Annotated in this window: 222 protein-coding genes and 1 tRNA gene (1 of these 223 cut by a window edge); 121 read left to right on the plus strand and 102 right to left on the minus strand. The window is 67.4% G+C overall.

Features of this window, described 5'->3' with window-relative positions; all coding sequences use genetic code 11:
* The 8 genes from PMES_RS05250 to PMES_RS05285 all read right to left on the minus strand — a co-directional run.
* Positions 1-682, minus strand: partial view of a mannitol dehydrogenase family protein gene (locus PMES_RS05250; protein WP_159964475.1) — the 5' end (the start) only. 797 nt of this gene lie to the left of the window's left edge; 682 of the gene's 1,479 nt are visible here — the first part of the coding sequence; it begins with the start codon at positions 680-682; its stop codon lies off the left edge, out of view.
* Entirely contained in the window at positions 670-1,443 is a 774-nt protein-coding gene (locus PMES_RS05255; RefSeq protein ID WP_159964476.1) for an L-iditol 2-dehydrogenase, read from the minus strand. The genes PMES_RS05250 and PMES_RS05255 overlap by 13 nt, the downstream gene beginning before the upstream one ends.
* Entirely contained in the window at positions 1,440-2,444 is a 1,005-nt protein-coding gene (locus PMES_RS05260; RefSeq protein ID WP_159964477.1) for an ABC transporter ATP-binding protein, read from the minus strand. Before PMES_RS05260 ends, PMES_RS05255 begins: the two co-directional genes overlap by 4 nt.
* Before the next feature lie 11 nt (positions 2,445-2,455).
* Positions 2,456-3,286 carry a carbohydrate ABC transporter permease gene (locus PMES_RS05265; protein WP_159964478.1) on the minus strand — a complete coding sequence of 277 codons (831 nt, stop codon included), beginning with the start codon at positions 3,284-3,286 and terminating at the stop codon, positions 2,456-2,458.
* A gap of 89 nt (positions 3,287-3,375) precedes the next feature.
* Positions 3,376-4,242 (minus strand): carbohydrate ABC transporter permease, encoded by an 867-nt coding sequence (locus tag PMES_RS05270; RefSeq protein WP_159964479.1) that lies wholly within the window; start codon positions 4,240-4,242, stop codon positions 3,376-3,378.
* Positions 4,243-4,381: 139 nt separating this feature from the next.
* Positions 4,382-5,701: an ABC transporter substrate-binding protein gene (locus PMES_RS05275; RefSeq protein ID WP_159964480.1), complete on the minus strand. Its 1,320-nt coding sequence runs from the start codon at positions 5,699-5,701 to the stop codon at positions 4,382-4,384.
* 175 nt (positions 5,702-5,876) lie between these two features.
* Entirely contained in the window at positions 5,877-6,908 is a 1,032-nt protein-coding gene (locus tag PMES_RS05280) for a LacI family DNA-binding transcriptional regulator (protein WP_159964481.1), read from the minus strand.
* A 295-nt stretch (positions 6,909-7,203) separates the two neighbouring features.
* Positions 7,204-8,418 (minus strand): argininosuccinate synthase, encoded by a 1,215-nt coding sequence (locus tag PMES_RS05285; protein WP_159964482.1) that lies wholly within the window; start codon positions 8,416-8,418, stop codon positions 7,204-7,206.
* Between the two features lie 107 nt (positions 8,419-8,525).
* On the opposite strand from PMES_RS05285, the gene ilvA reads away from it, so the two are divergent.
* Positions 8,526-9,767: a threonine ammonia-lyase IlvA gene (gene ilvA, locus PMES_RS05290; RefSeq protein ID WP_159964483.1), complete on the plus strand. Its 1,242-nt coding sequence runs from the start codon at positions 8,526-8,528 to the stop codon at positions 9,765-9,767.
* Positions 9,768-9,845: 78 nt separating this feature from the next.
* On the opposite strand, the gene PMES_RS05295 is transcribed toward ilvA, so the two are convergent.
* On the minus strand, positions 9,846-10,175 hold the full coding sequence (locus PMES_RS05295; protein WP_159964484.1) for an Hpt domain-containing protein: 330 nt from the start codon (positions 10,173-10,175) through the stop codon (positions 9,846-9,848).
* Positions 10,176-10,274: 99 nt separating this feature from the next.
* Here PMES_RS05295 and PMES_RS05300 point away from each other — a divergent pair, with 99 nt between their 5' ends.
* A complete protein-coding gene (locus tag PMES_RS05300; RefSeq protein WP_236549708.1) occupies positions 10,275-11,567 on the plus strand; it encodes a PP2C family protein-serine/threonine phosphatase in 1,293 nt (430 codons plus the stop codon).
* 27 nt (positions 11,568-11,594) lie between these two features.
* On the opposite strand, the gene PMES_RS05305 is transcribed toward PMES_RS05300, so the two are convergent.
* A complete protein-coding gene (locus tag PMES_RS05305) occupies positions 11,595-12,062 on the minus strand; it encodes an NUDIX domain-containing protein (RefSeq protein ID WP_159964485.1) in 468 nt (155 codons plus the stop codon).
* An 81-nt stretch (positions 12,063-12,143) separates the two neighbouring features.
* Between PMES_RS05305 and hslO the strand changes: the two genes are divergently transcribed.
* From hslO to PMES_RS05335, 6 genes are all read left to right on the plus strand, one after another.
* Complete coding sequence (gene hslO, locus PMES_RS05310) at positions 12,144-13,151, plus strand: Hsp33 family molecular chaperone HslO (protein WP_159964486.1); 1,008 nt, start codon at positions 12,144-12,146, stop codon at positions 13,149-13,151.
* A 16-nt stretch (positions 13,152-13,167) separates the two neighbouring features.
* Positions 13,168-13,737 (plus strand): CoA pyrophosphatase, encoded by a 570-nt coding sequence (locus PMES_RS05315; protein WP_159964487.1) that lies wholly within the window; start codon positions 13,168-13,170, stop codon positions 13,735-13,737.
* Complete coding sequence (locus PMES_RS05320) at positions 13,734-14,903, plus strand: CCA tRNA nucleotidyltransferase (protein WP_159964488.1); 1,170 nt, start codon at positions 13,734-13,736, stop codon at positions 14,901-14,903. The genes PMES_RS05315 and PMES_RS05320 overlap by 4 nt, the downstream gene beginning before the upstream one ends.
* 102 nt (positions 14,904-15,005) lie before the next feature.
* Complete coding sequence (locus PMES_RS05325; protein ID WP_159964489.1) at positions 15,006-16,838, plus strand: ABC transporter ATP-binding protein; 1,833 nt, start codon at positions 15,006-15,008, stop codon at positions 16,836-16,838.
* 54 nt (positions 16,839-16,892) lie between these two features.
* Positions 16,893-18,107 (plus strand): class I SAM-dependent RNA methyltransferase, encoded by a 1,215-nt coding sequence (locus tag PMES_RS05330; RefSeq protein WP_159964490.1) that lies wholly within the window; start codon positions 16,893-16,895, stop codon positions 18,105-18,107.
* A gap of 123 nt (positions 18,108-18,230) precedes the next feature.
* A complete protein-coding gene (locus tag PMES_RS05335; RefSeq protein WP_159964491.1) occupies positions 18,231-18,725 on the plus strand; it encodes a L,D-transpeptidase family protein in 495 nt (164 codons plus the stop codon).
* Between the two features lie 285 nt (positions 18,726-19,010).
* Here the strand turns inward: PMES_RS05335 and dalA are convergent, their stop codons facing one another.
* Positions 19,011-19,523, minus strand: coding sequence for a divisome-associated lipoprotein DalA (gene dalA / locus PMES_RS05340; RefSeq protein WP_159964492.1), 513 nt, complete (start codon positions 19,521-19,523; stop codon positions 19,011-19,013).
* A gap of 409 nt (positions 19,524-19,932) precedes the next feature.
* On the opposite strand from dalA, the gene PMES_RS05345 reads away from it, so the two are divergent.
* Entirely contained in the window at positions 19,933-20,112 is a 180-nt protein-coding gene (locus PMES_RS05345) for a hypothetical protein (RefSeq protein WP_159964493.1), read from the plus strand.
* Between the two features lie 174 nt (positions 20,113-20,286).
* Here PMES_RS05345 and hemH read toward each other — a convergent pair whose 3' ends face one another.
* Positions 20,287-21,381, minus strand: a complete 1,095-nt coding sequence (gene hemH, locus PMES_RS05350) for a ferrochelatase (protein WP_159964494.1) — start codon at positions 21,379-21,381, stop codon at positions 20,287-20,289.
* A gap of 100 nt (positions 21,382-21,481) precedes the next feature.
* Entirely contained in the window at positions 21,482-22,321 is an 840-nt protein-coding gene (locus PMES_RS05355) for a methyltransferase domain-containing protein (protein ID WP_159964495.1), read from the minus strand.
* Positions 22,322-22,539: 218 nt separating this feature from the next.
* Between PMES_RS05355 and PMES_RS05360 the strand changes: the two genes are divergently transcribed.
* Genes PMES_RS05360 through PMES_RS05370 form a run of 3 tightly spaced genes read left to right on the plus strand, consistent with a single transcriptional unit; the run spans position 22,540 to position 24,419 of the window.
* Positions 22,540-23,277: a ComF family protein gene (locus PMES_RS05360; RefSeq protein ID WP_159964496.1), complete on the plus strand. Its 738-nt coding sequence runs from the start codon at positions 22,540-22,542 to the stop codon at positions 23,275-23,277.
* 30 nt (positions 23,278-23,307) lie between these two features.
* Positions 23,308-23,565, plus strand: a complete 258-nt coding sequence (gene grxC / locus PMES_RS05365; protein WP_159964497.1) for a glutaredoxin 3 — start codon at positions 23,308-23,310, stop codon at positions 23,563-23,565.
* Positions 23,566-23,573: 8 nt separating this feature from the next.
* Positions 23,574-24,419, plus strand: coding sequence for a carbon-nitrogen hydrolase family protein (locus PMES_RS05370; protein ID WP_159964498.1), 846 nt, complete (start codon positions 23,574-23,576; stop codon positions 24,417-24,419).
* A gap of 30 nt (positions 24,420-24,449) precedes the next feature.
* On the opposite strand, the gene ubiG is transcribed toward PMES_RS05370, so the two are convergent.
* Positions 24,450-25,190: a bifunctional 2-polyprenyl-6-hydroxyphenol methylase/3-demethylubiquinol 3-O-methyltransferase UbiG gene (ubiG, locus tag PMES_RS05375; protein ID WP_159964499.1), complete on the minus strand. Its 741-nt coding sequence runs from the start codon at positions 25,188-25,190 to the stop codon at positions 24,450-24,452.
* 66 nt (positions 25,191-25,256) lie between these two features.
* Here ubiG and pip point away from each other — a divergent pair, with 66 nt between their 5' ends.
* The 9 genes from pip to infB all read left to right on the plus strand — a co-directional run bounded on the left by pip (position 25,257) and on the right by infB (position 37,415).
* Complete coding sequence (pip, locus tag PMES_RS05380) at positions 25,257-26,228, plus strand: prolyl aminopeptidase (RefSeq protein ID WP_159964500.1); 972 nt, start codon at positions 25,257-25,259, stop codon at positions 26,226-26,228.
* 81 nt (positions 26,229-26,309) lie between these two features.
* Positions 26,310-27,299, plus strand: coding sequence for an ABC transporter permease (locus PMES_RS05385; protein WP_159964501.1), 990 nt, complete (start codon positions 26,310-26,312; stop codon positions 27,297-27,299).
* The gene (locus PMES_RS05390; RefSeq protein WP_159964502.1) at positions 27,296-28,468 is read left to right on the plus strand and encodes an ABC transporter permease; all 1,173 of its coding nucleotides are present in this window, start codon (positions 27,296-27,298) and stop codon (positions 28,466-28,468) included. Before PMES_RS05385 ends, PMES_RS05390 begins: the two co-directional genes overlap by 4 nt.
* A 4-nt stretch (positions 28,469-28,472) precedes the next feature.
* Complete coding sequence (locus PMES_RS05395; protein ID WP_159964503.1) at positions 28,473-30,134, plus strand: ABC transporter ATP-binding protein; 1,662 nt, start codon at positions 28,473-28,475, stop codon at positions 30,132-30,134.
* Positions 30,135-30,254: 120 nt separating this feature from the next.
* Positions 30,255-31,799, plus strand: a complete 1,545-nt coding sequence (locus tag PMES_RS05400; protein ID WP_159964504.1) for an ABC transporter substrate-binding protein — start codon at positions 30,255-30,257, stop codon at positions 31,797-31,799.
* A gap of 231 nt (positions 31,800-32,030) precedes the next feature.
* Positions 32,031-32,627, plus strand: coding sequence for a ribosome maturation factor RimP (gene rimP, locus PMES_RS05405; protein WP_159964505.1), 597 nt, complete (start codon positions 32,031-32,033; stop codon positions 32,625-32,627).
* Positions 32,628-32,632: 5 nt separating this feature from the next.
* Positions 32,633-34,270 carry a transcription termination factor NusA gene (gene nusA, locus PMES_RS05410; RefSeq protein ID WP_159964506.1) on the plus strand — a complete coding sequence of 546 codons (1,638 nt, stop codon included), beginning with the start codon at positions 32,633-32,635 and terminating at the stop codon, positions 34,268-34,270.
* A gap of 20 nt (positions 34,271-34,290) precedes the next feature.
* Positions 34,291-34,923 (plus strand): RNA-binding protein, encoded by a 633-nt coding sequence (locus PMES_RS05415; RefSeq protein WP_159964507.1) that lies wholly within the window; start codon positions 34,291-34,293, stop codon positions 34,921-34,923.
* Positions 34,920-37,415, plus strand: a complete 2,496-nt coding sequence (infB, locus tag PMES_RS05420) for a translation initiation factor IF-2 (protein ID WP_159964508.1) — start codon at positions 34,920-34,922, stop codon at positions 37,413-37,415. The genes PMES_RS05415 and infB overlap by 4 nt, the downstream gene beginning before the upstream one ends.
* Before the next feature lie 149 nt (positions 37,416-37,564).
* Here infB and PMES_RS16840 read toward each other — a convergent pair whose 3' ends face one another.
* The 4 genes from PMES_RS16840 to PMES_RS05435 form a co-directional block, all read right to left on the minus strand.
* Positions 37,565-37,696, minus strand: a complete 132-nt coding sequence (locus PMES_RS16840; RefSeq protein ID WP_268892411.1) for a hypothetical protein — start codon at positions 37,694-37,696, stop codon at positions 37,565-37,567.
* Positions 37,697-37,778: 82 nt separating this feature from the next.
* Positions 37,779-38,180 carry a (deoxy)nucleoside triphosphate pyrophosphohydrolase gene (locus tag PMES_RS05425; RefSeq protein WP_159964770.1) on the minus strand — a complete coding sequence of 134 codons (402 nt, stop codon included), beginning with the start codon at positions 38,178-38,180 and terminating at the stop codon, positions 37,779-37,781.
* A 25-nt stretch (positions 38,181-38,205) separates the two neighbouring features.
* A complete protein-coding gene (gene argJ, locus PMES_RS05430; RefSeq protein ID WP_159964509.1) occupies positions 38,206-39,534 on the minus strand; it encodes a bifunctional glutamate N-acetyltransferase/amino-acid acetyltransferase ArgJ in 1,329 nt (442 codons plus the stop codon).
* A 12-nt stretch (positions 39,535-39,546) separates the two neighbouring features.
* A complete protein-coding gene (locus PMES_RS05435; protein WP_159964510.1) occupies positions 39,547-40,467 on the minus strand; it encodes a peptidylprolyl isomerase in 921 nt (306 codons plus the stop codon).
* Positions 40,468-40,637: 170 nt separating this feature from the next.
* Between PMES_RS05435 and secA the strand changes: the two genes are divergently transcribed.
* The 3 genes from secA (at position 40,638) to PMES_RS05450 (ending at position 46,081) form a co-directional block, all read left to right on the plus strand.
* A complete protein-coding gene (gene secA / locus PMES_RS05440) occupies positions 40,638-43,403 on the plus strand; it encodes a preprotein translocase subunit SecA (protein ID WP_159964511.1) in 2,766 nt (921 codons plus the stop codon).
* A gap of 104 nt (positions 43,404-43,507) precedes the next feature.
* Positions 43,508-44,500 carry a hypothetical protein gene (locus tag PMES_RS05445; protein WP_159964512.1) on the plus strand — a complete coding sequence of 331 codons (993 nt, stop codon included), beginning with the start codon at positions 43,508-43,510 and terminating at the stop codon, positions 44,498-44,500.
* Between the two features lie 21 nt (positions 44,501-44,521).
* Positions 44,522-46,081, plus strand: coding sequence for a phosphate ABC transporter substrate-binding/OmpA family protein (locus tag PMES_RS05450; protein ID WP_159964513.1), 1,560 nt, complete (start codon positions 44,522-44,524; stop codon positions 46,079-46,081).
* Here the strand turns inward: PMES_RS05450 and radC are convergent, their stop codons facing one another.
* From radC to dnaK, 3 genes are all read right to left on the minus strand, one after another.
* Positions 46,082-46,834 (minus strand): RadC family protein, encoded by a 753-nt coding sequence (radC, locus tag PMES_RS05455; protein WP_159964514.1) that lies wholly within the window; start codon positions 46,832-46,834, stop codon positions 46,082-46,084.
* 49 nt (positions 46,835-46,883) lie between these two features.
* Positions 46,884-48,035: a molecular chaperone DnaJ gene (dnaJ, locus tag PMES_RS05460; RefSeq protein ID WP_159964515.1), complete on the minus strand. Its 1,152-nt coding sequence runs from the start codon at positions 48,033-48,035 to the stop codon at positions 46,884-46,886.
* Between the two features lie 73 nt (positions 48,036-48,108).
* Positions 48,109-50,028, minus strand: coding sequence for a molecular chaperone DnaK (dnaK, locus tag PMES_RS05465; protein ID WP_159964516.1), 1,920 nt, complete (start codon positions 50,026-50,028; stop codon positions 48,109-48,111).
* A gap of 197 nt (positions 50,029-50,225) precedes the next feature.
* Here dnaK and PMES_RS05470 point away from each other — a divergent pair, with 197 nt between their 5' ends.
* Positions 50,226-50,849, plus strand: a complete 624-nt coding sequence (locus tag PMES_RS05470; protein ID WP_159964517.1) for an alpha-ketoglutarate-dependent dioxygenase AlkB family protein — start codon at positions 50,226-50,228, stop codon at positions 50,847-50,849.
* A gap of 88 nt (positions 50,850-50,937) precedes the next feature.
* Here the strand turns inward: PMES_RS05470 and PMES_RS16575 are convergent, their stop codons facing one another.
* Positions 50,938-51,885, minus strand: coding sequence for a hypothetical protein (locus PMES_RS16575; protein WP_201288956.1), 948 nt, complete (start codon positions 51,883-51,885; stop codon positions 50,938-50,940).
* Positions 51,882-52,703, minus strand: coding sequence for an ABC transporter permease (locus PMES_RS05480; RefSeq protein ID WP_159964518.1), 822 nt, complete (start codon positions 52,701-52,703; stop codon positions 51,882-51,884). The genes PMES_RS16575 and PMES_RS05480 overlap by 4 nt, the downstream gene beginning before the upstream one ends.
* A gap of 137 nt (positions 52,704-52,840) precedes the next feature.
* On the opposite strand from PMES_RS05480, the gene cysQ reads away from it, so the two are divergent.
* The 8 genes from cysQ to PMES_RS05520 all read left to right on the plus strand — a co-directional run bounded on the left by cysQ (position 52,841) and on the right by PMES_RS05520 (position 61,775).
* Complete coding sequence (gene cysQ / locus PMES_RS05485) at positions 52,841-53,638, plus strand: 3'(2'),5'-bisphosphate nucleotidase CysQ (RefSeq protein WP_159964519.1); 798 nt, start codon at positions 52,841-52,843, stop codon at positions 53,636-53,638.
* A complete protein-coding gene (locus PMES_RS05490) occupies positions 53,638-54,453 on the plus strand; it encodes a 3-deoxy-manno-octulosonate cytidylyltransferase (protein WP_159964520.1) in 816 nt (271 codons plus the stop codon). The genes cysQ and PMES_RS05490 overlap by 1 nt, the downstream gene beginning before the upstream one ends.
* 109 nt (positions 54,454-54,562) lie before the next feature.
* Positions 54,563-55,441 (plus strand): UTP--glucose-1-phosphate uridylyltransferase GalU, encoded by an 879-nt coding sequence (galU, locus tag PMES_RS05495; RefSeq protein WP_159964521.1) that lies wholly within the window; start codon positions 54,563-54,565, stop codon positions 55,439-55,441.
* The gene (galE, locus tag PMES_RS05500) at positions 55,441-56,448 is read left to right on the plus strand and encodes a UDP-glucose 4-epimerase GalE (RefSeq protein ID WP_159964522.1); all 1,008 of its coding nucleotides are present in this window, start codon (positions 55,441-55,443) and stop codon (positions 56,446-56,448) included. Before galU ends, galE begins: the two co-directional genes overlap by 1 nt.
* Positions 56,418-57,554: a glycosyltransferase family 2 protein gene (locus PMES_RS05505; RefSeq protein WP_159964772.1), complete on the plus strand. Its 1,137-nt coding sequence runs from the start codon at positions 56,418-56,420 to the stop codon at positions 57,552-57,554. Before galE ends, PMES_RS05505 begins: the two co-directional genes overlap by 31 nt.
* Before the next feature lie 99 nt (positions 57,555-57,653).
* Positions 57,654-58,640 (plus strand): glycosyltransferase family 2 protein, encoded by a 987-nt coding sequence (locus PMES_RS05510; RefSeq protein WP_201288957.1) that lies wholly within the window; start codon positions 57,654-57,656, stop codon positions 58,638-58,640.
* Positions 58,637-60,331: a DUF5927 domain-containing protein gene (locus tag PMES_RS05515; protein WP_159964524.1), complete on the plus strand. Its 1,695-nt coding sequence runs from the start codon at positions 58,637-58,639 to the stop codon at positions 60,329-60,331. The genes PMES_RS05510 and PMES_RS05515 overlap by 4 nt, the downstream gene beginning before the upstream one ends.
* 4 nt (positions 60,332-60,335) lie before the next feature.
* Complete coding sequence (locus PMES_RS05520; RefSeq protein WP_159964525.1) at positions 60,336-61,775, plus strand: nodulation protein NodH; 1,440 nt, start codon at positions 60,336-60,338, stop codon at positions 61,773-61,775.
* Between the two features lie 33 nt (positions 61,776-61,808).
* On the opposite strand, the gene PMES_RS05525 is transcribed toward PMES_RS05520, so the two are convergent.
* The 6 genes from PMES_RS05525 to PMES_RS05550 form a co-directional block, all read right to left on the minus strand.
* Complete coding sequence (locus PMES_RS05525; RefSeq protein ID WP_159964526.1) at positions 61,809-62,273, minus strand: PTS sugar transporter subunit IIA; 465 nt, start codon at positions 62,271-62,273, stop codon at positions 61,809-61,811.
* A 36-nt stretch (positions 62,274-62,309) separates the two neighbouring features.
* Positions 62,310-62,888 carry a ribosome hibernation-promoting factor, HPF/YfiA family gene (gene hpf / locus PMES_RS05530; protein WP_159964527.1) on the minus strand — a complete coding sequence of 193 codons (579 nt, stop codon included), beginning with the start codon at positions 62,886-62,888 and terminating at the stop codon, positions 62,310-62,312.
* 231 nt (positions 62,889-63,119) lie between these two features.
* A complete protein-coding gene (gene lptB / locus PMES_RS05535) occupies positions 63,120-63,875 on the minus strand; it encodes an LPS export ABC transporter ATP-binding protein (RefSeq protein WP_159964528.1) in 756 nt (251 codons plus the stop codon).
* On the minus strand, positions 63,875-64,354 hold the full coding sequence (locus PMES_RS05540) for an LptA/OstA family protein (protein WP_159964774.1): 480 nt from the start codon (positions 64,352-64,354) through the stop codon (positions 63,875-63,877). Before PMES_RS05540 ends, lptB begins: the two co-directional genes overlap by 1 nt.
* 2 nt (positions 64,355-64,356) lie before the next feature.
* Complete coding sequence (locus PMES_RS05545) at positions 64,357-64,971, minus strand: hypothetical protein (protein WP_159964529.1); 615 nt, start codon at positions 64,969-64,971, stop codon at positions 64,357-64,359.
* A gap of 46 nt (positions 64,972-65,017) precedes the next feature.
* On the minus strand, positions 65,018-65,629 hold the full coding sequence (locus tag PMES_RS05550) for a ribonuclease D (protein ID WP_159964530.1): 612 nt from the start codon (positions 65,627-65,629) through the stop codon (positions 65,018-65,020).
* A gap of 164 nt (positions 65,630-65,793) precedes the next feature.
* On the opposite strand from PMES_RS05550, the gene PMES_RS05555 reads away from it, so the two are divergent.
* On the plus strand, positions 65,794-66,777 hold the full coding sequence (locus PMES_RS05555) for a phosphotransferase family protein (RefSeq protein ID WP_159964531.1): 984 nt from the start codon (positions 65,794-65,796) through the stop codon (positions 66,775-66,777).
* Here PMES_RS05555 and pncB read toward each other — a convergent pair.
* Together pncB and pncA are read right to left on the minus strand one after the other, a co-directional pair.
* Positions 66,774-68,066, minus strand: coding sequence for a nicotinate phosphoribosyltransferase (gene pncB, locus PMES_RS05560; protein WP_159964532.1), 1,293 nt, complete (start codon positions 68,064-68,066; stop codon positions 66,774-66,776). The two genes, PMES_RS05555 and pncB, sit on opposite strands and share 4 nt — an antisense overlap.
* Positions 68,067-68,069: 3 nt before the next feature.
* The gene (gene pncA, locus PMES_RS05565) at positions 68,070-68,678 is read right to left on the minus strand and encodes a bifunctional nicotinamidase/pyrazinamidase (protein ID WP_159964533.1); all 609 of its coding nucleotides are present in this window, start codon (positions 68,676-68,678) and stop codon (positions 68,070-68,072) included.
* Between the two features lie 260 nt (positions 68,679-68,938).
* On the opposite strand from pncA, the gene trhO reads away from it, so the two are divergent.
* A complete protein-coding gene (gene trhO, locus PMES_RS05570; protein WP_159964534.1) occupies positions 68,939-69,844 on the plus strand; it encodes an oxygen-dependent tRNA uridine(34) hydroxylase TrhO in 906 nt (301 codons plus the stop codon).
* Between the two features lie 145 nt (positions 69,845-69,989).
* On the opposite strand, the gene PMES_RS05575 is transcribed toward trhO, so the two are convergent.
* On the minus strand, positions 69,990-70,943 hold the full coding sequence (locus PMES_RS05575; RefSeq protein ID WP_159964535.1) for a ribokinase: 954 nt from the start codon (positions 70,941-70,943) through the stop codon (positions 69,990-69,992).
* A 388-nt stretch (positions 70,944-71,331) separates the two neighbouring features.
* Here PMES_RS05575 and PMES_RS05580 point away from each other — a divergent pair, with 388 nt between their 5' ends.
* Together PMES_RS05580 and PMES_RS05585 are read left to right on the plus strand one after the other, a co-directional pair.
* Positions 71,332-71,604: a hypothetical protein gene (locus PMES_RS05580; protein ID WP_159964536.1), complete on the plus strand. Its 273-nt coding sequence runs from the start codon at positions 71,332-71,334 to the stop codon at positions 71,602-71,604.
* 231 nt (positions 71,605-71,835) lie between these two features.
* Positions 71,836-72,858: an aldo/keto reductase gene (locus PMES_RS05585; RefSeq protein ID WP_159964537.1), complete on the plus strand. Its 1,023-nt coding sequence runs from the start codon at positions 71,836-71,838 to the stop codon at positions 72,856-72,858.
* A gap of 99 nt (positions 72,859-72,957) precedes the next feature.
* Here PMES_RS05585 and tdh read toward each other — a convergent pair whose 3' ends face one another.
* Both tdh and PMES_RS05595 read right to left on the minus strand, forming a co-directional pair.
* Complete coding sequence (gene tdh / locus PMES_RS05590; protein ID WP_159964776.1) at positions 72,958-73,983, minus strand: L-threonine 3-dehydrogenase; 1,026 nt, start codon at positions 73,981-73,983, stop codon at positions 72,958-72,960.
* Between the two features lie 8 nt (positions 73,984-73,991).
* Positions 73,992-75,179, minus strand: coding sequence for a glycine C-acetyltransferase (locus tag PMES_RS05595; protein WP_159964538.1), 1,188 nt, complete (start codon positions 75,177-75,179; stop codon positions 73,992-73,994).
* Positions 75,180-75,316: 137 nt separating this feature from the next.
* Here PMES_RS05595 and PMES_RS05600 point away from each other — a divergent pair, with 137 nt between their 5' ends.
* The 3 genes from PMES_RS05600 (at position 75,317) to PMES_RS05610 (ending at position 77,653) form a co-directional block, all read left to right on the plus strand.
* Positions 75,317-75,784: a CreA family protein gene (locus PMES_RS05600; protein WP_159964539.1), complete on the plus strand. Its 468-nt coding sequence runs from the start codon at positions 75,317-75,319 to the stop codon at positions 75,782-75,784.
* 96 nt (positions 75,785-75,880) lie between these two features.
* Complete coding sequence (locus PMES_RS05605) at positions 75,881-77,056, plus strand: acetyl-CoA C-acyltransferase family protein (protein WP_159964540.1); 1,176 nt, start codon at positions 75,881-75,883, stop codon at positions 77,054-77,056.
* A 78-nt stretch (positions 77,057-77,134) separates the two neighbouring features.
* Positions 77,135-77,653: a response regulator gene (locus PMES_RS05610; protein ID WP_159964541.1), complete on the plus strand. Its 519-nt coding sequence runs from the start codon at positions 77,135-77,137 to the stop codon at positions 77,651-77,653.
* On the opposite strand, the gene yaaA is transcribed toward PMES_RS05610, so the two are convergent.
* From yaaA to PMES_RS05625, 3 genes are all read right to left on the minus strand, one after another.
* Entirely contained in the window at positions 77,578-78,360 is a 783-nt protein-coding gene (gene yaaA / locus PMES_RS05615; protein WP_159964542.1) for a peroxide stress protein YaaA, read from the minus strand. The genes PMES_RS05610 and yaaA overlap by 76 nt on opposite strands.
* Positions 78,361-78,386: 26 nt before the next feature.
* Complete coding sequence (gene recQ, locus PMES_RS05620; protein WP_159964543.1) at positions 78,387-80,438, minus strand: DNA helicase RecQ; 2,052 nt, start codon at positions 80,436-80,438, stop codon at positions 78,387-78,389.
* A gap of 73 nt (positions 80,439-80,511) precedes the next feature.
* Positions 80,512-80,799: a YggT family protein gene (locus PMES_RS05625; RefSeq protein WP_159964544.1), complete on the minus strand. Its 288-nt coding sequence runs from the start codon at positions 80,797-80,799 to the stop codon at positions 80,512-80,514.
* 241 nt (positions 80,800-81,040) lie between these two features.
* Here PMES_RS05625 and PMES_RS05630 point away from each other — a divergent pair, with 241 nt between their 5' ends.
* From PMES_RS05630 to arfB, 5 genes are all read left to right on the plus strand, one after another.
* Positions 81,041-81,652: an acyl-CoA thioesterase gene (locus PMES_RS05630; RefSeq protein WP_159964545.1), complete on the plus strand. Its 612-nt coding sequence runs from the start codon at positions 81,041-81,043 to the stop codon at positions 81,650-81,652.
* Between the two features lie 111 nt (positions 81,653-81,763).
* Positions 81,764-83,101 (plus strand): MFS transporter, encoded by a 1,338-nt coding sequence (locus PMES_RS05635; RefSeq protein ID WP_159964546.1) that lies wholly within the window; start codon positions 81,764-81,766, stop codon positions 83,099-83,101.
* Positions 83,098-84,021 carry a penicillin-insensitive murein endopeptidase gene (gene mepA, locus PMES_RS05640; protein ID WP_159964547.1) on the plus strand — a complete coding sequence of 308 codons (924 nt, stop codon included), beginning with the start codon at positions 83,098-83,100 and terminating at the stop codon, positions 84,019-84,021. The genes PMES_RS05635 and mepA overlap by 4 nt, the downstream gene beginning before the upstream one ends.
* Positions 84,018-84,896, plus strand: a complete 879-nt coding sequence (locus tag PMES_RS05645) for an esterase-like activity of phytase family protein (RefSeq protein WP_236549709.1) — start codon at positions 84,018-84,020, stop codon at positions 84,894-84,896. The genes mepA and PMES_RS05645 overlap by 4 nt, the downstream gene beginning before the upstream one ends.
* 326 nt (positions 84,897-85,222) lie before the next feature.
* On the plus strand, positions 85,223-85,645 hold the full coding sequence (gene arfB, locus PMES_RS05650) for an alternative ribosome rescue aminoacyl-tRNA hydrolase ArfB (protein WP_159964549.1): 423 nt from the start codon (positions 85,223-85,225) through the stop codon (positions 85,643-85,645).
* Positions 85,646-85,649: 4 nt separating this feature from the next.
* Here arfB and PMES_RS05655 read toward each other — a convergent pair whose 3' ends face one another.
* Positions 85,650-86,618, minus strand: a complete 969-nt coding sequence (locus PMES_RS05655; protein WP_159964550.1) for a YihY/virulence factor BrkB family protein — start codon at positions 86,616-86,618, stop codon at positions 85,650-85,652.
* 84 nt (positions 86,619-86,702) lie between these two features.
* A complete protein-coding gene (locus PMES_RS05660) occupies positions 86,703-87,329 on the minus strand; it encodes a GntR family transcriptional regulator (protein WP_159964551.1) in 627 nt (208 codons plus the stop codon).
* Between the two features lie 120 nt (positions 87,330-87,449).
* Between PMES_RS05660 and PMES_RS05665 the strand changes: the two genes are divergently transcribed.
* The 4 genes from PMES_RS05665 (at position 87,450) to PMES_RS05680 (ending at position 90,086) form a co-directional block, all read left to right on the plus strand.
* Positions 87,450-88,025 (plus strand): phosphatase domain-containing putative toxin, encoded by a 576-nt coding sequence (locus PMES_RS05665; RefSeq protein WP_159964552.1) that lies wholly within the window; start codon positions 87,450-87,452, stop codon positions 88,023-88,025.
* A 187-nt stretch (positions 88,026-88,212) separates the two neighbouring features.
* On the plus strand, positions 88,213-88,536 hold the full coding sequence (locus tag PMES_RS05670; protein ID WP_159964553.1) for a hypothetical protein: 324 nt from the start codon (positions 88,213-88,215) through the stop codon (positions 88,534-88,536).
* A gap of 143 nt (positions 88,537-88,679) precedes the next feature.
* Entirely contained in the window at positions 88,680-89,615 is a 936-nt protein-coding gene (locus PMES_RS05675) for a DMT family transporter (protein WP_159964554.1), read from the plus strand.
* A 120-nt stretch (positions 89,616-89,735) separates the two neighbouring features.
* Complete coding sequence (locus PMES_RS05680; RefSeq protein ID WP_201288960.1) at positions 89,736-90,086, plus strand: PRC-barrel domain-containing protein; 351 nt, start codon at positions 89,736-89,738, stop codon at positions 90,084-90,086.
* Positions 90,087-90,140: 54 nt separating this feature from the next.
* Here the strand turns inward: PMES_RS05680 and aroC are convergent, their stop codons facing one another.
* The 8 genes from aroC to dapF form a co-directional block, all read right to left on the minus strand.
* Complete coding sequence (gene aroC / locus PMES_RS05685; RefSeq protein ID WP_159964555.1) at positions 90,141-91,244, minus strand: chorismate synthase; 1,104 nt, start codon at positions 91,242-91,244, stop codon at positions 90,141-90,143.
* Between the two features lie 163 nt (positions 91,245-91,407).
* Positions 91,408-92,205 carry a cytochrome c1 gene (locus PMES_RS05690; protein ID WP_159964556.1) on the minus strand — a complete coding sequence of 266 codons (798 nt, stop codon included), beginning with the start codon at positions 92,203-92,205 and terminating at the stop codon, positions 91,408-91,410.
* A 17-nt stretch (positions 92,206-92,222) separates the two neighbouring features.
* Positions 92,223-93,566 (minus strand): cytochrome b, encoded by a 1,344-nt coding sequence (locus tag PMES_RS05695; RefSeq protein ID WP_159964557.1) that lies wholly within the window; start codon positions 93,564-93,566, stop codon positions 92,223-92,225.
* Positions 93,567-93,578: 12 nt separating this feature from the next.
* A complete protein-coding gene (petA, locus tag PMES_RS05700; RefSeq protein ID WP_159964558.1) occupies positions 93,579-94,139 on the minus strand; it encodes a ubiquinol-cytochrome c reductase iron-sulfur subunit in 561 nt (186 codons plus the stop codon).
* A 222-nt stretch (positions 94,140-94,361) separates the two neighbouring features.
* Complete coding sequence (locus PMES_RS05705; protein WP_159964559.1) at positions 94,362-94,967, minus strand: glutathione S-transferase; 606 nt, start codon at positions 94,965-94,967, stop codon at positions 94,362-94,364.
* A 96-nt stretch (positions 94,968-95,063) separates the two neighbouring features.
* Positions 95,064-95,696 carry an FMN-binding negative transcriptional regulator gene (locus PMES_RS05710; protein ID WP_159964560.1) on the minus strand — a complete coding sequence of 211 codons (633 nt, stop codon included), beginning with the start codon at positions 95,694-95,696 and terminating at the stop codon, positions 95,064-95,066.
* Between the two features lie 181 nt (positions 95,697-95,877).
* The gene (gene mtaB / locus PMES_RS05715; RefSeq protein WP_159964561.1) at positions 95,878-97,140 is read right to left on the minus strand and encodes a tRNA (N(6)-L-threonylcarbamoyladenosine(37)-C(2))-methylthiotransferase MtaB; all 1,263 of its coding nucleotides are present in this window, start codon (positions 97,138-97,140) and stop codon (positions 95,878-95,880) included.
* A complete protein-coding gene (gene dapF, locus PMES_RS05720) occupies positions 97,140-97,976 on the minus strand; it encodes a diaminopimelate epimerase (protein ID WP_159964562.1) in 837 nt (278 codons plus the stop codon). The genes mtaB and dapF overlap by 1 nt, the downstream gene beginning before the upstream one ends.
* A gap of 103 nt (positions 97,977-98,079) precedes the next feature.
* Between dapF and PMES_RS05725 the strand changes: the two genes are divergently transcribed.
* Positions 98,080-98,155: transfer RNA gene (locus PMES_RS05725), tRNA-Lys, on the plus strand.
* Positions 98,156-98,363: 208 nt separating this feature from the next.
* Here the strand turns inward: PMES_RS05725 and egtB are convergent.
* The gene (egtB, locus tag PMES_RS05730) at positions 98,364-99,656 is read right to left on the minus strand and encodes an ergothioneine biosynthesis protein EgtB (RefSeq protein ID WP_159964563.1); all 1,293 of its coding nucleotides are present in this window, start codon (positions 99,654-99,656) and stop codon (positions 98,364-98,366) included.
* A 218-nt stretch (positions 99,657-99,874) separates the two neighbouring features.
* Between egtB and PMES_RS05735 the strand changes: the two genes are divergently transcribed.
* Together PMES_RS05735 and PMES_RS05740 are read left to right on the plus strand one after the other, a co-directional pair.
* Complete coding sequence (locus tag PMES_RS05735; RefSeq protein WP_159964564.1) at positions 99,875-100,009, plus strand: aa3-type cytochrome c oxidase subunit IV; 135 nt, start codon at positions 99,875-99,877, stop codon at positions 100,007-100,009.
* Positions 100,010-100,023: 14 nt separating this feature from the next.
* Positions 100,024-100,671, plus strand: coding sequence for a hypothetical protein (locus PMES_RS05740; RefSeq protein WP_201288961.1), 648 nt, complete (start codon positions 100,024-100,026; stop codon positions 100,669-100,671).
* Here the strand turns inward: PMES_RS05740 and PMES_RS05745 are convergent.
* Together PMES_RS05745 and PMES_RS05750 are read right to left on the minus strand one after the other, a co-directional pair.
* Positions 100,656-100,985, minus strand: a complete 330-nt coding sequence (locus PMES_RS05745) for an AzlD domain-containing protein (RefSeq protein WP_159964565.1) — start codon at positions 100,983-100,985, stop codon at positions 100,656-100,658. The genes PMES_RS05740 and PMES_RS05745 overlap by 16 nt on opposite strands.
* Entirely contained in the window at positions 100,982-101,719 is a 738-nt protein-coding gene (locus PMES_RS05750) for an AzlC family ABC transporter permease (RefSeq protein WP_159964566.1), read from the minus strand. Before PMES_RS05750 ends, PMES_RS05745 begins: the two co-directional genes overlap by 4 nt.
* A 61-nt stretch (positions 101,720-101,780) precedes the next feature.
* Here PMES_RS05750 and fdhD point away from each other — a divergent pair, with 61 nt between their 5' ends.
* Genes fdhD through PMES_RS05770 form a run of 4 tightly spaced genes read left to right on the plus strand, consistent with a single transcriptional unit; the run spans position 101,781 to position 105,044 of the window.
* Positions 101,781-102,665 carry a formate dehydrogenase accessory sulfurtransferase FdhD gene (gene fdhD / locus PMES_RS05755; RefSeq protein WP_159964567.1) on the plus strand — a complete coding sequence of 295 codons (885 nt, stop codon included), beginning with the start codon at positions 101,781-101,783 and terminating at the stop codon, positions 102,663-102,665.
* Complete coding sequence (mobA, locus tag PMES_RS05760; RefSeq protein WP_159964568.1) at positions 102,662-103,276, plus strand: molybdenum cofactor guanylyltransferase MobA; 615 nt, start codon at positions 102,662-102,664, stop codon at positions 103,274-103,276. Before fdhD ends, mobA begins: the two co-directional genes overlap by 4 nt.
* Positions 103,273-103,767: a molybdopterin-guanine dinucleotide biosynthesis protein B gene (mobB, locus tag PMES_RS05765; protein ID WP_159964569.1), complete on the plus strand. Its 495-nt coding sequence runs from the start codon at positions 103,273-103,275 to the stop codon at positions 103,765-103,767. The genes mobA and mobB overlap by 4 nt, the downstream gene beginning before the upstream one ends.
* Positions 103,764-105,044 (plus strand): molybdopterin-binding protein, encoded by a 1,281-nt coding sequence (locus PMES_RS05770; protein ID WP_236549710.1) that lies wholly within the window; start codon positions 103,764-103,766, stop codon positions 105,042-105,044. Before mobB ends, PMES_RS05770 begins: the two co-directional genes overlap by 4 nt.
* Positions 105,045-105,139: 95 nt before the next feature.
* On the opposite strand, the gene PMES_RS05775 is transcribed toward PMES_RS05770, so the two are convergent.
* Positions 105,140-106,510, minus strand: coding sequence for a zinc-ribbon domain-containing protein (locus tag PMES_RS05775; protein WP_159964570.1), 1,371 nt, complete (start codon positions 106,508-106,510; stop codon positions 105,140-105,142).
* A 176-nt stretch (positions 106,511-106,686) separates the two neighbouring features.
* On the opposite strand from PMES_RS05775, the gene PMES_RS05780 reads away from it, so the two are divergent.
* From PMES_RS05780 to PMES_RS05790, 3 genes are read left to right on the plus strand one after another with little or no spacing between them, the layout of a single operon-like run.
* The gene (locus PMES_RS05780; protein ID WP_159964571.1) at positions 106,687-107,364 is read left to right on the plus strand and encodes a cell division ATP-binding protein FtsE; all 678 of its coding nucleotides are present in this window, start codon (positions 106,687-106,689) and stop codon (positions 107,362-107,364) included.
* A gap of 2 nt (positions 107,365-107,366) precedes the next feature.
* Positions 107,367-108,272 carry a cell division protein FtsX gene (locus PMES_RS05785; protein ID WP_159964780.1) on the plus strand — a complete coding sequence of 302 codons (906 nt, stop codon included), beginning with the start codon at positions 107,367-107,369 and terminating at the stop codon, positions 108,270-108,272.
* Positions 108,272-109,015 carry a lysophospholipid acyltransferase family protein gene (locus tag PMES_RS05790; RefSeq protein ID WP_159964572.1) on the plus strand — a complete coding sequence of 248 codons (744 nt, stop codon included), beginning with the start codon at positions 108,272-108,274 and terminating at the stop codon, positions 109,013-109,015. The genes PMES_RS05785 and PMES_RS05790 overlap by 1 nt, the downstream gene beginning before the upstream one ends.
* Before the next feature lie 79 nt (positions 109,016-109,094).
* Here PMES_RS05790 and PMES_RS05795 read toward each other — a convergent pair whose 3' ends face one another.
* Together PMES_RS05795 and PMES_RS05800 are read right to left on the minus strand one after the other, a co-directional pair.
* Positions 109,095-110,057, minus strand: a complete 963-nt coding sequence (locus PMES_RS05795) for an acetyl-CoA carboxylase carboxyltransferase subunit alpha (protein WP_159964573.1) — start codon at positions 110,055-110,057, stop codon at positions 109,095-109,097.
* A 101-nt stretch (positions 110,058-110,158) separates the two neighbouring features.
* Positions 110,159-111,115 carry an L-malyl-CoA/beta-methylmalyl-CoA lyase gene (locus PMES_RS05800; protein ID WP_159964574.1) on the minus strand — a complete coding sequence of 319 codons (957 nt, stop codon included), beginning with the start codon at positions 111,113-111,115 and terminating at the stop codon, positions 110,159-110,161.
* A gap of 265 nt (positions 111,116-111,380) precedes the next feature.
* On the opposite strand from PMES_RS05800, the gene dgcA reads away from it, so the two are divergent.
* From dgcA to PMES_RS05815, 3 genes are all read left to right on the plus strand, one after another.
* Complete coding sequence (dgcA, locus tag PMES_RS05805) at positions 111,381-112,346, plus strand: N-acetyl-D-Glu racemase DgcA (protein WP_159964781.1); 966 nt, start codon at positions 111,381-111,383, stop codon at positions 112,344-112,346.
* Between the two features lie 10 nt (positions 112,347-112,356).
* Positions 112,357-113,211 carry a D-amino-acid transaminase gene (locus PMES_RS05810; protein ID WP_159964575.1) on the plus strand — a complete coding sequence of 285 codons (855 nt, stop codon included), beginning with the start codon at positions 112,357-112,359 and terminating at the stop codon, positions 113,209-113,211.
* 145 nt (positions 113,212-113,356) lie between these two features.
* Entirely contained in the window at positions 113,357-114,544 is a 1,188-nt protein-coding gene (locus tag PMES_RS05815) for an AI-2E family transporter (RefSeq protein ID WP_236549711.1), read from the plus strand.
* Positions 114,545-114,590: 46 nt separating this feature from the next.
* Here PMES_RS05815 and PMES_RS05820 read toward each other — a convergent pair whose 3' ends face one another.
* Both PMES_RS05820 and PMES_RS05825 read right to left on the minus strand, forming a co-directional pair.
* Positions 114,591-114,911, minus strand: coding sequence for a DUF1244 domain-containing protein (locus PMES_RS05820; RefSeq protein WP_159964576.1), 321 nt, complete (start codon positions 114,909-114,911; stop codon positions 114,591-114,593).
* Between the two features lie 32 nt (positions 114,912-114,943).
* Complete coding sequence (locus PMES_RS05825; RefSeq protein WP_159964577.1) at positions 114,944-115,684, minus strand: N-formylglutamate amidohydrolase; 741 nt, start codon at positions 115,682-115,684, stop codon at positions 114,944-114,946.
* A gap of 152 nt (positions 115,685-115,836) precedes the next feature.
* Here PMES_RS05825 and pyk point away from each other — a divergent pair, with 152 nt between their 5' ends.
* The 10 genes from pyk to mscL all read left to right on the plus strand — a co-directional run bounded on the left by pyk (position 115,837) and on the right by mscL (position 124,325).
* Complete coding sequence (gene pyk, locus PMES_RS05830; protein ID WP_159964578.1) at positions 115,837-117,282, plus strand: pyruvate kinase; 1,446 nt, start codon at positions 115,837-115,839, stop codon at positions 117,280-117,282.
* Between the two features lie 37 nt (positions 117,283-117,319).
* Positions 117,320-117,544: a hypothetical protein gene (locus PMES_RS05835; protein ID WP_159964579.1), complete on the plus strand. Its 225-nt coding sequence runs from the start codon at positions 117,320-117,322 to the stop codon at positions 117,542-117,544.
* 116 nt (positions 117,545-117,660) lie between these two features.
* Entirely contained in the window at positions 117,661-117,861 is a 201-nt protein-coding gene (rpmI, locus tag PMES_RS05840; protein ID WP_159964580.1) for a 50S ribosomal protein L35, read from the plus strand.
* Between the two features lie 12 nt (positions 117,862-117,873).
* Positions 117,874-118,251, plus strand: coding sequence for a 50S ribosomal protein L20 (rplT, locus tag PMES_RS05845; protein WP_159964581.1), 378 nt, complete (start codon positions 117,874-117,876; stop codon positions 118,249-118,251).
* Positions 118,252-118,479: 228 nt separating this feature from the next.
* Positions 118,480-119,250, plus strand: coding sequence for a MauE/DoxX family redox-associated membrane protein (locus PMES_RS05850; protein ID WP_236549712.1), 771 nt, complete (start codon positions 118,480-118,482; stop codon positions 119,248-119,250).
* 69 nt (positions 119,251-119,319) lie between these two features.
* Entirely contained in the window at positions 119,320-120,396 is a 1,077-nt protein-coding gene (pheS, locus tag PMES_RS05855) for a phenylalanine--tRNA ligase subunit alpha (protein WP_159964582.1), read from the plus strand.
* A 79-nt stretch (positions 120,397-120,475) separates the two neighbouring features.
* The gene (locus tag PMES_RS05860) at positions 120,476-120,895 is read left to right on the plus strand and encodes an ASCH domain-containing protein (protein ID WP_159964583.1); all 420 of its coding nucleotides are present in this window, start codon (positions 120,476-120,478) and stop codon (positions 120,893-120,895) included.
* A 92-nt stretch (positions 120,896-120,987) separates the two neighbouring features.
* A complete protein-coding gene (pheT, locus tag PMES_RS05865; protein ID WP_159964584.1) occupies positions 120,988-123,384 on the plus strand; it encodes a phenylalanine--tRNA ligase subunit beta in 2,397 nt (798 codons plus the stop codon).
* Positions 123,385-123,436: 52 nt separating this feature from the next.
* A complete protein-coding gene (locus PMES_RS05870) occupies positions 123,437-123,898 on the plus strand; it encodes a YtoQ family protein (protein ID WP_159964785.1) in 462 nt (153 codons plus the stop codon).
* Positions 123,891-124,325 carry a large conductance mechanosensitive channel protein MscL gene (gene mscL / locus PMES_RS05875; protein ID WP_159964585.1) on the plus strand — a complete coding sequence of 145 codons (435 nt, stop codon included), beginning with the start codon at positions 123,891-123,893 and terminating at the stop codon, positions 124,323-124,325. Before PMES_RS05870 ends, mscL begins: the two co-directional genes overlap by 8 nt.
* A gap of 101 nt (positions 124,326-124,426) precedes the next feature.
* Here the strand turns inward: mscL and ald are convergent, their stop codons facing one another.
* Positions 124,427-125,545 carry an alanine dehydrogenase gene (gene ald / locus PMES_RS05880; RefSeq protein WP_159964586.1) on the minus strand — a complete coding sequence of 373 codons (1,119 nt, stop codon included), beginning with the start codon at positions 125,543-125,545 and terminating at the stop codon, positions 124,427-124,429.
* A 131-nt stretch (positions 125,546-125,676) separates the two neighbouring features.
* Between ald and PMES_RS05885 the strand changes: the two genes are divergently transcribed.
* On the plus strand, positions 125,677-126,156 hold the full coding sequence (locus tag PMES_RS05885) for an Lrp/AsnC family transcriptional regulator (RefSeq protein WP_159964587.1): 480 nt from the start codon (positions 125,677-125,679) through the stop codon (positions 126,154-126,156).
* Positions 126,157-126,160: 4 nt separating this feature from the next.
* Here the strand turns inward: PMES_RS05885 and PMES_RS05890 are convergent, their stop codons facing one another.
* Together PMES_RS05890 and argH are read right to left on the minus strand one after the other, a co-directional pair.
* On the minus strand, positions 126,161-126,301 hold the full coding sequence (locus PMES_RS05890) for a hypothetical protein (protein WP_159964588.1): 141 nt from the start codon (positions 126,299-126,301) through the stop codon (positions 126,161-126,163).
* The gene (argH, locus tag PMES_RS05895; protein WP_159964589.1) at positions 126,298-127,698 is read right to left on the minus strand and encodes an argininosuccinate lyase; all 1,401 of its coding nucleotides are present in this window, start codon (positions 127,696-127,698) and stop codon (positions 126,298-126,300) included. The genes PMES_RS05890 and argH overlap by 4 nt, the downstream gene beginning before the upstream one ends.
* 20 nt (positions 127,699-127,718) lie before the next feature.
* On the opposite strand from argH, the gene PMES_RS05900 reads away from it, so the two are divergent.
* From PMES_RS05900 to phbB, 5 genes are all read left to right on the plus strand, one after another.
* Positions 127,719-128,333 (plus strand): TlpA disulfide reductase family protein, encoded by a 615-nt coding sequence (locus PMES_RS05900; protein ID WP_159964590.1) that lies wholly within the window; start codon positions 127,719-127,721, stop codon positions 128,331-128,333.
* An 81-nt stretch (positions 128,334-128,414) separates the two neighbouring features.
* Positions 128,415-128,855 (plus strand): hypothetical protein, encoded by a 441-nt coding sequence (locus PMES_RS05905; RefSeq protein WP_159964591.1) that lies wholly within the window; start codon positions 128,415-128,417, stop codon positions 128,853-128,855.
* Between the two features lie 105 nt (positions 128,856-128,960).
* A complete protein-coding gene (locus PMES_RS05910; RefSeq protein ID WP_159964592.1) occupies positions 128,961-129,806 on the plus strand; it encodes an EAL domain-containing protein in 846 nt (281 codons plus the stop codon).
* Between the two features lie 158 nt (positions 129,807-129,964).
* Positions 129,965-131,140, plus strand: a complete 1,176-nt coding sequence (locus PMES_RS05915) for an acetyl-CoA C-acetyltransferase (RefSeq protein ID WP_159964593.1) — start codon at positions 129,965-129,967, stop codon at positions 131,138-131,140.
* A 188-nt stretch (positions 131,141-131,328) separates the two neighbouring features.
* Positions 131,329-132,051, plus strand: a complete 723-nt coding sequence (gene phbB, locus PMES_RS05920; protein ID WP_159964594.1) for an acetoacetyl-CoA reductase — start codon at positions 131,329-131,331, stop codon at positions 132,049-132,051.
* A gap of 342 nt (positions 132,052-132,393) precedes the next feature.
* On the opposite strand, the gene PMES_RS05925 is transcribed toward phbB, so the two are convergent.
* The 3 genes from PMES_RS05925 to PMES_RS05935 form a co-directional block, all read right to left on the minus strand.
* Positions 132,394-132,561 (minus strand): YdcH family protein, encoded by a 168-nt coding sequence (locus tag PMES_RS05925; protein WP_159964595.1) that lies wholly within the window; start codon positions 132,559-132,561, stop codon positions 132,394-132,396.
* 124 nt (positions 132,562-132,685) lie between these two features.
* Positions 132,686-133,468, minus strand: coding sequence for a tRNA1(Val) (adenine(37)-N6)-methyltransferase (locus PMES_RS05930; RefSeq protein WP_159964596.1), 783 nt, complete (start codon positions 133,466-133,468; stop codon positions 132,686-132,688).
* Positions 133,465-133,680 (minus strand): putative signal transducing protein, encoded by a 216-nt coding sequence (locus PMES_RS05935; RefSeq protein ID WP_159964787.1) that lies wholly within the window; start codon positions 133,678-133,680, stop codon positions 133,465-133,467. The genes PMES_RS05930 and PMES_RS05935 overlap by 4 nt, the downstream gene beginning before the upstream one ends.
* 54 nt (positions 133,681-133,734) lie before the next feature.
* On the opposite strand from PMES_RS05935, the gene PMES_RS05940 reads away from it, so the two are divergent.
* Positions 133,735-134,733 (plus strand): polyprenyl synthetase family protein, encoded by a 999-nt coding sequence (locus PMES_RS05940; protein WP_159964597.1) that lies wholly within the window; start codon positions 133,735-133,737, stop codon positions 134,731-134,733.
* Between the two features lie 74 nt (positions 134,734-134,807).
* Here the strand turns inward: PMES_RS05940 and PMES_RS05945 are convergent, their stop codons facing one another.
* The 3 genes from PMES_RS05945 to PMES_RS05955 form a co-directional block, all read right to left on the minus strand.
* On the minus strand, positions 134,808-135,623 hold the full coding sequence (locus PMES_RS05945) for a 4-(cytidine 5'-diphospho)-2-C-methyl-D-erythritol kinase (RefSeq protein WP_201288968.1): 816 nt from the start codon (positions 135,621-135,623) through the stop codon (positions 134,808-134,810).
* Between the two features lie 37 nt (positions 135,624-135,660).
* Positions 135,661-137,361, minus strand: a complete 1,701-nt coding sequence (locus tag PMES_RS05950; protein ID WP_159964599.1) for a tetratricopeptide repeat protein — start codon at positions 137,359-137,361, stop codon at positions 135,661-135,663.
* 118 nt (positions 137,362-137,479) lie between these two features.
* Positions 137,480-139,132, minus strand: coding sequence for an electron transfer flavoprotein-ubiquinone oxidoreductase (locus PMES_RS05955; protein ID WP_159964600.1), 1,653 nt, complete (start codon positions 139,130-139,132; stop codon positions 137,480-137,482).
* Positions 139,133-139,502: 370 nt separating this feature from the next.
* On the opposite strand from PMES_RS05955, the gene greA reads away from it, so the two are divergent.
* Positions 139,503-139,973, plus strand: a complete 471-nt coding sequence (gene greA, locus PMES_RS05960; RefSeq protein ID WP_159964601.1) for a transcription elongation factor GreA — start codon at positions 139,503-139,505, stop codon at positions 139,971-139,973.
* Between the two features lie 59 nt (positions 139,974-140,032).
* Entirely contained in the window at positions 140,033-141,091 is a 1,059-nt protein-coding gene (locus tag PMES_RS05965) for a hypothetical protein (protein ID WP_159964602.1), read from the plus strand.
* Positions 141,092-141,232: 141 nt separating this feature from the next.
* On the opposite strand, the gene PMES_RS05970 is transcribed toward PMES_RS05965, so the two are convergent.
* From PMES_RS05970 to rpsU, 3 genes are all read right to left on the minus strand, one after another.
* The gene (locus PMES_RS05970) at positions 141,233-143,866 is read right to left on the minus strand and encodes a TIGR02302 family protein (protein ID WP_159964603.1); all 2,634 of its coding nucleotides are present in this window, start codon (positions 143,864-143,866) and stop codon (positions 141,233-141,235) included.
* 37 nt (positions 143,867-143,903) lie between these two features.
* Positions 143,904-145,169 (minus strand): diaminopimelate decarboxylase, encoded by a 1,266-nt coding sequence (gene lysA / locus PMES_RS05975; protein WP_159964604.1) that lies wholly within the window; start codon positions 145,167-145,169, stop codon positions 143,904-143,906.
* Between the two features lie 234 nt (positions 145,170-145,403).
* Positions 145,404-145,610 (minus strand): 30S ribosomal protein S21, encoded by a 207-nt coding sequence (gene rpsU / locus PMES_RS05980; protein ID WP_018302784.1) that lies wholly within the window; start codon positions 145,608-145,610, stop codon positions 145,404-145,406.
* A gap of 150 nt (positions 145,611-145,760) precedes the next feature.
* Here rpsU and PMES_RS05985 point away from each other — a divergent pair, with 150 nt between their 5' ends.
* Positions 145,761-146,480, plus strand: coding sequence for a COQ9 family protein (locus tag PMES_RS05985; RefSeq protein ID WP_159964605.1), 720 nt, complete (start codon positions 145,761-145,763; stop codon positions 146,478-146,480).
* A gap of 36 nt (positions 146,481-146,516) precedes the next feature.
* Here the strand turns inward: PMES_RS05985 and PMES_RS05990 are convergent, their stop codons facing one another.
* Positions 146,517-147,167 (minus strand): ribonuclease T2 family protein, encoded by a 651-nt coding sequence (locus tag PMES_RS05990; protein ID WP_201288962.1) that lies wholly within the window; start codon positions 147,165-147,167, stop codon positions 146,517-146,519.
* Between the two features lie 128 nt (positions 147,168-147,295).
* On the opposite strand from PMES_RS05990, the gene PMES_RS05995 reads away from it, so the two are divergent.
* The 3 genes from PMES_RS05995 (at position 147,296) to PMES_RS06005 (ending at position 150,053) form a co-directional block, all read left to right on the plus strand.
* Complete coding sequence (locus PMES_RS05995) at positions 147,296-148,066, plus strand: DUF1013 domain-containing protein (protein WP_159964606.1); 771 nt, start codon at positions 147,296-147,298, stop codon at positions 148,064-148,066.
* Positions 148,067-148,725: 659 nt separating this feature from the next.
* Positions 148,726-149,715 carry a response regulator gene (locus PMES_RS06000; protein WP_159964607.1) on the plus strand — a complete coding sequence of 330 codons (990 nt, stop codon included), beginning with the start codon at positions 148,726-148,728 and terminating at the stop codon, positions 149,713-149,715.
* Positions 149,715-150,053 (plus strand): Hpt domain-containing protein, encoded by a 339-nt coding sequence (locus tag PMES_RS06005; protein ID WP_159964608.1) that lies wholly within the window; start codon positions 149,715-149,717, stop codon positions 150,051-150,053. The genes PMES_RS06000 and PMES_RS06005 overlap by 1 nt, the downstream gene beginning before the upstream one ends.
* Before the next feature lie 366 nt (positions 150,054-150,419).
* Here PMES_RS06005 and PMES_RS06010 read toward each other — a convergent pair whose 3' ends face one another.
* From PMES_RS06010 to dapD, 12 genes are all read right to left on the minus strand, one after another.
* Positions 150,420-150,815, minus strand: a complete 396-nt coding sequence (locus PMES_RS06010; RefSeq protein WP_159964609.1) for a response regulator — start codon at positions 150,813-150,815, stop codon at positions 150,420-150,422.
* Between the two features lie 110 nt (positions 150,816-150,925).
* Positions 150,926-152,578 (minus strand): PAS domain-containing sensor histidine kinase, encoded by a 1,653-nt coding sequence (locus PMES_RS06015; RefSeq protein ID WP_159964610.1) that lies wholly within the window; start codon positions 152,576-152,578, stop codon positions 150,926-150,928.
* A 205-nt stretch (positions 152,579-152,783) separates the two neighbouring features.
* A complete protein-coding gene (locus tag PMES_RS06020) occupies positions 152,784-154,850 on the minus strand; it encodes an ATP-binding protein (protein ID WP_159964611.1) in 2,067 nt (688 codons plus the stop codon).
* A 188-nt stretch (positions 154,851-155,038) separates the two neighbouring features.
* Entirely contained in the window at positions 155,039-156,403 is a 1,365-nt protein-coding gene (locus PMES_RS06025) for a lytic murein transglycosylase (protein WP_438943227.1), read from the minus strand.
* A gap of 154 nt (positions 156,404-156,557) precedes the next feature.
* Positions 156,558-158,861 carry a ribonuclease R gene (rnr, locus tag PMES_RS06030; RefSeq protein WP_159964612.1) on the minus strand — a complete coding sequence of 768 codons (2,304 nt, stop codon included), beginning with the start codon at positions 158,859-158,861 and terminating at the stop codon, positions 156,558-156,560.
* 31 nt (positions 158,862-158,892) lie between these two features.
* Complete coding sequence (locus PMES_RS06035) at positions 158,893-159,474, minus strand: TIGR04282 family arsenosugar biosynthesis glycosyltransferase (protein ID WP_159964793.1); 582 nt, start codon at positions 159,472-159,474, stop codon at positions 158,893-158,895.
* Positions 159,475-159,494: 20 nt separating this feature from the next.
* Entirely contained in the window at positions 159,495-159,914 is a 420-nt protein-coding gene (locus PMES_RS06040) for a GNAT family N-acetyltransferase (protein WP_159964613.1), read from the minus strand.
* On the minus strand, positions 159,911-161,053 hold the full coding sequence (gene dapE / locus PMES_RS06045) for a succinyl-diaminopimelate desuccinylase (RefSeq protein ID WP_159964614.1): 1,143 nt from the start codon (positions 161,051-161,053) through the stop codon (positions 159,911-159,913). The genes PMES_RS06040 and dapE overlap by 4 nt, the downstream gene beginning before the upstream one ends.
* A 183-nt stretch (positions 161,054-161,236) precedes the next feature.
* On the minus strand, positions 161,237-161,575 hold the full coding sequence (locus PMES_RS06050) for a DUF8846 family protein (RefSeq protein ID WP_159964615.1): 339 nt from the start codon (positions 161,573-161,575) through the stop codon (positions 161,237-161,239).
* A gap of 78 nt (positions 161,576-161,653) precedes the next feature.
* Complete coding sequence (locus PMES_RS06055) at positions 161,654-161,908, minus strand: GlsB/YeaQ/YmgE family stress response membrane protein (protein ID WP_159964616.1); 255 nt, start codon at positions 161,906-161,908, stop codon at positions 161,654-161,656.
* Between the two features lie 85 nt (positions 161,909-161,993).
* Positions 161,994-163,022, minus strand: coding sequence for a sodium:calcium antiporter (locus PMES_RS06060; protein ID WP_159964617.1), 1,029 nt, complete (start codon positions 163,020-163,022; stop codon positions 161,994-161,996).
* 162 nt (positions 163,023-163,184) lie between these two features.
* Positions 163,185-164,009, minus strand: coding sequence for a 2,3,4,5-tetrahydropyridine-2,6-dicarboxylate N-succinyltransferase (gene dapD / locus PMES_RS06065; protein ID WP_159964618.1), 825 nt, complete (start codon positions 164,007-164,009; stop codon positions 163,185-163,187).
* Positions 164,010-164,310: 301 nt separating this feature from the next.
* Between dapD and PMES_RS06070 the strand changes: the two genes are divergently transcribed.
* The 3 genes from PMES_RS06070 to PMES_RS06080 are packed head-to-tail and all read left to right on the plus strand — an operon-like array spanning position 164,311 to position 166,466.
* Positions 164,311-165,120, plus strand: coding sequence for a glycosyltransferase family 25 protein (locus PMES_RS06070; protein WP_159964619.1), 810 nt, complete (start codon positions 164,311-164,313; stop codon positions 165,118-165,120).
* Entirely contained in the window at positions 165,117-165,980 is an 864-nt protein-coding gene (locus PMES_RS06075; protein ID WP_159964620.1) for an LOG family protein, read from the plus strand. Before PMES_RS06070 ends, PMES_RS06075 begins: the two co-directional genes overlap by 4 nt.
* 57 nt (positions 165,981-166,037) lie before the next feature.
* Entirely contained in the window at positions 166,038-166,466 is a 429-nt protein-coding gene (locus PMES_RS06080; RefSeq protein ID WP_201288963.1) for an ion channel, read from the plus strand.
* A gap of 29 nt (positions 166,467-166,495) precedes the next feature.
* On the opposite strand, the gene rlmN is transcribed toward PMES_RS06080, so the two are convergent.
* Positions 166,496-167,674, minus strand: a complete 1,179-nt coding sequence (gene rlmN, locus PMES_RS06085; RefSeq protein WP_159964621.1) for a dual-specificity RNA methyltransferase RlmN — start codon at positions 167,672-167,674, stop codon at positions 166,496-166,498.
* Positions 167,675-167,809: 135 nt separating this feature from the next.
* Positions 167,810-168,340: an invasion associated locus B family protein gene (locus tag PMES_RS06090; RefSeq protein ID WP_159964622.1), complete on the minus strand. Its 531-nt coding sequence runs from the start codon at positions 168,338-168,340 to the stop codon at positions 167,810-167,812.
* 182 nt (positions 168,341-168,522) lie between these two features.
* On the opposite strand from PMES_RS06090, the gene PMES_RS06095 reads away from it, so the two are divergent.
* Positions 168,523-169,518, plus strand: a complete 996-nt coding sequence (locus tag PMES_RS06095) for an asparaginase (RefSeq protein ID WP_159964623.1) — start codon at positions 168,523-168,525, stop codon at positions 169,516-169,518.
* Between the two features lie 31 nt (positions 169,519-169,549).
* Here the strand turns inward: PMES_RS06095 and serB are convergent, their stop codons facing one another.
* A complete protein-coding gene (gene serB / locus PMES_RS06100) occupies positions 169,550-170,428 on the minus strand; it encodes a phosphoserine phosphatase SerB (RefSeq protein WP_159964624.1) in 879 nt (292 codons plus the stop codon).
* A 187-nt stretch (positions 170,429-170,615) separates the two neighbouring features.
* Here serB and PMES_RS06105 point away from each other — a divergent pair, with 187 nt between their 5' ends.
* From PMES_RS06105 to PMES_RS06135, 7 genes are all read left to right on the plus strand, one after another.
* Positions 170,616-171,767, plus strand: coding sequence for a phosphoserine transaminase (locus PMES_RS06105; protein WP_159964625.1), 1,152 nt, complete (start codon positions 170,616-170,618; stop codon positions 171,765-171,767).
* 108 nt (positions 171,768-171,875) lie between these two features.
* Positions 171,876-173,474: a phosphoglycerate dehydrogenase gene (serA, locus tag PMES_RS06110; protein ID WP_159964626.1), complete on the plus strand. Its 1,599-nt coding sequence runs from the start codon at positions 171,876-171,878 to the stop codon at positions 173,472-173,474.
* Between the two features lie 122 nt (positions 173,475-173,596).
* On the plus strand, positions 173,597-174,394 hold the full coding sequence (locus PMES_RS06115; RefSeq protein WP_159964627.1) for a metallophosphoesterase family protein: 798 nt from the start codon (positions 173,597-173,599) through the stop codon (positions 174,392-174,394).
* A 66-nt stretch (positions 174,395-174,460) separates the two neighbouring features.
* On the plus strand, positions 174,461-175,576 hold the full coding sequence (locus PMES_RS06120) for a diacylglycerol/lipid kinase family protein (RefSeq protein ID WP_159964628.1): 1,116 nt from the start codon (positions 174,461-174,463) through the stop codon (positions 175,574-175,576).
* A 1-nt stretch (position 175,577) separates the two neighbouring features.
* Positions 175,578-176,381, plus strand: a complete 804-nt coding sequence (locus PMES_RS06125) for a metallophosphoesterase family protein (RefSeq protein ID WP_159964629.1) — start codon at positions 175,578-175,580, stop codon at positions 176,379-176,381.
* Positions 176,382-176,727: 346 nt separating this feature from the next.
* A complete protein-coding gene (locus PMES_RS06130; protein ID WP_159964630.1) occupies positions 176,728-177,663 on the plus strand; it encodes a LysR family transcriptional regulator in 936 nt (311 codons plus the stop codon).
* Between the two features lie 71 nt (positions 177,664-177,734).
* Positions 177,735-178,757, plus strand: coding sequence for an aspartate-semialdehyde dehydrogenase (locus PMES_RS06135; protein WP_159964631.1), 1,023 nt, complete (start codon positions 177,735-177,737; stop codon positions 178,755-178,757).
* 199 nt (positions 178,758-178,956) lie between these two features.
* Here PMES_RS06135 and PMES_RS06140 read toward each other — a convergent pair whose 3' ends face one another.
* Entirely contained in the window at positions 178,957-179,469 is a 513-nt protein-coding gene (locus PMES_RS06140) for a hypothetical protein (RefSeq protein WP_159964632.1), read from the minus strand.
* A 200-nt stretch (positions 179,470-179,669) separates the two neighbouring features.
* A complete protein-coding gene (locus PMES_RS06145) occupies positions 179,670-180,317 on the minus strand; it encodes a carbonic anhydrase (protein ID WP_159964633.1) in 648 nt (215 codons plus the stop codon).
* 136 nt (positions 180,318-180,453) lie between these two features.
* Between PMES_RS06145 and PMES_RS06150 the strand changes: the two genes are divergently transcribed.
* The 3 genes from PMES_RS06150 (at position 180,454) to PMES_RS06160 (ending at position 183,133) form a co-directional block, all read left to right on the plus strand.
* Complete coding sequence (locus PMES_RS06150; protein WP_159964634.1) at positions 180,454-180,834, plus strand: hypothetical protein; 381 nt, start codon at positions 180,454-180,456, stop codon at positions 180,832-180,834.
* Between the two features lie 71 nt (positions 180,835-180,905).
* Positions 180,906-182,291, plus strand: coding sequence for a leucyl aminopeptidase family protein (locus PMES_RS06155; RefSeq protein WP_159964635.1), 1,386 nt, complete (start codon positions 180,906-180,908; stop codon positions 182,289-182,291).
* Positions 182,288-183,133 (plus strand): C40 family peptidase, encoded by an 846-nt coding sequence (locus PMES_RS06160; RefSeq protein WP_159964636.1) that lies wholly within the window; start codon positions 182,288-182,290, stop codon positions 183,131-183,133. Before PMES_RS06155 ends, PMES_RS06160 begins: the two co-directional genes overlap by 4 nt.
* Positions 183,134-183,149: 16 nt before the next feature.
* Here the strand turns inward: PMES_RS06160 and PMES_RS06165 are convergent, their stop codons facing one another.
* Positions 183,150-183,497 (minus strand): DUF2794 domain-containing protein, encoded by a 348-nt coding sequence (locus tag PMES_RS06165; RefSeq protein WP_159964637.1) that lies wholly within the window; start codon positions 183,495-183,497, stop codon positions 183,150-183,152.
* A 360-nt stretch (positions 183,498-183,857) separates the two neighbouring features.
* Positions 183,858-185,537 carry a Y-family DNA polymerase gene (locus PMES_RS06170; protein ID WP_159964638.1) on the minus strand — a complete coding sequence of 560 codons (1,680 nt, stop codon included), beginning with the start codon at positions 185,535-185,537 and terminating at the stop codon, positions 183,858-183,860.
* Between the two features lie 214 nt (positions 185,538-185,751).
* Here PMES_RS06170 and PMES_RS06175 point away from each other — a divergent pair, with 214 nt between their 5' ends.
* The 4 genes from PMES_RS06175 (at position 185,752) to PMES_RS06190 (ending at position 188,414) form a co-directional block, all read left to right on the plus strand.
* Positions 185,752-186,297 (plus strand): MarR family winged helix-turn-helix transcriptional regulator, encoded by a 546-nt coding sequence (locus tag PMES_RS06175; RefSeq protein ID WP_159964639.1) that lies wholly within the window; start codon positions 185,752-185,754, stop codon positions 186,295-186,297.
* A 55-nt stretch (positions 186,298-186,352) separates the two neighbouring features.
* Positions 186,353-186,802: a group I truncated hemoglobin gene (locus PMES_RS06180; protein WP_159964640.1), complete on the plus strand. Its 450-nt coding sequence runs from the start codon at positions 186,353-186,355 to the stop codon at positions 186,800-186,802.
* 87 nt (positions 186,803-186,889) lie between these two features.
* Positions 186,890-187,525, plus strand: coding sequence for a glutathione S-transferase family protein (locus PMES_RS06185; protein WP_159964641.1), 636 nt, complete (start codon positions 186,890-186,892; stop codon positions 187,523-187,525).
* A 163-nt stretch (positions 187,526-187,688) separates the two neighbouring features.
* Positions 187,689-188,414 (plus strand): NYN domain-containing protein, encoded by a 726-nt coding sequence (locus PMES_RS06190; protein WP_159964642.1) that lies wholly within the window; start codon positions 187,689-187,691, stop codon positions 188,412-188,414.
* A gap of 22 nt (positions 188,415-188,436) precedes the next feature.
* On the opposite strand, the gene PMES_RS06195 is transcribed toward PMES_RS06190, so the two are convergent.
* A complete protein-coding gene (locus PMES_RS06195) occupies positions 188,437-188,625 on the minus strand; it encodes a hypothetical protein (protein ID WP_159964643.1) in 189 nt (62 codons plus the stop codon).
* A gap of 266 nt (positions 188,626-188,891) precedes the next feature.
* Here PMES_RS06195 and mbfA point away from each other — a divergent pair, with 266 nt between their 5' ends.
* The 4 genes from mbfA to PMES_RS06215 all read left to right on the plus strand — a co-directional run bounded on the left by mbfA (position 188,892) and on the right by PMES_RS06215 (position 192,104).
* Positions 188,892-189,869: an iron exporter MbfA gene (mbfA, locus tag PMES_RS06200; protein WP_159964644.1), complete on the plus strand. Its 978-nt coding sequence runs from the start codon at positions 188,892-188,894 to the stop codon at positions 189,867-189,869.
* Positions 189,870-189,997: 128 nt separating this feature from the next.
* A complete protein-coding gene (fghA, locus tag PMES_RS06205) occupies positions 189,998-190,831 on the plus strand; it encodes an S-formylglutathione hydrolase (RefSeq protein WP_159964645.1) in 834 nt (277 codons plus the stop codon).
* Positions 190,828-191,301: a YaiI/YqxD family protein gene (locus PMES_RS06210; protein WP_159964646.1), complete on the plus strand. Its 474-nt coding sequence runs from the start codon at positions 190,828-190,830 to the stop codon at positions 191,299-191,301. Before fghA ends, PMES_RS06210 begins: the two co-directional genes overlap by 4 nt.
* 137 nt (positions 191,302-191,438) lie before the next feature.
* Positions 191,439-192,104 carry an HAD family hydrolase gene (locus PMES_RS06215; protein WP_159964647.1) on the plus strand — a complete coding sequence of 222 codons (666 nt, stop codon included), beginning with the start codon at positions 191,439-191,441 and terminating at the stop codon, positions 192,102-192,104.
* Between the two features lie 64 nt (positions 192,105-192,168).
* On the opposite strand, the gene PMES_RS06220 is transcribed toward PMES_RS06215, so the two are convergent.
* From PMES_RS06220 to leuS, 4 genes are read right to left on the minus strand one after another with little or no spacing between them, the layout of a single operon-like run.
* Positions 192,169-192,771 (minus strand): glutathione S-transferase family protein, encoded by a 603-nt coding sequence (locus PMES_RS06220; RefSeq protein ID WP_159964648.1) that lies wholly within the window; start codon positions 192,769-192,771, stop codon positions 192,169-192,171.
* Positions 192,771-193,790 (minus strand): DNA polymerase III subunit delta, encoded by a 1,020-nt coding sequence (gene holA / locus PMES_RS06225; protein WP_159964649.1) that lies wholly within the window; start codon positions 193,788-193,790, stop codon positions 192,771-192,773. Before holA ends, PMES_RS06220 begins: the two co-directional genes overlap by 1 nt.
* Before the next feature lie 10 nt (positions 193,791-193,800).
* Complete coding sequence (gene lptE, locus PMES_RS06230) at positions 193,801-194,328, minus strand: LPS assembly lipoprotein LptE (protein WP_159964650.1); 528 nt, start codon at positions 194,326-194,328, stop codon at positions 193,801-193,803.
* Positions 194,315-196,870 carry a leucine--tRNA ligase gene (gene leuS, locus PMES_RS06235; protein ID WP_159964651.1) on the minus strand — a complete coding sequence of 852 codons (2,556 nt, stop codon included), beginning with the start codon at positions 196,868-196,870 and terminating at the stop codon, positions 194,315-194,317. Before leuS ends, lptE begins: the two co-directional genes overlap by 14 nt.
* Before the next feature lie 238 nt (positions 196,871-197,108).
* Between leuS and PMES_RS06240 the strand changes: the two genes are divergently transcribed.
* Positions 197,109-198,353, plus strand: a complete 1,245-nt coding sequence (locus PMES_RS06240) for a glycosyltransferase (protein ID WP_159964652.1) — start codon at positions 197,109-197,111, stop codon at positions 198,351-198,353.
* A gap of 86 nt (positions 198,354-198,439) precedes the next feature.
* On the opposite strand, the gene PMES_RS06245 is transcribed toward PMES_RS06240, so the two are convergent.
* Positions 198,440-198,952 (minus strand): DUF3576 domain-containing protein, encoded by a 513-nt coding sequence (locus tag PMES_RS06245; RefSeq protein ID WP_236549714.1) that lies wholly within the window; start codon positions 198,950-198,952, stop codon positions 198,440-198,442.
* Between the two features lie 248 nt (positions 198,953-199,200).
* Here PMES_RS06245 and PMES_RS06250 point away from each other — a divergent pair, with 248 nt between their 5' ends.
* Positions 199,201-200,178, plus strand: coding sequence for a porin (locus tag PMES_RS06250; RefSeq protein ID WP_159964653.1), 978 nt, complete (start codon positions 199,201-199,203; stop codon positions 200,176-200,178).
* Between the two features lie 99 nt (positions 200,179-200,277).
* Positions 200,278-200,931, plus strand: a complete 654-nt coding sequence (locus PMES_RS06255; RefSeq protein WP_159964654.1) for a YggS family pyridoxal phosphate-dependent enzyme — start codon at positions 200,278-200,280, stop codon at positions 200,929-200,931.
* On the opposite strand, the gene PMES_RS06260 is transcribed toward PMES_RS06255, so the two are convergent.
* Entirely contained in the window at positions 200,928-201,431 is a 504-nt protein-coding gene (locus PMES_RS06260; protein WP_236549715.1) for a L,D-transpeptidase family protein, read from the minus strand. The two genes, PMES_RS06255 and PMES_RS06260, sit on opposite strands and share 4 nt — an antisense overlap.
* Positions 201,428-202,519, minus strand: coding sequence for a GTP cyclohydrolase II (gene ribA, locus PMES_RS06265; RefSeq protein WP_159964655.1), 1,092 nt, complete (start codon positions 202,517-202,519; stop codon positions 201,428-201,430). The genes PMES_RS06260 and ribA overlap by 4 nt, the downstream gene beginning before the upstream one ends.
* A 142-nt stretch (positions 202,520-202,661) precedes the next feature.
* Here ribA and PMES_RS06270 point away from each other — a divergent pair, with 142 nt between their 5' ends.
* From PMES_RS06270 to PMES_RS06290, 5 genes are all read left to right on the plus strand, one after another.
* Positions 202,662-203,348 carry a response regulator transcription factor gene (locus tag PMES_RS06270; protein WP_159964656.1) on the plus strand — a complete coding sequence of 229 codons (687 nt, stop codon included), beginning with the start codon at positions 202,662-202,664 and terminating at the stop codon, positions 203,346-203,348.
* Between the two features lie 229 nt (positions 203,349-203,577).
* Positions 203,578-204,366, plus strand: a complete 789-nt coding sequence (locus tag PMES_RS06275; protein WP_159964657.1) for an exodeoxyribonuclease III — start codon at positions 203,578-203,580, stop codon at positions 204,364-204,366.
* Between the two features lie 79 nt (positions 204,367-204,445).
* Positions 204,446-205,369 (plus strand): thioredoxin, encoded by a 924-nt coding sequence (gene trxA / locus PMES_RS06280; protein ID WP_159964658.1) that lies wholly within the window; start codon positions 204,446-204,448, stop codon positions 205,367-205,369.
* Positions 205,370-205,395: 26 nt separating this feature from the next.
* Positions 205,396-206,040 (plus strand): LON peptidase substrate-binding domain-containing protein, encoded by a 645-nt coding sequence (locus tag PMES_RS06285; RefSeq protein WP_159964659.1) that lies wholly within the window; start codon positions 205,396-205,398, stop codon positions 206,038-206,040.
* Positions 206,037-206,216 (plus strand): Trm112 family protein, encoded by a 180-nt coding sequence (locus PMES_RS06290; RefSeq protein WP_159964660.1) that lies wholly within the window; start codon positions 206,037-206,039, stop codon positions 206,214-206,216. Before PMES_RS06285 ends, PMES_RS06290 begins: the two co-directional genes overlap by 4 nt.
* Before the next feature lie 15 nt (positions 206,217-206,231).
* Here PMES_RS06290 and PMES_RS06295 read toward each other — a convergent pair whose 3' ends face one another.
* Positions 206,232-207,497 (minus strand): UbiH/UbiF/VisC/COQ6 family ubiquinone biosynthesis hydroxylase, encoded by a 1,266-nt coding sequence (locus PMES_RS06295; protein WP_159964661.1) that lies wholly within the window; start codon positions 207,495-207,497, stop codon positions 206,232-206,234.
* Between the two features lie 55 nt (positions 207,498-207,552).
* On the opposite strand from PMES_RS06295, the gene PMES_RS06300 reads away from it, so the two are divergent.
* From PMES_RS06300 to PMES_RS06315, 4 genes are all read left to right on the plus strand, one after another.
* Positions 207,553-208,920 (plus strand): amidase, encoded by a 1,368-nt coding sequence (locus tag PMES_RS06300; RefSeq protein WP_159964662.1) that lies wholly within the window; start codon positions 207,553-207,555, stop codon positions 208,918-208,920.
* Positions 208,921-209,036: 116 nt separating this feature from the next.
* A complete protein-coding gene (locus PMES_RS06305) occupies positions 209,037-210,218 on the plus strand; it encodes an aminotransferase class I/II-fold pyridoxal phosphate-dependent enzyme (protein ID WP_159964663.1) in 1,182 nt (393 codons plus the stop codon).
* Positions 210,219-210,233: 15 nt separating this feature from the next.
* Entirely contained in the window at positions 210,234-213,413 is a 3,180-nt protein-coding gene (locus PMES_RS06310) for a DNA translocase FtsK (protein ID WP_159964664.1), read from the plus strand.
* A gap of 170 nt (positions 213,414-213,583) precedes the next feature.
* Positions 213,584-214,198 carry a LolA family protein gene (locus PMES_RS06315; protein ID WP_159964665.1) on the plus strand — a complete coding sequence of 205 codons (615 nt, stop codon included), beginning with the start codon at positions 213,584-213,586 and terminating at the stop codon, positions 214,196-214,198.
* 59 nt (positions 214,199-214,257) lie between these two features.
* On the opposite strand, the gene PMES_RS06320 is transcribed toward PMES_RS06315, so the two are convergent.
* The gene (locus PMES_RS06320) at positions 214,258-214,845 is read right to left on the minus strand and encodes a transglycosylase SLT domain-containing protein (protein WP_159964666.1); all 588 of its coding nucleotides are present in this window, start codon (positions 214,843-214,845) and stop codon (positions 214,258-214,260) included.
* A 79-nt stretch (positions 214,846-214,924) separates the two neighbouring features.
* Positions 214,925-215,806, minus strand: a complete 882-nt coding sequence (locus tag PMES_RS06325) for an AEC family transporter (RefSeq protein ID WP_159964667.1) — start codon at positions 215,804-215,806, stop codon at positions 214,925-214,927.
* An 87-nt stretch (positions 215,807-215,893) separates the two neighbouring features.
* On the opposite strand from PMES_RS06325, the gene hspQ reads away from it, so the two are divergent.
* Complete coding sequence (gene hspQ / locus PMES_RS06330) at positions 215,894-216,220, plus strand: heat shock protein HspQ (protein WP_159964668.1); 327 nt, start codon at positions 215,894-215,896, stop codon at positions 216,218-216,220.
* Here the strand turns inward: hspQ and PMES_RS06335 are convergent, their stop codons facing one another.
* The 4 genes from PMES_RS06335 to PMES_RS06350 all read right to left on the minus strand — a co-directional run bounded on the left by PMES_RS06335 (position 216,221) and on the right by PMES_RS06350 (position 219,364).
* Complete coding sequence (locus PMES_RS06335; protein WP_159964669.1) at positions 216,221-216,628, minus strand: rhodanese-like domain-containing protein; 408 nt, start codon at positions 216,626-216,628, stop codon at positions 216,221-216,223.
* Between the two features lie 41 nt (positions 216,629-216,669).
* A complete protein-coding gene (locus tag PMES_RS06340) occupies positions 216,670-218,247 on the minus strand; it encodes a gamma-glutamyltransferase family protein (protein WP_159964670.1) in 1,578 nt (525 codons plus the stop codon).
* 246 nt (positions 218,248-218,493) lie between these two features.
* Positions 218,494-219,015 carry an ATP-binding protein gene (locus PMES_RS06345; protein ID WP_159964671.1) on the minus strand — a complete coding sequence of 174 codons (522 nt, stop codon included), beginning with the start codon at positions 219,013-219,015 and terminating at the stop codon, positions 218,494-218,496.
* Positions 219,005-219,364: an STAS domain-containing protein gene (locus PMES_RS06350; RefSeq protein ID WP_159964672.1), complete on the minus strand. Its 360-nt coding sequence runs from the start codon at positions 219,362-219,364 to the stop codon at positions 219,005-219,007. The genes PMES_RS06345 and PMES_RS06350 overlap by 11 nt, the downstream gene beginning before the upstream one ends.
* A gap of 87 nt (positions 219,365-219,451) precedes the next feature.
* Between PMES_RS06350 and PMES_RS06355 the strand changes: the two genes are divergently transcribed.
* The gene (locus PMES_RS06355; RefSeq protein WP_159964673.1) at positions 219,452-220,624 is read left to right on the plus strand and encodes a thiolase family protein; all 1,173 of its coding nucleotides are present in this window, start codon (positions 219,452-219,454) and stop codon (positions 220,622-220,624) included.
* Positions 220,625-220,644 lie beyond the last annotated feature (20 nt).

Below are 220,644 nucleotides of genomic sequence, written 5' to 3' on the forward strand. Positions count from 1 at the left end.
TGGGAAAGCTGCATTCCGCCTCGATCCAGACGGCGAGCTCGGGATCGACCGCGCGCGCGATGCCAAGGACGGTCCGGCGCAGGATGTCGCCATTGCCCTGCAGGTTGTCACAGCTCAGCCCCGTGAAAGGCCCGCGGCCCGCATCGCGGCGGATGCGCAGCGCGGCGACCATCGCGCCGAAGACGGTGCGCGGCGCGTCCGGCGTGTGGGCATCGTGCCGGATATCGGGATGATCCGTATCGAGCCCGCCGGTCGCATCGCGGTAATATCCCCCTTCGGTGACCGTCAGGGACACGATGCGGATGTTCGGGTCGGCCATCGCCTCGATCAGGGGGCGATGCCCTTCCTCGACCGGCACGAAGCCGCACATGGAGCCGACGATCTCGGCGGAGGTCGTTTCGGGGTCGAGCTCGATCAGGGTCGTCATCCAGTCCTGCGCGCGCAGCTTCTCGCGCTGCGCGGCATCGCCGGGCATGATGCCCGCGCCGAGGATCGCCCAGTCGAGGTCGCGTCCTTCATCGAAGAGCCGGTGCAGATACCAGGCCTGGTGGGCGCGGTGGAAATTGCCCAGACCGACATGCACGATGCCCGGCGTCAGCCGGGTCCGGTCGTATCGAGGCAGGCGCACGTCCCCGGGCATCCGCCCGAGGGACTCGTTCGACAGGGGAATCAACTCATCCATTGGCCACCATCCACGTTGTAGGTTTGCGACACGATGTAATCCGCCTCCTCGGAGGCGAGAAAGACGGCCATGCCGGTGAGATCCTCCGCCCGGCCCATGCGGCCATGGGGGACGGCCTGCGCGACTTCGCGTTTCTTCTGTCCCGGCGGCTTGCCCTCGTAGCGGGCGAAGAAGGCGTCGACCCCGTCCCAATGCTCGCCATCGACGACGCCGGGAGAGATGGCGTTGACATTGATCCCGTGCCGGATCAGGTCGAGCCCCGCCGATTGCGTCAGCGAGATCACCGCCGCCTTGGTCGCGCAATAGACGGCGACCAGGGGCTCGCCGCGGCGCCCGGCCTGGCTTGCCATGTTGATGATCCGGCCGCGAATGCCTTCGGCGATCATGTGCCGCGCGACCGCCTGAAGCGTGAAGAGCGTGCCGGTCACGTTGATCGCGAAGGCGCGGTCGTGATCGGCACGGGTGATCTCGGCGATCGGCGCGGCGGTGAAGATCGCGGCATTGTTCACCAGGATATCGATCCGCCCCATGCGGGTGATGGCCTCGGCCACCGCCGTCTCGATGCTGTCCTGGCGCGCGACATCCATCTCGATGGCAATTGCCTTCGGGCCGATCTCTTCGGCGGCCCGGCGGGCCGCCTCGAGGTCGATGTCACCGATCGCGACCGTTGCGCCCTCGGCAACATACCTTTTCGCGAAGGCAAGGCCGATGCCGCGCGCCGCGCCGGTGATCAGCGCGGTCTTTCCCGCAAGGCGCATCATGCGATCCTTGCGCCGTCGCGGTCGAAGCGGTGGAGCTGCTCGAGCCGGGGTGACAGGGTGATGCGGTCGCCATGCCGGAAGTTGACCTCGCCGGGGGCGCGAACGGTGATTGTCTCGGCCAGGCCGGTCTCGTGCACGTGGAAGAAGGTGTCCGATCCCAGATGCTCGGCCACGCCGACGCGTCCGCTCCAGAGGCCGCCCTCCTCGGCGACATCGATATGCTCGGGACGGATGCCGACGGTATGCGCGTCGTGCCGGCTGGCCTCCTCCCCCTCCAGGAGGTTCATCTTGGGCGATCCGATGAACCCGGCGACGAAGGTGTTGCGCGGCGTGCGGTAGAGTTCCAGCGGCGTTCCCACTTGCTCGATCACCCCGGCGCGCAGCACGACGATCTTGTCGGCCATCGTCATCGCCTCGACCTGGTCATGGGTCACGTAGATCATCGTGGTCCTGAGCCGCTTGTGCAGCTCCCCGATCTCGAGACGCATTCCCACGCGCAGCGCCGCGTCGAGATTGGACAGCGGCTCGTCGAAGAGGAAGGCCGACGGCTCGCGCACGATGGCCCGCCCGATCGCGACGCGCTGCCTCTGCCCGCCGGAGAGCTGCCCGGGACGCCGGTCGAGGTAGTCGGTCAGGTTGAGCGCGGCGGCGGCCTGTTCGATCCGCCGGTCCTGCTCGGCCTGGTCGATGCCGGCCATGCGCATCGGGAAGGCGATGTTCTTGCGCACCGTCATGTGCGGATAAAGCGCGTAGGACTGAAAGACCATGGCCAGGCCGCGCTTGGCGGGGGGCTGGTCCGTGGCATCGGTGCCGTCGATGAGGATCGATCCCGAGGTGATGTCCTCGAGCCCCGCGATCAGGCGCAGCAGGGTCGACTTGCCGCAGCCCGACGGGCCGACGAAGACGGTGAACTCGCCATCCTCGATCGTCAGGTCGAGCGGGGGGATGACCTCGGCATTGCCGAATTTCTTGGATACTTTCTGAAGCGTGATCTGGCCCATGTCCGGCCTCCCTATTTAACCGCGCCGAAGGTCAGGCCGCGAACGAGCTGTTTCTGGCTGAACCATCCGAGGATGAGAATTGGTGCGATCGCCATGGTCGAGGCGGCCGACAGCTTGGCGTAGAACAGTCCCTCCGGGCTGGAATAACTGGCGATGAAGGCAGTGAGCGGCGCCGCCTTGGCGGCCGTCAGGTTCAGCGTCCAGAACGCCTCGTTCCATGCGAGGATGAAGTTCAGAAGGAGTGTCGATGCGATGCCGGGGACCGCCATCGGGGTGAGGACGTAGAGGATCTCGGAGCGCAGGGAAGCCCCGTCCATCCGCGCGGCCTCCAGGATTTCGCCGGGGATCTCGCGGAAGTAGGTATAGAGCATCCACACGATGATCGGCAGGTTGACCAGCATCAGGACGATCGTCAGGCCGATCCGGGTATCGAGCAGCCCCAGTTCGATGAAGATCAGGTAGAGCGGATAGAGCACGCCGACTGCCGGAAGCATCTTGGTCGAGAGCATCCACAGCAGGATGTCCTTGGTGCGCTTGGAGGGAACGAAGGCCATCGACCAGGCCGCCGGGATGGCGATGATGATGCCCAGGATTGTCGATCCCCCGGCGATGATGATCGAGTTCCACAAGAAGCGGGCATAGTTCGACCGCTCCTGCACGACCGCGTAATTCTCCAGCGTCCAGTCGAAGAAGAAGAATTGCGGCGGGTTGGCGATCGCGGTCGCCTCGGTCTTGAAGCTGGTCAGGATGGTCCACAGGATCGGGAAAAAGATCAGCAGGCCGATGCTCCAGGCCAGGGCGGTGTTGATGATCTTGCGGCGGGTGGTGACGGAACGGGCCATGTCAGGTCTCCCTCTTCCGGGGTGAAGCCGAAGTCTCGGGGGTTGCGATGCCGCCCCGGTCTGCTGCCGGGACGAATGTTGGGTGTCGCTCAGGCATCGAGGTTCTTGCCCACGATCCGCATCAGGAAGATGGCGATGATGTTGGCGAGGATGACCGCGTAGATGCCGCCCGCGCTGCCGAGCCCGACATTCAGGCTTTCGAGCACACGCTGGTAGATCAGGTAGGTCAGCGTCCGGCTGCCGAATGCGCCGCCCGTGGTCACGAATATCTCGGCGAAGATCGAGAGCAGGAAGATGGTCTGGATCAGCACGACGATGGTGATGGCGCGGGCCAGGTGCGGCAGGATGATCCACATGAAGCGCGAGAGCGGCGGAGCGCCGTCCATCTCGGAGGCTTCGAGCTGCTCGCTATCGAGCGACTGGATCGCGGTCAGCAGGATCAGCGTCGCGAAGGGAAGCCATTGCCAGGAGACGATGAGGATGATCGAGGCCAGCGAGGCCTGGCTCAGCCATTCGATCGGCTGAGCTCCGAAGAAGGCCCAGAGATGGGCGAAGAGCCCGTTCACCGGGTCCATGAACATGTTCTTCCAGACCAGCGCGGAAACGGTGGGCATCACGAAGAAGGGGGCGATCACGAGGATGCGCACGACCCCCTGTCCCCACATCGGCTGATCGAGCAGGAGCGCCAGCACGATGCCCAGGGCGACCGTGATGAGCAGCACCCCGCCCACGATCACGAGGGTCGCCTGGACGCTCGGCCAGAAGGCGGAGGAGGTGACGAAGCGGACGTAATTGTCGAACCCGGCCCATCCGAGATCGCCGCCGCGCAGGGGCAGGTATTTCTTGAACGAGAAATAGAGCGTCATCGTCAGTGGGACGAGCATCCAGCCCAGGAGCAGGATGACCGCGGGCGCCATCATCAACCGGGCGGCGGAGCGGGAATGCTGGGTGGCCATGATCTTGGTCCTCGAAATGAAGGATCCGGCCGCCTGCGTGGAGCGCAGCGGGGCAGGACATGGGAAACGCGGGTAAAGTGGGGGACCTTCGAAGGGGTCGGGGGGCCGGAATGCCAGCCCCCCGGAGTGGTGCGCAGGCTCAGTAGCCCGCGGCTTCCATCTCGTCGCTCACGAGCGCCTGTGCCTTCTCGAGGGCTTCCTCGGCCGATTGCTGGCCTGCCAGCGCGGCGGAGAATTCCTGGCCGACCTGGGTGGCGAAGCCGGAGAACTCGGGAATGGCAACGAACTGGATGCCGGTATAGGGCACCGGATCGACGGTCGGATTCTTCGGATCCGCCTCGTTGATCGAGTTCAGCGTCATTTCCGCGAAGGGCGCCGCCTCGAGGTATTCCTCGTTCTCATAGAGCGATTTGCGGGTTCCGGGAGGCACGTTGGCCCAGCCTTCGTTCTGCGCGACAAGCTCGGTATAGCCCTTGCCGGTGGCCCAGGCCACGAAGGTCTTGGCGGCATCCTCGGCATCCGTGCCGCTCGGGATCGCCAGCGACCAGGCCCAGAGCCAGTTGCTGCGCTTGCCGTTGCCCGCATCGGGTGCCAGGGCGAAGCCGACCTTGTCGGCAACGGTCGAGTCGTCGGGGTTGGTCACGAAGGAGGCGGCGACGGTGGCATCGATCCACATGCCGCATTTGCCCTGCTGGAACAGCGACAGGTTCTCGTTGAAACCGTTGGTCGACGCGCCCGGAGGTCCGTAGTTGTTCATCACATCGAGATAGGTGTTGAGCGTCGTGGCCCATTCCTCGGTGTCGAATTGCGGCGTCCAGTTCTCGTCGAACCAGCGGGCGCCGAAGCTGTTGGACATGGCGGTCAGGAAGGCCATGTTCTCGCCCCAGCCGGCCTTGCCACGCAGGCAGATGCCGTAGACCTCGTTCTCCTTGTCGGTCATCGCCTCGGCGGCCTTGGTGATGAACTCCCAAGTGGGCGCGTCCGGCATCTCGAGGCCGGCCTGCTCCATCAGGTCGGTCCGGTACATGACCATCGAGCTTTCGCCGTAGAAGGGTGCGGCATAGAGCGTGCCATCGACGGTCAGGCCGCTGGAGATGGCCGGCAGGAAGTCATCCGCATCCCAGTCCTCGGGCATGTCGTCGAGCGCGACGAGCCAGCCCTGCTTGCCCCAGATCGGAACCTCGTAGGTGCCGATGGTCATCACGTCGAACTGTCCGCCGCCGGCGGTGATGTCCTGGGTCACACGCTGGCGCAGGACATTCTCCTCGAGCGTCACCCATTCGAGAGCGATGTCGGGATACTCTTTGTTGAACTCGTCCGCCAGGCCCTGCATGCGGACCATGTCGCCGTTGTTCACGGTGGCGATGGTGATCGTGGTCATGTGCGAGCCCGCGGTGGCGGCACCCGCCGCGGCAATGGCCAGCACGCTCGCGGTACACAATGTCTTTCCGAATCGCATCCTCAATCCTCCCGTATTGGATGTCGAGGAACCCTACCGCCGCACATGGCGCGCGGTCAACGAAAACTTTGCGCGCGGAAATAATATTTTCAATTATATCACCCGTGACCATTCGGGCGGCCGCACGTTACCCTCGCGAACAATGGCAGCCCACCGCCGGCGCGCCGGGTCTTCCTCAGGCGGATTCGCGCATCACCAGCTTGCCATCGAAAAGGCTGATCTCACGCTCGCACGGCATGCTCTCGGTCTCGATGACCTGCGCGATCTGCTGAACCGCCAGCTCGGCGATCGCACCGTAATCCTGCGCGATCGTGGTCAGGGAGGGGCAGGTGAAGCGGGAAAACGGATGATCGTCATGCCCGGCGATCCGCAACTCGCAATCGGAACCGTGGCCGACCTTGATCCCGAGCCCGAAGGCGGCCGAGAGCAGGCCGATCGCCAGCCGGTCATTGCTGCACAGGATCGTCCGCGAGGGGAAGGCGCCGTCCTCGAGCAGCCTGCGCCCTTCCCGAAGACCGAACTCCTCGATGCTCCACCCGGACCCTTCGGCATGGACGATGCGCGGCTCGTGGCCGTGACGCTCCATCCCGGCGAGATAGGCCAGGCGGCGCTTGTTGGCATTCGGGTTGAGCGGCGTCCTCATCTCGAAAAGGCAGGGCGGCTCGCCGGTGCGGCACAGGTAATCGGTCATCAGCCCAATGCTCTGGACATTGTCGGTTCCGACGAAGGCGGCGCCGGCCTCCTCGATATCCGCATCGAAAAGGACCATCGGCACGGTTTCGGCAAAGGCGCGGACATGGTCACGATCGGAGGCACGGCCGAAAGGAGCAAGCAGGATGCCGGCCGGCTTGAGGGCCTTGAGCGCCTCGAGATTGGCGGTCTCCTGTGCCGGCTTGCCGTGCGAGCTGCGCACGATGGGACTGTATCCCGCATCGATGCAGGCGAGCTCGACGACGCGTCCGATTTCGGTGAAGAACGGATCGGCGAGGTTCGGCACGATGATCCCGATGCTGTTCGTCCTGCGCCGGTTCTGGTTCATCGCATAGATGTTGGGCTGGTAGTCGTAGGTCCGCAGGGCCGTCTCGATCCGCTCGCGCGTCGATCTCCTGACGCTCATCGGGTCCTGGAAATACTTCGAGACGGTCGGGCGGGAAATCCCGCTCGCCTTGGCGAATTCCTCCATGTTCCTGATTTTCGGATTCTGCATGAAGGGCCCTTTCCCCGTCGTGGCCAGGCACTGTTTCACCCAGTGGTAAACTTTTTCTTTGCGCCAGTAAAGTTTCATGAGTGCCGGCGGCGATCCGCACGGTGCATCACTCCCTCGCCGGGGCGCTCCCTCGCCGGGGGTGCGGGGGCATGCGGAGGCGGGCAGGGCACCCGATGCCCGGCCATGGGGCCGAACACGGGCCCGAGCACGGGATCAAGCATCGGGCCGGACTGCGTGGCCCAGGCGACATGAGGCTGTTACCAAAGCCACGGAGCGGGCGGCGCCGGTATCCCGATCAGCCGCGGCGGTTGCGGTTCGCCAGGAGCTTGAGACGCAGCGCGTTGAGCTTGATGAAGCCCGCCGCGTCCTTCTGGTCATAGGCGCCGGCATCGTCCTCGAAGGTCACATGCGCCTCGGAATAGAGGCTCTTGTCGGACCAGCGGCCCACGGTGCGCGCAACGCCCTTGTAGAGCTTCAGCCGCACGGTTCCCTCGACATGCTCCTGACTCTTGTCGATCGCGGCCTGGAGCATTTCGCGCTCCGGGCTGAACCAGAAGCCGTTATAGATCAGCTCGGCATAGCGCGGCATCAGCTCGTCCTTGAGATGCGCCGCCCCGCGATCGAGCGTGATCTGCTCGATGCCGCGATGCGCCTCGAGCAGCAGCGTGCCGCCCGGGGTCTCGTAGATGCCGCGAGACTTCATGCCCACGAACCGCCCCTCGACAAGGTCGAGCCGTCCGCAGCCGTGCTTGCCGCCCAGCTCGTTCAGCTTCGTCAGGATCCCGGCGGGCGACATGGCGGTGCCGTCGATGCTGACCGCGTCGCCCTTCTCGAAACCGATCTCGACGAATTCGGGGCTGTCCGGCGCATCTTCCGGATTGACGGTGCGCTGGTAGACGTAGTCGGGCGCATCGACCGCCGGATCCTCGAGCACCTTGCCCTCCGAGGAGGTGTGCAGGAGGTTCGCGTCGACGGAGAAGGGCGCCTCGCCGCGCTTGTCCTTGGCCACCGGGATCTGGTTCATCTCGGCGAATTCGATCAGCTTGGTGCGGCTCGTCAGGTCCCATTCGCGCCAGGGGGCGATCACCTTGATGTCGGGGTTGAGCGCATAGGCCGACAGCTCGAAGCGGACCTGGTCGTTGCCCTTGCCGGTCGCCCCATGGGCCACGGCATCGGCGCCGGTCATCTCGGCGATCTCGACGAGACGCTTGGAGATCAGCGGCCGGGCGATCGAGGTGCCCAGCAGGTAGAGCCCTTCGTAGACGGCGTTGGCGCGGAACATCGGGAAGACGAAATCGCGCACGAACTCCTCGCGCAGATCCTCGATGTAGATCTCTGAGGCGCCCATCATCTCGGCTTTCTTGCGCGCCGGCTCCAGCTCCTCACCCTGGCCCAGATCGGCCGTGAAGGTCACGACCTCGCAGCCGTATTCGGTCTGCAGCCACTTGAGGATGATCGACGTGTCCAGACCGCCCGAATAGGCGAGAACGACTTTCTTTGGGGCGGACATCTGCACTCTCCATGGCTTGCGCGGGACGCGAGCCGCCTATCGGGTTTTGCCGCGAAGGGCAAGATGACGCGCTTGTGCCCGGCCGTGTCATCGGCGATTGCTGGGGGATGAGCCAGTTCTTCCAAGATGCCCGCGCCGTGAGCGACCGCCTTCGGGCGCTGTTCCCCGCGACCCCGCTTTTGCGCAACGATCACCTGTCGGCGAAATACGATGCCGATATCTGGCTCAAGCGCGAGGATCTGACCCCTGTGCGCAGCTACAAGATCAGGGGCGCCTTCAACGCCGCGCAGAAGGCCCTTGCCGCCGCGCCGGAGCGGGCACTCTTCATCGCCGCGAGCGCCGGGAACCACGCCCAGGGCGTCGCCTTCGTGTGCCGGCATTTCGGGGTGAAGGGGGTCATCTTCATGCCCGTCACCACACCCCAGCAGAAGATCGACAAGACCCGCATCTTCGGCGGCGACGCGATCGAGATCCGCCTGATCGGGGATTACTTCGACGAGACATTGCGCAGCGCGCAGAAGTATTGCGCCGAGCAGGGGGGCCATTTCCTGGCGCCCTTCGACGATCCGGACGTGATCGAGGGGCAGGCCAGCGTGGGGGTCGAGATCCTCGATGCGCTGGGCGCCGCGCCCGACATGATCGTCCTGCCGGTGGGTGGCGGCGGCCTTGCCTCCGGCATCACGCGGATCATGGAGGGCCGGGGGGTCGATCTGCGCTATGTCGAGCCGGCGGGCGGGGCGAGCCTGGCGGCGGCACTGGCGGCCGGCGCGCCGGAGAACCTCGCCAAGGTGGATACTTTCGTCGATGGCGCCGCGGTCGCGCGGATCGGCACGAGGACGTTCGACGTGCTGCGCCGCGTGCCCGCCGAGGATGTGCTGATCGCGCCCGAGGACCGGATCTGCGGGACCATGCTCGAGATGCTGAATGTCGAGGGGATCGTGCTCGAGCCCGCCGGGGCGCTCGCCGTGGACGCCTTGCGCGATCTCGCTCCCCAGATCCGGGGCCGGCGCGTCGTCTGCGTCACCTCGGGGGGCAATTTCGACTTCGAGCGGCTGCCGGAGGTCAAGGAGCGGGCGCTGCGCCATGCCGGGGTGAAGAAATACCTCATCCTGAGGATGCCGCAGCGACCCGGCGCCTTGCGCGACTTTCTCGAACTGCTCGGGCCCAGGGACGATATCGCCCGGTTCGAGTATCTCAAGAAGTCGGCGCGCAACTTCGGCTCCGTCCTGATCGGGATCGAGACGGACGATCCGGCAAATTTCGACACGCTTTTCGCAAAGTTCGAGGCAAGCGAGTTCGTCTATCGCGATATCACCCGCGATGCGACGCTGGCCGAATTCCTGATCTGAGCCGCCGGGGGGAGACCGGATCCGGCGCGCCATCCGCGCGTGGCGTCCGCCACGTCCTCCGCCACGACCACCGTCCGCTCACCCACGGTCCGCGCTCCAGGCCGCAAGGCGCGTGCTGCAGTCCTTGAAGGCGGCGATGAGGGGGGCAGGGTCGAACGGGGCTTCGCCGCGCTCCAGCTGCTCTTCCTGCGCCGCACAGCGTTCCGCGAGCACGTCGCAGCCAAGCGTCATCGCGCCGCCGCGCAGCATGTGCAGATCGGCCTTGATCGCATCCGCGGGCGGAGCGGGGCGCGCGGCAAGGCGGGCGAGGATGTCGTCGGCCTCGTGTTCAAAGTCGCGGATCACCGTGCCCAGCATCTCGCGCCCCAGATCGCGGGCAAGCATCCCGATGCGTTCGACATCCACCATGACCGATCCTCAAAAACGTGTCGGGCCCATGCCCGACGCCACGTTACGGGGCAGCGGTTAAGAGTTTCTGCCTTGCGACGTTCACCTGTAATTAAACCCGTGGCGGGCAATCTGCGGTCCATGCAGGTCACCTCGATCACCCCACCGGACCCCTGTCCCTATCCGCGGCCGCGCCCTTCGGCGATGAACCGCGTGCTGATCGCCGATGACAGCCGGCTGCAGCGGCGCGTCCTGTCGAGCGCGCTGCGCCGCTGGGGCTTCGAGGTGATCGAGGCGGCGAGCGGGGAGCAGGCCATCGAACTCTGCACGGCCTATTCGCCCGACCTGATCGTCTGCGACTGGATGATGCCCGGCATGAACGGTCTGGAATTCTGCCGCGCCATCCGGCGGCTGGACCTTGCGAATTACGTCTACATCATCCTCCTGACCTCCAAGTCGGCACCCGGCGAGGTGGTCCAGGGGCTCGATGCGGGGGCTGACGATTTCCTCTCCAAGCCGATCGACACCACCGAATTCCGGGCCAGGCTCTCGGCCGGAGAACGGATCCTGACGATCGAGCGCAGCCTCTCGGCGCAAAACCGGCTCGTGCGCGACACGCTCGACCGGATGAAGAGTGTCTATGAATCGCTGGATCGCGATCTGATCGAAGCGCGCAAGCTGCAGATGTCCCTCGTTCCGACACGCTCGACCCGACATCCCGGCGGGCAGGTGGACTACCTCTTCCGCCCATCGGGGCATATTGGCGGCGATCTCGTGGGCCAGGTTCCGCTCTCCGAGGGACGATTCGGTATCTACGCGCTTGACGTGTCGGGCCACGGCATCGCCTCCGCCCTGATCACGGCCCGCCTGTCGGGCTGGCTTTCCGGCGCCAATCCCGAGCATAACATCGCTCTGACACGCCGCGACGGGCGCGTGGTGATCCGTCCACCGCACGAGATCTGCGCCCGGCTCAACCGGATCTTCCACGAGGAGATCGAGACGGATCACTATTTCACGATGGTCTTCGCCGATGTCGATCTGGACAGCGGGCGCCTCTCGATCGCGCAGGCCGGCCATCCCTATCCCCTGATCCAGCGCGCCGGGGGGGAGGTGGAATCGGTGGGCGAGGGCGGCATGCCGATCGGCCTGCTCGACGATGCCGTCTATACCTCGGTGGAGGCGCATCTGGCGCCCGGAGACCGCCTTTTCATCCATTCCGATGGCCTGACGGAATGCGCCGGCATGACGGGGGAGGCACTCGGCGAGGCCGGGCTGTCGCGGCTGGTGGCGCAGAACGCGCATCTGGACGGGCCGGGGCTTCTCGACAAGATGACGGGGACGCTGGCCGCGCTTCGGCAGAGCATGGAGTTCGAGGACGACATTTCCGGCGTGCTCGTCGCGCGACAGGCCTGAACCCGCCGCGGACGCGGCCGCCGTGCTCTACCCGCGACGGGCCGCGCGTCCGGCCGCACTGCGCAGCAGCCTGCCGAGAAACTCCCGGTCCCCTTGCGTGGCAAGCGATCCGGCGGCCTCATCGGGATCGAGCCAGACGGGGACGTGGTCGGGCTCGCTCGGGGCGGCTTTGCGCAATGTCGGCCGCGCGAGATAGACATGGCAGATCTTCTCGGCCCAGATGCCGTATTCGGGCATATAGGTGTGGCGCCTGAACGCACCCAGCCGCCGCGGGGCCGCGATATGCCAGCCGGTTTCCTCGAAGACCTCGCGGTGAAGTGCCCCGATGGGCGATTCGCCGGGATCGATCCCGCCGCCCGGCAGTTGCAGCTCGCGCCGCTGCGCACCCTGCCATGTCAGCAGGATTTGCCCTGCGCGCAGCAGGATGGCATATGCCCCCGGACGCGGGATATAGACCCGACTCGCCTCGGGCCGTCCGCCATACCTTCTGATCATGCTGGTGTCCCGCCCTGTTAAAGCCCGCGATCTGGCCCTTATATAGGGCCGATACGCAATGCGCATTGCCAAGGAAAGTCCATGACCATCGGAACTCACATCGCCTGGGATGATACCGTCCTGCCCTTCCAGCTCGACCGGTCGGATATCCGCGGACGCGTGGCGCGGCTCGATGGCACGTTACAGGAGGTGCTCGCGCAGCATGGCTACCCGCCGGAGATCGAGGCGCTCGTCGCCGAGGCGACCCTGCTCACCGCGCTGATCGGACAGGCCATCAAGCTGCGCTGGAAGCTGTCGCTGCAGATCCGCGGTAACGGGGCCGCACGCCTGATCGCGACCGACTACTACGCGCCGGGCGATGACGGCACCCCGGCGCGGCTGCGCGCCTATGCGTCCTATGACGAGACGAGGTTGCAATCGGGCGTCGATCCGTTCTCGCAGATCGGCAAGGGCTATTTCGCCGTCCTGATCGACCAGGGCGACGGCACCACGCCCTACCAGGGCATCACCCCGATCGCGGGCCAATCCCTCGCCGACTGCGCGCAGACCTATTTCGCCCAGTCCGAGCAGCTTCCCACGCGGTTCCAGACGACCTTCGGCCAAGTGCAGACCCCGGGCCAGACCTCGGAATGGCGCGCGGCGGGGGTGATGCTGCAATCCATGCCCAAGGCCTCGCCGCACGTGGCCAATCCCGGCGAGGGCGGCTCGGGAGAGGACGGTCTGCTTACCGCGGACGACATGCTCGAGGAGGACGACGCGGAGAACTGGAACCGGGCGAACATGTTGCTCGACACGGTCGAGGACATGGAACTCATCGGCCCGCAGGTCTCGCCAACCGATCTTCTGGTGCGATTGTTTCACGAGGAACAACCGCGTGTCTTCGACGCCCAGCCCGTCCGGTTCGGTTGCACCTGTTCCGAGCAGAAAGTGCGCGAGAGCCTGTCGATCTACTCGGCGCGCGATATCGCGCATATGACGACCGACGAGGGACAGGTGACCGCCGACTGCCAGTTCTGCGGGGCGCATTACGTGCTCGATCCCGAGGAGCTCGGCTTCGAGGCAACGAAAGGTCCCGATGCGGCACCCTGACTGGAGAGCGCGGGTCATGGCGGGTCTGGAACGCGAGGGGCCGGGATCGTCGGATTTCGATCTCAACCCCGCCGCGCGTCCCTCCCGGGCGCCCGATCTGCGCGCCGCGGCCGTTCTCGTGCCGTTATGGGAGCGGGGCGGGCGTGTCGATGTCATCCTGACGAAGCGATCCTCGGCCCTGCGCCATCATCCCGGACAGATCGCCTTTCCGGGTGGCAAGATCGATGCGGGGGATTCTGGCCCCGAGGCGGCGGCCCTGCGCGAGGCGCATGAGGAGATCGGCCTCGCGCCCTCCCGGGTCGAGCTCATCGGCCGCCTGCCGCATCACGAGACGGTCACGACATTCTCGATGGTGCCCATCGTGGGCTGGATCAGCGGCCCCTTCACCCCGGTCCCGGAGGCGGGGGAGGTGGCCGAGGTCTTTACCGTGCCGCTCGCTCATCTCGCGCAGACGGCGCATTACATGGTCTCCTCGCGCCATTGGCGGGGTCAGGAGCGGCGATATTTCCAGGTTCCCTATGGCCCCTACTACATCTGGGGCGCCACGGCGCGGGTCCTGCGCGGCCTGGCCGAGCGCCTGTCATGACCGGGGCGGGGCGGCATCTCGCCGCGGCATGGCTGGCGCATCCGGGCGGACGGGCCGTGATGGACTGTCTGGCGCGCGGGGGGCATCAGGCCCTCTATGTCGGGGGCTGCGTACGCGATGCGCTGATCGGGCGCGAGGCGAGCGATATCGATATCTCGACGGACGCGCTGCCGCGAGAGGTCATGCGGCTTGCCGATGCCGAGGGTTTTCGCTGCGTGCCGACCGGCATCGATCATGGCACGGTCACGGTGATCGCCGAAGGACGGGCGCATGAGGTGACCACCTTTCGCCGCGATGTCGAAACGGACGGGCGCCGCGCCGTCGTCGCCTTCTCCCGCGATATCGCCGAGGACGCGATGCGCCGCGACTTCACGATGAATGCCCTCTACGCGGATGCCGAGGGCCGCGTGGTCGACCCGCTCGGGGGGCTGCCCGATCTCGATGCCCGCCATGTCAGGTTCATCGGCGAGGCGCATGAACGGATCGCGGAGGACCACCTGCGCATCCTGCGGTTCTTCCGCTTCCACGCCTGGTATGCCGACGCGGCGCGGGGGCTCGATGCCGAGGGGCTGGCGGCCTGCGCGCAGGGCGCCGCCGGTCTCGATACGCTACCCGGCGAGCGGATCGGGGCGGAGATGCTCAAGCTTCTCGCCGCGCCGGGTCCGTGCCGCGCGCTGGGCGCGATGGAGCAGAGCGGCATTCTCGCACGCGTCCTGCCGGGCGCCGCCGCGCGCGATCTTTTCCCGCTCGTTCACCTGGAAGGGAGCCTGAACCTCGAACCCGAACCGCTGCGCCGGCTCGCCGCGATCGGCGGCGCGGAGCCTGAAGTGCGGCTGCGCCTGTCGCGCCAGCAGGCAAAGCGCCTGTCGCAGCTGCGGGACGGGATCGGCGCCGTGGCAGGCACGGCTGAGCTGGCTTACCGGCTGGGCCCCGAGACGGCGCGCGACATCGAGCTTCTGCGCGCCGCCGGCTTCGGCGCGGCGCTTCCCGCCGCGCTCGACGAGGACATCGCACTCGGCACGCAGGCCCGCTTTCCCCTTCGCGCCGCCGATCTGATGCCGGAGCTGAAGGGGCCCGCGCTGGGCGCGCGCCTCGCCGAACTCGAGGCCGACTGGATCGCCTCGGGCTTCGCCCTGGATCGCGCGGCCCTGCTGGCGCGCCGATGAGACGTTGCCTCCGGGCGATCCGGCCATAGGTAGCAAGACGACCCCCGCATGCGCCGGCTCTGCCCGCGCCGGGGCCCCGCCAGCCGCAACACCGGACCCCACATGCGCAGACCAGCCGATCTCATAGATGCCTTTCGTCCGGCGGACGGGGCGCCGCCGCGTACGCTGATGGCCTTCTTCCGCTGGTCCCTCTCGGGCTCGTGGCCGTGGCTCTGGACGGCCGGCGGCCTGTCGGCCCTTGCCGGCGCGGCGGAGGTCGTGACCGCGCTGCTGCTTGGCTGGGTGATCGACGCGGCCCTCGTCAGCGATCCGGCCGGCTATTTCACCGCCAACATGTGGCTGCTGCTGGGGGTGGCGGCATTCTTCGTGATCCTGCGCCCGATCCTCTTCGGCCTTTCGGCGGCGGCCAACGCGATCATCGTCGCGCCCAATGTCAATCCGCTGGTCCTGAGCCGTCTTCATCGCTGGACGCTCGGGCAGGATGTCACCTATTTCGACGATGATTTCGCCGGACGCATCGCGCAAAAGCAGATGCAGACCAGCCGCGCGATCACCGATGTCGCCTCGGAGATCATCAACGTCGTCTTCTTCGCCCTCGCATCCCTCGTCGGGGCCGCGGTGATGCTCGGCACGATCAACCTGTGGATCGGCGCGGCGCTGCTCGTCTGGCTCGTGGGCTACCTGGCGCTGATCCGCGGATTCATGCCGCATATCCGGGCGCGCTCGATGCGGCGTGCGGCGGCGCGGGCCATGGTCTCGGGGCAGGTGGTCGACACGATCACCAACATCAAGACGGTCAAGCTGTTCGCCCATGCCGCCCACGAGGACCGCGCGGCGCTGGGCGCGATCGGCACCTTCCGCGAAAGGGTGATCGAGTTCGGCCATGTCTCGACCCTCTTCAGGGTCTCGCTGATGACCCTCGCGGGGCTTTTGCCGGTCCTTTTGATCGGCGGCGCGCTGTGGCTGTGGTCGCGCGGGGGGGCCACGCCCGGCGACGTGGTGGCCGCGGGAACGATCTCGATCCGGATCGCCCAGATGACCGGCTGGGTCAGCTTCACCCTGATGGCGATCTACGCGAATGTCGGCGAGGTGGAGGACGGGATGACGACCCTGACCCCGCCCTATCGCCTGGCCGATGCCGACGATGCCACCGCGCTCGCGCAGGCGGGCGATCTGCGCTTCGAGAACCTGCGCTTTGCCTACGGAGCGGAGGCCGGTGGCCTGGAGGGGATCGACATCGCCGTGGCGCAGGGCGAGAAGCTGGGCATCGTGGGGGCCTCCGGCGCGGGCAAGTCCACCCTCGTCTCGTTGCTCCTGCGTCTGCATGATCCGCAGGAGGGCCGGGTGCTTGTCGGTGGCACCGATATCCGGGAGGTGACGCAGGAGAGCCTGCGCCAGCAGATCGGGATGGTCACGCAGGAAACCGCGATGTTCAATCGCTCGGCGCGCGCCAATATCCTCTATGGCCGCCCCGATGCCGGCGAGGAGGAGATGATCGCCGCGGCGCGTCAGGCAGAGGCGCATGACTTCATTCTCGAACTCGAGGATTTCAAGGGTCGCCGCGGCTATGATGCCCATCTGGGCGAGCGGGGCGTGAAGCTTTCGGGCGGCCAGAGGCAGCGGATCGCGCTGGCAAGGGCCATCCTGAAGGACGCGCCCATCCTGGTTCTCGACGAGGCGACCAGCGCCCTCGACAGCGCGGTCGAGGCCGCGATCCAGGACGCGCTCGACGAGGTGATGGAGGGCAAGACCGTGCTCGCCATCGCGCACAGGCTGTCCACCATCGCCCGGATGGACCGGATCATCGTGCTCGAACAGGGCCGGATCGCCGAGGAGGGAACGCATCGGGAGCTTCTTGCCGCCGATGGGCTCTATGCCAGCTACTGGCGTCTGCAATCGGGCGGTTTCATCAATTACGGCGCGGCCGCGGAATAGCCCGCGCCGATCGTGCCGATTGCGCCCCCGCACGCCATCGCCTAGATCGGCGCGATGGACAGCTACCACATCGATCGTCTCGGCCATCGCGGCGATGGCCTCACGCGCGAGCGCATCCGCGTGCGCCGTGCCCTCCCCGGCGAGACCGTGGAGGGGACGCCCGAGGAGGGACTGATCGCCGCGCCCCGGATCCTCGATCCCGCGCCCGAGCGGGTGCGCCCGGCCTGTCCGCATTACGGCGGCTGCGGCGGCTGCGCGCTGTTGCATGCCAGCGATGCCTTCGTCGCGGACTGGAAGCGTGATGTCGTTGCACGCGCGCTGGCCGCGCAAGGGATCCGCGCGCAGATCGGCGATCCGATCACCTCTCCGCCGGCGAGCCGCAGGCGGGCGACGCTGAGTGGCAGGCGCACCAAGAAGGGTGCCGTCGTCGGCTTTCACGGGCGCGGCACGGAGGTGCTCACCTCCGTGCCGAACTGCCGCGTGCTGACGCCGGGCCTGATCGCGGGCCTTCCCGCGATGGAGGCGCTCACCGTCGCGGGCGCGTCGCGCCGCGGGCCGCTCTCTCTGTCGGTGACGCAGACCCGCGGCGGGCTCGATCTTGCCGTGACGGGGGGCAAGCCGCTCGATGCGGCCCTGCGAGCCGAGCTGGCCGCGATCGCCGGGGCGGGGATATTCGCGCGGCTCACCTGGGACACGGAGCCCGTGATCCTCGCGCAGCGGCCCGCCGTCTCGCTCGATGGCATCGACATCGTCCCGCCGCCGGGGGCATTCCTGCAGGCAACCGTGCCCGGCGAGGCGGCGCTGCGCGCGGTGGTGACGCGCATCCTGGGCCCGGCGGCGCGCATCGTCGACCTCTTCGCGGGATGCGGAACCTTCGCGCTGCCGCTGGCGCGGGTGGGCGATGTCCATGCGGTGGAGGGCGAGGCCGCGCTGCTCGAGGCCCTGTCCCGCGGATGGCGGGACGCGCATGGGCTCAGGAAGGTCAGCACCGAGACGCGCGATCTTTTTCGCCGCCCCCTGCTCGGCGATGAGCTTGCCGGCTTCGATGCGGCCGTCATCGACCCGCCGCGTGCGGGGGCCGAGGCGCAGACCCGGCAGCTCGCCGCGTCAACGATCAGCCGAATCGCCTTCGTCTCATGCAATCCCGTGACCTTCGCGCGCGACGCGGCCTGCCTGATCGAGGCGGGATTCGCCATGGGACAGGTCGAGGTCGTGGATCAATTCCGCTGGTCCCCGCATGTCGAGCTCGTCGCCGGCTTCACACGGTGATCCCTCCCGCGCGGGAGGGGTGAAATTGCCGCGAAAAATGGATCAGGCCTGCGCGATGCTTGTTCTCGCCGGTGCCGAATCCTCCTATGCTTGCCGAAAAACAAGAGCAGAGGCAGTACGAGCATGCAGATTACCAGGCTGTTGCTGATCTTCGTCGTCGCTTTCGGCCTTTCGGCCTGCGCTTCGAAGTTCAAGACCTATGACGGGCCCGAAGTGACCCGGATCTACGTTCTGAAGGGCGAGCGCAGAATGCTCCTGATGAACAATGACAAGACCCTCAAGGATTACCGGATCGGTCTGGGCTTCGCGCCCGTGGGCGACAAGAAGTTCGAGGGCGACGGGCGCACGCCCGAGGGGGATTACTTCATCGATCGCCGCAATCCCGAAAGCCGCTATCACCTGTCGATCGGGCTCTCCTATCCGGCGCCGGCGGACATCGCCGAGGCCCATGCGCTGGGCGTCTCGCCGGGCGGCGACATCTTCATCCATGGCCGCGGCAAGTTCTACCAGAAGGGGCGCGACGATTGGACGGCGGGCTGCATCGCGGTGAAGGATGAGGAGATGGAGGACATCTATGCCATGGTCCGTGACGGCACGCCGATCACCGTCCTGCCATAAACGGAGCGCCATCCGCGCCTGTCAGGACCGACGGGCCGGTCACCCCTTCGCCGTCCGTCGCGATCCGTCACGCCCGGACGGATCGCAGGTGATCGTCAGGTATCGAGTGCGCCGCGGGAACAAACCGCCCGCGTGACGACGGGGTGAGTGACGAGGGGGCAAGGTATGCGGCGGCGTGCCACCGGCGCGCCGCATCTCAAGCCTTCCGGCGGTCGCTGCGCCGGTCGCGCCCATATCGGGAGGCGGGCCCGCTGCCCGGCCCGCCTCATCCTTTGCCGCCGGCGATCAGCGTCCCGTCATCAGGGTCCACCAGATCTTGCCGTTATCCTCCTGGAACCAGGCAAAGCCCATATCCGTGGCCTTGGGATCGAGAAGCACGTCCCGCGTCTGCGAATCGTCGATCCATGCCGCCAGAGTTTCGAGTTCCGTCTCGTAGGTCTCGGAGATGTTCTCTCCCAGCATCATGCCGCCATAGCCGGCGCGGCGCACCCGGTCGAGCGGCGAGGAGCCGTCGGAGCCGAAATGCCAGGGCCGGTTCTGGATGCTCATGTCGCGGGAATGCGTGGCCGCGGCGGCGTTCAGCGAGGCGTCGTAGCGCAACGGACCGGCGCCGGCGGCCGAGCGCAGGGAGTTGACAGCGTCGAGCATGGTGATCTGCACCTGCTCGGTGTCGTTCGAGCCGATCGTGTAGACCTGCGGCAACGGGCGACCGTCGGGACCGAGTGTGGGCAGCGGGGGCGCGGCGCATGCCGACAGGGCCAGCGCGGAGATCAGGAGCAGGGACTTAACCGGTGTCATCAACGTATCAGCCTCGTTTGTGTTCACGACAGGCTTACTCCGACATGGCAGCGTTTCAAAGCCCGCCGGATCGCGAAGCGGCACGGTGATGTGGCTTTGCCCGCCCCGATCCGCCAAGGCCCGCCCCGCGCCAAGCCCGGCGGCAGCGCGTTCCAAGCGGTGCGAAAGCGCATCCATGCCCGGATGGGGGGCATAAGTCATTCAATCTGAACTCTTTTCAGCGGAGCAAAAAAGGCGCGCAGGTGTTGCCGATTTGTCATTGCCTGCACCCCGACAAGCCGGCGATGTTCAAGGGTTCTTTTCAAGACTGGCAAGTTGCTGCTTATACGGATCATGCGAGGTACAGTTCTGGACGCCTGATGCCGCCTCACTTCGCTTTGGACGCAGGCAAATTACTGGAGAAATACACATGAAGAAAATCGCTCTTGCCGCCGCCCTGTCGGTTGCTGCCACGGGTGCATTCGCCGGCAACGTCGCCGCTCCGGTGATGGAGCCCGCGGTCATCGTCGAAGAGACCAGCTCCTCCTCCGGCGGCATCATCGTTCCGCTGCTGCTGCTGGCCGTCATCGCGGTCGTCGCCGCCGACTGAGCCCGAGCGCCGGCCCCCGGGCCGCGATCGCAACACGAAGAAGCGGCCGGAGCGTTCCGGCCGCTTCTTGTGTCTGGGCCCGAAGGCGCGCCGAAGATCCCGCCGCGATCTCCGGCCGGATGCGCGTCCAGGCGGCGGCGCCCGCATCGACCCCGCCGCCGGACCGGGTAGCCCCTACGGTGTTTCGGTATCCACCCGGTCGATCCAGCCTGCCAGGTTGTCGCCGATCACGTTCGACAGAGCCTCGATATGGGCCTCGTCGTCGTTCAGGCAGGGAATGTAGGTGAACGTCTCGCCGCCGGCATGCTCGAAGCTCTCGCGGATCTCCTCGTTGATCTCCTCCAGCGTCTCGATGCAATCGGCCGAGAAGGCGGGGGCGATGACGGCGATCCGCTTCTTCCCGGCCTGCGCGAGGCGTGCGACCTCCTCGACCGTGTAGGGCTTGAGCCATTCCTCGGGGCCAAAGCGCGACTGGAAGGTGGTGACGAGCTTCTCCTCGCTCCAGCCCAGCCGCTCGCGCAGGAGCCGTGTCGTCTTCTGGCACTGGCAGTGATAGGGATCGCCTTCGTGCAGGTAGCGCTCCGGGACCCCGTGATACGAGGCGACGAGGATGTCGGGCTTGGTCTCCATCGCGTCATAGGCACGCTCGACCGACCGGGCGAGCGCGTCGATATAGTCGGGGCGGTCGCAATAGGCCGGCACGGTGCGCACGGGCGGCTGCCATTTCTCCTTCATCAGGGCCTTGAAGAGCGCGTCATTCGCCGTCGCGGTCGTGGCGCCTGCATATTGCGGGTAGAGGGGAAAGAAGACGATGCGCCGGCACCCGGCATCGATCATCCGCCGTACGGTCGCGCGGGTCGAGGGATTGCCGTAGCGCATGCAGAACTCGGTCATCACCTGGTCGCCGTAGCGCGCCCTCAACGTCTCGCGGATGGCCGCCGTCTGTGCCTTGGTGATGGTCAGGAGCGGGCTTTCGTTCAGCTCCTCGTTCCAGATCGAGCGATAGGCCGCGCCGCTGGTGAAGGGCCGCTTGGTCAGGATCACCGTCTGCAACAGGGGCTGCCACTTCCAGCGCGGGTAATCGACGACGCGCTGATCGCTTAGAAACTCGCCCAGGTAGCGCCGCATCGACCAGTAGTCGTGCCCGTCGGGCGTGCCGAGATTCGCCAGGAGCACGCCCGTCCTGGCGGGCGGCAGTGACGGATGCCCCTCGGGAGCGTGGCGGGGCGGCCTCGACGGGCCGGTCTCGGTGCGGTCGGTATCGGGCATCCCCTGATCCTCTCATGGGTGAACGTGTCGGTTCGGGCATCTTGCAGGCGGCTCAAGGCGCCGCGTCCGGGCCTACCAGATATCCGGCCCGTCCCGGGGGTCAATCGCGGCGCGGCGTCGCAACCTCGCCGGCGGTCCGTTCCTCGCTGCCGAGCGCATCGGCGAGCCGTGCCGCCGCCGATCCGGGGCGCAGGGGCTTTTGCTGGCTTTCGTCGGGGGCCCAGCCCGTCAGGAAGATCAGCTCGAAGGTCGCGGTGATGCGCCCGCCCGGCCGCGCGCCGGTCTGCGCCTCGTAGATCTCGGCGGCGCGCGCGAAGAGCGCACGTGGCGGCACCCGGCGGTCGCGTGCGGCGAGGACGTTGCGCTCGCCCATGTCCCGCAGATCGCGCATCAGGCCCGGCAGGTCGGCGTAATCCACCCGCAGGGGCAGGCTGTCTGCGACGGGAAGCGCGAGGCCGGCCCGCTGCAGCAACCCGCCCAGATCGCGGATCTCGGCCATTGGCGCGATCCGGGGCGACAGGCCGCCGCGCAGCTCGATCTCGGCGGCCGCCAGCGCGGTTCGCAGCTCGTTCAGGGTCTGTCCCCCGAAGGCGACCCCCATGAAGAGCCCGTCCGGGCGCAGGGCCCGGCGCGACTGGATGAGCTGCCCCACGGGATCGTCCGCCCAATGCAGGCCGAAGGCATGGATCACCAGGTCATGCGCGCCGGGTGACAGCTCGATCCGGTCCGTATCGGGGACAATGCGCGCCTGCGGCCGCGCCGCGCGCCAGAAATCGGGAAATCCGGTCACGACCGCCTGCGACGTAAAGCTCCTGTTAACCTCGGACAGTCTCTCCTCGACCTCGGCAAGTGCCTCCCTGTGCAGAAACAGGCCCGAATCGCGGTGCCTGCGACGCATCCGCTCGAGGGCAGGGCGGTCCGTCAGGGTATCTGGTGTCATGTCGGGCTCCGGATGGATTGGGCAATCGAGGCGGGGCGAGGCGGGGCGAAGCGGGGTGGCGCGGAAAGGGCGGCATAGGGACGAGGGAGGCAGCGGCGGAAGATGACAGGGCTCTCTGGCGGCAGAGCCGGGGCGATCTCGGGCTTCGGGAATGCGGGGCCTTGGCGGTGATAACGGGACTTCGTGACGGGGCTTCATGACAGGAAGGTGGGTTCGGGATGTCCTTTATGACGGCGATGCGCGCGCTCATCTATCCCCCGCAATGCGCGATCTGCGAAGAATTGATCCTCGGTGACGGGGGGCTTTGCGCCGCTTGCTGGGGCAAGACGCGGTTCCTGACGGGCCTGTGCTGCGACATCTGCGCGATGCCGTTGCCCGGCGAAAGCGTGCGGCCGGAGCTGTGCGATGCCTGTCTCGCGGCGCCGCCGCCCTGGGCACGGGGCCGGGCGGTTTTCGCCTATGAGGGGAATGGCGGGCGGATCGTCAGGGCGTTCAAGAACGGTGACCGGCTCGATCTTGCGCCGATCCTCGCCGCCTGGCTGCTGCGGGCGGGGGCCGATCTCATGGAAGACGATCCCCTGCTCGTCCCGGTGCCGAGCCACTGGACACGCCTCGCCTCGCGAAGGTTCAACCAGTCCGCCACCCTGGCGGCCGGCATTGCCCGCGCGCGGGGGCGCCGCGGCGCGGGGCCGGGTTTTGCGCCGCGCGCCCTTTTGCGCCCGGTCCGGGCCGCGCGCCAGAGGGACGCGTCCTTTGCCCAGCGCGCTGTCCGGCTCAAGGACGCGTTCATCCCCCATCCCCGCCATGGCGGCGTCATGCGCGGCCGCCGGGTGGTGCTGGTCGACGACGTGCTGACCTCGGGATCGACCCTGCGGGCGGCGAGCGCGGCCTGCCTGGAGGGCGGCGCAGGGGAGCTGTGCGTTCTGCTACTGGCACGCGTCACCGGCGAGACCTAGATGAAGGGGAGACATTGAAGGAGACAGCGAATGGCCACCATCGAGATCTACACCTCGCCGCTCTGCGGCTACTGCCACGCGGCCAAGCGCCTTCTGGCATCGAAGGACGCAAGCTATACCGAAACCGACGTCTCGCGCGATGCCGCCCAGAAACAGGCGATGATGAAGCGTGCCGGCGGCCGCCATACCGTGCCGCAGATCTTCATCGATGGCACGCATGTGGGGGGCTATGACGAGCTTTCCGCCCTCGACCGCTCCGGCAAGCTCGACCCGATGCTGGCAAGCTGAGCGCGCCGATGCGCGTCGCCCTGCTGCAATCCAACGCGAGCGACGAGCCGGCACGGAACCTGCCGGTGATGCTGGGTTCGATCGAGCGGGCGGCGCAGGGCGGGGCCGCCCTGTGGTTCAGCCCGGAAGTGTCGAACTGCGTGAGCGCCGATCGCGCGCATCAAGGCCGCGTCCTGCGTCACGAGACGGAGGATGCGAGCCTGGCCGCCTTGTGCCGCGCCGCGGCCGAGCATCGCATCTGCCTGCTGATCGGCTCGCTCGCGCTGAAGGGGGAGGGGCCCGATCCGCGCTTCGTCAACCGCTCCTTCGCCATTGGCGCCGATGGCCGGATCATCGCCCGCTATGACAAGATCCACATGTTCGACGTGGCCATCGATGCGCGGGAAACCTACACCGAATCGTCGGGCTACCGGCCGGGCTCGGCGGCCGTCCTCGCCCGGATGGACGCGGTGACGATCGGGATGAGCATCTGCTACGATCTGCGCTTCGCCCATCTCTTCCGCGCCCTCGCGCAGGCCGGCGCCCAGATCCTCGCCGTGCCCTCGGCCTTTTCGAGCGCCACGGGCCCCGATCACTGGGAGACGCTCCTGCGGGCCCGTGCGATCGAGACCGGCTGCTTCGTGATCGCCGCCGCGCAGACCGGCCACCATCCCGCCGGGGCGGGGCGGGCGCGGCGGATCAGCCACGGGCACAGCCTTGTCGTCGATCCCTGGGGGCGTGTTCTGCTCGATGCGGGCGAGGCGCCGGGTCTGCATTTCGCCAATCTCGATCTGGACCTCGTGGCCGAGACGCGGCGCCGCCTTCCCGCGCTGTCGCATGACCGCGCCTTCGCTCCGCCCTCCATCGGCGACTAGGTGGAAGGGGGGGCGAACGGACCCCTTGGGTCAGGCGGGACGCAAGCTCGATGTGACGTAGTTCACCGACAGGTCCCTGTCGGACAGGCTCCAGCTCCAGCGGACCGGGTTGAACACGAAGCCCTTGCGATCCACGGGCTCGAGCCCCGCGCGCCGCAACAGGCCGAAAAGCTCGTCCGGCGTGATGAACTTGGCAAACTCGTGGGTGCCCTTGGGCAGCCAGCGCATCACCCATTCCGCCCCCACGATCGCCATCGCGAAGCTTTTGGGATTGCGGTTGATGGTGGAGCAGACCATCAGGCCGCCGGGGCGCAGCAGATCGTGGCAGGCGCTCAGGTAGGCGAGGGGGTCGGCGACATGCTCGACCACCTCCATGTTCAGCACCACGTCGAACCGCTCGCCTTTCTCGGCCATCGCCTCGGCGGTCGTGAAGCGGTAGTCGATGTCGAGCCCCTGCTCGCGGGCATGGACCTGCGCCACGGGGATATTGCGCTCGGCCGCATCGGCGCCGACGACTTCGGCACCTAGGCGCGCCATCGGCTCGGACAGAAGGCCACCGCCGCATCCGATATCGAGCAGGCGCAATCCGGCGAAAGGCGCCGGCGCGCTCAGGTCCCGGTCGAACTCGGCCGCGATCTGCGCGCAGATATAGTCGAGGCGGCAGGGATTGAGCATGTGCAACGGCTTGAACTTGCCGTTCGGATCCCACCATTCGGCGGCCATCGCGCTGAACTTGTCGATCTCACGGGGGTCGATGGTGCTGGCGGTCATGGCTGCCTCTCAATTTGTTGCCCGGACTGGCTGGCGCGGGGGCCATGCGGGTTATATAGGTCTGTCATGGACAAGGTTGCAGGACAAATCAGCGCGGCGAGCTTCCTCTACCCGCGGATCGACCCGTTCGATCAACGCATGATGAATGTCGGCGACGGCCACAGCATCTATGTCGAGCAATGCGGCAATCCCGAGGGCATACCCGTCATCGTGCTGCATGGCGGACCGGGCGGAGGCTGTTCGCCGGCGATGCGCCGCTATTTCGACCCGACGGTCTACCGCATCATTCTCTTCGATCAGCGCGGCTGCGGCCGCTCCCGCCCCCATGCCAGCGTCGAGAACAACACCACTTGGGATCTCGTTGCCGATATCGAGCGGATCCGCGAGGCGCTGGGCATCAAGCGCTGGATCGTCTTTGGCGGAAGCTGGGGCGCGACGCTTGCCCTCGTCTATGGCGAGACCCATCCCGAGCGCTCGGTGCATCTCGTGCTGCGCGGGGTCTTCCTGATGACCCGGGCCGAGCTCGACTGGTTCTACGGCGGCGGGGCGGGGCAGTTCTGGCCCGATGTCTGGCGCAAGTTCGTCGATCCGGTTCCCCCGGAGGAGCGCGGCGACCTGATCGCGGCCTATCGCAAGCGCCTCTTCGGCGACGACATGCTCGAGCAGACACGGTTCGCGCGCGCCTGGGCGTCTTGGGAGAACACGCTTGCCTCGATCGACAATGACGGGCCCGGTGGCGAGAGCCCCGCGGAATATGCACGCGCCTTCGCCAGGCTGGAGAACCACTATTTCAGCAACCTCGGCTTTCTGGACCGCGACGGGCAGATCCTCGCGGATATCCATCGCCTCGACGGGGTTCCCGGCACCATCGTCCAGGGCCGCTACGACATGATCTGCCCGCCGGCATCGGCCTACAGGCTGCACAAGGCATGGCCCGGCTCAAGGCTTCACATGATCCCGCGCGCAGGCCATGCCCTGTCGGAGCCGGGGATCAGCAAGGCGCTGGTCGCGACCATGGATGCGCTACGTCGCGTGTAAGTTCACGTCTGCCAGGGTTTACAGACCCGGCCTGCCGGCTATGGTTACCAATACCGCTGGGAAAAGTTGGAGAATTCGCAATTGGGATCCGTAACACGCATCGTCGTGCAACGTCTTCTTCTCGGGATCCTGACGCTTCTCGTCGTGTCCATCGTCATCTTCACCGCCGTCAACCTGCTTCCGGGTGATTTCGCGCAGGCTGTTCTCGGTCAGGGCGCGACCGAGGAGGCGATCCGTTCGATCCGGCGCGATCTCGGCCTCGATCAGAACATCGTGCTGCGCTATCTCGACTGGCTCGGGGGCGTGGTACGGGGCGATCTCGGCGTCAGTTTCGCGCAGATGAATTTCCAGTCCAACATGGGCGGCGGCGAGATGAAGACCGTGGCCGCGCAGATCGCGCCGCGCTTCGGCAACACGATGTTCCTCGCGGGGGTGACGGCGATGATCGCGGTGCCGCTCTCGATCACGCTGGGCGTTCTGGCCGCGCTCTATCGCAACTCGGCCTTCGACAAGGGGGCAAACCTGTTCACCCTGTCGTCGATCTCCTCGCCGGAGTTCTTCCTGGCCTATGTCCTGATCCTCTTTCTCGCGGTGATCTACCCGGTGCTGCCATCGCTTTCCAACATCTACGAGGGGATGGGCTTCGGCGAGCGGCTCGAAAAGACGCTGCTTCCCGCCCTGACGCTGACCCTCGTGGTCACCGCCCACATGATGCGGATGACGCGGGCGGCGATCATCCAGCTCCTGTCATCGCCCTATATCGAGATGGCCCGTCTCAAGGGCATCTCGCCGATGCGGGTGATCGTGCGTCACGCCCTGCCCAACGCGCTGGCGCCGATCATCAACGTCATCGCCCTCAACCTGGCCTACCTGATCACGGGCGTGGTCGTGGTCGAGGTCGTCTTCGTCTATCCCGGAATCGGCCAGCTTTTCGTGGACGCGGTGAAGATCCGTGACATCCCGGTGGTGCAGGCCGCCTGCCTGATCTTCGCCGGTGCCTATATCCTGCTCAACCTGACGGCCGATATCATGTCGATCCTCAGCAATCCGCGCCTGAGGCATCCCAAATGACCGCTCTTCTCTACGTTCTGGGCGCCCTTGCCGCGCTCCTCCTTGCCGCATGGGCGATGCGTCTCGCGGGACGCGCGCTGAGCGGCAATCACCCGCGTTTCCGCGACATGGGTTTCGGCGAGGCGTTCGGCTGGGTCTTTGCCGCCGCGGCGCTGGTTTTCGCGGTCTGGCTCTACGGACGCGAGGGCGCCGTCTTCTTCCGCTGGGCGGTGCAAGGCTTCGTGATCTTCGCGCTCGCGGCCTGGCTCTTCCGTCTCGCGGGGCGGCACATTGGCACGGGGGGCAGCCGGAAACTCTTTCGCGCCATGCCGCTCACCGCCTCCTTCGGGGTGCTCGTGGTCCTGATCTACGCCATCCTCGCGATCTTCGCCGGCTTCATCGCGCCCTACGGGCAGGCCGAGATCCTCGGTGCGGCCAATGTCGTTCCGGGGGGCGATCCGGCGCTCGGTGGCAATCCGGCCTATCCGCTTGGCACCGACCAGATCGGCCGCGACATCCTCAGCCGCCTGATCTACGGCGCGCAGAACACCGTCGGCATCGCCTTTGCCACGACCTGCCTTGCCTTCGTGCTCGGCGGCTCGATGGGCTTTCTGGCGGCGACGATCGGCGGCTGGCTCGATCAGCTCCTGAGCCGCGCGGTCGATGTGCTGATGGCGATCCCCGCCCTGATCTTCGCGCTGCTGCTGATGACGATCGCCAGCGTCTGGTCGGCACGGCTGGGCGTTCCGCTCACCCTTTTCATGGTGCTCATCATCGCGCTGATCGACAGCACCCGCGTCTTCCGCCTCGCCCGCGCGGTGGCGGGCAACATCGTCGTCATGGATTACATCGAGGCGGCGAAGCTGCGCGGCGAGGGGCTCGGCTACCTCATCTTCCGCGAGATCCTGCCCAATGCGCTGGCACCTTTGCTGGCGGAGTTCGGGCTGCGTTTCTGCTTCGTTTTCCTGACCATCGCCTCACTGTCCTTCCTCGGGGTCGGCATCCAGCCGCCTCTGGCCGACTGGGGCACCATGGTGCGCGATCTTGCGCAATTCATCAATTACGCGGCCTTCGCGCCGCAGGCCGCCGCCGCCCCCCTGCTCGCGGCCGGGGCGATCGCGCTGCTGACCGTCGCGGTGAACTTCATCGTCGACTGGATGCTGCACCGCTCCTCGGGGCTGAAGGAATGACGAGATGAGCGACAAGAGCCACAGATCGCTCCTGTTGCGGGTCGAGGACCTGCAGCTCGAGGGGCGCTCGGACGAGACATGGACCCCGATCGTGAAGGGCGTGAGCTTCGATCTGCACAAGGGCGAGGTGCTGGGGCTGATCGGCGAGAGCGGCGCCGGCAAGTCGACCGTCGGGCTCGCCGCGATGGGCTTCACCCGCGACGGGGTGCGCATCTCGGGCGGCTCGGTCCTCTTCGACGGCACCGATCTTGTCACGGCCTCCGCCGACACCAAGCGCCAGCTTCTGGGCAAGCGCATCGCCTATGTCGCGCAATCGGCGGCGGCGAGCTTCAACCCCGCCCACAAGATCATTGACCAGCATACCGAGGCCCCGGTGCGCCACGGCGTGTCCGGGCGCAAGGAAAGCGAGGAGGACGCGATGGAGCTCTATGCCCGCCTGCGTCTTCCCAATCCCGAGGAGATCGGCTTTCGCTACCCCCACCAGGTCTCCGGCGGGCAGCTGCAGCGCGCGATGACCGCGATGGCCATGTCCTGCCGCCCCGATCTCATCATCTTCGACGAGCCGACCACGGCGCTCGACGTGACGACGCAGATCGAGGTCCTCGCCGCGATCCGCAAGATCGTCGAGGATTTCGACACGGCGGCGATCTATATCACCCATGATCTCGCGGTGGTCGCGCAGATGGCCGACCGCATCAAGGTGCTGCTGCGCGGCGAGGAGGTCGAGGAGGCCGAGACGCGGCGGATGCTCTCCGACCCGCAGGAGGAATACACCCGCTCGCTCTGGGCCGTGCGCAGCTTCAAGCGGCCCGCAAAGCCCGCCCCGGCGCTTGACGCGGTGCCCGTCATCAGCGTGCAGGGCGTCACGGCGGCTTATGGCAAGATGGATATCCTGCATGGTGTCAGCTTCGACATCCATGCCGGGCGCACCGTCGCGGTGGTGGGCGAATCGGGTTCGGGAAAATCGACGACGGCGCGCTGCATCACCGGCCTCCTGCCGCCGCGCCTTGGGCAGATCGAGTTCGAGGGAACGCCCCTTCCGGGCAGTTTCCGCGGACGCAGCAAGGACCAGTTGCGCCAGATACAGATGATCTACCAGATGGCCGATACCGCGCTCAATCCGCGCAAGACGATCGGTCAGATCATCGGCCGTCCGGTCGAATTCTACGGCGGCCTGCGTGGCCGGGCGCGCCGTGCCCGGGTGGAGGAGCTGCTGGCCCAGATCGAGCTCGAGCCATCGCAATATATCGACCGGCTGCCCTCCGAGCTGTCTGGCGGTCAGAAACAGCGCATCGGCATCGCCCGCGCCCTTGCCGCCGAGCCGCGCTTCATCATCTGCGACGAGGTGACCTCGGCGCTCGACCAGCTGGTCGCCGAGGGCATCCTCAAGCTGCTGGCCGATCTTCAGGACGAGCTGGGCCTGTCCTATATGTTCATCACGCATGATCTGGCCACGGTCCGCTCGATCGCCGACGAGGTCGTGGTGATGAAGGATGGCGAAGTCGTCGAGCAGGGGAGCAAAGACGACATGTTCACCCCGCCGCACCATCCCTATACCGACCTGCTGCTCAGCTCCGTGCCGGAGATGGATCCCGACTGGCTGAGCGAGCTTTTGAAGGAGCGCGGGCTCGAGAATATCGGCGACGCGGCGTCGGACAGGATGTGATACACCCGTCCCCGGCAGGGGGGGCGGCCAGGATGCCCTTCCGAGGGGCGATGAAAGACCCGGCTTTCGTCCAAGGGCGCACCGCCGGGAACCGATAACGAGACCAAGGGGAGAGAACTTATGACCAACATGTCACGCCGAGGCCTTCTGCGCACGGGCGCCGCCGCCTCCGTCCTCGCCGCCACCGGGCTTCCGCTCAGGGCGCAGGGCAAGAGGGGCGGGCGTCTGCGCGTCGGCATGAACGGGGCCAACACCTCCGACAGCTGGGACGCGCGGACCCATTCGGACATCTTCATGATCTCCGCCGCCCAGGGGGCGGTCTTCGACAACCTCACCGAGATCGCCCCGGATGGCAGCCTGCGCGGCGAGCTTGCCGAAAGCTGGGAGGCCAGCGAGGATGCGAAGACCTGGACCTTCACGCTGCGCAGGGGCGTCACCTTCCACAATGGCAAATCCTTCGGCGCCGATGACGTGATCGAATCGCTGCAGCTGCACGTGGCCGAGGACAGCAAGTCCGCCGCCAAGCCGATCGTCGCCGCGATCACCGAGATGAAGAAACTCGGCGAGCATCAAGTGCAGTTCACGCTGAATGCCGGCAATGCCGACTTCCCCTACCTGATGTCGGATTATCACCTGCTGATCTATCCCGCGGGCCAGCTCGACGAGGCGCTTTCCAAGGGGATCGGCACCGGGCTCTACCGCGCCGAGGCCTTCGAGCCGGGCGTGCGTTTCGTCGGCAAGCGCGTCGACAGCCATTACAAGGACGGCAATTTCGGCTGGTTCGACGAGATCGAGTATATCGCGATCAATGACGGCACCGCCCGGATGAACGCCCTGATGACCGGCCAGGTCGATGCGATCAACCGGATCGACTTCAAGACCGAGGCGCTGCTCAAGGCCAATCCGAATGTCCGCATCCTCGAGGTTACGGGCAACCAGCACTACACCTTCCCGATGCTCACCGACGTGTCGCCCTTCGATCAGGTGCATGTTCGCAAGGCGCTGAAATACGGGATCAATCGCCAGGAGATGGTCGACAAGATCCTGCTCGGCCACGGCCAGGTCGGCAACGACACCCCCATCGGCCCGGCCAACCAGTATTACAACGCCGACATGGAGCAGCTCGCCTACGATCCCGACAAGGCCAAGTTCCACCTCAAGCAGGCCGGCATCGACCGGCTGAACATCGACCTGTCGGCCTCCAACGCCGCCTTCAACGGCGCGATCGACGCGGCGCAGCTCTACCAGGCCTCCGCCGGTGCGGGCGGCATCGAGATCAATCTCGTGCAGGAGCCGGCCGACGGTTACTGGTCGAATGTCTGGCTCAAGAAGCCGTTCTGCGCGGCCTACTGGTCGGGACGGGCCACCGAGGACTGGATGTTCTCCTCGGCCTACGAGGCGGGCGTGCCGTGGAATGACAGCCACTGGGACGACGCGCGCTTCCAGGAGCTGCTGATCGCGGCGCGGGCCGAACTCGACAGCGACACCCGCCGCGGCCAGTATTACGAGATGCAGGAAATCCTGCGCGACCGGGGCGGCGTGATCGTGCCTATGTTCGCCAATTTCGTGGGCGCGCTCAGCACCAAGGTCGGCACCCCCGAGACGGTCGGCAACCTGTGGCAGATGGACAATGCCCGCATGGCCGAGCGCTGGTGGATGAACTGATCGCGCCCCGGCCGCGCGCGCCGCGGCCGGAACCCGTGCGATCTTTGCCCCCCCTTCGCGCCGCACCGCGCGCGGAGGGGGGGCGCCTTACCGCTTGCAGTTCGCGGCGCCCTGGCCTATATCCCGCACAACAGCGGCGCGTCGGGGTCCACACCCGATGATCCACCGGATCATTCCAACGGGCCGCGCGCCCGTTTTTTTGTGCCTGCACGCCAGTCCCGGAGGCCAGACATGTCAGACCTGATTGCCAAAGCCAGCATCGACCGCCGCCTTGCCGAGGTCATCGCCCCGGTCATCGAGGGGATGGGCTTCGAGCTTGTCCGCGTGCGCTACATGGGCGGCAAGACGCCCACGGTGCAGATCATGGCCGATCGCCCGGAAGGCGGGATCGAGGTCGATGAATGCGGCCGGATCTCCACCGAGGTCAGCGCCCATCTCGACGTCGAGGATCCGATCGAGGAGGCCTACACGCTGGAAGTGTCGAGCCCCGGCATCGATCGCCCCCTGACCCGCCTGAAGGATTTCGAGACCTGGGCGGGCTATGTCGCCAAGATCGAGACGGACGAGCTGATCGACGGGCAGCGCCGCTTCAAGGGCGAGCTTGCCGGGGTCGAGAACGGCGAGATCCTCATCGAGATCGAGCAGGGGACGATCGGCCTGCGCTTCGACTGGGTCTCCGATGCCAAGCTCGTGCTGACCGACGACCTGATCCGCGACGTGCTGAGGTCGCGCAAGGATGCCGGGCAGATCGACGAGAGCCAATTCGACGAGATCGAAACCATCATCGAGTCGGAAGACGATGCGCGTCTTCCCGAACAGAAGGACTGAGCCCTATGGCCATCACCTCCGCCAACCAGCTTGAGCTGCTTCAGACCGCCGAGGCCGTCGCGCGCGAAAAGATGATCGATCCCGGCCTGGTGGTCGAGGCGATGGAAGAGAGCCTCGCCCGCGCTGCCAAGTCGCGCTACGGATCCGAGATGGATATCCGGGTCAGCATCGACCGCAAGACGGGCCGCGCCACCTTCACCCGCGTGCGCACGGTCGTCGCCGAGGAGGAGCTCGAGAACTACCAGGCCGAGATGACGGTCGAGCAGGCGCGCCAGTACATGGAAGCGCCCCAGATCGGCGATGAGTTCTCCGAGGAAGTGCCGCCCGTGGAAATGGGCCGTATCGCCGCGCAGAGCGCCAAGCAGGTCATCTTGCAGAAGGTCCGCGAGGCCGAGCGCGATCGCCAGTACGAGGAGTTCAAGGACCGCGCCGGCACGATCATCAACGGCGCCGTCAAGCGCGAGGAATACGGCAACGTCATCGTCGATATCGGCCGGGGCGAGGCCGTTCTGCGCCGCAACGAGAAGATCGGCCGCGAAAGCTATCGCCCGAACGACCGCATCCGCGTCTACATCAAGGATGTGCGGCGCGAGCCGCGCGGCCCGCAGATTTTCCTCAGCCGCACGGCACCCGAATTCATGGCCGAGCTCTTCAAGATGGAAGTGCCCGAGATCTACGACGGCATCATCGAGATCAAGGCCGTGGCGCGCGATCCGGGCAGCCGCGCCAAGATCGCCGTGATCTCCCATGACAGCTCGATCGACCCTGTCGGCGCCTGCGTCGGCATGCGCGGCAGCCGAGTCCAGGCCGTCGTGAACGAGCTTCAGGGCGAGAAGATCGACATCATCCCGTGGAACGAGGATCAGCCGACCTTCCTCGTCAACGCGCTGCAGCCCGCCGAGGTGACGAAGGTCGTGCTCGACGAGGAAGCCGAGCGGATCGAGGTCGTGGTGCCCGAAGGTCAGCTCAGCCTCGCGATCGGCCGCCGGGGCCAGAACGTGCGCCTGGCCAGCCAGCTCACCGGGCTCGACATCGACATCATGACCGAGGAGGAGGAGAGCCAGCGCCGCCAGGCCGAGTTCGAGGCCCGCACGCGTCTGTTCATGGACACGCTCGATCTCGACGAGTTCTTCGCGCAGCTCCTGGTCTCCGAGGGCTTCACCTCGCTCGAGGAGGTCGCCTATGTCGAATCGGACGAGCTTCTGGTCATCGACGGCGTGGACGAGAGCACCGCGAGCGAGCTGCAGGCGCGTGCCAGCGATTTTCTTGAGGAGCAGAACCGCAAGGCGCTGGCCCATGCCCGCGAGCTGGGTGTCGAGGACAGCCTGGTTGAATTCGAGGGGCTGACACCCCAGATGATCGAAGCACTGGCGGAGGATGGCGTGAAGACGCTGGAGGATTTCGCGACCTGTGCCGATTGGGAACTGGCCGGTGGCTGGACGACCGTCGACGGGCAGCGGGTCAAGGATGACGGCGTGCTCGAGAAGTTCGACGTCTCCCTCGAGGAAGCGCAGGCCATGGTCATGACCGCGCGCATTCAGCTCGGCTGGGTCGATCCGGCCGATCTCGAGGCGGAAGAAGGCGAAGAGCCGGATGCCGATCCGGCCGAGGAGACGGTCGCCGGGGACGCCGGAACCAACTGAACCCAGGACGGGGAGACCACATGTCGCGAGGCGGCCAACAAAAGGATCGGGACGAGCCCGAACGGCGCTGCCTTGCGAGCGGCGAGGTCAATCCGCGCCGCGGGCTGATCCGTTTCGTGATCGGCCCCGATGACGAGGTCGTTCCCGACATCGCCGGCAAGCTTCCCGGCCGGGGCATGTATGTCAGCGCCGAGCGTGACGCGCTCGATCTCGCGGTGACGCGCAAGCTCTTCTCCCGCGGGGCCAAGCGGCAGGTCCGGGTTCCGGAGGGCCTCGTGGCGCAGATCGACGCGATCCTGCTGCGCCGGGTGCTCGACCGTATTTCCCTCGCACGAAAGGCGGGGGCGGCTGTCGCCGGCTACGAAAAGGCGAAGGACTGGCTGATGAAAGAGCAGGCCGCGATCCTGCTGCAGGCCAGCGACGGCTCCGAACGGGGCAAGACCAAGTTGCGTCCCCCGGGTGGACGGGGGTCCTATTTCGACATTCTGACCGGCCAAGAATTGGGTTTGGCTTTCGGTCGGGAACATGTGATACATGCGGCGCTTGCCGCCGGCGCGCTCGCTGACAGGTTCAGGGATGACGCAGTGCGGCTTTCAGGCGTTCGCGACAGTGTCGGTGGCGATGCCACCGGAAAGGTGAAGAAAACCCTATGAGCGACAATGACGGCAAGAAGACTCTCGGCGTTCGTGGCGGCGGTGGCCCCCGTTCCGGTCAGGTGAAGCAGAGCTTTAGCCATGGCCGGACGAAAAGCGTCGTGGTCGAGACCAAGCGCAAGCGCGTGGTGGTGCCCAAGCCTGCTGGAACGAAAACGAATGCCGGTGGAAAATCCGTCGGCGGCGATCCTTCGCGGCGTCCCGCCGGCATCACGGATGCCGAGCTGGAACGCCGGATGAAGGCCCTTTCCGCGGCGAAGGCCCGCGAGGCGGACGAGACCGCGAAGCGGGAGGCCGACGAAAAGGCCCGTGCCGCCGAGCGTGAACGCCGGCGCGCCGAGATCGAGGAAAAGGAGCGCGAGGAGCGCGAACGCGAGGAGAAGGCCAAGGCGAAGGCCGAGGAAGACGCCCGCCGGCTCAAGGCCGAGGCGGATGCGAAGGCGCGTGCCGCCGAGCCCGCCCCCGCGGCCCCGTCGCCCGCCGATGCCGAGGCGCGTGCCGCCAAGCCGCAGCAAGCTGCCCCCCGCAAGACCGACCGCGACAACCGCACCGACCGTCCGGCGAAGCCCGGAAAGGGCGGCGACGACAAGCGCCGGTCCGGCAAGCTGACCCTGAACCAGGCCCTTTCGGGCGGTGAAGGCGGACGGCAGCGTTCGATGGCCGCGATGAAGCGCAAGCAGGAGCGTGCGCGTCAGAAGGCCATGGGACAGAATATCGAGCGCGAGAAGGTCGTTCGCAATGTCAACCTGCCCGAGGCGATCACCGTTCAGGAGCTTGCCAACCGCATGGCCGAGCGCGTGGCCGACGTGGTCAAGTCGCTCATGCAGAGCGGCATCATGGCGACGCAGACCCAGACGATCGACGCCGATACCGCCGAGCTGATCATCGAGGAATTCGGCCACAAGGTCGTCCGTGTCTCCGACGCCGATGTCGAGCAAGTGATCGAACAGGCCGAGGACCGCGCCGAGGACCTGCTGGACCGTGCGCCGATCATCACCGTCATGGGCCATGTCGACCACGGCAAGACCTCGCTCCTCGACGCGATCCGCAATGCGCGCGTCGTGGCAGGGGAAGCCGGCGGGATCACCCAGCATATCGGCGCCTACCAGGTGAAGACCGAGAGCGGACAGCTCCTGACCTTCCTCGATACACCCGGTCACGCGGCCTTCACCTCGATGCGTGCCCGCGGTGCGCAGGTGACGGATATCGTGATCCTGGTGGTTGCCGCGGATGATGCGGTGATGCCGCAGACCGTGGAGGCGATCAATCACGCCAAGGCGGCCGGCGTTCCGATGATCGTCGCGATCAACAAGATCGACCGCCCGGCGGCCAATCCCGACAAGGTCCGCACCGACCTGCTTCAGCATGAGGTGATCGTCGAGAAGATGTCCGGCGAGGTTCAGGATGTCGAGGTCTCCGCGATCAACGGCACCGGGCTCGACCAGCTTCTGGAGGCAATCGCGCTTCAGGCCGAACTGCTGGAGCTCAAGGCGAATCCCGATCGCAACGCCAGCGGCGCTGTCATCGAGGCGCAGCTCGACGTGGGCCGCGGTCCGGTCGCGACGGTGCTCGTGCAGAACGGCACCCTGCGCAAGGGCGACATCTTCGTCGTCGGCGAGCAGTGGGGCAAGGTGCGCGCCATGGAGAACGACCAGGGCGAGCGCGTGGATGTCGCGGGTCCCTCGGTTCCGGTCGAGGTTCTCGGCCTGAACGGCACGCCGGAGGCGGGCGATGTGCTCAACGTCGTCGAGACCGAGGCGCAGGCGCGCGAGATCGCCGAATATCGCGAGAAGGCTGCCAAGGAGAAACGCGCCGCCGTCGGTGCCGCGACCACCCTCGAGCAGATGATGGCCAAGGCCAAGGCGGACGAGACGGTGGCCGAGCTGCCGATCCTGATGAAGGCCGACGTGCAGGGCTCTGCCGAGGCGATCGTCCAGGCGATGGAGAAGATCGGCAATGACGAGGTTCGGGTGCGCGTTCTGCATTCCGGCGTCGGCGCGATCACCGAGAGCGACATCGGACTGGCGGAAGCTTCCGGTGCCCCGGTCTTTGGCTTCAACGTCCGTGCGAATGCCAGTGCCCGCGCGACCGCGAACCAGAAGGGTGTGGAGATCCGATACTACTCGGTGATCTACGACCTCGTGGACGACGTGAAGGCGGCGGCATCCGGCCTGCTATCGGCGGAAGTGCGCGAGACGTTCATCGGCTATGCGCAGATCCGCGAAGTCTTCAAGGTTTCGAATGTCGGCAAGGTCGCCGGCTGTCTCGTGACCGAAGGCGTGGCGCGCCGCAGCGCCGGTGTGCGCCTGCTGCGTGACAACGTGGTGATCCACGAAGGCACGCTGAAGACCCTCAAGCGCTTCAAGGACGAGGTCTCCGAGGTTCAGTCCGGTCAGGAATGCGGCATGGCCTTCGAGAACTACGAAGACATCCGGCCCAATGACGTGATCGAGATCTTCACCCGTGAAGAGGTCGAGCGCAGCCTCAGCTGATCGCTGTCGGGACAAGTTTGAACCATGGAAGGGGCGGTGCGTTTGCATCGCCCCTTTTCGCATGGACGGTTGAGCCGATCGCGAGCATCTTTGCCGTGCCGTGCCGTGCCGTGCCGTGCCGTGCCGTGCCGTGCCGTGCCGTGCGGCGTTCAGTTGCGCGGGACCGGCGCCCCGCAGAAGAGACGGTTTCCCACCCTGACGACGGCACGCCCGTCGGCGAGAATTTCCACGAGCCGTCCCTGGATCGCGATGCAGCTTGCGATGGTGATGGTCCTGATCATCGTCCCTGTCTCCTGGCTGACGCCCCCGTTACGAGTGGAGCGTGGACCAGCATGCACGCAAAGCGTGAACCAGCGGTTAGCCTCAGAGCAGATCGATGAGTGCCGGGATCAGCGGCAGGTCCGCCGGAGGCATCGGCAGCGCACGCATGTCGCGCGGCCGTACCCATCTGAGCGCCTGACCCTCGCGCCCATGCGGCTGCCCGGCCCAGCGGCGGCATACGAAGAGCGGCATGAGAAGGTGAAATTCGCTATAGCGATGGCTGGCGAAGGAGAGCGGTGCGAGGCAACTCTCCCACGTGTCGATGCCGAGTTCTTCGTGCAGCTCGCGAATCAATGCATGTTCGGGACTTTCGCCGGGATCGACCTTGCCGCCGGGGAATTCCCACATGCCGGCAAGGGACTTCCCTTCGGGACGCTGGGCAAGCAGCACGCGCCCGTCGACATCGACGAGCGCCGCCGCGCTGACCAGCAGGATCGGAGCCATGTCATCGCCGCCCATGCCAGCCGCCTCAGGATCGGTAATCGGCATTGATCTCGATGTAGCGATGCGTGAGATCGCAGGTCCACACCGTGGCCGTGCCGGAGCCCAGGCCCAGATCGATTCCGATCGTCAGCTCCTGCCGCTTCATGTAGGCCGCGCCGTCCTCTTCCTTGTAACCCGGAGAGACCCAGCCGTTCTCGGCCACCGTCAGATCACCGAAACGGATGGCGAGGCGGTCGCGGTCGGCCTGTGCCCCCGATTTGCCGACGGCCATGACGACGCGGCCCCAGTTGGGATCCTCGCCTGCGATCGCGGTCTTCACGAGCGGCGAGTTGGCCGTGGCCATGGCGACGCGCCGGGCGTCCTCGTCATCGGCGGCGCCGGTCACCGCGATCTCGATGAATTTCGTTGCCCCCTCGCCGTCGCGCACAACCTGATGGGCCAGGTCGAGCATCACCGATCCGAGCGCCTCCTCGAAGCGGCGGCCCGCCACGCTGTCGCGCTCGGTGATCTCCTCGATGCCGCTTTGCCCGGTGGCCGCGGCGAGGAGCATGTCGGAGGTGGAGGTATCGCTGTCGACGGTGATGCAGTTGAAGCTGCGATCGGTCCGCGCCGAGAGCATGTCCTGAAGCACCGGACGCGCGATCTTCGCATCGGTGAAGATATAGACGAGCATGGTCGCCATGTCGGGCGCGATCATCCCGGACCCCTTGGCGATGCCGGCGATCCGCACCGGCTTGCCGTCGATCTCGCAGCCGGCGCTCGCGCCCTTCGGGAAGGTGTCGGTGGTCATGATGGCGCGGGCCGCCTGGCCGATCGCCTCCTCGCTCAGGTCGGCGCCGAGCGTGCCGAGCGCGGCGGTGATCCGGTCATGGGGGAGGGCCTCGCCGATCACGCCGGTCGAGGCGCTGAAGACCCGCTCGGAGGGAAGGCCGAGCACGGTCGCAACGCCCTCGGTCACGCGGGCGACCGCCTCGGCGCCGGAGCGCCCGGTGAAGGCATTTGCATTGCCGGAATTGACGATGATCGCCGCGCCCTGCGCGCCGTCGCCGCCGATCTTCTCCTGGCAATCGAGGATCGAGGCGGCCCGCGTCGCCGAGCGGGTGAAGACGCCCGCCACGCGGCTGCCCGGGGCGAGATGGACCAGCATCACGTCGGTGCGGCCGGCATATCGAACCCCCGCGGCGGTGGCGGCGAAGCGGGCCCCCGCGATCACCGGAAGATCGGGGAAGTCCGACGGCGCAAGCGGGGAGACCTTCACCGTCTTGGTTTTCTTGACCGGGGCAAGCCCCTTCAGCTCTTCTTGCAACTGGGCGATCTTCGCGGTGATCGCCTCGGCCGTGCCGGGGGTGCCCATATGTCGGTCCGATCAGTTGAGGATGCTGTCGTCGCGCAGCAGCGCGGCATCGATCCCGTCGGCGGCGGTCTTCTCGACATCGGCCTTGTCGGTGATGTCGGCGATGGCCTCCTGCACGGCTTCCTGCTGGATCTGGGCGGCCAGATCGTCGCGCACGTCATCGAGCGTCGGGGCGGGCTGTTCGCGGGTCTCGTTGAGCTTGACGACATGCCAGCCGAACTGGGTCTGCGTCGGGGCCGACACGGCGCCCGGCTCGAGCGTCTTCACCGCTTCCTCGAACTCGTCGACCATCATGCCGGGGCCGAACCAGCCGAGCTCGCCGCCATTGGGGCCGGAGGGACCGGTGGACTTCTCGGCCGCGAGTTCCGCGAAGTCCTTGCCGTTCTCGATCTCGTTGATCAGCGCCTCGGCCTCTTCCTCGGTCTCCACGAGGATATGGGACGCGTTCCACTCGGTCTGCGCCTCGCTGCCGGCATAGGTCTCGTCATAGGCCGCCTGCAGTGCCTCGTCGGTAACCGCCTCGTCGGCGACGGCCTGGATCCGCTCGCCGGCCAGCAGGGCGCGGCGCTCGTTCTCGAGCATCAGCTCCGCACGCCCCGACAGGGCCGCGTCGCTGCTGAGCGCGGTCTGCTGGATGAGCTGCTCGAGAATGCCGTCCCACAGCGCCTGGTCCGGCATCTGCTGATATTGCTCGGGGAGGCGCTCGCGCATCACGATCATGTGGCCCAGGGTGATCGGGGTGCCGTTCACGGTGGCGACGACCGTGGCCGCATCGGGGGTCGCGGCGGTATCGGTGGCGGCATCGCTCGCGGTATCGGTCGTTGCCTGATCCTGAGTGGCCTGATCCTGGGCGGTCTGTTCCTGCGCGAAGACCGGCATGGCGAAGCTCGCCGCGATCAATCCGGCACCGGTCAGAGTACGAATATTCGACATTGTGATGGTCCTTCCTTCCGGCCCCCCTCGGGGGGCTGACATTGACACTGTGCAAGGCCCCCCTTACATCGCGAGAAGCCGCGAGGAGGGGCCGTTTCTTGCAGCCTGTCTATGCGGGCCTGCCGTTACGGGCAAGCCGGTCCCCTCACACGATGCCGTCAGGAGTGCACATGCTGGGTCTGGGAACTGTCGCGAAGAAGGTGTTCGGAACGCCGAACGATCGCAAGATCAAGGCAACGCGTCCGCTGGTCGAGAAGATCAACGCGCTCGAGCCGGAATTCGAGGCGCTGAGCGACGAGGAAATCAAGGCGCGCACCGCCAGCCTGATGGACCGTGCCGCCGGCGGCGAGAGCCTCGACGCGCTGCTTCCCGAAGCCTTCGCCAACTGCCGCGAGGCGGCGCGCCGGGCGCTCGGGCTGCGGGCCTTCGACACGCAGCTGATGGGCGGCATCTTCCTGCATCAGGGCAATATCTCGGAGATGAAGACCGGCGAGGGCAAGACCCTCGTGGCGACGTTCCCCGCCTATCTCAACGCGCTCGTGAACAAGGGCGTGCACATCGTCACGGTGAACGACTACCTCGCCCGGCGCGACGCGGAATGGATGAGCAAGGTCTACGGCGCCCTCGGGATGAGCTGCGGCGTGGTCTACCCGCAGCAGCCCGAGAAGGAGAAGCGCGAGGCCTATGGCTGCCACGTGACCTACGCCACCAACAACGAGCTGGGCTTCGATTACCTGCGCGACAACATGAAGTCCGAGCTCAAGGACATGCATCAGCGCGATCATTACTACGCGATCGTCGACGAGGTCGATTCGATCCTGATCGACGAGGCGCGCACGCCGCTCATCATTTCCGGGCCCAGCGAGGACCGCTCCGAGCTCTACCGCGTGATCGACGCGGTGATCCCGCTGCTGCAGGAAAGCCATTACTCGCTCGACGAGAAGACGCGGAACGTCAACTACACCGACGAGGGCAACGAGTTTCTCGAGACGCACCTGTCGGAGGCGGGGATCCTGCCCGAGGGGCAGACCCTCTACGATCCCGAGAGCACCACGATCGTCCACCACGTCAACCAGGGCCTGCGCGCGCACAAGCTGTTCCAGCGCGACAAGGACTATATCGTGCGCGACGACGAGGTCGTGCTGATCGACGAGTTCACGGGGCGGATGATGACCGGACGGCGCCTGTCCGACGGTCTGCACCAGGCGATCGAGGCCAAGGAGAACGTCAAGATCCAGCCCGAGAACGTCACCCTCGCCAGCGTGACCTTCCAGAACTATTTCCGTCTCTACGACAAGTTGGCCGGGATGACCGGCACGGCGACGACCGAGGCCGAGGAATTCGCCGAGATCTACAAGCTCGGAGTGGTCGAGGTGCCGACCAACCGTCCCATCGCCCGCGTCGACGAGCATGACGCCGTCTATCGCACGGCGCGCGAGAAATACGCCGCCATCGTCGAGGCGATCAAGGAGGCTCATGCGAAGGGCCAGCCGGTCCTCGTCGGGACGACCTCGATCGACAAGTCCGAATTGCTGTCGAACCTGCTCAAGCAGGAAAGCCTGCCGCATAACGTGCTCAATGCCCGCCAGCACGAGCAGGAGGCGCAGATCGTCGCCGATGCCGGCAAGGTCGGGGCGATCACCATCGCCACCAACATGGCCGGCCGCGGCACCGACATCCAGCTTGGCGGCAATGTCGACATGAAGGTGATGCAGGCGCTCGATGCCGATCCCGACGCCGATCCGGAGGAGCTGCGCCAGCGGATGCAGGCCGAGGTCGCCGAGGAGAAGGCGCGCGTCAAGGAGGTGGGCGGTCTCTTCGTCCTCGCCACCGAGCGCCACGAGAGCCGCCGCATCGACAACCAGCTTCGCGGCCGCTCGGGCCGCCAGGGCGATCCGGGCCGCTCGTCCTTCTTCCTCAGCCTCGAGGATGACCTGATGCGCATCTTCGGCTCGGAGCGGCTGGAGAACGTGCTCTCCAAGCTGGGCATGAAGGAAGGCGAGGCGATCGTTCATCCCTGGGTCAACAAGTCGCTCGAAAAGGCACAGGCGAAGGTCGAGGGGCGCAACTTCGACATCCGCAAGCAGCTCCTGAAGTTCGACGACGTGATGAACGACCAGCGCAAGGTGATCTTCGGACAGCGCCGCGAGATCATGGAGGCCAATGATCTCGAAGAGATCGTCGCCGACATGCGTCACCAGGTGATCGACGACCTGGTCGAGCAATACATCCCGCCGCGCAGCTATGCCGATCAGTGGGACGGCGAGGGGCTCTATGTCGCCGCGATGGAGCGGATCGGCGTGGATGTTCCGGTCATCGCCTGGACCGAGGAGGACGGCGTCGACGAGCAGACCATCCGCGAGCGGCTCTACGAGGCCTCCGACAAGCTGATGGCCGAGAAGACCGAAGCCTTCGGGAAGACCTCCATGCGGATGATCGAGAAGCAGATGCTGCTTCAGGCGATCGATAGCAAGTGGCGCGAGCATCTGCTGACGCTCGAGCATCTGCGCTCCGTCGTCGGCTTCCGCGGCTATGCGCAGCGTGATCCGCTCAACGAGTACAAGACCGAGGCCTTCCAGCTCTTCGAGCACATGCTCGAGAGCCTGCGCAGCGAGGTGACCACCAAGCTCGCGCAGATCCGGCCGATGAACCGCGAAGAGCAGGAAGAGATGTACGCCCAGATCGAGGCGCAACGCGAGGCCATGCGCAAGCAGCTCGAGGAGAAATATGCGGCCGAGGATGCCGCTCAGGGCTCCGGCGGCACCTCCGCGGCCGTCCGCACGGCGCCCGACGGTGCGGCGCAGCCGGCAACCGGAAGCGCCCGTCCCGACTTCGACGAGGCCGATCCGGCGACCTGGGGAAATCCCGGCCGCAACGATTCCTGTCCCTGCGGCTCCGGCAAGAAGTTCAAGCACTGCCACGGCGTCCTCGCCTGACCCGGCCGGGCGCCCGCGGCTGACGCCGAAGCGCCTGACCGCCGCCACAGCTTCGGCGGAATCGCCCATCATGGTTAAACCCGATCGCAGGAAAGGGTCATGCCATGCAGAAGCTCACTATCTTCTCCCCGCGCACCGCCGCTGTCGCCGCCGTGGTGGCGCTCGGCGTTCTGGCCGCTGGCGGCACGGTCGCGCTTCGCTCGCATCTGGGTGAGGCTGCGAGCGGCTTGGCACACGGCGCTGCGCGACCGGCAACCGAGATCGCCACGCGCGGCGAGAGCGCGGCCCTGCGCTTCTCGGTCGCGCCCCTTGCGGGTGGCATGCGCGCCGGTGCTCTGCCCCATCCGCCGGCGGAGATGCTGGTGCCGGCCCTCGCCGCGCCCCCCCTGCGCGCGCTGAGTGCCAGGCCCGCCAGGATGGAGGCCGCCACCGATTGCCGGGCCCATCTGGCGCTCGAGGCGCTCGCCGGCGCGCGCATGGCCGTCACTGTCACCGCCCCCTGCAATGGCAAGGCACGCATCGAGGTCATGCATGAAGGGATCACCTTCACCCAGGAGCTGAGTGCGGCGGGCGACTGGACAGGCATCGTGCCCGCCCTGTCGCCGCGTGCCAGTGTCACGGCTCGTTTGGGAGAACAGGCGCTTTCGGCAGGACCGATCACCATTCTCGATCACGCCGATTACGAGCGCGTGGTCCTCGCATGGGACGGGCAGACGGGTTTGCAGATCCATGCGCTCGAATTCGGGGCGGGCTACGGCACGGCCGGTCATGTCTCGGCTGCCAGCTCCGATGAGGGTGCCGCATCGGGCAGCGTCTTCCGCCTCGGCGCGTCCCATCTCGCCAATGCCGCGCAGGCCGAGATCTACAGCTTGCCGAAGGACGCGGCCGCGCGGCGCGGAACGGTGCGCCTCGTCGTGGAGGCGGAGGTCACGCCCTATTCCTGCGGCCGCATGGTGCACGGCACGGCATTCCAGCCCGCGCCGGACGGAACGCTCGGGGCGACGGAACTGCGGCTTCACATGCCCGAGTGCAACGAGGTGGGCGATATTCTCATATTGAAAAACCTGCTCAGAGACGTGAAGATCGCGGCGAACTGACGGAATGGTCGCGAACGCCCGATGAACCACTGCCGCGCGGCTGCGAGCGCCGCGCTTTTTCTCTTCTTCACGAGCTTCGGTGCCCTTGCCGAAACCGTCACCCTGTCATCGCAGACGGGCGGGTTCGCGATGCGCGGCACGCTCATGGGCTATGACGGCGAGTTCTACAGGCTCGATACCGAACACGGCGTCCTGTCGCTCGATGCCGCGCGCGTGGAGTGCAGCGGCGCGGGCTGTCCCGATCTCGACGGTTTCGTGCCCGTGGTGACCTTCTCGGGCGCGCGCGCCCTTGGCGAGACCCTTCTCCCGGCCCTGATCGAGACCTTCGCCAGCCGCAACGGATACAGCGTCACGCGCGACGTGGTGGATGATCTGACCTTTTCCTACGAACTGGCGGAGAGGTCCGGCGGGAGTGCCGTCGGCCGTTTCGATTTCCGCCTGACAAGCTCGGACGAGGGCATGGCGGACCTTCTGGCGGAGGTTGCGGATATTGCGCTGTCGCTGCGCGAGGCCACGGGGGCGGAGATCGCCGCGGGGCGCGGATCGCTCCTGGGGGATCTGAACGGGCGCGGACGCAGCCGGATCATCGCACTCGATGGCATCGTTCCGCTCGTCTCGGTCGGCAATCCACTGGCGGAGATCGGTCTGTCGCAGCTGCGATCCATCTTCGCCGGCGAGATCGCCGACTGGTCGGAGCTGACCGGACTGGAGCAGCCGATCACGTTGCATCTGCGCGACGACGCCTCCGGTCAGGCACAGGCGTTCCTGACGCGCGTGATGGGGCGGGAGACGGCGCTGGCGGAGGGAATAACGCGTCACGACAGCAATGCCGCGATCGCCGATGCAGTGGCCCGGGATCCCGGTGCGCTCGGCATCGGGAGCTATTCGGAGATGGGCAATGCCATGCCCGTCGCGCTGAAGGGACCTTGCGGCTTCGCATCCGTTGCCAGCGAGACCTCGCTCAAGACCGAGGATTACCCGCTGACCGCGCCGCTCTTCGCCTATCTGCCCAATTACCGCCTGCCGCAGATCGGGCGGCGATTCCTGGCCTACATGAACTCGCCCGCCGCGCAGCCGGTGATCCGCCGGGCGGGCTTCGTGGATCAGTTCCCGAGGGCGATTCCGCTCGATGCGCAGGGGCACCGGTTCGCGACCGCCATCGCCCGTGCCGGCGACGAGATCGGCCTGTCCGACCTGCAACGCCTTGTCAGGGTGCTGTCGAACATGACGCGCCTGACCCTGACATTCCGCTTCGAGGATGGCGCGGCGCAGCTCGACCCGCAATCGCGCTCCAACATCGCCCTGCTCGGCGAGGCCCTGGAGCGGGGCGTCTTCGACGACAGGGCCCTCGTCTTCGTCGGGTTCAGCGACGGTCTCGGCCCGGCTGGCTTGAACCGCAGGCTCTCGCGGGAACGGGCCCGCACCGTCCGCGATGCCGTTCGCCGCGCCAGCCACGGAGCCTCCGATGCGGCGCTGCCGGAACTCGAGATCGAGGCATTCGGCGAGGCCATGCCAATGGCCTGCGACGAGACGGAATGGGGACGGGGCGTGAATCGCCGCGTCGAGGTCTGGCTCAGGTGATCATAGGTAGCCCTCGGCGCGGAAGCTGAGCTCCCGACTCTTGCCGATGATCAGGTGGTCATGGAGCACCAGACCGAGCGCGGCGCAGGCCTGCCCGACCTGTTCGGTCATGGCAATGTCGGCCTGGCTCGGCGTGGGATCGCCGGAGGGATGATTGTGCACGAGGATCAGGGCCTTCGCATTGAGCTCCAGCGCCCGCTTGACGATCTCGCGGGGATAGACGGGAACATGGTCGACAGTGCCCCGCGCCTGCTCCTCGTCGGCCACGAGGATGTTCTTGGTGTCGAGGAACAGCACCCTGAACTGCTCGGTCGGACGGTGCGACATCGTCGTGTGGCAGTAATCTAGAACCGCTTCCCAGTCCGAGATGACATGGCGCTGCATCATCCGGGCACGGGCCATCCGGTGGGCCGCGGCCTCGATCACCTTGAGATCGTGCATGACCACGGGACCCACGCCGCGCACCGCGAGCAGCGCATCCGGGGGCGCCGACAGGATGCGGCCGAGATCGCCGAACGTATCGACGAGACGCCGGGCGAGGGGTTTGACATCGCGTCTCGGGATCGAGCGGAAGAGGAGCAATTCCAGCAATTCGTAATCGGGCATGGCAGCGGCACCGCCGACACTGAATCGCTCGCGCAGCCGGGCACGGTGATCGCGGATATAGGAGGGTTGCCGGCCGGGGCCGACAGGCGCCTCGTCATCGTCGAAGCGTGCCCTGCTGTCATGAAATGAATTGGCCGATCCTGTCATGGTAAACAGGATCGGCCCGGCACCTTACGGAATGATTAACCCGAAGGGGTCAATTCTTCATTCCATCCCAGAAGGTCTTCACCTTCTTGAAGAAGCCGGAAGTCTCCGGGTTGTTGTTCTCGCTCAACCTGTCGAATTCGCGCAGGATCTCTTTCTGACGCGATGTCAGGTTGACGGGGGTTTCGACCGCCAGTTCGATATACATGTCGCCCTGGCCACCGCCGCGCAGCATCGGCATGCCTTTTCCGCGCAGGCGCATCTGCTTGCCCGACTGGCTGCCGGCGGGGATCTTCACACGGCTGCGGCCCCCGTCGATGGTCGGAACCTCGATATCGCCGCCGAGCGCTGCCGCGGCGATGGAGACAGGCACGCGGCAGAAGAGATGTTCACCCTCGCGCTGGAAGAGGGGATGATCCTCGACCTCCAGGAAGATATAAAGATCGCCGGACGGCCCTCCGCGCAGGCCCGCCTCACCCTCGCCGCCAAGGCGGATCCGGGTGCCGGTCTCGACACCGGCGGGAATGTTGACGCTGAGCGAGCGCTCCTTCTGGACACGGCCGGCGCCGCCGCATTCCGAACAGGGGTTCTTGATGATCTGTCCCGCGCCCGAGCAGGTCGGGCAGGTCCGCTCGACGGTGAAGAAGCCCTGCTGCGCGCGCACCTTGCCCATTCCCGAACAGGTCGGACAGTTCTGCGGCTCGGAGCCTCCCTCGGCGCCGCTGCCTCGGCAGGTACCGCATTGAACGGCCGTCGGAACGGAGACGGTCTTCTGCAGGCCGCGATGGGCCTCCTCGAGCGTCACGCGCAGGTTGTAGCGAAGATCGGCACCCCGCGTCGCGCGCTGGCCGCCGCGTCCACCGCCGCGTCCACCCATGATATCGCCGAAAAGATCATCGAACACGTCCGAGAAGGCACTGGCGAAATCGCCCTGTCCGGGCTGTCCGCCGCGCGCACCGGCAGAGGCGCCCATTCCGCCCTCGAACGCGGCATGGCCATAGCGATCATAGGCTGCCTTCTTCTCGGCATCCTTGAGCACCTCATAGGCCTCGTTGGCTTCCTTGAACTGCGCCTCGGCCTTGGGATTGTCGGCGTTGCGGTCGGGGTGCAGTTCCTTCGCCTTGCCGCGATACGCCTTCTTGATCTCGTCGGGTGAGGCTCCGCGGGAAACCCCGAGAACCTCGTAGAAATCGCGCTTTGCCATAATCTTACATCCTTCTTGAACGGCAGGACCGGCCCGAATGGATCAGGCCGGCCCCGCGCATCCCGAAAGCCTCTTAGGAGGCGCGCTTGTCGTCGTCGAGGTCCTCGAAATCGGCATCCACGATGTCGTCATCGACACTACGCGGACCCTCTTCCTCGGAGTTCTCCTCGCCGCCATCGGCCTTCGCCTGCTCGGCCTTGTAGATGGCCTCGCCCAGCTTCATCGCCGCCTCGGTGACGTTCTGGATACCCGACTTGATCTTGCCGGCATCGTCGGTCTCGAGCTGCTCGTTGAGGTTGCCGATGGCCAGCTCGATCGCCTCGATGGTGCTCGGGTCGACCTTGTCCTTGTGCTCTTCCATCGACTTCTCGGTCGAATGGATGAGCGATTCTGCCTGGTTGCGGGCCTCGACGAGCTCACGGCGGCCCTTGTCGGCCTCGGCATTCGCCTCGGCATCCTTGACCATCTGCTCGATCTCGTCATCCGACAGACCACCCGACGCCTGGATCGTGATGTTCTGCTCCTTGCCGGTGCCCTTGTCCTTGGCACTGACCGACACGATGCCGTTGGCGTCGATGTCGAAGGTCACCTCGATCTGCGGCAGGCCGCGCGGTGCCGGCGGGATGTCTTCCAGGTTGAACTGGCCGAGCATCTTGTTGTCGGACGCCATCTCGCGCTCACCCTGGAAAACCCGGATCGTCACCGCGTTCTGGTTGTCCTCGGCGGTCGAGAAGACCTGGCTCTTCTTGGTCGGGATCGTCGTGTTGCGGTCGATCAGGCGGGTGAAGACACCGCCCAGCGTCTCGATCCCGAGCGAAAGCGGGGTCACGTCGAGCAGCACCACGTCCTTGACGTCGCCCTGAAGCACGCCGGCCTGGATCGCGGCACCGAGCGCCACGACCTCGTCGGGGTTCACGCCCTTGTGCGGCTCCTTGCCGAAGAACTTGGTCACCTCTTCGAGGACGCGCGGCATCCGGGTCATCCCGCCGACCATCACGACCTCGTCGATGTCACCGACCGACAGGCCGGCATCCTTGAGCGCCGCCTTGCACGGATTGATCGAGTTCTTGATCAGATCGCCCACGAGGCTTTCCAGCTTCGCACGGGTCAGTTTCATGACCATGTGCAGCGGCTGGCCGTTGGAGCCCATCGAGATGAAGGGTTGGTTGATCTCGGTCTGGCTGGAGCTCGACAGCTCGATCTTGGCCTTCTCCGCCGCTTCCTTCAGGCGCTGGAGCGCCATCTTGTCCTGCGTCAGGTCGGCGCCGTGCTGCTTCTTGAACTCCTCGGCAAGGTAGTTGACGATCCGCATGTCGAAATCCTCGCCGCCGAGGAACGTGTCCCCGTTGGTCGATTTCACTTCGAAGAGGCCGTCATCGATCTCGAGGATGGTGATGTCGAAGGTGCCGCCGCCAAGGTCGTAGACCGCGATCGTCTTGGTCTCTTTCTTGTCGAGGCCATAGGCGAGGGCGGCCGCGGTCGGCTCGTTGATGATCCGCAGCACTTCGAGACCGGCGATCTTGCCGGCATCCTTGGTGGCCTGACGCTGGGCGTCGTTGAAATAGGCCGGAACGGTGATGACCGCCTGCGTGACTTCCTCACCGAGATAGGATTCGGCGGTTTCCTTCATCTTCTGCAGGATGAAGGCGGAGATCTGGCTGGGCGAATACTTCTCGCCATTCGCCTCGACCCACGCGTCGCCATTGCCGCCCTTGACGAGGTCGTAGGGCAGGTTCTTCTTCTCCTTCGCCAGATCGGGATCCTCGAAGGTCCGGCCGATCAGGCGCTTCACGGCGAAGACGGTGTTCTCGGGGTTGGTGACGGCCTGGCGCTTGGCGGCCTGGCCAACGAGGCGCTCGTCATCCGCAAAGGCGACGATCGAAGGCGTGGTGCGCGCGCCTTCGGCGTTCTCGATGACACGCGGTTGGCTGCCATCCATGATGGCAACGCAGCTGTTGGTGGTTCCAAGGTCGATACCGATGACTTTGGCCATGATGCAAAAATCCTCTCTTAGGCGATGTTCCTGCGGACGGACCCGCGGGGCGGCACCCGTCCGGCTATCCCAGATTTTCAACCGGGTTTAGCGCCTCCGGCGGGCGTCTGGGCGTATATAGGGAGGGCCAATTCGTGCTGCAAGCCGGGAGCGGCGCGCTATGCTCGCAAAAAGGTGACATGTGACGGGGGAACCTTATGGATCAAAGCGAACCGCGCGCCGCGGATCAGGTGATCAGGGGGATCGCGCTCTACAGGGAGTTTCTGGACCTTCCGGCGCAGCAGGAGGTGCTGCAGGCGCTGCGCCGGGTGATCGCGGCGGCGCCGCTTTTCCATCCGCAAACGCAACGCGGCAAGCAGATGACGGTGCGCATGACCTCGGCCGGGAAATTTGGCTGGGTTTCGGACCGGCGCGGCTACAGATACGAGCCGTGCCATCCCGCCGGGATGCCATGGCCGCCCATTCCGCCCGCGATCCTGCGGATCTGGAACGCGCTCAGCGGCTCGGATCGGCAACCCGAAAGCTGCCTTGTTAATTTCTATGGCGAAGGCGCGCGCATGGGGCTGCATCAGGATCGCGACGAGAAGGACATGGGGGCGCCGGTCGTGTCGCTGTCGCTCGGGGACGAGGGCCTGTTCCGGGTCGGCAATCTCGAACGCGGCGGCCCGACGCAGAGTGTATGGCTGCATTCCGGCGACGTCCTCGTGATGGGCGGGGCCGCGCGGCTGACCTATCACGGGATCGACCGCATCCGCTTCGGCTCCTCGCGCCTGACACCCCGGGGCGGGCGGATCAACGTGACACTCAGGGTCGTGACATGAGGAACGCCCCGCGCCCCGCCTTGCATATGCGCGCGAAACCCCGTCGGCTGGCGCGGCGACCCGGCCCCGGGCTTCTGGGCTGCGGGGGTTACTCCTCCTCGCCGTCCTGAAGCAGGGGTGGACCCGTCAGGGCAAGGTCCGGCAGGCCGAATTCCAGCGGCGGCAAGACGCGCCCGTCAAAGCCGCCACGCCTGCTTTCGGCTCCCGGGCCGGGACCGGCGCCGAGATCCGCACCCGCAGCCTCCGTGCCGAAAGCGGCGGTTCCTACGGAGACCGCGGGCCCCACAGATACCGTCGGTCCGGCGGACACGGGTGATCCCGCGGGGACGGACGATCCGATGGAGACCGGCGATCCGGTGGAGACGGGTGATCCGGTGGAGACGGGTGATCCGATGGAGACCGGCGATCCGATGGAGACGGGACTGTCGATCCCGCCTGGCGTGCCGGTTGGCTGGGCGGTTCGCGCTGTCGCTGCCGCCTGCGGCGCCGGGGCGGGAATGGGGGAGGCGGCGACGACCGGGCAGCCGGCCGCGTCGACCATCCTGTCGGTTGCCGTGGCGGCGGCGCCGAGCCCGCGCGACCAGAATGCCCCCGCCAGGGCGCAGTCCGGCGCGGCCTCGCCTGCATCGGGTGCCCGCCCCGCGCGGAGGTTTTCGCGCGGCACCCATCCCTCGAGCGTCCCGTGCACGATATGCGCCCAGGCACCGTCGCGTGACGCCTTCACCATGGCGATCCCGTCGGTGCCGGATGCCAGGAAGCCGACCGTCTCGGCGGTGGGATTGGCGGCGGCGCGCACCATGAGGATTGCATCGGCCGCGATGCCGGTGACGCCGTAGCCGGCGGGAGGTGCCTCCGGGACGGGTTGAGCCGTCAGGGGGACGGGCAAGGCCAGAAGGACAGTCGCGGCGATGGCCCGAAGCCGCGCCGCGCCGGGGCGCCGGGTTGCCGGGCGCGGGCCGCCGCAAGACGGGCAGCGATATGCGCGATCCGGATATGGACGCGCCTGGCACGGGTGATCCGGGCGGGGGCGGCTCATCTGCGGGCGCTCCAGCTGAGCGAGGCGTGCTTGCGCGTGTAGAACTCGCCCATCAACCCGATCATCAGGATCGCGAGGGAGATATAGACCGGGTAGAGCACCGAGGTGACATGGGGATTGTAGTTGATGAAGGTGAAGCCCCGCGCCTGGTCGATCGCGTGGAAAAGGGGGTTCCAGCTGAAGAAGGGGAGCATGTAGCCCGGCAGGCTGTTGGCCACGAACATCTTGCCCGATGCGATCATGTTGGCGCGGGTGTAGACCATGGCCAAGATACTCGTGAAACCCGGCGCCCACGGCTTGAGCGCCAGCAGCACGATCCCGATCGCCATGCCTGAGAACCACGCCACCATGACCATGCCGAAGGCCCCGGCGGGCGCGTCGATATGGATGGGCCCCCAGCCGACATGGTAGACATAGAGCACCACGAACATCGAAAGGATCTGGATGTAGAGGGTGCCGAGCGCTGCGGCGGTGATCGAGATCGCGGTCGTCATCGGCGCATGCTTCATCATCGCGGAGGCCGGACCCTCCGAACCGAGGACGGCCGTCACGGTGCGCGTATGCACCATGTAGAGGAAGATTCCGGACATGATGTAGAGCAGGAAATTGCCACGGATCGCCGAGGCGCGCATCCCCAGCACGATGAACATCAGGTAGAAGGCGAGAACGAAGATCGCGGTCTGCAGGATGTTGGTCAGGATCGCGATCAGCGCGTTCGAATGCGTCTTGCGGATCGAGCGGACCGTGCTGTGGTAGATCAGCTCCAGCACGCTGAGCGCCGAGGTCATCCGCGATCTGGTCTGCTGCCGCTGGAACATGATGCGCCTCTGTATCCTGCCTGGGCCCCCGAGACGTTCTCGCAGGCAAATCTTGCCGTTCCGTTTGCGCGCCAGCATAAGGGCGCCGACAAATATTTCCAATTCGGCGGCGTGCCCGCCCTGATAGGAGCGACAACGTGGATTTTGAGACACTGACAGGCGTGATGCGCAGGCTGGCCCTCGAGGCGGGGGATGCGATCATGGAGATCTACGGGTCCGACGATTTCGACGTGCGGTCGAAATCCGACGACAGCCCGGTCACCGCCGCCGACGAGCGCGCCGATGCGCTGATCTCCGCCGGACTGCGCGCCGCCTTTCCCGATACCGCCCTCGTCACCGAGGAGCAGGCCGCGTCCCATGGCGTCAGCGCCGATGAGTTCCTGATCGTCGACCCGCTCGACGGGACCAAGGAGTTCGTCAAGCGCCGCGGTGATTTCACCGTCAACATCGCCTTCGTCTCGAATGGGGTTCCGGTGCGCGGCGTGGTCTATGCGCCGGCGCGAGAGCGGCTTTTCTATACCCTTGCCGATGGCAGCGCGGTCGAGGAGCGCGGGCCGTTCGACAAGGACGTGCCGGGCCCGCGGACGCCGATGTCGGTCCGCACCCCCGATAACGGCGCCCTGCTCGTCGTTGCATCCAAGTCGCATCGCGACGCGGCCACGGACGACTACATTTCCCTCTACGATGTCGCCGACATGAAGAGCGCCGGCTCCTCGCTCAAGTTCTGCCTCGTGGCGAGCGGCGAGGCCGATCTCTACCCCCGCCTCGGGCGCACGATGGAATGGGATACGGCCGCCGGTCATGCGGTGCTCGCCGGCGCGGGCGGCGCGGTCGTCGCCTTCGACGATCACGCACCGCTTCGCTACGGAAAGGACGGCTATGCCAACCCGTTCTTCATTGCCTATGCGCCGGGTGTGGAGCTGCGCCGCGGCTGATGCGCGTCCTTCTGGTCATCCCGGCCCGTCACGGCGCGCGGCGCTATCCCGGCAAGCCGCTCGTCGCGCTGACGGGGCCCGGCGGGCGGCGCGCCAGCCTGATCGAGCATTGCTGGCACGCGGCGCGCGCGGTGCCCGGGATCGCCCGCATCGTGATCGCCACCGATGATGCGCGCATCGAGGCGCATGCCGAGGGGTTCGGGGCCGAGGTCGTCATGACATCCGCCGATTGCGCGAACGGCACGGAGCGCTGCGCCGAGGCTCTGGCGCGGCTCGGCGGAGGCTACGATCTCGTGGTCAACCTGCAAGGGGATGCGCCGCTGACCCCGCCATGGTTCGTCACGGCGCTGATCGATGCTCTATCGGCGCATCCAGCGGCCGAGGTCGCGACCCCCGTGCTGCGCTGCGACGCGGTGGCGCTCGCGGATTTGCGCGGCGACCGGCAGGCGGGGCGGGTGGGGGCCACCACCGCCGTCTTCGGCGCCGAAGGGACGGCGCTCTACTTCTCGCGGGAGGTGCTGCCCTGGCAGGATCCCGGCCGTCCCGCGGCGGCTCCCGTCTTTCACCATGTCGGCGTCTATGCCTACAGGCCCTCCGCCCTCGCGGCATACGCGCTCTGGCCGCAAGGCCCACTGGAGCGGGCCGAGGGGCTCGAACAGCTGCGCTTCATGGAGCGTGGCCACCGGGTGCTCTGCACCGAGGTCGAGGCGCGCGGCGTGCGGTTCTGGGAGGTGAACAACCCGGAGGATGTCGCGCGGATCGAGGAGATCTGCGCCGCCGGCCGCGATGCCGCATCTCTGCCGCCCGAGGCGTGACGGGCGGCTTGCCAAAGGACAAGGGGCTTGCTCCGGCGGGCCGTTTCAGGCGACAAGACGCCATTGCACGAGATCAGATGTTACCGCTCGTATTCCCCGAGGAGCCTACATGAACCGGACCGTCACCAAAGCCGTTTTCCCTGTCGCCGGATTGGGCACGCGGTTCCTTCCCGCGACGAAGTCGATTCCCAAGGAGATCATGACCCTGGTCGACAAGCCGTTGATTCAATACGCGATCGACGAGGCGCGGGCCGCCGGCATCACCGAGTTCATCTTCGTGACCTCGCGCGGCAAGGGCGCGCTCGAGGACTATTTCGACCGGGCGCCCGAGCTCGAGGCGGCGCTCAAGGAGAAGGGCCGCGACGAGATGCTCGAGGCTCTCGATCATACCAACATGGGCTCTGGTGCAATCGCCTATGTCCGCCAGCATCGCGCGCTGGGCCTTGGGCATGCGGTCTGGTGCGCCCGCCGGCTGATCGGGGACGAGCCTTTCGCGGTGATCCTGCCCGATGACGTCATCACCGGCGACGAGCCCTGCCTCAAGCAGATGGTCGAGGCCTACCAGGAGACCGGCGGAAGCATGGTCGCCGCGATGGAGGTCCCGCCCGAGAAGATCTCCTCCTACGGCGTGCTGGACACCCGCGGGGAGAAGGGCGACCGGGTCCGCGTCGGCGGCATGGTCGAGAAGCCCCCGGCGGACAAGGCCCCCTCCAACCTGGCGGTTATCGGGCGCTACATCCTGCCGCCCTCCGTGCTCGGCACGCTGCACAAGATGAAGAGCGGCGCCGGCGGAGAAATTCAGCTGACCGACGCGATCGCCGCCGAGATCGACAGTGCCGACGGCGTGCACGGGCTCAAGTTCCGCGGCGAGCGCTACGATTGCGGCTCCAAGGCGGGCTTCCTGCAGGCGACGGTGGCCTTCGCCCTGGCGCGGCCCGACCTGCGCGACGAGTTCTCCGAGTTCCTCGGCGCCCTGGATCGCGGCTGATGGAAGTGGCGGCGCAGGGCGAGGGGCAGAAGGTCCTGGTTACCGGCGGCGCGGGCTATATCGGCTCGCATGCCTGCAAGGCGCTGGCCGCCGCGGGTTACGTTCCGGTGACCTATGACAACCTTTCGACAGGCTGGCGCGACGCGGTGCGCTACGGCCCGTTCGAGGGAGGCGACCTGATGGACCGGGCACGCCTCGACGCGGTCTTCGCCGAACATGCCCCGATCGCGGTGATGCATTTCGCCGCGCTCAGCCTCGTGGGCGAGAGCATGAGCGATCCGGCGAAATACTGGCGCAACAACGTCTTCGGCAGCCTCACCCTCGCCGAGGCGGCGGTCGCGGCGGGCTGTCTCGACTTCGTCTTCTCCTCGACCTGCGCGACCTATGGCGACCAGGACGGCGTCACCCTCGACGAGGACAGCGCGCAGCATCCGATCAACGCCTACGGCGCCTCCAAGCGCGCGATCGAGGACATCCTGCGTGATTTCGAGGGGGCCCATGGCCTGCGCCACGTGATCTTTCGCTATTTCAACGTGGCCGGCGCCGATCCGCAGGCGGAGATCGGCGAGTTCCACCGCCCCGAGACGCATCTCATCCCGCTGATGCTTGACGCGATCGACGGGCGTCGCCCCGCGCTGACGGTCCATGGCACCGATTACGATACCGAGGATGGCACCTGCATCCGCGATTACGTGCATGTCTGCGACCTGGTGGACGCGCATGCGCTCGGGCTCGGCTGGCTGCGCGCCGGCAAGGGCAGCCGCGTCTTCAACCTTGGCACGGGAAGCGGCTTCTCGGTGCGCGAGGTGATCGACCAGTCGCGCGCCGTCACCAATCGCGACGTGCCCTTCGAGCTTGGGCCGAGGCGGCCCGGTGATGCGACGCGGCTCGTCTCCGGCTCGCAAAGGGCCGAGCGCGAGCTTGGCTGGTCGCCTTCCCGCTCGCAACTGCGCGACATGATCGGCGATGCGTGGAGATGGCACCAGACGGGCCATTACGAGCGCTGAGCGCGCCCCTCCCATTGCCGCCCATCGGCCCCGGCGCCGCCTTTCGCCTGCGCTGGAAGCGCCGCCGCCTGCTCTGGCGGGCCTTCCGGGCGCGCCGGGCGCTGCACCCCCGCACCGACCGCACCGCCCTGATCCGGCCCGGGGCGATCCTGTGCTTCTCGGTGATGCGCAACGAGGCGCTGCGGCTGCCCTATTTCCTTGCCCATTACCGGGCGCTCGGGGTCACGCATTTCCTCCTCGTCGACAATGGCAGCGATGACGGAACGGACCGGATGCTGGCCGCGGAGCCTGATGTCTCGCTCTGGACCTGCACGCGCGGCTACAGGGATGCGCGCTTCGGGCTCGACTGGATCGGCTGGCTGCTGTTGCGCCATGGCCATGGGCATTGGTGCCTGACGGTCGATGCGGACGAGCTGCTGGTCTATCCCGGCGCGCCCGAGCGGGACCTGGAGGCCCTGATCGGGGATCTGGAGGCCGAGGGGCGCGGTGCTTTCGGCGCGGTGATGCTCGATCTCTATCCCCATGGCCCCCTCGATGCGCAGACCTACCGGCCGGGGGATGATCCGACGAGAATCCTGCGCGGCTTCGATGCGGGCCCCTGGCGGGCCGAGCGTCAGGCGCCCCTCGGCAATCTGTGGCTGCGCGGCGGCACGCGGGCACGGGCCTTCTTCGCAGGCCGCCCGTCGCGGGCGCCGACGCTGAACAAGATCCCCCTTTTACGCTGGAGCCGGCGCTACGCCTATGTGAACTCGACGCATTCGCTGCTGCCGCGCCGGCTCAACGCGGCCTATGACGGTCCGGGCGATCCGCGCCCTTGCGGGGTTCTGCTTCACAGCAAGTTCCTGCCCGACGCGCCCTCGCGCGCCCGCACCGAGAAGGCGCGGGGTGAGCATTTCCACGACCCGGCGGCGTTCGCGGCATATTACGACGCGGTCGCGCGGGGCGGCACGCTCTGGCACGAGGGAAGCCTTGTCTACGAGGGACCCGCACAGCTCGAGGCGCTGGGCCTGATGTCGCGCGGCGCGGCGGGGGCATTCGGGGAAACCGGGCCATCGCCGCGTGGCCGAAAGGGTGCACCGGGTGGCGGGCCGCGCGCGGAGCGTTGATCTTGGCGCGGCTTGCGTGACATCGTATCGCCGCCGGGGCACGCGGCCGGTGGCGGTCCATGGGGGCATGTGGAAGTGGGGCTGTGGGATTCGTACAGGATGAGGCTGCGGCGCAGGCGCCGTCTGCTGCGCGCGGCCCGCAAGTCGCGTGAGCTGAGCCCCGTCCGCGACCGCACGGGCGAGATCGGCGCGCGGGACATGCTGCTCGTGAGCACCTTGCGCAACGAGCGCGTCAGGCTGCCCTATTTCCTCGACTACTACAGGCGCATGGGCATCGATCATTTCCTGATGATCGACAATGACAGCACCGACGGGACGGCCGATTACCTCGCGGCAGAGCCGGACGTGTCGCTCTGGCATGCCTCGGGCAGCTACAAGCAGGCCGGTTTCGGCGTGGACTGGACCAACTGGCTGATGCGGCGCCATGCGCATGGTCACTGGACGCTGACCGTCGATCCCGACGAGTTCCTGGTCTTTCCCTTCTGCGACACGCGCTCGATCAGGGCCCTGACCGACTGGCTCGACAGCGCGGCGATCCGCTCTTTCGGAACGATGCTGCTCGATGTCTACCCCAAGGGCCGGATCGACGCGCAGCCTTATGCCGAGGGGCAGGACCCGCTGGAGATCGCCTGCTGGTTCGACAGCGGCAACTACACCGTCACCCGCAACCCGGTCTATCGCAACCTTTGGATCCAGGGCGGCCCGCGCGCCCGCGCCTTCTTCGCGAACCGTCCCGAGCGCGCGCCGGCCCTCAACAAGATCCCCCTTGTGCGCTGGCATCGCAGCTACACCTATGTCAGCTCGACGCACATGCTTCTGCCGCGCGGGCTCAACCTTGTCTATGACAGCCAGGGCGGCGAGAAGGCGAGCGGCTGCCTGCTGCATGCCAAGTTCCTCAGCAGCTTCGCCGCCAAGGCCGAGGAGGAGCTGCAGCGGCGGCAGCATTATGCCGGCAGCCACGAGTACAAGGCCTATGCCAGACATCTGCGCGACGATCCGGACCTTTGGTGCAAGTGGTCCGAGAAATACATCAACTGGCGACAGCTCGAGATCCTCGGGCTGATGTCCAAGGGAAGCTGGGCATGAGCGTCGGTTTCGTGATGCTGTGCCACGAGGCATTGGACCGGGCCGGCCAGGTCGCGGCGCATTGGGCGGCGGCGGGCTGTCCGGTGGTCATCCATGTCGACCGGCGCGTGCCCGAGGCGGATTTCAGGGCGCTGGTGGAGCAGGTGTCGCATCTGGAGACTGTCGATTTCTGCACGCGACATGCCTGCGACTGGGGGACATGGACGCTGGTAGCGGCGGCGCAAAGCGGGGCCGAGGCCCTCTTGGCGCGCCACCCCGGGCTCGGTCATGTCTGCCTCGTCTCCGGCTCATGCCTGCCGCTACGCCCCGTGGCCGAATTGATCGACTATCTCGCCGCACGCCCCGAGACCGATTTCATCGAAAGCGTGACGACCCGCGACGTGCCCTGGATCAAGGGCGGGCTCGATACCGAACGGTTCACCTTGCGCTTCCCCTTCTCCTGGCGGCAGCGCAGGCGGCTCTTCGACGCCTATGTGCGCCTCCAGCGATCCCTGGGCTACCGCCGGAAAATCCCGCAGGACATCGTGCCCCACATGGGATCGCAATGGTGGTGCCTGACCCGGCGCACCCTGGAGGCGATCCTGAACAGTCCAAGGCGCGATATCCATGACCGCTACTTCAGCAAGGTCTGGATTCCCGACGAGAGCTATTTCCAGTCCATGGCGCGGCTTCATTCGCGCAGGATCGAAAGCCGATCGCTGACACTTTCGAAATTCGACCACCAGGGCAAACCGCATGTCTTCTACGACGATCACCTGCAGCTGCTGCGCCGCTCGGACTGCTTTCTGGCGCGCAAGATCTGGCCCCGCGCGGATCAGCTCTATGCCGCCTTCCTGCGCGAGGCCGCGCCGCGACGCGAGCGCGCGGAGCCCAATCCCGGCAAGATCGACAGGGTCTTCGCGCGCGCGGTCGAGCGGCGCGTCCGCGGCCGGCCGGGACTGCTTTCGGCGGCACGCTTCCCCGATCCCGGGCGAGACACGGTGCGCAGCTGCGCGCCCTACTGGGTGCTCGAGGGCTACGGTGATCTGTTCGAGGGATTCACACGGTGGCTGCACAAGGCGACGGGCGCGCAGGTCCACGGCCATCTCTTCTCGCCGGCCCGCGTGGAATTCGCCCATCGCCAGCCCGTCTTCGCCGGCGCGCTGAGCGACAGCGCGGCCCTGCGCGACTACAACCCGGAGAGTTTCCTGGCCAACCTCGTGTGGAACACGCGCGGCGAGAGGCAGTGCTTCTTGCACGGGCCGCGTGATGCGCAGCAGATCGAGGGCTTTCTCGCCGCCGATGCAAATGCGCGGGTCTCGGTGATCAGCGGGGCCTGGGCGGTGCCGCTCTTCCGCTCCAAGCGCAATTTCACCGCGCTGCGGCGCAAGGCGGCCGAGCTTCAGAAGATCGAGAGCGCGCATCTCGCACGCCTGCGCGCCGGGCAGATGCGGGCGAGCCTGCGGGTCTGGAGCATGGCCGATTTCGTCGAGGCGCCCGCCGAGCCGCTGCAGGCGCTGGTCGAGGAGATCGGAGCGCGGGGCGGGCGGCGCGTCAGGGAATTGCCGCAGATGGTCGACCTGACCGGGTTCGGGCAGTTCCTGCAAAGCCTCAAGAACGAGGGGATGCTGCCGCATCTGATGGGCGATTTCCCGGCGGGCGAGGCACGGCCCGCCGCCCCGGCGCCGCGCCGCGCCTATGTGGCGAGGTAGCGGCATGGGGGCTCCCGACTATTTCGTCATCCTCGCCGAGATGCGCACCGGATCGAATTTCCTCGAGGAAAGCCTCGATGCGGCGCCCGGCCTGAAATGCTGGGGCGAGGCGTTCAACCCGCATTTCGTCGGCGCGGCTGGGCGCCGCGAGATGGCCGGCATCGACATCGCCGCGCGCAATGCCGATCCGCTGCGGCTCTTGGCGGCGATCCGGGAGCGGACCGACGGCGTGGCGGGATTTCGTCTCTTCCACGATCACGATCCGCGCATCCTCGAGCATTGTCTCGCCGATCCGCGCTGCGCCAAGGTGATCTTGCGGCGCAACCCGCTCGACAGTTTCGTCAGCCTGCAGATCGCGCGGCGCACCGGCCAATGGCGTCTCGGGGCCAAGGGAACGGCCCGCATGGCGAAGATACGGTTCGAGCCTGCCGATTTCGCCGCCTATCTCGACATGCAGGCGGCCGCCGCGGCGGCGGTGACGCGGCGGCTTCAGATCAGCGGGCAGAGCGCCTTCCATATCGACTATGACGCGCTTGGCGACGTGGAGATCCTCAACGGCCTGTGCCGTTTCCTGGGCGCGCGCGGCCCGATCACCGCAGCCTCGAGCCGTACCCGCGTGCAGAACCCGGCACCCGTCAGCCAGAAGGTCGAGAACCCCGAGGAAATGGCCGCCGCTCTTGCCGAGCTGTCCGCGCAGGAGCCGTTCGGCGCCGGACGCTCTCGCAGCCTCGAGCCCGACCGCGGCGCGCGGGTGCCCACCTATCTCGTCGCGGCCTCCTGCCCGCTGCTCTTCGTGCCTTTGCCGGGCGGCCCCCGGGCGCGCATCCGGGGCTGGATGGAGGCGCTCTCCCCGGGCGGGGCTCCTCCCCTCCAGGGGATGACGCAAAAGAGCCTGCGGCGCTGGCGCCGGACCAATCCGGGGCATCGCAGCTTCGCGGTACTGCGCCATCCGGCAGCGCGGGCGCATGCCGTCTTCGTCGAACGCATCCTTTATCCCGGTCCGCATTGCGACATGGACCTGCGCGAAAGCCTGAGATCGCATCACGGCGTGCCGCTGCCCGAGGGGCCGCCGGAGCCGAATTTCGGCCTTGATGCGCACAGGGCGGCTTTCCTTGCCTTTCTTGCCGTGCTGCGGGGAAGCCTGCAGGGGCAGACGGGTCTGCGCGTGCCGCCCGAATGGGCCACGCAATCGGCGCTGCTCCAGGGAACGGCGCAGGTGCTCCTGCCCGACCGGCTTCTGCGCGAGGACATGCTCGCCCAAGAGCTCGACGCAATGGCGCGCCCCTTCGGGCGGCAGGCCTCGGTGCCGCCGGCCCGGACAGGGGCGGAGGCGACGCTGTCGCGGATCCACGACCCCGCGCTCGAGGAGGCGGTGCGAAGCGCCTATCAGCGCGATTACATGATGTTCGGCTTCGAGGACTGGCGCCCGGAGGCGGCCGGCTGAGCGCCGCGGGGGGGGGCGGGCAGCCTCGCCGTTTCAGGCGGCGCGCATGTCCGGTAGTTCGGTCAGCATCGCGTGCAGGGCGGCCACGTCGTCGTTGGCGCGCAGCTTGGCACACAGATCCGAATCGCGCAGCGTCCGCGAGACGACCGCCAGCGCCTTGAGGTGATCGACGCCGGAGTTCTCCGGCGCGAAGAGACAGAACACCAGGTCGACCGGCTGCCGGTCGACGGCGCGGAAATCCATCGGGCGCTCGATCTTGAGAAAGACGCCCTTCACCTGGTCGAGCTCGCCGAGCCTGGCATGGGGCAGGGCAACACCCTGTCCCACGCCGGTCGGCCCGAGATTCTCGCGCTCCATCAGCGCTTCGACCACCGGGTCATGCGGCAGGCCGTGAACGGATTGGGCGATTTCTCCCAACTCGTGAAAGAGCCGCTTCTTGCTGCTCATCGACCCGATGACACGCACAGCCTCGGGTTTGAGGAGTTTGGCAAGCTTCATGGTGACCTGATGCGCTGGCGCGGGACGAAACCGCGTCTAGGGTGCCGGGTTGGGATCGATCCAGCCTATGTTGCCGTCCTCGCGGCGGTAGACGATGTTGATCCCGGTTTCCTGTCTTTCGTTGCGGAACACGAGCACCGGCGCACCCGCCAGTTCCATCTGCATCACCGCCTCTCCGACCGATAGCGACGGTATCTTCGTCTCCATCTCGGCGATGATCATGGGCTGCAACGTGTCCGGTTCGGCATCGTCCTCCTTGTCCGATGCGGCGAGGATATAAGAGGATGCGCCGGAAAGTTCAACGGGCTGTGTCCGTTCGATGTGATGATCCTTCAGGCGGCGCTTGTAACGCCGCAACTGTTTCTCCATCCGCTCGTTGGCCACGTCGAAGGCGGCATAGATTTCCGTCGCCTTGCCGCGGGCCTGCACGGTGAGCCCCGTCGACAGGTGGACCACCGTCTCGCTGACATATTCATGCGCATCCTTGGAGAAAATGACCAAGGCGTCGGTCGGCCGGCCCGGATATTTCCCGATCACCGTATCGATCTCCGACTTGACATGCGTCTGGAGGGCTTCCCCGATATCGATCTGCTTGCCGCTTATCTGATAGCGCATCTCGGCTCCTTGGTTGATTGATCGCTCCGACCCGACGAACAGTCGGTCCGGAAGGCGATGCTGAGGGAAACAAGGAGAAGCCGTTGGCGGTTAAGGAAGCGTGAACTCTTGCTTCGGGAGCCTTGGCTCCCTGCCGGAGGGTTCGCGATTCACGATCAACAACCTTGCTTCTCATCCCCCGTATTTGGCGACAGAAATGGCGGCCCTGTCAATGATGCAGCCGCGGCGGGATCAACCGAGGCGGAAGTCCTCGCCCAGATAGACCCGCCTTACATCACGGTCGCGCACGACCTCCTCGCTGGTGCCCGACATCAGCACGCCGCCATCGTGGAGGATATAGGCCCGGTCCACGATCGAGAGGGTCTCGCGCACGTTGTGATCGGTGATCAGCACGCCGATGCCGCGTTTCTTGAGGTTGCCCACGAGCTGCCTGATCTCGTTCACCGCGATCGGGTCGACCCCGGCGAAAGGCTCGTCGAGCAGCAGGTATTTGGGGTCGGCGGCAAGGCAGCGGGCGATCTCGGCGCGCCTGCGCTCGCCGCCTGAGAGCGCGGGGGCCGGGCTGCGGCGCAGATGCGAGATGGAGAACTCGGCCAGAAGCTCCTCGAGCCTGTCGCGCCGCTCGGCCTGCCCGGCGACGTTGATCTCGAGAATCGCCATGATGTTCTGCTCGACCGTCAGCCCGCGAAAGATCGACATCTCCTGCGGCAGGTAGCCGATGCCGAGCCGGGCGCGCCGGTACATGGGGAAATTGGTCACGTCGCGCCCGTCGATGAGCACCGCGCCGCCTTCGGGCGTCACCAGGCCGGCGACCGAGTAGAAGCAGGTCGTCTTGCCCGAGCCGTTCGGACCGAGCAGCGCCACGACCTCGCCGCGCTGAAGCTCCAGGCTGACATCGCGGATCACCGTCCTGCGGCGATAGCTCTTGGCGAGGTTGCGCACCTGCAATCCCCGCGCCTCGCCCTCGGGGGCCGGGTTTGCGGGCATCACTGTGCGCCGGGCTGGAAGATCGTGCGCACGCGGCCCTCGAGCGTGCCGGTCCCGCGCGCAAGATCGATGACCAGACGCTGCGAGCTCAGCGCGTTGCTGCCTTGTGTGAGGATCACGTCGCCGGTCATGACCACCGTGCCGGCCTCGATCGAATAGACCGCCTCCGCCGCCTCCGCCGCCTCGCCGCCATTGACGAGGGTGACGCCTTCGCTCGCCTGCATCTCGGTGATCGCCCCGTCCGCCCCGTAGATGACACGGGCCCGGCCCGCGGTCAGCACCATCTCGCCTTGCGAGATCTCGACATTCCCGGTGAAGGTCGCCGCGCCGTCGGCCTGGTCGATCTCGAGTTTGTCGGCACCCACCTCCACCGGCAGGCCCGTGTCCTGGCTCAGCCCGCCGAAGGCGATCTCGGCGCCCTGGGAAAGAAGCGCGGCGGGCACCGACAGGGCGATGCAGGTGACGAGGATGCGGGTCAATGTCACGGGTCGGTCTCCTCAAGGCTCGCCGGGCGGTATACCAGACGCACCCCGTCTGTGAAACTGAGAACATAGCGCGCGCCCGAGGGGGCAAGTTCCATGCCGCCCGCCTCGAGCGTGCCGGCAGGTCCCGATGCGCGCACCGGGCCCTCCGATCTCAGGTGGGTCCGCCCGAGCGCGGCGGTGAAGGCCTCCGCGGTGATCCTGTAGCCGGTGGAGCTGCGCAGGACGACGCCCCCGCCCAGCCGCGCGCTGTCGCTCTCGGGATCGATGCGCCCGCTGCTGGAGGAGAGGTCGATGCGTCCGCCATCGGGCGTCTCCAGCACGCCGATCAGCTCCGAGGTGCGCACCGCGCCCGAGGGCGCGCCGGGCAGGGCGCTGTCGGCCGAAAGGGTGATCGCGCTGCCATCGGCGGTGAGGCCGGCGTAGTTGGGATTCCCGATCCGCTGCTCGCGCAGGAAGCGTTCGATATCGACATCCGAATAGGGAAGCTCGCTGCGGCTGCCCCTCTGCTCGGCGACGAGGAAAAGCGTCGACAGGATGCCGAGCGCCGCGAGGGGCAGGGCGATCTTGAGCCAGGCGATGAGCCTGCTGTAGCCATTGTCGTGATGGCGCATGCGCCCCGCCTCCATCGTTGCGCGGGCACCCGGCCGCGCGCGCCGCTCAATGCGAGAAGATGTCCTGCTCCGGCCAGCCCTCGAGATCGAGCCGGGCCCGGGCCGGCAGGAACTCGAAACAGGCATCGGCGAGCGCGCGGCGCTCCTCGCGGGCCAGGCGCTTGTCGAGCTCGGCCTTCAGCGCATGCAGGTGCAGCACGTCGGAGGCGGCGTAATCGATCTGCGCGGCGCTCAGCGTCGCGGCGCCCCAGTCGCTCTGCTGCTGCTGCTTGGAGATATCGGTGCCCAGAAGCTCCTGCACGAGGTTCCGCAGGCCATGGCGATCGGTATAGGTGCGCACCAGCTTGCTGGCGATCTTGGTGCAGTAGACCGGAGCGGCGAGGGCACCCAGCGCGCCATAGAGCGCGGCGATGTCGAAGCGCCCGTAGTGAAAGAGCTTCAGCGTGCCCGGATCGCGCAGCATCGCCGTCAGGTTGGGTGCCTGCCTCTGGCCCTTTTCGATCTGCACCAGGTGGGCATGGCCGTCGCCGCCCGACATCTGCACGAGGCACAGCCTGTCGCGGTGCGGGTTGAGCCCCATCGTCTCGCAATCGATGGCCACGACAGGCCCCAGGTCGAGCCCGTCTGGAAGGTCGTTGCGATAGAGCCGGTTGGTCATGAGGGCCGCTCCTGTGGATCGGGGTTGCCGCCGGTATAGACCGGAACGCGGCGGGCCGGCAATCGGCGCGGCATTGCCCCCGCCCGCCGTCCTGCATAGCCTCGGCCCCGCGCATGGGGCAACGACGCGGCATGCGGATGCGGCGCGCATCGAAGGAGGGCGCGATGGGTGCAGGCGCGATGGAGGCTGGCGCGATGGGGGCAGGCACGATGGAGGCTGGCACGGGGCATTCCGACCTGCGGCGGGCATCCGCGCCCGGCGAGGATCTGGCCCTCGCGGTGCGGCTGAGCGGATGGCTCGCGCGGCGCGGCGCGCTGGGGCGGGCGGGCACGCCGGCCCTCCTTGCGGGGGGGCGTGCCAACCTGGTCTGGCGGGTGGGCGGCGCGGTGTGCAAGCTGTCGCGTCCCCGAGGGGCCACGCCGCTCTTTCCCAATGACGGCGCGGCCGAGGCGCGGGCCCTCGCGGCCCTTCGGGGCAGGGATATCGCACCGCGCCTCGGTGCGGCCATCGACACCCCCTGGGGCCTGTGCCTCGTGCAGGAATACCTGCCGCCGCGAGAGGGTGCATCCACGGAGCCGGACGGGCCTGGCGATCTGGGCGCGCTTCTTGCAAGGCTTCACCGGCTGCCGCCCTGGCGGGGGCTCGCCGGGGTCCCTTCGGACGGGGCCACCCTGCGGCGCGGTGGCCTTGCGATGATCGCGGGGCAGGAGGGCGCGCCGGCGGATCGGCTGCGCCGTGCCGGGCGCGAGGATGCCGCGCTCTTCGCGGACCCGCGGCCAGGGGGCGGGCCGGACCGGGTCGTCCTGCACGGCGATCCGGTGCCGGGCAATGTCATCCCCACGGCGCAGGGCCTTCGGCTGATCGACTGGCAATGTCCCGGCCTTGGCGATCCCGCCCTCGATCTCGCGCTCGCGATGTCGCCGGCGATGCGGCTCGTGAACGGCGCGGCGCCGCTTTCCCCGCAGGGCGAGGCGGCCCTCCTCGAAGGCTACGGGACCGCGCGCCGCGCGCCATGCCTGGCAGGCTTGCGCCCCGCCCTGACCTGGCGCATGGCATGCTACTGCCTGTGGCGCATGGCGCGCGGTGATCGGGCCTATGCGGCGGGGCTCGAAGCGGAGCTTGCGCTCCTGGCCCGGCTCGGCGGCTAGACCACGACCTCGATCGGGTCCTGCGTTCCGACGCCGAAGACGCGTTTGTAGCGCGCGACCTCCGCCTCGGGTCCCATCGCCTTGTTGGGATTGTCCGATAGCTTGACGGTCGGGCGTCCCTCCGCCGCCACCGCCTTGCACACGAGACTGAACGGCGCGAGGCCGTCATCGGGCACCAATCCGCGGAAATCGTTGGTCAGCAGCGTGCCCCAGCCGAAGCTCACCCTGACGCGGCCGGCGAACTGGGCATGCAGCTCGATGATCTTGCGCGTGTCGAGCCCGTCGGAGAAGATGATGAGCTTGTCGCGCGGATCCTCGCCCCGGGCCCGCCACCACGCGATCGCGGTCTCGGCGCCCTTCGCCGGATCGCCCGAATCGATCCTGATCCCGGTCCAGCCCGCCAGCCAGTCGGGCGCATGCTCGAGGAAGCCGGCCGTGCCGAACGTGTCGGGCAGGATGATGCGCAGGTTGCCGTCATGCTCATCCTGCCAGTCTTCGAGAACCTCGTAGGGCGCGCGGTGCAGGGCCGCGTCCGTATCGGCGAGAGCGGCATAGACCATCGGCAGCTCATGCGCGTTGGTGCCGATCGCCTCAAGCTCGCGCCGCAGCGCGATCAGGCAGTTCGAAGTGCCGGTGAATTTCGCCCCCAGCCCCTCCTGCATCGCCTGCACGGCCCAGTCCTGCCACAGGAAGCTGTGCCTGCGCCGGGTGCCGAAATCGGCGATCCGAAGCCCGTCGACCTGGCGCAGCGCCTCGATCTTCTCCCAAAGGCGGGTCATCGCGCGGGCATAGAGCACCTGCAGCTCGAAGCGGCCCATATCAGCGAGCACCTTGCGTGAACGCAGCTCCATCAGCACAGAGAGCGCCGGGATCTCCCACAGCATCACCTCGGGCCAGCTGCCTTCGAAGGTCAGCTCGAACTGCCCGTCGCGCGTCTCGAGATGATAGGGCGGCAGACGCAGCTTCTCGAACCACTCCATGAAATCGGGGCGGAACATCTGGCGCTTGCCGTAGAAGGTATTGCCCCTGAGCCAGGTCGATTCGCCCCGGCTGAGCGACAGCGACCGGATATGGTCGAGCTGTTCGCGCAGCTCGCCCTCGTCGATCAGCTCCGCGAGCCGCACCGCGCTGTTGCGATTGATCAGGCTGAAGGTGACCTGCGTGTCCGGGCGGTTGCGCAGGACCGACTGGCACATCAGCAGCTTGTAGAAATCCGTGTCGATGAGGGAGCGGACGATCGGGTCGATCTTCCATTTGTGGTTATAGACGCGTGACGCGATATCGGCCATCGTTCAGCCCTCGATCCTGACATGGGCGGCGGACATCGCGCCCAGCGCCGCATCGAGGGAGCCATCGAGATCGATCGCCCGGCTCAGATCGCGCCGCACGTTCACCGAGAAGCCCAGCCGCGCGCCATCGATGGCGGAGTAGCTCACGCAGAAATCCAGCGCCAGTCCCACCATGGTCAGGTGCGAGATGCCCCGGCTGCGCAGGTAGCCCTCGAGCCCGGTAGGCGTGGTTCGGTCATTCTCGAAGAAGGCCGAATAGCTGTCGATGGCGGGGTCCGTGCCCTTGCGGATGATCACATGCGCCGCATCCTGCGGAACGGCGGGGTGGAACGCGGCGCCGCCGCTTCCCCGGATGCAGTGATCGGGCCAGAGCACCTGCGCGCCGTAGGGCATGTCGATCAGGCTGAAGGGCGCGCGGCCGGGATGCGCCGAGGCGAAGGAGGAATGGCCCTTGGGGTGCCAGTCCTGGGTCAGCACGACGGTACGGAACTCTTCCATCAGGGCGGCGATGTCCGGTGCGATCTCGTCCCCCCCGGCAACGGCGAGTGCCCCGCCGGGGCAAAAATCGTTCTGCATGTCGACGACCACGAGGGCCTCGTTGGCGGTACGCATGGCACTCTCCGGGTTGCAAGGTCCCGTTCTTGCTAGGCAACGGGCGGCGCGGCGTCAATCGCGCCGCCCGCGCGGACCGGCCTTGGGGCGGGGGCGGCGGGTGCGCGTGGCGTGACTGTCGCGGCAGGGCTGGCGCGGATCGGGACCCATGTCCCGGCATGCATCCGCCCGCGCCCTTTCCGGCGGGCCCGCTGCCTTGCACCCGCCCGCGCCGCTGCCGCCGCTTGCCAGCGTTCCGATCCCGCGCTAAGGCCGCGCGCATGATCCCCGTTGTCGCGCTTTATCATTTCACCCGGTTCGACGATCCGGCCGCGCTGCGTTCCGATTTGCTCGCGGTGTGCCGGGAGGGCGGCGTGCGCGGCAGTCTTCTCCTGGCGTGCGAGGGGATCAACGGGACCATCGCGGGGCCGCGTGCCGGGCTCGACGCGGTGCTCGGCCATATCAGGGGGCTCGCGGGCTGCGCGGCGCTCGAATGGAAGGAAAGCAGCGCCGCCCGGATGCCGTTCGGACGGATGAAGGTGCGCCTGAAGCGCGAGATCGTCACCATGAACGAGCCGGACATCGATCCGGTCGCCGGCGCCGGGCACCATGTTCCCCCCGCCGAGTGGAACGCGTTGATCAGCGCGCCCGATGTCGCGGTGATCGACACGCGCAACGCCTACGAGGTGGCGATCGGCAGCTTCGAGGGCGCCCTCGATCCGGGCACCGAGCGTTTCGCCGATTTCCCCGCATGGTGGCGCGCCAACAAGGCGCGTTTCGACGGCAAGCGCATCGCGATGTTCTGCACCGGGGGCATCCGCTGCGAGAAATCGACGGCATTCCTGCGCCAGGAGGGGGTCGACGAGGTCTTTCACCTCCAGGGCGGCATCCTCAGGTATCTCGAGGAAATCGAGGCGCGCGACAGCATGTGGCACGGCGAATGCTTCGTGTTCGATCAGCGGGTCTCCGTCGGGCAGGGGCTGTCGCCCGGAACGCATGGAATGTGCCATGGCTGCCGCGCGCCGGTGAGTGCCGCCGACATGGCGCGCCCGGAATTCGAGGAAGGGGTGAGATGTCACCGCTGCGCGCCGGTCCAGAGCCCCGAGCAGACGGCCCGCTTCCGCGAGCGCCAGAAGCAGATGCGCCTTGCCGCCGATCGCGGTGAAAGCCACCTGGGCGAGGACTGACCACCGCGGCGCCGCGCGGCCGCGCGCAGTCGTCCCTGGCGCTTCGCGATCCGTCACGGCCCCCGCCCGGTCGATCGAGGACCCGCCAACCGCGCTTTTGCCGGCCGTTTTCGGGCCCGCCGCGCCGCCGCGCTTGCGGCGGGGATCACAGCGGGCGCCGCGACACCGCTTTGTCGATTTCCGCGGCGTTGGCCATCGATGCGGCGGCACCCGGCCGCGTCACCGAGATTCCCGCCGCCACGACCGCCCGCGCAAGCGCCGCACGCGGCGCCATCCCCGAGGCGAGCCCGGCGGCAAACGCCCCGTTGAACGCATCTCCCGCTCCCGTCGTCTCGCGCACGGGGCCCGCGTCATGGGCCGGCATATGCGTCTCGCCCTCCGCATCGCTCAGAAGTGCCCCCATCGCCCCGAGGGTGATGACCACGGCGCCCGCGCCCTGCGCGCGCAAGGCCGCCGCCGCTGCCGCCGCGCTGGGAATGTCGCTCACCGCGATCCCGGACAGCGCCTCGGCCTCCGTCTCGTTCGGAGTGACGTAATCGCACAGTTCCAGAAGGGCGCCGGGCAGGGGGGAGTGCGGCGCGGGGGCGGGGTTCAGGATCGTGATCGTTCCCTCCTGCCGCGCGATCCGAAGGCCGCGCTCGGCGGCGGGCATCGGCTGCTCCAGTTGGGTGAGGAAGACGGATGCGGCGCCCAGCAGATCGCGGCACTCCTCCAGATCGTCGGGGCACAGGCCCGCGCCGGCCCCCGGAAAGACGATGATGGCATTGTCGCCCGTGCCCGCATCGATGAAGATGTTCGCAGCGCCGGTGCGCGCCATGCCGTCCCCGCAAAGGCGCGGGGTGACGCCAGCCTCCGCCCAGACCCGCTCGGCCATCTCGCCGAAGGCGTCCCGTCCGATCCGGGTCACGAGATGCGTGCGCGCGCCCGAGCGTCCCGCGGCCACCGCCTGGTTCGAGCCCTTGCCACCGGGGCCGAGCGCGAAGTCGGTGCCCATGATCGTCTCGCCCATCCGGGGCATGCGCGCCGCGGTATAGGTGGTGTCGGCCACGAAGATGCCGAGAACGACGACATCGGCTGCCTGGTTCGGGGTATCGTCCATGATGGCCATTCCTGTGCTGTCGCTGCGATGACCGGCCGCCTGGATGAGGGTGGGCATGCGCCTTGGGGCCCCGTGACATCCTCGCGGTTCCGGACCGGGTGATGGGTAGGGCCCGGGCACGGGGTATGTTTATCGGGGCGAACCGCGCCGATTGCAAGAACTGCGGGGCTTCGGAGCATCGGCGCGGCAATGCGGGGGCGGGGGCGGCAATGGGAGCGAGAGCGGAGGCAGAGGCGTGATCGGCTCGCCATCGTGCCCGCCGCCGTCCGCCGCGTCAGTATTTGCGCCATGAGGTATTGACAGGGCCCCCGCCGAGACACATGTGCAGCGCGCGCGAGATCGCGCAACGTCCCGCCAGCGTAGTGGCGCCCTCGGAGCCTTCTTGGACATGATCCGTATTTCCACCCTGCCCGCCGCCTTCACCGCCGCCGCCCTGCTCACCGCCGCTCCCGCGTTTGCCGATAGCGTGACGGGCGAGGTCGTGGCCTACGACCGCGTGGCCAACATCCTCGTTCTCGACGACAAGACGATCTGGACCCTGTCGGATGTCGGCGGCGTCGCGCCCGACGAGCTGGAAGCCGGCATGAGCGTGAGCATCACCTACGAGGCGCTGGGCGAGGACGGCTATTCCAAGGTCGAGAGCATCGTCATCAACGAGTGAGGCGCATTCCGAAGATGTGACGTCCGGGCGCGCGGCGCGGCCGCGGGAGGCTCTCCCGCGCGCCCGTCATGCGGACGGCATTCTGGACAAGGCGCGGGGCGCGGGTTTCGGGAGACCGGCCCGCGCCTCTTTCATGCCGGCCCGCCGGGTGCCCGCCTCCATGCGGGGTCTGGCGCATGGCCGGGCGCGCGCTAGGTGCCTTCTCATTCCCTGCGGGCGAGGAGGTTGCCGATGAAGACACGATCCTGGAACAGGCACGGCACCGGTGGGCTCACCTTCACCGAACTGGGCTTCGGCGCGGCCCCCTTGGGCAATCTTTACCGGGCGATCGACGATGCCGAGGCGGATGCGGTGCTCGAGGATGCCTGGCAGGCCGGTCTGCGCTATTACGATACCGCCCCGCTCTACGGCTTCGGTTTGAGCGAGACGCGGCTGAACCGTTTCCTGCGCGGCAAGCCGCGCGATGCCTATGTCCTGTCGAGCAAGGTCGGGCGGCTTCTGGCGCCGAGCACTCCCGAGGAGCGCGACGGCATCGGCAAGTGGTTCGACGTTCCCGATCGCCGCGAGAACTATGATTACAGCTATGACGGCGTGATGCGTTCGGTGGAATTCTCTCTCGAGCGTCTTGGCGTCAGCAGGCTGGACATGCTCTTCGCGCATGACATCGACAAGCGCAACCAAGGCTCCCAGGAGGCGCTCGATGCGGCGCTGGAGCAGCTGATGTCCGGGGGATACAGGGCCCTTGAGGAGATGCGCGGGCAGGGGGTCATCGAAGCGTTCGGAGCCGGTGTCAACGAATGGGAGCCTTGCCAGTGGCTCGCCGAGCGCGGGGATTTCGACATGTTCCTCCTGGCGGGACGCTATACCCTGCTCGAGCAGGGAGCGCTCGAGACCTTCTTGCCGCTTTGCGAGGCGCGCGGGATCGGCATCATCCTCGGCGGTCCCTACAATTCGGGGATCCTGGCGACCGGCGCGCGCGAAGACAGCCATTACGACTACGAGCCTGCCCCCGGGGATGTCCGGAAGCGGGTCTCGCGGATCGAGGACATCTGCGGGCGTCATGGCGTGCGCCTCGTGGACGCGGCTTTCCAGTTCCCCCTGCTTCATCCCAGCGTGCTGTCCGTCATACCGGGCACCCAGTCACGGGCGCAGATGGCGGCGAATGTCGCCGCCGCGCATGCCGAGATCCCGTCCGCGCTCTGGCACGATCTCAAGCAAGCGGGGCTGATACGGCCGGACGCGCCGATCGGCTGAGGGCCCGCGCGGAAGAGGGTGTCGCATCCCCCCCGTTGGGGGGGCCTTCGGCGAAGGTATTTTTGCGAAGCTGAAGACCGCGCGCGCCGACGCCGGGTATCAGTCCCAGTCGAGCACGACCTTGCCCGTATGCCCCGCGCGCATCTCGGCGAACCCGGTCTCGAACTCGGCGGCGCGCATCCGGTGGGTGATGACACGCCTGATGTCGAGACCGTTCTCCAGCATGGCAAGCATCTTGTACCAGGTCTCGAATATCTCGCGCCCGTAGACGCCCTTCAGGGTGATCGCCTTGAAAACGATGCGGCTCCAGTCGACCGGAGACTTGCCCGGCGGGATGCCCAGCATGGCGATCCGTCCGCCCATGACCAGTGCCTCGATCATCTGGTCGAGCGCCGCCTGGTTGCCCGACATCTCGAGCCCGACATCGAAGCCCTGGCGCATCTTCAGCCGTGCTGCGGTGTCGCGCAGGTCCTCCTGCGCCACGTTGACCGGCACACAGTCGGCGACCTCGGCCGCGAGGGCGAGGCGGTCGGGGTTGACGTCGGTGATGACGACATGACGCGCGCCGACATGGCGTGCGACCGCCGCCGCCATGATACCGATCGGGCCCGCGCCGGTGATCAGGACATCCTCCCCCACCAGATCGAAGCTGAGCGCGGTGTGCACCGCATTGCCCAGCGGATCGAGGATGGCGCCGATCTCGTCATCCACGGCGTCCGGCAGGGGAACGGCGTTGAAGGCGGGAAGGGACAGGTATTCGGCGAAGGCGCCGGCGACATTGACCCCGATGCCGCGGGTCTCGGGATCGAGATGGAAGCGGCCCGCACGGCTCTGGCGCGAGGTCCTGCCGATCAGGTGCCCCTCGCCGCTGACCCTCTGGCCCAGTTCCAGCCCTTCGACATCGCGGCCCATCTCGACGATCTCGCCGGCGAACTCATGGCCCGTCACGAGGGGAACGGGCACCGTCCCGCGCGCCCAGTCGTCCCAGTTCCAGATATGGATGTCGGTGCCGCAGATGCCGGTCTTGCGGATGCGGATGAGCACGTCATCCGGGCCGATCGCAGGCACCGGGCGGCGCTCCATCCACAGGCCGGGCTCCGGGCGGGCCTTGACCAGCGCCCTCATCTCGTTGCTCATGACAGCACCCCCACCCGCCTTCCGGCGGTCTCGAACGCCTCGAGCGCGCGGTCGAGATCGGCACGTTTCAATGCCGCGTTCATTTGGGTGCGGATGCGCGCCTGTCCTTTGGGCACCACCGGAAAGAAGAAGCCGGCGACATAGACGCCCTCCTCGTGAAGGGCGCGCGCCATCTCCTGCGACAGGCGCGCATCACCCAGCATCACCGGAACGATGGGATGCTCACCGGGCAGCAGTTCGAAGCCGAGCCTTTCGAGACTGTCGCGCCAATAGCGCGTGTTGGTGAAAAGCGCGTCGCGCAGATCGTCGCCGGCCTCCACGATGTCGAGCGCGGCGAGGCCGGCTGCGGTGATCGCGGGCGGAAGCGCGTTCGAGAAGAGATAGGGCCGCGCCCTCTGGCGCAGCAGGTCGATCGCCGCCTGCGGCCCGGCGATATAGCCGCCCAGCGCACCGCCCAGCGCCTTGCCAAGAGTACCGGTGACGAGATCGGCCTTCACGCCGAAATGCGCCGGCGTGCCGCGTCCCTTGGGGCCCATGAAACCCGTGGCATGACAGTCATCGACCATCACCATGGCGTCGTGGCGGTCCGCGAGCGCGCGGATCAGGTCGATCCGGGCAAGCGTGCCATCCATCGAGAAGACGCCGTCCGTCGCGATCATCACGAAGCGGGCTCCCTCGGCGCGTGCCTCCTTCAGGCAGGTTTCGAGCGCGTCCATGTCGCCATTGGGGTAGCGGTATCGCCGCGCCTTGCACAGGCGGATGCCGTCGATGATCGAGGCGTGGTTGAGACTGTCGGAGATGATCGCGTCCTCGGGGCCGAGAAGCGGCTCGAAGAGGCCGCCATTGGCATCGAAACAGGCGGCGAAGAGGATGCTGTCGTCATGACCGAGATAGTCGGCGAGGCGCTGCTCGAGCGCCCGGTGCAGATCCTGCGTGCCGCAGATGAAGCGCACGCTGGCAAGCCCGAAGCCATGGCTGTTCATCGCCCGAGTGGCGGCCTCCTGCAGGCGCGGATCGTCGGCGAGCCCGAGATAATTGTTGGCGCACAGGTTGAGGAGACGGTGCCCCTCGACCGTGACATGCGCGCCCTGCGGACCAGCCAAGGGCCGTTCGCGCTTGAGAAGTCCGTCGCTCTCGATCTGGTCGAGCGTGTCGTTGAGATGGGTCAGAAAGGCGTTCGTCATGCGCGCTGCTCCCTTGCTGCTCCTCCCACCTCTAGCGGGATGCGGCCCGGCGTGAAACCCGTGCGGATGGCCCGATCGCGAGCCGGGAGGGGAACGCGGAGCCGTCCGGCGCGTTCGCCGCCCAAAGGAGAGCTTCCATGTCCCCAACCACCCTGCTTCGATACTTTGCCGCCGCCGCCTGTCTCGCCGCCGCCCCGCTCCATGCCGAAGAGGTGGGCAAGGTGGGGGTCGACTGGGTCGGCAACGACGTGATCATCGAGGCCGTGCAGGACCCCGAGGTCGAGGGCGTCACCTGCCATATCGCTTATTTCGAGCGCAGCATGATCGACCGCCTGAGCAAGGGGAACTGGTTCGAGGATCCCTCCAACGCGTCCATCGCCTGCCGCCAGACCGGGCCGATCACCCTCGGCGACATCGACCGCAGCAAGGATGGCGAGCAGGTCTTCCGCGAACGGCGCTCGATCGTTCTCAAGACCCTGCGCATCAAGCGCATCTTCGACGAGGAGAACCAGACGTTGATCTATCTCGTCCATGCCGCCGAGCTGACCAACGGATCGGCCAAGATGTCGATCTCGACGGTGCCGCTCTATCAGCCGGGCAGCTGAGCGGCATTGATGCTGCAGCGCGGCAGGTTCGGCGAACTTGCCTCGTGCATCCCGCACTGAGTTGCGCCATGGTCGCTCCGCAAAGGAGGATCTGACATGACAGACATCGTAATCTTGGGCGGTGTGCGCACCGCGATTGGCACCTTTGGCGGAGCGCTGGCCGGAACGCCGCCGATCGACCTGGCGACCACGGCATCGAAGGCGGCACTGGAGCGGGCCGGGGTCGAGCCGGGCCAGATCGGCCATGTGGTCTTCGGTCACGTGATCAACACCGAGCCGCGCGACATGTATCTGAGCCGCGTGGCCGCCATGCAGGCGGGCATTCCGGATACGGCTCCGGCGATGAACGTGAACCGGCTTTGCGGCTCCGGCGCGCAGGCGATCGTCTCGGCGATCCAGTCGCTGATGCTCGAGGATGCCGATTACGCGCTGGCCGGCGGTGCCGAGAACATGAGCCGCTCGCCCTATATCCTTCCCGCCGCGCGCTGGGGCCAGAAGATGGGCGATATCGGCTCGCAGGACATGATGCTCGGCGCGCTGAACTGCCCCTTCGGAACGGGTCATATGGGCGTCACGGCCGAGAATGTCGCCGCCGAGCACGGGATCGACCGCGCCGCGCAGGATGGCTTCGCGTTGGAGAGCCAGAACCGCGCGGCGCGCGCCATCGAGGAAGGGCGTTTCGCCGATCAGATCGTTCCGGTCGAGGTGCGCCGCGGCCGCGAGACGGTGCAGTTCGACAAGGACGAGCATCCCAAGGCGACCTCGCTCGAGGCGCTGTCGGGCCTGCGGGCGGTGTTCCAGAAGGACGGATCGGTCACCGCCGGAAACGCGTCCGGCATCAACGATGGCGCGGCGGCGATCGTCATGGCGCGCGCCTCCGCGGCGGAGGCGGCTGGCCTGACGCCGGGCTTCAGGGTTCTGGGCTACGCCCATGCCGGGGTGCGTCCCGAGGTGATGGGGATCGGCCCGGTCCCCGCCGTGCGCAACCTGCTGGAGCGCACCGGGCTCTCGGCGAGCGATTTCGACGTGATCGAGAGCAACGAGGCCTTCGCGGCGCAGGCGCTGGCGGTCAACAAGGAACTTGGGCTCGATGCGGCGAAGGTGAACCCCAATGGCGGCGCCATCGCGCTGGGCCATCCGGTCGGCGCAACGGGTGCCATCCTGACGGTCAAGGCGATGCACGAGCTGACACGGACCGGCGGCTCGAAGGCGCTGATCACCATGTGCATCGGCGGCGGGCAGGGCATCGCCCTCGCGATCGAGCGCATCTGACCGGGATGCGCTGAAGGGGATGTTAACCCCGCAAGGGCATTGATCGGCGGGCCGACTGTCGCAAGAGGGCCGCCGATCATGAACGCAATTCTCGACGATGCCGCGCGGAGTGGCGCCGCGGCTCCGCCGGCCCGCCCCCTTGTGGCGCATCCGCTCCGCCTTCTCGCGGCGGATGACTGCTCCGTCAGCAGGACGATCCTGACAGCCTATCTCGAGATGCTTTGCGGCACGGCGCCGATGCAGGTCGCGCTCTTCGATCGCGGTGAGGCGCTTCTGGACGCGGCCGCGTGCGCGATGCGGTCGGGGGAGGGGCCCGATCTCGTCCTGCTCGACCTGTCGATGCCCGGCATCGGCGGGCTTGAGACGGCGCGGCGGCTGCGCAATCTTTCAGGCTCGGCCGCGCCGCGGCTCATCGCGATCACCGCCATGCCGGCGCATCGCTGCGCGGCGCTGACGCAGTTCGATGCGGCGCTCTCCAAGCCCCTCTGCCGGGCCGCGCTCGAAGCCGAGATCGCGGACCTTCAGGCGGCGCCGGCCGCAGCCGGCCTGACGAAGACGGGAGCGCCGGGTTCCGACATCTCGGGGGCGAAGGCGTAACCGCCGCTGTCGAACTCCTCCAGCGCCTCGGGATCCCGGATCCGGCGCTCCGCCACGAAACGGGCCATTGCGCCGCGCGCGCGCTTGGCGTGGAAGCTGACCATCCGGGCGCTTCCATCCTCCTTGCGCTCGAGGAAGGCCGGGGTGATCACGCGGGGCTCCAGCACGTCGCGCGCGACCGCGCCGAAATATTCCTTGCTGGCGCAGTTGAGCAGATACCGGCTCCCGGTCTCGCGCGCCGCGGCATTCAACGCCTCCGACAGCCGCGATCCCCAGAATGCATAGAGCGTGCGGCCCCGCTCGGTGGCCAGCCGGCTCCCCATCTCCAGCCTGTAGGCCTGGACCGCATCAAGGGGACGCAGCAGGCCATAAAGACCCGAGAGGATCCGCAGATGCTCCTGCGCATGGCGCAACGCGTCGTCATCGAGGCTCCTGGCATCCAGCCCCTGGTAGGTATCACCGGCGAAGACGCGGATGGCCGGACGGCTGTTATCCGCGTCCGGGGCGGGAGCCATGTCGCGGAACCGGTCCCGGGTCAGCTTCGCGAGCGTGTCGCTGAGCCCCATGAGCGCCTTGAGATCGGCCAGGGGCAGGGCGCGGACATGATCGGCGAGGATGTTCGCCTCGCCCTGGAACTGCGGCGTGGCGGCCGCGTCGCGGGTCACGTCCCAGTCGAGCTTCTTGGCGGGGGAAATCACGGTCAGCATCTCTGTCTCCTTTCGGGGGGCGGCGGTCAGGCGCCGTGCAGCACGCCCAGAAAACTGTCGCCGAACCGCTCCGTGCGCGGGGCGTCCATGCCGGGCGCGCGTTCGAGATCGGCCAGGCTTGCCGGTTTGCGCTCCGCGATCCAGCGCAGCGTGGCGTTCGTGCAGCTGAGATACTTGTCGGTGCCGAGCGGACCGCGCGCGAGGGCAAGCTGCGCTTCGGCCAGCCGGTCGAAGAGCGCACCCGACTCGCGGCCTGCCAGCTTGCGCCTGACGGGATGCATCTCCTGCGTCGCCGCGCCGGTGATCACCTCCACGAAGAGCGCGCCGTAACGCTCGAGCTTCGTGGCCCCCACGCCGCCGATCCGGGCCATCTCGTCGAGCGTGGCGGGACGCTTCTCGGCCATCTCGATCAGCGTGCGGTCGGTGAAGACGACATAGGCCGGCACCTTCTGCGCCTCCGCGAGGGCCCGCCGCTTTGCCTTCAATGCCGACAGGAGCGGCGCATCCGCCTCGGAGACGAGCGTGTGGACCGCCGGGCGGTTCTCGCGCGCCGCCGCCGCGATCACATCGCGGCGCAGCTCGATGCCCGCCTCGCCGCGCAAGATCGGACGCGCCGCCTCGGTCATCGCGAGCGCGCCGTGCCGCTCGGCGACGGGCCGCACGAGGTCGCGCCCCATCATCTGCCGGAAGACGGCCTGCCATTCGCGCTTGTTGAACTCCTTGCCGACCCCGAATGTCGGCAGGGCGTCATGGTGGCGTGCCGTGACCTTGTCGGTGGCATTTCCCAGCAAAATGTCGATCAGGTGCCCGGCGCCGAAATTCTCCTCGGTGCGCAGAACCGCCGACAGCGCCTTGCGCACCGCTTCGGTCCCGTCGAATATCTCGGGCGGCGTCTCGCACAGATCGCAGTTGCCGCAAGGGTCCGCCGTCTCGCCGAAATAGGCCAGCAGCCTCTGCCGGCGGCAGCCCAGCGCCTCGGCCAGGCCCAGAAGCGCGTTGAGGCGGCCGTGATCGGCGCCCTTGCGCGCGTCGGGCGCCAGCCCCTCGTCGATCTGCGTGCGGCGCAGGCGGATATCGTCCGGGCCGTAGAGGGTCAGCGTTTCGGCCGGCGCCCCGTCGCGCCCGGCCCGCCCGATCTCCTGGTAGTAGCTTTCGATGGATTTCGGTAGATCGGCATGGGCCACCCAGCGGATGTCGGGCTTGTCGACGCCCATCCCGAAGGCGACGGTGGCGCAGACGACGAGCCCGTCCTCCCGCGCGAACCGTTCCTCGACCGCGCGGCGGGGCCCGGCCTCCATCCCGCCGTGATAATGGCAGGCATTGTGCTTCGCGTCGCGCAGGGCGGCGGCGAGGGTCTCGGTCTTGGCACGGCTGGCGCAATAGACGATGCCGGACTGGCCCTTGCGCGCCGCGGCGAAGTCGAGGATCTGCCGGCGGGGGCCGTTTTTGGCACCGAAGGCGAGATGCAGGTTGGGCCGGTCGAAGCCGCCGAGGAACACCCGCGGTTCGATCCCGCCGAAGAGGCGCGCGATGATCTCCTCGCGCGTTTCGGCATCGGCGGTTGCGGTGAAGGCGGCGAGCGGCACGTCGAGCGCGGCGCGCAGGGCGCCGATGCGCAGGTAGTCGGGACGGAAGTCATGTCCCCACTGGCTGACGCAATGGGCCTCGTCCACCGCGATGAGCGAGACATTGGCGCGGTTGAGCATCTGCTCGGTTCCGCTCGAGCCCAGGCGTTCGGGCGCCATGTAGAGCAGCTTCAGCGAGCCGTCGTCGAGCCCCCGCCAGACGGCGTCCGTCTCCTCGTCGGTATTGCCCGAGGTCAGCGCGCCGGCGGCGACCCCGGCGGCCTGAAGCCCCCTGACCTGATCGCGCATCAGGGCGATGAGCGGCGAGATCACCACCGTCACCCCGGCCCGCACCAGCGCGGGAAGCTGAAAGCACAGCGACTTGCCACCGCCCGTCGGCATGATCGCCAGCGTGTTCTCGCCCCGTGCCACGGCGGCGACGATCTCTTCCTGTCCGGGTCTGAAATCGCCGAACCCGAAGACGGAGGAGAGCAGATCGCGCGCGGAACTCATGATCGGGAAATGCCTCTTGGCGCCGCGGCTGCGGCCGGATCGGCGCGCACCGCCCGCCGGGCGGCGTCGCGGCTCAATGGAAGGCGGCGGCGTTGTTCATCAAGATGATCTGCAACGCGTAGACGCCGAGCAGGGCGATCAGCGGCGCCAGGTCGAGCCCGCCCATGTTCGGCAGGATCCGGCGGATCGGACCGTAGATCGGCTCGAGCAGGCGGTTCAGGCCGAACCAGATCTGCGCCACCAGGGGCTGACGCAGGTTCAGCACCTGGAAATTGATCAGCCAGGACATCACGATATGCGCGATCATGACGAACCAGACGAGGTTGAGGATCATCAGCAGGATTTGAAAGAGCGATGTCATGGCCGGTCCGTCCCATTGCGTTGAGACAGGTAGTTAAGGGCCGGTGCCGCGCGAGGCAAGGCATTGCGGCGAATGCGGGGGCGGATCGGGCGCCCGCGATACCGCCCTGGCGCGCGCGAAAGGGACGGTTTTCCGCAACGTCGGCATTGCACCCGGGCGGCGCGGGGCGCATCTCCACCGCGCGGCCCGCGATCCGCGTGGACCGCGCGCATATCCACCCCACCCCCGCCGGGAGACCCTCATGTATCCGCTCGTCAGGCTGGCCAAGGAATTCTGGAGCCACCGCAAGGCGTTGCCGCTTGGCCTCTTCGACACGCATGTCTCGCATCACCGCTGCTGGCCGCATGACATCGACGTGTGGATGGAACTCAACAACGGCCGCACGCTGACCCTCTACGATCTGGGCCGGTTCGTCCTGTTCCGCCGGGTAAAGGCGATCTCGCTCATGCGCAGCCATGGCTGGGGCGGGACCGTCGCGGGGAGCTCCGTGCGCTATCGCCGCAGGCTTCGGATGTTCGACCGGTTCGAGATGCGCACCCGGATCATCGGTTGGGACCGGCGCTTCATCTATATCGAACAGGCGATGTGGCGGGACGGCGAATGCACGAGCCATGTCCTGATCCGCACGGCGATCACCGATCGCAACGGTCTCGTTCCGATGGAGCGGGTGATCGAGGCGCTGGCGCCCGGCACCCTCTCGCCGCCCCTGCCGGCATGGGTCGAGGCCTGGAGCGCGGCGGAGGCGGAGCGACCCTGGCCCCCCATGCAGCCCGCCCCTGCGGGCACCCCTGACCCCGGCGATCGGGGCGCGGCGGACAGGTCCGGCGGGCCGGGCGGGCCGGGCGGGGCCTGACCCCGCCAATGCCGGCGATTGCGCGTGCCCGGCATTGGCTGTTTGATGCAGGTTCGGGGGCCGCGCCCCCGAATGGGCCGGCGAGAAGGCCCCAGGGGAGGGGCGGCGGCGATGACCGGACGGATCGAGCGAAGACGCATCTGGGGGTGGTTCTTCTTCGACTGGGCGAGCCAGCCCTACAACACGCTGCTCCTGACCTTCATTTTCGGCCCCTACGTCAAGACCCTGCTGGGCGACGGCGCCGCGGCACAGGCAAGCTGGGGCTACGCGATCGCGGCGGCCGGGTTCGTGATCGCGCTTCTCGCGCCGGTGCTCGGCGCGCTTGCCGACGGGCGCGGCAACAGGATGCTGTGGATCTGGGCCTTCTCCCTGCTCTACGTGATCGGCGCATCGGGGCTGTGGTGGGCGCGGCCGGGTGATTTCGACCTGACCCTCGTGATGATCAGTTTCGCGATCGGCCTCATCGGGATGGAGTTCGCGACCATCTTCACCAACGCGATGCTGCCCGATCTGGGACCGCGCGAACAGATCGGCCGGATCTCGGGGAACGGATGGGCCTTCGGCTATCTCGGCGGCCTCGTCTCGCTGGTCCTGATGCTGCTGCTCTTCGCCGAGGATGCCGAAACGGGCCGCACGCTCATCGGGATCGAGCCCCTCTTCGGGCTGGATGCGGCGGCGCGCGAGGGAACGCGCTTCGTCGGGCCCTTCTCGGCGCTGTGGTATATCCTCTTCATGATCCCGTTCTTCGCCTGGATGCGTGATCCGGCGCCCGCCCGCCGTGCCGGGATCCCGGTGCGCCGCGCGCTGGCCGGGCTCGTGCAGACGGTGCGGCGCCTGCCGCGCAGGCGGTCCGAATTCGCCTTCCTCGGCGCCTCGATGCTCTATCGCGACGCGCTGAACGGGACCTATGCGCTGGGCGCGATCTTCGCGGCGGGCGTGCTCGACTGGTCGGTGGTGCAGACCGGCACATTCGGCATTCTCGCCGTGATCACCGGCGCCGTCTTTGCCTGGATCGGCGGGCGGGCCGATACCGCGCTCGGCCCCAGGCCGGTGATCATCGCCAGCATCCTCGCGCTGATCGCGGTGGTGACGGTCAGCGTTTTCGTCTCGCGCGAATCGCTTTTCGGCATGGCCCTCGCGCCCGGCTCCGCGCTGCCGGACATCGTCTTCTACGCGGTGGGCGCGGTGATCGGTGCCGCCGGCGGCGCGCTGCAATCGGCAAGCCGCTCGATGATGGTGCGGCAGGGCGATCCGGCGCGCATGACCGAGGCATTCGGCCTCTATGCCCTGTCGGGCAAGGCCACGGCCTTCATCGCGCCCCTCTCGATCGCCGTCGCGACCGACCTGAGCGGAAGTCAGCAACTGGGGATCATTCCGCTCATCGCGCTCTTCGCCTCGGGGCTTTTTCTGCTATCATGGGTGAAACCCGACGGAGATCGAGCAGCATGACATTTCTCAAGTTCTGGGCGCCGCTGGCTCTGGTGGCGGCGTTGGCCGGGTGCAGCGGCGGCTCGCGTAGCCTGCCGGCCTCGGCGCTTCCCACCATGCCCTCGCAGGGGGATATCGTCACCCGAAACGGCATGGCCAAGACCTTCTTCGGCGCAGCGACGGGCCCCGCCGCCCTGCCGCCCGCACCGATCGGAAGCTATGCCAAGGGATGCCTGGCGGGCGGCACGCAGCTGGCCGAGACGGGAGCGACCTGGCAGGCGATGCGGCTCAGCCGGAACCGTAACTGGGCCCATCCCCAGACAGTCGACTTCATCGAGGACCTGTCGCGCTCCATTGCGCGGCTGCCGGAGACCGAGGGCATCTATGTCGGCGATCTGTCGCAGCCCAAGGGCGGTCCGATGCTGACCGGCCATCGCAGCCACCAGATCGGCATGGATGCCGACATCTGGCTGATGCCGGCGCGGATCGGGCTCGACCGCGCCGAGCGCGAGCGGATCAGCGCGGTCAGCTACCGCCGCGACAGGGGCGCCTTCGTCAACGAGAAATGGTCGCGGGTCCAGCACGAGCTGGTCAAGGCCGCGGCAAACGATCCGCGGCTCGCCCGGATCTTCATCTTCCCCGGGGCCAAGGTCCGGATGTGCGCCGACGAGACGGGCAACCGCGACTGGCTGCGCAAGGTGCGGCCGTGGTATGGGCATCACTATCATTTCCATGCGCGGCTGAGCTGCCCGGAGGGCGCGCGTGACTGCGTCGATCAGGCCGCGCCGCCGCCCGGAGACGGCTGCGCCGAGGCGCAGGACTGGGTCGACAACATCCTCAACCCGCCGCCGCCCGATCCCAACGCTCCCCCCGCCAAGCCGCGTTCCGAATTGCAGATGGCCGACCTCCCGGCCCAGTGCCAAAGCGTCCTCGCCCGGTGATATCCTCCCTGATTGCCTTCGTGCTCGGCGTCGCCGGGGCCGATGCCGATGCCGGCACGCCCCGGCTCGACTATGTCGGCAGCTACACCTGGACCTCGCCCGACCCGCATCTGGGCGGCATGTCGGCGATCGAGATCGGCGATGACGGCCGCGATTTCGTGGCCCTGTCGGATCGCGGCTACATCGTGAGCGGCACATTGGAGCGCAAGGATGGCGCCGTGAGCGGCATCGCGGCGGGTGCGCTCGAGCCGCTGCGCGATATCAAGGGAGCGCCCGTCACCCGCAAGTGGAGCGATGCCGAAGGTCTCGCGCGGACGCCTGACGGGCGCCTTTTCATCTCCTTCGAGGCAAGGCACCGGCTTTGGGCCTACGAGGCGGCCGGCAGCCGCGCGATGCCGATGCCGGTCAATCCCGCTTTCCGTGAGCTGCAGCCCAATTCGGGGCTCGAAGCCCTCGCGATCGGGCCCGACGGCACCCTCTACGCGCTTCCCGAACGCTCCGGTAAGCTCGAGCGTCCCTTTCCCGTCTACCGCTTTGCCAAGGGCCGCTGGGACAGCCTGTTGTCCATCCCGCGTCGCGGCGAGCATCTGCCGGTCGGGGCGGATTTCGGCCCCGATGGCAAGTTCTACCTGCTGGAGCGTCATTTCACCGGGATCTTCGGCTTCTCCACGCGGGTGCGACGCTTCACGCTCGGTCCGGATGGCTTCACCGACGAGGAGGTCCTGCTTCAGACATGGACCGGGCGGCATGACAATCTCGAAGGCATCGCGGTCTGGGCCGATCGCGAAGGGACGATCCGAGTCACGATGCTCTCCGACGACAATTTCCATTTCCTGCAACGCACCGAACTCGTCGATTACCGCCTGAGCGAATAGGGGTATTGCGGGCATGCGTCGGCTCGCATGGAGTTGAGCAACCCCTTGCGCGAATTCTTTTGACATACACCAAATCTGTGCCACCTTCCCTTGTATCGGCAATGTAATGAAAGGAGGTGGTCCAGTGTCTAGAATGATGGTGGAGAATGAGGTCGGAACAGTCATGGGGGCCGATGTCTGAAGGCAGTCCTTCGGGCAGAACACACATGATTGGGCGCCTGCTCTAACCGGGCCCATCTCCTTATTATTCGAGGGGCCGCCGATATCCGGCGGCCCCTTCGATTTTGCAGGGCGGCCAAGCCGCGACATTACGCGTGAAGGACCCGATGCGGATAACTCCCCAGATCGAGCTCGCCGAATGGGAACTGACCGAACAGTTCGTGCAATCGGGCGGCCCAGGCGGCCAGAACGTCAACAAGGTCGCCACGGCCGTCGAGCTGCGTTTCGAGGCGGAGCGTTCTCCCAACCTTCCCGAGCCGGTCAAGGCCAGGCTCAGGCGGCTGGCCGGGCGGCGCTGGACCAAGGATGGGGCGATCGTCCTGAAGGTCTCCGACACGCGGAGCCAGGGCCGCAACCGGGAGCTGGCTCGTGCCCGCATGACCGAGCTGATCCGCGCCGCGCTCGAGCGCCCCAAGCGGCGGGTGCCCACCAAGCCTACCCTAGGCTCCAAACGCCGCCGTCTTGCCGGCAAGCGTCAGCGTGGAGAGGTCAAGGCGCTTCGCGGCACCGTCGACCCCTCCCAGGGCTGAGCCTTCAGGGCGACTTGCCGAGCGTATCGGCCTTGGCCGCGCCGCGTTTCCCGATCGGCCTCTCGGCGCCCGTGGTCGTGTCCTCGGCGGTCTGATGCTCCATCTCGGAGTTCAGCTCGGCCCCCAAGAGCACGATGAAGGCCGAAAGCCAGAGCCAGGTCAGAAGGATGATCACGCCGCCGATCGCCCCGTAGGTTTCGGAATAGCTACCGAAATTGGTCACGTAGATCGAGAACCCGATGGAGCCCGCCACCCAGATGATCATGGCGAGCACGGAGCCCCAGTTGATCCAGCGCCATTGCGGGTTCTCGCGCGAGGGGCCATAGCGGTAGATGATATCGAGCCCGAAGACCGTCAGCACCGCCATCAGGGGCCAGCGCGCCCAGATGATCAGCGTGTCCACCCAGCCGGGCAGTCCCATCGCGGCCACCGCGGCGGGCGCGGCGATGAGGGCCGAAAGCGCCATCACGAGACCCAAGATGAGGATCACCGTCAGCACCAGCGCGGTGATGTTGTACCGGATGAAGCCGCGCTTCTCCTCCTCGTCATAGGCGATGTTCATGCCTTCCATCAGCGTCTTCATCCCCTTCGACGCCCCGTAGATCGCGAGTGCAATGCTGATCACCGCGGTGATGCCGGCGCTGGTATCGTCGGCCGCAACTTGGTTTGCCTGCTCGCGCAGGATGTCCGCCGCGTCCTGCGGCAGCATGCCGGCAAGCTGCGCGATCTGCTCCTGCATCGCGGCCGGATCGAGGACCAGTCCGGCGATGGAGATCATCGCGGCGATGGTTGGAAAGATCGCGAGCAGTCCGAAGAAGGCGACGCCGGCGGCCACGACCGAGACGTGATCGTTCGTGATTTCGTTCTTGGTGCGCAGCAGGATGTCGCGCCAGCCCGGCTTGGGGATCTGTGAAGGTCGTTCGGCCTCGCGTCCTCGTGATTTCTGGGTGCGGGTCTTGGTTCTAGCCGCCATCGGGCCCTCCTCATCTGGACGGGGCCTCAACGCGAAGACGGCCCGAAAGTTCGACCCCGGGTGATGCCTCGGCGGAAAGGGCGGTCAGCGACCGCGCACGTCGCGCGCCACGACCGTGTAGAGCCCCGACCGATCGCCGGTTTCGGCAGCCTGCCGGGCCACTTGCAGGAGCCCCAGAAGCCGGCGGCGTCCCTCCTCGGGATCCTTGGCAAAATCGTGCATGTACCACCGGGTGAGGCGCCACTGGCTGGCACGGAGCGCATCCTCGAGGATGGTGTCCACCGCGAGCCCCGCCATGATATCGAGGAACTGGGCATACATGTCGAAGATCGCCACCTCGTCCATATCGCCGTCATTCTCGAGCATCCCCGCAAGCGCGCTGATCTCGAGCCTGGCCTGGAGCGGCACGGCGACCTGCTGCCCGCAATCGGCCGAGGCCATGAGCAGGGCGACGGCGACGCGCTTGTGCTCGGCCCTGTGTTCGGGGTCGAGCGTGGCGACGATCGTGCCTACCCCCGACTGGACCTGGACCAGACGCTCATAGGCAAGACGCTGCAGCACCTGCCTGATGGGCGTGCGCGACAGGCCGAACTCGATCGCGAGGGCGCCCTCGTGCAGCACGCTGCCCCCTTCGGTCCCGCCCGACAGGCAGATGCGCTGTCGGATCCGGTTGGCGATCTCGCTGCCGGCAACGCGCTTGGATGATGCCACTTTGGAGGGTCTCCTCGATGAAATATCGGTCTTGACAATAGAAACGTGTATACAAGCAGTTAAGCGGTTCCGCAAACGGATGCGGGTACTTTCGTTTTTACAACAATTAGGAATATCGGGATGGAAGATCACGATGAAATTTCGATCCGTGCACGCATCAGGACCCCGGAAGGCGGAATTCTGGTGATGACCGGCTTTCCGGGGCTGCTGATCGGGCATGATGGCGAGGCCTATATCGATATCGAAGCCATGGACGATACCTTCGCCGCCCTTGTGGAGGCGCGCGTGGGAACCTTGATCGTGATGGCCGGTGACGACGAGCTCCCCGAGGGGGCGGGATGCTGCCTTGCTGCCGCTGCCAAGCGTTCGGGCATCGCCATCATCAATATGCCAATTGAGGATTTCTCGACCCCGTCTGCGGAATTCGTAGAGAAATGGCGCGTAGTGGGGCCTCAATTGCACAAGTTGCTCGACCGGGGGGATGGATGCGCGCTGTCCTGCCATTACGGCGCCGGACGCAGCGGGATGATCGCGGCCCTGATGCTAATGGAGCGCGGGGCGGCGCCGGACGCGGCAATTTCGACCGTTCGCGCCCATTTCGACGAATCGATCGAGAACACCGAGCAGGAAAACTGGCTTCGGCATCGGCATATCGGCCACGAACATGGCGAGCGGGCCGGGGTCAGGCTGGGGTGACCTGCCGGTTTGGAGAGGTCAACCGTGGGCTTTGGTATCGTAACTGACAATTATTCGCAGAATCTTAACCTGCGCTAAACCCTGCCATAATTATGACACATTTGGGCATTCTACACTGGTATACAGGTTGATCGGCGAGCAGGTTCGCGGAGAAGCCAGGAGAAACAAAGCATCGGAAGGGGGGGCCATGTCGATCCATACTGCCATGGGCCATCTCGAACGTACCCCGGTGTGCACTACGATTGCCTCTGCGCGGCGCAAGTTGCCGGTCGAGGATTATTCGATCACCGCAGTGCGGTGGAACCGTGAATTCTGCCGGCTGGAAGCCGATGTCACCCTGACTTTCTGTGCCCGGGGCCTGTCCCGTCCCAAGGTGCATACGATCAAGACGAGCGTTGCTGTCCTGTCACATGCCCGCAAGGGTTCCCTGCGGGCCCGCCTTCTGCGGAACGCGCTCGATCTCGCTATCCTGATGCCCTTTTCCCCAAAAGGGGTCAGTTCCGCAGCCTGAGGGCTGCCCTGCCTCGCCGAACATTCGTTTGGTTCTGTGTCCAACTTCAAACGCTCCCTTTCGGGAGCGTTTTTTTTGCAGTTGCGGTGGATGATCCTTCTGCGCATCGTGCCGGCAGGTTGTCTTGGAACGCGGTGGAGATCATGGATATCAAGGCAATTCTCATGGGGCTCGCCTTCGCATTCATGTGGTCATCGGCCTTCACATCGGCCCGCATCATCGTCGCCGAGGCTCCACCGCTGAGCGCGCTGGCGCTGCGTTTCGCCATTTCCGGCACGCTGGGGATCATGCTCGCGCTCGCGCTTGGCCAGTCCTGGAAGCTCAGCCGGGCGCAGTGGAAAGCGACCGTGATCTTCGGAATATGCCAGAATGCTCTCTATCTCGGCCTGAATTTCGTGGCCATGCAGACGGTCGAGGCCGGGCTCGCGGCGATCATCGCCTCCTCCATGCCGCTCCTCGTCGCACTTGCCGGGACGCTTTTCTACAATGAGCGCATCTCCGGGCTCGCGGCGGCCGGGCTTGCCGCGGGTCTGCTCGGTGTCGCCCTGATCATGGGAAGCCGGTTGAGCGGCGGCGTCGATCTGGGCGGTCTTCTGCTCTGCGGTATCGGCGTCCTGGCTCTCACATTCGCGACCCTGTCGGTCCGCAGCGCCTCTTCCGGCGGCAACCTGATGATGGTCGTCGGTCTGCAGATGGTGATCGGATCGGCCGCGCTCACCCTCGTGGCGATCCCGCTCGAGACCTGGGACGTGACCTGGAGCACGCGGCTGACTTTTGCATTCGTGTATACAACTCTCGTGCCGGGACTGGCCGCGACCTTCGTGTGGTTCCTCCTCGTGGAGCGGATCGGGGCCGTTCGGGCGGCGACATTCCACTTCCTCAACCCCTTTCTCGGCGTTGCGATCGCCGCCGTCTTCCTGGGCGAACGGCTCGGCATCTTCGATCTGATCGGTGTGACGATCATCATGTTCGGTATCCTCGCTGTGCAGCTTTCACGGCATGCGGATGCGGGCCACAAGGGCGGATCCCGGCAAAAAGGACGGCGTATCGCCGCCGCCATTCGCCGTGGCAAGGGCTGAACGCGCCGCTGTCACCCGGCACCGGGAACGCGCGGCGCGCGGCGGGGGCGGAACGCGCATGGGCGGTCCCGCGTTTCCCGGATGCATGAGTGACATGCGTGCAAGCAGGGAGTGTCCAAGATGACCCATGGCAATCACGACATGGTTTCCTCGTCCGACGTGAACGGAACCGAGGTCTATTCAGAGGCCGGCGAGCATGTCGGAACGATCGACCACCTGATGATCGACAAGCAATCGGGCAAGGTCGCTTGGGCCGTGATGGGGTTCGGCGGGTTCCTCGGGCTCGGAGAGGCGCATTACCCGATCCCCTGGACGAAGCTAACCTACGAACGCTCGCGCGGCGGTTTCGTCACCGATATCTCGCGTGAGCAGCTCGAAGCGGCACCTTCGCGGCCCGAACGTTGGACCGAGGACCGTGCTTGGGAGGAGCAGGCGCATCTGCATTACGGCGCGCCTTTCTACTGGATCTGAGGGCGCGGGGCAGGGCAGCCGCGAAAGTGTGCGATCGGCGGGGTGGCCCGGCCCCTAGCCGATCGCCCCCGGCAATCCGCCGCCCGTCTGCCCGCGATGCAAAAGGAAATGGTCGAGGATCACCGCCGCGGCCATCGCCTCGCCCACCGGCACGGCCCGGATGCCGACGCATGGGTCGTGCCGGCCCTTGGTGACGATGTCGCTCTCGCGGCCCTGCTTGTCGATGGTGCGCCGCGTCTTGAGGATGCTGCTGGTCGGCTTGACCGCGAAGCGCAGCACGATGTCCTGCCCCGTCGAGATGCCACCGAGAATGCCGCCCGAGTGATTCGAGCCATAGACGGGACCGTCGGGGCCCATCGTGATCTCGTCGGCATTCTGCTCTCCGGTCAGCATGGCGGCCGCCATGCCCTCACCGATCTCGACGCCCTTGACGGCATTGATGCTCATCATCGCCGCCGCAAGTTCGGTGTCGAGTTTGGCGTAGACGGGCGCGCCGAGCCCGGCGGGCGGGTTCTCGATCCTGATCTCGATCATGGCGCCGACGGAGTTGCCCGATTTGCGCAGCGTGTCGAGGTAGTCGGCCCATTCCTCGGCGGCGCCGGCATCGGGAACCCAGAACGGGTTCCTGGCGATCTCCTCCATGTCGAAGGCGGCCCGGTCGATCGTTTTCTCGCCCATCTGCACCATGTAGCCAGTGATGCGCATCTCGGGCGCGAGTGCGCCGAGCGCTTCCCGCGCGACCCCGCCCGCGGCGACCCGCGCGGCCGTCTCCCGCGCCGAGGAACGCCCGCCGCCGCGATAGTCCCGGATCCCGTATTTCTGCCAATAGGTGATGTCGGCATGGCCGGGGCGGAATTTCTCGGCGATCTCGCCGTAATCCTTGGAGCGCTGATCGGTGTTACGGATCATCAGCTGGATCGGCGTGCCGGTCGTCCGGCCCTCGAAGACGCCGGACAGGATCTCGACCGCATCCGCTTCCTGCCGCTGGGTGGTGTAGCGCGAGGTGCCGGGCTTGCGCCGATCGAGCCAGACTTGCAGCATCTGCGCGTCGAGCGCGATCCCCGGGGGGCATCCGTCGACGGTCGCGCCGAGCGCCGGGCCGTGGCTCTCGCCCCAGGTCGTGACGCGAAAGAGATGTCCGTAGCTGTTCAGGCTCATGGCGGGGCGCTCCTTGTTCGCAGCGTTCCTAGCGCCGCCTCGTTCCCTTCTCAAGCCTCGGGATGATCGCGGCCGGCACCGTCTTCGTGCCCATCCGTTCATGCGAAGGGGCGCGTCCTCGCGGCGCGCCCCTTCAAATCCTTCGGCAATGTCGATCCGCGGATCAATCCTTGCCGGGACCCTCGCGTCTCTTCACTGGCGCCCAGATGCGCTTGTTGGTGAAGTAGAGCAGGACCGACAGCAGGACCAGCATGCCGACACCGACGAAACCGGCCTGTTTACGGGCCGCGAGCTTTGGCTCGGCGGTCCACATCAGGAAGGCCGCAACGTCCTTGGACTCGGCGCTCAGGTCATTGGCATGGCCGTCATCGAACTCCACGTCCTCGCCGACGAGCGGCGGGCCCATCGCGATCCAGCCGCCCGGATAGGCGGTGTTCTCGTAAAGGACCGCCCCGGCCTCCTCCTTCTGCTCGCCGGTATAGCCGGTCAGCAGCGAGTAGATGTATTCCGGGCCGCCCATGCCCTTGACGATCTGGTTGATGCCAAGGCCGTAGGGACCGTGGAAGCCGGCCCGTGCCTTGGCCATCAGGCTGAGGTCAGGGGCGTTCGCCAGGTTGCTTTCGGGGAAGCTGTCGGTGGGCTTCGCGGCACGGAAATCGTCGAGCTCGGGGTCGAAGACCTCGTAATTCTCGGCATAGGCGCGGACCTGCGCCGCCGAGAATTGCGGACCGCCCTCGTCGCCGAGCGTGCGCAGCGGCACGTATTTCAGGCCGTGACAGGCCGAGCAGACCTCGGTGTAGACCTTCAGCCCGCGCTGCAGCTGCAGCTGATCGTAGGAGCCGAACGGTCCCTCGAAGGAGAAGTCCGGATCCTTGATCTTCTGCTCGCCGGCGGCGGCGAACGCGCCGCCCGCCGAGAGACCCAGCGCGAGCGCTGCGGTGATGGTGAGATGCTTGAGCATTGTGATGCGGTCCTTTCTCACTCGGCCGGCTTGACGATGGTATGGGTGCCGCCGGTCTTAGGCTCGTAATGCGCCTTGAAGTCGTCTTCGATGGTCATCGGCTGGGGCAACGGCTTCTCGATGACGCCGAGCAGAGGCAGGATCACCAGGAAATAGGCGAACCAGTAGGCCGCACCGATCAGGGCGATCGTCGCATAGGGCTCCTCGGCGGGCATCGCGCCGACCCACATCAGCACCATGAAGTCCACGACGAGCAGGGCGAACCACCACTTGAACATCGGGCGGTAGCGGCCCGAACGGACGCTCGACGTGTCGAGCCAGGGTGCCAGGGCCATCACGAAGATGGCGCCGAACATCGCCAGCACACCGAAGAACTTGGCATCCACGATGCCGCCGGTGACGAAGCTGGCGATCTGCACGACCCAGACCTCGGACGTGAAGGCCCGCAGGATCGCGTAGAAGGGCAGGTAGTACCATTCGGGAACGATATGCGCCGGGGTCACCAGCGGGTTCGCCTCGATGTAGTTGTCGGGGTGGCCGAGATAGTTCGGCATGAAGCCGACGATCGCGAAGAACACCGCCAGGATCACCGCCAGGGCGAAGAGGTCCTTGAGCACGAAGTAGGGCCAGAAGGGCAGGGTATCGCGCTCGGCTTCCTCGCGGCTGGTGCGGCGCACCTCGACCCCGGTGGGGTTGTTGTTGCCGGTGGTGTGGAAGGCCCAGATATGGACGATCACCAGGCCGGCGATGATGAAGGGCAGCAGGTAATGCAGGCTGAAGAAGCGGTTCAGCGTGGCCTGATCGACCGCCGGTCCGCCAAGGAGCCACATCTGCAGGCCTTCGCCGATGAAGGGGATCGCGCCGAAGAGGCCGGTGATCACCGTTGCACCCCAGAAGGACATCTGGCCCCAGGGAAGCACGTAGCCAAGAAAGCCGGTGGCCATCATCAGCAGGTAGATCAGCATGCCGATGATCCACGTGACCTCGCGCGGTTCCTTGTAGGAGCCGTAGTAGAGGCCGCGGAAGATATGCAGGTAGACCGCGACGAAGAACAGCGAGGCGCCGTTCGAGTGCAGGTAGCGCAGCATGAAGCCGCCATTCACGTTGCGCATGATATGCTCGACGCTCGCGAAGGCGTTGTTGATGTTCGGCGTGTAATGCATGACCAGGATGATTCCGGTGATGATCTGCAGCGCCAGGGTGAAGACGAGGACGATGCCCCAGATCCACATCCAGTTGAGGTTCTTGGGGGTGGGGATCATGATCGTGTCGTAGAGCAGCCCGACGATCGGCAGACGGCGGTGGAGCCAACGCTCGCCGCCCGTCTTCGGCTGGTAGTGGTCGTGCGGAATTCCGGACATTGCGTCTCTCCTCTAGCCGAGCACGATGGTGGACTCGTCCGCGAAGGACGCCACCGGAATATGCAGGTTCTCGGGCGCGGGGCCTTTGCGGATGCGGCCGGCCGTGTCGTAATGCGAGCCGTGGCAGGGGCAGAACCAGCCGCCGAAATCACCGGCCTCACCGAGCGGGACACAGCCCAGATGCGTGCAGACGCCGATCTGCACCAGCCACTCACCGGTATCGTCGAGCGCGCGGTTCTGATCGGTGGCGGCACCGGCATCGTCGAGATTGGGATTGCGGGCGATCTGATCGGGCAGGTCGCTGACATCGACCGAACGGGCCTGCTCGATCTCCTCGGGGGTCCGGCGGCGGATGAAGACCGGCTTGCCGAGATACTTCACCGTGAGCTGGGAGCCGAGCTCGACGCCGGAGACGTCGACGCGAATCGAGGACAGCGCCTGGACGTCCGCCGAGGGGTTCATCTGGTTGACCAGCGGCCAGACGGCAGCGCCGGCCACCACGGCTCCGGTTCCCGCAGTCGCGTAGAACAGGAAGTCCCTCCGCGTGCCGCCATGGTCATCTGCATGTGACATGAAGCATCTCCATTCTCTTCGTCCATCCACCAATCCCATGCATCGGCAAGAGCGGCGGGTCAGAATCCCAGATGCTCGGCGGGCTGCCGCGCATCGTCGCATTTCTCTAGCGCCGTAGCGCCTTGCGGTCCAGCGGTCAAACCCGCGCAGGGGCGGGGGCGCGATAAGCCGGGAGGCGTGGCCGGTGGACCGCCCCCCGGCACACGCGCCTCGCGCCGCGTCTCAGGCCGAAGGCCGGCTTTCGCGCATCGACGCGCGCTGCTCGAAGCGCTCGAACCAGCGCGCCAGAGCCCCGTGCCCCTGCCGCCAGTCCTTCGTGTCATGGCGAAAATCGAGATAGCCCAGCGCGCAGCCGACCGCGATCTGCCCGATGTCGAGAGGTCCGGCGAGATGGCTCATCCAGCCCTCCTCGAGCGCGTCGAGCGCGCGGTCGATCTTGCCCCATTGTCCCGCGATCCAGTCCTGCGAACGGCCGCCCTCGGGCCGCAGCCGCCCCTCGTAGGTGATCGAGATCGCGGCATCCATCATCCCGTCCGCCAGCGCCTCGAGGGTCAGAACCTCCCAGATGCGCGGGGCGGGATAGAGCGCGCCGCCTGCCCGCTCGCCGAGATAGCGGCAGATGACACGGCTGTCATAAAGCGCGGGGCCGTCGGGGCGCGTCAGCACGGGGATCTTGCCCAGCGGATTATGCGCATGGGCCGCGCCCTCCTGGCCGACAGGGCTGACCGTGGCGGGAACGCAGGCGACCTCGGCCAGCTGCGCGGTTTCGTGAAGCACGACCATGACCTTGCGCACGAATGGCGATGCGGCGGCGTGGAAAAGCTGCATGTCGGGTCTCCGGATTGCTGCGCGAGCAGCCTACGCCGGCGGTCGAGGGCCTGTCCATCCACACCGGGGGCAGGAGGGCCGGGGGCGGCAAGGCGCTCACTTCTCCCGCAGCCCGTCCGCCGCCATCATCATCGCCATCAACCCCACCTCGAGGCCGGGGCCGCCGCCGGCCTCCATGCCGCGCACCGCGCCCTCGCGCGCGGGACCGGGCTTGTTCTGCGACATCTTCCATGTGCCCTCCACGGTCTGCACATGCAGTCGGCACGGAACGATGGCCCGCATCATCTTGTCGCGGGCGCCGGGGGTCATCTTGGCGGCCGTCCAAGGTGCCTTGGGCGACAACTGTGCCTCGGCATGGGCCGATTGCGCATCGAGCACCCCCGCCAGGGCTTCCCGGGGCAAACGCTCGAGCCGGCCGCGCAGATGCACGGCCACGTAGTTCCAGGTCGGCACCTGGTCGGGAATGCCATACCAGTCCGGCGACACGTAGCCATCAGGCCCGCTCACCACGAGGCTCGCCTCGGCAGGCTCGTCCAGCAGGGCAAGCACCGGGTTGCTGCGCACCAGGTGCAGATCGGCCTGCCGCCCCTGACTGTCCAGAACGAAGGGCAGATGGGCCAGGGCGGGAGACGCGGCGCCGTTGAGCGCGAGAAGACCGAAGCCGCGCTCGCGTGCGAAATCGAGGCTCAGCTGGTCCGGAGCCCGCCGGAAGATCGGATTGGGATGCATCTCGTCGCCCTTCTACGCCGGCAGGATTGCAAGCCCGGGCGGAACTGCAAAGGGCCGATCATCCGGCGCGGACTGTGCCGCTGCGTCACGCGCCCGGCGCCCTGAAGGGCCCGCCGCGAGGGGGGGAATGGCGGGATGGCCGCTGTCCAGTCTCGCGGCGACCCTTGGGGGCGGGGGCCGGTCAGGCGGCGCGGAGCTTGCCGCCCTCGTGACCATGCACCCGCACGTGGTTCAGCGTGCCCTCCTCGCGCGGCGCATCGAGGATCACTTCGGCAAATTGCTCGGTTCGGCCCATCAGGGGCGATTCCATCAAGATCACATGTTCCTTGCCGCGCTGCGCCTCGAGATGGGCGGCCACGCGCGCGGCGCCGGCATCACGCAGCCGCGCGGCCCGGTCCTTGATCACGCTGCCGGCGACACCGGGCATGCGCGCGGCCGGGGTTCCGGGCCGGGGCGAGTAGGGAAACACATGCAGCCATGTCAGCCCGCATTCCGCCACAAGTTTCAGCGAATCGGCGAAATGCGCCTCCGTCTCCGTGGGAAAGCCCGCGATGATGTCGGCGCCGAAGGTCATTTCGGGGCGCAGCCGCCGCGCCTCCTCGCAAAAGGCGATCGCGTCATCGCGCAGATGGCGCCGCTTCATGCGTTTGAGGATCAAGTCGGCGCCGTGCTGCAAACTCAGGTGCAGATGCGGCATCAGGCGCGGCTCGGTCGCGATGGCCAGCATCAGGTTCTCATCCGCCTCGATGCTGTCGATCGAGGAGATCCGCAGGCGCGGCAGATCGGGCACGAGACGCAGGAGTCGCATCACCAGGTCGCCGAGCCGGGGCTGACCGGGCAGATCGCCGCCCCATGAGGTCAGGTCCACCCCGGTGAGGACCACTTCATTGTAGCCGCGATCGACCAGCCGCCTGACCTGATCGACCACCACGCCGGCCGGAACCGAGCGCGAGTTGCCGCGCCCGTAGGGGATGATGCAGAAGGTGCAGCGGTGATCGCAGCCGTTCTGCACCTGCACGTAGGCGCGCGAGCGGGTGCCGAAGCCGTCGATCAGGTGACCGGCGGTCTCGCGCACCGACATGATGTCATCGACCTGCACGCGTTCCGTCTCGCCGGTGAAATCGGGCGCCATGGCGGCCCATGTGGCGGGCTGCATCTTCTCGGTATTGCCGATCACGCGGTCCACCTCGGGCATCTGCGCGAAACTGCCCGGATCGGTCTGCGCCGCGCAGCCGGTGACGATGATCTGCGCGTCGGGATGGCTGCGGCGCAGGCGGCGAATGTCCTGGCGCGCCTTGCGGACCGCCTCCGAGGTGACGGCGCAGGTGTTGACGATGACGGCGTTCTCGAGTCCCGCTCCCTGCGCGAGCTCCTTCATCGCCTCGCTCTCGTACGCGTTGAGGCGGCAGCCATGGTTCGAGAAGACGGGAGCGGAAGGTGCCATCACAGGTCCCCGAGGAAGTCGCGGCCGAACCGCGCGGTAAAGACATGCATCGTCGGCCCGGTCATCCAGACGCCGTCCTCGCGCCAGTCGATCTCGATCCGGCCCCCGTCGAGGTCGATGATCACGTGACGCCCGGTCAATCCGCGCCGGAAGGCCGCCACCGCGGTGGCGCAGGAGGAGGAGCCGGAGGCCAGCGTGATCCCGGTGCCGCGTTCCCAGACGCGCATCCGCAGGTGGTTCTCCCCGATCACCTGTGCCACCTGCACGTTGGTGCGTTCGGGAAAGAGCGCGTGATGCTCGATGCGGGGGCCGAACTTCGCCAGGTCGACCGCGCCGGCATCCTCGACGAAGAAGGTGCAATGCGGATTGCCCATCCCCGTGGCGACCGGATCGCCCTCGATCGGAAGGTGCAGCGTGTCCGTCTCCCGCGCGAGGGGAATATCGGCCCAGTCGGTCCTTGGCGGCCCCATGTTCACCGAGGTCAGCCCGCCGCCCGCGTCATGCGCCTCCAGAAGCCCGTGATCGGTGCGCAGCGATAGCGACCGCCCCCCGCCCGCGCCCATCATGTAGCGTGCGATGCACCGCGTGGCATTGCCGCAGGCCGCCGAGAGCGTGCCATCGGCGTTCCAGAAGGTCAGGCGCGCATCCGCCTCCGCGTCGCTGTCGATCGCGGCGAGCTGGTCGAAGCCGACGCCGCGCTGGCGGTCGGCCAGGGCCCGCGCCAGGGCCGGCGTGATCTCCACCGATTGCTGGCGGCGGTCGAAGACGACGAAGTCGTTGCCGAGCCCGTGCATCTTCATGAAGGTCGGCCCGGTCGTATTGTCACGCTGTTCCATGGGCGCGCATATAGACCCGGTGGACGCGGTTGGAAAGACAAGTCCGGTTTGTGTCGAATTTCCGCTTGACCCCCCTGCCGCCCAAAGTTAGCTAGCCCCCCGTGGGCCGTTAGCTCAGTTGGTAGAGCAACTGACTTTTAATCAGTGGGTCGCAGGTTCGAATCCTGCACGGCTCACCACTGATCCCGGATCGAGATCGAAAGTCCCGCCCTGCGGGCCGCGGCCTTTGCGCCGGGAGCGGCCGTGCGATGGGGCCGCGCCTGGAAGCGGCGCCCCCCTCCTGATGGAAAATCTGCCTGTGCCGCGTCATGCTTGCCCTTGCCGGGCAGGGTGACCGCCGCAACGCCCGCGCCTCGCGGCGCGGATCGCTGGGGCTGCCGTTGCCGTTCAGGCGTCCCGCGCCAGACGCAGTCCCAGCATCTGCCATCTTTGATGGGGATAGAAGAAGGTGCGGTAGCTTTCGCGCATCTGCGCGCGCGGGGTGGCGCAGGAGCCGCCACGCAGCACCATCTGGTTGATCATGAACTTGCCGTTATACTCGCCCAGCGCCCCTTCCGGCGGACGAAAGCCGGGATAGGGGGTGAAGGGGCTGGACGTCCATTCCCACACATCGCCCCAGAATCCGCCGCCGGGCAGGGGACGCAGCGCGCCGCTCTCGAGGAAATTGCCCTCGATGGGGTGATCGCGCGCCGCCAGTTCCCATTCCTGTTCCGTCGGCAGCCGCGCCCCGGCCCAGCGGGCATAGGCCTCGGCTTCGTAATAGCTGACATGCACCACGGGCGCGTCGAGATGCACGGGCTGCGGGCCGCGCAGCGTATAGCACCACCATTCGCCCTCCTGCTGCCACCAGTAGAGCGGCGCATCCCAGCCCTCGCGTTGCCTGACGGCCCAGCCTTCCATCAGCCACAGCGTCTGATCGGAGTAACCGCCCGCCTCGATGAAGGCGATCCAGTCGCGATTGCTCACCGGGCGCTCGGCGATCTCGTAGGGCGCGACATAGACCTTGTGGCGCGGTCCTTCGCAATCATAGGCAAAGGCGTCGCCCTCGTGGCCGATCTCGACGAGGCCGCCCTCATGCGCGGCATAGGCGAGGGGCTGTTCGGCGGCGACGGGCATCGGCTCGGGCGGGGAATAGACGGGCAGGAGCGGGTTGTAGGAGAACCCGTGCAGCAGGTCGGTCACGAGCAGTTCCTGGTGCTGCATCTCGTGGTGGCAGCCAAGCTCGACCAGCCACGCGATCTCCTCCAGATCGTTGCGCCGGGATGACATCAGTGCGCCGATCGCCTCATCCACATGCGCGCGATAGGCCATGACGGCCTCGGTTCCGGGGCGCGAGACGAGGCCGCGCTTGTTGCGGGCATGGCGGGGGCCGGCCTGCACGTAATAGGAATTGAACAGGAAGGCGAAGCGCGCATCGGGGGTTTCGTAATCGGGCACATGCGGCTTCAGGATGAATTCCTCGAAGAACCAGGTGGTATGGGCGAGATGCCAGTTGGGCGGGCTCGCATCCTCCATCGACTGGATCATCATGTCCTCGGGCGCGAGAGGGGCGGCGAGGGTCCTCGACCGGGCCCGTGTCCGCTCGAACAGCGCCGCGATGCGCGCGACCGGATCCTCGGCGGCATTCGCGGGCGTGGCGTCCGCGCTCGCCGGTCTGGAATTGGATGTATTGGGGGACATGAAGCTGGCTCCTCGTGAAACGACAGGGCCGTGCCGGGGCCTGCCGGCGCAGCATGGGTCAAAATGCGCAAACGCGCGCCCTTGTTCCACGCAGGCCGGGTTTTCCGCTCGCCCCCGCGCCCCTGCGGCGCTTTTCCCCACCCCGTGCCTCGTGACAGGGAGGGAGGGATCGTTTATCGGATAAGCCGGATACCGTTTTGTTGAGGGAAGACCCGCATATGGAAAAGCACCGCATCGGCACGATGGACATTTCGGTCCAGGAAAAGACCTTCGCCGGCTTCATCGCCTGGGTGAAATGGACCACGGTGGCGATCATCGTCTCGCTCGTCGCGCTCGCGCTGATCAACGGCTGAGCGGTCAACGAGCCATGCGCAACCTGATGGCCGCGCTCGCCGCGGCCGCCCTGCTCGGCGGATGCGCCGCCACGTCCGGCGGCCCGCCGGAGCGGACGGCCCCGGTGCAGCGGGCGGCCTATGCGCAGTCCGGCCCGTCCAGCCTGACGCTCTACACGGTGATCAACAACCGTTCGGGGGCGGGGGCGCATACCGGGCTTTTGATCAATGCCAGCCAGCGGGTCCTGTGGGATCCGGCGGGCTCGTTCTATCATCCGGACGCGCCGGAGCGCGGCGACGTGCTCTATGGCTTCACCCCGCAGATCGAGCTGGTCTACGAGGATTACCACGCCCGCGAGACGTTCCGCATCGTCGAGCAGACGGTCGAGGTCGCGCCGGAGATCGCCGAGCAGGCGCTGCGTCTCGCCATGGGCAAGGGCGCGGCGAGCCGGTCGACCTGCTCGCTCAGCACGACATCGATCCTGCGGCAGCTTCCCGGCTTCGAGGCGATCGGCAGCAGCTGGTTTCCCAAGGTGACGATGGCGCGGTTCGGCGCGCTCGACGGGGTGACGCAAAAGGTCATCACCGACGACGACGCCGATGCAAATCACGGTGTGCTGATCCGTGCGGAGCGGCGCAACGTCCCGAAGGTGCCGCCGCCGCAGCTTCAGGACAGCAGGTAGAGCCCGCCATAGAGCGCGACGGCCCCCGCGAGGGCGGCCAGGAGCATGTTGCGCGTCAGAAGTCCCACACCGAGCGCAGCGAGCGCGGCCGCGGCGCGCGGCGGATCGAAGCTGCCGCCCGTGGCGCTCGGCCACAGGACCATCGGCGCCACCATCCCCGGCAGGACGGCCACCGGCGTGTAGCGCAGCAGGCGCAGCACCAGTGGCGGCATGGGGCGATCGCCGATCAGGCCGAGAAAAGAGAACCGGATCGCGAATGTTCCCACCGCGAGCAGCGCGATCACCAGCCAGATCTCGGCGGCACTGTGGTTCATGTCCCTCCTCCCTTTTCCGCGCGGCGCGGCCCGGCGCCCTCGATCAGCGTTTCGGCGGCGGCCCCCGCCACCATCGCGGCCCCCGCCGCGATCAACAGTCCCAGTCCCGCCGGCAGCCAGGCGAGCGACAGCGCGACCACGACCGAGACCAGCGCGGCCAGCAGATGGGCCGCGGTCTTGAGCATCGGGCCGAGCAGGGCGATGAACATGATCGGCAGGGCGAAATCGAGCGCCCAGCTTTCGGGAATGCGTGCGCCGAGCAGCGCCCCGAGCAGGGTGCAGCCGTACCAGGCCGGCACGATCGGCGTGGCGATGCCGAAATAGAAGCCGATCTTCTGCCCGGTGCTCATCTGCGGGCGCGCCTCGTATTCGGCGATGCTCGCGGCATAAGTCTGATCGAAGTTCATGTAGGAGACGAGCGCCCGTTGCCACAGCGGTGCCGCGCCCAGATGCGGCACGAGGGCTGCCGAATACATCGCCATGCGCAGGTTGATCGCCAGTGCCGTCGCCAGAACCGCCCAGAGCGGCGCGTTCTCGACCAGCATCGACAGCGCAGCGAACTGCGCCGAGCCCGCGATCACCAGTGCCGAGAAACCCATGATCTGCGCCAGCGACAACGCCGCCTCCGCCGCGACCACCCCGAACAGCGTGGCGAAGGGCGCGATGACCAGCACGAAGGGCGCTCCTTGCACGAGGCCGCGCGCCCATTCCGATTTCATGGTGGAGCCTGTCACCGAGACATCCTAGATTGCCACTTGTCGAGCCGGCTTTGCCCTAATGCTTCCGCAGGATCAAATGACAAATCGTGATGACCAGGGTGACTATATCGTCGCCCCAGACCCCGGCCGCCCCGGCCTGACCCGCAGCGTGGAGGGTATCGACCAGAGCGGGCAGTCCGGTCCGGTCAGCGTCGTCGAGGAGCGTCCCCTGACGATCTTCCTCAACGGCCAGGAGATCGTCACCGCCATGACGATCGGAGACTATCCCGAATACCTGGCGCTGGGCTTCCTGCGCAATCAGGGGATGCTGCGTGACGGGGAGACCGTGCAGGGGGTCGATTTCGACGAGGAACTCGAGACGGTCGTGGTGCGCACCGACGGGCAGACCAGCTACGAGGAGAAGCTGCGCAAGAAGACCCGCACCAGCGGCTGCGCGGTCGGCACCGTCTTCGGCGACATGATGGAAGGGCTCGAGGGGCTGACCCTGCCGCAGGCCGAGGTGCGCAGCTCCTGGCTTTATGCCCTCGCCGCGAAGATCAACACCACCCCCTCCCTCTATCTCGAGGCGGGGGCGATCCACGGCACCGTCCTGTGCCGCGAGGATCGTCCGCTGGTCTACATGGAGGATGTCGGGCGGCACAACGCGGTCGACAAGATCGCCGGCTGGATGCTGAGCGAGAATGTCGCTGCGGGGGACAAGATCCTCTACACGACCGGCCGCCTGACCTCGGAGATGGTGATCAAGACGGCGCTTATGGGCATCCCCGTGCTCGCCTCGCGCTCGGGCTTCACCGCCTGGGGGGTCGAGATCGCGCAGCAGGTCGGCCTCACGCTGATCGGACGGATGCGCGGGCGCCGGTTCACCTGCCTCGCGGGCGATGCGCGGCTGATCCGCGACGCCGATCCGGGCGCGGTGGCGGACGAGCCGCGCCGTTCGGCGCGCAAGGGCGGCGCGGCATGAGGGCCCCGGTGGGGGTGATTCTCGCCGGCGGCCAGGCGCGGCGCATGGGGGGCGGCGACAAGGGGCGGCTTCCGCTCGGCGGCGTGCCGATCCTGACGCGGGTGATCGCCCGGCTGGAGCCGCAGGTCGCGGGACTGGCGCTCAACGCCAACGGCGATCCGGACCGCTTCGACGATCTCGGGCTTGACGTGCTGCCGGACAGCGTGGCCGATCATCCCGGCCCCCTCGCAGGCGTGCTGGCCGGTCTCGACTGGGCGGCGGAACAGGGGGCCGATCACATCGTGACCGCGGCCGCGGACACGCCCTTCTTTCCCTGCGATCTCGTTCCGATGCTGCAACTGGCGGCCGAGCGGGCGGGAGCGCCGATCGCGCTTGCCGCCACGATGGAGGGCACGCGGCAGGTGCGCCACCCCGTCTTCGGCCTCTGGCCCGTCGCCCTGCGTGAGGATCTGCGTTTAGCCATCGCCGCGGGCACACGCAAGGTGGTGATCTGGACCGGACGGCACGGCGCGGTGGAGGCGGTGTTTCCCGTGGAACGCTTCGATCCCTTCTTCAACGTGAACACGCCAGACGATCTGGCGCGGGCCCATTCTTTCCTGGACGCGCCATGAAGGTCTACGGCGTCACGGGCTGGAAGAATGCCGGCAAGACGGGGCTGATGGAGCGTCTGGTTGCCGAGTTCACGGCCAGGGGGCTGCGCGTCTCGACGCTCAAGCACGCCCATCACAGCTTCGACGTCGATCACCCCGGCCGCGACAGCCATCGTCACCGCGAGGCCGGCGCGCATCAGGTGATGCTGGGCTCGGCCAATCGCTGGGCGCTGATGACCGAGCTGCGCGGCGAGGCGGAGCCCGGTCTCGACGCGTTGCTCTCGATGATGGCGCCCGCCGATCTGGTTCTGATCGAAGGCTGGAAGCGGGACCGCCATCCCAAGATCGAGGCTTGGCGCGCCCAGACCGCCAACCCCCTGATCGCGCCGGAGGATCCGACCATCCGCGCCGTCGCCTCCGACACGCCGCTTGATACCGCCGGCAGGCCGCGTTTCGATCTCGACGATACCGCCGCCATCGCCGATTTCATCGCCGGGGAGCTCGATCTGTGAGCGAATACGACGATACCGGTCCTGCCGTTCCGCCGCTGCGCGACGATTGCTTCGCGTTGCCGGCGGGGGTGCACTGGATGCCCGTCGAGGAGACGCTGGCGCTGCTGCGCGCGCGTCTCGCCCCCGTGACCGGGGAGGAGGAGGTCGCCCTCGACGCCGCCGATGGCCGGGTGCTGGCCGGTCCCGTCGCCGCGCGTCGGAGCAATCCGCCGGCAGCCAATTCCGCCGTGGATGGCTACGGGTTCGCCTGGCATGACGGGATGGTCGGCCCGCAATCGCTGCCTTTGGCAGAGGGACGCGCGGCGGCCGGCGCCCCCTATGGCCGCCGCCTCGAGCGGGGCGCGGCGCTGCGCGTTCTGACGGGTGCGGTGCTGCCTGAGGGAATGGACACCGTCCTTCTGGAGGAGGACGTGTGGGTGGAGGACGGCCGGGTGGTCTTCGACGGGCTGCCCCAGCGCGGCGCCAACACGCGCCGCGCCGGCGAGGATATCGAGATCGGCGCGCCCGCACTCGGCGCCGGACGGCTAGTGCGTCCGGAGGATATCGCGCTTCTGGCGGCCACCGGGACGGCCCGGCTGACCGTGCGCCGCAGGTTGCGGGTCGGCGTGCTCTCGACGGGGGACGAGCTGGCCGCGCCGGGCGAGACCACCGATCCCGCGCGCACCTATGATGCGAACCGGCCGATGCTCCTGGCGATCCTGGCGCGCTGGGGCTACGTCCCCGTCGATCTTGGCCATGTGCCGGATCGCCGCGATGCCCTGCGCGATGCCTTCGACGCGGCGCGGGCGCGCTGCGACGTGCTGCTGAGCTCCGGCGGCGCCTCGGCGGGGGACGAAGATCACGTCTCCGCCATCCTGCGCGCCGAGGCGCATCTGACCGCCTGGCGGATCGCGGTCAAGCCGGGGCGTCCGCTGGCCCTTGCGATGTGGCGCGGAATGCCGGTCTTCGGGCTGCCCGGGAACCCGGTCGCGGCCTTTACCTGCACGCTGGTCTTCGCGAGGCCTGCCCTGGCGCAGCTCGCGGGCGGCAACTGGAGCGTGCCGGCGGGGTTCACCGTTCCGGCCGCGTTCGAAAAGACGAAGAAGGCCGGCCGGCGCGAATTCCTGCGCGCGCGGCTCACCGGTGAGGGGCATGCGGAGGTCTTCGCCTCGGAAGGGTCCGGACGGATCAGCGGGCTCGGCTGGGCCGGTGGTTTCGTGGAGCTTGCGGAGCCCGCCGGCACCGTCGCGCCGGGAGACCCGGTGCGCTTCGTGCCCTATGGCAGCTTCGGCCTCTAGCGCCGAGGGCCCAGCTTCGGGGGTGAGCGATGCGGGGCAGGATGGCGGGGCGGATGACGGCCCGGCCGGAGGACCGGCGCCAAAGACAGCCGGGATCAGCCTTCCTGCGCGCTCAGCCCGGCCGCCGCATCCTCGAGCCACCCGTCGAGTGTCAGGCGGAAGACGTTGACCTGATCCACGTAGGCCGCGAGCACCGGCTCGATTGCCGGCAGGGCGCGCGCCAGGGGCGGGGCGAAGACGTAAAGAAGGATCAGCGCCGCCGCCAGGAACAGCATCAAGGAGAAGCCGAGCCTGAAGCCGCGCGGGCTTTCGTCACGGGTTTGCGCGGTGCCCGGCGGCGGCAGGTTGCGCTGCGGGGCCGCGGCGAGCGTGGAGTTGATCTCCTCGATATCGGGCAGCAGGTCGCGCCGCGAACCCGCGGCGACCGGGTCGATCGGGGGGGCTGCCGGAAAGACGGCGGCGCCGCGCTTCGGCGCTTCGCCCTCGGGCGGCGCCTCGGCGCGCGGATCCGCCCGGAGGGGCGGGGCCATTCCGGGCCCGTCCTGCGCGAAATCGTTCCCCGCCGCGCCTTCCGGCATGTCGGCTCTCCGGGGCGGCGTGCCATCCGTATCGGGGCGCGGCGTAGGGTCGGGATCCTCCTCCCCGCGCGGCGCGCGGCCGGTCCCGGACATTCCACCAGCGGCATCGTTGCCCTTTTCGTCGTCGAATTCCCGCTCGGGGGGAATATGCGCGACACGCGGCGCCTCGGTCGCACCACCAAGGTTTGGCGGGGCGGGCATCCCGGCGGCCCGCCTCCCGCCTGTCCCGATATCCGTCTCGTCGTCCCAGCCCGTATCGTGCCCCGTATCGTGCCCCGTACCGTGTTCTGGATCGTGATCCGTGTCGCGGTCCGGCCCGGTGCCCGTGCCCGTTTCAGGTTCGAGATCCGTCACGGGCTCGGCCCCAGGGCGCGCGTGATCGGGGGAGGCATGCGGCTCCGTCCCCATCTCCGGTCCCGTTTCTGGCCCCATGTCTGGTCGCGTTTCCACGCCCCAGGGCTCTACCGGCCCGGCACCGTGTTCCCCGGCATCCGTCTCCGTCTCGTCCGGCCACGGCGCTTCGCCGCGCGCGCCCCGCGCCCCGTCCTCCGGGGCCCCGTCCTCCCGCGGGACGGCGCCTTCCGCCGCGCGGCGGCGCGCCTCCGCCTCGCGTTCGGCCTCCTCGCGCAGGATGCGGCGGGTCTCCTCGTCCATTTCGCGGCGCAGCGGGGCGGTGCGGCGGGCCGGGCCGGCCACATCGGCGCCGTCCTGCGCGCCGCCGAACGCGTCATCCTCGTCCCAGGGCGCGTCATCGCCCAGCGGCATGTTCGGGCCGGGCTGGAACCAGGTATGCGCGCAGTGCGAGCATTGCACATCGCGCCCCTCGTCGGGGATCATCGCGCTGTCGACCTCGTATTGGGCCGTGCAATTCGGACAGATCAGCCTCATTGCGCACCTCTCTCGTCCAGACCAGTGGTGGACCGCGTCATTCCCGGTTTGTGTCAGCAGTATCAAGGCGCTCGCGACAATCAAAGCCTTAGCAGGCGTGCCGCGTTGAAAGACCCGCCGACATGAGGCAAAACGGTCGCGCGTTCGGGCGTGTCGGCCCCCGCGGGAGAGTGGCGTTGATCGAACTGAAGAATGTCAGCTACAGCTACGGGTCCGACACCTTGCTCGAAGGGGTCGATCTCGACCTGTCCGCAGGCTCGTTCCATTTCCTGACCGGTCCCTCGGGGGCGGGAAAGACGACGCTGCTCAAGCTGTGCTATCTCGAACTCGCGCCCAGCCGGGGCGAGGTGACGGTCTTCGGGCGCGCTTCGGCGCGGCTCGGACGCGACGGGATCGCCAAGCTGCGCCGCCGCGTGGGCGTGGTGCACCAGGATTGCAGGTTCATCGACCACCTCCCGCTCTCCGAGAACGTGACATTGCCGCTGGCGGCGGCGGGCCTGCCGGTGGAGGAATACGGCGAGGAGCTGGATCAGCTGCTTCACTGGGTGGGGCTGCGCGGGCGCAGCGACGCGTTGCCGCCCGAGCTGTCGGGCGGCGAGCGGCAGCGCGCGGCGCTGGCGCGGGCCCTCATCATGTCGCCCGATGTCATCCTCGCGGACGAGCCCACCGGCAATCTCGACTGGGAGATGTCGCTGCGGCTGCTGACGCTGCTGGTCGAGCTGAACCGGATGGGCAAGGCGATCCTGATCGCGACGCATGATCTTAACCTGATCCGACAGGCCAAGGCGCAGCTCGCCGCGCGGGTGGTGCGCATCAGGGGCGGCCGGGTCGAGATGGCGGGGGCGGACCTGTGAGGCTGCCGGCTTTCGTCACCGGCGCCGTCGCCCTCGTGCGCGGCGATCCGCGCGCCGACCGGGTGGTGCCGCCCTCGGGCTTCACCGCGAGGCTGACCCTCTTCACCAGCGCGGCGATGGCCTTTCTCGCGGTCTTCGCGCTGGCCCTTTCCCTCGCGACCCACAGGCTCGCCGAACGCTGGGGCAGCGCGCTCGGGCAAAGCGCCACGATCCGCATATCCGCTCCGCTCGCGCAGCGCGACCTGCAGACCGAGGCGGTGCTTCGCATCCTGCGCACGACGCCCGGCGTGGCCTCGGCGCGGGCGCTTGGCGATGCCGAGCAGCAGGCCCTCCTGGCCCCGTGGTTCGGGCCGGACCTGCCGATCGAGAGCCTGCCGATCCCCCGTCTCGTGGAGGTGGGCGAGGCGCCGGGCGGATACGATGCCGAAGGGCTGCGGATGCGGCTGCGTGCCGAGGCGCCGGGGGCCATGCTCGACGATCACGCCCGCTGGCGCAGGCCACTGGTTCGGGCCGCCGAAAGCCTCAACCTCTTCGGCTTCGCCGCCATCGGGCTCATCGCGGGGACCATGGCCGCGCTCGTCGCGCTCGCCGCCAGCGTGTCGCTCACCGCCAATGCCCAGGTTCTGGCCGTGCTGCGCCTCGTGGGGGCGCGTGACATGACCATCGCCCGCGCCTTCGTGCGCCGCTTCACCCTGCGCGCCTTCGCCGGTGCCGCCATCGGAACGGTGATCGCGATGGTGGCCATCGCCCTGCTGCCGCGCGCCGATGCGGCCGGCAGCTTTCTCACGGGGCTGGGCTTCGAGGGGGCCGGCTGGTTCGCGCCGCTGGCGATACCGCCCCTTGCCGGCATCATCGCCTTCTGGGCCACCCGTCATGCCGCCTTGCGCGCGCTCAAGGAGATCACCTGATGGCCAACGCCGTGCAATGGCTGCGCTCGCTTCTCTTCAATACCCAGATGTACGTGATGATGCCGCTGATGGCGCTCGTCTTCCTGCCCTATGCGCTCGTCTCCCGGCAGGGCGCCTTCGCGGCCGTCCACACCTATTGCCGTTACGTGCGCTGGACCGCGTCATGGATGGTCGGCCTGCGATCCGAGATCCGCGGAACGCCCCCCACGGGCAAGGTCATCGTCGCCGCCAAGCATCAGAGCTTCTTCGACATCATCATGATCGTCTCCGTCCTGCCGCGCCCGCGCTTCATCATGAAGAAGGAGCTCAGATATGCGCCCGTCCTGGGCTGGTTCGCGCTTCGGATGGGCTGCATTCCGGTGGATCGCGGCAAGCGGGCGCGGGCGATCTCGCAGATGCTCAGGGACGTGGCCGCCGGCAGCCTCGAGGTGGGGCAGCTCATCATCTATCCGCAAGGCACGCGCCTCGCTCCCGGCGTGAGCGCGCCGTTCAAGTCGGGGACGACGATCCTCTACCGCACCCTTGCGCAGCCCTGCGTGCCCGTTGCGGTGAATGTCGGCCTGTTCTGGCCGCGCCAGGGCGTGATGCGACGCAAGGGCCTGGCCGTGGTCGAGTTCCTGCCGGTGATCCCGCCCGGGCTCGACAAGGACAGCTTCGCCCGCCGCCTGTCGCACGATATCGAAAGCCATTCGGACCGGCTGATGGCCGAGGCCGGGTTCACGCGCCTGCCGCCGGCGCCCTGAAACGCCAGGCAGGCGTCCCCGGCGCGCGGGCGCGTTTCAGGCCGGGGGAAATGCGGAGCGGATGCGGGCGCCCTCGGGTTCAGGCGGCAAGGCCCTTGCTGCCCATCTTGACGAATTTCTCGCGCCTGGCACGGCGCAGCGCGTCCGGCTCCTGGCCGTCGAGCTCGCCCAGCATCGCCCCGATCGCTTTGCCCACGGCATCGATCGCGGCGAGACTGTCGCGATGCGCACCGCCCTTGGGCTCGGCCACGATCCGGTCGATGGCGCCGAGCTTGTGCAGGTCCTGCGCGGTCAGGCGCAGCGCGGCCGCCGCCTCGCGCATCTTCTCGGCATCCTTCCACAGGATCGAGGCGCAGCCCTCTGGCGAGATCACCGAATAGATCGAATGCTCCAGCATCGCGATCCTGTTCGCGGTGGCAAAGGCCACGGCGCCGCCAGAGCCGCCCTCGCCGATGATGACCGAAACGAGCGGCACGCCGATGCGCAGGCATTTCTGCGTCGCGCGGGCGATCGCCTCGGACTGGCCGCGCTCCTCGGCGCCCTTGCCCGGATAGGCACCCGGCGTGTCGACGAGGGTGATCACCGGCAGGCCGAACCTGTCGGCAAGCTCCATCAGCCGGATCGCCTTGCGGTAGCCCTCGGGGCGGGCCATGCCGAAATTGCGCTCGATCCGGGTCTTGGTGTCATGACCCTTCTCCTGTCCGATCACCATCACGGGCCGGTCCTGCAGGCGCGCAAGCCCGCCCATCACGGCATGGTCATCCGCGAAGTTGCGGTCCCCGGCGAGCGGGGTGAACTCGGTGAAGAGGCGCGCGATGTAATCCTTGCAATGCGGCCGGTCGGCATGGCGCGCCACCTGTGCCTTCTGCCAGGCGTTCAGCGTGCGGTAGATCTCGTCGAGCATCCCCGCGGCCTTGCGGTCGAGCGCGGCGGCCTCCTTCTCGACATCCATGCCCTCGGAGCGCCGCGCCATGGCCCGCAGCTCTTCGGCCTTGCCTTCGATCTCGGCGAGGGGGCGTTCGAATTCGAGGTAATTGGTCATCTCGGCGCTCCAGCTTGTCCGCTGCCGGATATGACCTCTCGCCCGCCGCTTTGCAACTTGGCTCTGTGCGCCGAGGGTTGCGGAGCGGCGGGCGATGCGGCTCAGTCGGCGATCATTTCCGACTGCTTGACGATGACCTCGGCCTGCCGGATCGAGGCCAGATCGACGAGGCGGCCCTTGTAGACAGCCGCGCCCTGGCCCGATTGCTTTGCATGCTCCATCGCCTCGAGGATGGCACGGGCCTCGTGCACCGCCTCCTCGGACGGGGTGAAGACCTCGTTGCTGAGCGCCACCTGCTTGGGGTGGATCGCCCATTTGCCGACCATTCCGAGCGTGGCGGAGCGGCGCGCCTGCGCGCGGAAGCCCTCGTCGTCGGAGAAGTCGCCGAAGGGGCCGTCAACGGGGAGCACCCCATGCGTGCGGCAGGCGGCCACGATCGCCGTCTGCGCCCAGTGCCACGGGTCGGACCAGTGCTTCCGGCCCTCGTGCAGCATGTAGTAATTCTCCTGCGTGCCGCCGATGCCGGTCGTCTGCATCCCCATGGAGGCGGCGAAATCGGCCGCCCCGAGGCTCATCGCCTGCAGGCGGGGGGAGGCGGCTGCGATCTCCTCGACATGCGCGATGCCGGCGGCGGTCTCGATGATGACCTCGAGCGCGATGCGCTTCTCGCGTCCGCGCGCCGCCTCGGCGGCCGTCACCAGCGCGTCCACCGCGTAGATGTCCGCGGCGCAACCGACCTTGGGGATCATGATCTGGTCGAGCCGGTCGCCGGCCTGCTCGATCAGGTCGATCACGTCGCGATACCAGTAGGGCGTGTCGAGCCCGTTTATCCGGACGGAGAGATGCTTGTTGCCCCAGTCGATATCGCCGATCGCCTGGATGATGTTCTTGCGGGCTTCCGGCTTGTCATCGGGGGAGACGCTGTCCTCGAGGTCGAGGTTGATCACGTCTGCCGCGCTGCCGGCCATCTTCTCGAAGATCGCCGGACGCGATCCGGGGCCGAAAAGCTGGCAACGGTTCGGGCGGGCGGGGGGCGTCGGCTGTATACGGAAGCTCATCTGTGTCTCGCAATATTATTACCATATGCTCGCCTTGGTGGGTATAATGTTGTCCGCCCCGTTGCAAGCGGGGAAGGCGGAGCGGTGCGTGAGGCCAGCAGGGCAAGCAGAATCGCGCGGGGCCTTGCGTCCCGTGCGGGCCAATGGCAGCCATGGGCCGGTATCGACCGGGCGCCGCGTGCCGGTCCGCCGGGCGCGCCGCGCGCCATGCCCCCGCAATCGCCCGCCAACCGCCCCCCCAACCGCCTCGCAAGGAGCGCAGATGATGGAACTGACCGCGACCGAGGAACGCTTCGCCCTGGCGGAGACCTTCACCATTTCGCGCGGCTCCAAGATGCAGGCGCATGTCGTGACCGCTCATCTGCGGGGCGGCGGCGTGACGGGCAGGGGGGAATGCGTGCCCTATGCCCGCAACGGCGAGGCGGTCCCCGATGTTCTCGCGGCGATCCGTGCCCTGCCCTCCGGCCTCGATCGGGCGGCGCTGCAGGAGGCGATGCCGGCGGGGGCGGCGCGCAACGCCGTCGATTGCGCGATGTGGGATCACGCGGCGCGGCGCGCCGGCTGCCGGGTCTGGCAGCTTGCCGGCCTCGCCGCGCCGAAGCCCTGCGTGACGGCGTTCACCCTGTCGCTCGCCTCGCCCGAGCAGATGCGCGCGGCTGCCATGCGCCACGCCCACCGCCCCCTGCTCAAGATCAAGCTTGGCACGGAGGCGGACATGCCCCGGCTCGAGGCGGTGCGGCAGGGCGCGCCGGACGCGCGGATCATCGTCGATGCCAACGAGGGTTGGAGCGCGGCGGTCTATGCCGAGCTGGCGCCGCATCTCAAGCGTCTCGGCGTGGCGCTGGTCGAACAGCCCCTGCCTGCCGGCCGCGACGAGGCGCTTGCCGAGATCGAACGGCCGGTGCCCGTCTGTGCCGACGAAAGCTGCCATGACCGCGCCTCTCTGCCGCGGCTCGCCGGCCGCTACGACATGATCAACGTCAAGCTCGACAAGACCGGCGGCCTGACCGAGGCGCTGGCCCTTGCGGGCGAAGCCAGGGAGGCGGGCTTCATGGTTATGGTCGGCTGCATGGTCGGCAGCTCGCTGGGAATGGCGCCGGCGGTGCTGGCCGCGCAGGGCGCGCAACTTGTCGATCTTGACGGACCGTTGCTTCTGGCCGAAGACCGCCCGAACCCGCTGCGCTACGACGGCGGCGGGGTGCATCCGCCCGACCGGGCGCTCTGGGGATAGGAGAGACACGATGAGCCGCACAGTCTATGTCAATGGCGACTACCTGCCGGAGGAAGAGGCCAAGGTCTCGGTCTTCGATCGCGGTTTCCTCTTCGCCGACGGCGTCTACGAGGTGACGAGCGTTCTGGGCGGCAAGCTCATCGATTTCCCGGGCCATGCCCGCCGTCTGGCGCGCTCGCTGGGCGAGCTGGACATGAAGATGCCCGTTCCCGAGGACGATCTTCTGGAGATCCACCGCGAGCTTGTCAGGGCCAACGGGATCGGCGACGGCCTCGTCTACCTGCAGGTGACGCGCGGCGCCGCCGATCGCGACTTCGCCTATCCCGAGCATCCGGTCCAGACGATGGTCCTCTTCACCCAGGCCAAGCCCGGCCTCGCCGACGCGCCGATGGCCCGCAGCGGGATGAAGGTGATCTCGATCGAGGATCAGCGCTGGGGCCGGCGTGACATCAAGACGGTGCAGCTTCTCTATCCCTCGATGGGCAAGATGATGGCCAAGGCCGCCGGTTGCGACGACGCGTGGATGGTCGAGGACGGTCATGTCACCGAAGGCACGTCCAACAATGCCTATATCGTCAAGGACGGCGCGATCGTGACGCGCCAGCTCGGCACCGAGATCCTGCATGGCATTACCCGCGCCGCGGTTTTGCGTTTCGCGCGCGAGGCGCAGATGAAGGTCGAGGAGCGCCCCTTCACCATCGCCGAGGCGCAACAGGCGGAGGAGGCCTTCATCACCTCCGCCTCGGCCTTCGTGATGCCCGTGGTCGAGATCGACGGCGAGAAGGTCGGCACCGGCACGCCGGGTCCCGTGGCCCGCAGGCTGCGCGAGATCTACATCGAGGAAAGCCGGCGCGCCGGCGTCTGAGCGCATCGCGTCCCCGCTCCTGCCCGGGATCATCGCCTTGGGGAGTGGGCACACGGGCGATCGCGCGGGCATGCGGAACCGGCAGCGCCCGGGCGCGTTCACGCTCCACCAAAGAGCATCGCTTTGACAGGGAGGCATCGCCGCTGTGGCTGACAAGGAAACCGCGGACGATCCGTATGTCGCACTCGCAAGACGCATCCCCCGCTGGGCGATCATCGGTGTCTTCCTCATCCTCGCGATCGATGCGCTGGCAACGGCGCGCGCTTTCCTTCTCCCGGTTCTCCTCGCCTTGCTGCTGGCCCTCGTGTTCAGCCCCCTGCGTCGCAGCATGGAGCGGCTTGGCGTCAATTCCGCGATCTCCGCCTTCCTGATCACGGTCACGCTCCTCGTGGGCATGGGCGGTCTCGGGCTTGGCCTGATGGCGCCGATCAGCCGCTGGGTCGACGATGCCCCGCGCATCAGCCGCGAATTCGAGACCAAGCTGCGCGATCTGCGCGGTGCGGCGGCCGGAATGATGAATGCCGCCGAGCAGGTGGAAAAGATCACCAGCGGCGAGAGCACGACGGAGGCGACGGAGGTCGGGCGACCGATCGAGGGGCCCAAGCCGCCCGAGAAGGTCGTGGTCAAGGAGCCGGGCGCCGCGAGCACGCTCGTCTGGGCAACCCCTCAGATCGTCGGGCAGGTGCTCTTTACCCTGACATTGCTCTTCTTCCTGCTCGTCTCGGGCGACATGTTCTACGAGAAGCTCGTGCATGTCATACCGAAGTTCAAGGACAAGCGCCGCGCCATCCGGATCGCCCGCGACATCGAGCGGCAATTGTCGCGCTACCTTCTGACGATCACCGTGATCAATGCCGGCCTGGGTGTCGGGATCGCCATTGCCATGACGATCATCGGAATGCCCAGCCCGCTTCTTTTCGGGGTGATCGCCTTCCTGTTGAACTTCGTGCCCTATCTGGGCGCGATCATGGGCGTCGCCCTGTCCTTCGGCGTCGGTGTCGTCAGCTTCGACACGGTGCAGCATGCCCTCATCGCCAGTGGCCTCTATCTCAGCCTCACCACGATCGAGGGCCAGTTCGTCACGCCCTATTTCGTGGGGCGCAGCCTGCGGCTCAACACGGTGATGGTCTTCTTGTCGGTGACATTCTGGGCGTGGCTGTGGTCGATCGTCGGCATGCTGCTGGCCACGCCGCTTCTGGTCCTGGTCAAGACCCTGTGCGACCATATCCCGTCGCTGCACAATATCGGCTCGTTCCTGTCGGGGCGGGGCGAGGAGCGAAACGAGGAGGGGGGCGAGGCCGCCGCTGCCGAGGAGCGCGCGGCCAAGGGCTAGGGGGAGGCGTAGCCCGCAGGCAGGCGGACCCGGTCGCGGGGCGGGTCTAGCCGCGCTCCGCCTCCGATCCCACGTTGCGGGCGAACTCGGTCTCGAAGCTGGCCTTCTGCTCGGCACTCGCCTCGGTCTGGTTGCGCGCGCGCCAGTCGTCATAGGGCATGCCGTAGAAGGCCTCGCGCCCCTCTTCCTTGCTCATCTCGATGCCGCGCGCATTGGCCTCTTCCTGGTACCAGCGGCTCAGGCAGTTGCGACAGAAGCCGGCGAGATTCATCATGTCGATGTTCTGCACGTCGCCCCGCGCCGCGAGATGGTCGCGCAGCCTGCGGAATGCGGCGGCCTCGAGTTCGGTGCGTGTCGTCTCGTCCATGGAAACCTCTCCGGGAGTTGTCATCTGGCCCGTTACAGCTGGGCCTCGGCGAGCGCCGCGTCAAGGATCGGGGCAAGGGTGTCGGCCCAGTCGCGCTGCGCGGCCGTGGTGCCAATCAGGTCGTTGCGCAGCTCCACGAGAATGTTCAGGCGCCCGTGGGCCAGCGCGTGCCGGTCGATCGAATCGCCCGGAAGATGGCCGCTATAGGGCTCGTTATCCCCGACCTCGAACGTGCCGAGATCGGCCAGGCCGCGCACCAGCGGATCGGCGATCCGGCGGTCGGGGCCGGACAGCACGGCCACCTTCCAGGGGCGCGGGGGACCGGCCCTGAGCTGCGGCGTGAAGCTGTGGATGGCGAGGATGGCCCTGTCATCGCGCCGCGCCGCGAGTTCCTCGAGCGCCGCGTGATAGGGCCTGTGGCACAGCTCCATGCGCCGCTCCAACTCCTCCGCGCCGGCATGGCGGTTGGCCGGCACGATGGTCCCGTCATAGAGCTTCATCAGCAGCGTGGGATCATCCTCGCCGCGGTTCGGATCGATGACGAGGCGCGAGAAGTTGGTGCGGATGAAGGGCGCGTCGAGCCGCCGGGCCAACTCGGCCGCGAGGCCGGCCGCGCCCACGTCATAGGCGATATGCCGGTTCATGTCGGCCTCCTCGAGGCCGAGCGTGCCGCCGTTGACCGCTTGCGGGACCGTGTTCGCGGCATGGTCGCACGTCACCAGCCATTGCGAGGGACGGTCTGCGCCTTCGATGAAAAAGGGCTGATAGCTCATGGGGGTGTCACCTGTTCAAGAACGTGACATGAATAGGCAATGATGGCCCGGAGCGCCAGTTGTCAGGCTGGGGGTTTTAAGCCATAACCCCAGCCAAGCGTATATTGTCATGCGCTAACATATGATGCTCCGCCCCAAACGGATGAGGTCCCATGAGACGCCTTCGCAATGTAAAGATCGTCGCGACCCTGGGTCCGGCCTCCAATGACTACGACATGATCCGCGCGCTTTTCGAGGCAGGCGCGGATGTCTTCAGGCTCAACATGAGCCATGGTGATCACGCCGAGATCGGCGAGCGTCACAAGATCATCCGCCAGATCGAGAGGGATACCGGCCGGCCCATCGCCATCCTTGCCGACCTGCAGGGACCCAAGCTGCGCGTCGGCACCTTCGCCAATGGCGAGGAAGAGCTGACCGAGGGGCAGTCCTTCAGGCTCGATCTGGACGAGGCGGAGGGCGATTCGTCCCGCGTGCGCCTGCCGCATCGCGAGATCTTCGAGGCGCTCGAGCCCGGCGCGCACCTGCTGGTCAATGACGGCAAGATCAAGCTTCGGGTGAAATCCTGCGGCAAGGATCACGCCGATTGCGAGGTGCTCGTCGGCGGGACGATTTCGAATCGCAAGGGGGTCAACGTGCCGGACGTGGTGCTGCCCCTCGCGGCGCTCTCCGAGAAGGATCGCAAGGATCTCGAATTCGTCTGCGGCCTCGGCGTCGACTGGCTCGCCCTCAGCTTCGTGCAGCGCGCCGCCGACGTGGCGGAGGCCCGGGCCCTGGCCAAGGGCCGTGCGGCGATCCTTTCCAAGATCGAGAAGCCCGCGGCGGTCAAGAGTTTCGAGGAGATCCTCGAGGTGAGCGACGGGATCATGGTGGCGCGCGGCGACCTGGGGGTCGAGCTGCCGGTGCAGAACGTGCCGCCGATCCAGAAGCGCCTCGTGCGCAAGTGCCGCGCCGCCGCCAAGCCGGTGATCGTCGCCACGCAGATGCTTGAATCGATGATCGAATCGCCGATGCCGACCCGCGCCGAGGTCTCGGACGTGGCCACCGCGATCTACGAGGGGGCCGATGCGGTCATGCTCTCGGCCGAAAGCGCCGCCGGCTCCTATCCGATCGAGGCGGTGACCACGATGAACAACGTCGCGCTCGAGGTCGAGAGCGACGCGACCTACTACAACATCATCGATGCAAGCCGCGGCGGTGACAAGAAGACCATCGCCGACGCGATCGTCTCGGCCGCGCGGGAGATCGCCGAGACGACGCCCATCACCGCGATCTGCTGTTACTCGCAATCGGGCACGACGGCGCTTCTGGTGGCGCGCGAGCGGCCGCATGTGCCGATCATCGCGATGACGGCCGTCGAGGCGACGGCCCGCCGGCTGTGCCTGAGCTGGGGTTTGCACTGCGCCATCACCGAGGAGGTGGACCGCTTCAAGTCGGCCGTGGTCAACGCGGTGCGCGCCGCGATCGCGGAGGGCTTCGCCCAGCCCGAGGACAACATCGTCGTGACCGCGGGCGTGCCCTTCAACCAGCCGGGAACCACGAACATTCTTCGTGTCGCGCCCTGCGAGGAGAGATTGATCTTCAAAACCGAACCCGAGTAGCCTTGGCCCCTGCAGGGCCGAAGGAGTAAGGGACGTCATGGAGCCAGATGTCGCATTGGTGAGCGGAGCCGCGATGGCGCTCCTCGCGATTCCGTCCTTCCTGTCGGCCTTTTCCGACAGCCGGCCGCCGCGGCTGGCCGCGCTGCTGCTCGTGCTCGCCGCGCTGCTTGTCTACGACGCGGTGCGCCGGGCACCCGAGGGCTATGGCATCGGCGATCTTCCCGACGCCTTTCTCAGGGTCGTCGCGATGATCGTGAACTGACGTTTTGCCCTTGCCTGCGGGCGATGCGCCTCCTATACGGCGGTTTCCTATGGCACGACCGGCCCGAGTGGCATGCCGAGTCGTGTCTCGAACCGCCCGGATCAGAGGAGACGGAAATGCCCAAGATGAAGACGAAATCGAGCGCCAAGAAGCGCTTCAAGGTGACGGCGACCGGCAAGGTCATCGGCGGCTATGCCGGCAAGCGGCATGGCATGATCAAGCGCAGCACCAAGTTCATTCGTGACGCACGCGGCACCCGCGTCCTGTCCGAACCGGACCAGAAGCTCGCGAAATCCTACATGCCCTACGCCCGTTAAGGAGACCGACCCATGGCAAGAGTCAAAGGTGGAACCGTCACCCACGCCCGTCACAAGAAGGTCATCAAGGCGGCGAAAGGCTATTACGGCCGCCGCAAGAACACCTTCCGCACAGCCACGCAGGCGGTGGACAAGGCGAACCAATACGCGACCCGCGACCGCAAGAACCGCAAGCGCAACTTCCGCGCGCTGTGGATCCAGCGGATCAACGCGGCCGTGCGCAGCCATGACGAGGCGCTGACCTACAGCCGCTTCATCAACGGTCTGGCGCTGGCCGGGATCGAGGTGGACCGCAAGGTGCTCGCCGATCTCGCCGTGCATGAGCCCGAGGCGTTCGGTGCGATCGTCGAGAAGGTGCAGTCGGCGCTGAACCAGAAGCAGGCCGCCTGATCGATCAGGCATCCGGCCCGTCTCGTGGATGCGGCAGGATAACGGCTGACAAGAATTTCGAGGGACCGCGATGCGCAGGCGTCGCGGTCCCTTGCGTTCGGGGAACCCTCACCCGCTGGAAGCGCGTTGCGCTGCCATGATCTTCAGGGCGTCTGCCGCCGGCCGGGCGGAATGCGGCACGAGCAAGGAGCCGCCGCTTGCGACGTCACGCAGCAGAGGGAAGTCACCATGAAAGATACGATCGAGACCGAACCGCAAGGTCAGCCCGCCGGACGGAAGGCCACGCTCTACCGCATGGTCATGGACAAGCACCTTTGCCCCTACGGGCTGAAATCGAAAGCCCTGCTGGAGCGCAAAGGCTTCGATGTCGAGGATCACCCCCTGACCACCAGGGAGCAAACCGAGGCGTTCAAGCGCGAGCACGGGGTCGAGACCACGCCGCAGGCCTTTATCGGGCGCGAGCGTATCGGCGGGTATTCAGAGCTGCGCGCCCATTTCGGCAACCCCCTGCCCGAGGAGGGCGCCACCAGCTACAAGCCGGTGATCGCGATCTTCGGCACCGCCTTCGCCATGGCGCTGGCCTTCAGCTGGGCGGCTCTCGGTGCGATCGCGATCATTCCCGTGATCGAGTGGTTCATCGCCATCGCCATGGTCATGCTGGGCATTCAGAAGCTGCAGGATGTCGAGAGCTTCTCGACCATGTTCCTCAATTACGACCTGCTGGCGCAGCGCGAGCCCCGCTACGGATATGTCTATCCCTATGCGGAGACCGGCGCGGGGCTTCTGATGATCGCGGGCACCCTCCTGTGGATCGCCATCCCGGTCGCCCTCTTCATCGGCACGATCGGCGCGGTCTCGGTGTTCAAGGCCGTCTATATCGACAAGCGCGAACTGAAATGCGCCTGCGTGGGCGGCAGCTCCCGGGTGCCGCTGGGGTTCGTGTCGCTGACCGAGAACGTGATGATGGTGGCCATGGCGCTCTGGATGCTCTTCACCTGAGTGCAATTCTTGCACCCACGCGCCTGACGGGGTAGCTGATCCGCTGAATGCTAGCCCGGGGGCCTCGTGATGGACGATCTGAAAGAGAAATACCTGACGGCGATTTCCGAGGCAGGCGACGAGGCCGCGCTCGAAGAGGTCCGTCTCGCCGCGATCGGCAAGAAGGGCGAGGTCAGCCTCAAGATGCGCGAGCTGGGCAAGATGAGCCCGGAGGAGCGCCAGGAGGCCGGCCCCGCTCTCAACGCGCTCAAGACCGAGATCACCCAGGCGATATCGGCGCGCAAGGCCGCCCTCGAGGCGGAGGCGCTCGAGGCGCGTCTTGCCGGCGAATGGCTCGACGTGACGCTGCCGGGCCGTGCCGGGCCGCGCGGCGTGGCGCAGGGCACCGTCCACCCCGTCAGCCAGGTCTGGGAGGAGGTCACGGCGATCTTCGCCGATCTTGGCTTCTCGGTGGCCGAGGGGCCGCAGATCGAAAGCGACTGGTACAATTTCGACGCGCTGAACATCCCCGACCATCACCCCGCGCGCGGCGAGATGGACACGTTCTACATGACCCGCGCCGAAGGCGACGACCGACCCCCGCACGTGCTGCGTACCCATACCTCGCCCGTGCAGATCCGCACCATGCAGGAGCAGGGCGCGCCGCTGCGCATCATCGCACCGGGCCGCGTCTACCGCGCCGATTACGACCAGACCCACACCCCGATGTTCCATCAGGTCGAGGGGCTGGCGATCGGCCGCGACATCTCGATGGCCAATCTCAAATGGGTGCTCGAGGAATTCCTGACCGCCTTCTTCGGCCGCGAGGTCAAGACCCGCTTCCGCGCCTCGCATTTCCCATTCACCGAACCTTCGGCGGAGGTGGACATCCAGTGCAGCTTCGAGGGCGGCCAGGTGAAGGTCGGCGAGGGCGATGGCTGGCTCGAGGTGCTCGGCTCGGGAATGGTGCATCCTTCGGTGCTGCGGGCGGGCGGCATCGATCCCGACGAATGGCAGGGTTTCGCCTTCGGCATCGGGATCGACCGGCTCGCCATGCTGAAATACGGGATACCCGACCTGCGGGCGTTCTTCGATTCGGACCTGCGCTGGCTGCGCCATTACGGATTCGGCGCGCTGGACGTGCCGACGCTCCATGGCGGGGTCTGAGGGGCCGCGCCGCACGCGCCAGACGCGGGGGCGTTCCCGCCGGCCCGCACCCGATGCAAACCCCCAGCGGGAGACGCGCATGAACGACGATTACGAGGATCTTCAGGATACCTATCCCGGGGCGGGCACGTTCCGCTTCGGCACCAGCCGGGTCGCCTGCCGCCGCCTCAACGAGATGGTGCGCCGGGGAACCAAGACCGCGAATGTCGCGCTCCTTTCGGATTTCGGCGGCGATCTCGATGCCCTGCCGCGCGCCGGGCGGGCCGATATCGCGGTGGATTGGGACGGGGCGCCGGCCCTCGTGATCCGCACGACTGCGGTCGAGACGGTCCGCTTCTGCGACGTGACCGAGGAGATGGCCCTCGCGGAAGGCGAGGCCGCGAGCCTCGAGGAATGGCGCAGGCTGCGCCGCGAAAGCCTCGGCGGCGAGGCGCTCGATGCGGCGGCCGAGCTGGTCTTCGAGCGCTTCGAACTGATCGAGGATCTCTCCGAGCGATAGGCGCGGGCGGCCGGGTGCCGCGCGGCGCGATCCTTTCCATCTGCACCGCGCTGGGGTACCTGCTGCGGTTAAACTGACAAGGCGGCTGTCCCATGAAATTCACACTCACCTGGCTCAAGGATCACCTCGACACCACCGCCTCGGTGGACGAGATCGCTGAGGCCCTGACCGATCTGGGGCTCGAGGTCGAGGCGGTGTCGAACCCGGCCGACATGCTCTCCGGTTTCCGGCTCGGCCATGTCGAGAGCGCCGAGAAGCATCCCGATGCGGATCGGCTGCGCGTGTGCCAGGTGCGCACTGCCGATGGCATGAGCCAGATCATCTGCGGCGCGCCCAATGCCCGCGCCGGGATCACGGTGGTCGTGGCCAGCCCCGGCTCTTATGTCCCCGGGATCGACACCACGATCCAGGTCGGCAAGATCCGCGGGATCGAGAGCCACGGCATGATGGCCTCCGAGCGGGAACTGGAGCTTTCCGAGGAGCATGACGGCATCATCGAGCTGGCCTCCGGCGAGGTCGGCCAGAGCTTCGCCGATTGGCTGGCGCAGAACGATCCGGCAAAGGTCGACCCGGTCATCGAGATCGCGATCACCCCGAACCGCCCCGATGCGCTGGGCGTGCGCGGCATCGCGCGCGATCTCGCAGCGCGGGGGCTCGGCACGCTGAAACCCGCGCCCGAGCCGCGCATCGCGCAGGAAGGGCCCGCCGGCCTCGACGTGACCATCGGGGAGGATGCGCGCGAGGGCTGCCCGCTTTTCGCCGGGCGCGTGATCCGCGGCGTGACCAACGGTCCCTCCCCGGAATGGCTTCAGAGCCGGTTGCGGGCGATCGGCCTGCGTCCGATCTCGGCACTCGTCGACATTACCAATTTCTTCACCTTTGACCGCAACCGACCGCTTCATGTCTTCGACATGGCGCATGTGAAGGGCGATCTGGGCATCGGGCTGTCGAGCGGCGGCGAGACGATCGAGGCGCTCGACGAGAAGAGCTATACCCTGGCACCGGGAATGATGGTGATCCGCGACGATGCCGGTCCGCAGAGCATTGCCGGCATCATGGGCGGCGCCGCGACCGGGGTCTCGGAGGGGACGACGGATGTCTTCCTCGAAAGCGCTTGGTGGGACCCGGTGAGCATTGCGCGGACGGGCCGGGCCCTGAAACTCAATTCGGACGCACGCTACAGGTTCGAGCGCGGCGTCGATCCCGAGTTCACCCTGCCGGGGCTCGATCTCGCGGCCGCGATGATCCTCGATCTGTGCGGTGGCACCGCCTCCGAACTGGTGCAGGCCGGTGAGGTGCCGCAGACCGCGCGATCCTATCCCCTCGATACGGGCAGGGTGCAGAGCCTTGTCGGCATGGAGATCGCGCCCGAGCGCCAGCATGCCGCGCTCGAGGCGCTCGGCTTCACCATCGATGGCGACATGGTCCAAGTACCGAGCTGGCGGCCCGACGTGCAGGGCAGCGCCGACCTGGTGGAGGAGGTCGCGCGGATCGCCTCGCTGACCCGTCTCGAAGGCCGCCCCCTAGAACGCGCCCGCGCCGGTGTTTCCGCGCCTGTCCTGACCGCCGCCCAGAAGCGCGAGCAGATGGCGCGCCGGACCGTGGCGGCCCTCGGCTACAACGAATGCGTCACCTACAGTTTCGTGGACGCGGCCTCGGCGGAGCTTTTCGGCGGGGGCGAGCCGGCGCGCCGGCTCGAGAACCCGATCAGCCGCGAGCTTGGCCATATGCGCCCGCACCTGCTGCCGGGATTGCTGCAGGCCGCGGCCCGCAACCAGGCCCGCGGCGCGGGCGATCTCGCGCTGTTCGAGGTGGGGCCGGTCTTCTCGGGCGGCGAGCCCGGCGAGCAGCAGGTGCAGATCGCCGGGCTGCTTTGCGGGCGCACCGGGCCCAAGGACGTGCACGGTGCCGCGCGCGCCGTCGACATCTATGACGCGAAGGCGGATGCCGAAGCCGTGCTCGCGGCGATCGGCGCGCCTGCCAAGATGCAGATCATGCGCGGCGGGGAAGGCTGGTGGCATCCGGGCCGGCACGGCATCCTTTGCTTGGGTCCCAAGAAGAGGCTTGCCGTCTTCGGCGAGCTGCATCCCGCCGTCTTGCGCCAGATGGGGATCAAGGGAAGCGCGGTCGCCTTCGTCGTCTCTCCCGAGGAGGTGCCGGCCCCGCGCAACCAATCGGCCACGCGGCCGGCGCTCGTTCTGGGCGATCTTCAGGCCGTCGAGCGCGATTTCGCCTTCGTGGTCGATGATCGGGTCGAGGCACTGACCCTCGTGAACGCCGCGGCCGGTGCAGACAAGGCCCTGATCGAGGAGGTTCGTGTCTTCGACGAGTTCGTCGGCGGGGTGCTCGGGGAGGGACGCAAGTCCCTTGCCATCACGGTGCGGCTGCAGCCGCGGGAGGACACTCTCACGGAGGCGCAGATCGAGGCAGTCAGCGGCAAGATCGTCGAGAAGGTCACGAAGGCGACCGGCGGCACGCTGCGCGGCTGATGGCGGACGCCTCCGGCGGGGAGGTATTTTGACGAAGATGAAGGAGAGCGCGATGCTGAAGGTCTATCTGTCGGGTGAGATCCATACCGACTGGCGCGACAGGATCGTCGCCGGGGCGGAAGGCCTCGACGTGCGCTTCGACGGTCCCGTGACCGATCACGCCGCCAGCGACGATTGCGGCGCGGCCATCCTCGGCGCCGAGGAGAGCCGGTTCTGGCATGATCGCAAGGGGGCGGGGCTCAACGCGATCCGTACGCGCCGCGGGATCGAGGGCGCCGACGTGGTCGTGGTGCGCTTCGGCGACAAGTACAAGCAGTGGAACGCGGCATTCGATGCGGGCCAGGCGGCGGCGCTCGGCAAGTCGCTGATCGTGCTGCATGGACCCGAACATCAACATGCGCTCAAGGAAGTCGATGCGGCCGCGCTGGCGGTGGCGGAGACGCCCGAGCAGGTGGTGCAGATGCTGCGCTACGTTCTGACGGGGGCGCTGCCGGAGACGCGGGCCGATGCTTGAGGAATTCAAGGATTTCATCGCCAAGGGCAATGTCATGGACATGGCCGTGGGAATCATCATCGGCGCATCCTTCACCGCGATCGTGAAATCGGTGGTGGATGACCTGCTGAACCCCGTTCTCGGGATCATCACCGGCGGGATCGATTTCTCCGACAAGTTCGTCATCCTGTCGGGCGGCAGCCGTGCCGATTTCGAATCGCTGCAGATTGCCCGCGACGCGGGCGCCGCGGTCTTCGCCTATGGCGCCTTTCTCAGCTCGGTGATCAATTTCCTGATCATCGCCTTCGTTGTCTTCTTGCTGGTCAAGTGGGTGAACAAGCTGCGCAAACTGACCGAATCGCCCGACGATGTCGCACCGAGCGTGCCGACCGCGCCCAGCGAGAAGGATATCCTGATCGAGATCCGGGATGTGCTGAAGGCGCGGTGAAGCGCGGCGCCCCGTCTGGCGCTGGGCAAGGAACGCGGGTTTCGCCGTACCCCGTCGGGGGAGAGAGGGAGGGACGCGCGGCGCCCCTCCCTTCGACCGGGTCAGCCGGCGAGCAGGCGCCCGGGATCGCTGAAATCCCGGCCGAGCGCCTCCGCCACCGCCCGGTGGGTGATACGCCCGTCATGGACATTCAGACCCGCCGTCAGGTGGGGATCCTCGGCGCAGGCCGCGCGCCATCCCTTGTCCGCCAGAGCGAGCATGTAGGGCATCGTCGCGTTGCCGAGCGCGATCGTGGACGTGCGCGCGACCGCGCCGGGCATGTTGGCCACGCAGTAATGCATGATCCCGTCCACATCGTAGATCGGGTCGTCATGGGTGGTTGCGCGGGATGTCTCGAAACAGCCGCCCTGGTCGATGGCCACGTCGACGATCGCGGCGCCGGGTTTCATCTGCGACAGCTGCGCGCGCGTGACGAGCTTGGGCGCGGCGGCACCGGCCACGAGGACCGCGCCGATCACCATGTCGGCCCCGGCCACCAACTCGGCGGTGTTTCCGGCGCTGGCATAGCTCGTACGGAAGACCCCGCCGAAGGTCTCGTCGAGCTGGCGCAGGCGGGGCAGGGAGCGGTCGAGCACCGTGACATCGGCGCCCATTCCCGCCGCAACGCGCGCGGCATGGGTGCCCACGACACCGCCGCCGATCACCGCGACGCGGGCCGGGCCGACGCCCGGCACGCCGCCCATCAGGACCCCGCGGCCGCCATTGGCCTTCTGCAGCGTCCAGGCGCCCATTTGCGGCGCGAGCTTGCCGGCCACTTCCGACATCGGCGCCAGGAGCGGCAGGCCGCCGCGCGCGTCGGTCACCGTCTCGTAGGCGATACAGGTCGCGCCCGAACGGATCAGGTCATCGGTCTGTTCGGGATCGGGGGCGAGGTGGAGATAGGTGAAGAGGAGCTGACCCCCGCGCAGCATCGCGCGTTCCTTTGGCTGCGGCTCCTTGACCTTGACGATCATCTCGGCTGCCTCGAAGACGGCCTGCGCATCGGCGGCGATCGTCGCGCCGGCCTCCTTGTAATCCTCGTCGGAGAAGCCGGCGCCCGTTCCCGCGCCCGCCTGCACCAGGACTTCGTGCCCGTGGGCGATCGCCTCACGCGCGGCATGGGGGGTGAGGCCGACGCGGTACTCACGGGTCTTCACCTCAGTGGGGCATCCAATTTTCATGCTGGGGCTCCTTGGACAGACTTCAGTAGATGTGATGGGGGTATGATGCATCGGGCGCGCCGCGCATTGATTGAAAAATGGTGGCGACCCTGCCCGGATCGCGGTAAATCCTTGCTCCAGTCAGGGATAGAATGGGAAAATCTTGCGTGGTTTCGCAAATTGATGAAACGGACCGGCGCCTGATCGCGGCGATACAGAAGGCAGGGCGGGCGACCAATGCGGAGCTCGGCGCGATGGCCGGTGTCTCGCCCTCCTCGTGTCATCGGCGCATTGCGCGGCTGGAGGCGATCGGCGTGATCCAAGGCTATGCCGGGGTGATCGACCGGCGCGCGGTCGGGTTGGCCGCCACCGTCTTTGTCGAGATCACCCTCTCGACCCAGGCCGATGACGTGCTTGATGCGTTCGAGCGGGAGGTGGCGCGCATCCCCGAAGTGCTCGAATGTCACCTGATGGCGGGAACGGCGGATTTCCTGCTCAAGGTGGTGGCCGCCGATACCGATGATTTCGCCCGCATTCACCGTGCCAATCTCGCGCGTCTGCCGGGCGTCGCGCAGATGCAGTCGAGCTTTGCCCTGCGCTCGGTGCGCGAGAGCCTCGCCGTGCCGCTCTGAGCGTTCAGAGCGTTTCCGTCACCCGGATGACCGCCTCTTCGGGGGCGGGGGGGACGGCGGGGACGGGCGCGCCGTCGGCGCCGCATCCCTGCAACAGAAGGGCGGCGAGGAGCAGGGCGGGCGCAGCGGCCGGGGGCATGGTCATGCCCGGCCCTTCTGCATCTCGCGCCACCGGGCGATCTGGCGGCGCACCTGCTCCGGCGCGGTGCCGCCATGCGAGGTGCGGCTGCGCACCGAGTTCTCGACCCCCAGCACCGAGAAGACATCCTGCGTGATCGCGGCATTCACCGCCTGCATCTCCTCAAGGGAAAGATCGGGGAGATCGCATCCCTTCGCCTCCGCCCTCGCGACCAGCGCGCCGGTTGCGTGATGGGCATCGCGGAACGGCAGGCCTGCCTCGCGCACCAGCCAATCCGCGAGATCCGTCGCGGTCGAGAAGCCGCTGCCGGCGGCCTTGGCGAGCGCCGCGCGATTGGCGCTCATGTCACCGATCATCCCGGTCATCGCGGCCAAGGCCAGCATCAGCGTATCGGCTGCGTCGAAGACCTGCTCCTTGTCTTCCTGCATGTCCTTGGAATACGCGAGCGGCAATCCCTTCATCACCGTCAGCAGCGCCACGTTCGCGCCCACGATGCGGCCGATCTTGGCGCGGATGAGCTCGGCGGCATCCGGGTTCTTCTTCTGCGGCATGATCGAGCTGCCGGTGGAGAAGCGGTCCGACAGGGAGACGAAACGGAACTGCGCGGAGGACCAGATCACGAGCTCTTCGGCCAGGCGGCTCAGATGCATGGCGCAGATCGAGGCCGCGGCGAGGAATTCGAGGGCGAAATCGCGATCCGAAACCGCGTCGAGCGAGTTTGCCATGGGCCGATCGAAGCCCAGCGCCCGCGCCGTCATCTCCCGGTCGATCGGAAAACCGGTGCCGGCCAGGGCGGCCGCGCCGAGCGGGCTTTCGTTCATCCGGCGCCGCGCATCGACGAGCCGGCCGCGATCGCGGGCGAACATTTCCACATAAGCCATCATGTGGTGGCCCCAGGTGACGGGCTGCGCGGTCTGCAGGTGGGTGAAGCCGGGCATGACCCAGTCGGCACCCTGCTCGGCCTGATCGAGGAGCGCCGCGATCAGCGCGTCGAGACCTGCGATCGCCGCATCGCACTGATCGCGCGTCCAGAGCCGGAAATCGGTCGCCACCTGGTCGTTGCGCGACCGGGCGGTGTGCAGCCGTCCGGCCGCGTCGCCGATCAGCGCCTTGAGCCGCGCCTCGACATTCATGTGGATATCCTCGAGCGCCGCCGAGAAAGCGAACTCTCCCGCCTCGATCTCTGACAAGACCGTGAGCAGACCTTCCCGGATCGCCTCCACATCGCTACGCTCCACGATGCCCGTCTCCGCAAGCATGGCGGCATGGGCGCGTGAGCCGGCGATATCCTGCGGCGCAAGGCGCCGGTCATAGGAGATCGACGCATTGATCGCCTCCATGATGGCGTCGGGTCCGGCGGCGAAACGTCCGCCCCACATCGCGTTGGAAGTCTTGTCAGTCATGGGGCGCTCCCGGAGGAATGATGAAAAAGATCGAACTTGCCGTTCTCTATATGGCCATCGGGCTTGGTGCAAATCTCGCCGTCAGCGGGCAGGGCGCCGCCGGCGACGCATCCGCGAAGACGGAGGCACCCGCCGGCCCCTCCATCGATGTGCCGGCGCTCGAGGCGCTGCGCGAGGGCAGCATGAAGAAGCTGATCTTTCATTCGGAGCCGCGGGCGGTCTCGCAGGAGCCCTTCGAGGATGCGCAAGGCGAGACGCGCAGGCTCGGCGACTGGTCAGGCAAGCCCGTCCTGGTCAATTTCTGGGCGACCTGGTGCGCGCCCTGCAGGACCGAGATGCCGCTTCTGGACGCGCTTCAGGCCGAGTTCGGCGGGGAGGGGTTCGATGTGGTGACGATCGCCACGGCCCGCAGCGCGCCGGGCGGCGTCGACGCCTTCTTCGCCGATGCCGGGCTCGCGCATCTGGAGAAGTTCTACGATGCCGATCAGGCCCTCGCACGGGACATGGCGGTTCTGGGCCTGCCGGTCACCTTGCTGCTCGATGCCGAGGGCCGGGAGATCGCGCGGATGCAGGGTGATGCCGATTGGTTCGGAGAGAGCGCGAAAGCTATTGTTGCGCAACTCATGGAATACTGATGGACATCACAAACATCCTTAAGTAGATATTTTGTCTAAGTTCTTTTGACCTGACCCTCTCACTAAGGGGAAAGAGTAAGCTTGGGCGAAGCTGTCTGCATATTGCGTGCGCGCAAGCTCGTCTTCGTGCGCTATTTCGGGTCTTACGCAGTGCCCGATCTGCTGCGCGTTTTCGACCGCATCACGTATCACCCCGATCATGTGCCCGATCTCGACCTGCTGCACGATCTGCGGGGGATAACCGATATCTCCATCTCCGATGGCGATCTGGGGCAGTTGGCAAGCATGGCCAAGGGCCACTATGCGCGGCGTACGAACACGTGTCGAACGGCGCTTCTCGCGTCCCGTCCCTCGGTCCTGCAAGGCGCCCGGGCCTTCGAGAGGCTCGTGGCGGATAATCCTCTGGTGGACCTGCGCAGCTTCGACCAGGAGGGCGAAGCGCTGCGGTTCCTGGGGATCGAGGACATGGCACAGCTCTTCTTTGGCAGCAGCGCCGCCGCTGCCGAGGGACACCTGCGCTGACGGCGTGGGCGCAATTCCCGCGGATAAGAAACAAATCCCCGGTTTAAGCTCCCGTTAAGGCGCGGCGTGGCACCAGAGGACGGTGCCGCGAGGGAGCTTGGAATAATGGGACTGGACCGAACCGAAGACCTTGGAGGATACCAACCGGAGCTGGGTGATCCGCTGAGCATTGCGATCAATCTCCGCGACCGGTCGATCCTGCGCACCGTCGAGCGCGCCGTGACGGAGCGCAACGTGATGCTGGCTTTCCAGCCCGTCGTGCCAGCCAGCCGGCCGGAACGACCGGTCTTCTACGAGGGATTGATCCGCATCCTGGACGATAACGGTCGAATCGTCCCGGCGCGCGATTTCATCGGCGCGGTGGAGACGTTGGAGCTGGGCCGGCAGATCGACTGCCTCTCGCTCGAGGCGGGCCTCAAGCTCCTTCAGGAGCGTCCGCGCCTGCGCCTGTCGATCAACATGTCTGCCCGCTCGATCGGCTATCCCGACTGGACGCGGGTGCTCGATACCGCGCTTGCCGCGGATCCCTCGATCGGAGAGCGCCTCATCCTCGAGATCACCGAAAGCTCGGCCATCCTGATGCCCGACATGGTGCAGGTCTTCATGAACCGCCTGCAGAATCAGGGCATAAGCTTTGCGATCGACGATTTCGGCTCCGGCTATACCTCGATGCGGTACCTCAAGGATCTCTATTTCGACATTCTCAAGATCGACGGACAGTTCATCAGGGGCATCGCCCGCTCGCCGGACAACCAGGCCGTGGTCAAGGCGTTGGTCTCGATCGGGCGGCATTTCGACATGGTCACCATCGCCGAATTCGTCGAGACCGGCGAGGACGCGCAATATCTGCGGCAGATCGGCGTCGATTGTCTGCAAGGCTATTATTTCGGTGCACCGACGATCCGCCCGCGCTGGGAGCCCTGCAACAACGCGCGAAAGAAGGCTGGCTGATACCGCCCGGATGCCGCCCGAGGCATGTTTCATGCCGGAACGAGCGTGCATTGTGCTTTTCAAAACATCCCCCTAGTCTCGACAGTAACGGCGTCGAAAACCGGTTAATTGACTGGTTTTCGGCACGCTCGAGCTGACAGATCAGGGAGAAATGTCACATGACCAATGTCGTTATCGCATCCGCCGCACGGACCGCGGTCGGAAGTTTCGGCGGGGCCTTCGCCGCGACACCGGCCCATGACCTCGGCAAGGCGGTGCTTGAGGAGCTGGTGGCACGGGCCGGCATCGACAAGGCCGACGTCTCGGAGACGATCCTGGGTCAGGTGCTGACCGGAGGGCAGGGCCAGAACCCTGCGCGGCAGGCCCATGTGAACGCCGGTCTTCCCGTCGAGAGCGCCGCCTGGGGCATCAACCAGGTCTGCGGCTCGGGCTTGCGGGCCGTCGCCCTTGGCGCGCAGCATATCCTGCTCGGCGACGCGGACGTGGTCGCGGCGGGCGGCCAGGAAAACATGAGCATGAGCCCCCATGTCGCCAACCTGCGCCAAGGCCACAAGATGGGCGACATGAAATTCATCGATTCGATGATCAAGGACGGCCTGTGGGATGCCTTCAACGGATATCACATGGGACAGACCGCCGAGAACGTCGCCGAAAAATGGCAAATCAGCCGCGAGGCGCAGGACCGCTTTGCCGTGGCCAGCCAGAACAAGGCGGAAGCCGCCCAGAAAGCGGGCCGTTTCGACGACGAGATCGTCCCCTTCACCGTGAAGACGCGCAAGGGCGATGTCACGGTGGACAAGGACGAATACATTCGTCACGGCGCCACCATGGAAGCGATGCAGAAGCTTCGTCCCGCCTTTACCAAGGATGGCTCGGTCACGGCGGCGAACGCCTCCGGCATCAACGACGGTGCGGCAGGTGTGCTGCTGATGAGTGCGCAGAATGCCGAGAAACGCGGAATCGAGCCGCTGGCGCGGATCGTCTCCTATGCGACGGCGGGGCTCGACCCGTCGATCATGGGCGTTGGACCGATCCATGCGAGCCGCAAGGCGCTCGAAAAAGCCGGCTGGAAGCCCGAGGATCTCGATCTCGTCGAAGCGAATGAAGCCTTCGCCGCGCAGGCCTGCGCCGTTAACAAGGACATGGGCTGGAACCCCGAGATCGTGAACGTCAATGGCGGCGCGATCGCCATCGGTCACCCCATCGGCGCTTCCGGCGCGCGTGTGCTCAACACCCTGCTCTTCGAGATGCAGCGGCGCGGCGCGAAGAAGGGTCTGGCGACGCTGTGCATCGGTGGCGGGATGGGCGTTGCCATGTGCGTCGAGCGGGGGTGACGCCCCGCCCAGCGCGGCCATGACGAAACGCGGTCATGGAATGCGGCGCTCCGGGGGGGCTTTCGATCCGCCGCACCGCACATCATTCCATACCGCATCGCGGATCGCGCGGACCCCGCAGGAGGGCGGGGCTGTGCATCACGATCACACTGCACGTCACGAACCAAAGCACAGGAGGAGGAATCATCATGTCCAGAGTGGCACTCGTAACCGGGGGATCGCGCGGGATCGGCGCCGCCATCAGCAAGTCGCTGAAGGATGCCGGCTATACCGTCGCGGCGAATTACGCTGGCAACGACGACGCGGCCCGCTCGTTCACGGAAGAGACGGGGATCAAGACCTACAAATGGTCGGTTGCCGATTACGATGCCTGCAAGGCGGGGGTCGAGCAAGTGGAATCCGAGCTTGGCCCGATCGACGTGCTGGTCAACAATGCCGGCATCACGCGGGACGCCCCTTTCCACAAGATGACCCCGCAGCAGTGGAAAGAGGTCATCGACACGAACCTGACGGGCGTGTTCAACATGACCCACCCGGTCTGGCCGGGGATGCGTGAGCGCAAGTTCGGGCGGATTGTCATCATCAGCTCGATCAACGGTCAGAAGGGACAGTTCGCCCAGGTGAACTATGCCGCATCGAAGGCGGGGGATCTCGGGATCGTCAAATCCCTGGCCCAGGAGGGTGCCCGCGCCGGCATCACCGCGAATGCGGTCTGCCCCGGTTACATCGGGACGGACATGGTGATGGCGGTCCCCGAAAAGGTCCGCGAGAGCATCATCGCGCAGATCCCGGCAGGGCGGCTTGGTGAGCCGGAGGAGATCGCGCGCTGCGTCACCTTCCTCGTGTCGGATGATGCGGGTTTCATCAATGGCTCGACGATTTCGGCCAATGGCGGACAGTTCTTCGTCTGAGCGGCGGATTCTTGTGCGACCCAACCCGGAGGGGCCGCTTGTCGGCCCCTCTTCGCGTTATCCAGCAGTCCAGATCAGGGCCACGGCGCCAAGGCCTGATGCCACGGTGGCTGGCTGCCGTTGGTATATACCGGGACTGTGTGATTGCATGCGGAGCGGGCCGTGTCGCCTGCCGGGCGAAGGCGGCATCCTTGAAGGGCAGGACGCCGCCTTGCATGCGGCCTCGGGCACGACCGCCCCGGCATCGCGTGCGCTGAACCAACGCATGCCGGGGCAGTTCCGCCCTTCAGATCGGGCGGCTGTCAGGGGTCGGGTCGGACATATGGCCGCCCCGACCGGGCATCAATGATGCTGAAGCCGTTCGATCTGCTCCTTGATGCGGAGCTTTTTCTTCTTGAGTTCCGCAATCTGGCTGTCGCTGCTTCCCGGGCTTCGCTGCGCGATCTCGACCATCTCCGAGAGGGATTGATGTTTCTTTCGGAGTTCCTGCACATGTGAACTCAAGCTCATCGTGTTCCTCCTTTTTTGCTGCTGTGGGAGGGATTGCAGCACGTTTCGCGCGTTCTGTCACCTGTCCGAAACGGTAGTAGGTCAAATGCAACCTATTTTCGCCTGCCAGGGAGCGGTGCGCCGCTCAGTTTGACGGCAGTTCTGCGGCATCACGCAGCACCGCGCGGATCGCCGGGGTGTAATCCTCGCCATCGGCGCCGTGATGCGTCCCGGCATGGAGAATTAGCGGGGCGGCAATCCGCAGGGCCGCCCGCCCGCCCTTGATGGCGCTCATGAGGACCAAACGGGCGGGGCGTCCCTCGCGCGGATGAAGGCTGCGGATGGTGATGCTGCCCACGCGTCCGTGGCATGCGGCCAGCAGGCCGGGGAGCTGCTCTGCCCTGTGGATCACGCCGAGCCGTCCACGTGGTGCCAGGCGCCGTGCCGCCACCGCGACCCAATCGGCGAGGGGGGTGGACTCGCCAAGGGCGATTTCCCGGCCGGGGTCCTCGGCGCGGGTGCCCGAGCCTCGATCGAAATAGGGCGGATTGAACATCACGTGATCATAGCGCTCTGCCCGGATGGCAGCGGGCAGGGCGGCAAGGTCGGCGGTCTCGATCCTGGCGGCGAGCGCGTTCGCGGCGGCATTGCGTCGCGCAAGCTCGGCATAGACCGGTTGCAGCTCGACGCCGGTCAGCTCCAGCCCCTCGATCCGGCGCCCGAGGCACAAGAGCGCCGTGCCGGCGCCGCAGCCAAGCTCCAGGACGCTCTGCCCGGCACGTGCGGGCACGCTCGCGGCGAGCAGGACCGGATCGATACCGGCGCGGTAGCCGTTGAGCGGCTGCTCGATCGTGACCCGCCCGCCCAGGAAGGCATCACGGCCCGTTGCCCCCGAATCGCCCGGCGATGCCGGGACGGGATCGCTCATCGCCCGAGGTCGATCAGGTTGTCGCGCAGCGCCCGCTCGGCGGACGGCAAGTCGGCCTCGCGAACCATCAGCCGCCGTGGCAAAACCCCGATCGAGCCTTCGAGAACGCTCATATGGACGTCCATTTCAAAGCAATCTATACCCTCACCCTGAAGGATGGCCTTGGCAAAGGCGATCTGTGTGGGGTCACTGCTGCGCATCAATTCCTTCATGAGCGGACTAAAGGACAAGCCGCCGGCTTTGTCGAGCAATCAGACGGACGCGTGATGAATATCGAGACAGTCCCCGCCAAGCCGCATGAACGCCTTGCCGAAGCTCTCTCGGAGCCCCTCGCCCGGGTGGACGCCCTGATCCGGGAGCGGATGGCGTCGCAGCACGCGCCACGCATTCCGGAGGTTACCGATCACCTCATCGGGGCAGGGGGAAAGCGTATCCGTCCGATGCTGACGCTCGCGGCGGCGCGGCTCTGCGGCTACGAAGGGCCGCATGATGTCAGGCTCGCCGCGACGGTCGAGTTCATCCATACCGCGACGCTGCTTCATGACGACGTGGTCGATGAGAGCCAGCGCCGGCGCGGCCGCCCCACGGCGAACCTGCTGTGGGACAACAAGTCGAGCGTTCTGGTCGGCGACTACCTCTTTGCCCGCTCGTTCCAGCTGATGGTCGAGACCGGATCGCTCAGGGTGCTCGACATTCTCGCGAATGCCTCCGCCACGATCGCGGAGGGCGAGGTGCTGCAGTTGAGCGCCTCGCGCGATCTGCGGACCGGACCGCAGACATATCTGCAGATCGTACGGGGCAAGACGGCTGCGCTCTTCTCGGCGGCGACCGAGGCGGGCGGTGTGATCGCCGGCGCTTCCGAGGAGCATGTGGCCAGCCTGCATGTCTATGGCGATGCGCTCGGGATCGCCTTCCAGATGGTCGACGACCTGCTCGACTGGATGGGCGGCGAGGCGACGGGAAAGAATGTCGGCGACGATTTCCGCGAGCGCAAGCTGACGCTGCCGCTGATCCACGCGATCGCGGCCGCGGATGAGCAGGAGCGTGCGTTCTGGGTCAGGACGATCGAGAAGGGACGGCAGCAGGAGGGCGATCTGGAGATCGCGCGCGAGTTGCTGCAACGGCACGGCGCGCTTGAGCGCACCCGTCAGGAGGCCCTCGACTGGAGCGCGCGGGCGCAGGCCGCATTGCGCAAGTTGCCCGATGCGCCGCTGCGGGACATGCTGCAGGATCTTGCGGATTTCGTGGTTTCGCGGGTGAGCTGAGACCCGGCTTCGATCTGCGCGCCCTGCGGGCGCGGGCCTTCGGCGAAGGTATTTTCGGCGAAGATGAAAACGCCCTAGCGAAGGGCGGCCGTCCACCAGCCGGGATGTTTGCGCGTGATGGCCCCGGCGGCATCCGCGCATGCGCCCGCATTCGCGAAAAGGCCGAAGCAGGTGGCGCCCGATCCCGACATGCGCGCCAAGAGGCATCCGCGCGCGGCGCGCAGGGCATCGAGCGCGTCGCCGATCACCGGTGCCATCTGGCGCGCCGGTGCTTCGAGGTCGTTGCGTGTATCCCTTGCGAGAAACGCGGCCAGGGCGGCTGCATCGCCGAAGTCCGGCAGATGGTCGGGCAGGGCGCCGCCATCGCGGCGCTCGAGGGCGGCAAAGACTCGCGGGGTCGAGAGGGGGATGCCCGGATTGACGAGGCACAGCTCCAGCGCCGGAACCGCGAAAGGATCGAGCCGCTCGCCGATCCCGCGCATCCGCGCCGGAAGGGATGCCATGCAGACCGGCAGATCGGCACCAAGAGCCTGCAGGTCTGCGGGAATCGGGCGGCCGGTGAGCCGGGCGAGGGCGCGCAGCGCGGCAGCGGCATCTGCCGACCCCCCGCCGATGCCGGCCGATGCCGGCAGGTGCTTGTCGAGCGTCAGATGCGCAGGCGGGCCGCCCATCAGGCGCGCGGCCCTCAGCACCAGGTTTTCCTCTCCGGCGGGGATCCCGGCAGCGCGCGGTCCCGTCACGGACAGGGACCACTCCTTCGCGGGTCTTGCCGTGACGGTGTCGCCCGGCCCGGCGAAGATCACGAGACTGTCGAGCAGGTGATAGCCGTCGGCGCGGCGGCCGGTGACATGCAGGGCGAGGTTGATCTTTGCCGGGGCCCGTTCCGTCACCGCGCCGGCGAGGCGCGCGTCCCCGGCGCCCCGCGGCTCACTCATCGGCGAGGTTGAGCGGGTCGGCGCCTTCTTCTTCGAGTACCTTGTCGAGACCGCGCTCCAGCTTGGCCCTGATACGATCGGGATCGATCTCGTCGTTTTCGTCGTTCTCCACGAAGCTGAGCGCGCGGCTCCACTGGAAGCGGGCCTCGAGCTTGCGGCCGACGGCCCAGTAGACATCGCCCAGATGGTCGTTGACCACCGGATCGACGGGCATCAGCTCGACCGCGCGCTCCATCGGCTCCACGGCATCCTGGTATCGTCCGAGCCTGTAGAACACCCATCCGAGACTGTCGGTGATGTAGCCCGAATCGGGCATTTCGGCGACGGCCTGCTCGATCATCGACAGGGCGGTGTCGAGCTTCTCGCCGCGCTCGACATAGGAATATCCCAGGTAGTTGAGAACTTGCGGCTGGCCGGGGCGCAGTTCCAGCGATTTGAGGAAATCGGCCTCGGCGCCTGTCCAGTTGTCGGTGCGCTCGCGCGCGATGGCCCGGGCGAAGTAGACGACCCACTGGCTCTCGGCATCCGTGTCGAAGAGCTCGATCGCCGCGTCATAGGCCGTGATCGCCTCGGCATGGCGGCCCGATTCGCGCAGTGCGTCGCCCAGCGAGACCTGGATCATCGAATTGTCCGGGCGCATCCGTGCCAGTTGCCGCACGACCTCGATCGCCGTGTCCTCGCGGCCGGATTTGCGCAAGACCTCGGCGCGGCCCATCTCGGCGGCGATGAAGGCGGGATGATCGGACGGAACGGCGCCATAGGCCTCGATCGCCAGTTCGTATTGCTCGAGCCGATCGAGAAGCGCGGCCACGAGCAGCGTCGCCTCGATGTGATCGGGGCGCATGTATTGCGACATGCGTGCATAGATCAGCGTATAGGCTGGCCCGCTCTCGTTCGCGAGCGCGTTGGCGATGGAGAAGAGCACCTCGGCAAGGCCGTCCTTCGCATCGGCGGTCACGGTGTAGTCGAGCGTCTCGCCGGCTTCCAGCCGGGCGCGAAGATCACCGAGGATCGGATCGACATCCTCGCCGAAGCCCTCCTCGATCTTCGAGAGCGCCGCGTCGTTGCGCCCCAGTTGGCTGAGGATCTGGGCATGGGCCATGATGCCGCGGCGGTCCAGTTGCAGCGCCTGCGCGTCGGTGATGACCGCGTCGGCCTCCTGGAAGCGGCCGAGGGCGGCGAGGGCGAGGGCCTTGTGATAGATGCCGAAGGCTTCCACGCCGCGCGCGGCGGCCACTTCCTCGAAAGCCGCGATCGCCGCATCGCCGTCCCCCGTGCCCACCAACGTCCAGGCGCGCACCAGACCGTCAAAGAGCTCGCCGACGCTCTGGCCCGCGTCGAGCTTCGCCAGCAGCCCGTCGAAATCGCCCTCGTGGGCGTATCGCGACAGGGTGAGCATGTTCGCGATCTGGCTGCCCGGCTTGACCTCGATGATCTGCGAGGCGACGGTGATGGCCTCCTGGATCTTGCCCAGTCCGATATAGGCGGTGAGCGCACCTTCCATCAGGTCGGTATTCTCGCGATCCTCGCTCATGGCGCGCACGTAGTAGCGCACCGCCTCGCGGAAGTCGTTCTGGATCGTCGCCTGGCGTGCGGCGAGATAAGGCCCTGCCGCCTCCTCGGCCGCGGCCGGAAGGGCGCCGGCACCGGCGAGCGCCGCGATCAGCAGGAGACGTTTCAGCGAATGGGTCATCGGGTGGCCTTTCTCGAGTCCGGGCGTTCCGCAAACGCTACCCCTCCGGAGCGGGCCGTGCAATCGGCACCCGGCGGATGCCCGCGCCCCCGACAGGTGGGGGCGCGGGCCACGCAGCCTACATGTTGGGGTAGTTCGGCCCGTCACCGCCCTGCGGCACCGTCCACACGATGTTTTGAGACGGATCCTTGATGTCGCAGGTCTTGCAGTGGACGCAATTCTGGAAATTGATCACGAAGCGCGGCTCCTTGCCCTCCTCGGTCACGAACTCGTAGACGCCGGCGGGACAGTAGCGGGCCGAGGGGCCGGCATATCGCGGCAGGTTGACCTCCACCGGCACAGCCGGGTCCTTGAGCCTCAGGTGCGAGGGCTGGCTTTCCTCGTGGTTGGTCATCGAGAAGGAAACGTTGGTCAGGCGATCGAAGCTGAGCTTTCCGTCGGGCTTGGGGTAGTCGATGGGCGCGAAATCCTTGGCCAGGCCCGTCGCCTCGGCATCGGTCTTGCCATGGCGCAGCGTGCCGAGCGGGTTCCACTTCGTCAGGCTTCCGGCCCACATGTCGAAGCCGCCGAGCGCCATGGATGCGCTCAGCCCGTATTTCGACCAGAGCGGCTTGACGTTGCGCACCGGCTTGAGATCCGCCGCGATCGGCCCTTCGCGCACCGCCGCGTCATAGCTCTCGAGCGTGTCGCCGGAGCGGCCCTCCTTGATCGCGGCATGGGCTGCCTCGGCGGCCGCCTTGCCCGAGAGCATCGCGTTGTGGTTGCCCTTGATGCGCGGCACGTTGACCATGCCGGCGGCGCAGCCCAGAAGGGCGCCGCCGGGGAATGCGAGTTTGGGAAGCGACTGCCAGCCGCCCTCGGTGATCGCCCGTGCGCCGTAGGCGACGCGCTTGGCCCCCTTCAGAAGCTCGGCCACGTAGGGGTGATGCTTGAAGCGCTGGAATTCCATGTAGGGGAAGACATGCGGGTTCTCGTAGCCCAGATGCACGACGAAGCCGACATAGACCTGGTTGTTGTCGAGATGGTAGATGAACGAGCCGCCGCCCGCGTTCTTGCCAAGCGGCCAGCCCATCGTATGCACGACGCGGCCCTCGGAATGCTTCTCCGGATCGACCTCCCAGATCTCCTTCATGCCGAGGCCGTATTTCTGCACGTCGCTCGCCGCATCGAGATCGTAGCGGGCGATCGCCTCCTTGCTGAGCGAGCCGCGCACGCCCTCGGCCAGCATCACGTATTTGCCGTGAAGCTCCATCCCCGGCTCGTAGGAGGGGCCGGGGGTGCCATCGGCGTTGCGCCCGAACTCGCCGGCGACCACGCCCTTGAGCGTGCCGTCCTCGGCGAAGACCAGCTCCGAGCAGGACATGCCGGGAAAGATCTCGACGCCGAGCGCCTCGGCCTGCTCGGCCATCCAGCGGCAGACATTGCCCATCGAGACGATGTAATTGCCATGGTTGTTCATCAGCGGCGGCATGGCGAAGTTGGGCACCCTGAGCTTGCCCTGCTCGCCGAGGACGTAGAAGTTGTCCTCCTTGACCGGGACCGTGACCGGCGCGCCCTTCTCCTTCCAGTCGGGGATCAGGGCGTCGAGCCCGCAAGGGTCGAGCACGGCGCCCGACAGGATATGCGCGCCAACCTCCGATCCCTTCTCCAGGACGACGACCTGAGTGTCGGGGTCGAGCTGCTTGAGGCGGATCGCCGCGCTCAGCCCGGCGGGGCCGGCACCGACGATCACGACATCGTATTCCATGGATTCGCGAGTGGTCTCGGTCATGATCTGTCCTTTGTTTCCCGCTGAGCGGCCTATGCAAAGGGTTAGCGAACTGGGCGGGGGGGGGTCAATCGGCATGCGGGCTTGACGGTGCGTGCGGCTGGGCGCGGGCGGGCCCCCGGATGGCGGCCCCCGCTCCGCACCATCCCGGGGTGCCTCTTCGTGCCGGCGGCACATGGGGCGCCGCACGGGACAGCACACGGGGCGGGCGGCGTTCAGGCTTTGACATCCGGCGAGCAGGTCTGGCACATAGTCCGGGAACAAGACCGATCGGCGGGTGTTCGCTTTCCTCTGGCGCGCGCGCCATTGAACCGGCCCGCCGCATTGAGATAACAGCACCCCATCCCCGGATAGCAGCCGAGACAAGCGCGTTATGGACAAGATACCTTTGACCCGCGCGGGCCAGACCGCGCTCAACGAAGAGCTCAAGAAACTCAAGAGCGTCGAGCGGCCCGCGATCATCCGGGCGATCGCCGAGGCGCGCGAGCATGGCGATCTGAGCGAGAATGCCGAATACCACTCCGCCCGCGAGAAGCAGTCCTTCATCGAGGGGCGGATCAAGGAGATCGAAAGCATCCTCAGCCTGGCCGACGTGATCGACACCGCCAAGCTTTCAGGGGCGATCAAGTTCGGCGCGCGGGTGACGCTGGTGGACGAGGATACCGACGAGGAGCGCAGGTTCCAGATCGTCGGAGAGCCCGAGGCCGATATCGAGAACGGCAAGCTCAACCTCAAATCGCCCCTGGCGCGCGCCTTGATCGGCAAGGAGGAGGGCGACAGCGTCGAGGTGCGCACGCCCGGCGGTCAGAAGAGCTACGAGATCCTGAGCATCGAATACAGCTGACGGGCGCACGCGCCGCGCCATGCCCCAAGGCCCAGAGCCCAATCCAGGAAAGATCACCAATGGTCGATCGCGACAATGACCGCATCGCTTCGGCGGGCCCGTTCGGCACCCCCGGACACGGCCCCGAGGACCGTGCACCATGGACAGCGGCGCTGGTCGCGGCGGCGGTCTGGATGGTGCTTGTCGGCGGAGCCTTCATCTTCCTGGGCAGCGGGGCGGAGCCCGAGGCGCCGTTCTCCCTGCTGCGAGCCGCGGGCGTCGCGGCGGTGATCGTGCTCCCGCCGGTCCTGGGAGTGCTGCTGGCTCTGGCGATTCACATGGTCCAGCGTCTCGACCAGATGAGCGACCGTCTGGCGGCACTGCCGGGCCTGCCCGGCGCGGCTGGTAGCGGACGCGGCACATCGCCCGCCGAACTGGCGGCAAAGCTCGATCGCCTGCTCGACGGGCAGCGCCGCCTCGATGGCGTTCTGGCCCGCGGCGCCGCACCGCGGGCCGAGCCGTCTCCCGCCACCGAGCCCTCCGTGCTCAGGCAGCCTTCGAGCCCGGCACCGCGCAAGCCGGCGGCAGGCACCGCGCCTGCGGAACGCGAGACGGCGCCGCGCGACCCGGCGGCCCGCGGCGACGCGGTGCAGGAGCCCTCCGGGCAGCCCCTGAGCTTCGAGGATTTCGTGACGGCCCTCCAGTTTCCCGCCGATGCGCAGGACAAGGAAGGTTTCAAGGCGTTGCGCCGCGCCCTGCACGACCAGAAGGCGTCACAGCTCGTAACGGCCGCGCAGGACATCCTGACACTGCTGAGCCAGGATGGCATCTACATGGACGAGATGCGCCCCGAATCGGCTTCGCCCGCGCAATGGCGCATCTTCGCCGAAGGCGGACGCAGCCCCGAGATCGAAGCCATCGGCACGGTCGCCAACGAAGAGGCACTGGACCGGATCGCCGATCGAATGCGCCAGGACACGATCTTCCGCGATGCGGCGCATCACTTCCTGCGCCTCTTCGATCACATCTTCTCCGAGATCGCCCCGGATCTTGGCGACGAGGATGTGGCCGCGCTGCTCGAGACGCGCACGGCGCGGGCCTTCATGCTGCTGGGCCGCGCGGCGGGCACTTTCGACTAGGCGCAAGCACCGGATTGGCCCAACTTCCAACGGCCTGCTAACCTGCTGACCTAGTCCTTACGCCTCGTCTTTGCCGCGCCGCTGCCCATGCCGGTCCATGCGCGCGCAGGGGCTGGCATGGGCACATGATCGTCCCACCCGTCAGAACCGGTCGAGAAGCCGCCGCAGGTAGTCGCGTTCCTCTTCGGGGCGGATCTGCTCGCCGGATCTACGCCGGATCTCATCGAGCAGTTCCTCGGCGCGGCGATAGACATCCTCGCCCTGCAGGAGCTGCTGATCGGTTCCGCTCTGGCCCTGCGAGCCCGATTCACGGCCCAGCGGATCGCGCCGGCTGCCATCGATATCGCCCCGCATTCCGGCCTGTCCCTGACCGCCTTCCTGTCCCGGCGCACCTTCGCCCTGCGCCATTGCCTCGTCGAGGCTGCGCATGCCCTCGCGCAGGGCCTCCATCGCGTCGGATTGGCGATCGAGCGCGCCGGGAATGTCATCGGCGCGAAGCGCCTCCTCGGCGCCGTCCATCGCCGTGCCCGCACGTCCCAGCGCATCGCGCGCCGCGTCACCCTCCTGCGTGCCGGCGCCGGGCAGCGTCTGTCTCTGCCGGTCGAGCTCGCGGCGCAGCGCCTGCTGGCGGTCCGCGATGCCCGGCTGCGCACCGGTGCCGCCCTGACCCGTGCCGCTCCGATCCCCGTCCCGACCCGCGCCTTGGCCCTGACCTTGGCCCTCTCCCTGGCCGGCCGCACCCTGATCGCCCGGCTCCATGCCGTCCTGGCCCCCGCCGCCTTGCGGGTTCTGGCCCGGCGGAGTGCCGGTGCCGTCCTGGTTGAACCGCTCCTGCAGATCGCGGAAGGCATCGTCGCTCAGCTCCTGCTGCTGGCGCAGCGTCTCGCGCAAATCCTGCATCGCTTGCTGGCCCTGTCCCTGGCCATCGCCCTGCTGGCCAGTCTCGCCGCCCTGGCCCTGGGCGACCTGCATGTTCTCCATCATCTGGGCGAGCTGATCGAGAAGGCGCTGGGCCTCTTCCATGCGGCCCTGCTCCATCAATTCCTGGATGCGGTCGAGCATCTGCTGAAGCTGATCGCCGGTGATCTCCTCGCTCTCGGCCTGCGCCTGCTGGCTGTCCTGCGCCTCGGCGCGTTCGGCGAGCTGCTCCATATAGGCATCCGTGGCCGCCCGCAGCTCATCCATCAGCTCGGCGATCTCCGCCGGGCTCGCGCCGTTCTGCATCGCTTCGCTCAGCCGCTCTTGCGCCCGCCGCAACCGATCGCGCGCATCCGAAAGGTCGCCGAACTCGAGACGGTCGGCGATCTGCCAGAGCTCCTCGGCGATCTCTTCCTGCAGCTCCCGCGGCAACGCCCCGGCGGCGATCCCCGCCTCGAGCCGGCGGATCGCGACGCGCAGACGCAGGTATAGCGCGTCATCGCTGAAGAGCGTGTCAGGGTTCCACGACACGGCGCGCAGGATCGCCGCGACACGCGCCCCGTTGGACCGCGCCCAGAGCAGGTCGCGGCGCTGCTCGATCACCGCCTGCGCCAGCGGGTCGAAGAATCGCTGTCCGGCAAGCGGTGTCTCCACCGGCTCCGAAAGACCGCTCTGTCCCGCGCCGTCCCGCGCCTCGTAGGTGATCCGCACGGGCAGGTTGGCCCATGGATGCTTGCCGAATTCCTCGATCAGGGTTTCCGCGATCTTGGTCCGGCTTCCCGCGATCGGCATCGGCAGATCGACGGTCAGGGGCGCGCGCTCATCGGGGGCGGCGGCGAGCCCATGACGGCGGTCGACCGCGTCAAGGTCGAGGGTGATTACCGCCTGTCCCCCCTCAACGCCGTAATCGTCGCTTGCGGTGAAGGCTTGCCGGAACGTGCCGCCCGCGGCGCGCTCGACGGGTCCGGCGGCGGCGATGCGGGGCGCGGCATCGGCGCGGGCCACGATGTCGAAACCGCGACCGCCGGGCCCGTCGATGCGCAGGGTTCCGCTCTGCGCGATCTCGAAGCTCTGCTCGGCATCGGCCGCGCTTCCCGCGTCGCCCGTCCGGCCCGAGACGGTTTCGGCAACCGTCAGCGCGCCGATCTCGCCATAGAGCCGCAGCGTGACCTCGCTGCCCTGCGGCACCTCGACCGGATTCTTGCCCAGATCACCAAGATAGAGGCCGGGTCGCCCGGTATGGGCCGGAGGCTCGATCCATCCCTCCCAGGAGGGCCCCGCGGCCTGTGCGCCGCCCGCGCCCGGTCCGGCCATTCCGGCGATGTTGGCGATCTGCATCACCGAGCCGAAGAGGAGCGCGATCACGAAGCACAAGAGCGCGACGTAGCGCAGGGCGAAGGGGTCGCGCGCCGCAAGCCGCAGATCCGGACGCACCGGGGCGGCCGCGTGCAAACGCCGCGCCATGCGGTCCTGATGCGCCCGCCACAGGGCCGCGGAGGCCGGGTCGGCGGCGCCCGCGGCCTGTGCGTCGGTGAGCGCGGTGATGGGCCGCCCCGCCATGGTGCGGTCGAGCCGGTCGAGCGCCTCGGCATGGCTGGGCCAGGAGAACCGGCGCAGGCCGCGCCAGAGCGTCCAGAAAAGGGCGACCACCGTCAGCACGGCCAGGGTCCAGCCCGCCTCGAGCGGCAGCGCCGTGGGCAGGCCGAACATCAGCGCGGCCAGCGCGGCGATCAGCAGCGACCAGAACGGCCAGAAGCCATAGGTGATCCGCTCGGCAAGCATCCCGGCACGGGTCAGCGCGACGGGACGGCGCAACGCCCTGTTGGCATCGTCGGAAAGGCGGAGCTTTGGGATCATGAACCTCTGCGCTTTCGGCCAGCCGCGCGGTGGCGGGTCAGAGCCAGTGAGGAATGGTATCTCGCTCGATCATCTCTTCATAGCTAGGGCGCTTGCGGATGACGGCGAATTGATCGCCGTTCACGAGAACCTCGGGGATGAGGGGGCGGCTGTTGTATTCCGACGCCATCACCGCGCCATAGGCACCGGCGCTGCGCAGGGCGAGAAGATCGCCCTCGGCAAGAAGCGGAAGCTCGCGGCCCTTGGCGAAGGTGTCGCCGCTCTCGCAGACAGGGCCGACGATGTCGTAAGGCTTCGTCGGTGCGCCCGGCTCCGGCTCGACGAGCGGCACGATGTCATGATGGGCCCCATACATCGCCGGGCGGATCAGGTCGTTCATCGCCGCGTCGATGATCAGGAAGTCGGAGCCCTCGCCCTGCTTGACATAGACGACCTCGCTGACGAGCAGGCCGGCATTCCCCGCGATGAGGCGCCCCGGCTCGATCTCGATCTCGCATTCCAGGTCGCCGAGCGTCCGCCGGATCAGGGCGCCGTAATCGGAGGGCAGGGGCGGGGCCTGGTTGCCGCGCGTGTAGGGGATGCCCAGACCGCCCCCCAGATCGAGTCGCCTGATGTCGTGCCCGTCCTGCCTGAGCTGACGGGTCAGGTCGGCGACCTTGCCATAGGCCTGCTCGAAGGGCTCGAGCGCCGTCAGCTGGCTGCCGATATGGACATCGATGCCGATCGCCTCCACGCCCGGCAGGGACGCGGCGCGGGCATAGACCGCGTGGGCCCGCGATATCGGAATGCCGAACTTGTCCTCCTTGCGGCCCGTGGCGATCTTCTCGTGGGTGCGGGCGTCCACATCGGGATTGATCCTGATCGCGACCGGCGCGCTGAGGCCGAGCGACGCGGCCACGGCACTCAGCCGCTCAAGCTCGGGTTCGGATTCGACGTTGAACTGCCGGATGCCGCCCTCGAGGGCCATGCGCATCTCCTCACGGGTCTTGCCGACACCCGAGAAGACGATCCTGTCGCCGGGAATGCCGGCCGCCCGGGCGCGGGCGTATTCGCCGCCCGAGACCACGTCCATTCCCGCCCCGAGCGCCCCGAGGGTGCGCAGCACTGCCTGATTGGAATTGGCCTTCATCGCGTAGCAGACCAGGTGATCCATCCCTTGGAGCGCCTCGTCGAAAAGCTTGAAATGCCGGGTCAGGGTCGCGGTCGAATAGCAATAGAACGGGGTGCCCACCGCCTCGGCGATCCGCGAGAGCGGCACATCCTCGGCATGGAGCTTGCCGCCGTTATAGAGAAAATGATCCATGATACGTCCTTGCCGCCGGAGGTCACTGCTGCCGCCGGGTCATAGCAAGAAGCGCGCATGTTGCAAGAACGCGGGCACGGCGGCCGGGTGCCGTCATGGACGGGCGCGGGCGGCAAAGATGGACAAGAGCCGCGGGGGGAGGGGAGGCGACAAGCCCCCGAAGCTTTCGCCCGGGGGCCGTCATTGTCATGCCGCGGACCGCGCGAGCGGGGCCCTGCGGCAATGCACGAGACTTCAGAGAAGTCCTTCGCGCTGGGCCTTCTTGCGAGCGAGCTTGCGCTGCCGGCGGATGGCCTCGGCCTTCTCGCGCGCCTTCTTTTCGGAAGGCTTCTCGAAGTGCTGCCGAAGCTTCATCTCGCGAAAGACACCTTCGCGCTGCAGCTTCTTCTTCAGGGCACGAAGCGCCTGATCGACGTTGTTGTCGCGAACACTGACCTGCATGTGGTTTTCACCACCTTTCTAAGTTAGAGTGTCGGATTGCAGGAGCTGGCCCTATACCAAGGCCGCGCTAGATTGTCCATCCTGCAATCGCGGCGGCGGACGGGCACAGGCTCCGCGCCGGCCGGACCCGACAGGAGGCATGGAGTTGAGATGACGGACGAGATCACGGACCCGCGCGACCGGCTCCTCGATGCGGCGTTGCTGCATGTTCCCTTCGACGGCTGGAGCGATGCGACGCTTCGCGCGGCGGCACGCGATGTCGATCTGTCCGTCGAGGCGGCGCGCGCGCTCTTTCCGCGCGGCGGCGTCGACATGGCCCTCGCCTTCCATCGCCGCGGCGATGCGCGGCTTCGCGCGCGACTGGAGCGCGAGCCCCTCGACGGGATGCGGTTTCGCGACCGGGTGATGACCGCGGTGCGCTGGCGGATCGAGATGATCGAGAGCCGCGAGGCCGTGCGCCGGGGAACCGCGCTGCTTGCCCTGCCGCACCATGCCGCCGACAGCACGCAGGCCCTGTGGGAGACGGCCGATCACATCTGGACTGCTCTGGGCGATCGCTCGGACGACATCAACTGGTACACGAAACGCGCTACCCTCTCGGCCGTCTACGGCGCCACCGTGCTCTACTGGCTGGGCGACGACTCGCCCGAGCAACGCGACAGCTGGGCCTTTCTCGACAGGCGGATCGAGGATGTCATGCGGATCGAGACGGCCAAGGCCCGGATGCGCAGCAACCCGGTCCTGATGCGGGCGCTGGCGGGGCCGATCTGGGCACTGTCGCGGGTGCGCGCGCCGCGCGGGATCGGGCGGACGGACCTGCCCGGACGCCGCTTCGGCCCCGGCCAGGGCGGCACCCGGCGGGGCTTCTGAAGCGCGGGCAAGTGCCCCGCTGCGCCGCGCCGGTTGTCAGTCGATCGGATCGAAAAGGGCGTCCCGAAGACTGCAATCGCGGATCACGTCGGCCCCGCATCGGCGCGGCGCGAGATCGCGGGTGAGGCAGAGCCTGACCTCCTGGATGCGCTTCGCCTTGCAGGTCACGGTGAGCATGTCGCGCTCGATGGCGGGGTTGCTCTGGATGAAGGCATCCTCGATCACCGAGGCGGGCAGGCGCACGGATTTGTCCAGATCACGCAGCACGCGCGGCTTCTCGAGGGCCTCGAAGGCGGTGCGGGCCGCGCCGAAGTAATCCTCCGAGGCGAGACCGCTGCAGCGGCCGTGCTTCTTCCATTGATACCAGGCGGCCCCGCCATCGCCCATGATGTCGGCCATGGCGGCCGTCTGGCGGCGGGACGGATCGGAGGGCGCATTAGTGCAGTAGCTCGGCCAGCCGCGCTCGAATTGCGGCCAGAGCCCGTGCAGCACCCATCCGAAATCGGCCTCCTCGTCGCATTGCTCGGCGCCCCGTGCCGTGCCGGTCAGCGCGCACCAGGTCGGCGACCAGCTGAGCGACAGCACGTAATAGTCCAAATCGCCCGCCCGCTCCCCTTCGGACAATGCCGGCCCGGCAAGGGCGATCAGGGCGGTCAGGAGCAGCGCACGCATTTGGTCTTTCCTCATCAGGTCGCCCTGACTATATAGGGTCCGAGTTCCCCGACAATGCGAACTTGGGCCAGAGCGGTCCTGCCCTTCCCGGGCGACGAAGAAGCTATGGTCGGGGCCCCGCGGCATACCGAAGGAGACGCCCCATGGCAGACAAACCGATCATGGCCAAGGCCACCGCCGTCTGGCTGGTGGACAACACGACCCTGAGCTTCAAGCAAATCGCCGATTTCTGCGGCCTGCACGAGCTCGAGGTGCAGGGCATCGCCGATGGTGACGTGGCCGCCGGGGTGAAGGGGTTCGATCCCGTCGCCAACAACCAGCTCGACGAGGGCGAGATCGAGAAGGCCGAGAAGAACCCCCTGCAGAAGCTGAAGCTCAAGTTCTACGCCGCCGCCGTCGGCGAGGAGAAGCGCCGCGGCCCGCGTTATACCCCGCTCTCCAAGCGCCAGGACCGTCCGGCCTCGATCCTCTGGCTGGTCAAGTTCCACCCCGAGCTTGCCGATGCGCAGGTCGCCAAGCTGATCGGCACGACGAAGCCGACGATCCAGGCGATCCGCGAGCGGACCCATTGGAACATCAGCAACATCCAGCCCATCGACCCCGTTGCCCTGGGCCTGTGCAAGCAGTCCGAGCTCGATGCGGCCGTCCAGAAGGCCGCGGCCAAGCGGGCGCGCGAGGGTGCGGTCATGACCGATGACGAGCGGCGCAAGCTCGTCTCCACCGAGCAGAGCCTCGGGATGGAGCCCGAGCAACGAATGCCGACCGCGATCTCGGGGCTCGAGACCTTCTCCCTCTCCGATAGCGGCGAAAGTCTCGAGGAGACGGACAAGGACGAGCCGCGCGATGCGGACAGCTTCTTCAACCTGCCCAATGACGCGGACGAGGATGACGAGGACGAATCGGACCGCCGCTGAGCCAATGAGCCAGTGAGCCGGACCCGGCGGGCGGCGCGAGGTCGTCACCGGAGCCGGATGGATGAAGGGCCCGCGCCGCAGATGCGCGGGCCCTTTTCGTTTGCAGGGTGGGTGACGCAGTGTCTTGTGCGCGATCGGTGCCGGCCGCGATGCTTGCCAGACGGTCATGCACAGGGACCCTCCGGCCGAACCGCCACCGGTGACGGAAGCCTCTTGGCTCGTGACAGTCATTCATGCAGATCGCCGCTCTTCACTATTGCCGGGATGCCCAGCAAGCGATTCTCCCGCTCGCATATCCAGCGAGCGGCAGGAGGGTCCCCCTGGCGGGCATTCGCGGTTTCGGCGTCCTTCTGGCGTGCGGCGAGGGCGCTGATACATCGAGACGATGGGCACGCATCGCCGCCGGATCCCCTCCTCGTCATGCATCCGGCAAAGGGTTTGCCGCCGCCGCGCAGCCCCTTTTTTTCATACGCGCATCGCGGCACCGGAGGGGGCGCCAGCAGCGGGAAAAAATGGTGCACGGATGGGCTATCCACAAATCGCGCGGATTCCCGTCACAGTTTAGCCAATTTGGGGGAGCAAAAACATTAATGGACATTTAACCAAGCGATCACCGTTCACAAGAAACGGGTTGTGCTTGGGAGAAGAAGGGGCTGCACATGAGAATCTTAGCTGTCGACGACGACAGTCTGCTGCTGGAACTGATGGAGATCACCCTCCAGGGAGCCGGTTACGTGGATGTCGACCTGGCATCGAGCGCGGATGAAGCGCTCGCGCAGATTGCCAACAGCGTCACACCCTACGAATGCATCCTGCTGGATATCCAGATGCCGGGCACCGACGGGATCGAGCTTTGTGCCCATATCCGCAGCCTGCACCAGTACAAGACGACGCCGATCCTGATGATCACCGCGATGACCGAGCGCAGCTTCGTCGAGCGGGCCTTCGCGGCCGGCGCGAACGATTACGTCTCGAAGCCCTTCGACCCGTTCGAGCTGGTCACCCGCCTACGTCTTGCCGGCGAGACCGTCCGCCAGAACCGGGTCGTGGCCGAGAAGGTCTTCGCCCTCAAGAACCTGCGCAACGCGGTCGAGGAGAAGTCGCGGTTCCTGCCGACCAGCCCGGTGCTGATCGAGGACGTGACGGGGGTCGTCGACCAGGTGGTGCTCGAGAATTACGTGCTCCAACTCTCGCGCGGCGAGGCGTTCCAGACAGCGGCCTTCGCCTTCAAAATCCGCGAGTTCGACACGATCTACGCGCAGTCCAGCCCGTCCGAAATCTACCTCACCCTGACCGACGTGGCCGAGGCGATCGCCAACCAGCTCAAGCAGACCAGCTTCCTGATGGCCTATACCGGCTCGGGCGTCTTCACCTGCATCACCCGGCGCAACGCGGCCTGCCTGACCGACGAGCTGTGCCAGTTCATCCAGTACGACATCGACGAGATGGCCCTGTGCTACGACGACGGACGGCCATGCACCGTGACCCTCGCGATGGGCGAGCCGCAGACCAAGAGCCGCCTCTTCGGTGGAAGCCCCACCGACATCATCACCAACGCCATCGCGGCGGTGAACACCGCGCCCGGCCCGCGCCGCATGGGCGGCCTCGCGGCGGTCGTCGCCGGCGGCGTTCAGGCCGGAGCGAGCTGATGACGCAGGCACAGGCAGTTCAGGGTGCAGACAGCGCACTCAGCGCCCTGCGCACGCGTTTCGTCGAGCGGCTTACCGTGACGATCGAGCGGTTGGACATGATGGCCGAATCGCTCGCGGAGGGGATCGAGCCATCGACCAATCTCGTCGGGATCATCGATGAGCTGCACAGGCTCTCGGGCATCGCCGGAAGTTTCGGTTACGCCGAGCTCGGGGTCGAGGCCGCCGAACTGGAAATGGCCTTTCGCGAGGTGCGGCGCACCGAGGAGGCTCATGCCCTGCTCGACAAGCTCGACGTCCATGTCGCGCGGATCGACGAGATCACCAACGGGCGCTGATCCCGTTCCTCGCGGTCCCCCAAGTGGCCCCGCGCGCCGCGGGCAGGCCCCCGGACAAACGCGCCGCCCTGCCATGCCGGTCCGTTGACCCCTCAAGGCGCCGGTATCGCCGAGGATGGGCAGGCAGTTCACCCCTGGCCATCACCGCATTATCAGCCGATTCGCGCGCTGGATCGTCGTGGATCGCGGCGGACCTTGCGGGACATGCCGACCTCCTCCCTCTCATGGGCCGGTGCGACGCGCGGCCATGCGGCGAACGCGGGCGCCCGTCACTCTACATCAACGGCGCGACCGAGCACCGCCGGCGCGCTGGGCCGTGGGCACAGGCAGGCGTTTTCAGGGCACCGCGCCAAGGACTGACGAGCGTTAGCGCCGTCCGCCCTTGCGCGCCCAGGTCTCGGAGATTTCACTGGCGAGGGTCATGGGGTCGAACGGTTTGACGATCACGTCGAAGGCACCGGCGGCGAGGAGCCGCTCGCGCGAGGCGGTGTTGGCCTTGGCGGTCATGAAGATCGCCGGCGTGTCGCGCAGGCGGTCCACCTGGCGCAAGGAGCGCAGCGTGTCCTCGCCGTCCATGCCAGGCATCATCACGTCGAGCAGGATCAGGTCCGGGTCGAACCCTTCCGCGCTCTCGAGTGCCTTCTGTCCGCTGTCGCATTGCAGGACCTCGAACCCGCCAACCGTCTCGAGCGCGATTTTCGCGATGGTGCGGATATCAGAATCATCGTCCACATGCAGGATCTTGCGAAGGGTGGTCGACATCCGAATAAACTCCTTTTCGGTCCGGCGCCACGGGGCATCCGGGTCATCATGTGCCCGCAACGCTTGCGGGTAAGGGGCGTGCCGGAGCGATCCGGCACCGGCATGGCGGCCTATTCGGCGGCATGGGTGACCTGCGCGCAATCTGCATCATAACGCGGCAGATCGAAATAGAAGGTTGCGCCATGGCCGACGCGGCTCTCCAGGGCGATCGTCCCGCCATGGCGTTCGATGATGTTCTGGACGATATGCAGGCCCAGGCCGCTTCCCTTCCGCTCGACCCCGTCAACGGGCTTGGCCTGCGAGAAGCGGTCGAAGATGGTGTGCTTGTCGGCCTCGGGGATGCCGGGACCGGCATCGGTGACCGACACGCGCCAGCTGTCCTTGCGCGGCTCGAGGCGGACCTCGACCGTGCCGCCCTTCGGCGAGAACTTCACGGCATTCGACAGAAGGTTGGTCATCACCTGGGCAAGCCTGTCGCCATTGCCCTTGATGCGGACGGGATGATCGGGAAGCTGGACCGCGACATCGACACCGAATTGCGAGGCGAACCCCTCGTTATCCTCGGTCGACAGGGCCACGATCTGCGTCAGGTCGATGACATTGAGCGTGAAATCCATCATGCCGGACTGGATCTTCTCCAGGTCGAGCATGTCGTTGACGACCAGCAGCATCCGCTCGCAGTTGCGCTCGGCGATGGCCAGGACCGAGGCGGCCTGCTCGTCGAGCGCGCCCATGGTGCCCGAACTCAGAAGCCCCAGCGAGCCGCGGATCGAGGTCAGGGGGGTGCGCATCTCGTGGCTGACCACCGAGACGATCTCGCGTTTGGCGTCCTCGACCTCGCGGCGCACCGTGATGTCGCGCACGACCGCGACATAACAATCGCCCGCGAAGGTGCCGCGCGAGAGCTGCAGGTTGATCTCCACCGGAACGCCCTCATGCATGCCCTCGTAGACGACCGAGACCGACTGGCCCTCCAGAAGGGGCAGGGCCCTCGCCCTGAAGGCTTCGGCATCGAGGCTGTCGTCGAGATCGAGCAGCGTCTTCTTGCGGAACGTGTCGCCCTCCCAACCAAGGCGCATGAAGCACCAGTCGCGCGCCGCGTCGTTCAGGTAGACCATCGACAGGTCGCTGACCCGGAAGGCATAGACCTGGTCGGGCAGGCCCTCGAGGATCGCGGTCAGCCGCTGGCGCGCGGCGGAGCGTCGGGCCTCGGTGACATCGGTGCGCAGCGAGATGCTCTTGAGGTGGTTTCCGGCCGTGTCGATCAGGGGCACGGTGGTGCATTGCATGACCACCTCGATGCCCGAACGGGTCACTTGGGTGAACTCGCCGGACCAGGCCAGTCCCCGGCCCACATGGGTCATGACGGCGCGGTATGACGGATCGTCCTCCCCTTGCGGATAGGTCAGGCTCCCGTTGCGCCCGATGATCTCCTCGCGCTGGTAGCCGAAGGCGTTCAGGAACTTGTCATTGACATCGACGATGGTGCCGTCGGGCTTGCTCACGGAGAAAATCGTATGCGCCTTGAGCGCCTCGACATAGACCGTCTCCTCGCGCTGGAGCTTCTCCTGCATCCCGTCGAAATCGTCGCGCAGCTGGCGCAGGATGCCGTAACCCAGCGCGACGAGCCCGAGAATGAAGATCGCGACCGAGAGCCACATCAAGCGCGTGCTTTGCGATCCCGTTATCAAGAGGAACGCGGCCACCATCAAAGCCGCCGCGAAGCAGAGGGCCGAAAGCAGGTAAATTCGTTTGGCGATCATTTCGACTACCTTCGTCCTCATCAACGGCCGTGCCAGCCCGTGGCGTGGTCGGATCTTGCAGTATCGTGCGATGGGGTAATAGGCGATTGCGCCGCAAATTGGACCGTTCCCGCGACATCATATGGCAGGATCTTACATTTGCGTGATCGGCATGCGCAGCCTGGCACGGCCAGCCATGCCCCGGACGGCCGCCATACGCGCACCCTCATGCCAGCAGGCGCCGCGCCGTCTCGTGCGTCTGCGAGGCCGCGACGGCGCAGGGGAGGGTAAAGGTGATCTTGGTGCCCTGTCCGGGCGTGCTGTTGAGCGAGACCGTCCCGCCGAGCCGCTCGACGATCCGCTTGACGATGGCAAGGCCGAGTCCGGTCCCCCCGGCGCGCCGTGTCGACGAGCTGTCGGCCTGCTGGAACTCCTCGAAAACCTTGCTCTGAAGTCCGGCGGGAATGCCGCAGCCGGTATCCTCGACCGTGACGAAGACGATATCGCCGTTCTGGGTGGCGCAGATGTCCACATGGCCCGAATCGGTGAATTTCAGCGCGTTGCTCAGCAGGTTGGCAAAGACCTGCTGCGTGCGCTTGGGGTCGGCATGGACGCGGATGCCCGGCATGTCACAGGTGATGGTGACGTTCTTGCGCTGGGCCAGGGCCTTGAACTGCTCGGCCGCTGCCTCCGCCGCGTCGGCGAGATCGAAATCGATAAGGTCGATCTCGATCTCGCCCGCCTCGATCTTGGAGAAATCGAGCAGCTCGTTGATCAGGGAGAGAAGCTGGTTGCCCGAGCCCTCGATTTTGCGCGCGAAGCTGCTCATCTCGGTCAGCAGGGCACCGCCCCGGCGGCGCATCTCGTCCGGATCGGGCTCGGGATGCTTCATCAGCTCCTCGAACTCGCGGGCGGCGCGGAAGAGCTGCGGGTTCGCGAGGATGCTGGTATAGCCGAGTACCACGGTCATCGGCGTGCGCAGCTCGTGACTGAGCACGTTGATGAAGTCGGTCTTGGCGCGGCTGGCGCGCTCGGCCAGCTCCTTGGCCTCGGTCAGGGCGGTGATGTCCACCCGGAAGCCGACGATACCCCCGTCGGAGGTCCGGCGCTCGGCGACCTTGAGCCAGCGCCCGCTGGCGATCTGCTGCACGATGATCTGGTCGGCATCGCGATGCGATTGCAGGCGCTCGGCGATCCAGTCTTCCTCGCGGCCCGTGGCCTCGGGATACTGCCCGCGCCGCACGCCCTCGCGAATGATCGTCTCGAAAGGCATGCCCGGCACCATGAGATCGGAGGAGAGCGTGTAGATCTCGCGGTATTTCTGGTTGCATGACACGAGCCTGTCCTCGCTGTCATAAAGGGCGAAACCGTCATCGATCGCCTCGATCGCGTTGAACATCCGGTCCTCGGCGCGGCGGCGCCTCTCCGAAAGGATCAGGATGAAGTGCAGGAGCGTGGCCGCGAGGGCGGCCAGGGCCGCGAAGAACGTCCAGTGGCGCCAAGGCGTCTCGAGGTTGTCTGGCCAGCCACCGATGGGGCGCGCGGCCAGCTCCCAGGTTCCGAAGGGCAGGGTGATCGTCTGCGTGATCGGATCGCCGGGAAAGATCTCGGGCGGACCGAAGAAGGCCGGACCGGCGCTTCCGTCGCGCTCCACCCGGCGCAGGGCGGCGGCCATGGTGCCGGTATTGAGCCCGACGGCCGCGTGGAACCTGGGCGCATCGAGGACGATCGACACGATGCCCCAGGCCGTCTCGGGATCGCGGATGCCCGCTTGCGAGAAAACCGGCGCACGGATGATGTAGCCGCTGCCCCCCTGGATCAGCTCGAGCGGGCCGACCATCACCGGGCGGCCTTCGTCGATCGTGGCCCGGGCCGCGTCGTATTGAACCGAGCCGCGGTAATCGAAGCCGATCAGGGAGCTGTTCGGCTCCAGCGGGTAGACTTGAGTGACAACGAGATCGGGCGCCACGGCGATGTTGAGGATCTCGGGATTGTTGCCGTGGAGCGTCTCGGCGGTGACGCGGAACACCTCGTCCGTCAATTCCCGCTCGAGGCGGATCATCGCGATCATGCCGTTCAAAAGGTGGTATTTCGACAGCAGGTTGCCCTCGATCCGCGCGGCGAGCGCGCTGACCTCCTGTGACAGGTCCAACCGCGCCTCGACACGCTGCGCGCTGATCCGAGACTGCTGGATCCACAATCCCGTGGCAAGCACCAACGCGACCGTCGCCCCGATCAACCCTGCGCGCAGCCCGGGATTGGCAGGATCAAATCGTCGGGTCGTCTTGAGCATCCTGCGGGCCTCACGGAAATGTCATTCCTGCTGCATACAGGATTCCCGCTTCGTAATCGCTTGGCAAGGTTTCCGGGCGGACCATGGCCCGCCCCGCCGCTATGGACCGGTGGACGTTGCCGCCCTGCACCATGACATGTCCGCACGCGCCGACTTTTCCCGATGAAATCGCGCCCCTGGGGTCGCGGTCAGCGAAGCGCCTCCAGCAGGCGTAGCGACGCGTAGCCGTCAGGCACGAGGCCCGCCGTCTTCTGGAAGCCCCGGATCGCCTCGATCGTCAGCGGTCCGATCTTGCCGTCCACCCCTTGCGTGTCGTGTCCCCTGCGACTGAGGAGGGCCTGCATCTCCTTGCGTTCGGCGAAGGTCAGCGCCCTGTCGCCGCGTGGCCAGTCCGCCCTGATCGGCCCTGCTCCCGTCAGCCGGTCGCTCAGGTGTCCGACCCCGATGACATAGGCATCAGCGGTATTGTAGCGCTCGATGACACCGAAATTGTCGAAAATCAGGAAGGCCGCGCCCTCCGCGCCGGCAGGCAGCAGCACGGATGCCTTGCCATGATCGGCCAGCGGGCCGCCGTCGGCGCCCCTGATCCCGAGCGCCTCCCACTGCGATGGCAGCCTCTTTACCTTCCGGCTGGCCAGCGCGTAATCGAAGCCCCGCGGCAAGATGACCTCCACGCCCCAGGGCTGCCCCTCGGTCCAGCCGAACCGCGCCAGATAGGCGGCCGTCGAGGCCAGCGCATCGGCGGGATTGTCCGACCAGATGTCGCGCTTTCCATCGCCGGTGAAATCCACCGCATAAGCGAGATAGCTCGTGGGGATGAACTGCGTATGACCCATCGCGCCCGCCCAGCTCCCGGTCATCCCGCTGGGCACGGTGTCGCCGCTTTGCACGATCTGCAGGGCCGCGACGAGTTGCGCCTCGAAGAAGCGTCCGCGCCGCCCGTCATAGGCGAGCGTCGCCAGCGCCTCGATGATCGGGGTGGAGCCGCGAAAGGCACCATAGGCGCTCTCAAGCCCCCAGACGGCCGCGACGACCTCCTTCTCGACGCCGTAACGGGCCTCGATCCGGTCGAGCAGCTCCGCATGCCGTTCAAGCGCCGCGCGGCCATTGGCGATGCGCGTGTCGGAGGCGGCGCTGTCGAGATATTGCCAGATCGTCTTGGTGAATTCCGACTGGTTGCGGTCGCGCTGGATCACATCCGTGTTGTAGCGCACCTGCGCGAAGGCCCCGTCGAAGGTCGACGCGTCGATGCCCTGTGCCAGCGCACGGCCGCGAAACGCGCCGATCCAGTCGTGAAACCCCGTGTTCTTGCTGCTGATCGTCACCCTCGCCTCCGCCGCTTCGGCCCTCGGTCTGGGCCGCTGTGCCGTCACCCTGTCGATGCGCGCGCCCTCGATCGCCGCGATCCGCTCCGGCTGTGACGCCGGCTCCTGCGCATCGCGCAGGACCGGGCGCGGCGACTGTTCAGGTCCCATTTGTCCCGGAAGCGGGGCGCCATGGCCCGCCTGGGCCACGAGCACGGCGATGGTCATCGTCACGGCGGCACTGATCATGCGCATTCTGCACCTGCTTGCTGGTCACTGTTGAACTGGGACGAGCCTAGCGCAAGCGCGGCCGAAGATGAAGCGGAGGGCGCGGGGCGAATGCGATGTCATGGCACGTCCGGCGCCCGCACCGGCCCCGGCGGCCGGCGCGCCGCATGAGCGCTCAACGCCGGGTTCGCTTGACCTTCTTGCGGGTCTTGTCGGCCTTCGCCTTGGCCCGGACGGCCTTGCGCCGGGTGGGGGCGCCGGCGCCCGGACGGCGCGATCCACGCCCCCTGGAGCCCGATCCCTGCGCGACCGGGTCGCCCTCGATCTCCAGCAGCTGCAGCACCAGTCCGCCGGTTTCGGGGGTCGCCTCGGCAAGGCGCACCGTCACCTTCTGCCCCAGGGCGAGGACAAGGCCACTGTCGCTTCCGGTGAGGGTCTGCGCCTCGGCATCGTGGCGCCAGTATTCGCCGCTGATCGAGCCGATGGGAACAAGGCCGTCCGCGCCCGTCTCGTCGAGTTTGACGAAGAGGCCGAATCGCTGGATGCCGGAGATCCGTCCGACCGCTTCGCTGCCCATCCGTTCGGACAGGAAGGCGGCGAGATAGCGGTCGTTGGTATCGCGCTCGGCCACCATCGAGCGGCGCTCGGTCTCGCTGATATGCTTGGCCGTCGCCTCCAGCTCGGCGACCTCCTCGGCCGAGAGCCCGCCTTCGCCCCACCCATGGGCACTGACCAGGGCACGGTGCACGACGAGATCGGCATATCGGCGAATCGGCGAGGTGAAATGCGCGTAGGAGCGCAGGGCGAGACCGAAATGGCCGAAATTCTCCGGGCTGTAATAGGCCTGCGTCATGGCGCGCAGGGTGCTCATGTTGATCAGCTCGTCGAAGGTAGTGGCCTCGGCCTGCGCCAGAAGCGCGTTGAGATGGCGCGTCTGGAGCACCTGCCCCTTGGCGAGGGTCATGCCGGAAGCCTGCGCCACCTCGCGCAGGGCCTCGAGCTTCTCGGCCGTCGGCTCCTCGTGCACCCGGAAAAGCAGGGGGGTGCGGCGGGTGATCAGCTCCTCGGCGGCCGCGACATTGGCGAGGATCATGAATTCCTCGATCATCTTGTGCGCATCCAGCCGCTTGCGGAAAGCGATCGAGGCGACCCGGCCCTCCGCGTCGAGCTCGATCTTGCGCTCCGGCAACTCCAGATCGAGCGGCTGGCGCCGGGCCCGCGCCGCGCGCAGCGCTTCGAAGGCGCCGTAGAGCGGGGTGATCACCGTCTCCATCAGGGGCTCGGTGCGGGCGGAAGGCGTTCCATCCCGCGCCGCCTGCACCTCCTCGTAATGCAGCGAGGCCGCCGAGCGCATCAGGCCCCGCACGAAGCGATGCGCGATCTTGTTGCCGTCGGCGTCCAGGACCATGCGCACCGCGATGCAGGCGCGCGGCACATCCTCGTGCAGGCTGCACAGATCGCCCGACAGCCGGTCGGGCAGCATCGGCACGACACGGTCGGGGAAATAGGTGGAATTGCCGCGTTTCAGCGCCTCGGCGTCAAGCGCGCTGCCGGGGCGCACGTAATGGGCGACATCGGCGATCGCGACCCACAGGATGTGTCCGCCGGGATTGCCCGGATCGGTATCCGGCTCCGCCATGCAGGCATCGTCATGATCGCGCGCGTCATGCGGGTCGATGGTGACGAAGGGCATCCCGCGCAGATCCTCGCGTCCCGACAGACCGGCCGGTTTCGCGCGCTCGGCCTCCTGGGTGACCGCCGCCGGAAAGGCGTCTGGGATGCCGTGCTGATGGATGGCGATGAGCGAGACGGCGCGGGGCTGCGAGGGATCGCCCAGGCGCGCTACGACACGCGCGCGCGGCAGCCCCATCCGGTTGCGCGGGCCGCTCTGGCGCGCCTCGACGAGTTCGCCGTCCTGCGCGCCGCCCGTGGCCTCCTCGGGGATCATCCATTCGAGATCCTGTTTCTTGTCGATGGGCACGATCCGCCCGCCTTCGGAGTGCGAACGGAAGATGCCCAGGATCGTCCGGGGCCCGCCATCCGCCCCGCCATCGGGGCCGCCGCCAATGCGCCGGATCAGGCGGCCCTCATAGGCATGGTCCTCGCCGTCGACGGCGGTGAGCCGGAGCAGCACCCGCTCCCCCGCGCCGAGGGCCGGATCGCCGTCGCGGGCCACGAGCGCGATGCGCGGCTCCGGGCCGCTGCCGTGGAACTCGAGCGGCCGGGCCGAAAGATCGCCGTCGGCATCCGGTCCGACGACCTCGCAGACCGAAACGGGGGGCAGCGTCTCGGGATCGCGGTAGGTCTTCTTGCGCTTCTCGAGATGCCCCTCGGCGGCAAGCGCGCGCAGGAGCTGCTTGAGCTCGATGCGGGCGGCGCCCTTGATGCCGAACGCGCGCGCGATGTCGCGCTTGGAGGTCTGTGTCGGGTTTTGCGAGATCCATTCGAGGATCTCGGCCTTGCTGGGGATCCGTGTCATGCAGGGCAGGTAGCACGCGTGGCGGCCGGGGTCATGCCCAATCGGTGCGGCCTTGCCGCGCGGCCGCGCGCAGATCGTCCAGCGTGTCGACATCCGCCAGCGTGTCGATGCGTGCCGTGTCGCGCGGCATCGTGCGCACCGTGTCGGCGAGGGCTGTCCCGCTCGACCATTCCACCCCCCGGAAGAGGCCGGGCGGCGGTGCTGCCCGGCGCCGCAGGCCCACCAGCCAGTAGCCGCCATCGGGCGCCGGGCCGATCACCCCGTCATGCCGTCCGAGGGCGGCGAAGGCCCGGGCGACATGCCGCCGTTCGATGCCGGGGATGTCGGCGCCGATAACGATCGCGGGGCCGGGCGGCGCGCCGCGCAGCAGCCGGGCCATGCGGGCGCCGAGATCACCGCGCCCCTGCGGCAGGCGCGGCAGGCGGGGGGGCCAGACGCGGCTTCGCAGCCCTTCGGCATCCGGCGAGACGGCCAGAACGCATTCCCAGCGCGGATCGTCCAAGCGGCGCAGGAGGGCGGAGGTCTGCCGGCGGAACCACCACGCGGCGCGGGTCATCCCGACCTCCCGTCCCAGCCGTGTCTTGACCCGTCCGGGACGCGGCTCCTTGACCATGATGACGAGGGTGGCCCGTCTCACAGGGTCCGCACCATCTCGCGGTGCGGGATGCCGGCATCGAGAAAGACCTCTCCCTCCTCCACGAAACCCAGCCGCGCGTAGAAGTCGAGCGCGTGCAACTGCGCGCCGAGCCGCGCCTGCACGATGCCCGGTTGATCCGCCATCCAGGCGAGCGCCGCGTTCGTCAATGCCGCGCCATGGCCAGCGCCGCGCGCTTCGCGCAGCACGCAGACCCTGCCGATCTTGCCCACGCTGCCGGCCACCAGGATCCGCGCCGTGCCGACGGGCCGCGCGCCGTCGAAGGCCAGGAGATGCACCGCCTCGCCGTCGCGCCCGTCGATCTCCTCGTGCTCCGGCACCGCCTGCTCGCCGATGAAGACGGTGCGGCGCAGCGCATGACAGGTGGCGATGTCGTCGGTGACGATGACCCGGCTCATGCGAAATACCCCGCGAGGATCCTGCCGTAGATTTCCTTGAGCTGGCCGATCTGTTCGACCGGCACGCATTCGTCGACCTGGTGCATGGTCTTGCCCACGAGGCCGACCTCGACCACGGGACAGTGATCCTTGATGAAGCGCGCATCCGACGTGCCGCCGCTGGTCGACAGGACGGGGCGCCGCCCCGTGACATGGCTCACCGATCGCGCCACCAGCTCGGACAGGGGGCCCGGCGGGGTCACGAAACTCTCGCCCGAAACCTTGATGCGCATGGTGATGGCAATCCCGTCCGCCGTGCCGGCGGCCTCCGCCTCCCGGTGCAGCCAGTCGGACAGATCCTGCGCGCTGTGGGCATCGTTGAAGCGGATGTTCACCGTGGCATGGCAGATGGCGGGGATCACGTTGTTGGCGGGATTGCCGGTGTCGATGGTGGTGACGGCCAGGGTCGAGGGATCGAAATGCTCGGTGCCCGTGTCCAGTTCGTGCGAGGCCAGCCGGTCGATCAGCCGCGCCATCGCGGGAAGGGGATTGCGGGCGCGGTGCGGGTAGGCGACATGCCCCTGCACCCCCGTTGCCGTGAGATAGGCGGTCATCGAGCCGCGCCGCCCGATCTTGATCATCTCGCCCATCTCGTCGGGGCAGGTCGGCTCCCCCACGAGGCAATCGTCCAGCGTTTCGTCATGCCGTGCCATCCAGTCGAGGATTGCGCGGGTCCCGTCGCGCCCCTCGCCCTCCTCGTCGCCGGTAATGGCAAGCACCACCGAGCCTTCGGGCGGGGTGTTGGTCACGAAATCGATCGCCGCCGCGGCAAAGGCGGCCACGCCGGACTTCATGTCGGTCGCCCCGCGCCCATGCAGCACACCGTCCTCGATCTGGCCGCCGAAAGGGTCACGGGTCCAAGCGGACAGGTCGCCCACCGGAACCACGTCCGTATGCCCGTTGAAGCCGAGCACCGGCCCCTGCGTACCCCAGCGCGCGTAGAGGTTGGCGATCCCGCCCCGGTCGGTGCGGGTGCAGGTGAAGCCGGCCTCGCCCAGAAGCGTCTCGAGCAGCGAGATCGCACCGCCCTCCTCGGGCGTGATCGAGGGGCAGCGGACAAGGCGGGCGGTCAGGGCGACGGGATCGATCGGAGCGGTCATGGAACATCCTGTTTCTGCTGACCCGAGGCATACAAACATGCGCCCTGACAGGCAATCACGGGCAATCACCTGCGATGGCAATCCCGCCCGAAGGCCTCCTCCGGGCGCAGGCGCGTGATCCTTGCCCGGACGCATCTTGCCGCGCCGCCGCCCGGATGGAGGGGACGCAGCCGCGCGGGTCCGTCAGTCGCCGCGCTTGGACGGATCGTCGTAGAAGGGGGTCATCTGGGCAACCACGACCGAGTTCTCGTCGAGGGCCTGCTGCATCAGGGCGCGCTCGTCATCGTCGATATCGTGGCCCTCGTCAAGCCGGTCCTGCAGGCTGCCATAGCCCGACACGTCGAGCGGCGCCATGTCGGCCTGCTTGAGGATCGCCACCGTCTCGCGCACGGCCTCGGCCTCGTCGACGCCACTGGCATAGCACATCAGCGCCGCGCCGGTGGCCCCCTTCGGCAAGCCGTCGCCCTTCTTGCGCCCCACCTCGACCAGCAGCGTGTAGACGGAATGGTTCTCGCGGCCCATGGGGGTCTCCTTGCAGGCAAACGGCCTCCCGGAATGTCCGGAAGGCCGCCTTCGTCCTGTCGATTCCGGATGCCGGGGTCAAGTCCGGCCGCGGATCATCCTGTAGCCGAAGATCAGCAGGCATGCGCCGATGATACCGATGATCAGCTGACCGATCCAACCGCCGAGCGTTCCGCCGACAACGGCCATCAGGATGGCGTTCAGAATGACGGCACCCAGGATACCCAGAATGATGTTCATCAGAAGTCCCATGTCGGACTTCATGATCTTTTCGGCAATCCAGCCCGCGATCGCGCCCACGATGATCGCCGAAATCCAGCCCAAACCTTCCATTATCTTCCCCTTTGGCAATGTGTCACCGGACATACCGGCTCTGCGAAGGGAACAGTCATCGGGGCATAATGTTCCTTCGCTTCGTTCAGGACGTGACCTCCACGGTCAGCGCGGCGAGGTAGATGACCAGCATGAGAACACTCTCGATGCCGATGCGTCCCGGCCCGTGACGCTGGCGCGCGATCAGGCCGGCCAGGAGCACCGCCGTCATCAGCAAACCGGTGCCCAGCCAGTAAAGATCGGTCGTGCCGACCGCATGATAGAGCGAGCCTTCGCGATAGGCGACGTCGGAGGCGACGAGGAAGAGCGTATCGAAGGTGTTGCCGCCGATGATCCCGCCCACCGCGAGCTGCAGCGCCCCGCGCCGCACGGCGACGAGCGTGGTGACGAGTTCGGGAAGGGAGGTGACGACGGCGGTGATCAGCGAGCCCACCAGGCTGGAGGAGAGCCCGAAACGGGTGATGAACGATCCCCCGACCTGCGCGATGACCCAGCCGCCGAAGCCCATGACGAGCACCAGGGCGGCAAAGCGCATCGCTGGGCCGCGCACCGGCTTGTCGGCCTCCTCCGGGTCCTCCGGCTCGTCGGCGCGGGTATCGGCGGTCATCACCGGGCGCCACATTGGCTCCTCCGCCACGCTCGATGCCACGCGCACCCCGTAGACATAAGCCAGGAAGAGCACGACCGAGATCGGGTGAACCCCGAGATAGGACAGCTCCGGTCCGGCGATCGCGCTCAGCGGAAGGCTGAGCAGGATGATCAGCATGACCGCCTGGATAAGGTTTGCCGGCTCGGCGGCCGCATGTTCGAGATTGGCCTTCCTGTAGAAGATATCCGCAAGCGCGAGGAACAGCGTCTGCGCGGCGATCCCGCCCACCGCGTTCGAGAAGGCGAAGGAGGCGTTTCCGGTAAGCGAGGCATCCACGGAAACGACGACGCCGGCAAGCGATGTCGCGCCGCCGAGGATCAGGCCGCCGGCGATCGCCTCGCCCATCTGGGTGCGATCGGCGATCACGTCCGCCAGGTGGGTGGCACGGATGGAGGCGAAGACGACGGCCGCACAGGCGAGGGCAAAGACACCGAGGAGGAGCGGGAGGGGCAGGTTCTGGATCATGGCACCCAAGTGCCCGGAACGTCCGCAGGTTCCAGTCCGAATGCCCGGAACGGGTGCGCAGGGGACTTCTGCGGCGCGCGGAGGAGGGTGGGCCGGCATGCCGCATCGAGGGGCCGCCCGGGGGCCGGGGGCGGAGCTGGACCCGCCCCCGGCGCTGCCGCGTCAGTCGCGCAGCAGCTCGTTGATGCCGGTCTTGGAGCGCGTACGCTCGTCGACGCGCTTCACGATCACCGCGCAATAGAGGTTGAGGTTGTTCTTGGTCGGCATCGACCCGGAAACCACGACCGAGTAGGGCGGAACCTCGCCCATGAAGACCTCGCCGGTCTCGCGGTCGACGATCTTGGTGGACTGGCCGATATAGACCCCCATGCCAAGCACCGAGCCCTCGCGCACGATGCAGCCCTCGACCACCTCGGAACGTGCGCCGATGAAGCAGTTGTCCTCGATGATGGTCGGGCCGGCCTGCATCGGCTCCAGCACGCCGCCGATGCCGACGCCGCCCGACAGGTGCACGTTCTTGCCGATCTGCGCGCAGGAGCCGACGGTGGCCCAGGTATCGACCATGGTGCCCTCGCCGACATGGGCGCCGAGGTTGACGAAGGAGGGCATCAGCACCACGCCGGGCGCGATATAGGCCGAGCGGCGCACGATGGCGTTGGGCACGGCGCGAAAGCCCGCCTCGCGCCAGCGGTTCTCGCCCCAGCCCTCGAACTTGCTGTCGACCTTGTCCCACCAGCCGCTGCCCTGCGGGCCGCCCGACTGCATCTCCATGTCCTTGATGCGAAACCCGAGGAGCACCGCCTTCTTGGCCCATTGGTTGACCGTCCAGGTGCCGTCCCCGGCGCGCTCTGCAACACGCAGGTTGCCGCTGTCGAGCGCGTTCAGCGTCGCTTCGATCGCGTCGCGCGTCTCGCCGCCGGTGGCCGGCGTGATCGTATCGCGGGCCTCCCACGCGGCCTCGATCGCGGTTTCGAGCTGTTCGTTCATGGCGGCCTCTCCTTGTGATCGCGGTCTTTCGCGCAGCTATAGGCATTGGCGGCAAAGCGTGCAATCGCCCCGCCCCGCCCGTCCATGCCCGTCCATGCCCGTCCGTGTCCGACCGGCAGAGATGGAGGCGGGGGGCATTTGTCGGCAATCGGCACGAAACCTTGGACGCCACCTTGCGTTGTGCGGCTGCGCGCAGAACGGCGCCTTGCCCTTTTTGCCGTCAAGGCAAGCCGATCCGGCGGTCATCCGGAGAGTCCAATCGAACGCGGTCCGGGCGTGCCGCTTCCTCACAGGAGCTTTCATGGGTCATTCACACGGAGCCGGGCAATGGATCGCGGCGACCTTCGAGCATGTGCGGATCATCAGTCTTCCAAGCCGCAAGGATCGACGCCGCGACATGACACGTCAGCTGGCGCGGATCGGTCTGGTGCCGGGCGAGGGCAATGTCGCCTTCTTCGACGCGGTGCGCTGCGAGGAGAAGGGGGGCTGGCCCACGATCGGGGCGCGTGGCTGCTTCCTGAGCCATCTGGGGGTGCTGCAGGAGGCGCGCGATGCCGGCGCGCGCAGCGTCCTCATCATCGAGGATGACGCGAATTTCGGCCCGGCCCTTCTGACGGCGACGCCGGAAAGCCTCCGGGCGCTGGGCGCGGAGCCTTGGGACATCTTCTATGGCGGGCAGCAGGATACCGATCTGCGGGCCCAGCAGCCTGTGGCGCGCGTTCTCGATCCCGAAACCCGCATCGTCGGGGCGCATTTCATCGCCATGCGCGATGCCGCGATCCCGGAGGCCGCGGCCTATCTCGAGGCGCTGGCGTCGCGTGCGCCCGGCGATCCGGCCGGCGGCCCGATGCATGTGGATGGCGCCTATAGCCGGTTGCGCCGGAGCGGGTCTTCGTTGAAAAGCGCGGTCTGCGTGCCCGACCTGGCCTATCAGCGCAGCTCGCGCACCGATATACACGAGCTGTCGCTGCTTGACCGGCTCTCGGGCCTGTCGGGCGGCATGAACTTGCTGCGCGGCTTGCAGAACTGGCTGCGCGACCGCTCGGTCGGCACCAAGCCATCCGCTTCGGCCCGCCGCCCGGGCGGCAAAATAGACAGGAATGACGCATGAGCGACGATGCACGGGGCGGTTTTCGCCAGGCCCAGGAAGATTTCGAAACCGCACGCACGGTTCCCGACACCCCCCAGACCCGCGCCCCGGCCTACCGGCTCGCTTTTGCCGATGACGAGTTCCTGTGCCGGGCCGAGCTGCGCCCGGTCAGGTTGCAGCTCGAATTGCTGAAACCCGAAATGGCGATGGCCGAGGAGAATATCTCATCGACCATCGTGCTCTTCGGCGGCGCCCGCATCCCGCGCCCGGAGAATGCCGACAAGGTGCGCACCAAGACGCTTGCCGCCCTGTCGTCCTTTTATGATGAGGCGCGCGAATTCGCGCGGCTGATGACCCTGCGCTCGGCCGAGAGCGGCGGGCGCGAGAACGTCATCGTTACCGGCGGCGGCCCCGGCGTGATGGAGGCGGGCAACCGCGGCGCGCTCGATGCGGGGGGCAAGTCCATCGGCCTGAACATCGTGCTGCCGCATGAACAGGCGCCCAATACCTTCGTCACCCCGGAGCTGTGCTTCAACTTCCACTATTTCGCGATCCGCAAGATGCACTTCTTGATGCGGGCGCGGGCGATCTGCGTCTTCCCGGGGGGCTTCGGCACGCTCGACGAGCTTTTCGAGGCGCTGACACTGATCCAGACGGGACGGATGGACCGGGTTCCGGTGCTGCTTTTCGGCAAGGATTTCTGGACCGGGATCATCAACTGGGACGCGCTGTCGGAGGCGGGAACGATCTCGCCCGAGGACCTTGAGCTGTTCCGTTTCGTGGAGACCGCAGCGGAAGCGGTGGAGCTGGTGGAGAACTGGCCGCTGCCCGAGACCAAGCGGGACCATGTTCCGGGACGCCATGCGGGCGACGGCCAGTGAACCCGGAGGAGCCGCGCCGCGCGACTTTCATCGCGCGGTAAAAGGGAGGAGCCGCACATGCTCGCAGCCATCGCCTTGACGGCAGCCACCTTCCTTTTGGTGGGCATGTCGCATTTCCTCGTGCTCTCGCGCGGGCTGCCGATCGTAAGTTCGATGGCGCGGACGCTGGAAACGCGGCATTTTCTGCTGCTGACCCTGATCGGCCTGCTGCATATCGGCGAGGCCCTGATCTTCGCCATCGTGTTCGAAGTGGCGCAGGGCATGGATCTGGGCGCCTTCAAGGCTGAAGCGCCGCTTGACTTCATGGATGTCTACTACTTCTCGATCGTCAATTACACGACGCTCGGGCTCGGTGACATCTATCCGGCCGGCCATTTGCGTTTCATGGCAGGAGTGCAGTCCCTTCTGGGCTTTCTGCTCCTGAGCTGCTCGGCATCCCATCTCTTCTCGCTCAACCAGTCGAAGGCCGAACGGCTTGGCGGCTGAGCGCTCCCTTGTCCCCTCCTCGCCCCCGATCAGGGGGCGGGACTCGCCTCGGGCTGATTCCGAGCACGCTTCTGGCGCTCGGAGGCGGATTTGAGCTGTCCGCAGGCGGCCATGATGTCCTCGCCGCGCGGGGTGCGGATCGGGCTGGCATAGCCAGCCTTGTAGATGATGTCGGCGAATGCGCGGATGCGGTTGTTCGAGGATCGCTGGTAGGGCGCGCCGGGCCATTCGTTGAAGGGGATGAGGTTGATCTTGGCCGGGATGCCGCGGATCAGCTCGATCAGGCGGTGGGCGTCCTCGTCGCTGTCGTTCACGTCCTTCAGCATCACGTATTCAAAGGTGATGCGCTCGGAATTGGACAGCTTGGGATAGGCGCGCAGCGCGTCGAGAAGGGCGGCGATGTTCCATTTCTTGTTGATCGGCACCAGCTTGTCGCGCACCTCGTCCGTGGTCGCGTGGAAACTTACGGCGAGCATGCAGCCGATCTCCTCGGCGGTGCGGGCGATCTCGGGGACGACGCCGCTGGTCGACAGGGTGATGCGCCGCCGCGAGAGTGACATGCCCTCGGGATCCATTGCGATCTTCATCGCGTCGCGCACCGCGTCGAAATTGTAGAGCGGCTCGCCCATGCCCATCAGCACGATGTTCGACAGCAGCCGCGTCTCGTCCTTGGGCGCGCCCGGCACCGGCCATTCGCCAAGATCGTCGCGGGCCAGCATGACCTGTCCGACGATCTCGGCGGGCGTGAGGTTGCGCACCAGGCGCTGGGTGCCGGTATGGCAGAACGAGCAGGTCAGGGTGCAGCCCACCTGGCTCGAGATGCACAGCGTGCCGCGATCCTCCTCGGGAATGTAGACCGTCTCGACCTCGTGCCCGCCCTCGATGCGCACGAGGAACTTGCGGGTGCCATCCGAGGAGACCTGCCGCGAGACGATCTGCGGCAGCGCGATGACGAAATTCTCCGCCAGCAGGGCGCGGTAGTCCTTGCTCAGGTTGGTCATGGCATCGAAGTCGCGCACGCCCCAGTGATAGATCCACTGCCAGATCTGGCCGGTGCGCATCTTTGCGGTCTTCTCAGGAGTGCCGGCATCGACAAGCGCGTCGCGCAGCGCGTCGCGGGTCAGGCCCACGAGGTTGACCGGGCCATCCGCGGGCGCCTTGCGCGGCAGGGTCAGGACGTCCTGGGTGATCGGCGTGCTCGCGGTCATGGTGCAGCTTCCTCGGGTTTCATGCGGACTGGGTGCCCCTCATATAAGGGAGGCGTGGACGAAATGCCAAAAAGCGGCGCCGGAGCGCCGCTTCTGTCGATCAGGGGCCGGGGTTCCGGCCCGGCGGTGCCGACCTCAGCCGTTGCAGCGCTTGCGGGCCTCGTCGAGCGCGGCGGTGAAGCCGAAGAGCGAGAAGGTGTCGACCGTGCGCGTGCCGCGCGAGGAGCGCGCCGACAGCGTCGCATCCGCACCGCCCTTGAGCGCCGCGACGATGCGCGCGTCATCGGCATCCGAGGCGGGCCAGGCCCATTCGCCGTCGACGAAGAGTTCGAACTTGGTGCCGCCCACATCGAGGGTCACGGTCGAATCGCTGGCGAAGGGATAGCCGCCGGTAAAGGAGACCTCGCCCTGCACGTTCGAGCCGGGACGGAAACTCACGAAGAGCAGGATGTCCCCGCGCCGGACCGATACGACCTGGCCGTCCCTGGTGTTCACGGTCTGCTTGGGGCTGGATACGCTCCAGCACTCCGTCGGGTTGTCCTCGACGAACACGCTCCATGCCGTCTCGACGGCGACGCGATTGGTCGATTCTTCCTGAGCCCAGGCGGTGGATGCCACACTGGCCAGCGCGATGCCTGCACATGCGCGTGCGAATTTGGATGTCATCTGATACACAGCCTCCAGCTGCTTTTGCCTCAAGTCCCGGCCGGACGGCCCCTCTGGGAGGGCCTTTCACGACTTGGTTCCAATTTCAATCGAGCGGTGCGACCTTAACGGATAGAAGCCTGATTTTGGAACCCCTTCCAGCAGAAAACCGCCATATCTTCTTCCCAATCGAAAGAGCGACCATGACGCGTCCCCCCATACTGATCGAACTGACCCGCGGCAATCTCGTCGAATCGGTCCATGCCGGCCATGCCGCGATCTGCGATTCCTCGGGGTCCGTGATCGAGGGTTGGGGCGATCCGGTCACCGTCATCTACCCGCGTTCCTCGTGCAAGATGATGCAGGCGCTTCCCCTCGTCGAGAGCGGCGCCGCCGATGCCGCGGGGCTCACGGATGCGCAGCTCGCCCTCGCCTGCGCCAGTCACGAGGGCGCGGCGCTGCATGCGGATGCGGTGCGTGCCTGGCTTGCGCGGCAAGGGCAGGGCGAGGACGATCTTCTTTGCGGCACCGAGATGCCGCGCGACCGCGATCTGCGCGAGGCGCTGATCCGGGCGGGCGAGGCGCCCTGCCAGGTGCACAACAACTGCTCGGGCAAGCATGCGGGATTTCTCACTTTGACGCGGCACCTCAAGGCCGGGCCCGATTACGTCGCGCTCGATCATCCGGTCCAAAAGGCGGTGCGCAGCTCCTTCGAGGAGGTAACCGGGCTGGAAAGCCCCGGCTACGGCATCGACGGCTGCTCGGCGCCCAATTTCGCGACCACCGTCGCGGGGCTTGCCACGGCGATGGCGCGATTCGCCGCCGCGGGCACGGGGTCGGGCGCGCGCGATGCGGCCATGGCACGTCTGACGGGGGCGATGATCGCGCATCCCGATCTCGTGGCAGGGCAGGGGCGGGCCTGCACCGAGCTGATGCGGGCGGCGGGCGGCGCGGCGGCGGTCAAGACCGGGGCGGAGGCCGTCTTCGTGGCCATCCTGCCGCGCCAGAAGCTCGGCGTCGCGCTCAAGATCGTCGATGGCGGCACCCGCGCGGCCGAGGCGGCCATCGCCGCGCTGCTGGTGCATCTGGGGGTGCTCGCGGCCGATGATCCGGCCGTGCTGCGCCGGGTCGATGCGCCGATCATGAACCGCGCCGGCCTCCAGGTGGGGCAGGTGCGGCGCGCGGCGGGGTTCCCGTAGCGCCCGGACGGGCGGGACGTCCCGGCCTTTCTCAGGGCCGAGAGAACTCCTCGCGGCGGTAGCCTTGCAGATAGAGAAGGGCGGTGAGGTCGCCGAAATTGATCCTCAGGTCGGTCTGCGCGGCCACGGCGGGCTTGGCATGCAGTGCGACGCCGGCGCCCGCCCGCCCGAGCATTCCCAGATCGTTCGCCCCGTCGCCGACTGCCATCGCCTCGGCTTCGGCGATGCCGAGCCTTGCGCAGATCTCCTCGAGCGCGGTGATCTTGGCCTCGCGGCCCAGGATCGGCTCGGCGACCTGGCCGCTGAGCTTGCCGTCGCGGGCCAAGAGGACGTTGGCGCGGTGCTCGTCGAAGCCGAGCCGCGCCGCCACGTCCGCGGTGAAGGCAGTGAAGCCGCCCGAGACGAGCGCGGCATGGGCGCCGTTCGCCCGCATCGTCGCCACCAGTTCGGGGCCGCCGGGCGCGAGTGTGATGCGCGTGGCCAGCACCTCCTCGATGACCGTCTCCTCGAGCCCCTCCAGAAGGGCGACGCGCTCGCGCAGGGCTGCCTCGAAATCGAGCTCGCCATTCATCGCGCGGGCGGTGATCTGTGCCACATGCGCGCCGATGCCGGCCATCGCGGCAAGCTCGTCGATGCATTCCTGCGCGATCATCGTGCTGTCCATGTCCGCCAGGAGCAGCTTGCGCCGGCGGCCCTCGGCGGGCTGCACCGCGATGTCGATGCCGCGCTCCTGAAGCTGCGACCAGACTTCCCAGAAGGTGCCGGGGCTGTAGGTCACGAGGAACTCCGCCGCCTCGCCCGGTGCGAGCCAGACCGGCTCGGTGCCGCCCCACGCGGTGCTGAGTTCACCCGGAAGCGCCTCGTCTAGATGGCGCGTGCCGGGGGCGCAAAGAAGGGTCACGGCGAACATGGCAGGCTCCTTTCGGGGGATGGGCGCGGCGTGGCGCGGCGGGGGTCCTTCAATCATGCCGGCCTGTCCGAGACCAGAGCCAAGCGCACCGGCAAAGTAATCCTTGCAACGGGCACGGTGCCGCTCTACCTGCGTCGGTGGGACACCCCTCCCCAACGAGGGGCATATATCTGCGAGGATACCAGCAATGGCACCAAACGCCCCGGCCACGCGGCCGGCCAACCCGCGTTTTTCGTCCGGCCCCTGCGCCAAACCCCCCACATTCCAGCTCTCCGACCTGTCGGATGCCGCGCTTGGCCGCTCGCACCGCGCCGCGATCGGCAAGGACAAGCTTCGGGCCGCCATCGAGCGGACCCGCGACATCCTCGGCGTTCCGGCCGATTACCGCATCGGCATCGTTCCGGGCTCGGATACCGGCGCCTACGAAATGGCGATGTGGACCATGCTGGGCGAGCGCCCCGTCGAGATGGTCGCCTGGGAGTCGTTCGGCTCGGGCTGGGTCACGGACGCGGTCAAGCAGCTCAAGCTCGAGGGCGGCACCCATACCGCCGATTACGGGCAGATCGTCGATCTCGCCGCGCTCGATTGGAGCCGCGATGTCTGCTTCACCTGGAACGGCACCACCTCCGGCGTGCGCGTGCCCTCGGGCGAGCTGATCCCGGCGGACCGCGCGGGGCTGACGCTCTGCGACGCGACCTCCGCCGCCTTCGCCCAGGAGCTGCCCTGGGACAAGCTCGACGTGACCACCTTCTCGTGGCAGAAGGTGCTCGGCGGCGAGGCCGCGCACGGGATGATCATCCTGAGCCCCCGCGCGGTGGAACGGCTGGAAAGCTATACCCCCACATGGCCGCTGCCCAAGATCTTCCGCCTGACCAAGGGCGGCAAGCTGATCGAGGGTATCTTCAAGGGCGAGACGATCAACACCCCCTCGATGCTGGCGGTCGAGGATTACCTCAACTGCCTCGACTGGGCCGAAAGCGTCGGCGGGCTGAAGGGCCTGATCGCGCGTGCCGATGCCAATGCCAAGGTGGTCGCGGATTTCGTCGACAGCCATGACTGGATCGCGCATCTCGCCGATGATCCGGCGACCCGCTCGAATACCAGCGTCTGCCTCAAGTTCACGGATGCGCGTATCGCCGATGGCGCGGCCTTCGCCAAGGCCGTGGCCAAGCGGCTGGAGGCCGAGGGCGTGGCCCTCGATATCGGCGCCTATCGCGACGCGCCTGCCGGCTTGCGCATCTGGTGCGGCGGCACGGTCGAGACCGGCGATCTGGAGGCGCTGATGCCCTGGATCGACTGGGCCTTCGAGGCCGAGATCGCCGCGCAGGCCGCCGCCTGATCCTACGGCCCGCCTTTGCGCCGGATGGCGCAGGGCGCGGCGCATCGTGGACCGGGGGGCGGGCGCCCTCCGGCCATCCAGACATTCCAGACATAAGGGAGAGGCCCGATGGCCCCCAAAGTTCTCGTATCCGACAAGCTCTCCGAAACCGCCGTGCAGATCTTCCGCGATCGCGGCATCGACGTGACCTTCGATCCCTCCATCGGCAAGGACAAGGACAAGCTCCTGTCGGTCATCGGCGAATATGACGGCCTCGCCATCCGCTCGGCCACCAAGGTCAGCGCCAAGGTGCTGGAGGCCGCGACCAACCTCAAGGTCATCGGCCGCGCCGGCATCGGGGTGGACAATGTCGAGATCCCGGCCGCGTCCAAGAAGGGCGTGATCGTGATGAACACCCCCTTCGGCAACTCGATCACCACCGCCGAGCATGCCATCGCGATGATGTTCGCCGTGGCCCGGCAGATCCCCGAGGCCAATGAAAGCACCCATGCCGGCAAATGGGAGAAGTCCCGCTTCATGGGCGTCGAGGTCACGAACAAGACGCTCGGCGTGATCGGCGCGGGCAATATCGGCTCGATCGTCATCGACCGGGCGCATGGGCTGAAGATGAAGGTCATCGCCTATGACCCCTTCCTGAGCGAGGAGCGGGCCGATCAGCTGGGCGTGCGCAAGGTCGAGCTGGACGAGCTTCTGGGCAAGTCGGATTTCATCACCTTCCACGTGCCGCTGACCGACAAGACCCGCAACATCCTGAGCCGCGAGAACATCGCCAAGCTCAAGAAGGGCGTGCGGATCGTCAACTGCGCGCGCGGCGGGCTGGTCGATGAAGAAGCGCTGGCAGAGGCGCTCAAGGGTGGCCGTGTCGCCGGTGCCGCCTTGGACGTCTTCGCCGAGGAGCCGGCCACCGAATCGCCGCTCTTCAACCTGCCGAACGTCGTCGTGACCCCGCATCTCGGCGCCGCCACCACGGAGGCGCAGGAGAACGTCGCCCTCCAGGTCGCCGAGCAGATGTCGGACTACCTGCTGAGCGGGGCGGTCACCAACGCCCTCAACATGCCGTCGGTCACCGCCGAGGAGGCCAAGGTGATGACGCCCTGGATCAAGCTGGCGGGCCATCTGGGCGCCTTCGTGGGCCAGATGACGGACGAGCCGATCACCGCGATCAACATCCTCTACAACGGTGCCGTGGCCGAGATGAACACCGCCGCGCTCAACGCCGCGGCGATGGCGGGCGTGATGCGCGCCACCAACCCGGATGTGAACATGGTCTCCGCGCCGGTGATGGCCAAGGACCGCGGCATCGATCTGGCGACCACGACCCAGTCCCAGACCGGTGTCTTCGAAGCCTATATCAAGCTGACGGTCGTCACCGAGCAGCGCGAGCGCTCGATCGCCGGCACCGTCTTCTCGGACGGCAAGCCGCGCTTCATCCAGATCAAGGGTATCAACATCGATGCCGAGGTGGGCGAGCACATGCTCTATACCACCAACGAGGACCGCGCCGGGATCATCGGTGCGCTTGGCCAGACGATGGGTGAGAACGACGTGAACATCGCCAACTTCACCCTTGGACGTTCCACGCGGGGCAAGGATGCGATCGCACTTCTCTATCTTGACGAGCAGCCCCCGGAGACCGTGCTCGAAAAGCTCAAGGAGACGGGGCTCTTCAAGGCGATCCGCCCGCTGCGCTTCGAGGTGGCCGAATAGGGACCGCGCAGGACGAAATGATCTGAACGGGGCCGGCATTGCCGGCCCTTTTCGTGCCGGGGACCCAAACTAGGTCATGCAATCGGCCGGACAGGGGCCGAAGAAATGGAAAGGGCGCGGTGATGACACTCTATGCGATCGGCGACATTCACGGTCAGCTCGGCGAGCTGGAGCGCGCTCTTGCGCTGATCGAGGCGGATGGCGGGCAGGATGCGCGGATCGTCTTCGTCGGCGATTACACCGACCGGGGGCCTCATAGCCGGCAGGTGATCGAGCGGCTCGTCTCCGGCTGCGAGGAAGGCCGGCCCTGGACCTGCCTCAAGGGCAATCACGACAGGATGTTCCTGCGCTACGTCACGGCCGGCATCGAGAACGACGACAATATCCGCTCGGGTCTGAGCTGGCTCAACCCGCGTCTCGGGGGCGCGCAGACGCTCGCCTCCTACGGGCTCGTCTTCGACGAGACGCCCGGTTTCCTCAGGCCGAAGGGCGGGGTCGAGCACCTCGTCGAAGCCCGAGTGAACGGTGCGCTCGCAGGCCCGCAGCAGATGCAGGCGCGGGCCCGGGACGCGGTGTCCGAGCGGCATCTGCGGTTTCTCGAAAGCTGCCCCCTGTGGCACCGCGAGGCTGGTTTTATCTTCGTTCATGCCGGTATCCGGCCCGGCACCGCGATGGAGGAGCAAAGCGAGGAGGACCTGATCTGGATCAGGGATGGCTTCCTCGACGATCCGCGCGATCACGGGGCGGTCGTCGTCCATGGCCATACCGCCGTCGAAGCGCCCGAGCATCACGGCAACCGCATCAATATCGACAGCGGCGCGGGATATGGACGCCCGATCACCGCCGCCGCGCTGACGCCAGAGGGAGCTTTCGTGCTCGGGGCGGAAGGCCGCGCGCGACTTTCGCCCGAGGCGCGATAATGGCGGAACTGTCCCTCGGGGGGACTCGTTTCCGGACACATGTCACCGTCACCCAGGAGCATCCCAATGGCGCCCCCGAGCCCAGACATCGCCGAGCGCATCTGCATCCTTCTCAATCCCGGTTCCGGCCACCAGGGCAACGCGGCCCTCGTAAGCGAGATCGAGGCTTTCGCGCTGCGCCATTCGGACCGTGTGACGCTGCGGCATCTGAAGCGGGGCGCATCCCCCGCGGCGGCCGCCCGCGCGGCGCGCGGCGAGGGGTTCGGCACGGTCGTGGCCGCCGGGGGGGACGGTACGATCTGCGGCGTGGCGGAAGGCTTGCATGGCGGGGAGGCCCGTATGGGCGTGCTGCCGATGGGCACGTTCAACTATTTCGCCCGCGGCCTGAAGGTGCCGCTCGAGATCGGCGCGGCGCTCGATCTGCTGTTGAACGGCACGGCGCATCCGATGCGCGTCGCGGAGGTCAACGGCCAGATCTTCCTCAACAACGCCTCGCTCGGCGTCTACCCCGCGATCTTGCAGAAGCGCGAGATCATCTACAAGCGCTGGGGCCGCTCTCAGCTCGCCGCCTACTGGTCGGTGGTGCTGACCTTGCTGGGATTCCGGCGTTCGCGCCGGATGAAGGTGACGATCGACGGCGTGACGCATCGCCGCCGCACGCCCCTGATCTTCGTCGCCCGCTCCGCCTACCAGCTCGAGCAGTTCAACCTGCAAGGGGCCGATCTCATCCGTGACGGGCGTTTCGCGGTCTTCCTGTCGCCCGACGCGAGCCGCTGGGGCCTGCTGCGCTACGCCATCCTCCTTATGGGGCGGAGCATGACGCGCCATCGTGACTTCGAACTGCTCGACGGCACAGAGATCGAGGTCGAATCGCATGGCCGGCGCCATCTCGTGGCCCGCGACGGCGAGCGTGCCCGCATGACCGCGCCGATCCGCTTCGGGTTCCGCGACAAGGCCCTGATGGTCATCATGCCCGAAAGCTCCGATCTGGCCGGCGATCTTTCCGCAGAGGAGGTCCCGGCCTCCCACGCGGCGCGGCCCCGTGCGGATCCCGGCGACCCTTCGCGTGGCGGCGCTGGGCCAGGGCGATCGGGGCCAGACCGTCTGGCCCAGAACGATCGGGACGGGAACGATTCGGGGCATGGCGTTCCGGGGCGGGACGATTCGGGGAGGACGGCCTGACATGCGGCGTGTCATCCATCTCTCCGATCTGCATTTCGGCCGTATCCGCGAGGATCTCGTGGACCCGCTTCTTGCCACCATCACCGAGATCGATCCCGACCTGGTGATCGTTTCGGGCGATCTGACACAGCGTGCGCGCCGCCGGCAATTCGCCCAGGCCCGCGCGTTCATCGACCGCATCACCGCTCCCGTCCTGACGGTTCCGGGCAATCACGACGTGCCGCTCGACAACCTGTGGGTGCGGTTGCTGCGGCCCTTCGCGCGCTACCGGGAGATCATCAATCCCGCTCTCGAGCCGGACTGGTCGGATGAAGAGATCAACGTGATCGGCGTCAACACGGTCAATCCCTTCGCCTGGCAGAGCGGCCTGATCCGGGGGCGCGCGGTCAAGCGGGTCTGCAAGGCCTTCGATCAGAACCGCCATCGCCGGATGCGTTTTGTCGCTTTGCATCACCCGCTCGAACACGCCCCCGGCACCGAGAAGCGCCTGATGCGCGGGGCCCGCAAGGCCGCCGGCGTTCTGGCGGGATGCGGGGCCGATATCGTCCTGTGCGGCCACCTGCACGCCTGGCGCGCCGATCCCGTCCGCTCCGAGGCGAATGGCGGCGCGGTGCTGCTGGTGCAGGCGGGAACGGGCCTGTCCACCCGCCTGCGCGGAGAGGAGAACGACTTCAACTTGCTGGTCGTCGATGGTCCGAACCTGAGCATCATCCGTTACGTGGCGGGATCGGAGCCGCGGTTCGAGGCCGAAAGCGAACGGCGCTTCCGCCGCGACGGGGCGGATTGGAACCGGGTCATCGGCTGACGGGGCGCGCTTTCGGTCGGCGCGAAGGGGATCACGCGGTGGCCGAATCTGCGACGTGGCGCAGCCGCCTGGCCGGGTTGGCCGGGCATGGGGGGCGCGGCCCGACGGAAAGCGTATCGGCCGGAAACGGGGCAGGCTGGGCGCAGGGCCGATCGCCGGGGCGGGGGAATGTGACCGCCGGCCGGGAGCTTGGTCCGTTGCACGGCTCCCGCGCCGACGTCACGTTTCGTCATTGGAAATCCGTAGCGTGAAATTATCACCGACTTGTTGGATGGTGACGACGTCATGGTACACGAGAAGGCATCGATCACTCCAATCCAATAATTGTATGTTAAGTATACCCGGGATGAATTTTGCATCTTTCGATCTCAATCTCCTGCGTGTCCTCGACGCCCTGCTGCGCGAGGGCTCTACCGTGCGGGCCAGCGAACGGATCGGCCTGTCGCAGCCGGCGGTTTCGGCGGCGCTCGGCCGATTGCGCCACGCGCTCGGCGATCCGCTCTTCGTGCGCAAGGGGCAGGGGCTCGAGCCGACGGATTTCGCGCGCGACCTCGCGATCCCCTTGCGCAAGGAACTCGACAACCTGGAGGCCATGCTCTGCGGGCCGTCGCAATTCGAGCCGCGCAGCGCCGAGTTGACCTTCAAGATCACCGGAAACGACTTCTTCGCCGAAATGCTGATGCCGCGCCTGGCCAATGAGCTGTCATGCCGTGCGCCCGGAATGCGCATCCAGCTCGTCGACGTGGTTCCCGGCCGTTATGTGGAGCCGCTGGAGCAGTATCGCGTCGACCTGGGGCTGATCCCCGAGGTCGCCTATCCCGACTGGGTCGAGTCGCAGCCGGTCTTCCGCTCGAACTTCCTCGTAATCGCGGCCAGCGGTCACCGCGCCCTTGCCGCGGCGGGGCTGTCGGCGGGTGACACGGTCCCGCTCGACCTCTTTTGCGCGCTGGGGCATGTGCTCTTCTCGCCGGCGGGCAATATCGGCGCGATGGGTGATGCGGCCCTCGCGGCGGTCGGCCGGGAGCGGCGTGTCGTGATGACCCTGCCGGTCTTCTCCGGCGTCTGCTCGGCCGTCGCGCAGAGCGACAGGATCGCTCTCGTGCCCTCGCAACTGGCACGCCACATGGAGCGCCGGGCCCCGGTCGTCTGCTACAAGCCGCCGATGCCGATGCCGAGGGTCCAGCTCTCGATGTTCTGGCACAAGCGCAGCACGACCAATCCATCCCATATCTGGCTGCGCGGCGTGATCGCGGACCTGCTCGCCCCGCTCGACGAGGCCTGACCGCGCCGCCCCTTTCACCTTTCTGGGTCATGCAGTATGAAGCGCGCTGATCCGTCGTGAAGGAGGCCGAAATGGGCTATCGAGTTGTCGTCGCGGGCGCCACGGGCAATGTGGGCCGCGAAATGCTGAACATCCTGGCCGAGCGCCAGTTTCCCGTGGACGAGATCGCCGTCCTGGCGAGCCGCAAGTCGCTCGGGACGGAGGTCAGCTTCGGCGACAAGACCCTCAAGACCAAGGACCTCGCCACGTTCGACTTCTCCGGCTGGGACATGGCGCTCTTCGCGATCGGCTCCGACGCGACCAAGGAATACGCGCCCAAGGCGGCCAAGGCCGGCTGCGTCGTCATCGACAACAGCTCGCTCTACCGCTACGATCCCGAGGTGCCGCTGATCGTGCCGGAGGTGAATGCCGACGCGATCGAGGGATATTCGAAGAAGAACATCATCGCCAACCCCAACTGCTCGACGGCGCAGATGGTGGTGGCGCTCAAGCCGCTGCATGACCGGGCCCGCATCAAGCGTGTCGTGGTGAGCACCTACCAGTCCGTCTCGGGCTCGGGCAAGGAAGGCATCGACGAGCTGTGGGATCAGACGAAATCGATCTACAACCCGGTCGATGACAAGCCCGCCAAGAAGTTCACCAAGCAGATCGCCTTCAACGTCATTCCGCATATCGACGTCTTCATGGAAGACGGCTCGACCAAGGAGGAATGGAAGATGGTGGTGGAGACCAAGAAGATCGTCGATCCGTCGATCAAGGTCACCGCGACCTGCGTGCGGGTTCCGGTCTTCGTGGGGCATGCCGAATCGATCAATATCGAGTTCGAGGACCATCTCGACGAGGCGGAGGCGCGCGACATCCTGCGCGAGGCACCCGGTGTCATGGTCGTCGACAAGCGCGAGGATGGCGGCTACGTCACGCCCATCGAATGCGTCGGCGATTTCGCGACCTTCATCAGCCGCATCCGCCAGGACAGCACGATCGACAACGGCATCAACCTGTGGTGCGTCTCGGACAACCTGCGCAAGGGTGCGGCGCTCAATGCGGTTCAGATCGCTGAGCTTCTCGGCAACCGGGTACTCAAGAAAGGCTGACCCTCAGGGCCGAAGGCAGGAGCTGGCGGGCGCGCTCTCGGTGACGGGACGCGCCCGTTTTCATGGCCCCGGCCAATGGCGCAAAACGATATATACGAAAAAAGTTTCAAGCCTTTCCAACCTCATGGACATGTATACATGCGAACGTGTTGAATTTGCACTTTAGCGGTAACTCTCCGAAAACCGTTTGCCTACAGTATCATACCCATCGTTGATCGGGCGTTGGGGTGATGCGCGGCGGCGAATTCAGTGAGGATTTGGTGATGCTGTATATCTTGAGGGGGATGCTGAACGGGATCGGACGCCGACGCAAAAAGCGCGGCAAGGACGCCGGCGAGGTATCCCGCGATGAGCTACGTGCATTGTTCGCCGAGGATCTTTCCGCACCGCGGAGGGCCATATGATGAGCATCCATTCGCAACTCGCCTTCGATGGCATTCCGGCGTCCGTGGAGGATGTCGCGCCCGCCGCGCCGACATGCGAGCCCGGTGCCGCGGCTTGCGGCGCGGACCTTCTCGCCACGGCGCGCATCGGCCGAGTGCGTGCGCTCGATACGCTTAGCCGCAACAAGGCGAACTTCTTTCATTCGCCGGTCGATACGCAAAGCAGTGCCAGCGTAGGAAACGTTCTGCACCGCCTGAAGCTTCGGCTTCCAATCTCGTCGCCGGCCGGCCTGGCAGCCGCAGGGTAATGCCGCGAAGACGGCACCCATGCGGGCGCGGCCACGTCGCTCGTCACGACGGTCATGGCAGGGCCGCCGGGGACATGGCGCGCCACCGGCCAGGACGCGGGACCGGGCGCGGGGCAGGGCATGATGCGGGACAGGCAGGGCGAGGGGCGGGCCGCGACTTGTGTCGTGACGGGGGCCGTTCGCCGCGCGCGCCGGGACGGGTGCGCGCGGCGAACGGGCGGTCAGACTGGCTTGAAGGCGCTGCCGGCCGGATCGTAGGCCAGGAGGCTTCCTTCTGCGATATCGGTCCACAGGCCATGCAGGCTCAGCTCCCCCGCCTCGACGCGCGAGGCGACGAAAGGGAAGCTCATCAGGTTCTCGAGGGAGGTGACGACCGCCGCCTGCTCGAAGGCCTGGAGGCGGTCCGGTCTTTCGCCCTGCGGCAGCTCCTCGAACCGGGGACGCAGGATGTCCATCCACCGGCCCACGAAACTCGTGGGCTCCTCGAGCTCGGGCGCGTCGCCCGAACACATGTCGTAGCAGCCCTGGACGCCGCCGCAGCGCGAGTGACCGAGCACGATGACATGCGCGACCTTCAGCGCCTGGACCGCGTATTCGACCGCGGCGGAGGTGCCGTGCTGGTTTCCGTCGGGCTGGTAGGGCGGGACGAGATTGGCGATGTTGCGGTGGATGAAGAATTCACCCTGCTCAGCGCCGAAGATCGAGGTGACGTGCACCCGGCTGTCACAGCAGGAGATCACCATGGCACGCGGCCTCTGGCCTTCCTCGGCGAGGCGCCGATACCACTGCATGCTGTCCTGGAACGTGGTCGCGCGCCAGCCGTGGTAGCGTTGGGCCAGGTAGGCGGGAAGCGGTTTCGCTGGTGTCATTGGGGGCTCCGCTGATGTCCGTTTCTTCGAAAGGGGCATCCGCGGATGCCCGATGGAACTGCCCGTTGCTACAGCAGCCCGCATTCGATCCGCAAGGGCACAGGCCGTGCCGCCACGACAAGAATAGGACGACTTCATGAGCAATGTCATTCCCTTCATCGCGCGTGGCGAGCCGGGCAATCTCACGGTGTTCGAGATGGACATCCTAGCCAGCCGCCTGGCCGATCCGCGCGACGCGCTGCGCATCGTGGGAGAAATCCGCGACCTTCAGACGACCTTGCTATGCAGCGTCGATGCCTACCGGGCGGGGCGGATGTCCGAGCTTCGCGCGCTGATGCAGCAGATCTGCGGCGCCGCGCGCAGGCTCGATCTGAAACGGCTCTCGCAGGTGAGCCGAATGGCCAGGCGCTTGGCGCTCGAGGACGACGGCGCTGCGCTCGCGGCCGTGATGGCGCGCCTCGCGCGGCTGGGCGAGGGGGGCGAGATGCTGGCAAGCGGCAGGGACCGGCACGGATGATCCGCAGGGGTTGCGGGCCCTGACACGCGCTGTAGTGTCGGCGAACCGAAAGCCTATGAAAGTCCCGGCTCATGTCCCTGAAATTCGCCGACGAGACCCCCGATGCCCTGCCGATCCACATGCTGGGGCCGGACGAGCTTGCGCCCTGGCTGGCGCAGCAGCCCGAGCGCGTGCGCAGCTGGGTCGAGGCGAACGGCTTTTCGGCGGCGAGCGGCGCGATGGTGCTGATCCCTTCCGAAGAGGGCCGGCCGGAGGCGGCGCTCGTCGGGCTCGGACCCGCGTCGCGGCGTGGCCGCGACCGTTTCGTTCTGGCACAGGCGCGCGCCTCGTTGCCGGAGGGCGTCTGGCGGCTCGCGAGCCGGCATGGCGCGCAGTTGCGCGGCGAGTCGGCGCTGGGATGGCTCCTGGCGGGATACCGCTTCGGCCGCTACGCCGAGGCATCGTTTCCCAAAGCCTCGATGACCTGTCCGCAGGGGTGCGATCGCACCCATTTCGAGACGGTGGCCGCCGGGGAGGCGCTGACCCGCGACCTGATCAACACGCCTTCCAACGACATGGGGCCGGACGAGCTTGAGGCGGCGGCCCGGGCGCTTGCCGATGCGTTCGGCGCCGATATGGATGTCACTCGCGGCGACGAGCTTCTGGAGCGGAACCTGCCCTTGATCCACGCGGTCGGGCGGGCCTCGAGCCGGGCGCCGCGCCTGATCGACATGAGCTGGGGCGAGACCGGCCCGACGGTCGTCTTGGTCGGCAAGGGCGTATGTTTCGATACCGGCGGCCTCAACCTCAAGCCGGGCGCGTCCATGGGCACGATGAAGAAGGACATGGGCGGCGCCGCGACGGTTCTGGGCCTCGCGCGGATGATCATGAGCCAGACGCTGCGCCTGCGGCTCAGGGTCCTGATCCCGGCCGTCGAGAACTCGGTCTCCGGCAATGCCTTCCGCCCGGGCGACATCCTGCCCTCGCGCAAGGGACTGTCCGTCGAGATCAACAACACCGACGCCGAGGGGCGCCTCGTTCTCGCCGATGCGATCGCGCTCGCGGTCGAGGAGACGCCAGACCTGCTGATCTCGATGGCCACCCTGACGGGCGCGGCGCGCGTGGCCCTCGGCCCGGACATCGCGCCGTTCTTCACCGATGACGAACCGCTGGCGGAGGCGCTTTCGGCCGCGGGGCGGGACGGGGCCGATCCGGTCTGGCGCCTTCCCTTCTGGGAGCCCTACGAGCCGATGATCGAGCCCGGGATCGCCGATCTCGACAATGCGCCCAAGGGGGGATTTGCCGGGGCGATCACCGCCGCGCTCTTCTTGCGCAGATTCGCCGAAGGTGTGCCGCGCTACGCCCATTTCGACATCTATGGCTGGCAGCCCAGCGCGGCGCCGGGGCGGCCAAAGGGCGGCGTGGGGCAGGGCGCGCGGGCGATCCTGGGCGCGCTCCCGGACGTGCTGGGCCTGTGACGGACCGGCGCCTCACCCCCGCGAACGGCCGCGTCGCGGCGGCGCATCTGAAGGGTCTCGTCTCGGCGGAGCGCTTTGCCGAGGGCACGCCGCGCCGCGTCGTGGTCCCGGTGGCCGATCTGTGGGCCCGGCCCGATGCCGGCGCGCGCGAGCGGCAGCTCGTCTGGGGCGAGGCGGTGACTGTCTATGACGAGAGCGGGGGCATGGCCTTCATCCAGGCCGCGCGCGACGGTTATGTCGGCTATGTCCCCGAAGCGGCCCTGGGTGCGCCCGAGGACATCACCCACACCGTCTCGGTTCCCGCGACGCATCTCTACCCCGTGCCCGACATGAAGCATCCCGGTGCGCAGCATCTCTCCTTCGGGGCACGGCTCAGGATCGTGTCGGCCTCGGCTGACGGCACGTTCTTCGAGACCTCCGAGGGCCGGTTCGTGCCGCGCCCGCATGTCCGTCCCGCAAGGGCGCCCTTCACCGATCCGGTCGCCGTGGCACAGCTTTTCTTCGGGGTGCCCTATCTGTGGGGCGGCAACTCGGTGCTCGGGATCGACTGTTCGGGCCTGGTGCAGATGGGCTGTCTCGCGGCGGGCATCGCCTGCCCGGGCGACAGCGACCTGCAGGAGGCCGAGCTTGGCGCGGCCCTCGCACCCGGCAGCCCGCAGATGCGGGGCGATCTTCTCTTCTGGCGCGGCCACGTGGCCCTGGCCGTCGACGAGGACGTCCTGATCCACGCCAATGCCCATCACATGGCGGTCGCCTACGAGCCGGCGGCGGAGGCTATTGCCAGGATCGAGGAGCAGGGCGGTGGCCCGGTCACCTCGCAGCGGCGGCTGCCGCGAAGCTAGGCACGGGCCCCGGCGCTCACTCCACCGAACGGATCAGCTTGCGCTCGAGCACCCTGAGCACCGCCCGAAGGTCGTTTCCGCGCTTGAGGATCTGCCCGTCCATGCCGATCACGGCATATTGCCCCTGTCGCAGGCGCAGCTTTGGCCGCTTCTCGATCCTGTAGAGCGGATGTTCGGCGGTTCGGCGGAACACGGAGAAGATGGCGACATCACGCAAGAAAGACATGCCGTAATCGCGCCATTCGCCGATCGCGACCATCCGGCCGTAGAGCGTGAGAAGATGTCCCAGCTCGCCCCGGTCGAAGGCGACCTTCTCGTCGGGCTCTCTGCGGGGCGGAAGCGGGGTGGGAGACTGAACCGTCATGCAGGGAAACTGGGGCTTCGCCGTCGGCTTGGCAAGGGGCGGCCGCGCCGCATGGGGGGGGCGCATCGAGCGTGCCGCGCGCGGCCACTGCCGGCCGGACCGCGGGCCGCTCCGGGCAGGCTGGCCTTCGGCGAAGGTATTTTCGCGAAGCTGAAGATGCGCGCGCGGCGCGCGGCGGGGCTGCCGCCGAATTGTCACGACATGGCCGCGCGACGGGCCAGAACCTTCCCTGCCCATGCCCCACCGAAAGGCGACAAGAAGGGCATAGCGACACCACGCTAGCTCCGGCTCCGCAGCCAAATGCCCCCACCAGCCTGCGGAGCCGGGGCCGCCTTGGTCCTTTCGTCCGAAAGGGCCGTTTCAGGCAAAGCTCCCCTGGCAGAACCATCCTTGCGAAAGCGTCGCCCCATGGGCGTAGAAGAGCCACAGCCTGTCGCCTTCCAGGCAGGTCACGCACCAGTAGTCGCGCACGCCGCTGCGCCATGCCGGATCGTCGAGCCACCATTCCGGCGCGATCCGCTCCGGGCCGATGAGCGCGCTCGGCTCCAGCTGGCGTCCGCGCCAGCCGAAGCGTGTGGAGAGGGCGGGGCGGCAAGGCGCGTTCACCGCTTCGGGAGGCCACAGCAAGAGAGGGCGGGCGTTCCGCGGACCGGCCGTGAAACCGGCATCCTCCCGGTCGAGACCGTCCGCCGCCGCCATCACCCTGATCGATTTTTCCGGAATATGACTGTCCGCCGAATGGCGCCGGGTGATCGCGCCAAGGCCGATCCTTGCGCCGAGCCGTCCCAGGAGGTCGTCGAGATCGGTCCTGTTGGGACCGCGCCGCATCGTGGCATCGGCGAGGGCCTCGGCGTGGCCGCTGTGCTGCTGCGCCCGTGCAGGCTCGGTCACATGCGCCTCGAGCCTGATCATGTCGATGCCGAAGCCGGCATCCATCCCGGCGAGTTTCATCTTCAGCAGGGGGCGCAGGCGGTCCGGCTCATGGGCCGGCCGTGCAAGGCCGAGTTCGATATGTTCGGCCGTGCCGTCGCTGCGCTGGCAGCACAGGCGCAGGCGGCGCGCGCTGTGTCCGGCGGCATGCAGCCGCGCGCAGAGCGGTGGCAGCAGCCGGTCGATCGCGGCCAGAAGGTCGCTCTCGAGGCCGATGGGGTCGGGCAAGGTCAGCCTGACCGCGAAATGCCCTCCCGGACGGCTCGGCGAGACGGGCTCGGGTTCGATGCCCAGCGCCTGGTCCAGCCGCCTGATCAGCGCATGGCCGAAACGCCGCGCGAGCGCCCCGCGCGGCTGTGCGGAAAGATCCCGCACCCGGCGCAGGCCAAGCCGCGACAGGGCGCTCACCGTTTCGGGATCGAGCCGCAGGGCCGCGACGGGCAGGGCGGCGATGGCGGCGGCCGTGCCGCCGGGCGGCGCGATGCGCCCGGCATCGGGCGATCCCGGGCGCGGCCCGGGCAAAGCCGGCACTGCACTGCCGCCCCGCTCCCACGCGCGGCGGCGGACGGCGCGGGCCCGCGTGGCCGGAGCCTCCTGGTCTATGGCATCGCCGGATCGTTCGGAGCCGGGCCGGGTGCCAGAGAACCGCGCGAGGGCCCATGCGGCCCCCACGGTATCGGCGATTCCGGCCCGCACCGTCAGGCCCTGCCTATGGCAATCTTGGCCGATCTCGAGAAGGAGAGCCTCCTCACCGCCGAAGAGATGCGCGCAGCCGGTCAGGTCGAGCAGGAGAGCGGCGGGAGGCTCCTGTGCCACCCACGGGGAGAACTTGCCCGCCCAGCGTCCGAGTGCAGCGAGAAAGGCCGCCTCCGCCTGCGGATCGTGCTGCACGACCCGCAATTCCGGACAGATCGCCTGGGCATCGCGCAGGCCCTGGCCGCGCCGGAGGCCGGCCTTCTGCGCGCTGTGCGACAGGCTGACCAGAACATGCGCGTTGCCCCGCTCCGCGACGATGGCAAGGGGAGGGTCGAGCGTGCCGCGGGCACGGCGCGAAAGACGTTCGGCCCCCATCCGGGGAAACCAGAGGGAGAGGATGCGATGATGGGACATGGCAGTGTCCGATGATGGTGTCGTTCGTGCTTTGTTCGCATGCGGGCGGCGCCATGTCGAACATTTACTGTCCCGTGACGTCGCTTCCCGCCCAAACCCGAAAAGAGCAAAAACATTGCCCCGCCGGGAAAGATGGCCCACAAATCGCAAGGCGGGGATCACGCGTCTGTGTTCCCCTTGATTATCGAAAATAATGGACAAGGAAGTTCCATCCATGGATAAATCATACATGAGCCAGCAGGCGGAGGCCGTGATGACACTATCGGATGCGACCTCCAGCCTGGCATTGGAAGACCAACTTTGTTTCGCCCTTTATTCGGCAACCAACGCGATTACCAGAAGCTACAGGCCCCTGCTCGACGAGCTTGGCCTGACCTACCCGCAATATCTCGTGATGCTGGTGCTGTGGGACCATGACAGCCTTCCGATCGCGCGGATCGCGGCCAAGCTGAAACTGGCCTCGAACGCGATCGGGCCCCTCGTGGAGCGCCTTCAGGAGAAGGGGCTCGCCAGCAGGACCCCGGATCAGCACGATCGCAGGGTGATGAACGTGGCGGCGACGCAGGCCGGACAGGCGCTGAAGGCCCGGGCGGGGGTCGCGCAGGCCAAGGTCGTCTGCCGCACCACGCTCGATCCCGAGGAGTTCGCCACGCTGCGCGGCAAACTGGTCGACCTGGTCACGAGAATGGAGCTTTCGGACGGCATGGAGCCGGACGAGACCAAGATACGCGCGGTTCGGGAGGAGACCGGCCGGGCGTAGAAGGCGCGGCCGTCCGGGGGAGGGCGGTCGCGCACCTATCTGGAGGAGGAACAGCATGACCCAGAGCGTGACCAGCATACCCGAAGACACCCCCGTGCAGCCGGCATCCGATGACAGCCTCTTTGCCAGGCTCGGCGGCATCTACGGCATCTCCGCCGCCGTCGACAACCTCGTCGACCGGCTCTACGTGAACGGCGCGGCCAATGCCAATCCCAAGGTGGACGAGTTTCACCAGCAGCAGGGCCATGCCGGGTTCAAGTTCCTCGTCACCGCGTGGTCGATCGAGGAGACCGGCGGCCCGAAGATCTATCCCGGGCGCGACATGCGCGAGAGCCATGCCCATCTGAGCGTGACCGAACGCGAGTTCGACATCGTCGCGACCGAGATCAAGACATCCCTCTACCAGCTCAACGTGCCCGAGCGCGAGTTCGACGAGTTCATGGAGCTTATCGAGAGCTACCGCTCGATGGTGGTCGCACCGGAGCATCGACACGCGGCCGAATGACGCCATATCATCGGGCGGTGCCGGTGCGGGCATGCCGCGCGCCCTGCCGGTTCCGTCACGCCACCGGTCAAACCATGGATGAGATCAATGACTGACAGACCCGTACTCTACGGCTTCGACGGCTCCACCTATGTGCGGACCGTCCGCACCGTGCTGCGCCGCAAGGGGATCGATTACGAGCAGGTGACAGTGAACGTGCTGGAGGGAGAGCCGCGTCAGCCCGAGCACCTGGCGCGACATCCCTTCGGCAAGGTGCCGGTGCTGGACATCGACGGGATGCGCCTGCGCGAAACGGACGCGATCTGCCGTTATCTCGATGCGGCACATGAGACGCCCGCCGTCATTCCGCGCGACATCAAGGATCGGGCCCGGATGGACGAGATCATGTCGCTGACCCATGCCTATGGCTACGACGCGCTGATCGGCGCGGTCGGCTTCCACCTCTTTCCCGACTTCATCGGCGGGGCGGACGAGGCGAAGCACGATGCCGCGCTCGAGCGTTCGCGGACCTTCCTGTCGCTGGTGGACGAGATCAGGGGCGAGGATCCTTGGGCGGCGGGGGAGGCGGTGAGCCTTGCCGATTACTATCTCGGGCCCCTTCTTCTCTATGTCTCCTTGACGCCGGATGCCGGGCAACTCCTGGGAACCGGCCGGACCGCGGATCTGTGGGAGCGGCTTCAGGGGGACGAGGATTTCAAGGCGACGGCGCCCGACCTGGGATAGCCGCACGCGCCGCGCCGGGTGGAGCGGACGGCCCGCCGCGGCGCCGCCGCCCGAGGCCGCCGCGCTGCCCCGCATTCGACAGGGCATTCGGCCGGGCATTCGACCGGGCACTTGACCCGGCCCGTACCCGCGGCCCATGAGGGGACTGACACAGGAGACCCTCATGAACGATCGCAGCCGCCCGCTCTATGCCGTGCTCATCGACGCCGACAATATCCCGGCCAAGTTCGCCGGCCCGATCCTCAAAGAGATCACCTCTCTGGGAGAGCCCGCCTTGCGCCGGGTCTACGGGGACTGGTCCTCGGGACGGCTCAACAACTGGTCGCGCACGGTGCGCGATCTCGGCCTCGTCGCGCATCAGGAAACCGCCAACACGGTGGGCAAGAACGCCTCGGATATCGGCCTTGTGATCGATGCGATGGACATCCTTCACACGGGGCGTTTCGACGGTTTCGTCCTCGTCTCCTCCGACAGCGATTTCACCGCCCTGGCCAACCGGATCCGCGAGCAGGGGCTCGACGTGATCGGGATCGGCGAGGGCAAGGCGCCCGAGAGCCTGCGCAACGTGTGCAACCGCTTCATCCTGATCGAGAACATCGTCGACGAGCCCGCCGCCACCGAGCGCGGCGATGACGGCACGCCGGCCGCGCCGCCCACCAAGCAGGAACCGATCAATGCCGTGCCCCTCATCCTCAAGGCGATGGACAAGATCGACCAGGATGACGAATGGTATGCGCTCGGCCAGCTCGGCCAGTACATCACCGCCGACAATCCCGATTTCGACACGCGGACCTATGGCAAGCGGAAGCTGAGCGACCTCGTGCAGGAGCTCAAGCGTTTCGAGACACGCAAGATCGGCAACCAGCTTCATGTGCGCCGGGTCGACTGACCGGGTGGCGTCTCGCCTGCATTTACCGCGGCGCCGCGCAGCTGGGGAGCGTCGTCGACAGATCGCTGCAATCGCGGCTGACCGGGGGCTTGGGCTCCGGGAAGGTGAGATGGGGCAAGGTGACGGCGAGCCCACCCGCCTCCGCGACATGCGGAGCGAGGGGGGCGGCGGATGCAAGGGCGATGGCGAGCGCGAATTTCAGACCGGACATGGCCGAATCCTCCTGTGAAAAATGGATTTGAAAATGAAACTGGTCACGGAACGGACGGTCTGGTTAACAGGCCGGACTACCGGAAAACGCGAAGACATCCGGCACGGGGCGATCTCTGAACAATAAGTGAGGTCGCACCGCGGGGCCGTTCCGGGGAACGACACCTTCATCATAGCATGCAAAGTGACGTAACGTAAGTCACCATTCTTGCGTCCGGCATCAAGGGCGCTAGATCCCTGCGAAGGGACGGCATAACGGAGGGGCAGATGATCTGGAACGGGCCGCGCAAATACCGGTTCGCCGATCTCGGCGAGCAGGACGTTCTGGCGCTGGCAATCTCCTCGGAGGAGGATGACGCCCGCATCTACCGCAGCTACGCGCAGCGGCTGCGCGCCGATTACCCTGCATCCGCGGCCCTTTTCGAGGACATGGCACGCGAGGAGGACGATCATCGCCGCCGCTTGATCGCCCTGCATCAAGAGCGGTTCGGGGAAGTGATCCCGCTGCTGCGACGTGAGCACGTGTCGGGATTTCCCGCGCGCCGTCCCCTCTGGCTGGTGGATAATCTGGGCATCGACCGGATCCGTGCCGAGGCCGGGATGATGGAGCGCGATGCCCGCCGGTTCTACGAGTTGGCCGCACAGCGCACCGGCGACGCCTCGACCCGCAAGCTTCTGGGCGATCTGGCGGCGGCGGAGGCCGGACATGCCGATCTTGCGACGAGCCTGGCCGATACGCATCTTGGCGAGGATGCCCGTTCGGCGGAGGCGCGCACCGAGCACCGCCAGTTCGTCCTGACATGGGTCCAGCCGGGCCTTGCGGGCCTGATGGACGGGTCGGTCTCGACGCTTGCGCCGATCTTTGCGGCTGCCTTCGCCACCGGCGACACGGGCCAGACCTTCCGCGTCGGGCTGGCCGCCTCGATCGGGGCGGGCATCTCGATGGGGTTCACCGAGGCGGCAAGCGATGACGGCACGATCTCCGGCCGCGGATCGCCGCTCAAGCGAGGCCTTGCCTCCGGCGTGATGACGACCGTGGGCGGGCTCGGCCACGCGCTGCCGTATCTCGTGCCGCATTTCGCCACCGCGACGGCCATCGCGCTCGCGGTCGTCTTCGTCGAGCTTTGGGCCATCGCCTGGATCCAGAACCGCTACATGCAGACCCCCTTCTGGCGCGCGGCGCTGCAGGTGGTCGTGGGCGGAAGCCTGGTGCTGGGTGCCGGCATCGTGATCGGATTCGGTTGAAAGAGCACGGTATCGGCACCGTGCTTGCCAAAAAAGCAGCTTGCGGCACTGGCATAGGGCGGCAGACTTGTGCAGGCTTGCCGCGTCCATCACCGCGCCCCGGCGGTCCGGCAGCAAGAGGATGCGAAATGGAGACGAAATCTGAAAACGCTTGCTTCGGCGGTGTTCAAGGCGTGTATTCGCACAAGTCGCAGGTCTGCGGCGGGGCCGAGATGACCTTCGCCGTCTTCCTGCCAGCCGAGGCGCGCGACGGGCCGGTGCCGGTCCTGTGGTTCCTGTCAGGGCTGACCTGCACCCACGAGAACGCGATGACCAAGGCCGGCGCGCAGGCTTGGGCGGCGGATCAGGGGATCGCCCTCGTCTTTCCCGACACGTCGCCGCGCGGCGAGGGCGTGGCGGATCATGCCGATTTCGACATGGGGCAGGGGGCGGGCTTCTACGTCAATGCCACGCAGAGCCCCTGGTCCCCGCATTTCCGGATGTGGGACTACATCGCCGAGGAACTGCCGGCGCTGGTCTTCGACAAGTTCGCCCTCGATGCCGGCAGGCAGGCGATCAGCGGTCACTCGATGGGCGGTCATGGCGCCTTGACGCTGGCGATGGGCCTGCCGGGCCGCTTCCGCTCCGTCAGCGCCTTCTCGCCGATCTGCAACCCCATGCAAAGCGACTGGGGCCGCAAGCAGTTCACCGGCTATCTCGGCTCTGATGAAACTGCGTGGGAGGCGCATGATGCGAGCCTCCTGATGGCCCGGACCGGCTTCGACGGACCCGTGCTCACCGATACCGGAACGCAGGACCAGTTCTATGAGCTGCTGCGCCCCGAGGCGCTCGCCAGCGCCGTGGCCACACGGCGGCAGGAAGCGACGCTGCGCCTGCAGCCCGGCTACGATCACAGCTACTTCTTCGTCGCGACCTTCATGCCCGAACATATCGAGTTCCACGCGGAGGCACTCTACGCGTGATCTACGTCGATGCGGATGCCTGTCCGGTCAAGGCGGAGGCCGAGGCGGTGGCCACGAGGCTCGGAACGCAGCTCAAGCTGGTGTGCAATGGCGGGCTGCGGCCATCGGCCAACCCGCTGGTCGAGGTGGTTTTCGTCCCGGACGGGCCGGACATCGCCGACATGTGGATCGCCGAGCGCGCGGGACGCGGTGACGTGGTCGTCACGGCCGATATTCCGCTTGCCGCCCGTTGCGTCGCCGCCGGGGCGCGGGTCCTCAAGCATGATGGCAGCACCTTGACCGAGGGCAATATCGGCCAGATCCTCGCCACGAGGGACCTCATGGCCGATCTACGCGCCGCCGATCCGTTCCGCCAAGGCGGTGGCCGAGCCTTTGGCAAGGCGGACCGGGCGCGCTTCTCCTCGGCGCTCGACACCGCGGTGCGCGCGGCGCTGCGCGAGGCACCGGCCGAACGCCCCCCGGAGGGCTGACCGGCGCGGATGCCGCCGGCAGGGCTCGGCCAAGCATTCGCTTTGCGTGATCATTATCTTGTGTAAAGAGGTTTCGCTCAGAGTCTCAGGTGCAATATCGGGCACAACCGCATCCACTACGAACGAGAGGAGACGCAATGGCCGTCGACGCAGTGATCTTCGATATCGGCAACGTGCTGATCGAATGGCAACCCGAGCGCTACTATGACGGTACGATCGGCCCGGAGCGGCGCGCCGCCCTGTTCGAGGCGATCGACCTGCATGCCATGAACGACCGCATCGACGCGGGCGGCGATTTTCAGCAGACCGTTTACGATACCGCCGATGCCAATCCTCAATGGCGTGCCGAGATCCGCGACTGGCATGATCGCTGGATCGAGATGGCCCGCCCGGCCATTCCGCACAGCATCGAGCTTCTGAAGGCGCTGCGCTCCAAGGGTGTGCCGGTCTTCGCGCTGAGCAATTTCGGCATCGGGAGCTTTGCCTTCGCCGAGACGCAATATCCCTTCCTCAAGGAATTCGACCGGCGCTACATCTCCGGCCACATGGGCGTGATCAAGCCCGAGGCGGCGATCTTCGAGCAGGTCGAGGCCGATTGCGGCCTGCGTCCCGATACGCTGCTCTTTACCGATGACCGCGAGGACAACGTCGCGGCAGCCCGTGCCCGCGGCTGGCAGACGCATCTGTTCCGGGGCGCGGAGGGCTTCGCCGACAGGCTGGTCGAGGAGGGGCTCCTGAGCGCGCGCGAAGCTGTCCTGCCAAGAGGGCCCGCGGCGGCGGATCTCGCCGTGCCGGCGGCCTGACCCCGAGGGAGCACGGCCCCGGCCGCCGGCCGTCCGGGAATGCCCGGCAGCCGGCGGGCGGGGTTCAGCCGGCCATGCGCACCGCGACGGCGCGATAGGCTGGGCGCTGGCGCAGCCTCGACATATAGGCCGCGATCACGTCGTCGCCTGGCGCGAAACCCGCGGCATGGGCCCAGTTGCCGCAATGCACGGCGATGATGTCGGGAACCGTGAGCGTGTCCCCGGCGAGGAAGGCGCGCCCGTCCGACAGGATCCGCGACAGCCGTTCGAGGCCCCGGTCATATTCCCATCTCAAGCTGTCCTTGATCGCGGGAAGGCGACGCTCTTCGGGGAGGACGAAGCTGTGACGCGCGGCGGTCCACAGGCAGGCATCGAGTTCGTCGAGCAGGAAATGCGTGATCGCGTCCTGTCTGGCGCGCGCGGTGCTGCCGGGGGGGCAGCTGAAACGTCCCTCGCGATCTGACAGCCATGTGAGGATGGCGGTGCTGTCGGTCAGCGGCGTGCCCTCCTCGGTCAGGAGGACCGGGATCTTGCCCGACGGGTTCACCGCGTGCACCGCCTCGCTGCGGGGGGGCAGATCGCGATGCGTATAGGGCAAGCCAAGCTCCTCGAGCAGCCAGGCGGGACGGAAGCTCCGGCTTTTCAGTGTTCCGATCAATTCAAGCATCAGCGTCGTCCCATCATGGAAAGGCGGATCAGGACGCGCTCCATTAGCGCCATTTGCGGCGCGCGGGCAGAGGAGCGCAGGGCGAGGTCGGTTTCGGTCAGCAGGCGCAGCGCTTGCTCGAGACGCGGCCGGCCCCAGTCCTGGGCTTGGCGCAGCACGGCGTCGCGGCGCGGCCCGTAGACCGGCGGGCGGAGCTTGCCGATACCGGAGCCAGGCCCGCCTGAATCGGAGGCGACGACGTGCAGGGTCCGGAAATGACGCATCGCCCCGATGCACAGGCCGACCGGCTGCACCCCCTGCGCCTGCAACCGCCGCAGCAGCGGGCCCACCTCCGCCGTGCGCCCGCCCGCGATCACCGCGAGCATGTCGTCGAGCCCCGCATCATGCGAGACCGGGGCGCAGGCAGCAATGTCGTCCGGACCGAGCGGCGCGCTGTCGTTCAGCTTGTAGAGGGCGAGCTTCTCGACCGTCTGGCGAAAGTCCCCCGGATCGAGCACCTGCGCGAGGGCGTTCAGATCGCCCATCGCTGCCCCTTCGGCGGCAAGTCCCGCCTCCTTGAGGATCGCCTCGATCTCCGCCCGTCCGGGCGGGTCGTCGTAGATGCCGATGGCCACGGCCGTGCGATGCTGCTCGAAGCCCTTGCGCAACGCGCTCGCCGCCTTCAGCGCGCCGGCGGTCACCAGCAGGTGTGCGTCTCCCTCGGACCAATCGGCAAGCGCGCCGAGTATGGCGGGAGCATGCTGGTTTCCCGCATCCTCGAGCAGCACCGCGCGCGGACCGGGAAAGAAACCGCTGGCCTTCATCTCGTCGCTCAGCGCGGCCTTGTCGCGTCGCAGCTCCCCGGCCGGAAGGCGCGTCAGGCGCATCTCCTCATCGCCCTGCGGACCCACGAGCGCCTTTGCCAGCGACTGGCGCTTGAGGCTGACGCGCATCGCGTCGCTGCCATAGAGCAGCGTGCCGGGCCGTCCCGGAGGCGGCTTGGCCAGGTAGGCCGCCGCATCGCGCGCCGACAGTTTCATGCCCGCCCCGTCATCGCTGCCAATCGGGCGCGGTGGCCAACAGATGCGAGACGAGATCGTCGGCGAGGATCACCATGAGGCGCCGGCGCGCGTCCTGCTCCGCGGTGAGCACGGAGACGGTATTGCCCGCGATCGAGCCGCGATCCGCGCTGAAGACCGGGGCGGAATAGGCGGTGGCGCGGTGCAGCGTCCCGCTCGCGGCGGATGCCCCGTCCGCGATCCGGGTCAGGCTCCAGATCATCGTTCCGCGAAGCTGGTAGCGGGTCGTTTCCTGATCGGGCGTGACGGCGAGGGCGGCCTGTTCGGTCAGCACGCTCGCCGAGAGGCCGAAGGCCGGGTTTTCGGGCCGGCCGAGGCGCTCCTCGATCCGGCGCACCAGGGTGTAGCCTTGCGCATCCGCCGGCGGATCGGTGCGGATCAGGCCGCGCAGCCCCTCCGCCTGCCCGCCGGGCCCGTAGACCGGCGAGAAGCCGCAGCCCGCCAGCATCGCGAAGCCCGCGAGACCGGTCAGCAGTTTGCGGCGATCAGATGACGACATTCACGATCCGTCCGGGCACGACGATGAGCTTGCGCGGCGCGGCGCCATCGAGCGCCTTCTGCACAGCATGCCGTTCGAGGACCAGTTTTTCAATCGCGTCCTTGCCCAGATCCTTGGCCACGGTGATCTCGTCGCGGCGCTTGCCGTTGATCTGGATCGGCAGAACCACCTCGTCATCGATCAGCATGGCGGGGTCGGCCACCGGCCAGGGGGCGTTCACGACGAGGCCCTCGCCGCCGAGCCGGGCCCAGATCTCCTCGGACAGGTGCGGCGTCATCGGGGCCATCAGCTGCGCGAGGATCCGCGCCGCCTCGCATTTCGCCGCCCGCCCCGCGGGGGATTTCTGCAGCACGCTGGTGAAGGCGTAGAGGCGGGCGACGGCCGCGTTGAAGCCGAAGCTCTCGATGCCCATGGTCACGTCGTGGATGGTGCGATGGGCGGCGCGCCTGAGCGCGTCGTCGTCGCGGCCCTGCTCGGCCGCCCCGCTGGCCTCGTCGCAGATCCGCCAGACACGGGCGAGGTGCTTGGATGCGGCCTCGGCGCCGGAGGCCGTCCATTCCACGTCGCGCTCGGGCGGACTGTCCGAAAGCACGAACCAGCGCGCGGTATCGGCGCCGTAGCGGTCGATGATCTCGACGGGATCGACCACGTTGCGCTTGGATTTCGACATCTTGGCCGAGGGGATGACCTCCACCGCGCGGCCATCGGCGAGCTTGCCGTCCGTGACCTCGTGCGGGAAGTGATAGACCGGGCGATTCGTCTCGTCGCGCGTCTGGTAGATCTCGTGCGTGACCATGCCTTGCGTGAAAAGCGCGTCGAAGGGCTCGGTTGCCCGCGCCGGCAGGTGCCCCGTCGCATGCATGGCGCGGGCGAAGAAGCGCGAGTAGAGCAGGTGCAGGATCGCGTGCTCGACCCCGCCGATATACTGGTCGACATTCATCCAGTAGGCCGCCTCCTCGGGATCGGTCGGCGTTTCGGCCCCCGGCGAGGTGAAGCGCGCGTAATACCACGAGCTGTCGACGAAGGTGTCCATCGTGTCGGTCTCGCGCTTGGCCGGGGCCCCGCAGGAGGGGCAGGGCACGTCGCGCCAGGTGGGATGGCGGTCTAGCGGGTTGCCGGGCTGATCGAAGCTGACATCTTTCGGCAGCTCGACCGGCAGGTTCTCCTTCTTCTCGGGCACCACGCCGCAGGTCTCGCAATGGATCACGGGGATCGGGCAACCCCAGTAGCGCTGCCGCGACAGGCCCCAGTCGCGCAGTCGGAACTTGGTGACGCCATGCCCGACCCCGTTGGCCTCGCAAAAGGCGATCGCGGCGTCGATGGCGGCGTTGGCCGTCTGAACCTCCTCCCCGGCAAAGCCGCGGACGTAGCGGACGGGCGTGTCCTTGGGCGCGACAAGGGCGGTCTGCTGGACGTATTCGTCCGGATCGCCCGGCAGCTCGCCCTCCGGAACGAAGGTCGCATAGATCGGCAGGCCGTATTTGACGGCGAAATCGTGATCGCGCTCGTCATGGGCGGGGCAGCCGAAAACCGCGCCGGTGCCGTAATCCATCAAGATGAAATTGGCGACATGGACCGGAAGCTCCCATGCCGTGTCGAAGGGGTGGCGGACCCGCAGGCCGGTGTCGAAGCCCTTTTTCTCGGCCTTCTCCATGTCCTCCTCGGCGGTGCCCATGCGGCGGCATTCGGCGTTGAAGGCGGCAAGCTCCTCGTTGTCCTTCTCGAGCTGCCGGGCCAGCGGATGATCGGGGGAGATGCCCACGAAACTCGCGCCGCGCAGCGTGTCGGGGCGGGTGGTGTAGACCTCGATCCGGTCATGCCCCTGCGGCCCGTCGACGAGGCTGAAGGCGAATTGCAGGCCGCGCGAGCGTCCGATCCAGTTGGCCTGCATCGTCTTGACCTTGTCGGGCCAGTTCTCGAGCGTGTCCAGCGCATCGAGCAGCGCATCGGAATAGTCGGAGATCTTGAAGAACCACTGTGTCAGCTCGCGCCGTTCCACGAGCGCGCCGGAGCGCCAGCCGCGCCCGTCCTCGACCTGCTCGTTGGCCAGGACCGTCATGTCGACCGGGTCCCAGTTCACGACCGCGTTCTTGCGGTAGACGAGCCCCTGCTCCAGGAAGTCGATGAACATCGCCTGCTGCTTGCCGTAATAGTCCGGATCGCAGGTGGCGAATTCACGGCTCCAGTCGAGCGAAAGCCCGAGGCGCGAGAATTGCGATTTCATGTTGGCGATGTTGGCATAGGTCCATTCGCCCGGATGCACGCGCCGTTCCTGCGCGGCGTTCTCGGCCGGCAGGCCGAAGGCGTCCCATCCCATCGGGTGCAGCACCGCGTGACCGGTGGAAATCTTGTAGCGCGCCACCACGTCGCCCATCGTGTAGTTGCGCACATGGCCGATATGCAGGTTGCCAGACGGGTAGGGGAACATCTCCAGGACGTAGTATTTGGGCTTGTCCGGATCGCGCCTGGCCTCGAACGTGCCGGCATCGGTCCAGGCATCCTGCCATTTCGGTTCGATCTCGGCGGCATCGTAGCTGGACATCGTCGGCCCCTCGTCTTTGCGGAAAACTTGTTGCGGCTGTTGCGGCTGTGGCTTGATAAGTGGCCAGGCTCGCACGGTCCAGTGGCCATCGGTGAATTCGGCCCCGTGCAAACCCGTCTGGCCCCCGCCGTCCCGCGGCGTGGAGCCGCATGGGCAACCCCGCGCCGGGCGCGGCACCAGCGGCCGCGCGCCTTCAGCCCGCACCGGCCGCCCGCGCGAAAGGAGACGACGACGCGTCATGAATGTCCTGTTCCTGCACCAGAACTTCCCGGGGCAGTTCGCCCATCTCGCCCCCGCCATGGCCGCGCGCGGCGATAGGGTCCATGCGCTGACCTCGCGGGTGCGCGCCCCGACGCGGTGGCAGGGGGTGGAGGTGCTGCCCTACGCGCATCCTGATCCGGGGCCCCAGAGCCTGCATCCCTGGATGCAGACGCTCAATGCCGCGGTGCATCGCGGCACCTCGGTGCTGCGCGCGGCCGAGGCGCTCAAGGCGCGCGGGATGATGCCCGACCTCATCGTGGCGCATCCGGGCTGGGGCGAGGCGCTGTTCCTGCGCGATCTGTGGCCGCGGGCGCGCATCGCGCTTTTCTGCGAGTTCCACTACCGCGCCGAAGGAGCCGATGTCGGCTTCGATCCCGAATTCTCGGGGCGGCGCGAATTCGGCGCGGCCCACCGGATGACGTTCAAGAACATGGCGATGAACATGCAGCTCGAGCAGGCCGATGGCGGCATCTCGCCCACCCATTGGCAGGCCGGGACCTTCCCGCCAGAGCTGCAGCGCAAGATCGAGGTCATCCATGACGGCATCGACACCGGCGCGTTGCGGCCCGATCCCGCCGCGCGGCTGCAGATCGAGGGCCTCGGTTCATGGAGCCGGGACGATGAGCTCATCACCTTCGTCAACCGCAATCTCGAACCCTATCGCGGCTTCCACGTCTTCATGCGCGCCCTGCCGGAGCTGCTGCGCCGGCGGCCTGGCGCGCAGGTCCTGATCGTGGGGGAGGACGGGGTGAGCTACGGTCGCGCGCCCGAGGGCGGCGGGACGTGGCGGGCGGCATTGACGGCGCAGATCGCGGACCGGATGCGCCCCGAGGACTGGGGCCGGGTGCATTTCGCAGGTCGCCTCTCGCGCGCCGATTTCACGTCGATGCTCCAGGTCTCGCGGGTGCATGTCTACCTGACCTATCCGTTCGTGCTCAGCTGGAGCCTGCTCGAGGCGATGAGCGTCGGCTGTGCGGTGGTCGCCTCGGGCACGCCGCCGGTCGCCGAGGCGATCGAGGAGGGACGCACGGGCCGGCTGTTCGATTTCTTCGATGGGGCGCGGATGACCGAGCTGATTTGCGAGCTCGGCGAGGACGCGGCGCAGCGCGCCCGGCTCGGCGCCGCCGCCCGCGCCGACACCATTGCGCGCTACGATCTCGAGGCGATCTGCCTGCCCGCGCAGCTCTCCTACCTGGACGGGCTCATGACGCCCCGGGGCTGAGCGCCGCGCCCGGCCGGGCGCGGGCCGGGGTGCGGTGGGGCCTGGCCGGTCGACGGTGGCGAGCGCGGGCGTCCAGAGGCGGGTGTCTAGAGGCGGGCGTCGCGCAGGCGCAGCTGGCGGGCGCGGGTGAGAATCGCATCCTCGATGGCGCGCACCGTGTCGGCGCTGGCCGGACCGCTTGCGGTCAGCAGGGCGACGTTGAGCGAGCGCGCGTCGAGCGCGGGATCCTGGACATAGACGGTCGCGCGGTAAGCCTGCCGCCCGCCCGGAGGGGTCCCGTAGCCGGTCGTGAACACGCCCGAGAAGGGGTCGGCGGCAGTGATGGGCAGGAAGTCGAGCACGTCCTGCGCCGCGACCCAGATATATTTGTTCACCTCGATCCGGGTATCGGGGTTGTCGTTGTTGCCGAACAGGTCCCAGACCGTCTGCCGGCGATCGGCACCGCGCGGGGTGCTCTCGAGCTGGCGCCGTTGCGTCTCGCTCAAGTTGATATCGGCCGGATCGTCGCGGAAGTTCAGGCCCGCACAGGCCGTCAGGGCCACCGCGCCGCCCGCAAGCAATAGTCCCGCCCTGATCCGCGCCGCGCCGTTCATACCCATCGCCCAATGCCCCCGTGATTTGCGCCCAAGTGGTATCCCAAGCACCCAGACCCGGCAAGCGGGCAGTTCCCCCGGCCATACAGGGGGGGGGCAAAAGCTCACTGTGACATGGCTGCACCAGCTTATGTGGCAAAATCATGGGCGTTCTTGGCCAAGCTTGAATTGAAACGGCAAAAGGCGCACTCCCCGATTGTGCCTGGGGGGAACGTTGCCTCTTGGGGCCGGCTTTAAAAATCATGAGGGAAAACATGAAAAAGGTTCTCTTCGCAACCACGGCGCTCGTTGCTTCCACCAGCTTCGCGATGGCTGACGTCGACCTGTCGGGTTCGGCTGAAATGGGTATCGTCGGTGGTGACGGCTTCGAAGATCAGTTCCACACCGATATCGACGTCACGTTCTCGATGTCCGGCACGACCGACACCGGCCTGACCTTCGGCGCGTCGATCGATCTGGACGAGTCGGATGCCGACCGCACGATCGCCGGTGTTCCGATCAACAACCAGAACGGCACCACCGAAGACATCGAAGTCGGCGGCTCGCCCGCGTTCGACAACACCACCCAGGGCGGTGAGACCATCTTCGTCTCCGGCGCCTTCGGCACCCTGACCATGGGCGACACCGACGGTGCGTTCGACTGGGCCCTCGCCGAAGCCATCATCGGCTCCGCGATCAACGACGACCACGAGCATGCCGGCTACAACGGCAACGCCGGCCTCGACGGCACCTTCGACGGCCAGATCGCTCGTTACGACTACTCCTTCGGCGACTTCGCCTTTGCCGCTTCGGCCGAGATGAACGACGAGAACGACAACGACGACGACGATGTCTTCGGCCTCGGCGCCAAGTATTCCGGCGAGTTCGGCACGATGAACCTGGGCTTCGGCCTCGGCTACCAGACGCGCGACGAAGCCGACATCGTCGGTGTCAGCGTCACCGCCGGCATGGATAACGGCATCAAGGCGATCCTGAACTACTCCGATCTCGATGGCGTCAACGGCAACGACCACCACACCGGTCTCGCCGTCGGCTACAGCGCCGGTGCGATCACCGTTGCTGCCAACTACGGCATCTTCGAGCGCGTCGACGGTTCCGAGAACGAGGGCTTCGGCCTGATCGGCAACTACGACCTCGGCGGCGGCGCCCAGCTGCAGGCCGGCTACGGCAACAGCGACCGTGACGGCGTCGACACCGACCGTTACTCGCTCGGCGTGGCGATGTCCTTCTGATCCATTACCGGATCGATCTGGGAAGAGCGGGCCTTGTGCCCGCTCTTTTCGTTTGGCACCCATGCAACCGGGATGCCACCGCATCGAAAGGATCGGATCATGTCGCTTGCCGATGTCACCGCGCGCCTGCGCGCCGCCGAGCGTGCCGCCGGGCGCCCCGAGCACAGCGTGACCCTGATCGCGGTCAGCAAGGTGCAGCCGGATGCGCGCATCGACGCGGTCCTGGGGCAGGGGCACCGGGTTTTCGGCGAGAACCGGGTGCAGGAGGCCGGGCGCCACTGGCAGGCGCGCGCCGCAGAGCTGCGTGATCTCGAGCTGCACCTGCTCGGACCCCTCCAGAGCAACAAGGCCAGGCAGGCTTTCGAACTCTTCGATGCGATGCACACGCTTGACCGTCCGAAACTGGCCGATGCCCTGGCCAGGCTGGCGCAGGAGCACGGACGCTGCCCCGATCTCTTCGTTCAGGTCAATACCGGCAAGGAGCCGCAGAAGGCCGGCATCATGCCCGGGGAGGCCGATGCCTTCGTCGCGCGATGCCGGCAGCTCGACCTTCCGGTGATCGGCCTGATGTGCATCCCGCCGATCGACGCGCCCGCCGACGAACATTTCCGAATGCTGGCCGCGATCGCCGAGCGCAATGACCTGTCGGGGCTATCGATGGGCATGAGCGGTGATTTCGAGGCGGCCGTGGCGGCGGGAGCGACCCATGTGCGGGTCGGCTCGGCGATCTTCGGCGAGCGCGAGCCCGGCTAGCCGCGCACCCGCAGGAGGGTGCCCGGAGGACAGAGCGGCACCATCCGCCTCAGCATGGCGGGCGCCACCGCGATGCAGCCCTCGGTGGGATAACCCGGCCGGCGCCAGGCATGGACGAAAATGGCCGAGCCCGCGCCCGGAATGGCTGGGTCCATGTTCCAGTCGACGACCATCACGATGTCATAGAGCCCGTCGGCCCGGCGCAGCCGTTCGTGCGAGGGGGCGTAGGGCGCGGTGACCATGCTGTTATAGGCGGGATCGCCGGGCGCGTCCGACCACAGGTCCCGCGGTCCGATGGCGCGCGCCCAGGGGGCGGGGGCGGCCATCCGGTCCGCCCTGTAGAGCAGGCCCGCGATCCGGTGCGATCCGGCCGGCGTGGCGCCGTCGCCCTCGGCCTTGTTCGAGGCCGCGACCACGCCGCCGCGTCCGATGCTGCACGGAACGCGCCGTCCGAGCACCCGCAGCCCCGAGGCGTCGAGTTCGAGAACCGGGCGGATCACGACAGATGCCCCGACTTGGCCGCCTTGGTATCGAGATAGCCGGCATTGAGCGGATTGCGCCCGACCCAGAGCGGCACACGCTCGATCACATCGAGCCCGCAGGCCGAGAGCATGTCGACCTTGGCGGGATTGTTGGTCAGCAGGCGCACCTGCGAGAAGCCCATCGCCCCCAGGATCGCCGCGCCGATGCGGAAATCGCGCTCGTCATCCTCGAAGCCGAGCCGGTGATTGGCCTCGACCGTGTCGAAGCCCTGATCCTGAAGCGCATAGGCGCGCATCTTGTTGGCAAGGCCGATGCCGCGCCCCTCCTGGTTGAGATAGAGCAGCACGCCCGATCCGCGCTCCTCCATCTGCGCAAGAGCGCCGGCGAGCTGCGGGCCGCAATCGCATTTCAGGGAGCCCAGGATGTCGCCGGTGAAACAGGCCGAATGCAGCCGGGCAAGGACCGGCGCATCGCGCTGCGGCGTTCCGATCTCGACGGCGTAATGCTCGTCGCCGCCATCCTCCGGCCGGAAGATGCGCAGGCGTCCGGCACGCGCCGCCGCCATCGGCAGGCGCGCCGAGACGACCTCGTGAAGCGGGCTTGCGGCATCCGGATCGAAGAGCCCGCCTTCGCGGCCGAGCTCGAGCCGGGTCAGGCCCTCCGGCGCCGTATCGACGGGGCGCAGCACCGCCGCGGGAAGCAGCCTCGCCGATTTGGCAAGGGCGATGGCGTCGCGGGCGAGGGTCGCGTCGCCGCCGCGCAGGGCCTTGAATGGGCCCTTGAGGGGATGCACCAGATCACCCGCGGGATCGACGATCGCGTTCAGCCATCCCGGCGTCGCGTCGAGCGGCAGGGCAAGCCGCGCCAGATCGCCGTCATAGGCGGCGACCTTCAACGTCTGCGCCCGCCGATGCGTGATCGCGAGGGCGGCATCGCCCCCGGAGACGAAGGCCGCGAGCCGCTCGGGCCCGATCACCTCGGCGCCGGCGGCCAGCATCAGCCGGCCCCCCCGGCTCAGCACGATCGGCAGCCCCATCCGCAGATCGGAGCGCGCACGCGCCATGATCTCGACGGGTGCTGGGGCGAAGGGATGGCGCTGGCTCATGCCCACCAGATAATGCGGGGGCGGCGGAATGTGAAACAAATCCGGCCATCGCCACACGAGCGCGTGACTTTCCGTTGCAAAACTTGCCAGCCGCGCCCCCGGCTCTCAAGTCTATCCGGAAACCGGAGAAGTGGTAGGCCAGATGAGCAACGTGAAGAAGATTCTCCTCGTCGACGACGATGACGACCTGCGCGAGGCGCTGAGCGAGCAGCTCGTGATGACCGAGGATTTCGATGTCTTCGAGGCGGAGACCGGCGTCGATGCGATGGAACGGGTCAAGGGGGCGCTCTTCGATCTCGTCATCCTCGATGTGGGACTTCCCGACACGGATGGGCGCGAGCTGTGCCGCCTGATGCGGCGGCAGGGCGTGAAATGCCCGGTGCTGATGCTGACCGGGCATGACAGCGATTCGGACACGATCCTCGGCCTCGACGCCGGTGCGAACGACTATATCACCAAGCCGTTCAAGTTCCCCGTCCTGCTGGCGCGTATCCGTGCCCAGCTGCGCCAGCACGAGCAGTCCGAGGACGCGATCTTCCAGCTTGGCCCCTATACGTTCAAGCCCGCTCAGAAGATGCTGATGACCGAGGATGACCGCAAGATCAGGCTGACGGAGAAGGAGACGAACATCCTCAAGTTCCTCTACCGCGCTCCCGAGGGCGTGGTGGCGCGCGACGTGCTGCTGCACGAGGTCTGGGGCTACAATGCCGGGGTCACGACCCACACGCTCGAGACGCATATCTACCGTCTGCGACAAAAGATTGAACCAGATCCCTCCAACGCGCGTTTGCTTCTGACTGAAAGCGGCGGCTACCGGCTCGTCGCCTGATGTGAAGAGAACCCCCGCATGCGTCCGGTCATAGGCGCATATGTTCCCTGTTGGACTGACCCGGCCCCTGCGCCGGGTCTTTTTTTGCCGTTCGGGACCTGCGGCGCGGACCGCGGGGCGCCGGCTTGCGCCTTGCACCCCATGAGGGGCATAGAAGGCCCGCGGCCCCCACCCTCGGGACCGCAGCATTCGGGTCCGGCCCGAACCCTTCTTGATACGGGAGCCCGCAATGCCTTTCACCATCGCGACCTGGAACATCAACTCGGTGCGCCTGCGCGCGCCCCTCGTCGAACGGCTCCTGCGCGAGGAGGTGCCCGACATCCTGTGCCTGCAGGAATGCAAATCGCCCGTCGAGAAGATCCCGCGTGATGCCTTCGCGGCCCTGGGCTACACGCATATGATCGCGCGCGGACAGAAGGGCTATAACGGCGTCGCCATCCTGTCGAAGCTGCCGATCGAGGAGGCGGGGGCCGAGGATCATGCGGGTCTTGGCCATGCGCGCCACGTTGCGGGCCGCCTCGAGAACGGGGTTACGGTGCACAATTTCTATGTCCCCGCGGGGGGCGACGTGCCGGACCGCGCGGTGAACGAGAAGTTCGGACAGAAGCTCGATTACCTGACGGACATGCGCGATGCCTTCCGCTGCATGCCGCCCGAGAAGGCGATCCTCGTCGGCGATCTGAACATCGCTCCGGGCGAGGAGGATGTCTGGTCGCACAAGCAGCTTCTCAAGATCGTCAGCCATACCCCCGTGGAAGTGGCGCATCTGGAGGAGATGCGCGAGGCAGGCTCCTGGGTCGACATCACACGGCAGGACATTCCCGACGGCAAGCTCTACTCGTGGTGGTCCTACAGGGCGAGAGATTGGGACGCGGCCGACAAGGGCCGCCGGCTCGATCACCTCTGGGCGACGCCTGACATCTCGGGCGCGGCGCATTCGAGCCGGATCCTGCGCCATGTCAGGGGGTGGGAGAAACCCTCCGATCATGCGCCGGTCCTGGCCAGTTTCGATCTCTGAGCGGGCGGGGCGGACCTTGCAACCACTGGGGTGATGCGCCATCTACTCTGAAATCACGGGAAACATTCGGAGCGGGAACATGCTGGAACTTGGGCAGAAGACGGGTGCGGCGGCGCAGGGCGATCTGATCATCGATGGCACGGAAGCGGGGTTCTTGAAGGACGTCGTCGAAGCGAGCCAGAGCGTTCCGGTCATCGTGGATTTCTGGGCGCCGTGGTGCGGTCCGTGCAAGACCCTGGGCCCGATGCTCGAGGATGCGGTGCGCGCGGCGGGCGGCGCGGTCAAGATGGTGAAGATCAACGTGGACGAGGCGCAGCAGATCGCGGCGCAGCTGCGCATCCAGTCGATCCCCACCGTCTATGCCTTCTATCAGGGGCAGCCGATCGACGGCTTCCAGGGCGCCGTGCAGGGCTCCGAGATCAAGGCATTCGTCGAGCGTGTCGCGGCGCAGGGCGGCGGAGCCGCGGGTGCCGATGACGGGCTTGCCGAGGCGATCGAGGCCGCCGAGACGATGCTTTCCGAAGGGGCCGCCGTCGACGCGGCGCAGACCTTCGCCGCGATCCTCGGCGAGGATCCCAAGAATGCCGCTGCCTATGGCGGGCTCGTGCGTTCGCATATCGCGCTCGGCGATCTGGAACAGGCCGAGGCGATCCTCAATGGCGCTGATGCGGAAATTTCCCATACGCCCGAGCTGGAGGCCGCGGCCGCCCAGCTCGAGCTTGCGAGGCAAGCGGCCGGCGCGGGCCCCGTGGCCGATCTGCGCGCGCAGGTGGAGGCCTCTCCCGAGGATCACCAGGCCCGCTTCGACCTGGCCACCGCGCTTCACGCCTCCGGCGATCTGCAAGGTGCGGTCGACGAGCTGCTGGAGCTGTTCCGGCGCGACCGCGACTGGAACGAGGGGGCGGCCAAGACCCAGCTCTTCAAGATTTTCGATGCCTTGAAACCGCAAGACCCCGTGGCCCTTGCCGGACGGCGCAAGCTGTCCTCGATGATATTTGCCTGAACCCGCCGCCGTCCTAGCTTCAAGACATGTTCAAGCAATCCAACCTCGCCGAGACCATCCCGGTCTTTCCGCTTCCGGGGGCGCTTTTGCTTCCCCGGGCGCGGCTTCCGCTGCATATCTTCGAGCCGCGCTATCTCGCGATGATCGAGGATTGCATGAAGACACCGCATCGCCTGATCGGGATGATCCAGCCCCGCGAGGTGCCGGAGGGTTGCGACATGCGGCTGCATGCCATCGGTTGCGCCGGTCGCCTGACGGCCTTCTCGGAAACCGAGGACGGACGCTACATGGTGACCCTTTCGGGCGTGTCGCGCTTTCGCAAGGTGCAGGAGGTGGACGGCTTCACGCCCTACATCAAATGCGCCGTGTCCTGGGACGGGTTCGAGCGCGATCTGGGAGCGAGCGAGCGCGATACGGGTTTCGACCGGGACCGTTTCCTTGCCTTGCTGGGACGCTACTTCGATGCCGAGGATCTCAAGACCGACTGGGAAAGCCTCAGCGATGCCGATGACGAGTTGCTGATCAACTCGCTCTCGATGCTTTGTCCCTTTGACGCGGAGGACAAGCAGGCACTTCTCGAGGCGCCGACCCTGGCGAACCGCAGGGAGACGCTGGTCACCTTGCTCGAATTCTCGCTGCACGGCGGCGGTAACGACGAGAGATTGCAATGAGCGACATAACCCATGACCGCAAGATGCTCGAGGCGCTGGTCTGCCCGCAGACCCGCGCGCCGCTGAGCTATGACGCGGAGCGCCAGGAGCTGGTATCGAAGGCGGCGCATCTGGCCTATCCGATCCGCGGCGGCATCCCGGTGATGCTGATCGACGAGGCGCGCAAGCTCGACTGAGCGGGCCGCGGTGCCCTAGAGCGGCAGACCGCGCAGCAGCAGCGGCCGCGCCCCGGTCAGGCCCGCCGCCTCGCGCATCGCGCCCCGGCGCAGCGCCGGCACCGCGCCGACGATCCCCATCCCCAGATCGCGCCCGAGGCGCAGGAACGCGTTGTCGTTCGAGAAGAGGCGGTTGAAGCCGTCCGTCGCCAGCGCCAGGGCAGTCGCGTCGAAGCGCCGCCATTGCTGGTAGCGATCCAGAACGTCGGCGCGGCCGATATCCTCGCCGCGCCGTGCCGCATCGCGCAGCACCTGCGCGAGGGCCGCGACATCCTTGAGCCCTGCATTGAGGCCCTGTCCCGCGATCGGGTGGACGGCATGGGCCGCGTCGCCCAGGAGCGCCACGCGCGGGGCTACGAAACTGCGTGCCAGGGACATGCCGAGCGGATAGCCGAAGCGCGCGCCCGCAAGGGAGATCCCGCCCAGGAAATCACCGAAGCGCGGTTCGAGCGCCGCCAGGTATTGCGCGTCATCCGCCGCCATCAGGGTCTCGGCGCGGGCCGCGCGCTCGGTCCAGACGATCGAGCTGCGGTTGCCGCGCAGCGGGAGGATCGCGAGCGGTCCCTCGGGGGTGAAGAACTGATGCGCGATTCCCTCATGCGGGCGGGCGTGTTCGACCGAGGTGACGAGCGCGCCCTGACCGTAGTCGCGGACGAGGCGCGTGATCCCCGCGCGCCGCCCGGTGGGGCTTTGGCGTCCGTCGCTGCCCACGAGAAGCGCAGCCCGGAGCCGCGCGCCGCCGGCCAGCCCGACCTCGATGCCGTCACCGAGTGCGCGCTGGCCTGTGACGCTGTCCTCGACGCGGCTGCACAGCGGCATGCGGGCGAGCGCGGCTTCGAGGGCGGGGCGCAGATGGCGGTCTTCGACCATGTGGCCCATCGGCCCTTCCTCGAGCTCGGCATGATCGAATTCCATCACGAAGGGCGAGGGCCCTTCGCCGGCGCGCCCGTCGCTGACCTTGATCTGCAGGATCGGCTGCGCGGTTTCGGCAAGCCCCTCCCACAGAGACAATGCCCGCAGCAGGTTGACCGACGCGGCCGAGAGCGCGTAGCTGCGCCCGTCGAAGGGCGCGCGGCCGGATGCGTTTCCGGACGCGGTGGCGGGCGCGGGATCGACCAGGATGCTGGCGATGCCCGCGGAGGCGAGCGCCAGGGCGAGGGTCATGCCCCCGAGGCCGCCGCCGGCGATGATGACGCGATGTTCCATGCCCCTCACTATGGTGCGCCGGGGCGCATTGTCCATGTGCACCGGCCCGTCTAGGCTGGGCGCGAACGGGATGCGGACCGGGGGGTATGGCATGAATGACTGGCGGTGGATGACGGCGGCACGTCTCGGGGACGGGATCGCGGCGGGCGAGATCGACCCCGTCGCCCTCACCGAGACGTTTCTCGAGGCAATCGACGGTCATCCGCGCAGCCGGCAGATCTATGCCCGCGTCACGCCCGAGCGTGCCCGGCAGGAGGCCGCCGCTGCCGCCGGACGCGCACGGGCGGGGCAGCGCCGCTCGCGCCTCGACGGGGTGCCCGTCTCCTGGAAGGATCTCTTCGACACGGCCGGAACCGTCACGGAGGCCGGCAGCGCGCTTCTGAAGGGCAGGGTGCCGGACGAGGACGCGCAGGTGCTGCGCAACGCCACCGAGGCGGGGCTCGTCTGCCTTGGCAAGACCAACATGAGCGAGCTGGCCTTCTCGGGACTGGGCCTCAACCCGGTGATGGGCACCCCCGTCTGCGTGCATGATCCGCGCGCGGTGGCGGGCGGCTCCTCCTCGGGCGCCGCGGCCTCGGTGGCCTTCGGGCTCGCGGCGGCGGCGATCGGGTCGGATACCGCGGGATCGGTCAGGGTGCCGGCGGCCTGGAACGACCTGGTGGGGCTGCGTCCGGGGCATGGCGCGCTGTCCCTGCGCGGCGCGGTGCCGCTCTGTCCGCGCTTCGACACGGTCGGACCGCTTGCCCGAACGGTCGAGGATGCCGCCCTCGTCTATACCGCTCTCGGGGCGCGGCTGCCGCAGGGATGCGCCGATCTTCCGCAGGCCGCCTCGGGGGAAGGAGCGCTCGATGGCTGCCGCTTCGTGATCCCCGAGCGCGCGCTCGAGGCGCTCTCGCGCGGTGCCGAGGCCGCCTTCGATGCGGCCTGTGCACGGCTGCGCGATGCCGGCGCGCGGATCGAGCCGCAGGCCCTGCCCGAGGTTTCGGAAGCGCTCGAGCTTGCCACGACCCTCTTCGCGCCGGAGGCCTACGGGATCTGGCGCGAGACGATCGAGGCCAATCCGGACGCGATGTTCGATCAGATCCTGCTGCGTTTCCGGGGCGGTGCGGGGATCGGAGCGGCCGATTACGTCGCCGCCTGGCACCGCATGGACGCGCTTCGGGTGATGTACCGCGAGCGGACCGCGGCGTTCGACGGGGCGCTCTTGCCGACGGTGCCCATCCTGCCACCCTTGATCGAGCGGCTGACGGAGGATTCGGATTACTACGGCTGGGCGAACCTGATGACGCTGCGCAACACGCGCATCGGCAGCCTGCTCGATCTCGCCGGGGTCACGGTGCCGGCCGGTCATCCCTCCTGCGGCCTGCTGCTGCAGATGCCAGGCGGGTGCGAGCCGGCCCTTCTGGGCACGGCCGCACGGATCGAGGCGATTCTGAACCCGGCACGCCGCCGAACCTAAAAGCCACAAGCGCCGGCGCGGGGGGGGAGGCTGCCATCAGTGCTGGACCCCGCCGTGAGCCATGGTCTATCCTTGCGGCAAATGGGACGTTACGATCCCAATTCTTGAGGCAATTCATGCGGTTTCCTGAGCGGTATTCCAACCTGCCGGCTTATGCGTTTCCGCGTCTGCGCAATCTGCTCGATTCGCACCCGCCCGGCGGGGACGTGGTTCACATGAGCATCGGCGAGCCAAAACACCCGGCCCCGGCCTGGGTGCCCGACGTGCTTGCCACCCATTGCGGTGAATTCGGCCGCTACCCTCCCAACGAGGGCAGCGCCGAGCTGCTGGAGGCGATCGCCGGCTGGATCGAGCGCCGCTACGGCGTCACGCTCGACGCGCAGACCCGCCTCATGGCGCTGAACGGCACGCGCGAGGGCCTGTTCAACGCGGCGCTGGCGCTCTGTCCCGAGCCCTCGGGCACGGCGCGCCCGGTGGTGCTCACGCCCAACCCTTTCTACCAGGTCTATGCCGTGGCGGCGCTGACCGCCGGCGCCGAGCCGGTCTATGTGCCCGCCACCGCCGAGACCGGTTTCCTGCCTGATTACGCGGGCCTGCCGCCCGAGCTGCTCGACCGGACGGAGATCGCCTTCCTGTGCTCGCCGGCGAACCCGCAAGGGGCGGTGGCCTCCCCGGATTACTGGGCCGAGCTGCTGCGCCTCGCCGAAAGACATGATTTCCGCATCTTCGCCGACGAATGCTACTCGGAGATCTATCGCGGCACTGCGCCGCCGGGCGTGCTCGAGATCGCAAGCCGGGAGGGCGCCGATCCCGAGCGGGTGATCGCCTTCCATTCGCTCTCCAAGCGCTCGAACCTTCCGGGATTGCGGTCCGGCTTCGTCGCCGCCGGGCCGCAATCCATGGCCCGGCTGCGCCAGCTTCGCGCCTATGCCGGCGCGCCCCTTCCCCTGCCGCTGCAACGCGTCGCGGAACGGGCCTGGTCGGACGAGGATCACGTGCTGCACAACCGCGCCCTCTACGCGCGCAAGTTCGACATGGCCGAGGCGATTTTCGCCGGGATCGACGGGGCAGGGGCGCCCGAGGGGGGCTTCTTCCTGTGGCTCCCGGTGAAGGATGGCGAGGAGGCCGCGCTGCGGCTCTGGCGCGAGACGGGGGTGCGGGTCCTGCCGGGCGCCTACCTGTCGCGCGAGGTGGACGGGCACAATCCCGGCGCGGGTTACGTGCGGGTGGCGCTCGTCGCGCCCGAGGAGGAATTGCAGGGCGGGCTGATCCGGCTGCGCGACTGTCTCTACAGATGATGAGGACGATCTAGCATGGCATACCAGACCCGGGGGCGCGATCCGCTCTTCGACAGCAAGACCCAAGCCGCGCTGGAACGCCGTGGCAAGGAGCTGCTCGGTATCACGCTGATCGGCCTCGGGGTGGCCTGCGCGCTGATGCTGGGATCCTACGTGCCCGACGACACCGGATGGATGAGCGCCTCGGCCGAGCCCGCGCGCAACCTGCTGGGCCGACTGGGCGCCTCGATCGCCTCGCCCCTTTTCGTCATCGTCGGCTACGGCGCCTGGGGGATCGCGGCGACGCTCCTGGTCTGGGGCGCGCGGTTCCTCATCCACAATGGCGAGGAGCGCGCGGCGGGCCGCATCATCTTCGCCCCGATGGGGATCGCGCTGCTCTCGGTCTACGCCTCGACGCATGTGCCCGGCGCGGGCTGGACCCATTCCTTCGGGCTCGGCGGGCTCTTCGGGGACACGGTGCTGGGCGCCATACTGGGGCTGGTGCCGCTGAGCGCGGCCACGGGGCTCAAGACGATGGCGCTGGTGACGGCGGCGGCGGCCCTGACCATGGGGCTCTTCGTCTTCGGCTTTTCGAGCGGCGACATGCGGCGCTTCGGGCGCTGGCTGCTGCGCGGCGTCCTGCTGAGCTATCTCGCGGTCATGAACCTCCTCGGGCGCGGCGGTCACGGATTGGCGCGTGGCCTCGCGACGGGGGCAGGGGGCGCCTTGCGTGCAGGACAGTCGCGCCGCGAGGCACGCCGCTCGGCGCGTGCGCAGCAGTCCCGCCACGGCGATGACGACGAGCGCCTCTTCGACGGCGCATCGCGAAGCCGGCGCGAGATATCGCGCGGACGCGGTGCCGTGCCGCCGGCACCGGAGGATGATTTCGATCCGTTCGATACCGGCGATGACGGGTTCCATATCGAGCCGGCACGGGGCGATGCATCGGGGCACCCGCCGAAGCGCCGCCCGGGTTTCCTGGGGAGACTGCTCGCCCGGCGCAGCGCGTCTGGGTCCGAACTGTCGCTGGACGAGCCGCTCGAAGATGACGGCGAGATCGACGCCGATGACGGCAGCGACCGGATCAAGGCCAAGATCGCAGACGTGATCCGCGCCCGCATGCGCGCCGCGCCGATCCTGACCGCCGGCGCGGCCGGTCAGCGCACCGAGCCGCCCGTGGCCCGGCGCCACCCGCGCGGCCCGGCCCCGATGATCCTGACCAAGGCGCAGGTGCCGCCGCTGCGTGCCGACATGCCCCTCGGCCGCACGCAGGATGCGCCGGCCGACCCGGAATCGGCCGAGATCGCGGCGCGGACGATGGCGGCGCCCCGCCAGGACGATGTCCGGCAGCCGGGGGTGCAATTCGCCCCCCGCCAGGCCGAACATGTCGGCCCGCTCTTCGGCGGCGCGGCAGAGGAGGACCGGGATCCCGCGGACGATCTGTGGGAAGATGGCGGCGCGGCCCGCGAGGCCATGGACATGGACGTGGACGCGCAGGGGAGCGACGGATCGCTGCCCGAGCCCGAGCTGGTCACGCCCTCCGCGGCGCCGGCCTCCCCGAGCTTCAACAGCAGCCGCGAGCTGTCCCGCACCGTGGTTCAGAAGCCGGTGCGCAAGCCCGTTGCCCCGACCGTCGCCCCGCCGGCCGCCACGGCCGACGATACCGCGCGGATGCGCGATCTGGAGCGGCCCGAGGCCGATTACGTCTCCCCGCCCCTCGAGCTTCTGACCAATCCCAGCACGATCGAGCGGCTGCACCTGAGCGACGAGGCGCTCGAGGAGAATGCAAGGATGCTCGAGGCGGTGCTCGACGATTACGGCGTGAAGGGCGAGATCGTCAGCGTCCGGCCCGGCCCCGTCGTCACCATGTACGAGCTGGAACCCGCGCCGGGCCTCAAGGCGAGCCGCGTGATCGGGCTGGCCGACGATATCGCCCGCTCGATGTCGGCGCTCTCGGCGCGTGTATCCACCGTTCCGGGCCGCTCGGTCATCGGGATCGAGCTGCCCAACGAGAAGCGCGAGATGTGCGTGCTGCGCGAAGTGCTCGCGGCGCAGGATTTCGGGGACAGCACGATGCAGCTGCCCCTGGCGCTGGGCAAGGATATCGGCGGCGATCCGGTCGTCGCGAACCTTGCCAAGATGCCCCACCTGCTGATCGCGGGCACCACCGGCTCGGGCAAGTCCGTCGCCATCAACACGATGATCCTGAGCCTTCTCTACAAGCTCAGTCCCGAGGAATGCCGCCTCATCATGATCGACCCCAAGATGCTGGAGCTGTCGGTCTATGACGGCATCCCGCATCTGCTCTCCCCGGTCGTCACCGATCCCAAGAAGGCGGTCGTCGCGCTGAAATGGGTCGTGGGCGAGATGGAAGACCGCTACCGCAAGATGTCGAAGATGGGCGTGCGCAACATCGAGGGTTACAACGGCCGGGTGCGCGAGGCGCTGGCCAAGGACGAGATGTTCAGCCGCACGGTGCAGACCGGCTTCGACGACGAGACCGGGGAGCCGGTATTCGAGACCGAGCAGATCAAGCCCGAGGTGCTGCCCTTCATCGTGGTCATCGTCGACGAGATGGCCGACCTGATGATGGTTGCCGGCAAGGAGATCGAGGCCTGCATCCAGCGCCTCGCGCAGATGGCGCGTGCCTCCGGCATCCACCTCATCATGGCGACGCAGCGCCCCTCGGTCGATGTCATCACCGGCACCATCAAGGCCAACTTCCCCACCCGGATCTCCTTCCAGGTCACATCCAAGATCGACAGCCGCACCATCCTGGGCGAGCAGGGCGCCGAGCAGCTTCTGGGCATGGGCGACATGCTCTACATGGCCGGCGGCTCCAAGATCACGCGCGTGCACGGACCCTTCTGTTCGGATGAGGAGGTCGAGGAGATCGTCACCTACCTCAAGCAGTTCGGGCCGCCCGATTACATGTCCGGCGTGGTCGAGGGCCCCGATGACGACAAGAGCAGCGATATCGACGCGGTGCTCGGCCTTGGCGGCGGCGAGGGCGCGACGGGCGACGATGCGCTCTATGACCAGGCGGTGGCGATCGCGATCAAGGACCGCAAATGCTCGACCTCCTACATCCAGCGCAAGCTGGCCATCGGTTACAACAAGGCCGCCCGGCTGGTCGAGCAGATGGAGGATGAGGGCGTGGTCAGCTCGGCCAACCATGTCGGCAAGCGCGAGATCCTGGTGCCGGAGCCGCAGTGAGCGGCGCGCCATTCCCGCCCGCCAGAAGGGTCCCGCCGGTGCGGGGCCCTTTTTTCATTGGGCCCGTCGCGCGATAACATGCCGCTGATATTGCCCCTCGGTGGCATGGCGGGTCATGGAGCCTTATATCAGCGTCATCACCACGACGCCCCTTGCACAAGGACCGCCACATGAACCGCAGACATTTCCTCGCCACGGCCGGTGCCGCCGCCATTGCCGCCGTCATCGGCGGACCGGCCGCCGCCGCTCCCTTGTCCCTCTCGGAGATCTCGTCCTATTTCAACGGCCTGCAGACGGCGCAGTCCGACTTCACCCAGATCAACAATGACGGGACGATCGCGACCGGAACGCTCGTGATCCAGCGGCCGGGGCGGATGCGCTTCGATTACAACCCGCCCGAGGAGACGCTGGTCATGGCCGGCGGCGGGCAGGTGGCGATCTTCGACGCCCGCTCGAACAGCAAGCGTCCCGAGCAGTATCCGCTGTCGCAGACGCCGCTCAACCTCATCCTCGAGCGCAATGTCGATCTGGGGCGGCGGGGCATGGTGGTCGGGCATCGCCAGGACGGTGCCAAGACGATCGTCGTCGCGCAGGACCCCGAACGGCCCGAGAACGGCAAGATCGACCTCGTCTTCACCGGCAATCCGGTGCAGCTGCGTCAATGGGTCGTGACGGACGGATCGGGAAGCCAGACGACGGTCATCCTGGGCGATCTGCGCCGGACCGGCACGCCGCCCTCTCGGCTCTTCAACATTACTGGCGAGATACAGCGCCGGGGCGGCTGACGGCGCCTTGCGGGCGGGGGCGGCCATCGGCGCGCCGCCCCCGCCCGCGGGGCCAAGGCTCAGGCGCGCCCGCAGGCCCGCAGTTGCGAATCATAGCGCAGCGCCCGCGACTGCACGCGGCCCGCCACCCGCAGCAGCCAGGGCTTGGCGTTGTAGCTGCCGCGCGCGAAGCCGCCGCGCCCTTCGTGATAGGCGAGATACTGGTTGTGCGCATCGTATTTCGCGATGCCGAGCCGCTGGTTCGTCTGGTGCATGTACCAGCCCATGAAATCGGTGGCGTCGTCGATATCGTCGCGCTTGGCGCGGCGGTTGTTGGTGGCAACCTTGTACTCGTCCCAGGTGCCGTCGAGCGCCTGGCTATAGCCGTAGGCCGAGCTTTGCCGCCCCATCGGGATGACCCCGAGCGTGTAGCGCAGGGGCGTGCGCGCATTGCCAATGAACTTCGATTCCTGGTGAATCGTGGCCATCTGGACCGAGACGGGAATGCCCCAGCGACGTTCCGACCGGCGCATCGCCTTGAGATACTTGGGACGCTCGTCGACGATCGAACATGCGTTGTTGAGGTCTCGGGGCGCCGCGTAATTTCCATTTCCGCCGCAGCTTGCGACGAGCATGAGAAGGATCAGGGCGCGAAGGGGTCTGCTCATCTGCCTCTCGCTTTTTCTTGGGTTTTGCCAGCAAGAATATCGAAGATCGCGGCCGGGTGGAAACGCAAATCCCGCCGGTTCACATCACAATTGCCAAGATGAGCGGAAGCGCGGCGACCGAGAGCAGGGTCGAGACGACGACCAGTCCCGCGACGGCATCGGCATCGGCGCCATATTTCTCGGCCAGAAGGTAGCTCGTGACCGCGACGGGCGTCGCGATCTGCAGCACCAGAACGGCGAAGGCCACGGGGGGCAGGTCGAACCAGCGCCCCACGCCCCAGGCGATGGCGGTGCACAGTGCGACCTTGATCGCCGAGAGGATCGCGGCCTGGCTCAGCCGCGCCGGGCTCAGCCGGGCCACCGCCACGCCCAGCGTGATCAGCATGAGGGGAATCGCCATCTGCCCGATCAGCTCGAGCGTGTTGGTCATGAAGCGCGGTGTCTGCCAGCCCTGCCACAGGAAAAGCCCGCCCAACAGCGTCGCGCTCACCATCGGCTCGCGGAATACCTTGGTGATCGAGCCGCCCCCGGAAACCAGCCATATGCCAGCGGTGAAGGAATAGATGCCCATGATCGCGAAAATCACCACGGCATAACCCAGCCCGTCATCGCCGAAGGCAAAGAGGGCGAGTGGAAGTCCCAGATTGCCGGTATTGCCATAGATCAGGGGAGCCAGGTAGGTCCGGATCTCGAGCTTGAAGAGCAGCACCAGTGCCAGCATCGCCGCGGTCACGGCCGCGTAGGTCACCACCGTCGCGAGGGTGACGGTGGTCAGGGCGGCGGGCGTGATCTCCGTCTGCATGAGTGCGACGAAGATCAGGCAGGGCACCGAAAGGGTCATCGCGATGCGGGTGACGAACTGGATGCGGTATTCGTGCCCGAGCTTCACCCAGATGTAGCCGATCGCCGCGAGGAGGAAGACAGGGGCGACGACTTCGGCGACCTTGAGGAGGAGGTTCACAGACTGTTTCCTTTAAAAGCTGGCGATCTGCATGGACAATACATGCATGGAACGGCTAGAAAAGAAGCCGCGGAAAAGGATTAAGCCATGTTGAAATCGCGCGCGAGATATCATCTGGGCCAGATCGTGAGGCATCGGAAACATCCCTTCAGAGGGGTGGTCTTCGACGTGGATGCCATGTTCGCAAATACCGACGAGTGGTATGACGCGATCCCCGAGGACAGCCGGCCGTCGAAGGATCAGCCCTTCTATCATCTGCTCGCCGAGAACGAGCAGAGCTACTACGTCGCCTATGTCTCGGAGCAGAACCTGGTGGCCGATTATTCCGGCGAGCCGGTGGATCATCCCGACCTTCCGGATCTCTTCGGAGACCTGACCGATGGCGCCTACCCGCTGCAGGTCCAGCTGAACTGATCATGCCTCGGGCGCGACCGTCCCGGTCGCCTCGATAGGGCCGCCCGTGGCCTTCCAGGCCGTGAACCCGCCCTCGAGTTCCGCCACGTTCCCAAGCCCCATCGCCTGCAGGTCGCGCGCCGCGAGCGCCGAGCGCCACGAGCTTGCGCAGTAAAGGACGATCTGCACGGGCCGTGCCAGGATCGGCTTGTGGTAAGGGCTCTGCGGGTCGACCCAGAATTCCAGCATGCCGCGCGGCGCGTGGAAGGCACCCGGAATCCGGCCCTCCCGGTCGATCTCGCGCCGGTCCCTGATATCGACCAGAAGCATGTCGGCCGCGTCCAGGCGGGCCCGAACCTCGGCGGCGCTCAGGCTGGTGATCGCGGCCTTGGCATCGGCCACGAGGGTGCTGACGGGGGTTATCGGCATGATCCTGGGTCTCCGGAGTGGGGCGGCGTCTTGCGTTCATGTCAGTATCCAAGCGCGCAGCCGTCCTTGCGCGGATCGGATGCCCCCTCGAGAATGCCGCTATCGGGGTCGATGCGAATGGCCTGGGCGCCGCCGATCGGGGAGGGGCTCACGGTGACCGTGTGACCGCGCCCGGCAAGATCGGCCCGCACGGCATCGCTGTATCCACGCTCGACGCGCAACTCGCCGGCATCGAAGAAGCAGCGCGGCATGTCGATGGCATCCTGCGGCGTCATGCCGAAATCGGCGAGATTGCTGACGAAACGGGCATGACCCGTCGCCTGGTAGGCGCCGCCCATCACTCCGAACGGCGCGAGAAGCCTGCCCTTTCGGCGCAGCATGGCCGGAATGATCGTGTGCATCGGACGCTTGCCGCCCCCCGCCTCGTTCGGATGGCCGGCTTCGAGCGAAAAGCCTGCGCCGCGATTGTGCATCAGGACCCCGAAGCGTTCGGAGGCGATACCGGAGCCGAAGGGGTGGAAGATCGAGTAGATCAAGGAAACCGCCATGCGGTCCCTGTCCACCACGGTGATGTAGACGGTGTCGCGGTGAACCTGCTCGGAGAGCTGCGCCGGGGCGCTCATGGCGCGGCCGGGATCGATCAGCGCGGCAAGGGCGCCGGCGGTGTGCGGGCTCAGAAGGTGATCGAGACGCGTGCCGCCATCGGCGATGAAGCGGTTGCGCGCGTCATAGGCGAGCTTCGTCGCCTCCGCCTCGAGATGCGCGCGCTCGGCCCCGACGGGATCGAGCGAGGCGATGTCGAAATGCGACAGGATGTTCGCCAGGAGGATGGCCGCCGCGCCCTGGCCGTTGGGCGGATGCTCGACAAGCTCGTAGGGGCCGTAATTCCCGGCGATCGGGTTCTCGTAGGTGCTCTGCGTCGCGGCGAAATCCTCGAGCGTGTGGCTGCCGCCGGCGGCGCGCAGGCAGGCGACCATATCCTCCGCCGCCGCACCTTCATAGAAGCCGGCGCGCCCCTCGGTCGCGATGAGCGTCAGCAGTTCCGCGGTCATCGGCGCGCGGAACATCTGTCCCGCCCGGGGCGGCGCGCCGTCCAGCAGATATCGGCGTTTCGCCTCGCCGCCGAGCGCGTCCCGGTGCATGGCCCAGTCGAACGCGGTGCGCGGTGCGACCGGAACGCCGGCACGGGCGTAATGGACGGCCGGCGCGAGCGCGCTGGCAAGCCCCATCCGGCCCCAATCCTCCGAAAGCCGGCAGAAGGCGTCGACCGCGCCGGGCACTGTGACGGATGCCGCCTCGCGCAGTGGCATGACCGTGTGGCCTTGCGTGCGCAATGCGTCGGGGTCGAGCGCGGCCGGACCGCGCCCCGATCCGTTCAGCGCGACGATCCGGTCCTCTCCGGGCGGGGTGAGAAGCACGAAGCAGTCACCGCCGAGCCCGGTCATCTGCGGCTCGCAGATCCCCAGAAGCACCGCGCCCGCGATGGCGGCATCGACCGCGTTTCCCCCCGCCTCGAGCATCTGCACCGCCACCTTCGCGGCCAGGGGGTGCGAGGTCGCGCACATGCCATTCTCGGCAAAGACGGCCGAGCGGCCGGGAAGCTGGAAGTCGCGTGGCATGTCGATGGCTCCGCTTTCATGTCAGAGCCGACACTAGGCGGGCAGATCGACCATGCAACAGGTTTCTGGGGATGGCGGCCAGAGCCGCGGAAGGGATCGGGGGGAATGGCCCGCGCAGCGCCGCCGCAGGCATGGGCCGCCGCGCCGTCGAGCATCGCGGGCCGCCCCGTGCATGCACGGGGCAGGGCTAGGCCAAGTGAGTGCCGCGACAGGATCCTGCGCGGCAGGAGAGCGCTGCGCTGAGGGTCAGGCGGGCAATCCGTCCCTGCAACGTAGGAGCATCATGCGAAATCTGAGGCAATTGCAGCCACCGGTACGCACATAGCTCAGATCGTTCGCGAGGCTTCTGATTAGGAACCAGCCATATCCCCCTTCGGGGCACAGGATGGGTTCCGCATCGGGGTCGCGTTTCTGGCCGCCCGGAAGGCAGCTTCGGGGAAAGGTCCGCCCGTAATCGCGCACCTCGCACAAGAGCGCCTCGCCGGTGCCGTCGGGGCCGTGGCGAATGCGCAGGTCGATGACGCCGCCGGGATCGCCGCGATAGGCATGTTTGACGATATTGGTCAGGACCTCTGCCAGGACGAGTTCGACCGAACTTGCGTCATCGTGCGACAGGCACAACGGCTCCAGCCCTGCGAGGGAGCGGCCCAGCGCGGCACGCACGCTCAGAAGCGAGGCCGAGAAGACCAGGCGCAGCTCCGGCTGCACCATCGCATGCCAGTCGCCGGCGAGACGGCCCGCCGCCGGCAGGGGAGGGTCAGCACGCATGGGCGCGCCCGTCCGGCACTTCGGAGGCCAGGGCGGCATCAGCGCTTTCGTGGATGACGAAGATGGTATCGAGGCATGTGAGGCGGAAGACCTTCGCCACGGCCGGGTTGAGGGCGGCCAGCTCGAGCCTGCGGTCGGGTGCGATCCGTTTCATCGTGCCGATCACGGCCCCGAGGCCGCTGCTGTCGAGGAAGGTGACCTGCGCGAGGTCGAGCACCACGCGGGATGGCGCATCGGCGGTCGCCGCCTGCATCACGTCGCGAAACTGCACCGCCGCCGCCGCGTCGATGCGGGCAGCGTTCACGCTGGCGATCATCATGGTGCCCTGGGTCCGGGTGGTCACGTCCATCATGCTTGTCCTCGGCTGCTCCGAGGTTCAGAAATAAGGCAAGTCGCTTACGAGCTGGTTAAATGTCGCGGCGGGGAGGAACGGAAAATGGAGCAGGTGGTGATTTGCGGGGCGCGGCGCACCCCGATGGGCGGCTTCCAGGGTGCCCTTTCGGAGATGGAGGCATCCGGCCTGGGAGGGGCGGCGATCGCCGCGGTTCTAGAGGATTGCGGCCGTCCGGCCATAGATGAGGTGCTGATGGGATGCGTCCTGCCGGCGGGGCAGGGCCAGGCCCCCGCACGGCAGGCCGGTTTCGCGGCCGGGCTCGGCGAGGAGGTTCCGGCAAGCACCCTCAACAAGATGTGTGGCTCGGGGATGAAGGCCGCGATGATCGCCCATGACCAGATCGCCCTTGGCGGCGCCGAGGTGATGATCGCCGGCGGCATGGAGAGCATGTCGCGCGCGCCCTACATCCTGCCGAAGATGCGCGGCGGCGCCCGGCTCGGCCATGGGGCGGTGATCGACCATATGTTTCTCGACGGGCTCGAGGATGCCTATGACAAGGGGCGCCTGATGGGCACCTTCGCCGAGGATTGCGCCGAGCGGTTCCAGTTCACGCGCGAGGCGCAGGACGCTTATGCGCTGGGATCGCTCGAACGGGCCCGCGCCGCGCAGGAAAGCGGCGTTTTCACCGCCGAAATCGCCCCCTTGCGCATCGAGCGCCGCGCGGGAAGCGTGGTGATCGAAGCCGACGAGCAGCCGGCCGCGGCGCGCCCCGAGAAAATCCCGCAGCTGCGCCCCGCCTTCCGCGAGGGCGGCACTGTCACGGCGGCCAACAGCTCGTCGATCTCCGACGGGGCGGCGGCGCTGCTGATGGCATCGGGCGGCGCGGCGGCGCGGCTGGGCCTTCCGGTGCGCGCCAGGGTGCTGGGCCATGCCACCCACGCACAGGCGCCCGGCCTCTTCACCACCGCGCCGGTGCCGGCGGCGCGCAAGCTGCTGGGCCGGCTCGGCTGGCGGGTCGAGGATGTGGATCTGTGGGAGGTGAACGAGGCCTTCGCCGTCGTCCCGATGGCCTTCATGCACGAGCTGGATGTGCCGCATGAGAGGGTGAACGTGAATGGTGGCGCCTGCGCGCTGGGCCATCCGATCGGGGCGTCGGGCGCGCGGATCATCACCACCCTGCTGCACGCCCTGGAGACGCGCGACCTGAGACGCGGGATCGCGGCGATCTGCATCGGCGGCGGCGAGGGAACGGCGATTGCGATCGAGAGGGATTGAGCTCGCCGCCCGGCGCGCTA

The organism is Profundibacterium mesophilum KAUST100406-0324 (assembly GCF_009835145.1).
GTDB lineage: Bacteria > Pseudomonadota > Alphaproteobacteria > Rhodobacterales > Rhodobacteraceae > Profundibacterium > Profundibacterium mesophilum.

Excerpts from the sequence above, each read along its gene's own strand:
- rplT (WP_159964581.1), top strand. The coding sequence starts at position 117,874 with ATGGCAAGAGTCAAAGGTGGAACCGTCACCCACGCCCGTCACAAGAAG.
- recQ (WP_159964543.1), bottom strand. The coding sequence starts at position 80,438 with ATGAGTTCCGCGCGCGATCTGCTCTCCTCCGTCTTCGGGTTCGGCGAT.
- PMES_RS05885 (WP_159964587.1), top strand. The coding sequence starts at position 125,677 with ATGGGAAAATCTTGCGTGGTTTCGCAAATTGATGAAACGGACCGGCGC.
- PMES_RS05820 (WP_159964576.1), bottom strand. The coding sequence starts at position 114,911 with ATGGACGAGACGACACGCACCGAACTCGAGGCCGCCGCATTCCGCAGG.
- PMES_RS05280 (WP_159964481.1), bottom strand. The coding sequence starts at position 6,908 with ATGCAGAATCCGAAAATCAGGAACATGGAGGAATTCGCCAAGGCGAGC.
- PMES_RS05445 (WP_159964512.1), top strand. The coding sequence starts at position 43,508 with ATGCAGAAGCTCACTATCTTCTCCCCGCGCACCGCCGCTGTCGCCGCC.
- PMES_RS06115 (WP_159964627.1), top strand. The coding sequence starts at position 173,597 with ATGACACTCTATGCGATCGGCGACATTCACGGTCAGCTCGGCGAGCTG.
- PMES_RS05285 (WP_159964482.1), bottom strand. The coding sequence starts at position 8,418 with ATGTCCGCCCCAAAGAAAGTCGTTCTCGCCTATTCGGGCGGTCTGGAC.
- PMES_RS06255 (WP_159964654.1), top strand. The coding sequence starts at position 200,278 with ATGTCGCTTGCCGATGTCACCGCGCGCCTGCGCGCCGCCGAGCGTGCC.
- PMES_RS05835 (WP_159964579.1), top strand. The coding sequence starts at position 117,320 with ATGGAGCCAGATGTCGCATTGGTGAGCGGAGCCGCGATGGCGCTCCTC.
- PMES_RS06270 (WP_159964656.1), top strand. The coding sequence starts at position 202,662 with ATGAGCAACGTGAAGAAGATTCTCCTCGTCGACGACGATGACGACCTG.
- PMES_RS05490 (WP_159964520.1), top strand. The coding sequence starts at position 53,638 with ATGCGCGTCCTTCTGGTCATCCCGGCCCGTCACGGCGCGCGGCGCTAT.
- lptE (WP_159964650.1), bottom strand. The coding sequence starts at position 194,328 with ATGTCGTCATCTGATCGCCGCAAACTGCTGACCGGTCTCGCGGGCTTC.
- PMES_RS06150 (WP_159964634.1), top strand. The coding sequence starts at position 180,454 with ATGAGCAATGTCATTCCCTTCATCGCGCGTGGCGAGCCGGGCAATCTC.
- lysA (WP_159964604.1), bottom strand. The coding sequence starts at position 145,169 with ATGGATCATTTTCTCTATAACGGCGGCAAGCTCCATGCCGAGGATGTG.
- PMES_RS05870 (WP_159964785.1), top strand. The coding sequence starts at position 123,437 with ATGCTGAAGGTCTATCTGTCGGGTGAGATCCATACCGACTGGCGCGAC.
- PMES_RS06175 (WP_159964639.1), top strand. The coding sequence starts at position 185,752 with ATGGATAAATCATACATGAGCCAGCAGGCGGAGGCCGTGATGACACTA.
- mepA (WP_159964547.1), top strand. The coding sequence starts at position 83,098 with ATGACATTTCTCAAGTTCTGGGCGCCGCTGGCTCTGGTGGCGGCGTTG.
- arfB (WP_159964549.1), top strand. The coding sequence starts at position 85,223 with ATGCGGATAACTCCCCAGATCGAGCTCGCCGAATGGGAACTGACCGAA.
- PMES_RS06345 (WP_159964671.1), bottom strand. The coding sequence starts at position 219,015 with ATGCGTGCTGACCCTCCCCTGCCGGCGGCGGGCCGTCTCGCCGGCGAC.
- PMES_RS06335 (WP_159964669.1), bottom strand. The coding sequence starts at position 216,628 with ATGCCGATAACCCCCGTCAGCACCCTCGTGGCCGATGCCAAGGCCGCG.
- PMES_RS05480 (WP_159964518.1), bottom strand. The coding sequence starts at position 52,703 with ATGTTCCAGCGGCAGCAGACCAGATCGCGGATGACCTCGGCGCTCAGC.
- PMES_RS06075 (WP_159964620.1), top strand. The coding sequence starts at position 165,117 with ATGAGCGACGATGCACGGGGCGGTTTTCGCCAGGCCCAGGAAGATTTC.
- PMES_RS06165 (WP_159964637.1), bottom strand. The coding sequence starts at position 183,497 with ATGACGGTTCAGTCTCCCACCCCGCTTCCGCCCCGCAGAGAGCCCGAC.
- PMES_RS06295 (WP_159964661.1), bottom strand. The coding sequence starts at position 207,497 with ATGGACAATGCGCCCCGGCGCACCATAGTGAGGGGCATGGAACATCGC.
- infB (WP_159964508.1), top strand. The coding sequence starts at position 34,920 with ATGAGCGACAATGACGGCAAGAAGACTCTCGGCGTTCGTGGCGGCGGT.
- PMES_RS05690 (WP_159964556.1), bottom strand. The coding sequence starts at position 92,205 with ATGCTCAAGCATCTCACCATCACCGCAGCGCTCGCGCTGGGTCTCTCG.
- PMES_RS05555 (WP_159964531.1), top strand. The coding sequence starts at position 65,794 with ATGGGTGCAGGCGCGATGGAGGCTGGCGCGATGGGGGCAGGCACGATG.
- PMES_RS06090 (WP_159964622.1), bottom strand. The coding sequence starts at position 168,340 with ATGACATCCAAATTCGCACGCGCATGTGCAGGCATCGCGCTGGCCAGT.
- PMES_RS06310 (WP_159964664.1), top strand. The coding sequence starts at position 210,234 with ATGGCATACCAGACCCGGGGGCGCGATCCGCTCTTCGACAGCAAGACC.
- PMES_RS06125 (WP_159964629.1), top strand. The coding sequence starts at position 175,578 with ATGCGGCGTGTCATCCATCTCTCCGATCTGCATTTCGGCCGTATCCGC.
- PMES_RS06105 (WP_159964625.1), top strand. The coding sequence starts at position 170,616 with ATGGCACCAAACGCCCCGGCCACGCGGCCGGCCAACCCGCGTTTTTCG.
- PMES_RS05450 (WP_159964513.1), top strand. The coding sequence starts at position 44,522 with ATGAACCACTGCCGCGCGGCTGCGAGCGCCGCGCTTTTTCTCTTCTTC.
- PMES_RS05265 (WP_159964478.1), bottom strand. The coding sequence starts at position 3,286 with ATGGCCCGTTCCGTCACCACCCGCCGCAAGATCATCAACACCGCCCTG.
- PMES_RS05850 (WP_236549712.1), top strand. The coding sequence starts at position 118,480 with ATGAAAGATACGATCGAGACCGAACCGCAAGGTCAGCCCGCCGGACGG.
- PMES_RS16840 (WP_268892411.1), bottom strand. The coding sequence starts at position 37,696 with ATGATCAGGACCATCACCATCGCAAGCTGCATCGCGATCCAGGGACGG.
- PMES_RS06080 (WP_201288963.1), top strand. The coding sequence starts at position 166,038 with ATGCTCGCAGCCATCGCCTTGACGGCAGCCACCTTCCTTTTGGTGGGC.
- PMES_RS05525 (WP_159964526.1), bottom strand. The coding sequence starts at position 62,273 with ATGAAGCTTGCCAAACTCCTCAAACCCGAGGCTGTGCGTGTCATCGGG.
- PMES_RS05950 (WP_159964599.1), bottom strand. The coding sequence starts at position 137,361 with ATGACCCATTCGCTGAAACGTCTCCTGCTGATCGCGGCGCTCGCCGGT.
- dnaK (WP_159964516.1), bottom strand. The coding sequence starts at position 50,028 with ATGGCCAAAGTCATCGGTATCGACCTTGGAACCACCAACAGCTGCGTT.
- PMES_RS06300 (WP_159964662.1), top strand. The coding sequence starts at position 207,553 with ATGAATGACTGGCGGTGGATGACGGCGGCACGTCTCGGGGACGGGATC.
- grxC (WP_159964497.1), top strand. The coding sequence starts at position 23,308 with ATGGCCACCATCGAGATCTACACCTCGCCGCTCTGCGGCTACTGCCAC.
- PMES_RS05910 (WP_159964592.1), top strand. The coding sequence starts at position 128,961 with ATGGGACTGGACCGAACCGAAGACCTTGGAGGATACCAACCGGAGCTG.
- PMES_RS05925 (WP_159964595.1), bottom strand. The coding sequence starts at position 132,561 with ATGAGCTTGAGTTCACATGTGCAGGAACTCCGAAAGAAACATCAATCC.
- PMES_RS05510 (WP_201288957.1), top strand. The coding sequence starts at position 57,654 with ATGAGGCTGCGGCGCAGGCGCCGTCTGCTGCGCGCGGCCCGCAAGTCG.
- PMES_RS06285 (WP_159964659.1), top strand. The coding sequence starts at position 205,396 with ATGTTCAAGCAATCCAACCTCGCCGAGACCATCCCGGTCTTTCCGCTT.
- PMES_RS05320 (WP_159964488.1), top strand. The coding sequence starts at position 13,734 with ATGACCGGGGCGGGGCGGCATCTCGCCGCGGCATGGCTGGCGCATCCG.
- PMES_RS05575 (WP_159964535.1), bottom strand. The coding sequence starts at position 70,943 with ATGGACGATACCCCGAACCAGGCAGCCGATGTCGTCGTTCTCGGCATC.
- PMES_RS06185 (WP_159964641.1), top strand. The coding sequence starts at position 186,890 with ATGACTGACAGACCCGTACTCTACGGCTTCGACGGCTCCACCTATGTG.
- PMES_RS06315 (WP_159964665.1), top strand. The coding sequence starts at position 213,584 with ATGAACCGCAGACATTTCCTCGCCACGGCCGGTGCCGCCGCCATTGCC.
- PMES_RS06070 (WP_159964619.1), top strand. The coding sequence starts at position 164,311 with ATGGGTCATTCACACGGAGCCGGGCAATGGATCGCGGCGACCTTCGAG.
- dgcA (WP_159964781.1), top strand. The coding sequence starts at position 111,381 with ATGGAACTGACCGCGACCGAGGAACGCTTCGCCCTGGCGGAGACCTTC.
- rpsU (WP_018302784.1), bottom strand. The coding sequence starts at position 145,610 with ATGCAGGTCAGTGTTCGCGACAACAACGTCGATCAGGCGCTTCGTGCC.
- PMES_RS05470 (WP_159964517.1), top strand. The coding sequence starts at position 50,226 with ATGGATCAAAGCGAACCGCGCGCCGCGGATCAGGTGATCAGGGGGATC.
- PMES_RS06040 (WP_159964613.1), bottom strand. The coding sequence starts at position 159,914 with ATGAGCCGGGTCATCGTCACCGACGACATCGCCACCTGTCATGCGCTG.
- fghA (WP_159964645.1), top strand. The coding sequence starts at position 189,998 with ATGGAGACGAAATCTGAAAACGCTTGCTTCGGCGGTGTTCAAGGCGTG.
- mbfA (WP_159964644.1), top strand. The coding sequence starts at position 188,892 with ATGATCTGGAACGGGCCGCGCAAATACCGGTTCGCCGATCTCGGCGAG.
- yaaA (WP_159964542.1), bottom strand. The coding sequence starts at position 78,360 with ATGCTGACCGTGATTTCCCCCGCCAAGAAGCTCGACTGGGACGTGACC.
- PMES_RS06050 (WP_159964615.1), bottom strand. The coding sequence starts at position 161,575 with ATGGGCCGCGAGAACCATTCCGTCTACACGCTGCTGGTCGAGGTGGGG.
- PMES_RS05400 (WP_159964504.1), top strand. The coding sequence starts at position 30,255 with ATGACCAACATGTCACGCCGAGGCCTTCTGCGCACGGGCGCCGCCGCC.
- PMES_RS05890 (WP_159964588.1), bottom strand. The coding sequence starts at position 126,301 with ATGACCATGCCCCCGGCCGCTGCGCCCGCCCTGCTCCTCGCCGCCCTT.
- PMES_RS05965 (WP_159964602.1), top strand. The coding sequence starts at position 140,033 with ATGGTCGATCGCGACAATGACCGCATCGCTTCGGCGGGCCCGTTCGGC.
- aroC (WP_159964555.1), bottom strand. The coding sequence starts at position 91,244 with ATGAGCCTGAACAGCTACGGACATCTCTTTCGCGTCACGACCTGGGGC.
- ubiG (WP_159964499.1), bottom strand. The coding sequence starts at position 25,190 with ATGACCGCCAGCACCATCGACCCCCGTGAGATCGACAAGTTCAGCGCG.
- mobA (WP_159964568.1), top strand. The coding sequence starts at position 102,662 with ATGAGGGCCCCGGTGGGGGTGATTCTCGCCGGCGGCCAGGCGCGGCGC.
- PMES_RS05315 (WP_159964487.1), top strand. The coding sequence starts at position 13,168 with ATGGCGGGTCTGGAACGCGAGGGGCCGGGATCGTCGGATTTCGATCTC.
- mscL (WP_159964585.1), top strand. The coding sequence starts at position 123,891 with ATGCTTGAGGAATTCAAGGATTTCATCGCCAAGGGCAATGTCATGGAC.
- PMES_RS06190 (WP_159964642.1), top strand. The coding sequence starts at position 187,689 with ATGAACGATCGCAGCCGCCCGCTCTATGCCGTGCTCATCGACGCCGAC.
- PMES_RS05955 (WP_159964600.1), bottom strand. The coding sequence starts at position 139,132 with ATGACCGAGACCACTCGCGAATCCATGGAATACGATGTCGTGATCGTC.
- PMES_RS05695 (WP_159964557.1), bottom strand. The coding sequence starts at position 93,566 with ATGTCCGGAATTCCGCACGACCACTACCAGCCGAAGACGGGCGGCGAG.
- PMES_RS05935 (WP_159964787.1), bottom strand. The coding sequence starts at position 133,680 with ATGAAGGAATTGATGCGCAGCAGTGACCCCACACAGATCGCCTTTGCC.
- PMES_RS06245 (WP_236549714.1), bottom strand. The coding sequence starts at position 198,952 with ATGGGTATGAACGGCGCGGCGCGGATCAGGGCGGGACTATTGCTTGCG.
- PMES_RS05610 (WP_159964541.1), top strand. The coding sequence starts at position 77,135 with ATGAACGCAATTCTCGACGATGCCGCGCGGAGTGGCGCCGCGGCTCCG.
- galU (WP_159964521.1), top strand. The coding sequence starts at position 54,563 with ATGAACCGGACCGTCACCAAAGCCGTTTTCCCTGTCGCCGGATTGGGC.
- PMES_RS05705 (WP_159964559.1), bottom strand. The coding sequence starts at position 94,967 with ATGCAGCTTTTCCACGCCGCCGCATCGCCATTCGTGCGCAAGGTCATG.
- pheT (WP_159964584.1), top strand. The coding sequence starts at position 120,988 with ATGAAATTCACACTCACCTGGCTCAAGGATCACCTCGACACCACCGCC.
- PMES_RS05625 (WP_159964544.1), bottom strand. The coding sequence starts at position 80,799 with ATGACATCGCTCTTTCAAATCCTGCTGATGATCCTCAACCTCGTCTGG.
- PMES_RS05390 (WP_159964502.1), top strand. The coding sequence starts at position 27,296 with ATGACCGCTCTTCTCTACGTTCTGGGCGCCCTTGCCGCGCTCCTCCTT.
- PMES_RS05260 (WP_159964477.1), bottom strand. The coding sequence starts at position 2,444 with ATGGGCCAGATCACGCTTCAGAAAGTATCCAAGAAATTCGGCAATGCC.
- greA (WP_159964601.1), top strand. The coding sequence starts at position 139,503 with ATGGACAAGATACCTTTGACCCGCGCGGGCCAGACCGCGCTCAACGAA.
- PMES_RS06120 (WP_159964628.1), top strand. The coding sequence starts at position 174,461 with ATGGCGCCCCCGAGCCCAGACATCGCCGAGCGCATCTGCATCCTTCTC.
- PMES_RS05330 (WP_159964490.1), top strand. The coding sequence starts at position 16,893 with ATGGACAGCTACCACATCGATCGTCTCGGCCATCGCGGCGATGGCCTC.
- PMES_RS06180 (WP_159964640.1), top strand. The coding sequence starts at position 186,353 with ATGACCCAGAGCGTGACCAGCATACCCGAAGACACCCCCGTGCAGCCG.
- PMES_RS05940 (WP_159964597.1), top strand. The coding sequence starts at position 133,735 with ATGAATATCGAGACAGTCCCCGCCAAGCCGCATGAACGCCTTGCCGAA.
- PMES_RS06350 (WP_159964672.1), bottom strand. The coding sequence starts at position 219,364 with ATGGACGTGACCACCCGGACCCAGGGCACCATGATGATCGCCAGCGTG.
- PMES_RS05990 (WP_201288962.1), bottom strand. The coding sequence starts at position 147,167 with ATGAGGAAAGACCAAATGCGTGCGCTGCTCCTGACCGCCCTGATCGCC.
- PMES_RS05775 (WP_159964570.1), bottom strand. The coding sequence starts at position 106,510 with ATGAGGCTGATCTGTCCGAATTGCACGGCCCAATACGAGGTCGACAGC.
- pyk (WP_159964578.1), top strand. The coding sequence starts at position 115,837 with ATGAGACGCCTTCGCAATGTAAAGATCGTCGCGACCCTGGGTCCGGCC.
- PMES_RS05275 (WP_159964480.1), bottom strand. The coding sequence starts at position 5,701 with ATGCGATTCGGAAAGACATTGTGTACCGCGAGCGTGCTGGCCATTGCC.
- PMES_RS05985 (WP_159964605.1), top strand. The coding sequence starts at position 145,761 with ATGACGGACGAGATCACGGACCCGCGCGACCGGCTCCTCGATGCGGCG.
- PMES_RS06140 (WP_159964632.1), bottom strand. The coding sequence starts at position 179,469 with ATGGGTGCCGTCTTCGCGGCATTACCCTGCGGCTGCCAGGCCGGCCGG.
- PMES_RS06060 (WP_159964617.1), bottom strand. The coding sequence starts at position 163,022 with ATGATCCAGAACCTGCCCCTCCCGCTCCTCCTCGGTGTCTTTGCCCTC.
- ald (WP_159964586.1), bottom strand. The coding sequence starts at position 125,545 with ATGAAAATTGGATGCCCCACTGAGGTGAAGACCCGTGAGTACCGCGTC.
- PMES_RS05680 (WP_201288960.1), top strand. The coding sequence starts at position 89,736 with ATGACCCATGGCAATCACGACATGGTTTCCTCGTCCGACGTGAACGGA.
- PMES_RS06220 (WP_159964648.1), bottom strand. The coding sequence starts at position 192,771 with ATGCTTGAATTGATCGGAACACTGAAAAGCCGGAGCTTCCGTCCCGCC.
- pncA (WP_159964533.1), bottom strand. The coding sequence starts at position 68,678 with ATGCGTACCGCCAACGAGGCCCTCGTGGTCGTCGACATGCAGAACGAT.
- pheS (WP_159964582.1), top strand. The coding sequence starts at position 119,320 with ATGGACGATCTGAAAGAGAAATACCTGACGGCGATTTCCGAGGCAGGC.
- PMES_RS05605 (WP_159964540.1), top strand. The coding sequence starts at position 75,881 with ATGACAGACATCGTAATCTTGGGCGGTGTGCGCACCGCGATTGGCACC.
- PMES_RS05860 (WP_159964583.1), top strand. The coding sequence starts at position 120,476 with ATGAACGACGATTACGAGGATCTTCAGGATACCTATCCCGGGGCGGGC.
- PMES_RS05970 (WP_159964603.1), bottom strand. The coding sequence starts at position 143,866 with ATGATCCCAAAGCTCCGCCTTTCCGACGATGCCAACAGGGCGTTGCGC.
- PMES_RS05635 (WP_159964546.1), top strand. The coding sequence starts at position 81,764 with ATGACCGGACGGATCGAGCGAAGACGCATCTGGGGGTGGTTCTTCTTC.
- PMES_RS05710 (WP_159964560.1), bottom strand. The coding sequence starts at position 95,696 with ATGCATCCCAATCCGATCTTCCGGCGGGCTCCGGACCAGCTGAGCCTC.
- PMES_RS05900 (WP_159964590.1), top strand. The coding sequence starts at position 127,719 with ATGAAAAAGATCGAACTTGCCGTTCTCTATATGGCCATCGGGCTTGGT.
- PMES_RS05360 (WP_159964496.1), top strand. The coding sequence starts at position 22,540 with ATGTCCTTTATGACGGCGATGCGCGCGCTCATCTATCCCCCGCAATGC.
- PMES_RS06010 (WP_159964609.1), bottom strand. The coding sequence starts at position 150,815 with ATGTCGACCACCCTTCGCAAGATCCTGCATGTGGACGATGATTCTGAT.
- PMES_RS05415 (WP_159964507.1), top strand. The coding sequence starts at position 34,291 with ATGTCGCGAGGCGGCCAACAAAAGGATCGGGACGAGCCCGAACGGCGC.
- argH (WP_159964589.1), bottom strand. The coding sequence starts at position 127,698 with ATGACTGACAAGACTTCCAACGCGATGTGGGGCGGACGTTTCGCCGCC.
- PMES_RS05435 (WP_159964510.1), bottom strand. The coding sequence starts at position 40,467 with ATGTCGAATATTCGTACTCTGACCGGTGCCGGATTGATCGCGGCGAGC.
- PMES_RS06290 (WP_159964660.1), top strand. The coding sequence starts at position 206,037 with ATGAGCGACATAACCCATGACCGCAAGATGCTCGAGGCGCTGGTCTGC.
- PMES_RS06195 (WP_159964643.1), bottom strand. The coding sequence starts at position 188,625 with ATGTCCGGTCTGAAATTCGCGCTCGCCATCGCCCTTGCATCCGCCGCC.
- PMES_RS05995 (WP_159964606.1), top strand. The coding sequence starts at position 147,296 with ATGGCAGACAAACCGATCATGGCCAAGGCCACCGCCGTCTGGCTGGTG.
- PMES_RS05345 (WP_159964493.1), top strand. The coding sequence starts at position 19,933 with ATGAAGAAAATCGCTCTTGCCGCCGCCCTGTCGGTTGCTGCCACGGGT.
- petA (WP_159964558.1), bottom strand. The coding sequence starts at position 94,139 with ATGTCACATGCAGATGACCATGGCGGCACGCGGAGGGACTTCCTGTTC.
- dalA (WP_159964492.1), bottom strand. The coding sequence starts at position 19,523 with ATGACACCGGTTAAGTCCCTGCTCCTGATCTCCGCGCTGGCCCTGTCG.
- ilvA (WP_159964483.1), top strand. The coding sequence starts at position 8,526 with ATGAGCCAGTTCTTCCAAGATGCCCGCGCCGTGAGCGACCGCCTTCGG.
- PMES_RS06135 (WP_159964631.1), top strand. The coding sequence starts at position 177,735 with ATGGGCTATCGAGTTGTCGTCGCGGGCGCCACGGGCAATGTGGGCCGC.
- PMES_RS05595 (WP_159964538.1), bottom strand. The coding sequence starts at position 75,179 with ATGACGAACGCCTTTCTGACCCATCTCAACGACACGCTCGACCAGATC.
- PMES_RS16575 (WP_201288956.1), bottom strand. The coding sequence starts at position 51,885 with ATGAGCCGCCCCCGCCCGGATCACCCGTGCCAGGCGCGTCCATATCCG.
- hspQ (WP_159964668.1), top strand. The coding sequence starts at position 215,894 with ATGTTGAAATCGCGCGCGAGATATCATCTGGGCCAGATCGTGAGGCAT.
- galE (WP_159964522.1), top strand. The coding sequence starts at position 55,441 with ATGGAAGTGGCGGCGCAGGGCGAGGGGCAGAAGGTCCTGGTTACCGGC.
- PMES_RS06275 (WP_159964657.1), top strand. The coding sequence starts at position 203,578 with ATGCCTTTCACCATCGCGACCTGGAACATCAACTCGGTGCGCCTGCGC.
- PMES_RS06155 (WP_159964635.1), top strand. The coding sequence starts at position 180,906 with ATGTCCCTGAAATTCGCCGACGAGACCCCCGATGCCCTGCCGATCCAC.
- egtB (WP_159964563.1), bottom strand. The coding sequence starts at position 99,656 with ATGTCCCCCAATACATCCAATTCCAGACCGGCGAGCGCGGACGCCACG.
- radC (WP_159964514.1), bottom strand. The coding sequence starts at position 46,834 with ATGACAGGATCGGCCAATTCATTTCATGACAGCAGGGCACGCTTCGAC.
- PMES_RS06355 (WP_159964673.1), top strand. The coding sequence starts at position 219,452 with ATGGAGCAGGTGGTGATTTGCGGGGCGCGGCGCACCCCGATGGGCGGC.
- PMES_RS05255 (WP_159964476.1), bottom strand. The coding sequence starts at position 1,443 with ATGATGCGCCTTGCGGGAAAGACCGCGCTGATCACCGGCGCGGCGCGC.
- hemH (WP_159964494.1), bottom strand. The coding sequence starts at position 21,381 with ATGCCCGATACCGACCGCACCGAGACCGGCCCGTCGAGGCCGCCCCGC.
- PMES_RS05600 (WP_159964539.1), top strand. The coding sequence starts at position 75,317 with ATGTCCCCAACCACCCTGCTTCGATACTTTGCCGCCGCCGCCTGTCTC.
- rpmI (WP_159964580.1), top strand. The coding sequence starts at position 117,661 with ATGCCCAAGATGAAGACGAAATCGAGCGCCAAGAAGCGCTTCAAGGTG.
- PMES_RS05505 (WP_159964772.1), top strand. The coding sequence starts at position 56,418 with ATGGCACCAGACGGGCCATTACGAGCGCTGAGCGCGCCCCTCCCATTG.
- mobB (WP_159964569.1), top strand. The coding sequence starts at position 103,273 with ATGAAGGTCTACGGCGTCACGGGCTGGAAGAATGCCGGCAAGACGGGG.
- serB (WP_159964624.1), bottom strand. The coding sequence starts at position 170,428 with ATGTTCGCCGTGACCCTTCTTTGCGCCCCCGGCACGCGCCATCTAGAC.
- PMES_RS05915 (WP_159964593.1), top strand. The coding sequence starts at position 129,965 with ATGACCAATGTCGTTATCGCATCCGCCGCACGGACCGCGGTCGGAAGT.
- PMES_RS05745 (WP_159964565.1), bottom strand. The coding sequence starts at position 100,985 with ATGAACCACAGTGCCGCCGAGATCTGGCTGGTGATCGCGCTGCTCGCG.
- PMES_RS06170 (WP_159964638.1), bottom strand. The coding sequence starts at position 185,537 with ATGTCCCATCATCGCATCCTCTCCCTCTGGTTTCCCCGGATGGGGGCC.
- PMES_RS05425 (WP_159964770.1), bottom strand. The coding sequence starts at position 38,180 with ATGGCTCCGATCCTGCTGGTCAGCGCGGCGGCGCTCGTCGATGTCGAC.
- PMES_RS05585 (WP_159964537.1), top strand. The coding sequence starts at position 71,836 with ATGAAGACACGATCCTGGAACAGGCACGGCACCGGTGGGCTCACCTTC.
- fdhD (WP_159964567.1), top strand. The coding sequence starts at position 101,781 with ATGACAAATCGTGATGACCAGGGTGACTATATCGTCGCCCCAGACCCC.
- nusA (WP_159964506.1), top strand. The coding sequence starts at position 32,633 with ATGGCCATCACCTCCGCCAACCAGCTTGAGCTGCTTCAGACCGCCGAG.
- pncB (WP_159964532.1), bottom strand. The coding sequence starts at position 68,066 with ATGGCCGATATCGCGTCACGCGTCTATAACCACAAATGGAAGATCGAC.
- PMES_RS06145 (WP_159964633.1), bottom strand. The coding sequence starts at position 180,317 with ATGACACCAGCGAAACCGCTTCCCGCCTACCTGGCCCAACGCTACCAC.
- phbB (WP_159964594.1), top strand. The coding sequence starts at position 131,329 with ATGTCCAGAGTGGCACTCGTAACCGGGGGATCGCGCGGGATCGGCGCC.
- PMES_RS05520 (WP_159964525.1), top strand. The coding sequence starts at position 60,336 with ATGGGGGCTCCCGACTATTTCGTCATCCTCGCCGAGATGCGCACCGGA.
- PMES_RS06005 (WP_159964608.1), top strand. The coding sequence starts at position 149,715 with ATGACGCAGGCACAGGCAGTTCAGGGTGCAGACAGCGCACTCAGCGCC.
- PMES_RS06215 (WP_159964647.1), top strand. The coding sequence starts at position 191,439 with ATGGCCGTCGACGCAGTGATCTTCGATATCGGCAACGTGCTGATCGAA.
- PMES_RS05295 (WP_159964484.1), bottom strand. The coding sequence starts at position 10,175 with ATGGTGGATGTCGAACGCATCGGGATGCTTGCCCGCGATCTGGGGCGC.
- PMES_RS05395 (WP_159964503.1), top strand. The coding sequence starts at position 28,473 with ATGAGCGACAAGAGCCACAGATCGCTCCTGTTGCGGGTCGAGGACCTG.
- PMES_RS06015 (WP_159964610.1), bottom strand. The coding sequence starts at position 152,578 with ATGATCGCCAAACGAATTTACCTGCTTTCGGCCCTCTGCTTCGCGGCG.
- PMES_RS06025 (WP_438943227.1), bottom strand. The coding sequence starts at position 156,403 with ATGATCAGTGCCGCCGTGACGATGACCATCGCCGTGCTCGTGGCCCAG.
- holA (WP_159964649.1), bottom strand. The coding sequence starts at position 193,790 with ATGAAACTGTCGGCGCGCGATGCGGCGGCCTACCTGGCCAAGCCGCCT.
- PMES_RS05795 (WP_159964573.1), bottom strand. The coding sequence starts at position 110,057 with ATGACCAATTACCTCGAATTCGAACGCCCCCTCGCCGAGATCGAAGGC.
- PMES_RS05825 (WP_159964577.1), bottom strand. The coding sequence starts at position 115,684 with ATGAGCTATCAGCCCTTTTTCATCGAAGGCGCAGACCGTCCCTCGCAA.
- PMES_RS06130 (WP_159964630.1), top strand. The coding sequence starts at position 176,728 with ATGAATTTTGCATCTTTCGATCTCAATCTCCTGCGTGTCCTCGACGCC.
- hslO (WP_159964486.1), top strand. The coding sequence starts at position 12,144 with ATGACCATCGGAACTCACATCGCCTGGGATGATACCGTCCTGCCCTTC.
- PMES_RS05655 (WP_159964550.1), bottom strand. The coding sequence starts at position 86,618 with ATGGCGGCTAGAACCAAGACCCGCACCCAGAAATCACGAGGACGCGAG.
- argJ (WP_159964509.1), bottom strand. The coding sequence starts at position 39,534 with ATGGGCACCCCCGGCACGGCCGAGGCGATCACCGCGAAGATCGCCCAG.
- dapD (WP_159964618.1), bottom strand. The coding sequence starts at position 164,009 with ATGAACGAACAGCTCGAAACCGCGATCGAGGCCGCGTGGGAGGCCCGC.
- trxA (WP_159964658.1), top strand. The coding sequence starts at position 204,446 with ATGCTGGAACTTGGGCAGAAGACGGGTGCGGCGGCGCAGGGCGATCTG.
- PMES_RS06020 (WP_159964611.1), bottom strand. The coding sequence starts at position 154,850 with ATGCTCAAGACGACCCGACGATTTGATCCTGCCAATCCCGGGCTGCGC.
- PMES_RS05630 (WP_159964545.1), top strand. The coding sequence starts at position 81,041 with ATGTATCCGCTCGTCAGGCTGGCCAAGGAATTCTGGAGCCACCGCAAG.
- serA (WP_159964626.1), top strand. The coding sequence starts at position 171,876 with ATGGCCCCCAAAGTTCTCGTATCCGACAAGCTCTCCGAAACCGCCGTG.
- PMES_RS06340 (WP_159964670.1), bottom strand. The coding sequence starts at position 218,247 with ATGCCACGCGACTTCCAGCTTCCCGGCCGCTCGGCCGTCTTTGCCGAG.
- hpf (WP_159964527.1), bottom strand. The coding sequence starts at position 62,888 with ATGCGCTATCAGATAAGCGGCAAGCAGATCGATATCGGGGAAGCCCTC.
- PMES_RS05735 (WP_159964564.1), top strand. The coding sequence starts at position 99,875 with ATGGAAAAGCACCGCATCGGCACGATGGACATTTCGGTCCAGGAAAAG.
- ribA (WP_159964655.1), bottom strand. The coding sequence starts at position 202,519 with ATGAGCCAGCGCCATCCCTTCGCCCCAGCACCCGTCGAGATCATGGCG.
- PMES_RS05270 (WP_159964479.1), bottom strand. The coding sequence starts at position 4,242 with ATGGCCACCCAGCATTCCCGCTCCGCCGCCCGGTTGATGATGGCGCCC.
- PMES_RS06305 (WP_159964663.1), top strand. The coding sequence starts at position 209,037 with ATGCGGTTTCCTGAGCGGTATTCCAACCTGCCGGCTTATGCGTTTCCG.
- PMES_RS06035 (WP_159964793.1), bottom strand. The coding sequence starts at position 159,474 with ATGGTCAAGGAGCCGCGTCCCGGACGGGTCAAGACACGGCTGGGACGG.
- PMES_RS06055 (WP_159964616.1), bottom strand. The coding sequence starts at position 161,908 with ATGGAAGGTTTGGGCTGGATTTCGGCGATCATCGTGGGCGCGATCGCG.
- PMES_RS05335 (WP_159964491.1), top strand. The coding sequence starts at position 18,231 with ATGCAGATTACCAGGCTGTTGCTGATCTTCGTCGTCGCTTTCGGCCTT.
- dnaJ (WP_159964515.1), bottom strand. The coding sequence starts at position 48,035 with ATGGCAAAGCGCGATTTCTACGAGGTTCTCGGGGTTTCCCGCGGAGCC.
- mtaB (WP_159964561.1), bottom strand. The coding sequence starts at position 97,140 with ATGGCACCTTCCGCTCCCGTCTTCTCGAACCATGGCTGCCGCCTCAAC.
- PMES_RS05580 (WP_159964536.1), top strand. The coding sequence starts at position 71,332 with ATGATCCGTATTTCCACCCTGCCCGCCGCCTTCACCGCCGCCGCCCTG.
- PMES_RS05670 (WP_159964553.1), top strand. The coding sequence starts at position 88,213 with ATGTCGATCCATACTGCCATGGGCCATCTCGAACGTACCCCGGTGTGC.
- PMES_RS05930 (WP_159964596.1), bottom strand. The coding sequence starts at position 133,468 with ATGAGCGATCCCGTCCCGGCATCGCCGGGCGATTCGGGGGCAACGGGC.
- PMES_RS06320 (WP_159964666.1), bottom strand. The coding sequence starts at position 214,845 with ATGAGCAGACCCCTTCGCGCCCTGATCCTTCTCATGCTCGTCGCAAGC.
- PMES_RS05325 (WP_159964489.1), top strand. The coding sequence starts at position 15,006 with ATGCGCAGACCAGCCGATCTCATAGATGCCTTTCGTCCGGCGGACGGG.
- PMES_RS05550 (WP_159964530.1), bottom strand. The coding sequence starts at position 65,629 with ATGACCAACCGGCTCTATCGCAACGACCTTCCAGACGGGCTCGACCTG.
- dapE (WP_159964614.1), bottom strand. The coding sequence starts at position 161,053 with ATGACCGCTCCGATCGATCCCGTCGCCCTGACCGCCCGCCTTGTCCGC.
- rimP (WP_159964505.1), top strand. The coding sequence starts at position 32,031 with ATGTCAGACCTGATTGCCAAAGCCAGCATCGACCGCCGCCTTGCCGAG.
- secA (WP_159964511.1), top strand. The coding sequence starts at position 40,638 with ATGCTGGGTCTGGGAACTGTCGCGAAGAAGGTGTTCGGAACGCCGAAC.
- PMES_RS05800 (WP_159964574.1), bottom strand. The coding sequence starts at position 111,115 with ATGAGCTTCCGTATACAGCCGACGCCCCCCGCCCGCCCGAACCGTTGC.
- PMES_RS06250 (WP_159964653.1), top strand. The coding sequence starts at position 199,201 with ATGAAAAAGGTTCTCTTCGCAACCACGGCGCTCGTTGCTTCCACCAGC.
- PMES_RS05370 (WP_159964498.1), top strand. The coding sequence starts at position 23,574 with ATGCGCGTCGCCCTGCTGCAATCCAACGCGAGCGACGAGCCGGCACGG.
- tdh (WP_159964776.1), bottom strand. The coding sequence starts at position 73,983 with ATGAGGGCGCTGGTCAAGGCCCGCCCGGAGCCCGGCCTGTGGATGGAG.
- PMES_RS05675 (WP_159964554.1), top strand. The coding sequence starts at position 88,680 with ATGGATATCAAGGCAATTCTCATGGGGCTCGCCTTCGCATTCATGTGG.
- PMES_RS05740 (WP_201288961.1), top strand. The coding sequence starts at position 100,024 with ATGCGCAACCTGATGGCCGCGCTCGCCGCGGCCGCCCTGCTCGGCGGA.
- PMES_RS05515 (WP_159964524.1), top strand. The coding sequence starts at position 58,637 with ATGAGCGTCGGTTTCGTGATGCTGTGCCACGAGGCATTGGACCGGGCC.
- PMES_RS05305 (WP_159964485.1), bottom strand. The coding sequence starts at position 12,062 with ATGATCAGAAGGTATGGCGGACGGCCCGAGGCGAGTCGGGTCTATATC.
- PMES_RS05810 (WP_159964575.1), top strand. The coding sequence starts at position 112,357 with ATGAGCCGCACAGTCTATGTCAATGGCGACTACCTGCCGGAGGAAGAG.
- lptB (WP_159964528.1), bottom strand. The coding sequence starts at position 63,875 with ATGCCCGCAAACCCGGCCCCCGAGGGCGAGGCGCGGGGATTGCAGGTG.
- rnr (WP_159964612.1), bottom strand. The coding sequence starts at position 158,861 with ATGACACGGATCCCCAGCAAGGCCGAGATCCTCGAATGGATCTCGCAA.
- PMES_RS05545 (WP_159964529.1), bottom strand. The coding sequence starts at position 64,971 with ATGCGCCATCACGACAATGGCTACAGCAGGCTCATCGCCTGGCTCAAG.
- leuS (WP_159964651.1), bottom strand. The coding sequence starts at position 196,870 with ATGTCCAGCTACGATGCCGCCGAGATCGAACCGAAATGGCAGGATGCC.
- PMES_RS05665 (WP_159964552.1), top strand. The coding sequence starts at position 87,450 with ATGGAAGATCACGATGAAATTTCGATCCGTGCACGCATCAGGACCCCG.
- PMES_RS05790 (WP_159964572.1), top strand. The coding sequence starts at position 108,272 with ATGGCCAACGCCGTGCAATGGCTGCGCTCGCTTCTCTTCAATACCCAG.
- trhO (WP_159964534.1), top strand. The coding sequence starts at position 68,939 with ATGATCCCCGTTGTCGCGCTTTATCATTTCACCCGGTTCGACGATCCG.
- dapF (WP_159964562.1), bottom strand. The coding sequence starts at position 97,976 with ATGGAACAGCGTGACAATACGACCGGGCCGACCTTCATGAAGATGCAC.
- PMES_RS06000 (WP_159964607.1), top strand. The coding sequence starts at position 148,726 with ATGAGAATCTTAGCTGTCGACGACGACAGTCTGCTGCTGGAACTGATG.
- PMES_RS05355 (WP_159964495.1), bottom strand. The coding sequence starts at position 22,321 with ATGACACCAGATACCCTGACGGACCGCCCTGCCCTCGAGCGGATGCGT.
- rlmN (WP_159964621.1), bottom strand. The coding sequence starts at position 167,674 with ATGACCGCGAGCACGCCGATCACCCAGGACGTCCTGACCCTGCCGCGC.
- PMES_RS06240 (WP_159964652.1), top strand. The coding sequence starts at position 197,109 with ATGAATGTCCTGTTCCTGCACCAGAACTTCCCGGGGCAGTTCGCCCAT.
- pip (WP_159964500.1), top strand. The coding sequence starts at position 25,257 with ATGGACAAGGTTGCAGGACAAATCAGCGCGGCGAGCTTCCTCTACCCG.
- PMES_RS06095 (WP_159964623.1), top strand. The coding sequence starts at position 168,523 with ATGACGCGTCCCCCCATACTGATCGAACTGACCCGCGGCAATCTCGTC.